Raw genomic sequence first — 230,686 nt, 5'->3', positions numbered from 1 at the left:
TTTATTTTCTTCAAAATTACATTTAATAACTTCTACTTCATTTGGATTGTTTCCTTGAATGAAAATGCCTCCACCACTATTATTAGACGCATTTTTCTCAAATTCTGCTTCTTCAATTTTAGCCTCAACACCTTTATTGATATAAACAGCGCCACCGTTTTTATTACATTCGTTTTCTAAAAAGTAAGTTTTTTCTATATCTAATTTTGAAGTTCCTGATTGATAGATAGCACCTCCATCAGTGTTTGCTTTGTTTTTACCAAAATTAGATCCTTTTATTTTGGTGTCCATAAAGTTCATAATTGCTCCACCATAATATGAAGTAGAGTTGTTTGTAAATTCAGTACCATCTATATTTAATCTTGAGTTTGCATAAATTGCTCCACCTTGATTGCTTGAGGCATTATCAGCAAGCTTAGCATTTTTTATATTTATTTCGCTAGTTTCCTTTGAAGAGTATATAGCTCCACCATATTCAGCTTGATTGTTTGATATATTTGAACCATTAATATTTACAGTAGCATTATTTGAGAGTTTAATAGCTCCACCAAATTTAGCTTTACATCCATTGATTGATGAATTAGCATCCATATTAAGAACAGTATCATCTAATAATGTTATTCCGCCGCCACAACTGCTTAAACTTGTATTACAATTAGATATATGAGTATTCTCTAAATTTAATGTCGTCGTATCGCGCAATAAAATACCGAAGTAATTATCATCTCCAACTATGTTAAGATTCTTTATAGTGACAGTTTTATTTGATCCTGGACCACCGCTATGGGCAGGTCCAATTTGAAAAATCCCTGGGTCATTTGTATCATTTCTTTTTAATGTAAATCCATTGCCCTCTAAGTCTAAATTAAAGTGAGTGTAGGCGTCATCTGGTGTATTATTATCACCAAATCCAGCATAAGGCTCTATAATCCAATCTTTCTTTAACTCCATATACCAATTCAAGTCTTTTTGACTATCTATTCTCGTTGGATCGTTACTGCTTATAAAACCTTCTCTATAAGCCATGTGATGTCTGAATTGTAATTCTGTAAAGATAGGTCCAGCCACTGTACCACTTGGTTGAGTATCGCTTATACTGTTCGTACCAATCTTTGCTCCTGGAATTTCAAAAGCTCCACCATCTTGCCTTTTAAAGACCATAAAGCAATCATCTGCTATTTGATTGTACTCTTCTTCTGTAAGATTGTAAAATGTTTTGCCAGATTTCGTATCAAGAGAATTACCATAAGTTCTTACACCGTAGAAGTTTCCATCTTTATCCTTGGCTATGGTATTGATTGTGCTTAAATCAAAACCTTCTGGAACACCTACAGCAACAGGTATTTCTTCATCACTTATTTCTATTTCATCAGAGTCTGATATTTGATCATCTTCTTCGATTGATTGTGCATGCTCATCAGCCTCTTCCGCCACTACTTCTTCCTCTTCAGGAACTTCTATTTGTGGCTCGTCATCTTCAATTGGTTCTTCTGGTTCTTCTGGCTTTTCTGGATCCAATACATCTGAATCTAATACTTCACTTGCATTTACATCTTCAATATTTTCTTCTAAGGCAAAAATATTTACTGCTGATGTAAGTATGAGTGCTAAAGCCAATAAAATACTTATAACTTTGTTTTTCATGTCCTCCTCCTTGTGTTTTAAATTTATATACGAAGATTAATCAACAAACTAATTCTTCTATATTGTAATTATATTATATATATATATATATATATATTGTCAACGCTTTTACTTATCTTTACAAAATATATATTTGCATTCGCATTATGTTTTTTATCTGCTATTTCTTTTAAATTTATCTTGATTTTATCCTGCAAATGCACTAAGATATATTTAGCGAGGTGAATTATGAAGAAAATTGTTGTTATTTTAACTGGCGGCACTATTGCTATGAGGATTGACCCCAAACTGGGGGCTGCAATTCCATCTCCAGTTGCCGATGAACTCATGAAAAATGTCAAGTCCCACATCCACGGTGTTTACATAGAGGAGAGGGAGATTTTTAATATTCCTAGTCCCCATGTCACTCCAGACCGCATGGTTGAGATTAGAAACGAAGTTTTAAAGGCCCTTGACGAGGAGGATGTAATTGGTATTATCGTTACTCACGGGACGGACACCTTGGAAGAGACGGCCTATTATTTGGATGTAACTATAGATAACAAAAAGCCGATTGTCGTTACCGGCGCTATGAGAAATGCATCTGAGCTTGGCTATGATGGGGCTTTAAATTTAACTGCTTCTATTGCAACGGTCTTGAACGAAGAATCTGTGGGCCTGGGCACGCTTGTGGTTATGAACAACGAAGTGCATTCAGCTGCTCAAGTTACCAAGACCAATACCCTATCGGTCAACACTTTTAAATCTCCTGAGCTTGGGCCTCTGGGGATTATAGATAATGACGAAGTGCTTTATTATAGGAGAGAAAAATCTGTCAACAAGTGCTGTGTAGATAAGCTCGAGCACAAGGTTGGTCTAATCAAGATGGCTGTTGGCATTGAATCAGATATTTTTGATTTTTATATAGACCACGGCTACAAGGGTTTGGTCATCGAGGCTTTGGGCAGGGGCAATGTCCCTCCAGCAACTATGGCCGGCATTAAAAAAGCCATTGCAAAAGACATTCCTGTCGTCTTGGTCTCCAGGTGTGCAACTGGTCGTGTCCTCGGCTCCTACGGCTACGAAGGCGGCGGCAAACAACTCTTTGAAGAGGGCGTTATAAACGGCGGCTATTTGCCTGGTCAAAAGGTAAGAGTTGCTCTAATGGCCCTGATTGCGGCTGGAAAAAGTAAAAAAGAAATCGAGGAATTCTTTAAAATATAATGAATTTAATTGAGTACACAGATGATTTTTCACCCAATGGCTACGCCCACTCAAAGGACTTGTACCTGGATATAGAGACGACTGGAGTTCGCAGGTACGCGGACTTTGCCTGGTGCATTGGCTACAGTTATATAAAAAATAATGAAATTCATTCCAAGCAATTGTTATTAAATAATTCTAGCGATGAGCTTGCGAGTTTGTCTCTTCTCCAACACGAAATGGACAGGTTTGATCGGATAGTTACCTTTAATGGGGACGTCTTTGACCTGCCCTTTCTTTATAAGCGGGCTCGGTCCTATGGGATGGAGCTGAATTTTCCCAAAGAGAGGGTCGACCTCTACAAGCTCCTACGTGCCAACAAAAAATTTATGATGCTGGATAAAATCAATTTAAAAACTGCAGAAATTTTATCGGGGATTGACCGGGACGACAATGTAACAGGATATGAGACCATCAAGCTCTACGAGGAAGTGGTGAGGATCGGGGACGAATCCAAAAGGGACATGCTTTTGAAGCACAATTACTACGATGTAAGAAATCTGCCAATCCTTATGAAGATCTTTTTGCCAATAAAAAACGCCCGCACAATTGACCTGGGAGACCAAAGTTTTTTTGTAAATGATTTTAATGTAGTCGGCGACAGTTTGGAAGTCAGGATTTCTTCTAAAAACGAGAGCCTGCAGATAAATTACTACGATGAATTTGTGGCCATAGATGGGGACAAGCATGAAATAATAATTCGCTTCAAGGTAAAAACCGCCCTAAAAGACGGCAAGGCCATTTCCTACTTCGCCCACAACAATCGGGTCTTTCAAATGGACAAGCTCTTTTATCCTATAATAAAAGAGGAAGTGACTGGTGCTTTGGAAAAAATTTGTAAATAAAAATCGCCCTTGATCTTGCAAGATCAAAGACGAAAGATGATAAGGACTCATTAGGAGTCCTTTTTTATTTTAAATTTTGACAAATAAAAAAGCCGTCAAAAACGGCAGGCAAAATCAGTATTTAAAATCCTTAAGTCTCATCGCTAAATAAAGTCGGGACCACGATTCCAAACACCATTAATAAGACTAAAATAATTACAATTAAAATTATCAAAGCCAAAGCATAAACCATACAATCACCTCATGAATATATTATAGACCATAAGTGAAAAAAGTTCAAGGCGAAAGGTACCCCCTTATTTCCGTGTCCGGATTTAAGGGGGCAATACACATTTCACAAAGCCATTTTTTTATTTAATTTATTTTAATTTTATTACCCAGTATCGAAGCTAGAATAAATAATATATCTACACTTACTATCTGTAATAAATAGATTTATCCTTAATCTCCATTATGCCATCAGCTAATTCATTATAATTTTCATCATGAGTGATTACTACAATCAATTTATTATTTTTTTCTTTTTCAATATATTTCTTCAATAAACTAATCGCTTTAGTTTCAAGATTAGTTGATGGCTCATCAATTAAAATAAGCTTTCTATCTAAATTTAAAACTCTATTTAGCGCTATTTTTTGTGCTTCTCCACTAGAAACATTTGGAGGATTTGAAGTAACTTTTTTATCAATCTGCATTTCATAAAGAGAATTTTCCTTTAAATTACCTAGTGAAATATTTTCACCAACTGTATCATCTATCAAAAATAAAGGATAATTTAAAATAGAAATGTTGTCTTTGAATTCATCGTTAATATATATTGATCCATCAAGCTGATTAATATCATATATCCCAGATATAATATTAAATATTGTAGACTTTCCGCTACCATTTGGTCCTTGCAATATATAGAAACCCGTTGATGGCAACTTAATATCAATATCATATAGATTATTTCCCAAATTATCTTTTACAATGCCTAATGCCTCGATTCCATAATCCATATCTTTAAATGATTTTTTATAATCATAAATGTTTTTTGAACTATGCGAAAGAATAATATTTACTCTATCAAAATTAGGTTTACCACTCTTTATAGTTTGCAAGATCTTGGAAATATTTGAAATAGGCTCAAAAAGGAATCCGCAAATACCAGAGTACATAATTAGGTCTCCTATCGTCATCAAACCCTCGGAAACGAAATTCGATCCTAAAAATAGTATAATAATCTGTGTGATTACTCCAAAAATTGAATATATGGAGCTAAATAAGTTTTCATAAAAAAACTTTTTCTTATCAGCTACATAAAATTCATTTACATGCAATTTATAACCTTCTTCAATATTTTCTTTTTTATCCAGCATTTTTATTATCGGAATATTTTCTGAGTAATTTTTTATAACACTAATCATAGAATCGTTTTTTTCTAACAATATCTTATTCTTTCTTTTTATCACCATAGAACTTACCACAGAAGTGATAAAATATATAGGTAGCATTATTAATGATACGATCAGTAATTCTCTGTTAATATTGTACAAAATATAAACAGCTAAGATCACAAATATAGTATTTCCACTAACCCCAGATATTGCCGCAAGTGTCATATTTGCGGTTGAAAATGTATCCGAAAAAATTATATTTAAAATACTAGACTTATCATATTTATCATAATCGGAAGGAGAGAGTTTTAATATTTTATTAAATATAGAATTAAATATCCTGCCACCAATATTTAAAGTGCTTTTTTGAAAATAATAATTCGCAAAATAGAATACTAGTCCCAATTGCAAAAAAATCAAAAAGACAACTATAAAATAAAACTGTATATTAGTAATCTCAGCAATTCCCTTTGCATAATCTGCAATTAATTTGTTAATATAAAAAACAGATAAGAAGGATAGCAGAGCTATTATATATCCAACTGTTGCAATTAAAATCTCCGTGAATTTTATTAGCTTGTGCTTAAACAATTTAAACATTTTGCCCCTCCATTTCTCCTTCTTTAATTGTAAAAATATTGTCCGCAATGTCATCAAAACTATCATCATGCATTATTGCAATAATTACTTTGTTATCTTTATTCGAATAAATATAATCTTTTAGTACAGCTATTGCATCGACTTCAAGATTAGATATAGGTTCGTCAAGTAAAATCATATCTCTATCTTCAGAAATAATTCTGGTTAAAGCAACTTTCTGTGCCTCACCACTGGATAGATTTAGGGGATTTAATTTTATTTCTTTCTCCATATTGATATGAAATATGTTTTTCACATTATCAGAAAACATATTTTCTTCAACACTACCTTCTATAAAAAAGAGCGGATATTTTAGGATAGACATATTGTCTAAATATTTTTTGTTTATAATACAATCGCCTTTAATTTGATCGGGAGAGTATATCCCAGCAATTATATTAAAAAGAGTAGATTTGCCAGATCCATTAGGACCCTTTATAATATAAAATCCAGACTCTTTAATTCTAAGATTTGCCTTATAGAGTAAATCTTCTTTTTCATTATAAATATTACAGTCATTAACATAAATTTCATCTTCAGCATCTGAATACAATCCTAAATATGCTTTATTATCAATTTTATTATATAAAAAATTTTCCATTTTCTCCACATTAACCCTATAACTTTTTATATCTGTTATATATAAAAATATATTAGACAACGGAGTATAAAATTGACCTGCAATACCTATATAAAAGAATAATGTACCTAATGTCATTTGACTTTCCTTTACATAAAAAGCTCCTAAGAAAAGAAGTATTACAGGCAATAATATGGTTATTAAAACAGGTATTCTCTTTAAAAATAGAGTTAAAAACTGAAAGCTTTTTTGACTATCTAAAAAATTTTGCAACTTTAGATTCAATTTGCTTTCAAAATATTCGTCTCTATCATATAAATACATATCCTTTTTATGCATAATAAAATTTTGTGTCTCGCCTATAAGCACATTTCTATTAGTAATCATTTTTTCTTGGATTGCATTTAGCTTCATATTATTAAGAGAAATCGCGATTAGCATAATAGGAACTGATACTAAAACATATATTGTCAAAATATAATTAATATATGCAAGTATTAACAAAGTTATAACTGACTGAAATATCAATGTCTTTATTGCAAATCTTCTTTTCACAATTGCATCCGATACATTTATACTATCAAACATATATAAACCAAGAACCGAATTGTTTCCATATGTATTATATACATAGCTAGGCATTTTTTGAGATTTTTCAAAAATTTTATACAAGAGATTTCTTCTTGTTTTTTTCGTATATTTGCCCATAATATAAAAGTTTGTCATATAATTAATCATTACAGACACGAATGTTAAAGCTAATAAGCCGCAAAAAACATTAAATCCGATATGGTTAGTTTCCATATTTTCAATCATCATCTTGTTAATATAGGGCGGAACAAAAGAAACTGCAAAACCAACCACGTATAATGAACACATTTTAAATAAGTCATTTTTGCTTAAAAGGTCATTATCTTTAAATATTTCTAGTCTCTTCTTCATAAATCATCCTCACATAATCATCAAAAAAATATTTTTCAGGAACACAGTTATTCATTACCTAAATTTACTCGAGTTTTCTTTACACTTTTATTATACCACAAATTAATCGTTTTGTTACAGACAGTTGTCAGGTTTTTTAACAAACAGTTGATTTATTTTTATTTAATTGATAAAATCATATTTGGTGATGTTATGAATGAGTTTTCTAAAAAAATTTATGATGATATAGTTAGTGATATCAAAAATAATAAGTACATGATTGGGGATAGACTTCCCTCTATTAGACATACAGCATTGTTTTATAATGTAAAAAAATATTATGTTGATGTTGCATATGATAAATTATCAATAGAAGGTTATATTATTTCACGAAAAGGCAAAGGTTTTTATGTAAATAGTAAAACTGGTAGATATGTTATTAATATTAACGACAATAGTCACATTAACAATAAAGCAAGCAATACAATCATACCTATGATAAGAAATTTTCATAAAAATACTTTTTTCAAGAAAAATATAGATGAATTAATTTATGCTGGATTCAAGGAATTAAATAATTCTAATGCAAATATTCTTTTTCATCAAAATTCTGGAATTGGTAATCCAAGATTGCGAGAGATCATTGCTGAGTATTTATTAAAATTGTATGGTTTGAAAATTCACCCCGATCAAGTACTTGTCTCTTCCTCAAAAAATCATATTATAGATTATTTAATGTCAGAATATAACTTAAAAAGCATCTTCTTAGAAGAGCCTAGGACAAACTTAAAATCCAGCATTTTTAATGCTAATAAATATAATATAAAATATCTGCCGCTAGATGATGAGGGCGTTATAGTAGATAAAATCCCACCAAAGTCCTCTATTTTATATATTGAAAGTTTCGACCAATTCCCTACTGGAACATCCTATTCAAAAAAACGTAAAGAAGAGCTTGGAAGCTTTTGTAATGAGAGCAATATTTTTATAGTTGAAAATTTATATAGAAAAGACTTTGTATTCGAAAAACAACAATTCATGTTTAACGATTATAGAACATTTTTGCTTGGGGATATGTCTGGAGTTTTCCCAATATCTATAAAATTTGCGTTTTTAATAATGCCCAAAGGTTTTATGGCAAAGAATTTTAAAACTGAAATTTCATCGCTAACAGAAAATTTTGTTATCAATTGTTTTAAAGACAGACTGTATTATAAAAAAACAGAAAAGCTGTGGAAATTTTTAATTAGTTTAAGGAATAAAATATTAATTGAGGCAAAAAAAAGACAACTAGATTTCCATTGTACCAGCTCAGGTTTCTACCTATCAATAAGGATTCATAACGACAAAATAAAATATATTAAGCAAAATTTATCTCTATTCCCATTCAACATATATCCACAATTCTTTCAAATTGATAAAGACGAAACTATTTTTTCATTCAACTACATGAATTTAAATAAGGATAAGATAGGAGAATTTCTAGATTTTATATTATACGGAAAAATCAATACAAGCGAAGAGCCTGAGAATTAGTCCTCAGGCTCTTCATTTTTTTCGTCTTCTTTGTTCTTATTATCTAGCATTAGTTCTTGATTCTTTATTATCTCTTTAAGAAGTTTATTCTGTTCATCTATATAATCACTAATCATTGATACTGAAAACCAAAATATTATAATGGTCCCTAATTGGAAATAATCATTTGCGAATACTATATTGATTGCTATTCCAAAGAATATAACAATCATTAAATATAATTTATTTTCCATTCGTTTTCACCTCAAAATACTGGCATCCACAACCATCTAGCATCTGTTGAGAACAAAAATTCGCGAGCCCTTATCTAATCTTATTTACATGAAGCTTGGTAGATGCTATCTACTGATTCTTCTAATAGTTTGTCGAATTCAAATTCGCCCATTTGTGCCTTGAGGCCTTCTGTGAGTGCGCGTGAGAAAGATGCGACTACGCCATGGTTTTCGGCAAGTCTCTTGTTGGATTCTTCACGTGAGTAGCCGCCACTTAGGGCAACAACTCTGATTACTGCAGGATTGTCATAGAGGCATTCATATAAGTTAGCCTTTTCTGGTAGGGTAAGCTTAAACATAAGTGGTTGGTCGCCCCAATTTTTTAATTCTTCGACTAAGGCTGCCTTTAAAAGATCTTCAGCTTCAGCTTTTTTATCCATGGAGATGGTAATTTCAGGTTCAACTATTGGAACTAATCCGCCATCTGCAATTCTTTTGGCGTATTCAAATTGTTGTCTAACAATTTCCTTGATGCCTTCTTCATTGAGCTCATTTATAACAGATCTCATCTTGGTACCAAAGATATTTCTTTCCTTGGCACGGGCAATCTTTTCATCCAAGTCTGTGATGTCCTTCATAAGTCTAACCCCGTCTTTTTCGTCAGCTAGACCGAGGTCAACTTTTAAAAATGGAACGATTTTCTTTTCTTCCCATAAAAAGTCTCCTGTATACTTGTCATCGATCTTGGAATCCATGGTTACTTCAAATAAAATAGCGCCGATAATCTTTTCACCTGTGAATGATGGTGATTTAATAATGCGTGTCCTCATTTGATGGACAATGCTAAACATTTCTTCATCATTACCATAGGCATCCTTGTCGATACCGTAGTTTAGTAGGGCCTTTGGTGTTGACCCACCACTTTGGTCTAAGGCTGCAATAAATCCCTTGTCTTCCTTCATTATTTTTAACATTTCTTTGTTCATAGATTACCTCCAATAATTTATGTATTAATTATACCATATATGTCTAATTTTATCCAATATAAGGAAAAGCTGGTCATCAATTGCAAATTGAGCCTGGATATAGTAAAATAAGCCTAGTATATAAAAGGAGTAGACTATGCGCTTAAGTAAAATTTTTAGTAGATTAAATATAGATGAGAATTATGATTTTGATATAAAAAAGATTGAGACCAACACAAAGAATTGCGACGACCACACTCTCTTTGTCGCCATCAAGGGAACTCGGGTGAACACCCACGAAGAAAAATATTTGATGGAAGCCTATAACAATGGAGCTCGTGCCTTTATAGTTGAGAGAGAAGTATCTTTGCCAAAGGACGCGGTCGTTTTTGTGGTGGAAAATTCCAGAAAAACCCTGGGCCTGGTCTCCTCGACTTTCTTTGGCCACCCATCCAAGACCCTTCGGGTAATTGGAGTTACAGGGACCAAGGGCAAGACCTCAGTGGCTTTTATTATCAAGGAAATTATAGAAAAATACGGTTTCAAATGCGGAGTCATCGGCACGAGCGGGATTTTTTACGGAGACAAACATATTAAAACCAATAATACCACTCCAGATCCCTTTACCCTGCAAAAGGCCATGCGCGAAGCCGTAGACGCTGGTGTTCACTACATGGTGATTGAAGTTTCCAGCCAGGCCATGAAGCAGTCACGGGTTTTTGGCACCAGATTTATGGCAAATATTTTTACCAACCTATCACCAGACCACATTGGGCCGCTGGAACACGAAAATTTTGAAGAGTACAGGAAGTGGAAGAAAAATATTTTATTATTAGCCAAAAAAACCATTTTAAATAAGGACGACGAAAATTATGAATTTATGATTGATGGCCTAAAAAATCCCCACGTGAGCGTAGGCAGGTCTGAGGCTGATTTCGTAATCACAAACGAAAGCGAAGACGGCTTTGACTTAAACGGCAAACATATTGCAACCAACCTCCACGGTTCTTACAACAGGATGAACCTTGCACTTGCCCTGGCAACCTTAAATGAAATTGGATTTTCTTTTGACAAGCTGGCGGGCCTGGCAGGAGATTTAAAAATTCCTGGCCGCATGGAAGTATTGGACTACGATGGTCGCAAGGTCGTAATAGACTACGCCCACAATAAATTATCCATCGAATCGCTTTTAGCCGAAATCAAATCATGGAATCCGAACAGGATTTTAATAGCAGTTGGATCAGTGGGAGGACGGACCTATGAACGCAGGCACGAAATTCCCGAAGCCGCCAACAAATACGCCGATGAAATTTATATAACATCGGACAATCCCGATTTTGAAGACCCAGAAAAAATCTTAAGTGAAATGGCCAAGCACTCAACCATCAAGACCCACACAATCGCCGACAGAAAAACAGCAGTCGAGACCATGCTAAAAGATTCCAAACCAGGCGATGTAATCGTCCTCGCCGGCAAAGGTGACGAAGATTTTCAGTTGATTGAGGGAGAGAAGGTTCCTTATTCGGATAGGAGGACCGTAGAGGATTATATACGAACACACAAATAGATATTTCTAAAGGAAAAATCCAGCGAAGCGTGTAGGGTCCACTTTATGTGGACCAAATTTTTCCTTTAGGTCTTTTGGGCGGGACTTTTCGGGCTACATAAAGTAGCCCCTACATTCGTTCTGAATATTTTTTATACCTGTATAAACATTGTGCCATTATAAATTCTTCGCATATAATCTTCGACCGCGGGGCATCGAACCCTCGCAGCCGAAATGGTCTGGGGTGTTCCCAAAAAGTTGGACAAATAATTTGTTCATCTAAAAGAATGCTTTCTACTTGCTAACTAAATTTTTGAATGCGATTGTCAAGGGTTGCGAAGCAACTTGCATAGCCCTTGACATAAAGCTTATTCAAAAATTTATCATATAGCAAGAAAGCTTCTTTATGCTCTTTCTTTTTCTTCGTAATACTTGGCCCTTTTTTCATTTGGANTGGGGTGTTCCCAAAAAGTTGGACAAATAATTTGTTCATCTAAAAGAATGCTTTCTACTTGCTAACTAAATTTTTGAATGCGATTGTCAAGGGTTGCGAAGCAACTTGCATAGCCCTTGACATAAAGCTTATTCAAAAATTTATCATATAGCAAGAAAGCTTCTTTATGCTCTTTCTTTTTCTTCGTAATACTTGGCCCTTTTTTCATTTGGACTTAGGTAGTTGTTCTTTTCTTTTATTCTTGTGTTGTTGTAGTAGTCTACAAACTCATCTACAACCTTTTGTAACTGGTTTAGGCTTTTGAATTTTGTTTTACTTAGTTTTTCTCTTTTAATTACTGACCAGAAGCTTTCTATGACTGAGTTGTCTAGGCAATTGCCTTTTCTTGACATGCTTTGGTAGATGTTGTTTTCTTTTAGTAGATCTTGGTATTCTTTGCTGAAGTATATGATGCCTTGGTCTGAATGAAATGTTCTTCTGTATTCTGCATTATTTGTTTTTTTTATGGTTTCTTTTGCTAGGTCTATGAAGGGTTCTTTTCTCATGTTATCTACTACGTTGTATGAAATTATTTTCCTGTCAAAGCCATCTATGAAGGCGTTTAGGTAGGCCCATGTGTAGTTTTCTTTGTCTTTATATATTTTTACATAGGTTGTGTCTGTAAAGAGTTTTAGATTTGGCATTGTGGAGTCAAATCTTCTTTTTATTCTGTTTGGTATGTCTTTTAGGCTGCCTAGGAATGTGTATGGTTTTCTGGTTTTCTTATTCTTTATTTGCATGCCTAGTTCTTTGTATAGTCTATGGACTTTTTTTATGTTTATTTCTTGATCCTTCTTTAATACTGCGTGTATTCTTCTTAGTCCATAGTTTGGATGAGCTTCTCTTATTTCTAGCATTTTAAGTTTTAGTTCTGAATCTTTGTCTGGCTCTCTCATTCTGTCTAGGTTGTGGTAGAAGGTGGATCTAGCCAGTCCTATTACTTCAAGAATTGTCTTTAGTGGGTATTGTCTTCGGAGGTCTTCGGCAATCCTTGTTTTTTCTTCATTTTTTCTTGAAGTCGAATCCTCCTCAACTCTTTTAAATATGCATTTTCTATTTCAAGTCTTAGTAGCTTCTCATCTTTTTCTTCTAGTTTTTTTATGAATTCATTTTTGTCATCTATGTTTGAATATTTGCTTTTCTTAAGGTTTTTATCTTTACTCAAGTCTTGGCCTTCCCTTCGTATATACTCAGGAAGGAGCCTTTGGTAGTATTTGTATATCCAGCTTGAAAATGTCATGGCTGGTATGCCATGGCTCTTTGCAAACTTTGTTAGGGCATCTCCCTTCCTTAGGTACAATTCTACTAGATTATGTCTTTCTTGTAAAGTTAAGGTGTTTCTTTTGTTTGAGTCCATAAAGGCATCTGGTCCGTATTCGTTGTATGTTTGGATCCAACCTTGAAGGGTTGTTTTGGGTATGTTGTTAATTTTTACAAATTTTCTAAGTGATAGTTTTGAGTTTAGATATTCTTCTACTTTTTTCTTTTTGTAGTCTTTGGTGTAGTCCATGTTCTCCTCCTTTTGTGTCCAATTTTCGGGGAACAGGACANTTTCTTTTGTTTGAGTCCATAAAGGCATCTGGTCCGTATTCGTTGTATGTTTGGATCCAACCTTGAAGGGTTGTTTTGGGTATGTTGTTAATTTTTACAAATTTTCTAAGTGATAGTTTTGAGTTTAGATATTCTTCTACTTTTTTCTTTTTGTAGTCTTTGGTGTAGTCCATGTTCTCCTCCTTTTGTGTCCAATTTTCGGGGAACAGGACAGCCGGGATAAACCACGGCCGCTACCTACGTTCTGACAAATAATCGTCATAAACTAAATTTTTCCACACAAAAACCCTGGACTTAATCCAGGGTTCTTTTTCTTAAAATTGATGGTTCATATATGGTTTTAATACGTCTGGGATTTCAATGGTTCCGTCTGCCTTTTGGAAATTTTCTAGGACTGCTGCGTAGCATCTGCCAACTGCCAGACCACTTCCGTTTAATGTGTGGACAAACTCTGGTTTGCCTCCGGCTTCACGGCGGAATTTAATATTGGACCTACGTGCTTGGTAGTCTTCGAAGTTGGAGCAGGATGAAATTTCTACATAGCGGCCGTAGGATGGCATCCAAACTTCTATATCAAAAGTTTTGGCTGCTGAGAATCCCAAATCCCCACTGCAAAGGGTGACAACCCTGTATGGAAGATTTAAGAGTTTCAAAACTTCCTCTGCATCATTTCTAAGTTTTTCTAATTCTTCATAAGAATCTTCTGGCTTGGTGAATTTTACCAGCTCAACCTTGTCGAATTGGTGGTTTCTGATAAGGCCTCTGGTGTCGCGACCAGCGCTGCCTGCTTCTCTTCTGAAGCAAGGTGTATAAGCTGTAATGGCAATTGTCAGGTCATCGCCGTCAAGTATTTCATCTCTAAAATAATTTGTCAGAGGGACTTCTGCAGTCGGAATTAAGAACAAGTCGTCCTTGTTGACATGGTACATATCTTCTTCAAACTTTGGCAGCTGGCCTGTCCCCGTCATGGATTCGCGGTTGACCACAACTGGCAAATGCATTTCGTGGTAGCCGTGCTTGTGGATGTGTAAATCCAGCATAAAGGAGGTGATGGCCCTTAGAAGTGTGGCGCCCTCTCCCCTAAAGATTGAAAATCTGGATCCAGAAATCTTGTTGGCCCTCTCAAAGTCCAAGTATTTTAAATCTGTGCCCAAATCCCAGTGGGCCTTTGGTTCGAAATCAAAGACGCGTGGGGTTCCTACCTTGTACTCTTCCCTGTTTTCGCTGTCATCAGTGCCAACTGGTACAGATTCGTGGGGTGTGTTTGGAATTTCCAAGAGGGTTTCCCTTAATTCTTTTTCAACTTGGCTTTGCCTATCGTCCAAAACTTTAATTTCGTCGGATAATTTTCTCATGTCAGCAAATATTGCTTCTGTGTCCTTGCCTTCTTTTTTGAGGCGGGGAATTTCCTTGGAAATTTTATTTTGTTCGCTCTTCATATCCTCAACTTTGGAGATGATGTCGCGTCTTTCTTCGTCAAGCTTCAAGGCCTGGTCAAGAGGAAAAGTTCCCTTGCGTTTTTCTATGGCCTTTTTAACTTGGTCATAATCCATTCTGATTCTTTTAATATCAAGCATATTTATGTCCTTTCTTATCTAAGTATTTATCTTTTCAGCCGCAAATTGCTGCCAGTAAATTCGATATTTTTTGAATTGCCAGTTATCCTGGAAAAAATCCGATCCGCATAGCGCTTGGACAAGTCCATAAGGCTGAGATTGGAATTTATAATAAACTTCTTGCCAACGCTGGTCCTATAATTAATGATGTCATATAGGTAGCCGGCGTTCATATTGTTGGCCTGCTCTGTGCCCAAGTCATCGATTATGAGCAGGTCACAGGTCTTTATCATCTGGTCTTTTTGGTCCATGTAGTCCTTGTTGTCAGCGGAATTAAATTGCCTATCCCTGCAAAAATTCATAAGCTCAATGGCAGTTAGATACAAAACCGTAAAGCCCCTGTCCCTAACTTCACTTGCAATGCAGCCTGTCAAATAGGTCTTGCCAGTCCCGCTTGGCCCGTAGAAAAATAGCGAGTCCTCTTCGTTTTCAAAATTGGCCGCGTACTTTTTAGAGAGCCCATAAATCTTTTCCATATTGGCCCTAGGCGAAGATCCGTCCTTGGCCTGGTCATCAAAGATATCTATATCAAAGTTGGCAAAGTTATTATCCTTTATTATACCACCATTTTCCCCCAAATTGAAGTAAGCGTTTATAAGTTCTTTTTTCAGGCACTGGCAGACTTTACCGTTCACATAGCCCCTGTCTTCACATATCTTGCAGTCAAACTGCGGCTTGTCTGCACCTTCGAGCCCTAGGTCTTTTAAGAGCTTGTTCTTTTTATCTGTAATGGCCTCCATCTTTTCTTCGTCGTATACGCCTGTCAAAATTACCTCTTGGCTGGCCTCTATCATTTCATCTTCAATGGCTTGGAGTTCTGGATGGGCTTGTAGTATTTTTCTGTAATTCTCGCTGGCCTGGTTTAATTTTTTTTGCCTTTTTACATTAAAGAGGGATTCAACTTTATTTCTAATATCCATTATAAATCACCCTTCCATCCCAAAAGCGCTTTGAGGTCGTCGTCATCGTAGTCATCAGTTTGCCTAGAGCTATCGTAGTCAAAGCTGCCTGGTTTTTTATTTTCATATGATTTTGTCGGCTTGTTTTCAATTGCCTTTAGGGCATCCTCAGGCGTCTTTACTCCCAGGTCGTGCCAGTTTTCTATAACCGCATTTACATAGGCCACATTTGGCTCACGGATATTTACTGTCTGTGCACAGGCCAGGGAAATTATGTCGTCGCCGTAGCCGTAATCGTATTTCCACTTATTGATAATATTTACAACCGCATCGGTCATGTCCCTATGCTTCATATTAAGAGACTTTCTCACGGTTTCAATGTGAGAATTTAAATTTGCGTCCATGTCGTCCATGTCGTCGATAACTTCGTCCAAAGTCATCTTGCCTTGGTCATGCCAGCGCCTCAAAATCCCCTTTACATAGTCCAGATTTTTTATATTTTTCATATCATAGGTTAAACTCATAGCATGAAGGACCATTTCAGTATCCATATTAAACTCTTCCATCCATCCAATCAAGCGTTTCTTTTCCTCTGGTGCTAGCTGCCTGCGGACAATATGGTCGCATGAGTTAAAAAATTCTCTGATGGCTGGATCTTGGTTGAGCTTGATCAGATTTTCCTCTGGGTTATGAGTTGATAATTTCACCTGGCTAGCGGATTCTGCTATGGCCAAATTCTTGAGCGTTAGTGAATCCACATCAAAGAAAATAATTTCCCCGTCACTGCCTTTTTTTACAATTCCTTCATCTACCCAATAGTTAAAGGCCTTGTCAATCTCGTCTTGGCTAAGGGCCAGAGTCTCTCTAAAGTCTTCATCAGTCACCATTATTTTATTTCTTAGCAAATAATAGGCGTAGAGATAGACCTTTACATAATTTCCAGGCGCCGCTGGTAAAAATGTAGAAAAAAATAAATTTGAAATCGACGTGCGTTCTGGTAGCACGTTGTCAGCTTCTATAAATCTCACACCCATCACCTCCTATTTCCATGATATAGTTTTTGCAAATCGTTATTCCAGGCAAAAATATAAAATGATTTTTCATATCAGATGTGATATCGGCCCTCTTCCCATCAAAAAATGAATAAGACCGTTTAATATATTTAAAGCCCAGTTTCTTATATAAATTTATGGCCCTTTGATTAAAGGCAGCCACAGTTAAATCCATTTTCTTAAAACCCCAGGAAAAATATTTTTCCAAAAAGTCTTTCATGATTTCAAAGCCATAGCCCTGGCCCTGAAAATTGGGATCCATAACCAGGCCAAGCCTCGCTGTACCCTCTTGCCTGTCTATATTTTTTATAGATAAATAACAAATGACTTGGTCGCCTAGACAATAGACATAATACTCATTGTAGTCGTGTTTGGTTTTTTCGTGATGCCAGTACAGGCACTCCTCTGGAGTCCGCGGCCAAAAATCATAGGATTTTAACAAGGGATTTTCATTTGCCCCCCAAGTCCTCATAGCCAAAACATGGTCCAAGGTCATTTGATCGAAGAAAAATTTATTCATAGTTAGATTATAAACCACAAGGGCAAAAACTTCAAGCAAAAACCCACGCTTGGGAGCATGGGTTAGTTTTGATAAATTTTATAATATTTTTTTGTAGAAAAAATCCTCCGCATGTGATGCAAAAATCTTTTTAAATTTTGATCTTTTTCATAATTGCAAGTGTAAGTGGCATTTTTGATATAGGGCTTTATGAGTTTTAAATCATCCTCGTCTGCATATTTTTTCAAGACGCTTTTTGCACAAAAGAGCCAGAGAGCTGGCTTGTCATTTCGCACTTGCGGAAGTGATTTGCCGTAAACCAAATCTTCTATGACATATTTGGACAAATTTTCTCCACTAGCTGTCACCACAAATGACGACCTGCCTTGGCGGAGGTTTATTTCAAAAACCTTGTACTCACCGTCACGGCAATCGTATTTGAAATCGAAATTTGCGAAGCCCCTATAATCTATATCTGTCAAAAATTTTTCAATTTCCTCGTAAAGCTTGTCATTGCCCATGGAGAAAAGTGCATTGTAATTGCCAATTTGACTTGGCAGGCACTCGTCAAGTACACATTTTGCGTAGGATAGCAGTGTAACCTTGCCCTTTGAATCCACATAGGCATTAAGGACGCCCATGTCCTTTGAATCACCTGGAATAAAGTCTTGGATAATTATCTCGCCCTCGTAACCGTGGTCGTAAATTGTGTCGATGATAGCCCTGGCTTCAGCAATTGTCTCTGCCCTATAAGCCTTCTTTTTGCCTGGAAAATCTATGTGGGCATAAGAAATTGAATCGTTGGTCTTAACTGCCAGTGGCGGAACCAAATCGCAAGCGCTAAAGTCCTCAGACTTTTCTATTACAAAGGTCTTGGGATAAGGAAGGCCATGTTCTTCCGCAAGCTTATAAAAGTCGACCTTGTTTTCAAGTTTCTCCTGCATGTCTTGGCTGACCAGATTAAACAAGAAATATTTTTCCAAAAATTCACGATTTTCAATTGCAAGTTTGACATAGCCGTCGCTGCATGGAAGCAAAACTAGCTTTACTCCTTGGTCAATTAGAGCCTGGCCTTGATCTTTTAAAAATTTTTCTATGCCAGCTTTAAAACCCTCGCCGTCGAAGTCCGGATAAGTATTTACCTGGACAATCTTGGAGGCGTCTGTGTATTTGAGTCTTGAAACGCCAAGGGCAATCGAAGTCTCATCGTATTCCATATGGACAGACCTAGCCATGGAATACGCATTTATATCTGTACCTAAAATAATCGCTTTAAAATCCATTATAAATTCTCTTTTAAAAACTCCATTATCTTGTCCAGGGCTTTTTCATTGCCATCTGCAACTTTGACCTTAACGGTGTCTCCCGCCTTGGCTGACAAACCCATAAGTCCAATTAGGCTGTTGGCCTTAGCTGTTTTGCCATTTTTTTCAATTTCTACATCCACTCCCAATTCTTTGACCAAATTTACCAAAAGTGCGGCCGGTCTGGCGTGAATACCTATTGGATCTGTGATTTTAAATTCTCTTTCAATCATAAACTACCTCATTTTATTGGCTTATAGCCTTTCTTTTCAGCTTCTTCCTTGGTGGTAATAGCATTTTCCTTGTCAACCTTGTAACCGTTGGTAATCATGTGGAGGGCCAAGGACTTTGGAATCGTAATTGACTTTTGACTGTCAATATTCATTACATAACTTTCCTTGAGCCTTTCATTTTCGCCGTCAATTCCTTTTAGGTAAAGGCGTTTGATCATATATTTGTCATTGGTCTTATCAATATAAAAACGTAGGTCCACATCCTCATTGGTCTTGAGGTCCTTGAAATATTCGTGCAGGTCTCTTAGGTCCTTGCCTTTGACATTTGTATTAAAGATAAGCTCGGTACTTGACTTTTTATCTGCCTTTAAAATGTCCTTACAGGCCAAAAAGGCTTCTTGGAGTTCCTGGTATCTGTTGGTTTTTTCGTCATCGGTTTCAGTCCAAGCCCAATTGGAATCTGGAGTTGTAAGGTTTACCATGCCATCAATAAAATAATAGCCATAGCGTTCGACAAACTCGTCGCTCTCACCTATAAAGGTCTTGGTGTCCCTATAAAATTCAGAAATCTTTCCCTTGTTTTCTTCATCAAAGAGAATTAGGTCTTGGTCAATTACCAGCAAGTCCCTGTCCTCTGGATTTTTAATTTGCGTTAATACCTCTACATAGGTCGGGGTATCCCAAGCTTTTGTGATGTCCTCAACCGACTCGCTCTTGCATCCAACAAAAGATAAGGCTGCTATAAATGCTAACAATATAATTATTGGTTTTTTCATCTTAATCTTACACCTTCTTAACTGCATAAATTACATTATCGCCAATCCTGTTTATATTGAGGTACAAGGCTTCCTTGTCCCCAGGATTTAAGTTAATATATCTGACGCCTTCGTCAAACCTGGTTGAGGTTGGCTCCTTGAGATTGGTTATTACAAACACCCTCTTGCCGGCGTCCACTAGACTTTCAAAAGTTTCCTTGAGGAGCTGTCTTTCAATTGGATTTATAATCCCCAGCTCATCCTTAGACCCACCTGCAATGGATATCAAAATATTGGATTCGGTCCCGTTTTTAACCCTGGTGAGGAGCTGGTTCCACTGATTAATATCACTGGCCCTGAGTCCTCCCTTGGTATTCTTAAAGTTTACAAATAAAGTGTTACCGTCTGCCACAATCATGTCTTTGGCAATGTTGTCTGACTTTAGATTTGCATTAATCAGAGCAACTTTTTTGTGATTTGCAGTTGCATTTTTTATTTTTTCTGCATCTGCACCCTTGCCAGCAACCACAACTGCTAAATCAGTCGATGCTAAGTCCGCTGATCTCAAGTGGTCGTTAAATAGAGTCCTTTGGTCAGTGAACATCGCAGACGTATCTGGATTTATAACCGCAGCTATGTCTTTGATGAAGAAATTTCCCTTAGCGGAGTTGATATCTCCAGGATTTGAAATGCTGATTGATTTTAACTTTATATCGGTTCCTCCTGGAAGTTTGGCCCTCCATTCGGTGTAGCCGCCAAGTTTTAAATTTTCTTCAAAGACTTGTTCAGATTCAACTCCATCCACCACAACCTTGGTTGAGAGGACTGCGTCCTCACCATGGTTTTTGGTGAAAATCGAAAGCTCTGTTGTGTCCTTTGGCATTGTTGGCGAATTAGCAAAAGCTAGAGTGGCAACCTTTGTGCCCTTAACCTTGGCAAAATTATAATCAAGCCTTACGACCTTTCTCTTGTCTTCCACAACTTTAATAGTAGATGTGGATCCATTTGGGCTGGCAAAACTTGTGAGCCCATCTGCAGATCCCAGAGGATTTACGCTTTCCTTGCGGGCTGATGAGGTCACGACAATTCTATTTTTCGCATTGCCAAAGGCTAAAACTATGGCCCCATTTGTTTTGGCATTATTTCTCTTAAAGACATTGTTGTTAATAGTACCAACGCCGCCAACTACAGAAGTCTTTAGCTCGTGAGCACGTATAAGAGCGCGGTTACCAACAGCATCAATCCCATAGACATTTGGAATCCTATAAGATCCACCAGCCGCTAAGCCCAAGGTATCTGTGTCTAAAAGTAAAACGCTTGGACTATCCAAAACTTCCATGGAAACTGTTTCGCTCAAATTTCCATAGGTTACAGTTAGGTCCATCATGCCGGATTCAGTTGGCATAAAGCTGTGTTTGTTGACCTTGATAGGCAGATTTGCACTTAGCTTAACCTGTGATAGATCAGCCTTTACAGGATTACCATTTATATCATAGGCTTCTATATTTATCCACTTGGTGGTGTTTTTAAATAACTTTTTACCTTCAGTTATAACTTTAATCTTCACTGGCTGACCCACAGTTGAAGTGGATTTAACCCCAACCCCATTTAAAACTGAGCGTTCAGATGAAATGTAGTTTACAACCTTGGCCTTGCCAGAGTTTACATCCTTGATAGCCATAGTTGTTGAGCCGCCACCGTCTAGGTTGACGGCGTCAGTCGCCCCAAATGAAAGCAAAAGTTCCGCAAGCTCGGACATTTCCATGCCGTGGTACTGGCTCCTGCCATCCACAGTTACCAGGAAGATATCCCCAGTCTGCTTGTTAAAACCAATGGCCGTACGCGGATGCCTGCCCGGAGCATCAATGCCTTCATTTACAATGGCCCCATCCCTTAAAATTACAGCACCAGCGCCAATGCCGAACTTAATATTATTAATATCGACTCCAGTGATATTAAAGGCAATGTCCTCGCCAACATTTGGCAAATATAAGCCATCTTTAATATTTAAAACATAACCGTTGTCAGGAATTTCCAAGGGAGCACCTTGGTCAGCCCTAGCGATTACCTTGCCATTAAGAACTGCAATTTCAGTTTGTGAATTGACTTTGCCGCCCCGGGATTTCTTCCCCCAAGCGCGGGTGTACATGCCAGTTGATCCGTAGTTGTTGGGCTTGTTAACAATACCAACAGGAATAGTCTTTCCACCAACGCTAACGCTCATAGCGATATTTAGCTTTTGAATGCTGGCTTGGTTATTGTTATCAATGGTTAAACTTGGTCCGTCCCCATTTGAATAAATGACTTGGCCGTTTTTAATAGCTGGCCCAAGTGGGAAGGCTGGATTATAGTTAAAAAAGTCACCATTGATACCAGCAGTTACTCCATGGCCATCAACCATCTTGGAAACCGCCATGCCTCTTGACGTGGTATCGTAATTGTAAATCGGCACCAGGCTAACAGTAGAATCATTTAAGTTAAATTTAATAAGATTAATACCCCTAACCCCATCGGATGTAAATTGCAAAATTTCTTCGTAATTTACCCCCTGGGCTATGGTCTTGGTCTCTTTCTTTTCTATATAATTGTATTGTGGCTTGGCGAAAGCAAATGATGTCGACATGAGCATCGATAGGCACAAGGCCACAAATCTTTTTTTGTTTTTCAAATTGAAAACCCCCATTTAAATTTTAAAAAGTATACAATAATTATATACTTTTGCCAGACCATAGTCAAATAAAATAGGCAAAAGACACCTAATTGTAAGCCATTTGTAACGATAAATCATGTGGCGAAAACAAATACGCATACAGATTTCCTGCCTTTAATGTGGGCAAAATTTTTTCTTCACATATGTAATTATGTCTTTGCAAATAAAAAAGAGCCATACTTTTTGTATGACTCTTTTAAAAATTTTTCAAAATTCTAGTGGGTTTTGCCACCTGTAACTTTGATGTCTGCATCGTTTTCAATAATGGCTTCAATTGCTAGCTCAAGAGCTTTTACAATTGTGTCTAAAGCCATGGATGGCATATTCTTTTTGTCTGTAACTTGTTCAGGCAAAAATGGAATGTGGATAAAACCAGTTCTCATCTTTGGATATTCAGTCGCAGCTATGTGGGCAACTCCGTATAAAACGTGGTTGCAGATAAAGGTACCTGCTGTATTTGAAATGCTTGCAGGAATTTTGCCTTCCTTGATGTGTTCAACCATAGCCTTGATTGGCAGAGTTGAAAAATAAGCGGCTGGGCCATCTTCGGCAACTTTTTCATCGATTGGTTGGTTGCCTTCGTTGTCTTTAATCCTGCAGTCATCGCAGTTAATGCCAACTCTTTCAACTGTAATGTCTGGTCTGCCACCAGCTTGGCCGATTGATAAAACTACGTCTGGTTTTACTTCTTCAATCTTTTGTCTGATCTTGTCTACAGATTTTCCAATTACTGTTGGAATTTCTAGCTTAATAATTTCTGCTCCCTTGATTTCATCTGGTAATTTTTTTACAGATTCAATGGCAGGGTTAATGGATTCGCCTCCAAATGGGTCAAATCCTGTTACTAAAATTTTCATTAAATCACTCCTTTTTCAGTCTAAAAACCAAATACTAACATCAATATAATATGAACAAGAATGAGGGACAAGGCAACTGGAGCTTGAGCCTTCATAATTGCATATTCACTCTTTGTTTCGAGAATAGCTGCAGGAACAATATTAAAGTTTGCAGCCATAGGTGTCATAAGGGTACCGCAGTAACCGCAAGTCATGCCTAAGGCACCAATAACAGCTGGGTCGGCGCCGTTTGCAATTACAAATGGAATACCAACGCCAAGTGTAATAACGGTAAAAGCCGCAAAGGCATTACCCATAATCATTGTAAAGATGACCATACCCAAGCAGTAGGCGATTACGCCAAGAACTTTTGCTTCAGGAGGCACAATTGCAGCAACACCAGAACCGATAACTTCTCCAACTCCGGCAGCAGCAAAAACTGTACCCAAAGCACCTAGAAGTTGTGGTAAAAGTGATGAAGAACCAATTGTCATAAGCATCTTTGCAGTGTCTTCCTTGGTTTCCTTGAACTTAGCCTTTGTAATAATTATAGCAATAATAATTGCAATTATTGATGAGAAGCCAAGTGTTTGAGCAGATGAGAATCCAAAGAAAACTGGACCAGCTTCAGTTTCACCTACAGGAACCTTAAAGCTCTTGAATTGAGCCATAATCATAGCGATAATACCAATAGAAAGTGCAGGAATAAAAATCTTGTTTCCTACTCTTTTGCCGTAATTTACTTTTTGTTCTTCGCTTTGGTCTTCAAATTCGCCAACTTGAACTTGCTTGGTCAAAGTTAAAGCACCAAGGACTAGTAAAAGTCCGCCAACAATTGCTCCGCCGTGTTCAAGATTGTTAATTAAAAGCTTGCCTGTGCAGAACAAAAGACCAAGTAGAGTCCAGAAAAGAAAAGTTCCAGTAGGAGCCTTTTTGTTCTTGAGACCTCTAATACCGGTCATAATACAAACCAATCCACATAATACGTAGATGATTTCATCGATAATAACAGAATTTTCAGATATAAATTTAAACATTACGCATCATGTCCTTTCTTAATTTTCTTTCATATAGATAGCATTGCAATAGAGCTAAAATTAGCATAGCAAGACCAGCTAAAATTGAAGACTTTGCGATGTCGCCATTTGTAACATCGTAACCAGCTTGGTTAAGAGTACCTTGAATCAAAAGTACACCAGAAGCTACAGGGAAAATATTTTGTCCAAAAAAGTTTCCGTAGTTTTCTGCAGCACCAGCTAGACCTTTAAGTTCATCTAACCTCTTTTCTGAAAGATCAACCTTCTTTGTAGCAGCACCTTCAGCCATAGGTAGGATAAGTGGTCTAACAAATTGAACGTGACCACCAAGTCTGAGTGACAAAGCAGCTGCAGCCCATCTAATTAAAATATAAAGGCCAACCACGCCACCAGCACTTGCTGATTTCATCTTTTGAATAGCCTCTGCCGCCCTATCCTTTAATCCATACCTTTCCATAATAGCAATCAAAGGTAGGGATAGGAAGAAAAGTGACATGTATCTGTTGTTTACAAAGCCCTTTCCAATTATATCCAGCACTTCTAAAAATGGCATACCAGCAATCAAGCCAGTAACCAAACCGGATATAAGAACAACTGCTACAACGTCAAGCTTAAGTACAAAACCTAAAACTATGAGCAGTACGCCAATTAATACCCAATAGTTCATACAAGAACCTCCTTAAATAAATTTGATTTTTTAGAATAATCATAAATTCAAGCGCCGCATAAATTATAATAATAGAATAAAAAATAACATACACTTCACTTGATTAAATTATACCCCTTGCTCCGAAGCATAAAACAATAAAAATAAAAAATTGTTAAAATAAAATAAAATTTACAAATGAATTCAAGGATAAATACGGCAAATAATATTCAACATTTAAAATTCATTTATTAATATGCGTGCATTCAGTTAAAAATCCCTCACATCCACAAGGGACGTTCGGTATTTTCCGGGCCACATAAAGTCGCCCCTACAGACGGCATAGCCATATATAAAATGAATGCCATTGATACCAATAAATATTAAATTCAAAATTTTTATCATTAAAAAAGCAACCACAATTATGTGATTGCTTTCTTATTTTGTGAGGAAAAACGGATGAGATTCGCGCTAGTCACAGAAATTTTGCGAAAATAATATCAAAAAAAGACCCACGTATGAACGTGAGTCTTATATTATCTTCTGTATACTTTTATACATACAATTTGTTAGATAAAATTGATGAATTTTTGTATCAAAAAGACCCACGTATAAACGTGAGCCTTATATTTATCTCTCTACCAAAATTTAGCTGGAAAATTTGATGAGATTTGAAGTGGACGAATTTTTTGCCGACGCAGGTGTGCTCAAGTGCACATTGAGGAGGCAAATAAATTCAAGCCGCTTCAAAGGTCGCAAATTTAACGCTAAATTTTATTATTCGATAATTTCTGTAACTACCCCCGCACCAACAGTTCTTCCACCTTCACGAATAGCGAACTTTAATCCTTTTTCTATAGCGATTGGTGTGATGAGTTCGATTGTGAATCTTGCGTTGTCTCCTGGCATTACCATTTCTACGCCTTCTTCTAGTTCGATGTTTCCTGTTACGTCTGTGGTTCTGAAGTAGAATTGTGGTCTGTAGCCGTTGAAGAATGGTGTGTGTCTTCCGCCTTCTTCTTTGGTTAGGACGTATACTTCACTCTTGAATTTGGTGTGGGCTTTGATTGTTTTTGGTGCTGCTAAGACTTGTCCTCTTTCGATTTCGTTTCTTTGTACACCTCTTAGTAGTACACCGATGTTGTCTCCTGCTTCTGCTTGGTCGAGGAGTTTTCTAAACATTTCTACGCCTGTTACTACTACGTCTCTTGGTTGGTCTGTTAGGCCTACTAGTTCTACTGTGTCGCCTACTTTGACTGTTCCTCTTTCTACTCTTCCTGTGGCTACTGTTCCACGGCCGGTGATTGTGAAGACGTCTTCTACTGGCATTAGGAATGGTTGGTCTGTTGCTCTTTCTGGGGTTGGAATCCATTCGTCTACTGCTTCCATGAGTTTTACGATTTTATCTCCCCATTCTCCGTCTGGATCTTCTAGTGCTTTTAGGGCTGATCCTACTACGATTGGTGTGTTGTCCCCATCGAAGTCGTATTCTGAGAGCATTTCTCTTACTTCCATTTCTACTAGTTCGATTAGTTCTGGGTCGTCTACTTGGTCTTCTTTGTTTAAGAATACTACCATTTTTGGTACGCCTACTTGTCTTGCTAGTAGGATGTGTTCTCTTGTTTGTGGCATTGGTCCGTCTGCTGCACTTACGATTAGGATTGCGCCGTCCATTTGGGCTGCACCTGTGATCATGTTCTTTACGTAGTCAGCGTGGCCTGGACAGTCTACGTGTGCGTAGTGTCTTTTTTCGGTTTCGTATTCTACGTGTGAGGTTGAGATTGTGATTCCTCTTTCTCTTTCTTCTGGTGCTTTGTCGATGTGTGCATAGTCGATGAATTCACCCGAGCCAAATCTCTTGTTTAATACAAGTGTGATTGCTGCTGTTGTTGTTGTTTTACCGTGGTCAACGTGTCCGATTGTACCGATGTTGACATGCGGTTTGGTTCTTTCAAATTTTTCTTTTGCCATTNTTTTCGGTTTCGTATTCTACGTGTGAGGTTGAGATTGTGATTCCTCTTTCTCTTTCTTCTGGTGCTTTGTCGATGTGTGCATAGTCGATGAATTCACCCGAGCCAAATCTCTTGTTTAATACAAGTGTGATTGCTGCTGTTGTTGTTGTTTTACCGTGGTCAACGTGTCCGATTGTACCGATGTTGACATGCGGTTTGGTTCTTTCAAATTTTTCTTTTGCCATTATAAATTACCTCCAAATATATATTAATCTTCTTTTTTACTTAATTCGTCTGCAATGCTCTTTGGAACTGGTTCATAGTGGTCAAATTCCATTGAGTAGTTTGCACGACCCTGTGTGTTTGAACGCAAGCTTGTTGCGTATCCGAACATTTCGCTTAGTGGAACGAAGCCGTGGATTGTTTGTAATCCATTTTCTAGTTCCATGCCGTCGATTCTACCACGTCTACTGTTTACGTCTCCCATTACATCTCCTAGGTATTCCTCTGGAGTTGTAATTTCAACCTTCATCATTGGTTCAAGTAGGGTTGGGCTGGCTTTTTGTAAAGCATCTTTTATTGCCATTGAACCAGCAATCTTAAAGGCCATTTCTGAGGAGTCAACATCGTGGTAGGATCCGTCAAATAGTGTTACCTTTACATCTAGCACTGGGTATCCTGCGATAATACCGCTTTCTAGAGCTTCTTGAACACCTTGGTCTACGCTGCCGATGAATTCCTTAGGAATAACACCACCGACGATTGCGTTAACAAATTCGTAGCCCTTTCCTGGTTCTTGTGGTTCAACTCTGAGTTTAACGTGTCCGTATTGACCGTGTCCACCAGTTTGACGAACGAATTTTGCTTCAGCTTCTGCTGAGGATGAGATTGATTCTTTGTAAGCAACTTGTGGGTTACCAACGTTAGCTTCAACCTTAAATTCTCTTAATAATCTGTCAACGATGATGTCAAGGTGAAGTTCACCCATACCTGCGATAATTGTATCACCTGTTTCGTGGTCTGTGTAGGTCTTAAATGTTGGGTCTTCTTCTGCAAGTTTAACGAGTGCAATACTCATCTTTTCTTGTGAAGCCTTGGTCTTTGGTTCGATAGCAACTGAGATAACTGGTTCTGGGAATTCCATGTTTTCTAGAATTACTGGTGCTTCTTCAGCACAGAGTGTATCCCCTGTTGTTGTGAATTTTAGACCTACAGCTGCACCGATTGCACCTGCGTGTAGTTCCTCAACTTCTTCACGTTTGTTTGCGTGCATGAGTAGAATTCTACCGATTCTTTCTCTCTTGCCCTTGGTTGAGTTGTAAACATATGATCCTGATTTTAAGGATCCTGAGTATATTCTAAAGTAAGCGAGCTTACCTACAAATGGGTCTGTAACAATCTTAAATGCAAGAGCACTTAGTGGATCGTCATCGCCTGCGTGTCTGGTAATTTCGTTTCCTTCACTATCAACACCTTCAATAGCTGGTACATCTAGTGGACTTGGCATATATGCAACGATTGCGTCAAGTAGAGGTTGAACTCCCTTGTTCTTATATGCTGATCCGCATAGTACTGGTGTCATTGAGTTAGCAATTGTTGCCTTTCTGAGGGCTGCTACGATTTTGTCTTCAGGAATTTCTTCTCCTTCTAGGAACATCATCATGATTTCATCATCGTAGTCTGAAATTGCTTCTAGTAATTTTTCTCTGTATTCATCAGCTAGATCTCTTAGATCTTCTGGAATTTCTTCTTCTCTTATATCGTTACCAAGGTCATCGTAGTAAACTTCAGCTTTCATTCTAACTAAGTCTACAATGCCCTTGAAGTAATCTTCTTTACCGATTGGTAATTGAATCGGAACTGGGTTTGCTCCAAGTCTTTCCTTCATCATTCTGATTGCACGGAAGAAGTCTGCACCCGTTCTGTCCATTTTGTTTACGAATGCAATTCTTGGAACTTTATATTTATCAGCTTGGCGCCATACAGTTTCACTTTGAGGTTCAACACCACCCTTTGCACAGAATAGTGCAACGGCACCGTCTAGGATACGAAGTGAACGTTCTACTTCAACTGTGAAGTCGACGTGGCCTGGGGTATCGATTATGTTTAATTGATAATCGTGCCAAAAAGCTGTTGTAGCAGCTGAGGTAATTGTGATACCTCTTTCTTGCTCTTGAGCCATCCAGTCCATTTGAGCTGCACCTTCGTGAGTTTCACCAATCTTGTGAATCTTACCAGTGTAGAACAAAATTCTTTCCGTAGTGGTTGTTTTACCTGCGTCGATGTGGGCCATAATTCCGATATTTCTAAGCTTTTCTAATGGTGTAACCGCCATCTTGCCTCCTTATTATAATTAGTATCTATAGCTTGCAAATGCCTTGTTAGCTTCTGCCATTTTGTGCATTTCGTCACGTTTTTTGACAGATCCACCTTGGTTATTTGTAGCATCTAGGATTTCTTTTGCTAGTCTTTCAACCATAGTTCTTTCGCTTCTCTTCCTTGAGAAAACTGTTAACCATCTTAATCCTAGTGTTTGTCTTCTTTCAGGTCTAACTTCCATCGGTACAAGGTAGTTTGCCCCACCGATTCTTCTTGCCTTAACCTCTAGAACTGGCATAATGTTGTTTAATGCCTTGTGAAATACTTCTAGAGGATCTTCACCTGTTTTTTCTCCAACATATTCAAATGCTCCGTAGACGATTTCTTGGGCAATACCCTTTTTACCGTCAAGCATGATGTTGTTAATTAATTTTGTTACCACCACATCATCATAAATTGGATCTGGTAGTACTTCTCTTTTAGGAATGTGACCTTTTCTTGACATTCTCTTCCCTCCTTAACATTAATTAATTCATTGGTACTCGCATTTTTTGCGTGTGTCCAAGCTCACATCCCACATGATAAAAGGATATGAGTTTTCGCTAAATTATCTTATATTATTTGCCTTTTTTTGCACCGTATTTTGAACGGCCTTGTTTTCTCTTGTCAACGCCAGATGCGTCTAGAGAACCACGTACAACGTGATAACGTACACCAGGTAAGTCCCTAACACGGCCTCCTCTTAATAGAACAACAGAGTGTTCTTGAAGGTTGTGTCCAATACCAGGAATGTATGCTAGAACTTCTGCACCGTTTGTCAAACGTACACGAGCAACTTTTCTCAAAGCTGAGTTAGGTTTTTTAGGTGTAACAGTTCTTACAGCAACACAAACTCCACGTTTTTGTGGTGAGTTTACTGGTGTGTTTCTCTTTTGAAGAGTGTTGAAGTTATATCCAAGAGCTGGTGTCTTAGATTTCTTAACAACTTTCTTTCTGCCTTGTTTAATTAATTGATTAATTGTTGGCATATTCATCCTCCTTTTCCTTTTATCTATAGTGCGCTCATCTTTACAAGCACACCCATAATAATAACACGACCAACAAAAAAAGTCAAGCTTTTTAACGCCCGACAAAGTTTAAAGTCCTGTTAAATTACAAATAAATTATAGCAGATAAATTTAAAATGTCAAATTTAAAAATAAAATAAATTTTGCTTTACTATAAAAAACAAATAAATAATTGCATTTTAAAATTAAACGTGGTATAATAACGTTGATAAGTAATGGCAGTTTAATATTAAAATCCTTTTAGTATTATCAAACATTCAAGGAGGCTCTATGGAGAAATTATTGTGGGCAAACTTACTTCAATTTGCACTTGCTCTTGCCAAGATTGGCCTTTTGTGGATGATCTTAAAAGAGCTCAAAGAGAAAAAGATGAGGAGGCTTTAATATGGACGGCTTAAGTCAAATGAGATTGTACAATTTCTTATCACTATTTGTATTTAGGATCCTACCGGATTTAATTCAAATTTTCCTCTTGTGGAAAATTTATAAATATGTAAAAGAGGACTAATCATTTTCTTTCTTTTTTTAGCAAAAGCTAGCTTACGATTTGTAAGCTAGCTTTTGTTTTCTTTAGATTAATTTTTTAAAAACTTATTTTACATCAAAGCCAATGGCTTCGATTGCTTTTTCTACCAAGTTCTTTGGGATAAGTCCTTCGTATTCTGCAAAACCTTCTTCTAGGTTTACGATTACGTTTTTGATGCCAGGAATTTTTTCCATAGCTTCCTTAACTGACTTTACACAATTTTCACATGTCATTCCCTTGATATTAATTCTTTCCATTATTTCCTCCTTAGTCTTAAACTGTTTGTTACTACACTTACCGATGAGAAGGCCATGGCGAGTGAACCCACCATTGGATTTAAAAATCCCAGTGCCGCTATCGGTATTCCTATTATATTATATATAAAGGCCCAAAACAGATTTTGTTTTATGGTCCTTATAGTCTTGTTTGAAATGTCAATGGCCCGGTGAACTTGTTTTAAGTCCCCACCGACCAAGGTTATATCTCCTGATTCAATGGCTATGTCCGTGCCCGTGCCCATGGCAAAGCCTATGTCCGCTGCTGCCAAAGCAGGCGCGTCGTTAATGCCATCACCAACCATGCCAACTTTCTTTATTTTCTTTAAGTCGTTTATGATATTTAATTTATCCTGAGGTAAAATCTCTGCCCGATAATCGTCAATACCCGTTTGGTCAGCAATTAATTTTGCTGATGACTGGCTGTCTCCAGTTAGCATCATAACCTCCAAGCCCAATTCGTGGAGGGCTTTGATGGATTCTATTGCATCAGCCTTTAATTTGTCTTCAAGTGAGATGGCCATGAGTAATTCATCTCCACTTACAAGTCCCACATAAGTTTTACCCATGTCCAGCAAATTTATAACAGAATCTAAATTAATTCCACTTTCCCTCAAGTGTTTAAAAGATCCAGCTATATATTCTTGGTCATGAGTTTCAAATTTAATGCCACGACCGCTTAGATTTGTAACTTTACCTTCAATTATTTTTCTGCCAGACAAATGGTCTACTATGGCCTTGGCAATTGGATGGTCACTTTGCTTTTCCATAGAGTAAATTATATCCAAATTATCCTCTTCATTGCCAGAAACATTTATAATTTCATTTACAATCGGCCGACCCTCGGTAATGGTCCCTGTCTTATCCAGAGCTACAACTTGAATTTTGTGGGCATTTTCCAAAGCCTCAGGATCTCGGATTAAAATTCCTTCACTAGCAGCCTTACCAGTCCCAACCATAATTGCAGTCGGTGTTGCAAGACCGAGTGCACATGGACAAGCTATAACTAAAACCGAAACCGCAGCGATTAAAGCCTGTCTAAAATCTCCTCCAAAAATCATATGACCTGCAAAAGTCACCAGGGCAATGATTAAAACCGCTGGAACGAAGATTGATGAAACCTTATCTACCACCCTTTGAACGGGTGCTTTTTTATTGTTGGCCTCCTCAACCATAGAAATAATTTTGGCCAGGCCCGTTTCACCAGGATTTTTTGTAACCTGAGCTACAATAGTGCCCGCCCCATTAATAGTCCCTGCATAAATCCTGTCGTCCGCCTCCTTGTCAACGGGGATAGGTTCACCAGTAAGCATGGATTCATCTATGGACGTCTCTCCGCTAATGATAATACCATCGCAAGAAACACTTTCCCCTGCCTTAATTAAAACTTGATCGCCGATTTTTAAATCGTCTGCAGGAATTTCTACATACTCTCCATCGATTATTAAAGTCGCCTTCTTTGGCGCCAAATCAATTAGCTTGTACAAGGCCTCGCTGGTCTTGCCCTTGGCCCGCGACTCCATAGTCTTGCCAAGCAGAACCAAAGTTATAATCATAGCTGAACTTTCAAAATAAAGATGGGGGTCGCCAACTATCCAATTGTAAATACTGTATAGATAAGCCGCACTCGTGCCCAAGGCAACCAGTACATCCATGTTCATGGCCCCGCCCTTGATGCTAAGATATGCGCCCCGGTAAAAAATCCATCCAATGTAAATTTGAACTACAGTCGCCAGAGCAAATTGCCAAATGGGTTCGCCAAAAAATACATGGACGTCCGCCATGTGAAAAAACATAACCAAAAATAAAGGCAAGGAAAAAATAGCAGAAATAATAAACCGCCTCTTGTAATCCCTGTACTCTTTTATTTTTCTCTCCTGGTCTCTGGCCGGATCTCTTGTCTCCTCAACAGTCGCCTTAAAGCCAATCCCATTTACGGCTTGGCAAATGGCCCTAGCCGAAGTCTTATTTTCATCATAGACCACCCGCATCTTGGCCAAGGACAAGTTGACATTAACCTCGTCAACTCCATCTATCCTCCCAACAACCTTCTCTATTCTGTTAACACAGGATGCACAATGCATTCCTTCAATTATAAAATATTTTTCCATTAAATCACCTAATTACTAGTTACCCAAGATTAACTATATTTAATAATACACACAATAAAAAAGCCGACGTAAATCAATACGTCGACTAAAATCTTTCTGTATTTTAATTCTTATAATTTATATCAATAAATTCAAAATCAAAATCTGAAATCTTTAGAAAGGAATCGTCAAAGACAATTCTAATATCATTAAGATTATCATCTGATGAAAAATCTATCCTATATACAACTGTATCACCTATAATATAATTAGATACTGTATAGGAGTTTTTTGTTTCAATTTTTATCATATCTTCAAAAACAAAGTTTGCTAGGCTTTCATTGAAAATGTTTTTATATTCTTCTTTTATTTCATCACTTAAGAGATTATATGATAAAAAAATTCTCTCTTCTCTTCTTTTATCAAATACATTGTTTTGCTTTAAAACCGCTTCTCCAACCGAGAAATTAAAATTATATATATTTTTTCTTACTTCTTCTTTGTATTCATCTATATCAACTACATTCAAAATGTTTTTGTATAATCCTAATACATTCCTACTTTTTTGTAATTCATCACTTGCTTCGATAAATAACTGCCTATATTCTTCTTTTTCAAAGGACAAATTGTCAATGTTCTCCTTATATACATCTTCACTTGTTACTAAGTCATCATCCACAGTCTTTATAGAAGTATCTTCAACCTTGCAAGCAAAAATAAATAAAAGCGCGCATAATATGGCCATAATTTTTATAAAATTTTTAGTCATATCACATACTCCTAATCTCAAAAATTGAATTTACAGGATTGAAAAAATATAAATAACCATTCTTTAAAATCTTCTTTTCGGTAAAATACTCTGTATCCAATACATCAAAACTTCTATTATTCAGGTTGTACAAATATATTTTATCCGAACGGACCAGCAGTTTGTCATCTTTAACAAACATTTCTTTTATTGAATATTTGTTAATCTGATTCTCAATCTTAAAATTTTTCTTTTTATTTCTATCAAATACATTTGAAGTAATCGCATAAGGATCTTCCTTATTGTACTCATTGACAATAAGATAATTATCATTGCCAGTGATGGATTGAAGCAAAAAATCATATTTTACTCCAGTTGTTTCTAACTTATTTTCATTAGTCAACTCATATAATGTACTAGTCACATTTAGTCCTTCAAAATTCCCATCATCTAAATTAATTATACAAGCAAAAAGACTCTCACCGCTCCCTCCAAGAACTGACATATAATCTCCTCTATACAATTGATTATACTCCGACATTTTACATTCCTTAATTAAATTTATGTGACCATTTGTATCAACTGATATAAGTTTTGTAACAATTTCTCGAGATTTATTAACTTCTTCATAAGCCAGATAAATTTGTTCATCCTTTGTAAAAGTATAAGGCCTGATCGATGATTTAAATAATTTTTTCATTTTTACAATTTTATTATTCTCTCTAATATAGATAGTAACTGTTTTTCCAGCATCATAAGTTAATATGACCTCTTTATCCTCACTTGAAATAAATTCTAAAACCCGCTCTCCATCTTTGAGTTTAAATATTTCACTATCGGTTTTATTTCTTAAATCATATTTAACTACCCTAGGCGCTAAATAAGAATCAGACTTATTACTACCTAATAGTAAATTATAATAAAATATTTCAAAATAAACAGAATCATCCGTACTAGCTATCGGCTGAGCATCATAGACTCTCGTCTTCAAAACTCCATTCATTGATTTTGCAAACGTTAAATTCATTAAGCCCAAAGCAAATAAAGAAACTAATACAAAACCCAAAAATCTTTTTCTCATCGTCCATCCCTTAATATTCGCAACAAAAATTAAAGTCCATATTAATCAATTACCATAAAGCGCTACTTAACATATGTTGCTTATTCTTTTCATATACCTCATGTGCATCATACCAAACATAACCACCATATCTTCTGTCGTAGTTAGGATCTACAACTCTAATATCATGCCTATTGTGTCTGATATCAATTATATCAATATTTATATAATGACCTGTTGAATCTGGTGCAAATCCATATACATCTAATACAGGTGGCTTGCGTTTTCTATCCAAACAATAATGTATACTCTCAACCCAATAAAGATAGCTACCTATTTCCTCGTATACATAATCAGGAAAAGAATTTCTTGCATTGTCTCTTAAGTACGAGGCTATGTCAGAAAAACTTGAACCATCCGTTGTTGTGCCTATCTTTCTAGCATAATAATCCTGACTTTCACTTCTTCCAACAACACTTTCCATAGTCTGCTTTACAACAGCTGGTCCACAATAATATGTTTCTATTTGAGTGAAACATGGCACATTAACGCGAGCATACATATCAATATCAGATCCATAAGGTTTAACTTCCTGCTCAATCTTCTGTAATTTGTAATTTCTTTCAACTTTAATTTGCTCTATCTCTATTTGAGAATATTTGTAGACATCAGTGTCGTATTTTTCAGCGTATGCAAATAGAGGTAGAACTAAAATAATAAGTAAACTAACTCCTATTGTCTTTGTAATTTTTGCTATTTTTTTCATAATTATCCTCCAATCTTTTATTTACTTTATTCCCATTGTGTTTATTATAATATAACATATAATTATAAATTTGTCAACTCAAATTATTTTTATATAATTATTTTAAAGTTTTATATATAATTTTTAAATTAAAATCTATATTAAATTTTTCTTATATCGTTAATTTTAAAAATTATTTTTTATAAGAATAATACAAGCTAAATTTATAAACATCTCAACATGCATGAATTTTGTGAGCGAGGTGAGCTCGGCGCACTCCGCAACAAAAAAGCCGATATGCATAAGCACATCGACTAAAAATTCTTGTGTTATAAAAAATGTCTCATTCCTATAAATAGCAATCAACATTTTCCGTGCCACATTCTCCTCAGATTGTTGTACCCAATCAAACAAAATTTTTTGTCCGAAATAAATCGGACGCTACCTAAAATTTTGTTTTATTGGGCAACAAGTTGCGTGAGTCGCTGCATACCAATCGAGCATCGTTGTCGCTCGCTCTCTTGGGCAGGGCTGCAAGTTGACCCTACAATCGTTCTAATGCATACCCGTTTGCTATATTTAATTTTGCGAATGAGATGGTCTCAGTGCAATAAAAAATCGACATGAATGTACATGTCGATCTTTATTTCCTCTATTCAAAAGAAGGCACTTAATTTGCGAGGAAATTTCGATGAGATTCGAAGCGAAATAAATTTTTTAGGACGCAGGTGTACTCAAGTGTACATCGAGGACTAAAAAATTTTTTCACGAAAATGTCGCGAAATTAACCGCAAATTAACGCTAAATTCCTACATCATGCCCATGGGCATGCCTCCCCCTGCTCCCCCCATTCCTGCCATTGGATCTTCCTTGCTTGGCAGGTCAGCAACTGTTGCTTCTGTGGTGAGGATCATGGATGCAACTGAGGCTGCGTTTTGTAGGGCTGAACGGGTGACCTTGGTTGGGTCTACGATGCCAGCTTCGATCATGTTTACGAATTCGTTGTTTAGAGCATCGTAACCTTCGCCGCGTTTTGAATGCATAACTTTTTCTACAATTACTGAGCCTTCTCTGCCTGCGTTTTCTGCAATTTGACGAAGTGGTTCTTCAAGGGCTCTTAGAACGATTGCAACACCTGTTTTTTCGTCGCCTTCAACTTCGTTTAGGAGTGGACGAACATCTTCGATTGTGTCAAGTAATGCAACACCGCCGCCTGATACGATGCCTTCTTCAACAGCTGCGCGTGTAGCTGCAAGTGCATCTTCGATTCTCAATTTCTTTTCTTTTAATTCAGTTTCTGTGGCTGCACCAACTTGGATAACGGCTACGCCTCCTGCAAGTTTGGCTAGTCTTTCTTGAAGTTTTTCCTTGTCGAAATCTGAATCTGATTCTTCGTATTGGGCGCGGAGTTGTTTGATTCTGTCGTTAACCTTTGATTCGTCTCCTGCACCTTTAACGATAATTGTATTTTCTTTTTCTACATTTACCTTTTGGCAAGTACCTAGCATATCGACTGTGGTATCTTTTAGTTCGTAACCTAAATCAGTTGAAACAACTGTTGCACCTGTTAAAACTGCAATGTCTTGGAGCATGTCTTTTCTTCTGTCGCCAAAGCCAGGAGCCTTAACTGCAACACAGTTGAATGTTCCTCTTAATTTGTTTACAACAAGAGTTGCCATTGCTTCGCCTTCGATGTCTTCAGCAATAATTAAGAGTGGTCTAGAGCTTTGAACGATTTGTTCTAGAAGTGGTAGGATATCTTGAATGCTGGTAATCTTTTTATCTGTAATTAAGATATATGGATTGTCGAGTTCAGCTATCATTTTTTCTGAATCTGTAACCATATAGCTTGATACATAGCCGCGATCAAATTGCATACCTTCAACAACATCTAAGGTTGTGCCCATGCTCTTTGATTCTTCAACTGTAATAACGCCGTCCTTGCCAACTTTTTCCATAGCGTCAGAAATTAGAGCGCCAATTTCCTTATCGCCTGCTGAAATGCTGGCAACGTTTGCAATTGAAGCCTTATCATCAATTTTAACTGAAGCGTTCTTTAAACTTTCAACTGTTTGATCAACTGCTCTTCTGATTCCCTTTTGTAGGATCATTGGATTGGATCCAGCAGCCAAGTTTTTTAAACCTTCTTTGACAATTGCTTGAGCCAAAATTGTAGCTGTTGTTGTACCGTCCCCTGCTACATCGTTGGTCTTGGTTGCAACTTCACGAAGAAGTTGAGCACCCATGTTTTCTGTCTTATCTTCGAGTTCGATTTCACGAGCGATTGAAACGCCGTCATTTGTGATTAGTGGTGACCCATAAGGTCTTTCTAGGACAACATTTCTGCCCTTAGGTCCAAGTGTTACCTTAACTGTATCTGCAAGTTTGTTTATGCCAGCTTCCATAGCCTTTCTGGCATCGCTACCATGTAAAATATCTTTTGCCATTAATAATTCCCCCTATCTTATTCTATAACGCCTAAAACGTCTATCCATTTAACTAATAAGTATTCTTTGTCTCCGTCCTTAATCTCTGTGCCCGAGTACTTAGAAAAAATAACTTTGTCTCCAACTTTTACAAGGTCTTTGCGTCTGTCGTCTTGTTGTAATTCACCGCTAATAGCTCTAACGACTGCAATGCTTGGTTGTTCTTGAGCACTTTGTGGCAGAACGATTCCTGATTTTGTAGTTTGTTCTGCTTCTACTTTTTCAATAAGGAGCCTATCTCCTAATGGTTTAATATTCATAAATACCTCCTAATATAAACAAATTTATTAGCAACCTAGTCTGGTGAGTGCTAACTCTATTTTTTATTATACCCTAAGTAATAGAAATTAATCAAGTTATTAGAAATATTTTTTAAATACTAATTTCCTTTGACTTTTATTTTCTTTAAAAGTTTCCATTGTCTGCTTTATTTAAAATTAAAATTCCACTTCAATTATGAAATTCAATTATAGGATAACAATGGATTTTCAAATCTATTATACTTTAAAATAAAAATTCCTTTTTAATTGTAAAAGTAAAATGAACTTACAAATCTATTCTCCTACAAAATAAAAACTCATTTAATTTATAAAATACAAATGTTTTTATAAATCTCTTTTATATATAAAATTAAATTCCAATTTAAGAGTAGGCTGCAAGTAAAATTGCAAAACAGTTTTTCTTAAATATATGAGTTCACTTTAATTGTAAAATGCCAACAAATTTGCAAAGCTGTTTTTCTACAAAATAAAAAACGGACCCACTTGGATCCATTTTTACTGGTTAGGCCAGCATGTATTATATTTATCTTTCGAATTATTTCATCCTTAATCTTTCAACTACTATTTCAACATAGTCTGTAAATTCTTCTGCAGCTTGATCTGCATCCAAGTCCTTGGTTTGGACACGTCTTAGCATGCCTTCAAATATATAGTAGAGCATCCAATTGGCCTTTTCAACTCCCTCTTCATTGAAGTAGCCAACATTTAAGCAGACTTCACTTAGGAGTCTGGTTCTCTCTATCAAATTTGGTGCCATAAGCACCTTGTCTAGATAAGCTGGATAGCCGTCATTTTCAATTGGGAAAGCCTTGTAGTATTGGTATAGATAATAATCTTTTTCTTGAGCTATATCTGAGAAAAAGATTTCTAAATACTCATAAGGCTTTTTGAAAGCATTCTTGGCAAAGCAAATCCATACTTGCTTATAAACAAAGAGCGGATCATCCCCTTCTTTGACATAATTAGACAGGTCTGCCAAATAATCATCCATTGCATCCATAACTGCAAAATACATGAGGTGGTCAATGTTTTCAAAATAATTGTAAATAGTTGCGGTGTTGAGTTCTGTTGTGTCGGAAATTTTCTTGATAGTAACTCCTCTTACACCATCTTCTTTAATTATATTTCTGGTGCAGTCCACAAAGGTCTTGATCATTTTCCTCCTATGAGGACTTAAATGCTTTTTGTTAAAATCGATATTTGCCATTTCATTCTCCTTTTGAATTATCACTAAGTAAATCGAATTAAAATAAATATATTTTCCAATTCCAAATAACTTTAAACATATTTTACATAAAAGGTAATATTTTGTCAAGTTTTTATAAAAAATATTGCTTTGACAATAATTATTCTATTTGCTAAAATAATTTTAGGAGGATATTATGAAAATTCTTGTAATTTATTCCAGCCAAACTGGCAATACAAAAGCTGTCGCCGAAGCAATATATGATGAATTCAAAGATTATGCGACCATAATCCCCATGGACCAGGTGAAAAACTACAAGTTAGAAAATTATGACTATGTATTTGCTGGCTTTTGGGTGGACAAGGGCTATCCAAACGAAGAAGCCATGGACTTTTTAAAATCAATTAGAAACTGCAATATAGGACTCTTTGCAACCCTGGGCGCCTATCCATATTCAATGCAGGCCTCCCGAGTTTTTTACCGTGCCGGAGAAGTCATTGATGAATCCAATCATGTAATTGGGACTTTTATTTGCCAGGGAGGAATCCCCAAGGAAAAGCTGGATGAAATTAATTCACGTCCACCCAGCCATCCCCGTTATCCAACTCCCATACAGACACTTGCCAGAAATATTGGCCAGCAACATCCAAACGAAGAGGACTTTACAGCCGCCCGCAAACTTTTTAGAAAGATTGTCAGCCGGACTTACAATATAAAATAAAAAATAAAACACAGCTTCTTGATTTGTCATGAGAAACTGTGTTTTTATTTTACTTGTTTTTAATCTTCTCAGTTTTTTTATAAATTACATAAGATCCAATAACCATTACAATAACCGATAAAATAATAAAGGCCAGATAATATATCAAGAGACTCTTAGTATTTGCAAGCATTGATACTAATATGGATATTAGACCGATTATTATAAAAACGACCCCTGCAAATTTCTGTGATTTTTTCCACACCAAATCATTTGCCATTGACCATTTGGTCCTAAGTCCCACCAAGGAATTTCTTTTTACCTTTGGCAGCTTGTTGCCCAGAACTATAAATAAGGCACCGCTCAAGGCAATGATAAGACGCAAGACACTAAAAGATTTGAGATTTAAACTTTCTAATTTTACCAATCCCCCATATATAATAAGAATATTTATTACATTAAAAATTATCAGGCAAGCAATAATGGTTAAGTCTATATATTTTTCGTTGTTGTCACCATAGTCCTCTTGCTTGGCGGCAAACTTTTGCATCCACAATAAAAATCCAGACATCAGAAAAGTTGCAAGTGGTAAAATAAATATTTCATAGCGACTCCCCCACCTATCCACACTGCCAGCAGTATCATAGTGGATGGGAATTTTTTTATCCATAAAGCCCACAGCTATGATTGCCAAAATAAGTGGCAAAAAGGTCAAAATTTTAATCCATTTTTTTCTCATTGTCGTCTCCTTTCAAATTTGAAATCCAAACTAATACTTCGTCCAAAATACTAAGGTCAAGTTCATAATAAATAAAATTTTTATACTTGGTCTCGTAAATTAAGTCTGCCCTTTTTAGTTTTGCCAGATGATAAGACAGGGCCTGGGGACTCATGCCAACTTCGTCCGCCAAGTCGCCTGAAGAAATTTTTCCGCGCTTTAAAGTCTCGATTATCTTTCTCCTATTGTCATCGGCCAAACATGCCAGTACATCTGAAATAATTTTCCCCACCCCTATCTATTTAAAATTTTCTTTAAATAGATTATAGCACTTACAAAAAATTTTCGCAATAAAAAACCCACAAAAAATGTGGGAAAAATAAAATATTTTATAAGAGTTTTTCTATCTCCTCTCCAATTTTCCTTGGAGTTTTTTGAGAGGCGTATCTCTTTACGACATTTCCTTCTCTGTCTACTAAAAATTTTGTGAAATTCCATTTGATATCATCGCCTAAGACTCCGCCAGCTTGGTCTTTCAAATACCTATATAAAGGCTCTTCATTTTCGCCATTTACATCGATCTTTGCAAAGCGATCAAAGGTCGTCCCATAATTCAGAGAACAAAAACCTTGGATGCCTGCGTCGTCTTCTGGAGCCTGGTGGCCAAATTGATTGCAAGGGAAGTCTAAAATTTCAAAACCTTGGTCCTTGTATTCTTCATAAAGTTTTTGCAAGCCCTCGTATTGGGGAGTAAAGCCACACTTGGTCGCGGTGTTTACAATTAATAAAACCTTTCCCTTGTACTTGTCTAGCTTAACATCATTTCCTTCATTATCTTTAACTACAAAATCATAAATCATTATATTCCTCCTTATTTATATTCAGCCCTTTGTCCGCCAATTAATTTTTGCCTTCTCCTAATCAAAGTCACATGGGCAGAGCCAATTTTATTTGCACTAACCCTGACCGGAACGCCAACAGACTTTATGTGCATGCCGATAAAGGTATCGCCAATATCAATGCCGCCGTGGGCCTGAATAGTCTCAACCATGACTGGGTCAGATATTTTTTCATAAGCTACAGTTGCCATGGACCCGCCAGCGTGAATTTTTGGTACAACGCTGACTTCTTCTAAGTTATATTTTTCCATGCAAGGCCTACTTACCACTAAGGACCTATTGATATGCTCGCAGCCTTGGAAGGCCAAAAACAAATTATATTGATGAGCAAAATCTAAAAACACATGAATAAAATCTTCAGCCACATCCATGGAAGAATTCTTGCCAATCTTGCCACCCACAACCTCGCTTGTTGAGCAACCGATAACAAAAATCTCCCCTGCCTTTAATTGAGCCTGGGCCTGATATTCTTCCAAAATATTTTTTAAAATATCCTTGTAATTCTCCATAAAATCACCTCTAATACCTACATACCCAAAAAAGACCCAAGACTTATTAAATAAATCTTGGGCACGCCTTTAATATTCTTTTTTATTTATAATTTTAATTGATATAAAGACAGTAAGACCTATTAACAAAACAGAAATACCAAGGACTATTAGTGTTAATTTTAATAAGGAGCCCCTACTTATTTCTGAAAAAAATCTTGAAATCCCAGGAATATATTCCTTCAATACAGAAGACCCCGCAAAAACTAAAGCATAAGTTATCACCATGATTATCCTACCTTTTTCTGCTCCAAATTTAATGAGAAAAGGCAGTTGAATTGATGGTATTAAGATTGCCATAGCTAACACGATTAAAGATATGATAATAATATTTGGAATAGTAAATTTATTTTGAATATAAAGGGTCACAAAAATAAATAAAGAACCAAATATTCCAAAAACAGCTGGGAAAAACAATTTACTAAACACATAATCTTTCCTAGCTATTGGCATTGAAAAAGCTAGGCTTTCAAACTTTGCGGCCGCATCATAAGCGAAGGAGCTGGAATTTAAAACCAAGGGCAGCATAACACATAGCATTGGTGTTATCAGAAAAGCATTTGAGTAAATTCCATAGCTAATAGCTACAAATGAAATTATAATACAAGGTATCAGTGTTTTCTTTAAGGTTGCCAAGTCTTTATAAATTAGAGCTTTCATTTTTATCACCCCTTACAAAATAAATCATTATGTCTTCAATGGATGGTTTTTGAAGATCAATTCCTTCTGGTGCCTTATCTCTTATGACCAGCAAATCTTGACCAAAAGTATGGACCCTCCTACCAACTACTATTGACTTATCAAGATTATTTGCCTCTTCATTAGAAAGTGAACATAGAGCATACTTGTCTTTTAATTCATCCTTACCCTCAAAAAAGAAGAGTTTTCCATTGTCTATAAAGGCAATGTAATCAGAAACCTTTTCTAAATCTGACAAAATATGAGAAGAGATTAAAATCGTATGCTTTTCATCTTGCATAAAGTCCAAGAGAATATCTAAAATCTCATCCCTAATAATTGGATCTAGTCCACTTGTAGCCTCATCTAAAATCAAGAGCTCAGCATGGTGAGATAGGGCCATGGCTACTCCAAGTTTCATTTTCATACCTCTAGAATAATTTTTTATAATTTTTTTGTCTGGTAAATTAAATTGATCTTTTAATTCAAAAAATCTTTGCCTGTCCCATTTTGAATAAGCCATGGAGCAAAACTTTTCAACCTGAATAGCGTTCATCTCTTGAGCTAGATATAGGTCATCAAAAACAACACCAATCCTATCTTTAACCGTAATATTTTGCGGATCTCTCTTGCCCAAAACATTTATTTCTCCCGAGTCAGCCCTTAACAGTCCCAAAAGCAATTTTAATGTCGTACTTTTTCCAGCACCATTTTGCCCTATATAGCCAACGATTGTTCCCCTTGGGATGCATAGGTTAATTGGACCCAAGATAAAATCATCAAATTTCTTTGTAAGTCCTTTGATTTCAATAGCGTAATCACTCATATTTACCCTCCAAGATAGATTTAAACATAAATAGAAGTTCTTCTCCTGATACATCTGCAATTTGAGATAAGTCAATAACTTCTTGGAGCTTAAGTTCAATTTTCCTTAGGTATTCTTCTCTAATAAGCTCTTTATTTTGCTGAGCCACAAAATTGCCCTTGCCTTGAACTGATTCTATAAAGCCATCAATTTCCAACTCATCAAAAGCTCTTTTAGCAGTTACCATACTTATCCTAAGCTCTTTTGCTAAAAATCTAATCGAAGGCAACTTATCGCCAACGTGCAAGTCGCCAGATAAAATCTGCGCCTTGATTTGATTTTTAATTTGCAAATAAATCGGATCATCACTTGAATTATTAATTTGAATATGCATATCCCACCGCCTAAATTATTTATCTGTTATAACTGTTATTATAATACCATAACAGTTATAACATGTCAATATGTTTTTGAAATATTTTTTACAATTAATAAAATTTATGCCAATAAAAAATGACCCGCGTTTAAACGCGAGCCATTTTGACATCTTTAAAACTTTTTATTTTATAACAACCCAAATTTCTTTTTCTTCTTCGCCGATTTTGACAGGGTTTTTCATGAGTTTAACCATGACGTCTTCCTTGCCTTCTACAGCTACTGTGAAAATAATGTGGTCGCCTTCTTCTTTTTGTTCTTTGATTTCGAATTTAGCTTCAGGATTTTCCTTGGCAACATATTCTTTTACCAAGTCTTCAGCTACGAATAGATAAGGTTTTTTACCTTCTTCTAATTCCTTCAACAATTCTTCGTTGATTTCTGGGAATAGGATTTCAACAGCTTCTGCTTCTTCAGCTTCTTCTGCTTCTTCTTTCTTTTCTTCAGTTTCAAGTGGTTCATTTACTTGGTCGATAAATGCATCAAAGATTGAATCATACATTTCAAAGAAAACTTCATCTTCCCATTCGTCTTCAACATTTAAGCCGTGTTCATCGGCATAAGCTTGTTCAACTACGTCCCAAGTTTCTCCAAAGGTTTTACCGACCATCTTGCCTTCCTTGTCAACAATAAAGATATTTGGGAAAAAGTTCATTTCACCATCTGTGACCTTTTCAAAGTATTCGTAGGCTTCTTTTGTGCCGCCAACTTCTGTCCAAGGAACATCTTTGCCTTCGTCCAAAGCTTTGATGTTTTCAACTGTGTAGTCTGTGTAATTGTTTACAAGTCCAAAGATTTGAACGTTTGGATATTCTTTTTCAATTTTTTCTTGTAACTTATACATTCTTGGTCTGGAAAGTTTTGACCAATAGCACCATGGACCCCAGCTATAAACTACAGTAAAGTCTTTTTGGGCAATGATTTCATTGTATTTTTCCATATCAAAATCTTCTATGTCTGACTTGTCAAATGAAATGTAGTTTTTGCTGTTGTCTTTAAAATCTGGGCGATATCTGAAGTTATTCATAGCTTTTGTGAAAGTAGTAATTCGAACATAGTTTTCCTTGTTGATAATCCAGCTATTGATTTTAACTTCTTCGCCATCAACAGTAAATTTGCATTCTGATTTTTCAATCTTAGCTGTAGCATAATCTACAGGAGCAAATTCTGTGCCAAGTTCAGCATATTCTTCGCCCTTTGTAATCTCTACAGTATTTGCTTTCTTGTTCCAAGCGATCGCAAATTTGCCATCTGTACCTTCAAAAGCCTTGGCGATGTCGCGAAGTTTGATGACATTCATCATCTTTTCGCTAGGACCATCTTCTCCTTCTTCGATCCATTTAAGTAAGTAGAATTTTAAATTATCTTCCTTACCATCAACATTGATCGACAGTGAACTGTCTGCCATCTTAAAGCCCTCATAAACTTCCATTTCTTCTCCTTCAGCGCGGACGCCAAAAGAAAATGCGCTTACAACTAATAAAGCTGCAAGAACTAGTGATAATACTCTTTTCATAAATACCTCCTTTTATTTTATAGCTTTATTATAACAAACGTGTAAATTAATTGCAATGGATTTATAAAAACTTTTTTACAAAAAGGCTAATGAAATAATTCTAATAATATAATCCTTAATCAATACAGGACTTTCTCAATATAAAATTCCTATTCCCTATTCGTAGAATATAGTATTAACCAAGAAAAAACCGGTCCACATTGATATGAGCCGGTAAATTTAGAAAATTAACAAGGCTTTAATCATTTTGTTTTAATAATAGCCCTAATTCTTCTTCGTTCATCTTTTTTATAGAGGCAAGAGAAGAAATTGGCCCCATCAGAGTTCCAATTGCAAGAACAGATGCAAATATTATTGCAAAGACTGCCGGACTTGGTGATAAAAATGGCATATTAAAACTTTGGCTAAACCATCTGCCAAATAAAATTGAAACTGCTAGGCCTAACACGGACCCAATCAAAGATCCTGATAGGTTAATTGTAATAATTTCCCAAAGTACAATATCCCTTAGGTGTTTCTTGGTCGCTCCAAGGATTCTCAGGGTTGCAAGTTCCCTCTTGCGTTCGCGAATGATCATCGAATAAACCAAGGCGAGAACTACAAAGACCAAAATCCACACAAGGGCGATTAAAATATAGACGTACTTGGTCATGTACTTGGCGGAATTTGAAACCTCGCTCAAAATCGATTGGGCCAAAAGCGGATAAACTTTTTCGCCCAAGAATTCCCTCCTGATTTCGTTTTGTACTTGCACAGGGTCAACCCCGTCTTCTACCTTAATCATAACGCAGGAAATCATATTGTCGGAATACTTGTCTTCAATTTCAAGAACCTTTTCGTATTCTTTGGCCAAACGCCTGGCTTCCTTGAAGCTCAAGAAAACAGAGTTGTCAAAACCCATGCCAGTTTTAGCTAGATTAGCTTCAACGGCAAAGTGTTGGTTGAAAAACTTTACATCCCCATTATCATCGCCAGTTACATTGTAACCGATTAGGGCGCTACCATCTGCTAGCGGAAGTTTTGCCTGAGTTTCTAGCCAAGGCTTTACCAAGAAATCACTTTCCTCGTCAATGCCTATTACCTGAATGGGAAATGAGCAGCAAGATGCGGATAAACTTGCAATAAATAATTGCGGAGTCGACATCTTTACGCCTTTTAATCCCTTGATTCTCTCTGCAACTTCTTGGTCAAAGAAAAAAGTATTTGGTTCGCCGCGAAGGATGGCTCCTTCGATTTTTGTATCATAGCCCTCTGGAACGACAATTAAGTCAGCCCCCATCCTATCGGATAGGGAATTCATTCCGTTTTTCAAAGAAAAAATTAAAAAGCTAGACAAAAATAAAATGAAGGTCAATATTGCCGTTAAAATAATTAAAGACGTACTCCTTGCGGCCTTGTTTTGTATATTTTTAAAAGCTATTTGCTTGGCATCTAGTATCATAGTACCACCTCTTTTAAAAAGCCATCGTTCATTTCCAAGAGCCTTGACCCATAGCGGAGCAGATCATTGTCGTGGGTTACGATAATAACCGTTGTCCCCTGGTCGTTAAAGGATTTGATCATATCCATAATTTCAACTGTGGTCTTGGAGTCCAAGTCGGATGTTGGTTCGTCTGCAATCAAAACTCTGGGTTCATTCATAAGTGCCCGAGCAAGTAAAACTCTCTTTAATTCGCCGCCAGATAAATTTTTGCAAAAATCATCTTTGAGGTCCAGGATTCCGCACTTATCTAAAAGCTCTTCTGCCCTTTTTATGCCGTCACCTGATCTCTTTGCAAGAAAATGTGGCAGGCGGACATTGTCTCTGACATTAAGTGTCGGTAAGGTCCCCAGAGATTGTGGCACGTAGCCAATAAATTCATTTCTATACTTACTCTTGGCTTGGTCATCGAGGTCAAAAATATTTTGCCCATCGACCATAAGCCTGCCACTAGTTGGGTCTATGATAGCTGATATAAGCGAAAGCAAAGTTGACTTACCGCTTCCACTCTTGCCAACAATATTTATAAAATCGCCTGGCCTTACTTCAAAATTTATATCCTGGGCAGCAAAAAAATCTCTACCACCTCTGGAGAAGGCCTTGGAGAGATTCTCACATTTGATTAAGCTCATGTTTTCGCCTATTTAAAATCAAAGTCACTATACTAAGGACAGTGTAAATTCCCGCAAGTATATAAATTACAGGCATGGTCTTTGCCCTGCAAGCCATTTCTGGATTCATGCATCCTCCAATTAATTTTGCTGGCAGTAAAATTGTGTAGATTCCTAGCAAGACATTTGCTATAGAAAGGGTAAAGAAAACTTGCTTTTTGCAGCAGGTAGCCGCATAAATAATTCCTAGTACTGTCATCACTCCGCTTGCACCCTTGACCGCTTGGCCCATCCAATGGCATTTCATAAATTTGCCATCAGCCATAGCTGGGCAGACTGGAGCTATGCTTCCTGGTGTTAACATTATTAACAAACCCAAGATAATAAATAAAATTCCGAATATTCTATCCCTATTCATTTCTTCCTCCTATGTTTTAGGCGGCCTAAGTAAATTGTCAGGCAGCCTTGATTAATAAACTTCCACAGCTAATTATATATCATAAATTTTGCCAATTCCAATAAAAATTATCTATAACAAAGCTTTTGCTATTAGTAAAATTAATAACCTAGGATCCGTTCTGTTTTTATTTTCAAAATAAATTTATTTTAAAAAGCATTTTTCAAATAAAAAAATCAGCCAGTTTAAAAACTAGCTGACTTAGATTTATATTTAAAAAATTATAAGCTTCTCTTTACAGGCATGCTCATACATCTTGGGCCCCCACGTCCACGACTTAGTTCACCTGAGACCATAACGTGGAGTTTGATGCCCTCGTTGTCGAGGACTTCGTTGGTAACGGTGTTTCTATCGTAAACGATTACTTCGCCTGGTTTAATGGCAAGGGTGTTTGAACCGTCTGACCATTGTTCGCGTGAAGCGTCAATTGGATTACCGCCTGCACATCTAATGACCTTGATGTGATCTTTGTGAAGGGCCTTGGATAAAATTGCTTCCAAGTTGCCTTCGATTCTATCCACGACAACATTTGACCCATCCAAAGTCATCCTGTAGACTTCAAGTGGCCCTTCGATTTCTGGGTGGACCGTAAATACATCTTCATCGATCATGGTGAAAACTGTATCCAAGTGCATAAAAGCCCTCTTCTTCGGAATTACAAAAGCGAGTACATTTTTAAATTCGCCTTTTTTCAAAATATTTTCGGCAATTATTTCAACGGCCTTGGCGTCTGTCCTTTGTGAAATGCCAATTGCAATTGTATCTTCATTTAGAATTAGTTCGTCTCCACCTTCGATAGAAAATTTTTCATCTCTATAATAAACAAATTCAGTGCCCAAAAAATCAGGATGGTGTTTAAATATATATTTGCCGTAAATAGTTTCACGATTTCTAATATCGCTCCACATTTTATTTAAGGAAACTGTTGTTCCCATCAATGAAAATGGGTCGCGTGTAAAGTATAGGTTTGGCATTGGCTTGGTCAAGAAGTAATCATCTCTAGCCACAAAATCTGTTAGCCTGCCGCCGTTTGCCTTTGGCATATCTTCGCGTCTAATCCCTTCCATAGTCTTTATGACCAATTCATTTTCATCTAATTCCTTTAAAAAGTCCTTTAGATATTTTACTTCGTCATCCCTAAAGACATGGGCTTCTTTTATAAATTCATCTATGAAGTCTTCCTTAACATCGCCAGCCTTGATAGCTTCGGCAGCTAAATCTTCAAGGTAAAGGACCTTTACCCCATTGTTCCTAAAAATTTCTGCAAAAGCATCATGCTCTTCGATGGCCTTATCCAAATAAGGAATTTCGTCAAACAAAAGTTCTTCTAGCATATCTGGCATCAAATTCAAAAGCTCTTTGCCAGGTCTGTGCAAAATTACCTCTTCCAGAGGCTTTGTTTCTGAAAAAACTCTAATCATTTCTTCCTCCTGTTTTAATTTATATTTTTATTATAGCATATGGATTTAATATGTCCAAATTATTCCCAGGACATATCCCAAACCGCCAGGTCAAACCAGTCTGTAAATTCTGTGTTCAAAAATCCTCTTAAAGCCTTTCTGGTGTAAGTCTTTGTGATTGGATTTCCAAAACCAATGGCAATATTATTATTTTTTATTTCCGTGCACAAGAGCTTGTAAGCATCTTTGAGATCAGATCTTTTATCCACCAATAACGCAAATATCTCCTCGTCAAAATCCAAATCGTGGAAGAGATATTTGCCATCGCCCGTACTTGAAAACTCGCGGGAAAAATCCGGCATATAACCGTGCTTAAAGGAATTTAAGACTAAAACACTCCTGCCTGAATTTATGAGCTTTCTAGATGTACTTATAAGGTCATATGGAGAAGTCCCATTTAAAGTTACGATGTAACCGTTATCTGACAATAAGTCTTTTAAGTCTTGGGCAATATTTCTGATATAAGGATTGTCCTCGTAAACCAGGTTTAGTGGAATGGATTTAGAATTTTTCTCCAATTCCTTGTCCTCATAATCCATGTCAAAAAAAGCCTTGTTGGTATGACTTATTAAAGAATTGGAAAACTTAATTCCCGTCCCCGGCCTATAATCTTTTAATATATCAATGATCTGTTCCCGCCTGGCTTCATCTTCCATGCCATTGTAATTGGAAATCCTAAGGAGGATAACCTCATTTTCTGTAGCGGAATTTTTTTCAAAATTCTTTTGAATTTGGCTTTGGTTCAGGGCCTCCAAATCATTGTAAATATTGGCCGCATCTATATGACCCCTAAGCATATTTAGAACTATATTTTCTTCTGAAAATTCTCTCAGGGAAACTTGTTTTATATTGGTTGGGTATTTGAAGTCATCATTTCGCTCAAGGTTTGCAAAATTGTTTTTCTCCCAGTCTGCGAGCTTATAGGGTCCATTGCCCAAGGGTTTCGAGTTGAGCCTTCTAACATCGTTCATCCTCGCCCCTTGATAGTAGTGGATGGGAATTGGTCTGAAGTCCAAGGCGTAATAAAAAGAATCTTGAAAATTATCAAAATTTATTTTTAAATGCTTTTCATCGATAACTTCTACGCCCTTTATACCGCTGACCAGACCACTATTGTAGTCCCTGGCCCCGTCAATATAAAGGAGCTCTCCCCTTCTTTTTTCTCCCGAGTATTCTGGGTGAAGGATGACCCTAAGCGAAAAATAAATATCATTTGCAGTTACAGGATTGCCGTCCCACCATCTTGCGTCATCGCTGATAGTAAAACTCAAACTGTAACCCTCTCTGGTCATTGAAGATACCAGGCCGTTTTGTGGATCTACTTCCATATTTGCCTTCATGCCGATAAAGGGCAAGAACATCAAATGACTTATGGTCTTGTCTCCTTCGGTCATTGCAAAAAGTGGATTAAAAACTCCATCTATGCCATTGGTCAAGACTTGCAAGAGGTCTTTGTCTATTGCTTCAGTCTCCATGACTTCAATATTTATTTCCCTGTCCTCTTGGTGTGGATTAGTAGCCACTGGTTCTGGCTTTGGCGAGCACGCAGTTGCCAACAAGCACAGGCTAAGGATTATAAGAAGTATTTTTTTACTTGCCAACAATTTTTAAAATCACCTCAACAGCCTTTGCCATTTCTTCTGCAACAGCGTATTCAAACCTACCGTGGTAGTTGTAGCCACCGGTGAAAATATTTGGGCAAGGCAGACCCATGTATGAAAGTCTGGCCCCGTCTGTGCCACCTCTGATAGGTTCGATCTTTGGTTCAACTCCAGCTTCTTCCATGGCCTTTATAGCCATGTCAACTGGGGTCATATCCTCTTCGATTTTTTCTCTCATATTGTAATAGCTATCTGTCATATCAAGGTCGATTTCAATTGCGTACTTGTCACAGATAAAATCGCAAACCTTTTGCATCATAGCTTTTTTTGCTTCAAATTTATCACGGTCGTGGTCGCGAATTATAAAGACCATTTGAGTCTCATCCACATTTCCGCTCAAATCGTTTAAGTGGATAAAACCTTCTCTGTTTTCAGTAAATTCTGGTCTATCAAAAGTAGGCAGCATGTTAAATAATTCCATGGCAATAATCAAGGAGTTTTTCATCTTACCCTTGGCAGAACCTGGGTGAACATTTCTACCTTGGATTTTTACAATGGCAGTAGCTGCGTTAAAGTTTTCGTATTCGAGCTCGCCAATAGCTCCGCCGTCAATTGTAAAGGCAAAATCTGCACCGAAGTTTTTAACATCAAAGCAGTCGGCTCCCCTGCCAATTTCCTCATCAGGAGTAAAGCCAATCAAAATATCCCCGTGCTTGATATCTGGATTTGCTATCAAGTATTCAATGGCGGTCATAATTTCCGCAATACCGCCCTTGTCATCGCAGCCAAGCAAGGTTGTCCCGTCGGTTACAATCAGAGTCTTGCCTTTTTTATCGGCGAGTTCTGGGAAATCCTTTGGAGACAAAATAAATTTGCCATCCTTGTCAAGCTTGATGTCCCCTCCATCATAATTTTCTATTATACGCGGATTAACATTTTCTCCAGTCATATCTGGAGCTGTGTCCATGTGTGAAATCAAACCAATAGCTGGCAGGCCATCAGTATTCTTTGGAAGTTTTGAATATACATAGCATTTATCATCAACCCTTCCCTCCAGGCCAAAAGCCTTCAGCTCTTCGACCAAAACATTGGCCAAATCAAATTGCCTCTTGGTACTTGGGACAGTTTCGCTAGCCTCGTCTGATGTTGTGTAAATCTTTGCATACTTGATTAAACGTTCAACAACTTGTTTTTGTAAATCCATTTTAAAATCCTCCTAATTTTTTTATAAAAACACTTGCAATTTAAAAATAATCGTGCTATAATATCACCTATGAGTTAAATAACGCGTGCCATTAGCTCAGCTGGTAGAGCAATTGACTCTTAATCAATGGGCCCAGGGTTCGAGTCCCTGATGGCGCACCACTCGAAACGCTATGAAGTATCATGGCGTTTTTTTATTTTTAACTTACAAGGCTTAGGTCATAAACTTACAAATTTATTTTACACCATTAAAAAAGAAAGTTCAAGCAAAGAAAATTCCCTTCTATTATATAAGACAGATGTAAAATTTTATTTAAAAGCCTCTTTAATCTATTGAAATAAAAGTGAGCTTTTGCTAAGATAAATACATAGAATATTATAAGACGGAGGAATTTATTATGAGGAAATTATTAATTTACTTAATTTGTGGGCTGATGACTTTAGGTATGTTTTTACCATCTATAGTAAAAGCGGCAGACCCCAGCGATGATATGGTGACCATTAGCTTTGAAGGTAAGTATGCAGATGGAAAAACTATGACTATCAAAAAAGGCAGTAAAATTACAAGTGCTGATACTGAAAAATTGTTATCTAAAAAAGGCTATTCATACTATGGTACGTTTACCGACGCAGCATTTAAAAATAGATTTGATTATAATACTGTTATAGAAAATAATATTACTTTGTACCCAGATATATCTTTAGTTAAATATAATATTTATTTCTACAAAAATGAAGATTCAAAAACTAAATACCTTGGTCGTCTTAACAATTATGTGAGTGTTGAAAACCCTCAAATGCCAACTCTTGAAAAAGATTTCTATAATTTGTTTGATAATAAGGTAAGTGATTATAAAAATCCTAGAACTGGAAAAGTTTATACATTTGCAGAAGTTTATGATATAAATGGATTTAGGGTAAGTGGCTATGATTACAAATCACTAAATGATGTTCCAGAATTACAAGAAAAACATCTTGAAAACGCTGATGTTAATTCTATTAGCGTAGAGTTTCTGGTAAAAAAGAAAAAGTTGACTGTAACATTCGTCCCAGGTAATGGTAAAGATAATTTTACTATAGAAGCGTCATTTGGTGAATGGGTTAAAAAATCACCAAAAGACCCAACAAGAGACGGATATAAATTCTTAGGTTGGTATGATGGAGATAAAGTCTTCACTCTACCCACTAGTAAAGTATACGAGGATACTACTTTAACTGCCAAGTGGGAAAAGGAAATTTTTGATAAGTATAAAGTATCTTTTGTGCTTGAAGGAGAGGATATAAAAGATCAAGAGGTTGAATTTGATACAAATGCGACCAAGCCTAAAGTAGATCCTAAAGAAGGTTATGAATTTGACGGTTGGTACACTGATTCTGGATTTACAAGTAAATTTGATTTTTCAAGTCCTATAAAATCCAATCTTACTTTATATGCAAGATGGAAAAAGAAAAAATATACTGTATCTTTCGTGCTTGAAGGAGAAGAAATTTCAAACCAAAATGTTGAATTCGATTCACAAGCGGCCGAGCCTAAAATAGAAACAAGAGAAGGCTTTGAATTTGACGGTTGGTATACTGATCCTAAATTTACAAATAAATTTAATTTTTCAAGTCCTATAAAGTCCAATCTTACTTTATATGCAAGATGGAAAAAGAAAAAATATACTGTATCATTTGTGCTTGAAGGAGAAGAAATTTCAAACCAAAATGTTGAATTCGATTCACAAGCGGCCGAGCCTAAAATAGAAACAAGAGAAGGCTTTGAATTTGACGGTTGGTACACTGATTCTGAATTTAAAAAAGAATTTGATTTTTCAAGTCCTATAAAATCCAATCTTACTTTATATGCAAGATGGAATAAAATAGAAACAGAAAATCCAAATCCTGACGAAACTGAAGAGCCTGGCGATGACAAAGACCCAGATGAAAATCCTGGCGAAACTGAAGAACCTGGCGAAGATGAAAAAGAAAATCCAGATGACGATAAAAAGCCAGAAGACAATAAAGATTCTGACGATCAAAAGAATCCTGATATAGACGATAATCCAAATAAAAATAACAGGCCTTCATACGATTACAATTATGACTACTACGATTACTACTGGCATCCAAATTACGATTATTTAAATTCAAATAGAAATAATTCTTCTGATATTGCAAAAAATAAAGATGACAAGGACGAAGAAAAAACAAAGGATGAAAATAAAGAAGAAACAATCGAAGAAAAAGTCACTATACCTGAAGCCATTTTAAATTCATATTTTTCTGACATAGGAGATCTGCCTGGCCACTACCAAGAGGCCATCATCGACCTGGCCAACAGGTCTGTGCTCATTGGAACTGGCAAAAATAATTTTGACCCACATACAATCATCTCCCGTGCTATGGTAGACCAAGTTCTATACAGACTTGCAAATGACAAGACTTATGTAAACCCATCCGACTTTACGGATGTTAGTCCGACAAATTGGTTTTACACTGCTGTTAATTGGGCCAACGAAAAAGGCCTAGTTAAAGGCTTCAAAGACAAGACCTTTAAGCCAAATAAATCTATTACAAATGAAGAACTAGCTGTAATCCTTGCAAGGGCAATTGAAAAATTAGAATTAAAAACCTCTAATATAAATTCAATCAACAAGGACGATTACAAGTTCCTCTCCGATTGGAATAGAGATGGTATTATAAAGATGCTTGAACTCGAACTTATGGATTTTTCTTTTGAAGGCAAGCAAGTAGTCGTAAAAGAAATCTCCAGGGCTGAGTTTGCAAATATAATTTATAAATTAATAAATTCCCTTAATTAATATTACAAGAGCTCCAAGAAAAATTGGAGCTTTTTTGTTTAAAAAATTTTCTAACTTGCATTTTAATTTCAAATATGCTAAGATAAATGCAGTTGGAGTTCGTTATTTCAATATTAATTATATATTAAGGAGGATAAAATGGGATTTGGAGTTAAAATTAGAAAATTAAGAGAAGCCAAGGGTTGGACCCAGCAAGAATTGGGCGATATGATCGGCATGAGCACGCGAACGATCTGCGCCTATGAAAACGAAAACATCAGACCCCGCAAACGCGAAACATACAATCAGCTAAGCGAGCTTTTTGATGTGAATGTAAACTACTTGCTCACAGACGAAGAGTCCTTTATTTTTCAAGCCCACAACGATTTTGGCAAGATTGGCATGCAAGAGGCAACCGAACTTATAAACGGAGTTATTGGACTCTTTGCAGGCGGAGACTTGACCTTAGAAGATAAAAAAGCCGTTCTTGACACCATTGAAGAAGCCTATTATGATGCCAAGCACAGGGAAACTGAACGCAAAAAGAAAGAAGGCAAGCTCTAATTGGCCAGGAAAATTTATGAGGATGTGAATAAGCTAATTGAATTTCACGGGACCCGTGATCCGCAGACCATTTTGCAAGAGCGCGGCGTTTATGTAAAGGCCTTTAGCGAGGACACCAAGCTTCTCGGCATGTTTAAAATTATCTTAGGGTATAAATATGTCTTTTACAATAAAAAGTTGGACGACAACCACCTCCGGATGATGTTTGCCCACGAGCTCGGCCACGAATACTATCACAGTGATGACGATTTAAATGCCGAGCAGATTTTTACTTTTAGAAACGCCCAAGAGGTGGAGGCCAATATTTTTGCTGCCCACCTTTTGCTTGCCGACCAAGATATTTTAGATTATCTAAAAGAAGGCAAAAGTATCAGCGAGATGGCAAGTTTGGAATGCGTGGACGAAAATCTTTTGATTATAAAATTAAAAGAGCTTATGAAGATGAAACTAATCCCTCAATTGGACTTGTCCAACAACAATGAGTTCTTTAGAAATATCGACGGCAAAAAAGCTGAAAATTGGGCCAGCGAATTCAGCGACGACTATTTTATTGACGATTGATTTTTTAAATTAAATCTGTTAAAATAATTTGGTAATCGAGCTGACGTGGCTCAGTTGGTAGAGCAGCTGATTCGTAACCAGCAGGCCGGAGGTTCAAGTCCTCTCGTCAGCACCAAATAATACCGCTTTGGATTAAATTCCAGGGCGGGTTTTTATTTGTTCTAATTTCGCAATAAGTGGACACAAAATTAACCAAAAATAACCTCTACTGTGAACGTAATGTGAACGTAATGTGAACAAAAAATAAAAGATGCAAGCTATTTGCCTGCATCTTTCTTAATACCTATTCTATTATATTAGTAAATGTCGGCAATCAACCATCTCGTCTCATCAGCATCAACTTGGAAAGTTACTGTTGCGATTGAGCTATCTCTAAATCCATCTTTGCCAATAAGGGTCAATGTAATCGGTACATCTATTTGAGTTGCATAGCGCATAATAGAATAGTCTCCTATTTCTACCTCTACTCCATCTATTTCACCGCTTTCTTCCATATCCTCTTTTATTTTAGCCGAGGACGGCATATAGCGTTGCACCTCACCAGTGAAATAATCAAAACCTGCTGGATCGTAATTTACATACAAGTCAGTAAAGGCTGTTTCAATGATATTTTTAAAATTTTTTGCGCTTGGAATCAAATTCAAAAAGTTTTTAAATTCAGGAGCCTCATGGAGTTTTACCCTGCCATCTTCAAGCTTTATAATAAAGGGCATGGCCCAGGAAAATGTCCCCCTGCGAGTATAAAAGTTCATGGGTTGAAAAACTTCAGCAGATCCGTCGTCATTATATTCTATACCAGGATTGGGAAAATCTACAGATAAAAAGTTTACTGTATCCTCTTTTTCCTCAAAATAACTTTCTACATCTTCAGATTCAAAAAAATCTCTTAAAGGACTATCCTTGGTTAGATATATATCATAATCCACTTGCTCGCCTGCAAAATAAGAGTTAGCAGCTTGGTGGAAAAAATCAAGTGCTTCACAGCTATTGACATTAACGAGCTTAGATCTGAGCCAGTTTTCATAACCTTTGATATCAGCGACCTTGTAATCGTCCCCTTCTTTTACAAAGACAAATGTCAGTTGGTCCTCATACTCTTTTTGACCAGCAAAAGATTTTACATCTACATCTAAATTTGTTTTGTCAGCGTCGACTTTTAAACCTGCAGGCTCAGCAATTAATTCTATATTAAGCTTGCCTTCAAAGCTTTCATCTGAATCAATTATATTTTGGATTTCATAGGTCTGAATCCCCTCAATAGCTCCACCGTCTGCTTTTTTGCTTTGAGCCATGCTTTGTATTTCATCTAGTTCCCAAGCGTTATTGCATTCATTTAAAAAATTCTCCGCAACTTCCAGAAGTTTTTCTACAGATGGTTTATTCTCTACCCAATCATCTAGGCCAGAGATCTTATCTATCTTCCATTTTCTGCCATCTTTTAGATATTCTACGTTAATATTATCTGAAAATTCGCTGGTTGATACGGATGTATTTAAATTAAAATCCATAGTCGCCCAGTCATCTTCTATTTCAAAGCTCTCGGCTACTTCTTCCAGGTCAAATTTAATTTTGCCATCTTCTTTGTCAAAAAGTTCTTCAGATTTTTTTAGATTATCTGCAGAGATAAAAGAATTTAAATCAGCAGTTGCTGACAAATAATCAAAAGCTTCCGACCTTGTTTCAGAATTAAAATATCTTTCAAAAAAATCCTCTGTCAAATCTTCAGCTCTATCAGCAGATAGCTTTGGATTTAAAAATTTAAAACCTACAAATCCAACAAGAGCCAAGATTAAAACTCCCGCTAGGACCCCAAAAATAACTTTTGAATTTTTAGATTTTTTCACCGGAGCCTGATCAACTGTAACCCGGCTTTCATTTATTGATCCTTGCGGATTATCATCCACCTTCATTCCGCAGTTGGTACAAAATTTTGCCCCTGGCTCAATTTCACTGCCGCAATTTTTACACCACATAAGTCCCTCCTGTAAATACTTATTAATATATGTATTATTATAGCCAAAGCAAATCTATATTGCAATATAAATTACAAAATATAAATCTATTAAATCTATATGATCAGAATTTGTTCCTCTATAGATTTTTTTTATAAGTATGATGTACTTTACAAATAATGTAAAAGGTGTATAATGTAAGTGAAGTTTTTTATAAAGGAGGAACTACTATGAAAAAACTTACAATTATCAGCCTATGCATTTTACTTGCATGCTCACTTTTTGTTGGATGCAAAAATGATGCAGGCAAGAAAGATGCATCAGCATTAAAGGGTGTGACAGAAGAAAGTCCACTAAAGGTAGACAAGGACGGCAAAACTGTTACAATTTACAGCACATTCAATGGCAAATTTGAATTTGAACCAACCAGACACTTGGCAATTTATAGCGGAGGAAAAATCGCTGACATGGCTCTATTCAAATCATTTGTTAGCCCTGAAGATTTCTCCAAGGCCCTAGAAGAAGTTGGCGGAGAAGCTGGCAACAATATGACTGCAGAAAACGCTGCCACAACTCTTTCAGAAGGTAGCTCATTTAAAGTTACTCTCTACTGGGAAGGCAACGAAGACGGAATCGATCTAAACGATTTCCTAAAAGATTCAAACGGAAAGGAACTCGACATCAAGTTCTCAGGCAATATGGATGCTTCAAAAGAATTTAACACAGGCTGCATTACCTGTCTTGATTCTTGCTTTGTAGGTATCACAAGTAACGCTACTTACCCACTAGGAGCAATTGAAGAAACAAAAGAAGTTTCATTCGAAGTAAACCACGACAAATGTCCTGATGACAAACAAGCTGTCGCTATAGTTTACACACTTAAGTAATGGAGAAAGTTAAAAATATCTTTGGATATTTGACTTACTCAATAATAATATACTCCCTGGCGTCGTGTCTGATTTCCCTTAGCCTTTGGATGGATATGAGGATTCATTCCAGATATGTATGCTATGGAGTGTTTATTATTGCCTTTCTCTTTTTAAAATTAAAAAACATTAGAAGCTTAAAATTTTTAATTTTAATGGACCTTGTGTTTTTAATTCCACTTATTATGGGGAAATTTAACAGGATTGCTTTCGAGCTCAGGGATGCATTTTATATCCCCCTATCCATTAAAATTTTTAAAATCCTACTTATAGTTATTTTGCTATTAGGAAACTTCTTAATGTTTTACAATTTTCAATCTAATCAAAAAACACCTGCAAATTAATTTTTGTAGGTGTTTGTTTTTTCTATTTCTTTTTAAAATCTACAATTGCCAGGGTATTTATTACAATCGATGCTATTACCAAAAACATAAGCGGATTTGCTATGGGCACTACAACATCTTCCAGGCCTGAAATATCTTTTTCAACTACTCTCCTGACCGCGTCCTTATAAAAAAACGCCATGGTAAGAGCTGTTAAGCACACGCTTGCATAGGAGTATTTCTTATTGTCTCCTCCACGAATCTTCAGAGCAATACTTACAATTGCAGCCATTATGGCAAAGATTCCAAATGCTAATTCCATAATATCTCCTCCTCTTTGAACTTATTAATATATTTATTGTATCATAAAATCTTTTTTTTGCAAAAGAAAGATTTTATCTTTAACAACATAATCTTCTTTACTAAAAACACCTGGACTTTTATCCAGGTGCTCATACTTCTATCGCTTTTTAAACTTCCATATACTTCCTGTCAATTTTATCCTTAAGGATCCACATAATCCGCCCGTAAAAAGCAAGCCCTCCATAATTAGCGGCTGCCTTTTTGTCCCCGCAATTTATAATTTGCAGGTACTTGGTCTGCGGAGTATAAGATTCAAAGCATCTTTTATTTTCTATGGCCTTGATCAGATTTGTATAAAGAATAGGCGCCTCACGAATGGCAAAGACTCCTGCCTTGTTTAAGTCTGGATAGGTCCTTAGAGTTGCCGTGTCACCCATTACAAGGGCATCATCGCCCGCTACAAGGGATTCTGAAACCCAGAGATAATTCTTATCTGTGGTCTGGAAGTTCTCAAACTTTACATCAGGTCCACGAAAGCCTGTGGTTATAAAGGCATGGGTAAAATCATAATTTCCCTTGTCTGTAAAGACCACTTGGTCCTTGATCTTTTCCACCCTTTCGTTTTTGCGAATAAAAATATTTTTTTCTTTCAATATTTTTTCTAGTTTTTTCTTGGCTCTGTCATTAAAATTCTCCAGTATATCATGGGCTGTTATTATTTCAATGTCGACATCCTTGTAGGCCGCCCTAAAGGCCAGAGCGAGTTCAACTCCCGATGCTCCCCCGCCAATAAATACGAGCCGTCCACCTTGTCCGTGAACTTTGAAGTACTGGTCCAGTTCTTCCTTGGCTTTGACCACTTCGCTAATTGGCTTTACCAGGCAAACATGGTCGCTCTCAATGGGAAAAATAATATTCGAAAGTGAGCCTAAGTTAATTGAAATTATATCGTAATCATAAATAGCATTTTTACTGTAAAGTTTTTTAGCTTCTTTATCAATGGATAAAATTTTATCTTCTACATATTTTACACCGGCTCTTTTGCAGAGGTCGGGCACGTTAAAGGAAATTTCATCCTCCGTGTAAATACCTTCTATAAAACCAGGCAGCATGCCTGAGTAATATTGGCGTTTAAAATCTGTAATCAAAGTAAAATCAGCGTCCACAGGATTTTTTATTAAGTTTTTTAAAACATTGATGTGACCGTGGCCACCACCTGCCAATAAAACTTTCATTAAATCATTTCAACAAAGGCTTCTAGCCTGGTATTTAGCTGACCAATGTCTGATTGTGAATAGTCTGTTTCAACTGCAATATATGGAATATTTTTTTCTTGGTTGCAGAAGTTTTTGATTTCCAAGCTTTCAACTTGGAAGGGTGTGCAGGTTTGCAAGTGCATGTCTACAACGCCATCTACCTTGTATTCATCGATCATCCTGCCCAATAGTTCGCGACGATTTGGGTTTGGACTCATGCAAGCACAGCCGATATTTAAATATTTTTCAGCAATTGCCATGTATGGGTCATCTGTGCCCTCTTCAACATTTCTGTCGATGGCCTTGGCGCCGCCGCAGTTTTCAAAAGCGACTACGATTCCGCCGTTGTCTTCAATAGCTGATATAACTTTTTCTGTTGCACCACCAATTGGGCATCCAGTTACCAAAATACGCTTCTTGCCCTTGATGTGCTTATGTTCGCTTAAAACTTTTTCCTTTAATGCAGCCAATTTTCCAGGTATGGCCCTCTTGTCAAATTTGAAGGTCGCTCCGTGGAGGACATGCCACATATCAAGGCCCATAATTGGGGGCTCGTCTTCTTTCATAATGCTATAAAAATCTTTGATAGCTGAGCGTTCAGCGTTTTTAACTCTGATGGCTTCGCGTATATCTTCATCACTGATTTCAACTTTCAAGAAATCTTCCAAATATTCTTTCATCTTGATAACTTCGTTGTACCAAAGTTCCAAACCCTTTTCGGATTGCTTGTTAGGCAGCTCCATTACGTGGGTTGGTTTGACCTTGGCCAAGTATTCGTACATTTTTTTCTTGCCATCGCAAGTGGTTTCGCCCACGATCAAATCTGAAAAATGGAAGAACGGGCACTTGTCTGTAATGGCAAAGCCGTATGAAGATTTAATTAGTGGGCAGAGGTTTTTTGGCAAATCTCTTTCTGCATCTGCAATTGTCTCATCACTGGTTGCGCAAAGGGAAACTGAAGTTGCCCCTGCTGCTAGAGCCAACTCTTGAGGGAAAAATGTGCAAAAAACTCCTACAACTGGAATATCTTGGTCCTTGATTTCCTTTACCTTTAAAAATGCTTCCCTCCTGGCATCTGCAAATTCTTCAAAAATTTCTGGTAAATCTTTTCTTAGTTCAATCATTTTCTCACTCCTTATATTTATTTAGCAATATTTTTTAAAATAAGTTATCCTAAGTAGTCTTATTAAATAATAAAATCTTATACAATAATATTATAACCAAAAACTGTGCGGATTACCATTAATAAATGTTTACAAGACTTGTTATAGATATTTTTAATAGCACCAGCCTTCCTATAAAGTTTTTTTATAATGCTTGATTTAATTAATTGACTTAAATACAATTAACATATAGACATATAAGGAGGAATCAAATTGGTACATGTTGGAATAGATATTGGTTCAACTGCTTCAAAAGTTGCAGTTATGGACCAAGACAAAAAAGAAATCTTACACACAAAACTTCTGCCAAGCGGATGGAACAGCCGTGAAACTGGCGAAGAAATTCTACGCTGGCTAAAGAGCCTGGACCTGGGCGATATGGATATAGTCGCAACTGGTTATGGACGTGTATCCGTTCCCTATGCGGACAAAACGATCACAGAGATCACCTGCCACGCCAAAGGAGCCATGTACCTTCACCCAGGCGATATGACTGTCATTGACATCGGCGGCCAAGATACAAAGGTCATTGTTGTTGAAAATGGAATGGTCTCTGACTTTTTGATGAACGATAAGTGCTCAGCAGGCACAGGAAAATTTTTGGAAGTTATGGCCAACAGACTTGGACTTACCCTTAGTGAAATGTACGAATACGCCGAAAGAGGCGAACCAGTTCCTATCTCAAGCTTGTGCACAGTTTTTGCTGAATCAGAAATCATCAGCCTTATGGGCAAGGGAACTCCACGCGAAGACATTTGCTCTGGCGTAGTTGCGTCAATTGTAACAAAAGTAGCTTCGCTTTCATCCAAGCGTTTAAAAGCTGGCGATGTATTTTTAACAGGCGGCTTTTGTGACAGCCCATACATGGTCGAAAAACTTTCTGAGGAACTTAAAACAGAAGTAAAGACAGACCCACGTGCAAGATTTGCTGGTGCAATCGGGGCGGCCCTCCTTGCATAAGATAGATTTTTTTAAAGATTTAAGGCGGGAGGCCTATGTCCACGCCATCAATAGAAAAATAGAGGGCAAGGCCATAGCTGGGACCTTTGGAAATGTGGATGAATCTCTGCTTCGAGCATGCGACATCATCCCCTATCCAATAGTGTCAGTAGAAGGATATATATTTAAGCACGGACAAGTAAAGGAGTCCTGCCATCCCATAAATGCAAGTCGAATTTATCTGGAAACTGGCAAATGCCCCCTGCTCTTTTCTGCAGGCTTTATTGTCCACGACAATATGTGCCCATATTTTGTAAAAGAAATATCGAATGTTACCGACAAGGACTTTGTGGCAGAAGAAAATTTAAAAAATTACTTAAAAGAAGGCTCTTACATTTTTAACCAAGAAAAATATACAGACATAAAATCAAAACTTAAAAAATTAGATGAAGGCTTTAATTTTCTTGCCACAAGTGATATCGATTCAAAGCTTCTTGCATACGCAAAATTTTATCTGCGATTTGAACCCGACCTTGATAGACGGATAGAAATCTTACAAGAATTAACAAGCGAATATAAAGAAATCAATAATATCAGAAAGACAATCAAAGTCCCCTGCCCCTACGGGATTATTGACGGGATTGATTGCGACAATTTTAGTATTATAGAAAGTACAAGCCAGGCGGACTTCGCTCCCTATGGCTGTGCTTTTTGTGATAAATATATTAAATACGAGGTGTAAAAATGGATAAGAATCATGAAATGTGGTCAAATATCGGCATGGATGTTGAAAAACACGACGTCCTATGCGAAGTTTTACCAGGAGCTTTTGGCGATGTTTTCCTAAGCCAAGAAAACAGACCAAAGGGCATGGATTATTTCAACATGGTCGTTGGAGACATCCACGGAATTAGACCATCAGAATTAATCGCAGAACAAGAAAAAGGCAGAAAAGTCGTTGGAACTTTTTGTATCCACGTACCAGACGAAGTGCCAATTGCTGCAAATGCAATCGTAACAGGCCTCTGCTCAGGCAGCCAATTCTGGGTTCCAGGCGGAGAAAAAGTTCTCCCAACAGCAACCTGCCCACTCATTAAGGCAAGTCTTGGCGCAAGATTTGATAGAACTTGCCCATTCTTTAGAATTGCAGACCTATTCGTAGGCGAAACAACTTGCGACGGCAAGAAAAAAGCTTGGGAAATCCTTGGCGAAGACGCACCAGTTTATGTAATGGACATTCCACAATTAAAAACTGAAGACGACTTCAAAAAATGGGAAAAAGAAATTAAAAAGTACATCACAAAAATGGAAGAATTAACCGGCAACAAGGTTACAGAAGAAAGCCTCCACGACGCAATCGTTCTTATCAACAAAAAGCGCAAGGCTATGCAAAGATTAAACAACTTTAGAAAACTCGACAAGGTACCTATTTCCGGTAAAGACGTCTTACTTACAACTCAAATTGCTTTCTTTGATGACCCAGCCAGATTTACAGAAATGATCAACAAACTCTGTGACGAACTAGACGAACGCGTAAAAGAAGGCGTTAGCGTTTACAAAGAAGGAGCCAAGAGAATTCTCTTAACAGGTACTCCACTTTCAATTCCAAACTGGAAGATCCACCACATCATCGAATCCATGGGAGCAGCTGTTGTTGGTGAAGAAATGTGCACAGGCCTCAGATACTGCGAAAACCTAGTTGACGAAACTCCGGGCACAATCGACGAACAAGTTGAACACCTAGCCAAGAGATACCTAGGCAGCATCAACTGCGCTTGCTTCACACCAAACGACGACAGAATTGACGACATCATCCGCTTGGCCAAAGAATACAAGGCAGACGGAGTTATCGACCTCAACTTAAAATTCTGCACCCTCTACGACCTAGAAGGCAGAAAAGTTGAACGCGCCCTCAAAGAAGAAGGCATCCCAGTACTTGGCGTTGAAACCGACTACACAGACGAAGACGCTGAACAACTCAAAACCAGAATCGGTGCATTCATTGAAATGCTAGGCTAAAAATTTATGAAGCAATACTTTGTGTTTTTTAAAAACTCAATAGACGCTTACAACCTGTCGCAAAAACTGACAGACATAGAAACCACTCTTGCCCCAACCCCTCGGGAGGCCGACTACTGCTGTGGAGTCTGCTTAATTTATAAAAACCCTGAGGACAAAGCCCATATAGAAAAAATCGCCCAAGAGGCGGGCATAGATTTGGGAGGCTTTTGGGAAAGAGAGGGTGGCATCGACCCAGACAGGATGAAATTTTGCTAAATTAAAAAACTGTATGTATTTGTTGAAGTGGAAGTTCCAGTAAATACATACAGCTTTTTTTATTTGGATTTTTCTTTGCGATCCAACTTTCATTTTAATTTGCAATTTAACTTTCATTCTTATCTGCGATCCAACTTTCATTTTAATTTGCAAGCTAATTTTCATTTTAATTTGCAAGCTAATTTTATTTTTTATTTACAATTTAGTTTTCATCCTTATTTGCAATTTGCTTTGAAAAGTAGATTAACTTTACTTTGATTTTTATTTGCTAGCAAAAATATGGAATTTTTCTCCAAGCTTTGTCACAGTTTCAATTATAAAAGCACTTAGACTTAAAAATCCAAGTGCTCTTTTTAATTTATTTTCTATAATACCCTGCCAAGTATTGCCAGGCCTATAAAATTTGCCAGATAAAAATATGACTTTCTGATTTTGTGCCTAAATAAAAACATAGCGGCAAAGCCTCCCAGGCCTCCCCCTGCTAGGCTGAAAAGAAGCAAAACCACTTCTGGCACACGCCAGCCATGAAAACTTGCTTTTAACTTGTCGTATCCATATAGGCAGAAGGCCGCGACATTTGTACACAGGAATATTAATTGAAAAACTGATTTAAATACACCTACTATTAAACCCATACTAAACTCCTATTGCCGCCAAGATATCTCTCCTGGTTATTTGCAGTATGTCATCTGCACCTTCATTTACTACCCTGCCAGCTTGGACTGTGGTAACTTTTTCGAAAAACCTCCGTGCTTCCCTACCGTTACCAAAGTTTCTATCCTTATTTTCCACTAAGTATGCAAAGTATTTTAAAACTTCTTCTAAAGCATCTTCATCTAAATTATAGTGTTGAGAAGTACAAATCCTCTTAAAAATTTCCACGAGTTCAAACTGATCGTAATCTGGAAATTCTATAATATTTCCAATCCTTGATCTAAGACCAGGATTTAGATCCAGGAGGTCATCCATTTCTTTAGTATAGCCAGCCATTACAACTACAATCTTGTCACGGTTGTTCTCCATTTCTTGTATTAGTGAAGCCATAGCCTCTTTACCAAAATCATTCTTGTATTCATTTGCAAGTGAATAGGCCTCATCTATGAAGAGAATTCCTCCATAGGCTGATTTACAAACATCAATTGTCTTTGGCCCTGTCTGTCCTACGTACTGACCAACCAGTTTAGTCCTGTCCGCCTCAACAAATTTCTCTGCGCTAAGAATTCCTAACTGATAAAAAATCTTGCCAATAATCCTTGCAACAGTTGTCTTACCAGTTCCTGGGTTGCCGGTAAAGACCATATGATAAGATCTGCTAGCTGTTTTTATTCCTCTTTCCTCCAGCATTTTATTGTAGATTACTTGATTTTTAATCTCTTCTACCCTTTTCTTAACTGAATCAAGACCTACTAATGCATTGAGTTCCTGCATGGCTGCTTCTATACCATCTCTGCCAACTTTTTCTAATTCCACTCCAAAGTCCAGAGCATTTAATGTTGTGAGTTCTTCCTTGGAAACATTTTTACCAGCAACCCTCAGAGCTTTTTCTTTTATAGCGTCTTCGACTATACTCCTTGCGCTCCTACCGTTACCAAAATGTTCCTGAGCCTTCTCTTCTTCAATTCTCTTTATAAAAGCTTTTTTGCCATCTTCGGTCAATTCAAATTGATTTTTCTTAGCATATAATTCAGCTATTTTTAGGAGGTCATCATTTTCGTAGTCTTCGAAATAGATTTCCATATTAATTCTCGACTTAAGGCCCGGATTGGTTTTCAAAAGCTCCCGCATTTCATCAGTATAACCAGCCAAGATAACGATCATCTTGTCCCTGTTGTCTTCCATAGCTTTTACAAGTGTATCTATGGCCTCTTTACCAAAATCGTTTTCATTGCCACGGGCTAATGAATAGGCCTCGTCAATAAAAAGCACACCTCCCATAGCCTCGTCGATTTTTTCTTGGGTTTGAATGGCCGTTGCTCCTATATATTGGCCAACCAAATCTCCCCGATCAACTTCAACTAATTGGCCAGTTTCTAAAAGGCCTACGCTTTTAAAAATATCTGCCAAGAGTCTGGCAACAGTTGTCTTACCGGTGCCTGGATTTCCATAAAAGGCAAAGTGATAGCTCATCTTGTTTTCATTTACTATGCCCTGCTTTTGCCTCATTTGCTCGAATTCAATTTGCTTTAAAATCTTTCTGACTTCTAATTTAACGCTATCCAGACCAGTCAGCTCGTCCAGTCTATTTAAATGTTCTTGGAGGTCCGACTGGTTCATTTCTTTTTTTATGGATTCATTTTTGCTCTTTTGCAAAAACATATTTGCCGCGTCAGACTCTTTGGAGTTTGGCCTAGTCAAAATAATCTTTCTCGCAAGCTTTCTAAGCTTGTCATATTCGCCGACTTTAAAATAAAATTCTAATTTTAAAGCCTCATAGCCCTTATCTGGGAATGAGTCGATAATTTGTGCAATTTTCCCATATTCATGGTCTACCAAGAGCTTCATAAAATTATATTTTTTTAACTCTTCATTGCCCGGATATAAGTTTTCAACTATGGTATAAATTCTGGAAAAATCTTCTCTATTTTCATTTTCAAAATAAATTTCCATCAAAAACTGATAGCATTTTAAATCCTTTTCAGCTTCTCCCTCTAAAATCCTAGCTGCTTCATCCTTTTGACCTTTCATATAGGAAACTTTTGCTAGATAATAGTTATAAGTCGCTGAGCTTATTTCAGATCTGTGCTTCTCCAAATATGGCAGGAAAGTATCTGTTCCCCCTGAATACAGTCTATCGTTTAACTTTTCTTCTATTGTCCTAGAATTCATTGACATATCCATGACACATTATCACCTATTTTTATTTTTATTTCTTTTCCTATTTTTCTTCCACTCTTGATAGCCCAAGCTAAATTTGGACTTGCCTGTTATCATAGAAGCATTGCCTATATAGCCCGGCACTCTCATATACTTGTTGACCAGGTAACCAGCGAGTATAATCCCAACTAAAGGTAAGAATGCAACAAGTGGTGATAAGACAGTTATAGCTACTAAAAAGCCTACAACCAGCCAAACCATCTCTACTAGCTCTGTCTTTTCAAATAATTTTTTTGCACTTTCTATGGAGTTTTTATAATAATCAATAGGATAATTAGAGTAAGCATTTTCCATGCATGAGATGTAGTTATATATATCGTTTTTATTGGTTAGATATTTTTCACCCTTGTATTCGACCTTGTACTCTTCGGCAATATATGAATAAACCCTAGCAAGCTCTTGTTTGAAATTTACATATGAAACATGAAATCCAAAAGGCTCTGTGTCTAAATCAGCATAGAATGTGCCTCCTTCTCCCGCAATTTCAGATGCTTTTTTAGCAGTAGCGAGTGCTTCTTGGTACATTTTCTTAGATAAATAATATCTGCCTTCCAAATTAAGCGCGTAAGGCGAGCTCTTATCTATGATTGGATCATAAATAATTTTATACATTCTTTCAAGGTCTGAATTATCTCCTGTCACAAAGCATAAATTAAACAGGTGAAAAGCTGAGTGATAATCGTTCGGAACTAAATCGAAAACTTTGTAGTATGCATTCCTTGATAAGTCAAACTTTTTCGTTTTTTTATAAAAGTCACCAAGTGCCCGCCATGTCTCAGGATTTTTAGGCTGTTCTTTGATTGAAGCATCTATTAGCCTAAAGGCCTCTTTATTATCATAGCCAATCAAGTCGCGCGCCTTGTCTAGAGCTTGGTCAATAGTCATATAACCATTATTTGCTTGTTGCTGTGACTGCTGATACTGCTGTTGTCTTTGTTGTTGCTGTGACTGCTGATACTGCTGTTGTCTTTGTTGTTGCTGTGACTGCTGGTACTGTTGTCTTTGCTGGTTAGCTTGTGAATTTCTATATTGTCTGAGTTTAGTAATGTAGTCATTATAAGCTCCTGGGTCGTTAAAAATATCCAAGGCCTCAGAAATTTCCTTTACCATCTTTTCTGCCTCATCCCTAACTTCTTTTTTAGGGTTGGAGGTCCTCATAGTCCAAGTCCTCAATTCTTGGTGGAGGGAGTCAGCTATCTCTGCTTGCTGTAAATTTTGATCAATATTTAATATTTTATAATAGTCTTTCATCTTTCACCTACTCAATATCAATGTTTGAAATTTTATTGGTCTTTTCCATGACCTCTTGCTTGGACAAGTTCGCTTTTCTTTCAAGCTCAACCGCCCTCATTGAAGTTTCTGTCGCAGTATCGAAAATATCTACACTTATTAGGCCATTAGCATCATAGTTATAAGTAATCTCTAGCTTTGATCCAATCGGTCTTTCAGCTTGAGGCAATTCGTGCACTGTATCACTAATAATCGTTACATATTCTAGGTCCATATCCTCTCCCTCACAAACTTGAACTTGAACAAGACTTTGATTTTCAGATCTAGTTGTGAAAGTTTTTGTAAATGAAGCTGGCAGAGGGCTGTTTTTTGGAATAATTATATCATTATAGTCTTTTTCACTATAGTCGTCATGAGCAACAAGGCCGAGCGAGTGGGAGTTGACGTCAATAATATTAACTCCTCTTATATTTTGATCAGATGTATCAGACCCTTTAAGTAAGTGGGCTTGAATTGCTGCACCCATAGCGACAACTTCATCTGGATTTAGCTCAAAGGATGGCTTTTTGCCCATAAATTCTTCAACCATTTCTCTTACGAGTTTCATCCTTGATGAGCCGCCCACAAAAATGGTCTTATCAATATCAGACTTATCCATATCTGCGTCTTCAAGCGTAAACATCATCATATTTAAGGTCGTTTTAATATCGTCCATTATGAAAGAATTAAAAAGATCCAATGTAATCTCAATCTTGTCCCTAATGCCATTATTATTAATAATTATATTGGTCTTGCTCTTAGATGATAGAGATTTTTTGGCCTCTTCTACTTTTTCACGCAGGTCTTCAATGGCATACATATCTTCTGACAAATCTACACCGTGCTTTTCTTCGATATAATTTAAAACGTATCCTAAGAGAGCATTGTCAAAGTCAAAACCACCCAGCTCACGATTGCCGTTGGTAGCAATTACTTTGAAATCACCATCTTTTAGCTCCATAATTACAACGTCGAAAGTTCCTCCGCCCAGGTCATAGATCATTATATTTTGATTTTGCGAATCCTGACTAATACCATAGGCAAGAGCTGCAGCTGTTGGTTCGTTAATTATTTTAAGTACTTTTAAGTCAGCTATATTTCCAGCGTCTTGGGTTGCCTTTCTCTGAGCATCATTAAAATAAGCTGGAACAGTAATTACAGCTTCGGTAACCTCTTCCCCTAAAAAATCTTCGGCACTTTTTTTCATCTTCTTTAAAATAATTGCCGAAAGCTCTTCAGGTGTAAAAAGTTCATTGTCTTTGTTGATAAATTTGAAGGATGGTTCGCCCATATGTCTTTTTATATAGCTCACTGTATCCAAAGGGTTTATCAGAGCCTCTTCCTTAGCGGCTTGCCCAACTATAACGCCCTCATCTTCAAAAAATATAACAGATGGAGTTGTGCGCCCGCCTTCGCTATTGGGAATTACCTCTGGCTTACCATCTGAATTTATAAAAGCCACACATGAGTTTGTCGTGCCTAAATCGATACCAATTTCCATTGAATAACCACCTTTCAAAAATAATTAAATCTACTTATTATTATAGGTCAAAAGTAAGAAATAAGCAACAAATTTAAATAATTATTGAATTGTTATTAGAGTAAAAATACAATTATTAAAAAATGCTTAACAAGCAAAATTAATTTATATTAAAATAAATTTTTATCAATCAAAAAGGAGACTCATTTTTAAATGACTCTCCTAAAATTTATATTTTTATTTTTTAAATATTCCAATAAGTTCTCCCACTATATCCACCCGACTAAAGGGGGTGATTATATCATAGCCATCTACATAGTCTTCGATTTGTCCGGATAATAGGTACCCATGGCCTCGTCAAAGACCAGGGGAAATTTTATATTTTTTATATTTGTCATTTTATTAACTAAAAATTTCTATTGCCACGCTTACATTTTTCTTAGCGTCCTTGAGATAATAATTTGCATGGATTTCATCTGCATAAGCTTCAGTAAGAACTGCCCCGCCGACCATAATCTTGGCCCAGCAGAATATCTTCTAAAGTCGAATCGTCTTTGTCAAAGACCCTGTAGACATATTTTGGCCAGGAAACCTTCTCTACAATAACCAAAGCCCGCCCAATTTCCTCCATAATTTCTCCAGGGACATCTCCGTATCTGTAGCCTAAATATTTTAATATTGCATTTTTATTTATATATCAAAAAAATTGTTCATAGCCTACATTATACCATAGATTCAGGCAAAATTCTAAAAAAATTTACAAAAAATTACATAACAAATAAGTTTCTATTCAAAATTCGAAATTTCTTAGCCTCTTAAAAGCAAAAGTTGACTTTTTCCAATAAAAAAGCACGCCTGAGCGTGCAAAGAATTCTTATCTTTTAAAATCTATTTAATATTCAACTCTTTTTTTAAACCCTCTTGTAAGACCTGGGAAAAATTGATATTGTGTTCCATTGCCATTTCATAAACACTAAAAATACATAATTACCAGTCGACATCTTTTTCCCTTACCGTATCTTCGAAATCAACATTGAGCCCGTCTTCAAATTTTTTCTTCATGCCAGGAATGGAATTCAAATACAATGTCTCCATTAAACCCCTATATTCCTCTTCGCTCATCACAATAGCGTTGCCAGACTTTGTGCTAATATTGATAACCTCATTATATTTTATAGTCCCATCCAAGAGTTCAAAAATATTTTTTCTAAAGTTAGTGACATTTATATTTTGCATACCACTCCTCCTTATATATGCATTATATAGTACGCAATTGCAGATATCAATATATAGATGATTCTATTGTATTTTTTATATTTAAAAAGAAGCTATCACGACCTGATATCCACAACCGCTTAATAAAACTTATTTATTTCACACGATTAACTCACAATTATAAGCAATAGAAAAGATGCTCTTTCGTGTCTTAGTTTAATATTTCAATTGTTTTTATTTCATTATCGCTGAAGAATATACAGTCTTTGCCATCAAAAATATTTAAAGAATCTCTTCCCGTATCTTCATTGTCTTCTTTTCCTCTAATATCCACAATAACTCCTTCAAATGAGTGCCCATCAATGTCAACAATCCTTACTCTTTTATTGAAAAAGCCTTCTGCAATCTTAATCATATTTACTCCTTAACTATATACGCTGGCATTCTACCGTTTCTATATCATCCTCATAAAATTCTATAAATTGTCTGCCGTTATTATTAGTTTTGTCTACAATGATACTATTTTTTTGAGGATTATTGTCTTCAGCAAAAATAAAGTCCGTCACTCTTCCTTCGTGTTTAGTGCCATCTTTTAATGTTATTTTTACAAATTTCCCCTCGAATTCTCTAAGTTTCATTTATACAATGCTTCTTCTACTGGTCTAACTTTTGAGTTTCTTTCAGGTTCAGGCAAACCTTTAGATTTTGCCATATCACAATATAAACTAAACTCCTCGTCTGTTTTCATTGCATTCGGTATATGCCTTAAATAATGAAAGATTTTGTTTTTGTCATAATCCGTAATATATTCTTTATTGATAGCTTTATTAATTAATTTTTTAATTTTCATCAATGACTACCTCCAAAATAATTCTATCTTACTCAATCGAGCCAGCCTTATATTTTTTAATGCCAATTTTTTGTAAAATATTCTGAGGATCATCTATATAATAAAACTTGCCCCCTGGTGAACTATTATCTATTGGTCTTGGATTTATTAAATCATATAAATAATCTTCCTCACTATCATCCACAACTTTTATATCTCCATTACCATCTTTGACAATATTATATTCATAACAATTAGTTAAGCTATCAACTCCAAATGACTCGCCAATATATTTAACAGACCCTATATATTCTAACGGAATCGTCTTATTAAGTTCACATTGAAATACATCTATTGTTTTCATTTTTATTTTCCTTATTTTTTAAAGTTATCGTGTACCAATTTTTCTATATAGGACCCTTAGTGCCTTTATGAACAATTATTGCTATCTTACTGATTTCCCCATTCTATAAGCCTTCTTGGCCTCTTCTAATGTCATTTCATTTGGTCCGCCATCTATATTTATTAAACCTGTATTTTCCCAGTTACAAACCTCACAGACATCGTACGTTTCAACTATATTTCCACATACAGGACATTTCATTTTGTCATCTTTATCAGTTGGCTTTCTTTTCATTAAATTCATAAATCACCAATATATGCTCGCAATCACTTATTGTGCTTCTTTTCTATGTAGTCTTTTCCGTACATCTTTCTTCCGTACTCTTCTATTTCTTTCCATCTTTCGTCCATAGCCTTTTCAGCAGTAATTCTTTCTTCTTCTGTGGCATACTTACGAGGCTCTTCAGCTCTATATCTTGCAAGTACTATTTCTTCAACTTTTTTAGCTGTTAATTTTTCTTTCATTAATATCACCTTGTAACTATATATACATCTAATCTGTTTTTAGCAATTTTCTTTAATTTAATATCCTTACCACCTTATTACCTTGCATCTAATAATAGCATAATAAGATTTTCTATGTTTCTTTTATCCTCTTTTATATCTTCAAAATCAAAAAGATTTTCAATAAATTTCTTAAAAGATTCTTCATTTACACTTTTATTCTTATTTAGATATTCTGCAATTTTTCTAATTTCACCGCTGTACTCATCGTCGGGTGCAAAATCTAACAAATCATACGGATCCCATTTATCGATTATCTCTTTAATTCTCTCTTGCATATATTTCACCAAATTTTACTAAAATCATAAACAAACTTTTAGTCTAGGATTTCAATTCTTTTTATTTCAGACTGATTGACAAGAATATTGCCAAACTCAAGCATGTTCTCTTCATCGTCGTCGTCTTTCACGTAGAAATTTGTACATTTTCTATTATTCCAAATTTCGCCATCAATAAATTCAATATATAGGCTTTTACCTTTGGAGTTTTCCATAATTGCAACTGTTATCATTGATTTAGCCATCCTTCACAAATTTAAAAATATACTATTTATTCAATAGAGCCCTATTTATCAAGTAAGTTGTTGTTTTATTTTTTTCTCCTAACCATTCTTTGCCAAATAATTTTCTGCCATATTCTTGAATTATTTTCTTCATTTACAGTCTCTTCAATAATTTAAACATTCCTCTTAGTCAATTTCTATTAATCTCTGTCTTTTAATTTCTCTTCTCTTTCTTTAATAAGCTCTTTTAGTTCTTCTAGATCTTCGTATGTTGCGTGATTTCTAATGAAGCCTCTGGCTGTAGTCCTATATCTCAGATATCTTGTTCTTTCTGGATTCTTTTGTTCCCATCTTCTTGAGGCATTTGCTTGTGCTTGGCTAGTTTTCTTTTCTTCCATAACTTCTCCTTTAAACTTTTCTTGATTTATGATATATTAAATTTGGGGAAGTGTTGTGACTTCCCTTCCCTTATTTTATCCTTGTTTTAAGGATTTTATTTTTTCTTTAACTTCTTCTAATGATTCTGACTCGTTTATTATAAGTTCTACTTGAGTCAAAACTCTTTTTTCTACTTCTTTTACCAAGATTTCTGTTTGGTTCAATTTTTTTACCTTTATTTCTTGCTTAACTGACCCCTTTCATTGATTTTATAGTAACACCTGTGTTGTAATTTGTCAAACATTTTCTACATATTAATTTGTTTTATATATAATCATCTGCTCACAAATCGACCGCATATTTCAATAGTATATATTTAATTTAAAGTAAAGCGGTTAGGTCCAAAAACCTAACCGCTTTTTAATGCTCATAAATGTAAATTGTCTGCTACCAGTCTGCTACCAGTATTACAAAATATGCTAAACTATACCCAATTATTACAAAATTGCAACAGCTTCAAAAATGCAAAACCGCTAAATTTCAACACTTTGATAAACTCTGCCAAACTGTGCCAAACTACAAAAATCAATGGTCGGGATGACAGGATTTGAACCTGCGGCCTCATCGTCCCGAACGACGCGCGCTACCGACCTGCGCTACATCCCGACAACTTTTTCATTATAGCACTGGCTTTTTTCCTTGTCAATTGTGGACGCTGCCGTCAAGTAAGTCACTGTTGACATTTGGCAGGCTCCACCTATATTTTATTGACATGAGTCTGATCAGGATAATTATTATTACGCTGATTAAAAAAGCCTTGGGCTCTCTGATAAGAGGTCTAAGGTACAAGAATGAAAGTCCGCCCACAAGGGATGCCATGGCATAAATGGTATTTCTGGTAAAGATAATTGGGATAAAGCCTGATGATATATCCCGAATGTATCCACCGCCGCATCCTGTGACTATGCCCACAAAGATCAATAAAAATTTATTTTGCCCGTGGCCCATTCTCATGGCCATGCTAATCCCATTTATTGTAAAGATGGCAAGTCCAATGGCGTCGAAGACCGATACTACTTTTACATACATAATCATAAACTGTTTGTTATTGAATTTATTGTTGTTCATAAAGAATAATATGAGCACAATGGCAGTTGCAATCGAAAGGCTGGTGTAGATTGTTTTTATAAAGGCGGTTGGCGGCGTTATTCCTAAGATTATATCTCTAAAGACGCCCCCACCTACTGCAGTCATAACTGCGATGACAATTATACCAAAGATATCCATGCCCTTTCTGATTGCGACCAGGGCCCCAGATGATGCAAATGCAATTGTACCTATTATTTCTAAAATGTAGTATAGCCTATCAAAATCCACTAAGAGCCTCCTCTTTCTTATAGTAATGGGCTTAACAATCTGGAGAAATTTTCCTTAAACCTAACTAATTTAGATCTCTTATCGTAGATTTCCTTGGTAATTTCGCTTGAGTTTTCTTCTATATCTGTCAAAAATTTATTTGAAAATTTAAGGGCGGTTTCCTTGTCATAGACAAAGGCATTGACTTCAAAATTCAAATGAAAACTGCGTTCGTCCATGTTGGAAGTCCCAACCGTTAAAATTTCATCGTCAATAATCATTACCTTGGAGTGTTGGAAGCCCTTTTCATAAAAATAAAATTTAACTCCCGCCTTCAATAAATCACCTACATAGCTCAAATTAGCCCAGTATATAAATGGATGGTCGCCCTTGTAAGGGAGCATGACTCTTATGTCAACTCCAGAGAGGCTGGCAACCCTAAGTCCTTCAAGGACTGAGTCGTCTGGGATAAAGTAAGGTGTTTCTATATAAATAGTTTTTTCTGCTAAGGAGATCATCTTTAGCATGCCGTCTTTGACGCTTGGCCAAATGGAGTCAGGCCCAGCACTTACGATTTGCATGGGGATTTTACCTGAGACTTCTGTATCTCTAATTGGCTTTTTGTATTCAACATCCTTGCCTGCTGCAAATGAAAAGTCCAGTTCAAAACGATATTGGAATTTTTGAACGGCGTCTCCCATGACGCGGATGGCCGAGTCTCTCCAGCCGTCAAATTTCCTGCCACCGGTAATGTATTCGTCTCCAATATTATATCCGCCAACGTAACCGATTTTGCCGTCAATTACATAATTTTTCCTATGGTTGCGGTAATTAATTCGCGGCGATATAAAAGAAATAAAGAAGGGGAAGAAAAATTCCACTTGAACTCCACCAGCCCTTGCCCTTTTGACATGTTTTTTCCAAAAAGTTCTGGCACCCATGCCATCTGCTAAGAGCTTGACATCCAAACCCTCCTGCGCTCTCTCGATAAGCAGGTCTATTAGCTCTTTGCCAATCTTGTCCACCCTCATAATATAAGTCTGAATGTAAATATATTCTTTGGCATTTCTGATGTCTTCAAAAAGTTGGTCAAAGAGCTCCTCACCTTCAAAAACAGTTTGAATTTCATTGTTAAAAGTGAGCTTGCTTTGAGAGTTTAAATAGAGCATTTGAAAGAGGCTTTCGTATCTCTCCATATAATTACGATTTGCCAGAGCCGCATTATAGGAAAGCAGAAAATCCTCACTTTCATCTAAGTGCCCCTTACTAGTGCCTAGGTCCTTGATACCCTTGGATTCAAACATCTTCCGCTTGTTAAAGTCGCGGCCCAACCACAAATACAAAAAGAAACCGGCGCCTGGCAGAAGGACCATAATCATGATCCACAGCCAGGTCGACCTGGTGTTTCGCCTTTCCATAACGATAATTACAATGGCTAAAACTGTATTAATCCACAATAAGTTAGAAAAAATTTTTGCAGCAGTCATCTTCTATCCCTTTAAATCCTTTTATTTTTTACTCTTGTATCTCTTTTGATTTGATAAAATTTTCTTTCTAAGTCTAATTGATTTTGGAGTTACCTCTATCAATTCGTCGTCTTCTATAAATTCCAGGGCTTCTTCCAAACTCATAACAATTGGAGGCACTAGCCTTAATGCGTCATCAGTGCCAGCAGCCCTCATATTGGTCTTTTGTTTTTCCTTGCCAACATTTACTTCAATATCCAGGCCCTTTGGGTTTTCGCCAACAATCATGCCCTCGTAAACTTCAACGCCTGGCCCGATAAATAAGTTGCCGCGCTCTTGGGCTTGGTAGAGGCCGTAAGAAGTTGAAGTTGTAGTTTCAAATGCAATTAGCGAACCCATTTGTCTTTTTGGAATGTCGCCCTTATAAGGTTCATAGGCCTTAAATTCTGTATTTAAAATTCCCTCACCCCTGGTGTCAGTCATAAATTCTTGCCTATAACCGATAAGACCACGAGCAGGAATATCAAATTCCAATCTAGAATAGCCTCCTCTTGATTCAGTCATATTGCGGAGCTCGCCGCGTCTTTGGCCAAGCTTATCCATAACAGGACCAATGTAAGCTTGGTCAACGTCGATGGTTACCCTTTCAATTGGCTCGCACTTTCTACCGTCGATTTCCCTGTAGATAACTTGAGGTTTTGAAACTTGGAATTCGTAGCCTTCCCTTCTCATAGTTTCAATTAAGACTGAGATGTGAAGTTCCCCACGGCCGTAAACGATAAAGCTATCAGTCGTGTCAGTTTCTTTAACCCTCATGGAAACATTGGTTTCAATTTCCTTCATCAAGCGTGCACGTACCTGCCTACTGGTTACAAAATCGCCCTCGCGACCTGCAAATGGTGAATCATTTACGCTAAAGGTCATGGAGATTGTTGGCTCTGAAATTTTTACAAATTCAAGAGCCTCTTCGCCTTCAACTGTGATGGTGTCGCCGATTTCTATATCTTCAATCCCACTTATGGCAACGATATTGCCAGCAGTTGAACTTTCAACTTCAACCCTGTTTAAACCGTCAAATTCAAAGAGTCCGCTAATCTTTGCCTTAGCGTGCCTATCTGGGTCAGCCTTGTTGATAACGACCATGTTTTGCTTTTGACTAATGGTACCGCTTTCAATTTTACCAATACCAATACGGCCAAGAAAATCGCTGTAGTCAATAGTAGAGATAAGGAGTTTTGGATTTGCATCCGCGTCTCCGTTTGGCCTTGGAATGTATTTTATAATGGCATCAAAGAGGTCCTTCATATCCTTGGCTGGCTCTAAAGCGCTATAGCCGCAGTAACCGTCCCTGGCTGATGCAAATAAAAATGGTGCGTCCAATTGTTCATCGCTGGCGCCCAGTTCTATAAATAAATCCAAAACCTCATCAATGACATCGTCAATGCGAGCGTCTTTCCTGTCAATCTTATTTATAACGACTATAACCTTGAGGCCCAGTTCAAGTGCCTTCTTCAAAACAAATTTTGTCTGTGGCATTGGCCCCTCGTAGGCATCTACCAACAAGAGAACCCCGCTTGCCATCTTTAAAACCCGCTCAACCTCGCCACCAAAATCAGCGTGGCCTGGTGTGTCAATAATATTAATCTTGGTATCATTGTAATAAATAGCTGTATTTTTACTTGTAATTGTAATTCCGCGTTCGCGTTCAATATCGCCCGAGTCCATAACCCTGTCCTTGACAACTTGGTTTTGTCTAAAAATCCCAGATTGTCTGAGCATGGAGTCGACCAAGGTCGTCTTGCCATGGTCAACGTGAGCGATAATTGCTATATTTCTAATATCTTCCATAAAAACTTCCTTTCACCCGTAATTATACAACAAAAAAGGCACTCTTTACAAGTGCCAAAGCGATTTAAATCGGTTTTACTTAATATATTTAATACAAGTGACAATATTTGCGCAAGCCTGGAGCTCATCAGTCAGCGCTCCCACAATGCCAAGTCCCCTGCCGCCCATTAGCGACGCGTCTGATCTTGGCCTTAGCGGCCTTGAAATTCCCTTGCCCTCATCCTTGACTGCAATGGTGATTTGCGAGTCCAAAATGTGGATGGCTAGCCAAATATTTTTTCTCTCATCCATCATATTCCCATGCATGGCTGAGTTAATCATGAGTTCGTTAAGTATGAGCCTAATATCAAAAAGCTCTTCATCATCATTTATGTAATTGCTAATCACGTCCATAACATTGCGGTTAAAATTTTTTATGTCATCAATGTTTGAACTAACTGACGCATAGTAATCAAAACTCATAGACTCACTCCTTTCCTAGAGTTTTTATACCCAGCTTTAAAATTTTATAAACAGAAAAAGCCTTTAAATTGCAATTTCCATTGATTTTTATTAATTTTATTTAACAAAAGTCTCTTTTGTTTTTTGCAAGAAAAATAATTTTTTTCTGATAAGTGTTTTTGATGAAGAAAATTTACCCACAAAAAAACTGCATTAACTTTTAAAAAGCCATGCAGTTTTAATTTTATTTTTTATAAATTGTCCAGGCGCCTTTTACAATTTGAGTCAGCTCTTCAAAGGGGAGTTCCCTTAGCGAATACTCAATTGAGTTAGAATCGTTTATTATAAAGCCCTTGTCATTGTAACCGACGATTAACATATAGTGGCCAATATTTGTAAACTTGGACTTGCCAATATTTATAAGGATTGGATTACCCGTATCCAAGTGCCTCTTGTACTTGGCTTCTACCGTTGGCAAATTGTCCGACCCTATACCACGGCTGGCTAGAAGATCTCGGATGCCTTCCCAGGAAGTTCCGATATTTTTTAAATAATAATTCTTCTCTCTCATCTCATCCATAATTGCGAGGGGATTTTCCGACCCGCCGTAACCATTTATGATCATAGTCGCAGTTGTAGGTCCGCAACCAATAATGGCATAGGGCTCTTCGTATTCCCTGTAGCCCCAACGCTCATCCCAGAGAATGTAGAGGGGAAATTGCCTCTTTAACTCGTAACTTTCCTCTGGCTTTGAGGTGATTTTATCAAAGGTATTTTTCTTATCAGCATAGGCCCGCACAAAGGCAAGGGCTCTTGGACGATTGGCCGCCAGCTTTAAAAAACTCTCTGGATAAAGGTCGGCGTGGTCGTAAATATATTTTGCATCCTCGGATTTTTCTCCGTAAGTCTTGAGCCTTTGAAGGGCAGCCTCCTTGTTATCGACCAGACTTTCCTCCAAGTCAATAAGCTCTATGTCTGCATCTTTCTTTTTTACGACCTCAATATCCTCATTTTTTTCTGTATTTTCTTTTGTATCTTCAATCACTTTTATGTTTTCCTTATCGTCTTCAATCCTTGCTATATACTTGTCCTCAAGGACAATGTAAATCATAACGACCGCAGCGATTAGGCCAAACATATAAAAAATTGTTCTTTTAATCTTTTGCATAAACTTCCTTTATTTTTTGAATTTAGATTTTACAGTTTCGATTAGCAAGTGGACTTCCCTTACCCTAAGCACCTTGCAGGCTAAAATATAAATAACAATTGACAAGGCAATGGTGATTAAGAGCATGAGGGCTTGCATGCCCTTGCCCACTGCAAAAACGATAATGGCATCATAAATCAGCCAAGTAAATACTCCCATAACTAGACTTGCCAGACCCATCTTGGCCATATTGATGAGGACATTCGCCTCATTAAATTTAACTTTTTTCCTTAAAAGCACATAGAGGGTTACCGCTGAAAACAGAGATGAAATTGCAGTTGCAAGCGCAAGACCCCTGTGGGCCAAAAATCCAATAAGCAAAAAGTTTAAGAGGATATTTATGCCAACAGAAATCATTCCAGTGATCATTGGCGTCCTGGTGTCCTTCATTGAGTAGTACATATTTTCCAGAGTCATCCTAAAGCTTTGCCCGATAAGTCCCGGTGCGTAAAACAAAAGTGCTCCCGATGTTAAAATCGTAGCGGTCTCATCAAAGCGGCCCCTTTCAAAGAGCATTTTGACTATTGGCGTGGATAAAATCATCATTCCCACAGTCGCAGGCAAAACTACTAGGGCTACCAGGCTCATGGAAGATTCAAAGAGTTCTCCAGTTTTATTGACATCTCTTTCTTCAACAGCCTTGGCCAGTTTTGGAAAAACGACAGAAGTTATGGCCACAACAAAAACAGAAATGACCATGGTGTTTACCTTTGACGCATAACCAAGCGATGAAACCGAACCTTCGACTAGCTTTGAAGCAAGCGACCGGTCGATCAGCATATTTAATTGGTAGACTGCGCTGGATAAAATTATTGGCATGACCAATTTAAAGGTTTCAGCTATGTGTTCGTCGTGAATTTGAGGTCTAAACTTGTATTTGAGTCCCCGCTCTCTGAGGGCTGGAATCTGTATAAAAAATTGGCTAGATGAAGCCACAAGTGTGCAGACCATGAGCCCAGTTACTGATGGATTTTTTTGGACCAACAAATAGATTATAAAAATAAAATTGTAGGGCATACCCATGAGTGCGTGAGGCCCGTAGACTTGGTCGGACTGCAGGTAAGCGTTCGACACATAAGTAAAGGACAAAAATACAATCATAGGCAGGCCCAGTCTTAGCAGGTAAACGACCGCATCAAAAACGTGGCCTTCAAAACCAACCGCCAATAATTTTACATAAGGCCTTGCAAGCACGAAAACAATAGCCACAAGCGCCAGCGTTATGACCAAGGTTATGCTCATTATATTGGAATAGAAATTATTTTTGCCCTCTCTGCCGTATTTTCTTTTGACCTCAGCAAAGATTGGGACCAGGGTCGTCTGTAAACCTCCGCCCAAAAGTCCCATTACAATAATTATACCATTGGTGGCTGTGTAATAGATGTCGGAGTCTTGGCTTGCACCAAAACCACGAGCAATCAAAACCTCGCGGACGAATCCAAGTATTTTTGAAAGCATCAAAAACAAGGATACAACGGCCGCCCACTTCCTGGTGTTGTCTTTTTTACTCATCTTTATAAGTTAGTTTTCCTCTTCTTTGTTTTTTAACTCTTCTTCTTGTTGTTGATGGCGCATGCGAAGTTCTTGCTTGCGATCCATGGCTGGTTCTTCGCTAACTGGCTCTGCCTCAACAGTCTTTAAAGTCCGAGTTTCTTTTACAACTGGTGTGTAAACTGTGTCTAATTTATGCATTAGTCCATCGATCTTTGCATTTAATTCTTCTTTAATTCTTTCAAATTTGTCTTCCATATTGATCCTCCTTTAATCGTCTATGGTTCTTTCATAGCCCGCTGTGAAAATTCCCATCATAGTTATGCATGAGATAATGCAAGCTAGGTTCAAGTATATAAAATAATCTTCAACTTCAAAAAAGTATGTTAACATTATTATAAGAGGCGTTGTGATAGCCTCAAGTGCCAAGGTATACAAATTTGTATAAACCATTATCATCTCTAAAAAACTCGGTGCCTTAGGATACATAAGAACTGCAATTAGCGATAGGACCGAGCCAATTATTAGAAGGCCGTGAATCCCATAAACTGCAGTCTTATAATCTATCTTTTGCCTGCCAATATACCTGCCAGCAAAATACCAAATGATTAAAAAAATCAGAGAAAGCCCAATGCCAACCCAGCTTTTGTAAGTCGTAATCCTCATCAAAAAATCATAGATCATTGAGTAAATAACTGGTATGGCAAAGATGATAAAGAGCTTCATAAAATTATCTTTGGTCAATTTTTTCATTTGTTAAAACTCCCTAGTATCGGCTTCAATTCTTCAGAACACGTGAAAGTCTGATCATCATAAACCGTGTAGTAATAATAATCTGGATAGGATTTTAAAATTTCATCTACCTCGTCTTCGGATTTTAAAAACAAAGACGTGGACAAAAAGTCGCACACATAAGCACTTGGGCCTACGATTGTAATAGACCTCTTGTGGTTGTGGGCTGGGTATCCAGTTTTTAAATCAATAATGTGATGGTAATATTCGCCGTCAATTACAGCGTATCTTTGATAGTCGCCGGATGTAACCAGGGACATATTGCTAGTTGTAATGGTATCCACATAGTCGTTGGTATCAAAGGGACTTTGGATGCCGATTGTAAACTTGTCGCGGTTAGCGGCAGGCTTTCCCATAACGGTAATATTTCCGCCGGAATTTAAAATATAATTATCGATTTTTAAATCCCGCATGAGCTTGACCAGCTCATCATTTAAATAGCCCTTGCAAAATGCCCCGTAATCAAGCTGGGCAGAATTTTTTAAAATTATTTCCTCATCCACAATTTCAATTGAATCTGGGCCACCAGTTTTATTAGCTGCTTCTATTCTCTCTTTGTCAGGAAGCTCTTCATTTAAAATCGCGTCCTTCCAAAGTCTAAATAATTTTCCCTTGGACAGGTCAACCACATAGTCCACATTTTTTTCGTCCTGTAGAACTTGCTTTGTCAGGGCGACCAGTTCCTTGTTGTCTCCCCTGCCTTCGCGGTTAATAGTTGCAACCACACCGTTGCCCTCGTAATCAGTAAGGAGATTGTGGTAATATTTTAATTTTTCTTCGACTGCCTCTTTGACCTCATCCTTGCGACGGGAATCTCCATAATAAGTAATATTAATAACCGTATCAAAATAATCGTAGTATTCCAAGTCGACTTTTTCAAAGCGGTCTTCGCTCTTGCAGCCTGTAAATAATAATAAAATTGCAATTAATAAATAAATAAGTTTTTTCATTACTTGTAATCTCCTAATAGAGCTATGGCAACAACCTCTGCATCGGTCGCAAGCTTAATACACTTGCCAGCCTCGCTAATGGTCCTGCCAGTCGTAATAATATCATCTATAATTATAACCCTTTTTGCCCCCTTAAGTCCAGACTCCTTGGCCTTGAACTTGTGATCTATGTTTTCTCTAATTTTTCCCGTGGCCTTGTGGCTCTCCTTTTGAATTTTTGCCCTTCTCATAGTTGCCCTACAATCCAGACCGGCACACTCTGCAAAAGATTTCGCCATAAGCTCTGCTTGGTTGAAGCCCCGCTTGGCCATGCGGATAAAATCACTGGGAATAAAAGTCACTAGATCATAAGATTTAAAATCAAAATCTTCTTCAGCCAAAGCCCTGTACAAAATTTGACCCAAAATTTTTCCCCAGGCGTAATTTTTTCCAAACTTAAAATCCAGCATGATATCTTTTAAAATTCCGTCATAGGTAAAAGGCGCAATCACTTGGTCCACATATTTTAATTTTACCTGGGCATCGTTTCTTTTAAATTCGCTGAAGCACTGGTCACAGACCATGCCCTTGCCCCTCTTACATATCGGACAATTCCCTTGCAAAGTCAAGTGCCTCCTCAATTTTTATATTTAAACTCGTGTTTCTCTTTTGTATATTTGTGTTTTTAATCATCTGCTTAAAGGTGTCCATGGACCCCATTACCAAGAGGAGTTCCTTGGCCCGTGTTAGTCCAGTATAGAGTAAGTTTCTATTGTTTAAAAGATAATTGGACTTCCATGCGATAAAAATTACGCAGGCAAATTCTGAACCCTGAGACTTGTGGACTGTAATTGCATAGGCCAGCCTGAGCTCGCCCAGGTCTTCCTCTTCGTACTCAGCATAGTAGTCGTCTGAGAATAAAACCGTAACAGTCCTTAGGGCCTTGTCGATGTTCGTGACGATTCCAATATCTCCATTGAAAACGCCCATTTCTTCGTCCTTGACCAGGCTCTTGTATCTGATCTTGCGTTCGTAATTATTTTTTATTTGCATGACCTTGTCGCCGACTTTAAAAATCCCGTGCTTAGTCTTTAATTTTGCTTGGCTCTCAGAATTTAAATGCTCTTGCAAAAATTCATTTAAATTATCTGTGCCCAGCTTACCTTTTTTGGTCGGAACCAAAATCTGTATGTCATTAATTGGATCAAAGCCATAATAAGACGGCAGCCTTTCGGCTAATAGGTCATAAATGGTCGACAAAAATTCGTCTTCATCAGTCTGGCCCATAAAAAATACGTCACCAGCCTCCTTGTTAAATTCAGGCATCCTGCCATTTTTTATATCAGACGATGCGATTGAAATCTCTGATGTATCAACTCGCCTGTAAATATTTGTAAGTCTGGTCTTTGGAATTGCGTCGACCGAAATCAAGTCCTTTAAAACATTGCCCGGCCCAACGCTTGGCAACTGGTCGCTGTCGCCAACAAGGACCAAAGACGTGTGGTCTTGCATGGCCGTCAAAAGCCCTGCAAATAATTCTGTATCCACCATACTCATCTCGTCGACCAAAATAATATCGGCTTCCAGTTCCTCGGTCGGCAAATCGTAATCGTCCTCAGACCTCGGCTTTAATCCAAGCATCCTGTGAATGGTCTTGGCCTGGCCACCTGTAGTTTCCTCAAGGCGCTTGGCCGCCCTGCCAGTTGGAGCCGAAAGTTTTATATCCAGCTTCAGCTTGTGGGCAATATCCATTATTGCGCGGACAATTGTGGTCTTACCAGTACCAGGCCCCCCAGTAATAATAGAAATATTATTTGTAAGGGCCATCTTTATGGCAGACTTTTGCGTCTCATCGTAGGGCTGACTCGTCTCGGCCAAATATTTATTTATAACCTGGTCTATGATTGGATTTTCTTCCCGGTCCCGCATAATTAAATCCGCCGTATACCTGGCGGCCGTATTTTCCAGATAGTTTAAATCAGATAGATAAACCCTGGTGTCATTTTCACTTGGCTCGCGGACTATGTCGCCGCCAATCACCAGCTCTGTAAAGATCCTATTTATATCGCCAAGGTCATCCACCAATCTGGTCGATGAATTTTTTATCTCCTCTTCATAAAGGAACATGTCCCCATTTAGCTGGGCCTCTTGCAGGATGTAAACAATGGCTGCCTTGACCCTGCGCGGATCATTTTTTTCTATGCCCATCTTGTTTGCCAGGGCGTCTGCCCTCACAAAACCAAAACCTGGCACAGTCCTTGAGACCCTATATGGATCTTCCTTTAAAATATCTACGGCGTCCCCGGAAAATTTATCATAGAGTTTTTTCGCCACGAAACCCGTGATCCCATATTCGGCCAACTCAACAAAAACCTTGCGACTTCCCTGGCTTTCTTCAAGTGAATCCAAGATTTTTTTCAAAGTCGCAGGGCCAATACCCCTGACTTCAATCAGCCTCTCAGGATTATTTTCAATTATATCGGCCGTCTCGTCGCCAAAATGGTCAATAATACTCTTCGCCGTAACTGGCCCAATGTTTTTCACATTGCCAGCCATCAAATAATTTCTCATGCCGGCTGAGCTGTATTCCTTGTCCCTCTCGGCGGATGTGAATTGGAATTGCTCGCCGTAGCGGTCGTGATAAGTAAAATCGCCCTCCAGTTCGAGTGCGTCGCCCGGATAAAGGTTAAATAAAATTCCGGTACATGTCAGAGAACCGTCCTCTGTATCCATTACAAAGACGGAGTATCCGTTTTCACTATTCGTAAAAATTACTCTCTCAACTATACCGGAAATTTGCATTTATTTACCAAAGCCTCCTTAGCTTTTTTATTTTTTCTTAAAAATTTTATTTAAGTTCGCTTATATCGCCAAAAGTGTAGCCCATCTCGCGCGCCTTATCGATTATTTGGCCCAAAACTTTTGTATTTGTATCTGAAACTGCGTGGAGTAGAATTACGCTGCCATCGTGAAAATTCGAAGTGATCTTTTCAATAGCCGCTTGCTCGCCTGGTTGATTTTTGGTCTCCCAATCCTTGTAGGCAAAGGACCAAAAAACTGTCCTGTAGCCCAGACTCTCTGCAGCTGATAATGTCGCCTCGCTGTATCCACCAGCCGGCGGACGATAGAAGGGACTCATATTGCCACCAATAATCTCTGCGTAAATTTGCTCTAGGCCTTGAATGTCGTCCACAAATTTATTTTCTGCCAAAGCTTGTGGCGGATTTAAATGGTCAACCGTGTGGTTACCCACATAGTGGCCCTCGTTAACCATGCGACTAACAAGTTCTGGCTGACTCTTTACATAGTGGCCAGTTACAAAGAACAATGCCTTAACGTTTTTCTCTGCCAATGTATCCAAAATCTTGGCTGTATTGTTGTTGTATTCATAGCCTTCATCAAAAGTTAAATATAATTTGTTGGCGCCAGTTGGCCTTTGCCAGATGGCCCCGTATTTTGCAATCATACTTGCTATGCCCTCATCAATTGTTGATTTGGGTTGACCCGGCCTATACCACCAAGACAGAGCCTTGTTTGAAAGTCCGCTTACATTTATATCGGATTTTTCAATGGCCTTTGGCGGTTCAGACTTTTGAGTGAGATCGATTGTTGTAGTTTCAGATTTTTTCTCTTCGGTCTTTGTCTGATCTTTTTTATCTTCCTTCTTGTCCTCTACCTTGTCTTTATTTTCTATTTTTTTCGAATCCTCGCTAGGCTTTTCTTCCTTGTCAGAATCTTTTTTATCCTCTACAAGTAAATCGATCGTCTCTGTTTTTTTCTCTTCTGTTTTTTCTTCTTGCTTTTCTTCGGCCTTTGGATTTTCCTTAGGATCTTCTTTTTTGTCAGTATTTTCTACTGACTGGTCTTTTTTATCGGCTAAGTCCTTTTTATTTTCAGAATCCTTTGGGCCTTCACTGGTGGACGTGCTCTCACTAGCAGACGTGCTTTCACTAGTAGACGCCTGATCACTAGTGGACGCGTCCTTACTAGGCTCAGCCTCTTGACCTTGAACCTGGTATTCGTTTTCGTAGGTCCCCTTTGAGTAGTCGTCAACAATTGAGCACCCGCTAAAAAGCAAGGCTAAAAATACAATAAAAATTCTAATTTTTCTTTTCATTATACATTAAATCTAAATAAAACTACGTCGCCTTCTTGCATGATATAATCCTTGCCTTCCAGGCGAATCTTGCCCTCTTCACGAGCCCTAGCCATGGACCCGTCAAGTTTAACCAGCTCATCATAAGAAATAACTTCAGCCTTGATAAAGCCGCGTGAAATATCAGTGTGGATTTTTCCTGCAGCGTCTTGGGCACGAGTGCCTTGCTTGATAGTCCAAGCCCTGGTTTCCATTTCCCCAGTTGTTATAAAGCTCATAAGTCCCAATGTCTTGTAAGAAGCCCTTACAAGTTTGTCCAGTCCTGATTCTTCCATGCCCATTTCTTGTAAAAATTCCTTCTTTTCATCGTCGTCAAGCTGAGAAATTTCTTCTTCAATCTTAACCGAAACCTCAATGACCTCTTCCTTGTGGTCGGCCGCGTATTTCTTGATATCATCAACATACTTGTTGCCGCCTGCAATCAGATCGTCGTAGGAAACATTGGCCACGTAAATTAAAGGCTTGGCAGTTAGGAATTGGTACTGGTTTAAAAGAGCCTTTTCATCTGCATCAAATTCCAATTCACGAATATTTCTTCCCTCGTCTAAGTGGTCCTTGACGCGTTTTAAAATCTCCAGATTTTTTTGCAATTTCTTGTCAGCCCGAGCTTGCTTTTCAAGTTTTGTATAAATATTATCCATCTGAGCCATGTCTGATAAAATCAGCTCAGTATCAATTGTTTCGATGTCGCGAATAGGGTCAACTTCCCCGTCAACGTGAACGATATTTGGATCATCAAAGGCCCTTAAGACATGGACAATTGCGTCTGTCTCCCTGATATTTGACAAAAATTTATTGCCCAGACCTTCGCCCTTGCTGGCGCCCTTGACGAGACCTGCTATATCGTAAAATTCTATAACAGCAGGCACAACCTTTTTTGTGTTGCCCAGCTTATGAAGAACTTCCAGCCTCTCATCAGGCACATTAACCAAACCCACGTTTGGATCTATAGTACAAAAAGGATAGTTTGCAGCCTCTGCACCCGCCTTTGTAATCGCATTAAAAAGAGTAGACTTGCCAACATTTGGCAAACCAACAATACCTAATTTCATTTATAAACACTCCTCCTCATTATTATCATAATTATACCATAAAGGCGGGATTTAAACAACAAAAGCCAGAGACTTAAAAGGCCTATTGATTTTTTAAGCAAAATAAAAAACTGGCCATGGCGGCCAGCAAAAAATGTTTTTTTAAAATTTTTATTCGATTGTTCTTTTTTTCTTTAAGACCATATTGCAGATTAAAAAGTAGACAAAACCCATGGCAAGCATGATAATTAAATTCATTATAAATCTCTTATCAAATTCTGCGACGCCGGCGTTTTGTCCGAAGTAGTAATATGGAAAGGCCTTGCCCATATTTATCATCCAGTCTGGTAAAAATTCCATTGGTATAAAGGCTCCGCCAGTTGTGGCCAGGAGCATTGAAAATACGTTTGCCACTCCAGCTAGGACAGATTTTTTGTCCGAAATCGCCGTGGCCAAGTTTACCATGCCCAAGATTGAAAGTGTAAAGACCAAGAAGTTTATAGCGGTTATTCCCATGTGGGCCCTGGTCTCTGGAATCATAATTCCAATTACCGTAAGCATTATAATATTTAAGACAAGGCCAATAGTCGCTTGGCCCAAAAACATTTGCCCATTGTAAGACCCACTCGTAATTGGAGAAGCAATGGACCGCTTGTAGAAATCAATTCTATTTAACTCAGCATTTACCATGCTTATATTAAACATGAGCATGCCAATCATAATAGAGCCAGCAAACTTGTACATATAATTAATGTCGACTTCACTTCCGCCCTTGGACTCGATTCTTACATTTGAAGATACATCCATCATTTCCTTGGCCTTGGCCACATCCAAGTCATAGTATCTGAGATAGCCCATGAACTGGGTCAAATCATAGGCCGCACTCTGGCCGGCTGACTCATTGTTGGTATAAGTGGAGATGGCTGGACCCGAATCGGACAAGAGCAAGTCCTTGGCATTTTCATTTATGGTCACAATGAGGGCCGTATCTTTTAAAGTGATCGCCTTTTCCTTTTCAACCTCAGTCAAATTTTTATAGCTTATATTGTTGTCTGCCAAAAAATCCTTAACAGCAGCGGAGACCTCATCACTTGCCCTATCATCGATTATTATATCGGTCTTGGCCTTCTTGAAAGCCGAGACGTCCAATTCATTTGCCATATTAAAAATAACTCCCGCAAAAATGCAAGCATATATTAAAATTGCAAAAATATTTTTCTTGACCGCTTTCATAAAATGTTTAAATACTATCATAGCGATTCTCCTTCATCTTAAGGGCGGCGAGTAATATAAAGGCCAGGCTGATCCCAAGGATAATAAAGACTTGTGATTTTATCCCTTCCACGCTTCCCAGGGTGTTGGCCTGATAAATTCCATCCCCAACCATCTTAACAGGATTGTAGTCTGCAAATCTGCCAAAAACTTTGTTTAAGACCTGCCTAAAATAAATTCCGTATAAGCCAGCTGCTCCAGATAAAATCATCATAGTTGTTTGGACTATGGCCCCACGAGCGTTGGAAGAAATATTTCCCAGATACACGGTCATTAGGCCCAAGGAATAAGAAAAAATTGATCCAACCATAAAAATCAAATAAGTCATCTTGTAATTGGAAATAAAATCCTCGCCGAGGACATACTTGGCGTAAAAAATTGATATAGTAAGAACCAAGGCCTGCATGACCATGGCGATAATAAATTCATTTACAATAGCCTTTAGCTTTGAAGACGGGCTTATCAAAAACCTCATAGCAGGCTTGGTGATGTTGGCCTGGTAAAGTTCAACTGCCGACACCCCGCTATAGGCGCACATATATGAAATCATAGCCATAAGTGCAAAGAAAAAGGATGCCTTGTAAGAAACATTTTTGCTCTTGTTTTCTATTGCTTTAGCTTGCACTGCAGCTTGAAGAGCCTGAGGATCTTTTTGGGCCCGCAAAATATTGTCTGCAAAGGACTTTAGTAGGCTAGCAGAAAATCCATTGCCAGCCAAGATTACATTGGAATCCTTGTCAATATAGCCAGCTATGTCGCCATTTTTGAGCGGGTCTTTGTAGTCATCAGACAGGGTGAATTTAAAAATTCCCGTGTCCTCCATATAATTTGCAGCCAAATTTTCAGGACTCATATAGGCCTTGACTTCAAATTTTGTATCCTCGTCTGGCATGGCCGAAATCAAAATGGTCATCAAAAACAAAGGAAAAATTATCATCCAAAAAACTGTTACCTTGTCCCTAATAAAATTTAAAAATGCATACTTCATTCTCTTAAGTCCCTACCCGTCAGCTCTAGGAAAACGTGTTCCAAACTCGGTCTTTCAGAGTAAATGGCATCGTATTTTAAGTCATTTCCTTCCATGAAGTCCATCAGGTGTTTTAAATTATCCTTGCCCTTGTTGAAGGCCAGCTTATAAAGGCCATTTTCCTTGGTCAATTCGCTTACATTGACAATGGACTTTAATTCTTCCGACAAATCTTGGTCAGTATTTAATTTTATACTGATGAGTTCCTTGGTGGAAATCATGTCTTTGAGTTCATCAGCTGTACCCGATGCTATTGACTTGCCTTTTTCCATAATGACGATTTTTCCCGCCACCTGTTCAACCTCGTCAAGGTAATGGGTGGTGTATAAAATAGTCATCCCCTTGTCGCAGAGAGTCTTGATTTCATTTAAAATAAAGCTCCTTGTTTGGGCGTCAACTGCAACCGTAGGTTCATCCAAAATTAAAAAGTCCGGATTGTGAGCAATGCCACAGGCAATATTTAACCTCCGCTTCAGACCTCCCGATAATTTCTTTGGAAAAAACTTTTGATAGTCCTTGAGCTGGGTGAAACGAATAGCCTCGTCCACCATCTCTTTTCTCTTGACAGAATTCTTTTCATAAAGGCCGCAAAAATAATCGATATTTTCACGGACATTTAAATTGTCGGACACCACAATATCCTGAGGAACCAAACCAATCCTCGCCTTTATGTCATTTTTATCCGGCCCCATGTCTTCACCAAAAACTTTGACCGAGCCCGAATTAAATTTAAGTAAACCCATAATGCAGTTGATGGCAGTAGTCTTGCCACAACCATTGGGCCCCAAAAGAGCCAGCCTGTCCCCCTCATTAATCGATAAATCAAAATGATCAAGGGCAGTCAGGTCCTTATATTTTTTAACTAAATCTCTAATCTCAACAACCATACAAGCCTCCTTAAGCCTATTATAAAACACATATGTAAATAAGTAAAGAAAAATGAGTAAAGAAAATTTAATATGATAGGATAAATATTGCATACGTGGGGGTTCACTCACAATCAGTCCCCGCACTAGAGAAATAAAAAACCGATATGCTTTGCATCTGTAATTTTTGTTTGGTGCAGGTGGCGAGGACTTGACCCTCGCCCTGCTAAAAACTCGCCTTTCACTCCTTTCGATTTCTTTTCTCCTTGCGGCGTATAGGCATACGCCTCAGTCGAAAAAAATCTGCAGTTCGCAAAATTCTTCGTTTTTTTCTAGGGCGATTAAGTTACGAGCAGAGTGCTTAAGGATGGCTGTCGTTATTTATAATTGCTAAAGTGCGAGGCGTGGGGATTTACACAACTTCAGTCCCCGTGCCAAACAAAAAGCAGGTCACATAGTGACCTGCTTCCTTGTTTGGTGCGGGAAAGAGGACTTGAACCCCCACGCCTCGCGGCACTGGAACCTAAATCCAGCGCGTCTGCCAATTTCGCCATTCCCGCATATTAAATTTTGTCAGTGCTTGCAACTTATATCATCGAAAATTTCTTTTAAAAAAATTGGTGACCAATTCGCTTGCTCGTTCGCGGCGACTACTTGATTAAAGGCAAGTGTTCTCAAACTGAGCTAGCTTATTGTCCCTTTACTTTTTACACCTTTTAAAATAAATTGGTGACCCATCCGCGACTCGAACGCGGGACTCCTTGATTAAAAGTCAAGTGCTCTGCCAACTGAGCTAATGGGTCATAAATGGGGTGGATGATGGGAGTCGAACCCACGATCTCCAGAACCACAATCTGGCGCCTTAACCAACTCGGCCACATCCACCATGCTTGGGTTGGAGCGGGTGAAGGGAATCGAACCCTCGTAATCAGCTTGGGAAGCTGACGCTCTGCCATTGAGCTACACCCGCAAATGGGGCTTGCTCTGGTGTCTCAACCACTGACAAAATATATTATACATTAATAAAAATACTTTGTCAAGCATTTTTTATATATTTATTAAAAATTTTTAAAAGAGTTTCTCTACTATTATTTTTATATTTAACCCTTGATTTTATGCCTTTTGTGTTGACTTAAAAGATATGAATGCCGCCACAAATACAAGGATCATTCCAATTCCTGTTGCGAAATCAATCTTATCTCCGAATAGGAAGTAACCAAAGATTGATGAGAAGACTACACTTGAGTAATTGTAAATGCTTACCTTCGAAGCAGGCGCCATCAGATAGCTCTTGGTCAAAAAGTATTGGCCGCAAGCTCCGCCGATGCCGACCATTAGCATACCCAGTGCTTCTTTGGCATTTGGCACTTTAAATCCCTTGATCATAAAAGGCGCTAAGATTACTACTGTTACCAAACCAAAGGCTAACATTACTGTCTCGCCTTCTTCCTTGCCCTTGAGCATGCCAATTATTACATAGGCCATGGCTGCAAAGAGGGCTGATAAAAATGCGACTATAGAATAGATATTAAAGTCCCCTGTTGGCTTGGTGATTATGGCCACGCCCACAAAGGCTAAAATTAAAGAGATTACATCGATTTTTGTAACTTTTTCCTTTAATAATATGGCTGCAAAGACCACTACAAAAAACGGACTCGACTTTTGTAGGATGGCCGCCTCTGCTGTTGGCAGGTATTTGGTGGCTATAAAATACAAAAGCACGCCAAGCATGCCAAAAAATCCTCTTAAAAATAATTTCGGTATATTCTTTTTATCCCTTACATATGGCTTGCCTTGTTTTTTTAATGAGATTATTGAGGTGAACACCAAAAATAAATTTCTCATTACAACCAGCTCCACGACTGGTACTGTCTGTGCAGAATATTTCACTGCCATCTGCATTACCGCAAAGGAAAATGCAGATAGCAGCATTAATATACTGGCTTTTTTAATATTTTCATCCATTAAAATTCAATTCCCTTTCTGGCAGGAATTCCTTCTTGGTAGTGGTGTTTGACCTCTTGAACATTGGAAACCATCTTTGCGATTTCTTGGAGTTCTTCTGGTGCATACCTGCCTGAGATTACTATATCTTTTTCTTCTGCTGCCTTTTCTAAGACGCCTTTGACTTCGTCCATTGGCAGGAGTTCATAAAACATTGCTACATTTAACTCATCTAGAATATAAAGGTCAAAGTCTTCGTCAAGCTTTTTAACAAAGAGATCCCAGCCTTCGCGGGCTGCCTTTTTGTCTTCTTCTTCAGCATTTCTTTTGATAAAGCCTTTTCTGCCTGCCAAATGTGTTTCAATATTTTCAAAGGTCTTTAGGGCTTTGATTTCGCTGTATTCGCTGCCCTTCATAAATTGCATAAAAAATACCTTGCCGCCATTGCCTAGCATCCTTAGGGCCATTCCTAAGCATGAGGTGGTCTTTCCTTTTCCGTTTCCTGTAATACAAAATAACATATAATCCTCCTATTTAAATGTCTTTTTATCAATTACTTTTAAGTCGTGATCGAGTTCATAAATAATTGGGCTGCCTGTTGGTATCTCAAGACCCATGATATCTTCATCTGAAATTCCTTCCAGGTGTTTGGTGAGGGCTCTTAGAGAATTGCCGTGGGCTGCTATAATTATATTTTTTCCATCTCTTAAGTCAGGTTCAATTTGGTCTTGCCAAATAGGCATTACCCTTTCCAGAGTGATTTTTAAATTTTCTGCCATAGGAACCACATCTTTGAGATAGCGTCTGTCATTTACTTGACTTAGTTCGTCATCTGCATTCATAAGTGGTGGAAGGGTGTCATAAGACCTCCTCCAAATGTGAACTTTTTCGTCCCCGTATTTTTCGGCTGTCTCCGCCTTATTTAAACCTTGGAGAGCACCGTAGTGTCTTTCGTTTAGCCTCCATGACTTAACAGTTGGTAACCAAAGTTGGTCGCTTTCTTCTAATATTATATTTAAAGTCTTTATAGCGCGTTTTAATACCGAGGTATAAGCCTTGTCGAATTCTAAACCATGATCTTTTAGGATTTGGCCAGCGTGTTTGGCTTCGGCGTATCCTTTTTCGCTTAAATCAACATCAACCCAGCCTGTGAATTTGTTTTCTAAATTCCATTCGCTTTGGCCATGTCTTACAAGTACAAGTTTCATAAGTCCTCCTTATTTTTTACTATACAAATATTTTATCATTTATAATATCAATATGCAAACTGTATTTCTAATATACCCCAATTTTGGCCAATAAAAAAGCTCCCTGGGGAGCAATTTTAATTTCTTATTTCTTTTTCTTTGATTTTTTCTTTGAGTTAACTGATTCTTTAAGAGCTTTACCTGCTTTGAAAGCTGGAGCTTTTGTTGCAGGAATCTTGATAACTTCTTCTGGGTTTCTTGGGTTTCTGCCTTCTCTAGCTTTTCTTTCTCTTACTTCGAATGTACCAAAGCCAATTAATTGTACTTTGTCACCACTTGATAGAGCTTCTGTGATTGATTCGATTGTAGCATTTAATGCTCTTTCTGAATCTTTTTTTGTCATTTCAGTTTTTTCAGCAATTGCTGCAACTAATTCGGATTTATTCATAAATTTACCTCCTATTATTGCTTTGCGAACAGTTTCCCTGTTCGTCTATTGATATTTTACCCCATATTGTTGGATATATCAAGCCTTTTAGCCAATTTTAATAATAATAAATTTAAATTTACAATAAATTTTGCGTTTTTACGCACTTAGTCTTCTGTAAATAGATCTTTAAAATCATACAAGCCTTCATTAATGTTTTCGCCAATTTCAAATAATACTTTATATAAATTTTCTTTATCTCGGTCGACCTCATCGAAGCCAGTCTTTTTGAAAGCCTTTCCTTCCATAGCTGCCTTAATTATATCCATGGGCCCGCTGATTTTTTCAGCTGGAACTATAATTGTAAGCCTGATATCTGCCTTGACTTTTCTATCCAGCTCATATAGAAAAATTTTATCGCAAGTCTCTTCGTTTTTTATGCCGGCGTTATTAATAGCGTAGACAATTTTTTCGTCGTCGTAAATTTCCATGAGTTTGAGTTTTACATCGCTTAGCAAAAATTCATTCCAGGCTTGGGTAATCATTATATTGAGCCTGGGGTTTATATTTGCAATGTCCACATCCATGGCGTCCAAAAATAGGGCCCCCTCAACTGGGTCAATCTTGGCCAAAGAAAAACACGGCTCTATAAAGCTAACTGCCTCTATATATTTGATGTCGTCTGTCATCTCCCTCAGCCTTTTTACTGTGCTCTCTGCAATGGATGGACTGCCTGGCACAACATAGCAGACGCTTTTGTCCTTGGCCTGGTCAAAGACGTATTCAGCTATGGACTGGTATAAGTTTTCAAAATCTTCTATTGTCTCGTACATATAATCCAGGGCTTCAAAGTCGATATTCTCTTCCATTAAGAGGTCTACGCTAGGGTGGTGGACAGTTCTTAATATGACCTTATCCGCCTCCTTCATAGCCTTTATTGCTTCAATTGTAACTGCGTTTTTTTCTCCAAAACCTATTCCTGCTATTGTAATCATTATTTTCTCCTCAACATTTCAAAGTCTTCTCTGGTGAAGGACTTGGTCGCAAATAAAATTCCAAAGTAGATGACAACTGCTATTATTATTGCAACAAGGGTCGCAAGCTTTGTTCCTATAAATCCGCTGGCAAGGGCTTGGCTGTAATAAGCGGCAAAGCCCATTATAATAGAAGCGACAAAATAAATTATAATATTTTTATCCAGGCTAAAGGCCATATACTTATTTACGGATGCAATATTTAATCCGGCTGTTATGGTATAGCCTACAACTGAGCCGATGGCTGCCCCGTAGACATTCACGCTGGGGATCCTTGTCAAATAAATTGTCAAAATAATTTTAACGACCGCTCCAATTAATAGATTTAAAACTGGTACCCTCTCCTTGCCAAAAGCCTGCATAATTGAGCTGGTAATTGTAATTAGCATAAGGGGAAGGGTAGACAGGGATAAGATTTTTAAAATCAAAGCCGTCCCTTCCTTGGCCATGGCGCTGGTGGTTGGGTAAATCAAAGAGATGATTGGATAAGATAGGGAAAATAATCCAACCATGCATGGGAAGGCCAGTAAAAATGTAAGTTTAAAAATCATTGACAGCTTTCCCTCTAGTTCCTTGTGGTTTTTCTTTTCAACCAAACTTGTAATAACTGGTATAATTGAAACGCCAAGTGCAACCGCAAAAACTTGTGGCATATTTATAAGAGTTTGAGCCATGCCCTTGAGCCAGGCAAAACGCAAGTTGGCTTCTTCTGGACTAAAACCAATTGCTTGAAGGCCGTCCATAACCAAATAAATATCAATTGAATCCATAATTGGGACAATGGCCGCCCCAATAGAAATTGGCAGGGCGATCATTATCATTTCCTTTAAAATTTCCTTGGACTCAGATGTCTCTTGGACGCCTATAGTAACTTCGCTGTTTAAGTCTGCCCTGTATCTAAAGTGAACGGCAAACATATATAAAAGCCCAATTATAGAGCCAATACCAGCAGCCAAAGTCGCGCCGCCAGCTGCAAATTCCAAACCCCTTGGCAAGAGCAACTTGGCAAGGACAAGGCCAGAAATTAATCTAAAGCCTTGGACCAAGACTTGACTGATGGCCGTTGGCCCCATAATTTGCCTGCCCTGGTAATAACCCCTAATGCCAGCGAGCATTGGCGAAACAACCATGGCTGGTACAAGGGCCACCATAGAATAATAAGCGCCAGGATTTTTATAAAAATTTGCCAATCTTTCAGCAAATATAAAAATCATCAGGCCAAAAAATATTCCTAAGGCTCCCATGAGATACATAGACAACCTCAATATTTTTTTGCTGTCCCTGTATTTTTCTTGGGCCACGCTTGCCGCCACCATTTTTGAAATGGCAACGGGGAGTCCTGCCGTTGAGATCGCCAGCATCATCTCGTAGATCGGATAAGCCGTTTGATAGTAGCCCAGGCCCTCATCGGTTATCATAGCGGTGATTGGGATCCTGTAAATGGCTCCGATAATCTTTACAATAATTCCCGCTATGCCAAGCATGGCTGCATTTTTGCCAATGGATTTTACTTTTTTCTCCATAACTTCCTCTTTCTAATAAAAAATATAAAAAAATAGAGACTGAAATCCTTCAGTCTCAAACATTCAAAAATTATTCTTCTTCAGCTTCAGAGTCTTCGCCGATTTCTGGTACTTCAGCTGCGCTTACTTCTTCAGTTTCTTCTTCAGCTTCTTCAGCTTCATGAGTTAGAAGACATACTGTTTCGTCAAGATCTGTAAGTACAGTAATTTTTTCATCTTTAACAATGTCCAAGTCAGCAACTGTAATTTGGTCGCCAATTTCCATGTCGATTACATCAATAGTAATAACATCTGGTAGGTCTCCAGGTAAACATTCGATGTGAAGAGTATTTAATGTTTGAATAAATACAGATGGTTGAACTTTGATATCGTCTCTGTTTAAACAGTCGATAGGAACTTCAACTCTAATTGCTTCGTCCATCTTAATACCTTGGAAGTTTACGTGTAAAACTTGGTTTTTGAATGGGTGTCTATCTATTTCTTTGATAATTGTTGGATATGCTTTTCCATCAATCATAACATCTACAATATTTGTAAAGCCGGCTTCGTTAAAGACAATGTCAAAATCTCTAGCTGAAACTGTGATTGGGTGAGTTTCTTCACCTTTTTCAAATATTGCAGCAGGGACATTCTTCTCGGCTCTGATCTTCTTAACTTTATTTTTGCCGAGGCCTTCCCTTTCTTGTGCATCTATTGTTATTTTTGCCATAATGTGCCTCCTTATTTAATCCTAGCGTTTATTATACCACAATTTTTTAAAGTATGCAAATTTTTAAATAAAAATATTTATTTTAGGTCCATGTACACTTTTACATGGTTGGAGTCCCTTATCTCTTCCAAGTGTTTTTTAAAATTTTCTTCAAAATACTTGTCTTTAACAACTTCAATCAAGCTGTCGTAGTCCTTGTAGACCTTGTCAACTCTTAGAACATAAAAGCCATCTGGACTTTCTATTGGGTCTGCGTATTCGCCCACAGGACCCTTCTTGACATAGTCCACCAATTCGTCAGGCAAATCCACGGGGTCAACAGCCTTGAGTTCCCCACCATTTACAGCTGAAAATGGGTCCTTGCTATTTAAAATCGCCAGATTTCTAAATGAATCGTGGGACCTCATAATCCTGTAAGCATTGTCGCTTGTGTCAGTCAGTATCATGGATATATCGTATCTGTAAAGCTCTTCTTTGTGGTCTTCATAATAGACCTTCAAGTCCTCATCAGTGGGACTAAATTCTTTCTTGTAATCGGCCTTAATTGCATCGACCATCAGATTTTCTATTATGCTGGCCTTAAAAAATTCTTCGTCAATTTTATTCATTTCCAAAAACTTATTGTAATTATCGTGGCCACCCAGGTCTTCTATCTTGGCTTCAAAAGCCTTTTCGAAAGTTTTTTCATCGATGTCTTCGTGGGATTTTAAATATTCCTTTTCAATGGTCGCCCTCATAATTAATTTTTCCAGGACACCTTTTTTTAAAATTAGGTCTTGGCTTTCAGCCTGGTCTGTAGTCAGCTTTGAAAATTCCTCATCGGCATTGGACTGGTAAATATTTTTGTAATTTTTAAATTCAAAATCATAGGCCTCTTGGCTTATCACCTTGCCATCTATTTCTGCCACCGCTCCCTCAGGCGGCTTTTTGCAGCCGACAAAGGCGAGGACAAGGGCAAGTATCAATAATATTTTCTTCTTCATTTTTCCTCCAATCCTTCAAAAGAAATTTTCATAAACTTTATCAAATCCCTCAAGGGGTTATCTACTCTTAATCTCAAAACCGGGACTACATTGTCAAATACAGCGTCGTCCTTGTAGTTTTCCATAAAAGATAGCATGTCAATCTTCTCAAGCATAGTCGGTTCATACTCTATTCTTACCCATTCGCCCTTTTGACTAATACTTTTTATGAAAACTTTGGACGCCCAATTTTTAATTATACCAATATACATCAAATTTTCAAGTGACTTCGGTACTTCGTTATATCTGTCGACCAATTCATCAATCCAATCGTCCATGTCCTTCAGGCTAGAAAGTACGGCTATGCGCTTGTAAATTTCCATTCTGATTAAGGCATCATCCAAATAATTTTCTGGCAGAGCGGATTCAACTTCCAAGTCGACCTTAGTGTTGATCTCTTCGACAATTTCTTCGCCCTTGATTTCCTTGACCGCCAAATTCAAATATTTCATATAGAGTTCGTAACCGATTTCCATCATGTGGCCACTTTGCTTGAGGCCCAAAACATTGCCGGCTCCCCTGAGTTCCAGGTCCCGCATGGCAATCTTGTAGCCACTACCGAAATCTGTAAATTCTTTCATGGCCATGAGCCTCTTGATGGCTTTTTCATTTAAAACCGATTCGTCCTTGTAAGTGAAATAAGCATAGGCAAGTTTTTCGCTTCTACCAACGCGTCCACGCAGCTGATAAAGTGTGGAGAGTCCCAGCCTGTCCGCCTCGTAAACTATAAGGGTGTTGGCATTTTGTATGTCCATGCCCGTCTCTATAATTGTCGACGTGATTAAAACATCGTATTCTTTTTCCTTAAATTTAATAAATATATCTTCCAGTTGACGCTCAGGCATTTGTCCGTTAGCAATTTGAATACTCGCTTCGGGCACCAGTTCTTGCAAATTTTCCAGCATACGAGATTGGGTCTTTACATCGTTATACAAAAAGTAGACTTGACCGCCCCGATTTAATTCGCGCAAGATGGCCGACCTAATTATGGAATCGTTGTACTGGGCCACATAAGTTTGAACGGGCAAACGATTTTGCGGTGGCTCTTCAATTACAGACAAGGACCTGATGCCCGACAAACTCATGGACAGAGTCCGCGGTATAGGCGTAGCCGATAAGGTCAAAACGTCAACCCCCTGGCTCATCTCCTTGATTTTTTCCTTGTGCTTGACACCGAACCTTTGCTCTTCGTCAATTACCAGAAGGCCCAGATCTTTAAAGTGAACGTCTTTAGACAACAATCTATGAGTTCCAATTACAAAATCAATATTGCCGGCCGCCAATTCTTCAAGAGTCAATTTAATTTGCTTGCTAGTCCTAAAGCGACTTAAATTTCCAATTCTAATTGGAAAAGATTTAAACCTTTCCATTGCCGTTTGCGTGTGCTGCTCGGCAAGCAAGGTTGTAGGCGCCAGCATGGCCACCTGTTTGCCATCCATAATCGCTTTAAAGACAGCCCTAAAGGCAACTTCGGTTTTGCCGTAGCCAACATCACCCAAAAGCAACCTGTCCATTGGATGAGGCGACTCCATATCCTCTTTTATTTGGCTGGCCGTTATCAGCTGGCCATCTGTCTCGTCGTATTTAAAGGCGTCTTCAAAGTCCCTTTGCCAAGGAGTGTCCTTGGAGAACTGGTAGCCGATTTCACTTGTACGTTTAGCATAAAGATCGATAAGCTCACGAGCCATTTCGTCAATGGCCTTCTTGCTCTTTAATTTTGTGTTTTTCCATTGGGCAGAATAGAGGCCGTAGATTTTTGGCTTGGCCCCTTCCTTGGACATGTATTTGTCGATTAAATTTATATTTTCAACTGGTACATATAATTTATCCGATCCCTTGTAGAGAATTTCCAGATAATCTTTTTTGACATCCTTGATTTCAAGAGTGGCTACTCCATTGTAAACGCCAATCCCATGTTCCTCGTGGATGACATAGTCGCCCTTGGAAATATCTTGGAGCCTGAGCTTGGACGATTTCTTTTTGGCTTTTTTTCGTCCTTTATTGGAAGCGCCAAAAATATTTAAATCGCCAAAGACAGCCAGCTTGATATCTTCATTTATAAAACCATTTTTTAAGGCAGCCAAATAAATTTTAATATTTTTCTCATCATCTTCCTGGCCGCTGTATCTTATCCCTAAGTCTTCAGCCGCTTCAATCAAGGCGTCGTACTTAGCCTTGTCAGACCCAACTAAGCTGACATCATAGCCGCTGTCTCTAAGGTCGGCAGCGTCTTTAAATAATTCCAGATAATCCCTGGAATATCTTTGCCCGTCTCGTAAATTTATTTCAACCGAATTTAATTCGACTGGCAACTCTTGGTTCATGTACTGAATATAAGTCGCATTTAGATTTAAACTATAAAAATCCTCCGGCCTATTTTCAATTGGGCCAGCATTTAAAACCTCGCCCGATTCAAAGAGATTTTTGTATTCAAAATCAAAGAATTCATTCTTGCTCTTGTATTCCTTGTGGGCGTAGACTGGGTCGTAAAAAATCACCGGTCTCTTGAAGTCTTCATATAAATAAGACCTCTTGTCCGCGTCCAAATAATCAAAAAATATTTCCCGCTCGCCTTGAAGACCTTCCTCAAGTCCTTCTATTAGGCCCTTAAACTTTACAATGTCCTCTGGATTTTTCCCAGAGATTTCATCTTCGATTTGTTTTTTTATTTTTATTTTGTCTTCATCGTCTAAAATTATTTCAATTGCAGGAAAGATTTCGCAGCCGTCTATAAAATCAGTTGATAATCTGGTCTCAGGATCAACCTTTCTGATGGTATCGACCTCATCATCAAAAAATTCCACCCGAAAAATTCCTTCGCTGCTCGGTGGGAAGACGTCAAGTATTCCTCCCCTAAAGGAAAATTCGCCCTTGGTTTCTATGGAGCTCACTCTTTTGTAGCCGCTCTCGGTCAAGGACTTAAACAATACTTCCAAATCAAAAACCTTGCCCGCCTGGAATTTTATTATATGTTTTTTGTAAGTATCCTCCCTTAGATTTTCATCCAAAAAGGTCGAGAGACTCATGACCACAAAGTCCACTTGGTCGTATATGAGTGACCTGATGACTCGGAGGCGGTCGTTCATGTTCTCGTCATTTATAATTTTTAAATTATAATAAACCTTGTCGCGTGGCGGTAGGTAATCGGCGTTAAGTTTGTACATGTCCAGAGTTTTTGCCAGGTCCATGGCCTTTTTTTCTGTGGGCATGATGACAAAATAAGATTTCTTGTCCAATATATATAAGAGGTTTGGAAAAACTTCTTCACTTACACCACAAAAGAGCCCATTTGAATTACTCCCAATGGACTCAATTAGATTTTTAATATTCTTATCGTGTAAAAGTTTTTCCAGTACCTTCATTTACTTTTCCAACACCGATCCGTTAAATTTATTCATAACTATGTCTATTGGACTGGCTGTAAATTCATCCAGGGCTTCAACTGCCCTGTCGATTAAATCATCTATAATCTCGTCGTCCTCTTTTGATGGGCGAGCCAAAACAAAATCAGCCAGGTCCATATCTCTTTTAAATTTGCCAACGCCCAATTTCATCTTGGCATAATCATCTGTCTTTAGATGGGCAAAGATGCTCTTAAGGCCATTGTGGGTTCCCTTGCCATTTTTTGCACGAATCCTAAGCATGCCAAGCTCAATTTCTATATCATCAACCACAACTATTATATCTTCCAAGTCGGGCTTGTAGAAATTTAAAACCTCTCCCACAGCCTGACCGCTGTTATTCATATAGGTCATGGGCTTTACCAAAACAACCTTCTCTCCATTTACAAAGGCCTCGCCCAAAAGAGCGTTAAACCTCGCCTTTGAAATGTCGACCCCGTGTTTGTCAGCAAACTTGTCCAAGACCATAAAGCCAGCGTTGTGTCTGGTATCCTCGTACTGCCTGCCGGGATTACCCAAGCCAATTATTATTTTCATTAGTCAAAAATTGTGGCTATGGAATCGTTGTCGTGAATAATCCTGATGGCCCTTGCAAAGAGTTCTGCAACAGAAACAACTTTGATTTTTTCTCTAACTTGTGGTAGGTCTGGTAGGGGAATTGAATCTGTAATTACAAACTCTTCCAGACATGAATCCATAATTCTTTCAATAGCTGGACCACTTAATACCCCGTGGCTGGCTGCCCCGTAAACTTTTGTGGCGCCTAGTTCTTCAAGTTTTTTAGCTGCCTGGCAAATGGTTCCTGCTGTGTCAATAATATCGTCAACCAAAATACAAGTCTTGCCTTCAATGTCACCGATAATATTCATAACTTCTGAGACGTTTGGTTTTGGTCTTCTCTTTTCTATAATAGCGATTGGGAGATTTAAGTAATTTGCAAACTCTCTTGCCCTAGTTACGCCGCCCAAATCAGGACTTACTACAACAGCATTTTCATCGACCTTGTCCTTAAAATATCTGGCCAAAATTCTAATAGCTGACAAGTGATCAACTGGTACGTCAAAGTAACCTTGAATTTGTCCAGCGTGCAAGTCCATAAGAACAACCCTGTCTGCTCCTGCTTTTTCAAGTAAATTTGCTACAAGCTTAGCTGTAATTGGTTCCCTAGGTCTGGTCTTGCGGTCTTGTCTAGCGTAGCCATAGTAAGGAATAACTGCATTTATCCTGCCAGCACTTGCCCTGTGGCAGGCGTCAATCATAATTAAAAGCTCCATCAAGTTGTCATTAACAGGTGCGTGAGTTGGCTGAATAATAAATACGTCAGCACCCCTTACTGTTTCGTTAATTTCAACATTGATTTCTCCGTCTGAAAATGTTGTTACATCGCAATTGGCAAGGTCTAAGCCAAGTCTTGATGCAATGTTTTTAACCAATTCTCTGTTGGAATTGCCAGTTAAAATTTTAATCCCCTTATAAATACTCATTTTTACCTCCACCTACTTTTTGAGTCCTCTTTTTATAACCCAATCTTTGATTTCTCTCTCTTCGCTTCTTTCAATTTTTAAAGCGAAGTCATCTGTATCCTTTGTCGCAACAGTTCCCGCTGCGATAAAAGCATTTTCACCCACCTTAACAGGTGCCACAAGAGTCGAATTAGAACCAATAAAAGCCTTGTCCTCAACTGTCGTCCTGTGTTTGTTTTTTCCGTCGTAGTTTGCAAAAACCACTCCGCAACCAATATTTACATCCGCGCCCACATCAGCGTCGCCAATATAAGCAAGATGGCCGGCCTTGGAACCTTGGCCAAAATTGGAATTTTTTATTTCAACAAAGTTGCCAACCTTGACATTGTCTTCGACCTTTGAACCCGGTCTAACCCTTGCAAAGGGTCCAAAGCTCACATTGTCTCCGATAACCGAGTCTTCCATGTCCACATTTTTTAAAGTGCAGTCGTGGCCAATTTTCATATCTTTTATCATGCTATTATAAATAACTGTGCCCGATTTGATCTCGCAAGGCCCGATTATTTTTACAAAACCCCAGAGCTCAACATCTTCTTCGATAATAGCCTGAGGGTCAATGTAAGTTGTCTCAGGATTGTGGATCATAACTCCAGCTTTTAAACGCTTTTTATTTTCCCTAGCCACCAGGACTCTTTCGCAAAGAAGCAAGTCTTCCCGGTCGTTAACTCCCAGCACTATGTCTGTGTTTTCGCTTATATATGAGTCCACCTTGTAGCCCCTGTCCTTGGCTATGTGAATGGTATCTGTTAACATGTATTCTTTCTTTTTATTGTTGTCGTCAATTTTGTCGATGGTATCCAAGAAAGCCTTGCCAGTGTAGAGGTAGATGCCTGAATTAATTTCATTGGTATATGAAAGTCCCTCTTCCATCTCCTTGTACTCGACAATGGCTTCGAAGTCTCCATCCTTACGAACAATTCGCCCGTATTCCTTGGGATCATCCAAAACCGCCGACAGAACTGTGATGTCGTTTTTATTTTCCTTGTGATAGGCAAAGTATTCTTTGATTGTATCGCTGTCAATAAGGGGCGTGTCTCCATAGATAACCAGGAGGTCGTCGTCCTCATTTACAAAATCCTTGCAAAGTTTAACTGCATAACCAGTCCCATAGGGTTTGCCTGGGCCCACTTCTTGGATGACGATTTCACTGGCAGCTGCCTCAACAATCTCCTTGGCCTGGTCATAGTTTTTTCCCAGAACCGTAATGGTCTTATCAAAACCAGCTTGGCTCACCGAATCAAGGACGTGCTTAATCAAAGGCCTGCCCGCAATTTCGTGGAGGACCTTAGATTTTTTTGACCGCATCCTGGTGCCTTCTCCTGCTGCTAAAATAATAGATTTAAACATATTCACCTACTGCTTCTTGATTGCAACTTGAATTGCAAAGTCGATTTGTTCTTTAAAGTTTTCAAAATCTGCTTGGCTATCAAAAATCCTCCTTGGAATGATAAAGTCAAAGCCGCCGCCTGTTAAGAGCAGGTGGTCATCGTCTGACTCATACATGTCCAAGCAGTCATAAAGGGCTATGAATTCCTCGCCATTCCTAGTGGCCTTGAGGCCGCCTTCAACCTTTTCAACCACATAAGGCATGAGGAAGCTCTCGTTATTAATGGCCCTTGACTTAAAGGCGTTTTCAATTCTCTTCCTAATCATTCTTTTGAATAATTTTGGATAGATGTAGATCCACAAGGCTGATAAAGCAGCCGCCACTCCTACATTTAACCAATTGATTGGATTTGCCAAAAGGGTTAGGAGCATAGCAATTATAGGTAGCATTGCGGTTTGCAACCACATGGACCTCTTGGTTTGTGGCTCTTTAAACATAGCCATGGTAGTAAATTTTACATAATCTTCTATTACAGGTTTAACTTCTAATCTCATATTATTTCACAACCAGGTTTACAATTTTATTTGGAACGTAAATTTCTTTTACGATTGTCTTGCCTTGAAGTTTTTCAGCTATAAAGGCATCTGTCTTTGCAATTTCTAGGGCCTCGTCCTTAGCGCAGTCGCGTTTAATCTTGACTGTGGCTTGGACCTTGCCATTAAATTGAACAGGTATTTCAATTACATTTTCAATTGTGTATTCTTCGACGTATTCTGGCCATTTTTCTTCCAAAATCATCTTGTCATTACCCATTCTTTGGTAGAGCTCTTCTGTTATATGAGGGATAACTGGATTTAATAATTGCAAGAGGACCTTGTATTCTCCTCTTGTAATGCTTTCCTTTAGATAAATCTCATTTACCAGAGTCATCAGCTGAGCAATAGCTGTATTGTATTTCATATTAAGGTAATCGTAGGTGACCTTCTTGATGGATTGGTGGAAAATTGTCCGCATGTATTCACGAATGTCTCCATCTATCATCATGTTTTCAAGTCTGATTACGCGTTCAATAAATTTTCTAAGATTTTTTGGGCCATCTTTTGACCAAGCGGCTACTTGTTCATAGTCGCCCATAAACATTTCGTAAAGTCTGAGGGCGTCAGCGCCAAATTTTTCTACATATTCATTTGGATTTTCAACATTGCCCCTGGACTTGCTCATCTTTTCGCCGTTGTCGCCAAGGATCATCCCGTGACTGGTCCTTCTTTGATAAGGTTCTTCAGTTGGCACAACGCCAATATCATAGAGGAACTTGTGCCAGAATCTGGAGTAGAGTAAGTGGAGGGTTGTGTGTTCCATACCTCCATTGTACCAGTCAACAGGCAACCAATATTTTAGCTTGTCCATATCGGCCAGTGCCTTGTCGTTGTGTGGGTCAATATATCTTAGATAATACCAAGATGAACCCGCCCAGTTTGGCATGGTATCTGTCTCGCGCTTAGCGGCTTTTCCGTGCCAAGTGGTGTTTACAAAGCTATCTATATCTGCAAGAGGGCTTTCGCCTTCATCGTTTGGCTCGTAGTTTTGAACTTCAGGAAGAGTAAGTGGTAGGTCACTATCATCGATTGCTTCCCACTTGCCGTCCACATTTACAACAGGGATTGGCTCGCCCCAATATCTTTGACGGCTAAAGACCCAGTCCCTTAATTTAAAGTTGGTCTTTCTTTCGCCAATGCCTTCGCCTTCAATCTTTTTAATAATGGCTTCTTTGGCTTCATCTGAAGTGAGGCCTGTAAATTCGCCTGAGTTAATGAGTTTTGAAACGCCAGACTCAATGTAAGGACCTTCTTCTATATCTCCGCCTTCGATAACTGGAATTATTTCCACGCCAAACTTTTTGGCGAAGTCGTAGTCCCTGGTATCGTGAGCAGGCACTGACATAATGGCACCTGTGCCGTAAGTCATAAGGACATAGTCGGCAACAAAAATTGAAATTTCCTTGCCAGTAAATGGATTAATGGCCTTGACCCCATCGATTAAAACGCCGGTCTTATCTTTGTTGAGCTCTGCCCTTTCAAAGTCTGACTTGCGTTTAGCATCAGCTTGGTAGGCTTTGATTTCATCCATGTTTTTGATATCTTTATTATCATTCAAGAAACCATGTTCAGGACTGATAACCATAAAGGTCGCCCCAAAAATAGTGTCCGGTCTGGTTGTATAAACTCTTAAAACTTCATTATTTGTAGTTTTAAAATCAATTTCAGCCCCGTAAGATCTGCCAATCCAATTTTTTTGTTGGGATTTTACCCGGTCAGGAAAATCTACTGTGTCCAAACCGTCGACAAGTCTGTCTGCGTATTTGGTAATAGCCAACATCCATTGGTTTTTGTCCCTGTGTTCAACTGGGTGGCCGCATCTTTCGCAGCAACCATCTACAACTTCTTCATTTGCAAGCCCTATTTTACAATCTGGGCACCAGTTAATGGTCATGCCTTTTTTGTAAGCCAAATCATTTTCAAACATGCGTTTAAAGATCCATTGGGTCCACTTGTAATAATCTGGCTCGCAGGTGGTTACTTGCCTGTCCCAGCAAAAACTAATGCCAAGACTCTTTAATTGCTTGGTAAAGTTTGCAATATTTTTCTTGGAAACTTCCTTTGGGTCCACGTGGTGCTTGATGGCGTAGCGTTCGGTCGGCAGACCAAAAGCGTCAAAGCCAATTGGGAAAAGCACATTGTAACCCTGCATACGCTTAACCCTTGCAACTATGTCAAGGGCTGTATATGACCTTGGATGGCCAACGTGGAGGCCTTCTCCTGATGGATAAGGAAATTCTATTAAAATATAATATTTTGGTTTTGAAAAATCATCTGAAGGTTCAAAAACTTTTTTCTCATCCCAAATATCTTGCCATTTCTTTTCTATCTCTAAATGATTGTATTCCATTTTTATCTCCTAAAATTCACAAACGCCAACTGTTCTTGGGAATGGTAGGACGTCTCTGATATTGTCAACGCCTGTCATATACATGACCATTCTCTCAAAGCCAAGTCCATATCCGCTGTGGACTGTTGTTCCGTATTTTCTAAGTTCCAAATACCAGTAGTAATCGTCTGGGCAGAGGTTAAAGTCTTTCATCTTTTGCTCTAGGACTTCAAAGTTTTCTTCCCTTTGGCTGCCGCCAATGATTTCTCCGATGCCTGGAACAAGCAAGTCACAAGCTGCAACAGTCTTTTTGTCTTCGTTTAACTTCATGTAGAAGGCCTTGATTTCCTTTGGATAGTCGGTTAAAAATACTGGGCCGTCAAATACATCTTCAGCCAAATATCTTTCGTGTTCACGGCCAAGATCGTCGCCCCATTCTGGATAGGCTTCGAATTCTACGCCGGATTTTTGCAGGATATCAATAGCTTCTGTATAGGTAACTCTTTTGAATTCTGAGTTTACAATCTTGTTTAGCTTGTCAAGTAAACCCTTTTCAACAAATTGGTCAAAAAAGGCCATTTCCTCTGGGCACTTGTCAAGTGTGTATTTAATAATGTACTTCATCATGGCTTCGGCCACATCCATGTTGCCCGAAAGGTCACAGAAGGCCATTTCAGGTTCAATCATCCAAAACTCTGCTGCGTGAGCTCTTGTGTTTGAATGGTCAGCCCTAAAGGTCGGTCCAAAAGTATAAATATTTCTAAAAGCATGGGCCATACATTCGCCTTCGAGTTGGCCAGTTACCGCCAAGTTTACTCCCTTGTTAAAGAAGTCTTTGGAAAAATCCACCTTGCCCTCGTCAGTCTTTGGTAAATTATTTAAATCCATGCTTGTTACGTGGAAGATTTCGCCTGCGCCCTCTCCATCAAATGATGAAATAATTGGTGTGTGTGCATAAACGAAGCCACGTTCTTGGAAGAATTGGTGGATGGCAAAAGATAATACGCTCCTAACCCTGAATACTGCCTTATATAGATTTGCCCTTGGTCTTAGGTGGGCAATGGTCCTCATGTATTCTTTGGAGTGGCGTTTCTTTTGCAGTGGATAGTCTGGGTCGCTTTCTCCAAGGACTGTAATTTCTTTAGCCGCAATTTCAAATGGCTGTTTCATCTCAGGAGTTAACTTCACTAAACCGCGTACGCTAATGCTGGCGCTTAAGGATTGCCTTTTGATTTCATCATAATTTGAAAGATCAGCATCCACAACTACTTGAACGTTTCTAAAATCCGTTCCATCACTGAGCTCAATAAACATAATATTTTTTGAATCGCGAAGGTTTCTAATCCAACCCTCCACAACTACTTCTTTGCCATCGTACTCTTTAAAATCATTTAACAATATTCTTAGTTCCATAAGTCCTCCTATTTTTTATCCTTATCCAAGTCGTAGACAATAATCTCCCTTGGCTTTATCATACCTTGCTTGCGAGCTGCCTTTTCTATAAACTCATAAGTATTTGAATTTTCCAAATCGTAATTAAGCGACTTGAGTTTGTCATTTAATTCCATAGACCTTTGATCCAACTCACGCTCTACCACTCTTAATTTATTGATTTCGCTGCGAACCTTAAAGTGATTTAGACCTGCAAAGAGCAGGACCAAAACCAAAATCCCTGTAAACACAGCGTTTGCCATTTTTTTAACCTTCATTTCGACCTCACATATCCAGATTCCTTGTCCAAGCCAACAACTTCAAATTCCATAAGCTGCCTTGGCGTCTGAAAACTTATAACGTCTCCAACCTTTACCTCTGTTCCTGGCTTTGGCTCCAGGCCATTTAACTTGATGGCCCCATTTAAGATAGCCTCCTTGGAAACAGTCCGTCTCTTTATAATTCTCGATTCTTTTAAAAATTTATCTAGTCTCATAATCAATCAGTAGGGCGCACATGTCGTCAAATTTGTCATCTCCGCTAAATTCATAAACCTCTTCTTCAAGGGCCTTTAGAATATTAGCTGGATTTTTTTGAAATAAGTCCCTAACTCTCTCCTCTCCGAATTCTTCTCCATTTATATCCCTGCACTCGGTGATTCCGTCCGTAATAAGTAGGATCTTGTCACCTGGCTTAAATTCTGCAATCTTTTCATCGTAGTTGACTTCGTCAAAATAATTTGTAACTGGCTTACCGGTGATAGAAATTATTTCCACACCCCCGTCCCTGTACAAAAACATAGGGCAATTGTGGCCAGCATTTGAATATGAAACCGTGTTTTCATCTGTGTCAATAAGTATGTGAAACATGGTCAAGTAGTGGTTTATATCCAGCCTGAGATTTAAAAACCTCCTGTGAAGTTCCTTAAGATCGTGGGCTGAGGAATAAAAGTTTTCCATATTCCGCATGGTCTCACGGACAAAAACCGTAATCATAGCTGCAGGAACCCCGTGACCGCTCACGTCGCAAATGTAAGCTGAGACCTTGTTCTTACCAGTAGCTATTACGTCAAAGATATCTCCGCTTAGCTGCTCACAAGGATTGTATAGATAATCCACCTTCAAATGTCCAAATTGACTTTGCTTAGGCAGGATCGACTCTTGAATGGTCTTGGTAAATTCCAGATCCCTCTTCATCATCTCGTTTGTCATAGACATCTTGCGTTCCATATGCTTGCGATCGGTTTCGTCCCTATAAATATCTACTATGGCATAAATCGTTCCCTCGTCATCTGTAATTGGCGATGACAATTTGTTGTAGTGCCTACCTTCAAAAAATACGTCTGACCTGGGCAGGTCTTCTCCCTTAAAATCCTCTTCGACCAGCTCTTCTCTAAAGAGTCCGGCTGCAGTTGAATTTAAAAGCGTGCCTATCCTCATGCCCTGAGGATTAAAACCCAATTTATTTCTAAGGGGCTTGTTGGCATACAAAACCACGCCCGATATGCTAGTGATTTTAATCCAGTCGGGGATAAGATCCAATATTTCTACATTGTTTTCCAAATTAATTAAGTTAAACATGGTCCTCCCTCGGCGGCCTTGGGCCTAGCATTGTATAAAAATAGGTCTTGATTTTGCCGTTGTATAATTTTCTATTCTTGTTTATCTCTCTATTTATAACATCTTTAATGTCGTAATCTGTAATCATATAAATCGACCAAGTAGGAATGCTCTCTATAAATGAATTAAAATTCTCATAAGTCCTATCCAAGGTCTCGTCTGAGAGTCTGATCCCGTAAGGCGGGTTGGTAATAATAACTCCGTATTCACCCAGGTCCTCGATCTTTCTAACTTCTTTTGTAAAGAAAAATATATCGTCCAGCTTGAGGCTTGCAGCGTTTTCGCGTGCGGTCATAATCATATTGCGGTCGTAATCGCTTCCCTTAATATTAATCTGGCGGTCCTGATTTATATTTGAAAAAGCCTGATCTCTGATAGCTTTAAAATCAACCTCATTCATAAAAGAAAAGTGCTCACAGTCAAATCTTCTTAAAATCCCTGATGGAATATTTTTTGCAATCATTGCCGCTTCAATTGGAATAGTCCCCGAACCCGTAAAGGGATCCAAAAGTTCCCTGTCGGGATTCCAAACAGATAATTGAATCATAGCAGAGGCCAGGGTTTCTTTGATAGGCGCTGCCCCTTGTTTTTTTCTGTAGCCACGCTTGTGGAGGCCAGGACCTGATGTGTTTAAGTACAAAGTCGCCTGGTCATTTAGCATGGAGATCTCAAAGGAATAAATCTTACCAGTTTTTTCATAGTAAGATTTATTGTAAGACAGATTTAGCTTGTCGATAATAGCCCGCTCTGTCACCCTTTGACAATCGGAGATAGAGAATAATTTTGACTTGTATGACCTGCCGTTTATTATAAAGTTGGCGTCCTCCTCCAAAAGATCGGCCCATGGAAACGCAAAAATCCCTTGATAGAGATCTTCAAAGGTCAGGGCTTCAAATTCAATTAGATTTACGAAAACTCTTTCGGCAGTCCTTAAAAAAAGATTGGCCCTAAAAATATCCTCAGCCTGGCCAAAAAACTCAACTCGGCCGTCTGTTGTAGATTTTATTTTTAAACCCAAATCTGTAATTTCTCTTTTTAAAACTGCCTCCACACCAAAGTGACAGGTAGCAGTAAGGGTATATTCCATATCTCCTCCTATATATATGAACATTATAACACGTTTTATAAATAAAAAAAAGGTCGCAAGCTCATTTGCGACCTTAAATAATTATTTAATTTATCTTAGAATCTTTCAGCAACCTTATCCCAGTTTACAATCTTCCAGAATTCGCTTAGGTAAGCTGCACGTTTGTTCTTATAGTCAAGATAGTATGCGTGTTCCCAAACGTCGTTTGCTAGAAGTGGTGTTAAGCCTTGAGAAATTGGTGAATCTTGGTTAGCAGTCTTTACGATTTTAACTGCATCGCCATCTTTTACCAGCCATGCCCAGCCACTACCAAATTGTGATTTGCCAGCGTTTTCAAATTCTTCTTTGAATTTTTCGAATGAACCGAATGCCTTGTCGATAGCTTCTTTTAGAGCTCCTGTTGGTTCATTTGCTCCGCCAGGAATTAATTGTTCCCAGTATAGGTTGTGGTTGTAAACGCCACCACCGTTGTTGATGATAGCTTGTTTTTTGTCTGCTGGAGCTTTGTCTAAATTCTTTAGAATTTCTTCAACACACATATCAGCAAGGTCTGTACCTTCGATAAGTTTGTTTAGCTTATCAACATATGATTGGTGGTGTTTGTCGTGGTGAGTTTCAACAGTTTCTCTTCCGATAACTGGTTCTAGTGCTTCGTATGAATATGGTAATTTGATTAATTCGATCATAATTTCCTCCTTGAGATCTTTATTATCTAATAATGTCTGTTTTCCTTACGCTTAATATCTACCCCTTTGGATAAAATTATAAACACCTTTTAAGAATAATTTACAAAACTACAAATAAAGCTCTCTTTCTTCCGAAAAAATATGATCGCCAGTATAGACAATGGCCTTGCCCTGGCTGTGGTCTTTGATAAAACGAATAGCCAAGTCCTTGGTCTTTGGGTCAAGGCCCAAAAGCGGCTCGTCCAAAAAAACTATGTCCGCATCCTTTAACATGGCGCGGATAATAGAAGCCCTGGACCTCATGCCCGTCGATAATTCGCTGGCTTTTTTGTCCTTGCCGTCAACCATATTTAAAAATTCCAAGGCACTTTTTATCTCTTCTTTAGTTTTTCCTGTGAAAATTTTAATTTCATTTAAAATCGAAATCCCACCCATAAAAACTCTCTCGGGATAAGTGGCCGCCATAGAGGAAAAATTATTTTGAGTTTCACCCTCAAAGTCCTGGTCAACCCCCATAAGGATCCTCATAATAGTGGTCTTGCCAATGCCCGACTCGCCTATTATATGAAAAATTTCACCATTTTTTATTTCGATTTGTAAGCCCTTTAATATTGACTTGCCATCAAAGGATTTTTCTTTTAAGTTTAATTTAAGCATATTTTTCACCGTAGATTTTGTATAAATATTTAGTCAGGCTTTCAAAAATAAAAGACAAGATAATTATAATAAAAGTTACAGCCAAGAGATCTGCCATCTCAAAAGAAAGCTTGGCCATATAAAGCAGGTCGCCCAAGCCCCCTGCCGCTCCAGCAATTACCTCTGCTGTCGCCCCAGCCTTAAAGGCCAGGCCAAAGGCAATTGTAAGGGCAAATAAAATCGAATTTATAATTGCGGGCAGCTCGATGTATTTAAAAATTTTTCCCGCTTTTAAATCAAAGATTTCCGCCAGCTCCAATTTTTCTTTTGGAATTGACTTTAGCCCATTTAAAACATTTTCATAGACTATCGGAAAGCTTACAAAAAATATTACCAGGACCGACAGGGTATTTTTATTTGTAAAAAATAGGGCGATCAAAATCATGCTGACAACCGGTATGGCCCGGACAAGGCTGATTAGCGGGGCAAAATAATCCTCCAAGTCAAATTTGTAGGCCAGATAGCCAATGACGCTTGCGAAAGCGACCGAAAGACCCATGGCTAATAGGACTCTGCCGCAAGTTATCCCTATGGCTAATAATATCCTCCCATCAGCAAAAAACTCAATCACTCTTTTGATTAGGCTAGCAAAAGACGGGAAAAAAACCTGATCGTCAATTATCGCTGCCAAAACAATCCAGAAAATTATTAAAAATCCACCGCCTATTAGTCTTTTTTTGTTCTTAGTCATAGGTCGGAATTTTTCCACCGATTAAATCTGGATTTTCTTCTAAGATCATTTGGAAAAAATTATCCAAAAGATCTTTTAATTCTTTGTCTCTATGAGAAGAAAATTTTATCCTGGTCAAGGCATCAGCGGCAATTTTTTCAGGAACTATATCCATCTTGCCAATAATTTCTGCGTAGAAATCTGGATCTGCCTTAATGTTTTCTATTGTATCTTGGTAGCTTTCAATAAATTTTTCTATTTTGTCAGTTTTTTCTGCATATTTATCCTCTGTGCAAACAATAACAGATGTTACAATTTCAGGCAAATTCTTTTCCGCCCAAAAACTTTCTATGTCTTTTGCTATCATTAGGCCTTGGACTTTTTGCATAAGAGCAGAGGCAAAGGGCTGGGGCAAGAGCAAGAATGCGTCCTTGTTTTGCTTGATAATAGGTCCAGCCTCGGTTGGACTGTCCAGATAAATTACATTTAAATCTTCAGGGCTTAGGCCGGAAGATTTTAAAAGCTGATTAAAAATAATTTCAGGCACTGCCCCCCTGCCACTAAGGGCAAGAGTTTTTCCCTTTAAATCTGCCAGGTCATCCAGCTTCGAAAAGCCAATTAGACTCAGGACATTTCCAGTATTAGAAGACAGGACTTTTAAATCCATGCCGGTATTTTTTAACTTGGCAAATAAATTTGAAGGGATTAAATAAATATCTCCCTCGCCTTTTTTGAGAGCTGCCAATTGGTCCTCAATAGAACTTGTGATATTTAACTGGTAGTCTGTGTTCTCATAAAAACCTGCCAAGCTCATGGCCGTTGGCCCCTTCATGGCAAAGAGCTTCAGAGGATCTGCATCCCTTTGCTCTTGGGCCTCTTGTTTTTCTTGGTTCTCAGTCTTTACACTTTCATCAGTATTGACATTATCGTCCACCTTAAGTCTACAGGCCAGGCAGGTAAATAAAGTTGCTATAACAAGCAAGCAAATAAAAAATCTTTTTCTCATTGTAAATCCTCCTAAAGAATTTATTTTATAGGATAATTATAGACCATGGCATGAAAAAAATCAAAATCAAATCTTTTCTTAATATATTTATATGAAGGTAAAAGTTTTTAATGATTGTGTGTTTTACCTTGACAAAGTGTGTGACTAATTATATAATGTGATTAGGATTACATTTTGAAAGGAGATTTAAATGAGTTTTTGTATGAAAAAAGATAAGGACAAGTTTGTTGAATTCGATAAGTTTGTCCAAGACCACAAGGATACTCCTGGTGCTATAATGCCAGTCCTCCAAGAGGCACAAAGAATTTTCGGCTACATACCAGAAGAAATCGTTGACTATATGGCCCTTGAACTTGAAAAACCTTCCAGCGAAATTTACGGGGTGGCAAGTTTTTACTCACAATTTACCTTTGAACCTAAGGGCAAACATGAAATTTGCGTTTGCATGGGCACAGCCTGTTATGTAAAGGGTGCTGACAAGCTCCTAGATGAATTTTGCAAGACCCTCAATGTAAAAGCTGGATCTACAACTGCTGATGGGCTTTTCTCGATTATAGAAACCAGATGTGTTGGCGAATGCGGTGACGCTCCTGTCGTTACAGTAGACGGCACAAACATTCCATTTGTAGACACCAACAAGGTTCACCAAATACTATTTGATGCGGAGGAAGGTGCAAATGAATAAGGAAAAATTATTAAATATTAAAAATGAAACTCTTCCAAAGCTAATCGATAGACTCGATCCAGAAAAGTACATCGTCGATGGAGAAGACATTAAACTTAAAGGCGACTTTTATGAAAACCAAAAAAGAATCGTACTTAGAAACTGTCAAGTAATCGACCCTAGATCAACTGAAGAGTACATAGCTCGCGATGGATATTTCGCCCTAGAAAAATGCCTAAACGAGTTAACTAAAGAAGAAATTATTGACGAAATAAAAAAATCCAACTTGCGCGGACGCGGTGGTGCAGGTTTCCCTACAGGAAGAAAATGGGAAGCTGCTTTTGTCCAACCGGAAGGACAAAAATATATAATCTGCAACGCTGACGAAGGCGACCCAGGTGCCTTTATGGACAGGTCTGTACTGGAATACGATCCGCACAGCGTCCTTGAAGGCATGGCCATAGCAGGGCTCGCCGTTGGGGCTGACCACGGATTTATTTATGTACGTGCCGAATATCCAAAGGCAGTTGAAGCTTTGAAGTACGCAATCAAAGAAGCCGAAGAGATGAATCTCCTTGGTAAAAATATTATGGGAAGCGATTTTTCATTTACTGTTGAATTAAGACTGGGTGCTGGAGCCTTTGTTTGTGGCGAAGGTACTGCTCTGATGGAATCCATCGAAGGCAAACGCGGCATGCCTAGGAACAAAGAATTCCGCACAACTGAACGCGGACTTTGGGGCAAGCCAACCGTTATAAATAACGTAGAAACCTTTGCCAATATTGCCCAAATTATTAACAAGGGTGCAGATTGGTTTACATCAATTGGTACCAAGGATTCTCCAGGCACAAAGGTCTTTGCCCTTGTAGGTAAGATCGCTCACTCAGGCTTGGTTGAAGTTCCTATGGGTACGACCATAAATGAAATTGTTTACGACATTGGCCAAGGCATTCAAAATGGCAAAAAGGCCAAGGCCGTTCAAACTGGTGGACCATCTGGCGGATGTATACCAACAGATTTATTTGATACCGGCTGCGATTTTGAATCGCTAAAGAAAATCGGATCTATCATGGGATCTGGCGGTATGGTTGTAATGGACGAAGACGATTGTATGGTCGACGTTGCCAGGTTCTTCTTGGAATTCTCCGTAGACGAATCATGCGGCAAGTGTACACCATGCAGGATTGGCAACAAGAGACTCTTTGAACTCCTCACAGATTTAACTGAAGGCAGGGGCGACGAAGAGACCATTAAAAAACTCGAAGAGCTTTCACATATAGTTGTCGACACAAGTCTATGCGGTCTGGGCCAATCGAGTCCAAACCCGATTCTATCCACCATTAAATACTTTAAAGACGAATACTATGCTCACATTGGCGAAGATAAAACTTGTCCAGCCCACAGATGTAAGGGCCTCATGCACTACATGATTACCGACAAGTGTATTGGATGCCGCAAGTGCGCTAGATCCTGCCCTGTTTCATGTATTGCAGGCGAAGCAAGGAAGAAGCACGTAATAGACCAAGAAAAGTGCATTAAATGTGGCGAATGTATGGCTTCTTGTCCAGTTGATGCAATTGTATTCGAATAGGAGGTCAGTTAATGATAAATTTTAAAATAAATGATATTGAGCTTTCCGTTCCAAAGGGAACGACAATCCTACAAGCTGCAAATCAAATAAATGTAAAAATTCCAACTCTCTGTCACTTGGACTTGCACGATATAAAGTTTTTAAATAAACTTGCATCCTGCAGGGTTTGTGTTGTCGAAGATTTAAAATCTGGCAAAATGTTTCCCGCTTGTGCAACTCCAGTAAAAGAAGGTATGGATATTAAAACCGATTCACCTCGTGCTGTTAAATCCAGGAGGGCCATTGTAGAATTACTACTATCCGACCATCCTAATTCATGTTTAACATGTGCAAAAAACTTGGATTGTCAATTGCAATCCCTTGCCCATGATCTTGGCGTCCGCGAAATCCCATACACTGGTGAAATGCGTCAGCTGCCAATTGATAAGGACTCTTACTCAATTGTCCGCGATCCAAACAAGTGCATACTTTGCAGGCGTTGTGAAACCATGTGTAATGAAGTGCAAACAGTCGGCGCCCTGGCAGAAGTCGGCCGCGGTTTTTACACCCACGTTGGCTCGACCTTTAACAGGTCTATGTTTGAAACCACTTGTACCTTCTGCGGTCAATGCGTAAGCGTTTGCCCCACAGGAGCTCTGACTGAAGTTTCAAATGTAACAAAGGTTTGGGACGAATTAAATTCCGACAAACTGGTTGTCGTACAAACCGCTCCTGCAACCCGTGTTGCCATTGGAGAAATGTTTGGTATGGAGCCGGGCACTGTCGTTACAGGAAAAATGGTTGCAGCCCTTAAAAAACTCGGCTTTGATATGGTCTTTGATACCAACTTTGCAGCCGACCTTACCATTGTCGAAGAGGCAAACGAATTTGTAAATAGAATGAAGGCTGACAAACTTCCAATCTTAACCTCCTGCTGCCCAGGCTGGGTTAATTTCATGGAACAACAATTCTCAGACATGATTGATATTCCAAGCTCATGCAAGAGCCCACACGAAATGTTCGGGGCCGTTGCCAAATCATATTTATGCGAGAAGCTTAATGTAAAACCAGAAAATATGTGCGTAGTTTCAGTTATGCCATGCGTGGCCAAAAAATTTGAATCAGCCCGTCCTGAATTAGAAAAAAATGGTCACTCAGATGTTGATATAGTAATTACAACTCGTGAACTTGCAGCCATGATCAAAGAAGCTGGCATAGACTTTGTTGGACTCGAAGACCAAGAGTTCGACAATCCGCTCGGCGAATCCACAGGTGCAGGTGCAATCTTTGGAGCCACAGGCGGAGTTATCGAAGCGACAGTTAGGACTGCCTATGAAACCATCACTGGCCAAGAACTACAGGCACTTGAGTTTACAGCCCTCAGAGGCTTTGACGGCATCAAGGAAACCACAGTTAAAATTGGCGACCGCGACGTGAGAATTGCAGTTGCAAACGGACTTGGCAATACCAGAAAACTTTTAAACAAAGTTAGAAGCGGCGAAGAAAAATTTGACGCCATCGAAGTCATGGCCTGCCCAGGCGGATGCATTGGCGGCGGCGGACAGCCTTACCACCACGGCGACATCTCAGTTCTAAAGAGAAGGGCTGAAGGCATCTACTCAATTGACGAGGGCAAGCACTTGAGAAAATCTCACGAAAATCCACAAGTTAAAAAACTTTACGAAGACTATCTTGGGGAAGTCGGCAGCCCACTAGCCCACGAACTCCTCCACACCAGCTACGAAGCCAAACCAAAATTATAAAAAATCCTATATCAAATAATAAGCAATAAAAAGCCCCTAGCGGAAAAATCATCCACTAGGGGCATTTCTTTTTAGCAAATGAATTTTTTATTTAAAACATTCGCACACTTTTTGTCTTAAACAAATCAAATTTTATTTGCTATATTTTTTTCTCTTCAATACTACCAAAGCCATTAGTAAAATTAAGCTCAAGTAGATTGACTTAGCGTCTGTCTTTACTCCAGTCTTTGGAATAATATTCTTTCCGCCACCCTCGTCTTCAGGTTCCTCTGGTTCCTCAGGTTCTTTTGGTTCTGGAGTTTCTGGTTCTTCTGGTTCTTCAGGTTCTTCTGGTGGGATTTCCTTGTTTGTAATTGTAAATCCCTTATCCATGTTACCTGCGTAGGAGACTTCAAATTCTCTGTCCCCTAGTTTGTAGATTCCATTTGCATCTCCAACTTCTCTTACAGTGTAAACATATCTGCTACCAAGGTGATCATATTCATCAAGGTCATAGAAGGTCGCAGTCCATCCATTTGCTTCACTTAATGTTAGATATTTGCCTGTGGCTTCTCCGTTTACATAGAGTTCGACGCGAATTGAAGTTGTTTCACCAAGAGCTTCCCATACTTTATTTACTCTGACGTTTGTAGTAAGTGGTCTTACAGGCTCTGGTGGAAGTTCTGTGTTTGTTGCTACAAATGTGTATTCGTAAATTGGTTTTATTTCTGCTAATGGTTTAGCGTCTGGATTTAAATCATAAATTGTCTCATATACATTATCTTTATTCTTTGTTGTTTCTTCCAAATAGAAGAGATCTACATATTTCCCATTTTCCAGAATATATGGGAGATATAGGGAGTAAACACCCTTTTCATCCTTCTTTAAATACATGTTTATTTCAGGATTTTTTATAGTGGATACATCACCTTTATAATTATAATGGACTACCTTAACTGGTTTCCACTTCCCATCAATTACGATTTTTTTATCCAAGTCTTGACCAAATACAATATTTTCATCATCCAGCCAAAATCCACTTCCGTTTGCTTTAGGCTGCCATGTTGCTGTCTTTGACTCTACCTTTTTACCATCAACATACAAATTATAAGTGACATCCCCATTTTCAGCTTTAAATGGGTTGTTTGAAATAGAGTTTTCTCGGTTAACATCATCTGCTGCATAATGTGTCCAATACCTTCTGAAGTAAAATTCAATGTTTATTGGATTACCTTCTTTAAGCTTTTCTTCATAAGCTTTAATTTCATCTTCGTTGACAAGAACTTTTTTGATTTCATAAGACATTTCAAAACCATCAAGGTCTTCTTCCTCAATGCCATAGGCACCCTTAGCTAGGTATTTTGGATCAAGTTTTGTAATAACACCCTTCCAGTCATTGTCCTTTGTAACTGTTACAGTCTTATAAATAGGATAAACTTTTCCTTCCTCATCCCTGTAATAATCCACGATAATCTTTTTACCATCTTTTAAGACATAGAAAGTAACTTGGTCTGGAATATCCCTATTTTTTATATTTTGATAGCGACCATACTCACCAAGAGCTTGTCTGATTTCTTCTTCAGTAAGCATCTTCCATTTCTTTTCAATCTTGGCTTCAGTGTATGGTCTGTTGCTAATAGTAAACTCGTAACTATTTGCTTCGCCTTTTACTTGCTCAACTTCTGAAACATAATCTCTTTCTCTTTCGATAACAAGATATTTAAGACCGCGTTTTGCAAGCTCTTCATTAGTAAATGGAAGTCCTTTATCCATAGTATAAGCTGGTAAATCCTTATACTTATCGTCTTTATATTTACCAAAAGTTGCTTCCCAACTGTTATCGTGGTTTAAAATTACTTCGCCGTATTTAAATAAGCGATTGTCATATCCATATTGGCTTCTTACATAAATTTCGTCTACATCTTTTGGAACTATATAGATGTCAGCGTGGATATCTTTCCACCGATAGTCGTCTTCATCGATATCTTCATCCCAATGTTTTTTGAATTTGAATTCAACGTCGCCAATGTCTTGTGAACTCTTCATTGCTGCATCTGAACCAAGACCAGCTCCGTAAGAAGCTTCATTGCCTAAAATAAATGTTCCTGCATTTGACCAAGCTTCTCTTTGTAAAGCTTCATCATAGATGGCTTTTAGGTAAACAAATTGATCCGTATAGGACATATTTTTTGGTAAAAGTGTTCCCTTACGGCTATCGTTCAAGAATTTAATAAGGTGTTTTTCTTTGGTAACAGGAGAAATAAAGGTATAGAATTGGTTATGAATATCTGTACCATTTAATTCGAAGCTATATGTTTTCTTGGCAAACACATAGTCTGCGCCTCCCATTGCGCCCTTGTTATTAAATACATAAACGCTGTGTCCATCGCCTAGGTGAATATAGCCGTCTGGGCAGTTCCAGATACCGCCGCCAACAAGTGGGCCTCCCCAAGCATCGTCATTCTCGTTAATGAGTCCGCTTCTAAACGTTTCATTTTCAGTAATTAAAATATTTTCTAATTCTTGAACTCTTGGTGGGAATCCAACATAAACGCCGCCGCCGAATTTTGCTGCCTTGTTGTCTAGAATCATGGTTTTGTTAAAATGAACAGCGTCGCTATCTACAAAGACAGCTCCTCCAGCGTAGCCAGTTTCATTTTTATAAAGAAGACCACCATTAAAGTTGGCTTCTGCCTTATTGTATTTTGTATATTCTTCATAAGGTTTATCCACTGTTTTTGAGTAACTGTTATTAATCGTATTACTAAAAATTCTAACATATTGGTCGGAAACCATAATGCCGCCAGCCTTATCACCAGTGTAGTTATTGGCAACAATACCGTCTGTAATATTTAATTTACCCGTTGGGAATATGGTAATACCACCGGCTAAATTATAACCTTTTGACTTGTTGCTTACGATGCTACCGCCCTTAAATTCAAAGAAAGCAAAATCTTTATCTTCAGTCAGAATCTTTGTATTATTTAAACCGTCGTTTCCCACAAATACAGCACCTGACGCACTGATGTTGTGGTCAATCATACCATTGTTCATGATAAAGTGACCGCCTCGGCTAACATCTACAGCACCGGCATTGTATGGAACAGTACCATTTGCTTTTGTTTTGTTGGCAGTTATACGGCCGCCATTCATTATGAATTTACCGTCTTCTTTAACCCTTATCGGGCTGTTGTAATCATCTCCACTGGTTTCCCCGTTGGCAATAACACCATTGTTGAGTACCAATGTTCCTCCATTTATATCAAAGAAGGAACCATTATTTCCCCCTTTCGCTTTGACTTTTTCCTTGTTGCCGTCAAAGTTAATGGAGTTTTCCTTATCGCCAAGGGTCAAAAATCCCTTTACTTCAAATAAGCTACCTGTAAATGATTCAGATCTCTTGAGGACAATTTCACCGTCTTCAAAGGCGTAATAATATTCACCTTGACTTAAAGTGATATTTTTATTGGCGTCATCTATAGCCTTGTCGCCACGACGTCTGCCTTCTTCGATGATTTCTCTTTGCCTTTCTTCACCTTTATCGGCAAAATCTCTTGCTTGCTTTATAGGATCCCATTTATCCATAGGCTTTTTATTATTAGATGTTAGGACAATGATTTTATTAGCTCCTATAGTTATTGTATGTTCTATTTCAAAACTTCCTCTAATAACTATAGTTGTTTCAGTATTTTCTTTTGCTTCTTTAATCGCATCTTCTAATCCTACAAATGAATCTACATACTTGTAGCCTGCATCTGGACTTGCACCTAATGGATTTAGGTTTTCAGGGTCAATAATTGTCCCTTCTTCTAATTCTTCGCCTTCAGCTTTTTCTTCTGATTTTTCTTCGCCTTCACTCTCGGTTTTTTCTTCAACTTCGGTTTCGGTTTGTTCTTCACTTTCAACTTCAGTTTCTTTTTCAGCTTCGGTTTCTTCGCCTGTTTGAACTTCTGTTTGAACTTCTGTTTCTTCTTCAGCTTTTTCGTCTTTTGTAATTTCTTCTTCTTTGCCTTCTTCTTGATCAACAGGTTCTTCTGCATCAGAAACTGTTTGTTGATCTTCTGGTTTTTCTTCTTCAGTTGTTTCTTCTGTAACTTCTTCTCCCTCAGATGTTTTTTCTTCAGTTTCTCCTGGATTTTCAGTTTCTTCTTTTGTTTCTACGTTTGTTGTTTCTTCTGTATTTTCATCTGCTGTTTCATTTTCTTCCTTTACATCTTGAGGTGCTTCCTCTGGTTCTTCCTTTGTATCTTCTTTTGTTTCTGATGCTGGTTCGCTTAGGGTTGTTTCCTCCAATTGTGTTCCTTCATCTGTTGTTTCTGCATATAGGTCTACTTTACCAAATGCTAGTATAGTAAAAAGCAAAGTTAAAAAAATTATAATAACTCTTTTTTTCACTATTTTCACCTCCTTTCATTCATATATTTATAATATAGATTTAATATATCTATATTGATTTAATTATACTTTTTTTATACGCTAAAATCAAGGCAAATCCACAATTTGTCTTATATGTGCTACATATAACTAACTATATATTGTGTTTTTTCTACCCCCCCCCCGAGATTTTTAGCATATATAGTATATAAAAATCTTTTGAATTATTTTAGCTTTTTATATAATTTTTGTAATTTATTTTATTAAATTGCTTGAACGTTATTTGTATTTTTAGTTACTAATAAAAAAATTGTGGCAATTAGAAAATTAGCCACAATTTCTTCAAAGATTAATATATAAAATTATTGTAATTATTTTACCAAGTCTTTTTTTACCATTATATATTCATCGGTCCTGTATTCTTCGACAAAGCCATTTTTTAAAAATAATTTTATGGATGGGTTGTCAATGGCAATATCATCATAAAGCTCTTTAACTCCCTTTGACTTGGCAGTCTCGCAAAGGCTTTTTAAAGCAAAGTCCCCATAGCCCTTACCCCGGTATTTGGCATGGATGAGTATGGAGACCTTATTAATTTTATCTTTCTCATCATAGCGGTAAGACATAGATCCAACAAAATTATTATCCTCATCCTTAATATAGGCATAAAATTTGCTATCGTCAAACATATAGCGCTTGTACCACTCTTCCCACTTGTCCTTGGGAAAGGGAATAGTTCCGCCGTAAGCGTGATTGTAGGCCATAGTCTCCTCGTCTTCCATCATCTCTTGCCTAAACCACATGTCTTCCAATTTTGGTCTGTATATTTTCATAATCCTCCCCAGATTATTTTACGAGTATCAATGCCATCTTAAATTTCGTCACCGCTGTTACATTGTGGCGGACGCCTTTTGGAAAGACGATTTGTTCGCCTGCCTTGATCCTGTGAGTCTCGTCGCCCACTTCCATGTCGGCTTCTCCTTCAAGGGCAAAGATCAGTGCATCGCCAGGAGCTGTGTGAGGGGTAAGTCCTTCGCCTGCGTCAAAGGCCATGAGCACAATCTTGAGATCATCGCGTGAGTATACATCGTAATTTGAAATGCCCCCGTCTAAATAAGTTATTACATCCTTGAGTGAAAAAACTTGTCCCATATTTTCTAATTTTAACATCTTGTCCTCCTTTTTATTATAAGAAATTTCTAGCAAATAAGAATCCTCATCTGCATAAATCGCATAGGAATTTAGGTCGCCAGAAAAAATCGCCTGATTGGTCGAAAGTTTGTGGTCTCCAATCCTAATAGACCCGTCTAAATTTATATAAAGGCTCTTGTTATCATAAAGCTCCTCACTAATATCAGTCCCCTTGGCCAGGCCAAAGAGATAAATATTTTTATCCCAGTCATTTGATAGGCTCAGAGATAAGGTGTGGCCAGCTTTTATGGGCAAGAGCTCTTTATAAGAAAAAATTCCATTTTTATATCTGTCTTTCATATTGCCTCCATTATTTTATTACCCACTATTGTCAAAAATTATATAATTCAAAATCTTCTTATTGTAAATAAAATCCTTTAAATGTGCTTATAAAAATAAAAAATAAGCCCTTTTGCAGCAACAAAAAACCAGCCAGTGTTTTACACTTGCTGGTCATAAATTTATTTTTATTCTGGATCTCTTTCCTTGCCCCAGAAGAAGAGGGCTGTTGTACCTGGGCCTGTATGAACACCGATATATCTAATCATATAGATGTCTAGGCTCTTGATTTTGGGGAATTTTTCTTCAACCATTTTCTTTACAAATTCTGCGTCTTCTGGGCAATTTGAATGGGCGATTACAACCGCATCATCATAATCCAATCCCTTGTCGGCTCTTTCTTCCATTACGTTAACCAAGGTCTTTAGGCCTTTTTTTCTGCCCATGACCTTCTTACGAGGAACGAGTTTTCCCTGGTCAGACACGTCCATAAATGGATAGATGTTTAAGGAGCTTCCAAGAACCATTTGAGCCTTGGTAATTCTGCCTCCACGATAATAGCTTGTCAAATCTCCTGATGTGAACAAATGATTTACCTTTAGAGCATTTTCGTTTAAATAATTGTAAACTTCTTCTGCTGACCAACCTTGGTTTTTTAATTCCACGGCCTTCATAACAAGCAGGGTTTGTCCGCCTGAAATCGAAGTTCCATCCACTGGGTAAACACGTCTTTCTCCGTATTCTTCATTTAAAATATCCGCAGCCCTTTGAACGCTGGTTTGAGTTTGAGAAAGTCCTGATGAAATATCGATATTGATAATATCATAGCCTTGGTCCAAATATGGTTTCCAAACTTCTAGGTATTGGTTTGTGTTGTTGGATGCTGTTGTCGGATAAGTCCCTTCCTCTATCCACTTGTAAATATTCATGGCGTCAAAATTTTTAAAGTCGTCCATATAGACATCTTCGCCGTGAATAATTGGATTGGCGACTACTATGCAATCGTTGCCATAAATGTAATCTGCCGAAACATCAGCTGTTGGTGTTGTGCAAATTTTAAATTCTCTCATTATAATTTTCTCCTAAATTATTGTTAGCAAGGCATTCCATCTTTACTTGCTTCATTATTTTTATAACTGCAAAAAATACTATAATCGAGCTCAAGACATCGCTAATTGTGTAAGCCCACCAAAATCCATCTATGCCATAAAATAGCGGCAGGATATAGATAAGTGGAAGCAAAATAATAAATTGCCTCAAGAGCGATGTGATCGATGCTGTCCTTGGCCTTTTTACCGCTTGGAAAAATGCCGTTCCTGCTATAGATATACCCAAAAATGGGGACGCATACATAGATTTTTTTAATCCGCTTGCTGCCAGCTCCAAGACTGGTCCAGTTTTTTCGTTAAAGAAAATCGAACACAGCTCATAAGGCCAGATCATTATTACCAGAAATGCCGTGATGCTTACGATTGAAGCGTAAATAGTCCCCTTTAAATAGGCTTCTTTTACTCTGTCAAAACTCTTGGCCCCGTAATTGTAGGCGATAATGGGGTGGATGCCCTGGTTGATTCCGTAAAGTGGCATAAATAAAACGCTCGAAATCCCCGTTACAATTGACATAGCCGAGAGCCCTGTGGCTCCAGCATATCTCTTTAAAAGTAGATTTATAAACATCATTAAAAATGAATTAGCCACATTTACTAAAAATAAAGGCAGGCCGTTTTCAAAAATATCACCGACCAATTTGCCTTCCAGCTTCATATAACGCTTGCTGAGTTTTAAAATGTGCTTGTCCTTTAAAAAATATCTGAGCACCCAAATCATGCTTACATATTGGCTGATAACCGTTGCAATGGCTGCACCCTTGACCCCCATATCAAAAACAAAAATAAATATAGGATCCAGTATAATATTTAAAAATACTCCGATTAAAATCGTATTCATGGCAGCCCTTGAATCGCCGGACGCCCTAATGAAGTTATTTAGACCAAAGCCGATTAAAATTGCCGGAATGCCTGGGATTGTGTAATCAAAATATATCGCTGCATATTTGTAGTTAGATTCGGTTGGTCCCAAGAGCGATACTATCTGTTCTCTAAATATAAATAATATTATAGGAATAAAGATTGAAAAGATTATTAAAAGATAAAGGGATATATTTAAATATTTCTCCGCCTTCTCTTTATTTTTTTCGCCCAAGGATATACTCATAAGTGTGCTGCCTCCGCTTGATGCAAGCATCTGCAAGCTCATGATTATCATTTGTATGGGCATGATCAAATAGACTCCGCCAATGGCAAGTTCGTTTACTCCCTGGCCAATAAATACCCTGTCGACCACGCTGTACAAAGCGTTGGCGAGCATGGCAATTATACTTGGTATGGAGAGCTTCCAGACCAAAGTGGATATTGGCTGGGTCCCTAGTCCATGTTCCTTGTCTTTCATATTTTCCTCTTTCTAATTAAATTAAATAAGCCTCCACAAAAGTAGTGGGACTTGTTTTTTAAATCAACATATATATAATTATAACAAATTATCCGCCCGTATGCAATTAAAAAAGAGGTCCAAGGGCCTCGTTTTAAACTTTATTATAAACCTAGATTAGCATCGGCTGTGAAAATCAAATCGCCATCGCCTTCTGACTTTCTACTGATAAAACCCTGCATGCCAATCATGGCAGCATTGTCTGAAGTGTACTTTGGCAAAGGATAGAGGACCTTTATACCGTGCTTGTCCCCTTCTTTTTGCAAGGCCTCGCGTATAGCCTTGTTATTTGAAACTCCGCCTGAAATTGCAATTATCTTTCTGTTTTTTTCCAGGCAAGCCCTAATTGTCTTCTCGACCAGAACATCTATAACCGCATCTTGAAAGCTCTTGGCCAAATCATTTACATTTAGCTCATGGCCCTTCATTTTTTCTGTATTTATGTGGTTGATAACGGCCGTCTTGAGGCCAGAGAAAGAAAAATCGTAGGAATCTTTTTCCAACCAAACGCGGGGAAAATCTATAGTCGCTTGACCATCCAAGGCTGCCTTTTCAAGCTGGGCTCCTCCCGGATAGCCAAAGCCAATTACACGAGCAACCTTGTCAAAGGCTTCGCCACAAGCGTCGTCTCTGGTCTCGCCCATCTTGTCGAAGTCGTCGTAATCCTTGACGTCGATAATATATGAGTGGCCACCTGAAATTACAAGTGCAATATAAGGTGGCTCCAAGTCCTTGTGTGTAATGTAGTTGCTGGCTATGTGTCCCTTCATGTGGTTGACCGGCACAATTGGAATATTATTTGCAAGGGCAAGAGCCTTTGCGTATGAAACTCCAACCAAAAGTGCGCCTATAAGTCCTGGTCCTTGGGTGACAGTAATAAAATCAATGTCATCCAAAGTGACATCAGCGTCTTTCAAGGCCTTATCGATCACAATAGAAATCGCCTCAATGTGCATACGGCTGGCAATCTCCGGGACCACTCCACCGTAGATGACATGGGTGTCAATCTGGCTTGCAATTACATTTGAAAGCACTTCTCTATTTTCTTTTACGACCGCAACGCTGGTTTCGTCGCAGCTAGTTTCTATGGCTAAAGTTAACATCTCTCTTCCCTCTTCATCAAAATTGCATCTCCGTCAGGATAATAATTTTTCCGCCTGGCATATTCTCTAAATCCGCAGGCCTTATAAAAGTTTATTGCTCCATCATTATTTTCATTCACGTCCAAAAATACTTGTCCTTCAAGTGAATTTACAAGCTTTGTGGCTAGGCCCTTTCTCTTATAATCCTTGTCGACTGCAATAAAAATAATCTCCGCCTCATTTAAAACTTCCGTATAAATCATATAGGCGAGATTTCTTATGCCGATAATATTATATGGAGCCTTAAAATCGTTTTCTGTCAATAACTTGCCAAAGGCCTCATGGTGAATTACATTTACCCAGGCAAAATCGTTTTCATTTAAAATTTCAATCATTTGCTGACAATTTCTTCCTTGGTCTTTAGGTAATTTAAAGTCGAGGACATATAGTCTTCGTAATCTTTTTCATCTACGTCAAGGCTGGCTCTGGCCAGTCCTTTGACAGACAAATAAATATCCTTATCGACTGCTAGCTTGTAACCCTTGGCCTCTAATTTTTCCTTGTATTTTAAAAGTCCTTCGCCAAAGACTAATCGGCCATCTCCATCTGGCAAGTCGGATATCTCATAAACTGCCGAATCGCTCTTCCCGTCAGAAAAATAGACCCTGTCCCTGCGTGCGTCAATCATGGCGCAGGCATTTTCTGTGTAAGATTCAGCGATAATTGCCTTTAAAGTATCCACTGGAATGATGGGTTTTTTTAACGAATAGCTGATGGCTTTTGCCGCAGCCATGCCCACGCGGAGGCCCGTAAAAGACCCCGGCCCATTTAAAATGCTGATGGCGTCTATATCTTTCATTTCCAAGTCAATATAGGTAAAGGCGTCGTCTATCATTTTAAAGATTGTTTCCGATTGCCTGATGCCGCCTTCGATTCCGATTGATATTAGGCTCTCACCATCCTTGGTTACACTAACGCCCGTGCCAGCTGTCCCCGTTAAAAGATTTAAAATAATCATAAGACCTCCTCAGCCATTGGGCCTTCGATTTCAACAGCCCGTCCATCTTCGCCGTCCCGGCTAAAGGTGATGGATAAATCGTAGGGCTCGTCACCTAAAATTTCTGGCCATTCGATTAGCTTAATGGAATCGTCGTCCAAAATTTCCTCTATGCCAATGCCCAGGGCTTCCTCGTAAGATTTCAGTCTATACAAATCCAAATGTGAAATCACTTGGTCGCCTTCATAAATATTTACCAGGCCAAAAGAAGGGCTCTTGGCATCAGTCCCCAGTGCCTTGGCAAAAGCCTTGGCAAAAGTGGTCTTACCCGTCCCCAGATCTCCCTTCAAAAATATAATTGCGCCTGGACTGACCAGGCTGACAATTTTTTCTGCAAATTTATTTGTGTCTTCAAGATTTTTTAATTTAATCATGGTCTTCTTTCTTCATGAGCAAGTAGCCCTTAATAAATTCGTCTATATCTCCGTCCATAACAGCCTTGGTGTCGCCAGTTTCTACATTTGTCCTGTGGTCCTTGACCATTTGGTAAGGGTGAAAAACATAGGACCTGATCTGGCTGCCCCATTCAATTTTAGAATAGTTGCCCGCCAGCTCGTCGATTTTTTCCTTGCGCTCCTCTTCCTTGAGGGCAATCAACTTACCGGTCAAAATCTTCATGGCAACTTCCTTGTTTTTAAGTTGGCTGCGCTCGTTTTGACAGCTGACTACAATGCCAGTCGGTATGTGCTTGATGCGGACTGCAGAGTCAGTTGTGTTAACCGATTGGCCGCCAGCACCACTTGACCTATAAGTGTTTATCTCCAAGTCATTTTCATTGATGTCCACCACAATATCGTCGTCCAAGTTTGGCATGACATCCACACTTGCAAAAGAGGTGTGGCGTTTGCGGGCCGTATCAAATGGCGATATGCGAACTAATCTGTGTACACCCTTCTCGCCCTTCAAATACCCGTAGGCATTGCGGCCTTCAAAAAGCATGGTGACGGATTTTATTCCGCCCTCGGTGTCGTTTAAGAGATCCAAGACCGTCACCTTATAATGATGGTCGTCGCCCCAGCGCTTGTACATCCGCATGAGCATCTCGGTCCAATCTTGGGCCTCCAAGCCGCCTGCACCAGAGTGAATTTGCATAACAGCGGACTGGGAATCGTAATCACCCGTTAAAAGTTGGGTCAGTGAATAGTCGTCGACTTCCTTGGCCAGGTCTTTAACTCTTTTTTGCCAAAGCTTGTACTCGTTTTCGTCGTCGCACTCTTGGCAGAGCTCCAAAAACACCCTGGAGTCTTCCAGGCCATTTAAGAGCTCGTGATATTCATTTATCTCCGACTCCAAATCATTTATTTTTTTCATCAAAGCTGAAGCTTTTTCCTGGTCATCCCAAAGGTTGGGCGCCAGGCTTTCTTTTTTTAATTCTTCAAGCTTTTCCTTCTTTTTTTCCGGGTCAAAGACTCTCTCCGATTCTCTTAACCCTCTCTATCATCTCATCTATCAAATTATAATCAGTCTGTAAAATCTCCATATTTTTTATCTCCCACAACAATTTTTGTATTTTTTACCCGATCCACATGGGCATGGGTCATTTCTGCCAACCTTAGGGGCACTCCTAACAACAGTGTCTTGCTTAGGTGCACCCGCTTGGATGTTTCTGTTTACACGTTTACGTTCAACCTTTTGCGGATCTTCAACATGGAAGAGATATTGCAAGAAAGTTTCTTGGATATCTTCATTCATGCCTTCAAACATTTGTGAACCCTCAATTTGGTAGGCGCGAACTGGGTCAACTTGCCCATAGGCCCTGAGGCCAATTCCGGTTTTTAATTGGTCCATGGCGTCTATGTGGTCCATCCACTTTTCGTCAACAACTCTAAGGAGCAAAATACGTTCAATGTTTCTCAAGTTTTCAGGGCCGAATTCCTCTTCCCTTCTGTTGTACTCAGCAAAAATTGCACCTTCCATCTTGGCCTTCATTTGCTCAGGGTTATCTCCCAGTGGCATTGGTATGCCAAAGATGCCTTCAGTTTCGGATTTAATTTTTTCTTTTTGCCATTCGCCAGTCTTTTCATATTCAAAGGAATAGAGTTTAATCATCCTGTCTAAGACTGCGTCGATCATAGTCTCGACTGTGTCTTTAAAGTCAGCCCCTTCCAGGATTTTCTTTCTTTCACCGTAAATAATGGTCCTTTGTTGGTTCATGACGTCGTCGTATTGGAGGACGTGTTTACGCGACCTAAAGTTATTGGCTTCAACATTTCTTTGAGCCGTTTCAATACGTTTGGTAATCATACTGTGCTTGAGAGGTTCTTCCTCTTCGCCAGAAAATCTTTGGATCAATTCCTTGAGCCTTTCTCCACCAAAGAGCCTCATGAGGTCGTCTTCGGTTGAAATAAAGAACTTGGATGAACCCGGGTCCCCTTGACGGCCTGAACGACCGCGGAGCTGGTTATCAATACGCCTTGACTCGTGGCGTTGGGTGCCAACTATGTGAAGGCCGCCAGCTGCGATAACCTTTTCTTTTTCTTCCTTGATTTCATCTCTAAATTTATCAATCAAGTCATGATATTTTTTCCTGTAAGCGATAAGAGCTGGATCTTGGGTTTCTTCGTAACCTTCGATGGCAATTATCATATTTTCATCGTCGACCTCTTTTTTAATTTCATTTATAGCCAAGTGCTCAGGATTACCGCCAAGCATAATGTCCGTACCACGGCCAGCCATGTTGGTGGCAATGGTAACAGCCCCATAGCGACCTGCTTGGGCAACGATTTCTGCTTCCTTCTCGTGGAATTTCGCATTCAAAACCCTGTGGTCAATTCTTTCTTTCTTCAAGAGCTTGGACAAGTGTTCTGAGTCTTCGATTGTAATTGTACCAACCAAAACCGGTTGACCCTTTTCGTGGGCTGCCTTGATGTCCTTAACAATAGCCCTGTCCTTGGCATCAATTGTTGCATAAATTTCGTCATCATAATCAATTCTTTTAACTGGCCTGTTGGTTGGAATTGCAATTACTTCCATGTCATAAATTTCTCTAAACTCTGCTTCTTCGGTCATGGCCGTACCGGTCATACCAGATAATTTGTCATACATTCTAAAATAATTTTGGAAGGTAATGGTAGCCAGAGTCATGGATTCGTTTTGCACATTTAAATTTTCCTTGGCTTCAATAGCTTGGTGGAGGCCGTCTGAATACCTGCGGCCGTACATAATACGCCCAGTAAATTCGTCAACGATTAAGACCTCGCCGTCCTTAACCACGTAATCGACATCGCGTTTCATCAGGCTCCTGGCCTTGAGGGCGATATTTATGTGGTGCATAATTTCTATATTGTCAATGTCGGCCAAGTTTTCAATTCCAAAATATGACTCAGCCTTTTTGGTTCCGCGTTCAGTAATGGAAACCGTATTATTTTTTTCGTCCACCAGATAATCCACAGTTTCTTCCTTGGGTTCTGTGTCAAAATCCAAGGGGCTGTATGGTTTTTCATCTGGATCAACTTCTCTGAATGATAGGGTGTTGGCAAAATTTCTAGCCCTGACATATAAGTCATTGGCCTTATCAGCTTGACCAGAAATAATGAGAGGTGTCCTGGCTTCGTCGATTAAAATCGAGTCGACTTCGTCAACGATGGCGTAATGCTGGCCGCGTTGAACCATGTTTTCCTTGTAGATAACCATGTTGTCGCGTAGATAGTCAAAACCAAATTCGTTGTTGGTCCCATAAGTTATGTCAGCCGCGTAAGCCTGCCGCCTTTCGCTCTTGTCCAAGCCATTTAAAATAACCCCAACAGATAGGCCCAAAAATTCAAAAGTCTTACCCATCCAGTTGCGGTCACGCTTGGCCAAGTAGTCATTAACTGTAACAATGTGCACGCCCTTGCCTTCAAGAGCATTCAAATAAGCAGGCATGGTTTCGACCAAGGTCTTACCTTCACCTGTTTTCATCTCTGCAATCATTCCCTTGTGGAGGACGATTCCGCCCAAGACTTGGACCCTGTAAGGACGCATATTTAAAACCCTGAATGAAGCCTCACGCATAGTCGCAAAAGCCTCTGGCAAAATATCGTCAAGGGTCTCGCCCTTAGCCAGTCTTTCTTTAAATTCACCTGTCTTTGCCTTTAGGGCATCGTCAGACAATTTTTTATATTCTTCTTCATAAGCCATAACCTGGTCGGCTATGGGTTCTATTTTTTTGAGTTCTTTAGTGGATAAATCACTAAATAAACCTCCAAACATTTTTTTAAACATTCCCATTAAAATCACCTTTCTATGGATACATTATAACAGTTGGCGGTCATTAATACAAGATATCAGCCAAATTTATCAATTAAAATACAGGAAGAGGAAAGTAAAAACAAATTTTATTTTTTCTATTTTTTTACTTCATATAATTTTTGAAGACAAAGCTCCAAATATTCCTATGATTTTTGCAGGGCAAAAAACAGCCAGGCATTTTTTGCCCAGCTGTATATATTAAATATCGTATTTGTTTTTTCTCTTTTCAATTGTCTTGCCAAAGTCTTTTGAAATTAAAAATTCAACTTCATCTCCTGTGCAGACTACGAATGGAAATTCTTCGCGGTTGGATGCGGCGCCATATTCTCCGTCCTTATTTACCGCGACAACGCTAAATTCACGTGGAATTTTGCCCTTGGCCCTCAACCTATCGTCAAGGCCTTTGACTGCAATGCCGCAAGCTTCCATGGGGCTCTTGCCTTCGCCCATTAGTCGAACGATTTCATAGGATAGAGTCCCTTTGATTATATCTTCGCCAACGCCAGTTGCGGTTGCCCCGCCAATGTCTGAGTCAGCATAAAGGCCTGGCCCAACGATTGGTGAATCGCCGACCCTCCCCTTCCACTTCATAAATAGTCCTGAGGTAGATGTGGCCGATACAACTCTTCCGCCGCTAGCAATTACAGCTCCAACTGTGTCGTGGCCTTCAATTTCATTCCTGCCTTCGGCTAATTTTTCTAGCCAGCGTTTCTTGGCAGGCTCTGTCAAAAGTTCTTCGTGCTTAAAGCCATTTTTCATGGCGAATTCATAGGCGCCTGGGCCCACTAAAAAATTATTATAAGGCTCATCCACCAAAAGTCTGGCAACGGACACCGGTGTTTTGACATTGCGGATTGATGCAATTGATCCGTAGGACAATGTATCCCCGTTCATAATGGCTGCGTCAAGCTCCACAATTCCGTCTTGATTTGGCCAACCCGAATAGCCCACATTATGAAAGTTGGGTTCCAGTTCAATTTGATTTATGAGGCCGCAAATGGCATCCTCCACACTCTTGCCTTCTCTAAGCAAATCTCTGGCAATCTTTACGCCCTGAAAGGCGATCTCCCAAGTAGCAATAACTGTCATAATATTCCTCCTTAATAAATCTAGTATATATCTTATGGGAAAAATAGTAAAGGCCAATTTTTGTTCACACACATGTGTGTATAATAAATACAAATTGGGTATATAAACATAAGAGAAAATAAAAACGGGGTGGATACTATGAGAAACGAAGAAATTTCTTACAATACAAAAAAAGCTTTGTCGCTCGCTTTAAAAGAGCTGATGGAGAAAAAAGATTTAAATAAAATTACCATATCTGAAATAACTAGGATTTCAAATTACAATCGCAAGACTTTTTACTATCACTTTGAAGATATAGACGACCTGCTCTTATGGACTCTGGAAGACGAGGCCATGTTAAAGCTGCGTAATCTTGATAGCAACAATGATTACAAGGAAGCGATAATCTTTGCCATGAATTATATCGAAAGCAATCAAACAGTTTTAAACTGCGCTTTTAATTCAGTAGGCAGGGAATCTTTAAGAAAATTATTTTTAAAAGACTTCTACCAAATCTCCGAAGGAATTGTAGATAAATTCTTGGCCGAATCCAATACAGAAGTAGACGACTACTTCAAAGACTTCTTGTGCAAGATGATCTCGGGTGCTACAGCCACCATGATTATAGATTATTTCAACAAAAAACAAGACTACTACCAAAGCATCGATAAGGACAAGGTGGCTGATTATATAATGCTGATTGCCTCATCATCGCTGAAGGCATCCATCGAAGAATATGCCAAGTCCAATTTAAAATAAAAATACAAATAATTTTAAAATCTTAGCCTTAAAAAATTTTGGCTCTTTGTCAATAGTTGTGGTATAAAAACTCATATAAATGAGTAAACACTAAACTCAACACGCATTTTAACTAATGCTTGTTTAAATTAAATAAAATTGCTTGTTTCACTTGATTTAAGGCATGGCAAACAAATCCTATCCTCTTAATGGGATCTTTTATCCCATTAAGAGGATTTTTCTTCTAAAGTTCTCAAAGTTTGGCATGGTACATGTGATTCTTTTTATTTGCTTTAGTTGTGTTTGTATGATGATTTTTTCATCATAGGTTTTTACTGTGGTTTTTCTGTTGTCTACTTTTAATTCTAAGAGTTTTGTGATAAAATTGTCTTGCACTAATCTCAGCTCCTTTCATGTTGTGCAATTTTATTTTAAAGGATTTCTGAGTTTAGTGCAATTTTTTTACATATTTTTCTCCAACTAAAAAAGCTGTGGTACTTTATTCCCACAACTTTTAGTATAGAGCCAAAATTTTTAAGGCTTTTTTTATTGGCCTTAAGCCCCTCTCATAAATATGACTAAAACTTAATTATTTTTATAAGCAAATTCCATTTACATTTTGTATATTTGGGGGTATAATGAAATAGGTGCACAAGATATTGTGCAATCTATTAGAATTATTATTGGAGGAAGACATGACAAGTGTAATAAAAAGAGATGGCCGCAACGTGCCATTTGATGAAGGCAAAATAGAAATAGCCGTTTCTAAAGCCATGGCTGAAACTCAAAAAGGAATTGAAGAGGACGTCGCAGCCCTGGTAGCAAAAGCTGCTAAAGACAATTTTACTGACAAGGAATCAGTTACCATAGAAGAGATTCAAGACTTTGTTGAATTGGAACTCATGAAACACAGCCCAGAGGCTGCCAAAAAATATATTCTCTACAGGGAAGAACGCACCAAGCTCCGTGAAGAGGGCTGGCAAATGTCCGACCTGCAAAAGGATATCTACAACAACAAATACCGTTACGACGGCGAAAGCTTTGAAGAATTTATCAGAAGAGTTTCCGGCGGCGACGATTTTATTGGCAAGGCCATCAAAGACAAAAAATTTATGCCAGCAGGCAGAATTCTTGCCGGCCGTGGCCTAGACAAGTTTGGCAAGAAAATCACCCTGTCCAACTGCTATGTAATGCCACAGGTCGAAGACAATATCGAATCCATCTTTGATACTGCAAAGTACTTGGCACGTACCTACAGCTACGGCGGCGGTTGCGGACTCACCATTTCCAAGCTCCGTCCAAAGGGAGCCCACGTTAGAAATGCTGCCAACACAACCACAGGTGCAGTTTCCTTTATGGACTTGTTTAGCCTTACCACATCACTTATCGGCATGCGTGGCCGCCGCGGCGCCCTCATGCTAAACATGGATGTATCCCACCCAGACATCGAGGACTTTATCGACGTTAAAAACAATCTGGAAAAAGTTACATCTGCAAATATTTCCGTAAATATAAATGACGAATTTATTAAGGCTGTCAAGGACGGCACAGATTACACCCTCCACTTCCAAGTGGAATCCACAGGCGAAGTGATCGAAAAGACCATTGACGCCCGTGCTCTATGGCACAAGCTAGCCAAAAACAACTGGAATATGGCTGAGCCTGGCGTTTTATTCTGGGACCGCATCAACTCCTGGCACATCATGAGCGAAGACAAAAACTTTGCCTACGCCGGGGTTAACCCATGCGCTGAAGAGCCGCTCCCAGCCTTTGGATCATGTAACCTATCCTCCATCAACCTAAGCGAATTTGTCAAAGACCCATTCACAGATTATGCCCGCTTTGACTTTGAAGCCTTTGAAAAAATGGCAGCAGCTGGAGTAATTTATCTAAACGGAATCCTGGACGAAAATACAAATCTCCACCCACTTCCTGAACAAAGGAAGATGAGTGATGACCTCAGACAAATCGGTCTCGGCATCATGGGCCTTGCTGATATGTTTATCAAACTCGGCATCACCTACGGTTCTGAGTCTTCGATCAAACTCATCCACCAAATCGGACGTTCCCTAATCAATTCTGCACTCAGACAATCGGCACTCCTTGCCAAAGAAGACGGCCCATTCCCAATGTACGACGCAGAAGCAGTTCTAGCCTCACCATTCATCCAAGCAAACGCAGATGAAGACGTCCTAGAACTCATCAAAGAACACGGACTCAGAAACTCACAACTCCTCACCATTGCACCAACAGGATCAATCTCAACCCTGCTCGGATGCTCCAACGGAGTTGAACCAATCTTCCAAATTTCCTACACCAGAAAAACTGAATCAATCCATTCAGAAGACAGATACTACAAAGTCTACACAGGCATTGTCAAAGAGCTCATGGACAAGATGGAAATCTATGAAGAAGAAGACCTACCAGATTATGTAATAACAACTTCAACCTTGAACTACAAGGACAGGATCGAAGTACAAGCAGCCTGGCAACAATATATAGACGCATCCATTTCATCAACCGTAAACGTACCAAACGAATTTACAATTGAAGATGTCGAAGGCCTCTATATGTATGCCCATGACATGGGCCTCAAGGGCGTCACAATCTATCGTGACGGCTGTGCACGCGGAGGAATTTTGATCACAGACAACAAAAAATCATCTGCTGACAAAATCCAAGAACTCCAAAAAGAAATCGACGAAATCGCCAGCACAGAACTCAAACAAAACCCAGACGTCTGCCCAATGTGCGGCGGCAAAATGATCCACTCAGGCGGCTGCGCAGAATGCACCTCCTGCGGCTACTCCCCATGCTCAGTGTAAAATAAAATAAAAAAAGTGTTTCTCATTTTTTCCCAATATAAAAGCCAGCGAAAATTTATTCGCTGGCTTTTATGTGTGATAAATGTTGATTTTTTGATAAATAATCTTAGCGGATAAATCGATGAAATTCGAGGGTAAAATTTTCGAGGGGACGCAGAAAAAATTTGCTATGGCCGTAAGATTCTCCAATCGAACGTCGTTTACACTCGTTCTCTTGGGAATCTCTGGCACAAGACCTGCTAGCCAATCGAGCATCGTTATCACTCGCTCTCTTGGGCTAGGGCTTCGTAAAATTGATGAATTTTTGTAGAAAAAATTCGGTCCACATAAAGTGGACCCTACACGCTTCGCTATATTTTTTCTTCGTGAACAACAGGTTGCGTGAGTCCTGCATACCAATCGATCTTCATTGTCGCTCGCTCTCTTGGGCTAGGGCTTCGAAGTGAAATAAATTTTTTAGGACGCTGAAAAAAATTTGCGAGGAAAAATTGATGAATTTTTGTAGCTTGAGACATTTTGTCGAATGAGGCGTACTAGAGGGTACGTCGGAATGAGCAAAATGTCGAACACTGCAAAAATTCGCAATTTTAACCGCAAATTTACAGTCCGGAGAAGTCGATATCCGGAAACCCCTCGACCCCATACCCCGGGTAATGTTTTTCTATATCCCTTACAATCTCATCAAAGACCTTGAAGCGTTCGTCTGCATCCAAACTGATAACCACGTCAAAGCGAATTGTCTTGGTCTCTTCATCCACATAGAAGCCGTGGATTTGCTTTGCGTATTTGTGGGTCAAGACGAGTTCGTTAATATTATCTCGCATTTCAATAATCTGAGGGTTTTGAGTATTTATAGAATAAATGCCAACAGCTGTTAAAATAATATTGTGCTTGAGGTAGACGGCCATTTGAATTTCCCTGGTCATCTTGTCCAAATCATCAGCGGTGAATGTGTCAGGCACCTCTATATGAATGGACCCGTTCCATGAATCTGGCCCGTAGTTGTTCAAAACCAAATCATAGGCACCCTTTACTCCTGGATAAGCGGCCACAGTCTTCTTAACTTCTCTGACCAATTCTGGATCGTTGCTTTCGCCCAAAAGTTGCGACAAGGTCTCCCTCAAAAGATCAAGGGCAGATTTTATAATTAAAAGAGAAATAATCGTACCCAAATATGCTTCCAAAGAAATTCCAAAGTTAATAAATATTCCTGCAGCTATCAGAGTTGATATGGATATAAAGCCATCTAGCATTGCCTCTTGGCCAGAGCCAATGAGGGAATTTGAATTGACTTCTCTGCCAACTTTTTTTACATAATGTGCCATAATAAATTTTATAACTACACCTATGGCCACAATTATTAAAGACTGGGATGCATAAGTCGGAGTAATTGGATTTATAATCATTTTAATGGCCTCTACTAACGAAGAAATGCCAGCATAAAAAATAATTACCGAAATTATGAGAGCGCCCAAATACTCGACCCGTCCGTAACCGAAGGGGTGTTTTTTATCGGGGCTCTTGGCCGCAAACTTGGTGCCCACTATTGTTATGACCGAGCTGGCAGCATCTGTAATATTGTTTACCGCATCCAAAATAATGGCAATGGAATTTGATGCCAGACCGATAATAATTTTGACACTGGCAAGAATTGCGTTTGCCAAAATACCAATGACACATGTCCTTACAATCTTCTTCACGCGATTATCAGCCTTGGTATCATCTTTATTTATAAACTGAATTTTATTCATAAACTCTCCTTATGTCTTGGTCCTGCCCTTTAAAATAAATATTTTACCAGGACCTAATTATATATAAATGTTAAAGTCCAAGGCAAGTTTAAAATTTATTTCTCGACTCTTGGATTTAAATTTTAAAATTTTCCTTGTGCTTTTCATCTTCTATCATAATTTATACCTGTTTATTGATAATTTTATTCATCTACCAATAATAAAAGGCCCAGCAGAAAAACTATCCGCCAAGAGGCCTTTAATCTTAGATTATTTTTAAAATTTTATTTTATCTCCCAGACCACGGTCACTGTGTCGGACAAGTCTATGTCGTCGGCTTCGATTTCTATGTCGTAGGCATTAGGCGCTGCCATCATCTTTGGCTCCATGACGAAATTGTCTATGGGGCTGGATGTAAAATGGAGTTCGCTCCAAGAATAACTGATGTCCTCTATTTGACCGAGTTCAACTTCTGCTGCCTCCGCCAAAATCTTGGCCTTGGCTTTGGCGTCTGCAATGGCGTTTTTTAGCATCTCATTTTTCGCGTCCTCAGGATTTGAGACTGTGTAGTCGATGTCAAAGCTTATATCTATCGGGCACTTGGAAATGGCATAGAGGACCCTGCCCAAGATCTTGTTGTCATTTTCAAATTTAATATAGGTCCTGTGGGAAAATTTGTAGCCAACAAATCTGGACTTATAATTTCCCTCCTTGTCCTTGTAGGATTCGTAGGCCGTGTTAATATCAAAGCTCGTGGTTTTTAAATCCGCTGGGTCAAGACCTGCGCCTGCCAGAGTTTCCTTCAGTATCCTAGTTTGGTCGGTGGAAATCCTAATTGTGTCTTCGTATTCGTAATAGGTCCCCTCAGTCGTAATCCTTAGCTTGATTGTATCTGGCTTGACGGAAACTTGTCCCTTGCCAGTAACTCTAATTGTCCTCATGGCTTCCTCCTTTTTATTCAGATAATTCTGTCCACTCGTCCATCTTTTTCTCTAATTTTTCTGCCAAGTCCTTGCGTCTCATATCCAAATCCAAAACTTTTTCGTGGTCCTCGTAAATCTCTGGCCTTGAAAGTTCTTGGTCTATCTGGTCGATTTCATTTTCAAATTTTTCTATGTCGGCCTCGACCTCTGCAATTTTTCTGCGGATGGCCTGGGACTTTCTAATCTCTTCGCGTTCGCGCTTGCGGTCTTTTTGAATTTGGGTCTTGTTGACCTCCTCGTATTCGTCCTGGTCCTTCTTGTATTTTCTAGACATATAATAATCGAAATCGCCCATGTAAATTTGCTGCTCATCAGGCGTCATGTCAAGAACTTTTGTCGCAAGTTTTTTTACAAAATACCTATCGTGGGAAATAAAAATAAGTGTCCCTTTGAATGCCAAGAGGGCTTCTTCCAAGACTTCTTTACTAGTTAAGTCCAAGTGGTTGGTCGGTTCGTCAAGCATCAAAACATTGGCTCCGCTCAAAATTAATTTGAGAAGGGATACCCTGGCCCGTTCGCCACCCGATAGGTCTTTCATTTCCTTAAAGACATCGTCGCCAGTAAATAGAAAACTGCCAAGTAATGTCCTGATTTCGTAGATATTCATCCGTGGGTATTCGTCTGAAATTTCATCGACGATTGTGTTTTCCTCGTCCAAAACCTTGAGCTCTTGGTTGAAGTAGCCGAGTTTTACCCCCGTTCCCCACAAAAATTCCCCATCATAAGTCGCCTTGTCATTTAAAATATTAAATAAAGTCGTCTTGCCCGATCCATTTGGCCCCAAAATTGCCAGCCGGTCTTGGGCTTTGACTTCAAAATTTATATCCTTAAAAAGATTTTTGTCAGGGAATGATTTGGATAAGCCGACAGCTGTCAAGACGTCGTTACCCGTCCGCTGTGGCTCTTTAAATCTAAAGCGGATGGCCTGGTCGACCTTGGGTGGTTCTTCGGCCTTCATGCGGGCCAGCATTTTCTCCCGGCTCTTGGCCTGCCTATAAAATCTGTCACGGGCGTAAGACCGATAGCGCCTAATTATTTCCAACTGGCGTTTCTCTTCTTCTTTGAAGCTTTCATAGTGCCTTTGCTGTTCTTCAATCCGTGCCCTCTTGACTTCACGGTACTTGTCATAGCCCATATCATAGACTTCGACGGCCCCGTTATTTACATCAAAAATTCTCTGGGCAACATTTTGTAAGAGCAAGCGGTCGTGGGAAATAAATAAAACCGCCCCTTTAAAATCAGTCAAGACCCTTTCCAGATAGGCAATCATTTCCACGTCCATGTGGTTGGTGGGCTCGTCAAGTATAAGTAAATCGGGTTTTTCCATGAAGATTAAAGCCAGCTCCAGCCTGGCCTTTTCTCCGCCCGACAAGGAGTGGACTGATCGGTCAAAAAAATCTTCACCCATTCCGACCATGGCCAGGTAGCCTTTGATTTCTGACATATAGGCGTAGCCGTTTAAGTGGTCGTAGGCGTCTCGTGCTGCCTGATAATCTTCCATGAGCTTTTCAAGTGCATCTGGGTCCTCGGCCAAGTCCGCCATCTGCCCTTCCATGTCCCTCATAGACTTTTCCAAATCCAAAACGTCTTGGTATTTTTCCAGGGCCAGTTCCATAACAGTCCGCTTTTCGTTTACGGAAATCTGTTGCTTCAAATAGGAAATTTTCATTTCAGGCTTGTAAAAAATTTTGCCCTTGGCTTCCAAAATTCCCGCCAAGCACTTGGCCAGGGTCGACTTGCCCGATCCGTTATCGCCGACCATGCCGATCTTGTCGCCCTCATTGATGACAAAATTTACATCCTTAAAAATTTCATTTATATTATAAGAAAATTCTAAATCTCTAACTTGTATTAACATTAAATCACCTGATCAGCCTTCCTATGTTTACAGCGCACATAAATCCCGATGCAAGGGCCAAGATAATATGACTTGGCAGAGGGCTTATTTTTTTCTGGTAGGCGTTTATAACTTCCAAAAAATATTTTACAAAGACTATGGCAAAAATCGTCGCCATCAGGCCTTCAAAGACAATAAATTTTAAAGTATAAAGGGCCAGGGCTAGGACCGCCATAATTCCCCCATAAATATTGTATTGTTTTAAAAATTTATCCATTAAAATCCTCCGATTACGTATATGTCTCCATCCAAGAGCTTGTCCTCGATTTTGCCGCGCAAAAACCTAGGGTCGATGGCGCGAACATGCTTATATTTTTTTGCAAAAAATCCCAAAGTCGGATTGGCAAAGGAGTCCTTGATAATTGTGACCGAACCTTGGCCAGTCCCCTCAATGTCGACGACCCCGTAGTTGCCAGATAAATAAAATAAATAGGGGTCAGCAGAATCCAGCTTGTCAAAATTATAGAGCTTAATCTCCTTGCCATCGGCCAGAATTTTTTTATCTACAAAGTCTTCTATATATAAGCCAACAAATTTATCTTTCTTAATAAAACCAGTCTTCCGACTGAGGCCGCCGCGAAAATCATGAGCCTCTGTAAGTCTATAATCAGCCTCAAGACCCAGCTTATCAAGGAGCTTCAAGACTCCATTTTCATTTAAGTGGTGGTCGCCCTTGTAATAATCTCCTGCGTCAAAATCTTTAAAGAGATTTTCTCCAAGCAGACTATAATATTTTTTGATCATCTGCCTTTGCAAGCTACTCATCTTGATGACTTTTGGTAAGTCCTCTGCGTAGACCATCTTGTAGGGAATGGCAAAAACCTTTGCCTGGTCATTGGCATTTATAAATTTTTCTGCCCGATCATTGGCCAGGGGCCTTTGGTACAGATTTGCACCGGCAATTATATTATCGTATTCGCGTACGCCAAAAAGATAATTGGTATAGGCGCGCACAGACAAAAACTCCGGCTTAAAGGCAAAACGGTCAGACAGATAATCCTCCAGGACCGACATATAGGTCCCAGTCGACAGGTTGTGAAAGTTAAGTTCCGCCTTGTCCTTGAGCGGCCGCTGCAAATAATCCGCGTAATCTCTTGGAAAAACCGCGGAGATTATGGGCAAGGCTGCCAGCAATATTAAAATAATTATAGCAATTTTCTTTTTCATTCTTCACCTAAAATCTAAAATACAAAAATGGATTAAAGCTGCCCGAAACTATAAAGGCGGCTGAAATTATAAAGAGAATTAAAAATAATATATGTCTGACCCAAGGTCTCATTTTGTCATAGAGCTTTTCAGGCCAGTCTGTGGCAAAAATAAAGCCTAAGACAAAGAGACTGCCGTATTGAAGGATGGTCATTGCCGCCTTGATATCGGTAAAGGGCAGATTAAATAGGCCATCAAAAAATGTCCCTAAAATCGAAAAGTCTTCTGCAATAAAGATTAGCCAGCCGACCAAAACTACGGCGAGCGTATAAATCCTCTTCAAAAATACTGGGGCTTTGGCAAAAATTTTGGACAAAACATATTTCTCAATAATTAAAACTAGGAAATAATAAATCCCCCACAAAATAAAATTGTAATTGGCACCGTGCCAAAGGCCAGTTAGGGCCCAGGTCACAAATAAGTTAAAGATGTGGCGGAGAGGCTTTACCCTGTTGCCGCCCAGGGGAATGTAGACGTATTCCTTAAACCAAGAGGACAGGGTCATGTGCCAGCGGGTCCAAAAATCCGTAACCGATTTTGCCATATAAGGATGGTTGAAGTTCCTTGGAAAGTGAAAGCCCAGAGCCCGGCCAAGGCCAATTGCCATAAGAGAATAGCCTTGAAAGTCAAAATAAATTTGAAAGGCGTAGGCAAAGATTTTGATGAGAATCATGGCCACAGAATTGGCCGCCTCAAATTCAACCAAATTAAAAACAATGCCAAAATTATTGGCCAAGAGGACCTTTAAAAAGAGCCCTTGGAAAAATATCATCATGCCGTCATAGACAGCGTCAAGCGAATCGTCCCGAGTCTTTAGCTCATTTTCAATGTCAGTATATTTGACAATCGGCCCAGCGATCAGCTGTGGAAAAGATACAATATAAAAACTAAAGTCAATTAGATTTTTTTGTGGGCCAACTTTTTTCCTGTAGACATCAATAGTGTAGGACATGGTCTGGAAGGTATAAAAGCTGATGCCAAGTGGCAGGGCCAGCTTGGGCAAGTCAATTGCAAAAGTCTTTGAAATGAGTCCTGCGTATTTAAAGGCAAATAAATTGCCCACAGAAAATAAAATTGAAATAATGAGCAAGGCCTTGCGAGTCTTTGGAGATTTTCCCTCCATCATAATGGCCAAAAAATAATTTAAAAGTATATTTACTATCATTATAATTAAGTATTTTGGCTCGCCCCAGGCGTAAAAAACCATGGACATCAAAAGCAGCCAAGCATTTCTATACCGCCTTGGCAAAAGCAAATTAACTATCAAGGTGATAGGCAAAAAATAAAATAAAAATATAATCGATGAGAAAACCATATTCACACTCCTATCCATTATTATAACATGTAAAATTCAAATGTGCTGTGTTTTAAAAATATCTTATAATATCTTTTAATACATTGATGTTACACCATTCTTGAATTTCTATATTTTATAAATTTTTCTTATTTTTCAATAAAAATGAGCTTATTTAGTTCTCATAACTACAAAATAACTACAAAAATTGTTAATTAGTTTCTATATTATATGATGTTGATTCTGCTTATTTGTCATTACTCATATAATCATTTTTATCAACTTCATTGTTACTAATTATATCATCAAAATTCAAGTCAATCAATTCAATATATTCTGATAAACTTATTTCTGTTTTTTCAAAAGTTTTATATAGCATATCTTTCATGTAGCTTTCTTTTTCATCTTGAACTTTTTTTAGATCTGTTTTTATTTTATCTAACTTTTTTATAAGATTAGCTTCCTTTTTTTCTAATTGCTCTAGCTTCCTATCTATTGCATTCATAATCTTCCTCCTTATTATTTAGTTTTAAACCAAAGCATTGGATCAAATCTTTGTTTTCCAATTCGAACTTCAAAGTGTAAATGATTGCCAGTAGAATCTCCTGTGCTTCCAACTAGTGATATAACATCACCAGCTTTAACTTCTTGCCCAACCCTAGCTATAAGTGATGAGCAGTGAGCATAAGCTGTTTGATATTTGCCATGATCTATAACTACTATATAGCCATAAGAGTTAATCCAGCCAGAATAAATTACTTTTCCATCTTTTGCAGCCTTAATTTCTGTTCCGTTTGGTGCGGGAATATCTGTGCCTAGATGTCCCTCCTGGTTACCATATATTGGATTTATTCTATATCCAAATTTAGATGATATTTTATAATGACCTGGCAAAGGCCACTCAAATTCGCCGTCTACAGGTTCAAGTTTTTCAACATTACTACCTTTATAAACGTAATTATTTAAATTCTTAGAACTAGCATTTTTAGAAAATGCAGAAATATTTTGGGAAGTTCTTGAATAGAGAAAATAAGGATTAAGTGTTACACTTCCGTTTTCATCCTTTTTCGTTATTCTCACATTTATATTGTTTGCTTGACCTACAACTTGTTTTTTTGTAACATGTTCTCCTGAATTTACGCTAACAGTACCTAACCCAGAGTATTCAATTTCATAAGTTGGTCCGTCATTTACAGTATGCTCAAACTTAATCTCTCCTCCACTAGCTTCTTTGACATAACAATCAAAGGGAGAGTATACATTCTTGCCTGTTGATATAGTTGCATAATCAGAAAAAGTAGGTGGTGGTCCATGCCATCCATATTCCCACACAATGCTATCTTCAAACTCTATATCCCCTGGTTGAGCTAACATAGCTAAAGAACCCAATCCAAATTTAATATTTTCATAAATGAATTTTTGGTCATCGTTTAATTTCGAAGTATAAAATTCTTCGCCTTGACTAAAATAGTTGTTATATAAATAAGCTTCTATAATTATATAATCATATGGTACTTGAACATAACTTGCACTGCCATCTGGATTAATTTTAATTTCTTGCTTATATCTTTTTTCAATAATTCTATTAGTTTTAATAACATATTGGCTAGCAAATAAATCAGCAGCTAATCTTTTACCTTCAGCGCTATCATAGTATTCTCCATTATTAATAGCAGAAAAATATGTTTGCATTTGCATAATATTGTGCCCAGCAGGATCTGCTTCAAATATAAATTCATCTGCATCTGGATTTTCTTTTACAACCCCACTGGCCCAATTTTCATACAAAATTATAGTAGATAAGCTGTATTCATCCTCTACTTCACTAACTGTTGAATCGTCAGTTTTATAAGCTGAAAATTCAGTTTGTCCAGATGATCCAAGGCAAGATAATGCACTTGATAATAAAAGTATTAAAATTAATATTAAGCCACAAATTAACAGAGTGGCATTTCTAATTTTTCTATAATATATTTTTCTAGCAAGAGTTTTCTTTTTCATGCTATTTTTCATTCTTTTAAAAAAATTATTTTTTGCTTTTTGATTAAACTCTTTTTTATATTTCTTTTTAAGTTTAGCTTTGCTGGCTTTATCCGCAACTGGATTTTCTGACATCATTTGATTGATGTATTTTTTCTCTTCAAAATGTTGCTTTTTAAATTCGAAATACTGTTTTTCTTGATTTTTATTTCTCTTTTTTATAGCATTTCTTTGTCTGAATTTATTTTCTCCATATTTTGCAACAGTTTCAGCTGTATTAACTACTTCTTGATAAACTTCATCTTTTTTTATTTCAGGTGCGGTTAATTCCTTGAATTTATCCTCTGTCTTATTAAGAGCATAGTTTGCAGCTAAAAATGGAGATGTTTTCAAAGCATATCCCAAATGGCTCCATCTCATAGATTCATTAAGTGCATAAATTTTTCCATCTTCTTTATTTCTAACAAATACTTCGATTGGTTCACTTAATATATTTAAATTATGAGGTATCATAATTGTAAATCTTCCAGTCTTTCCAGCGATTTGTTTTACTTTTGCATTAAACTCTTCGCTTACTTCGTCATTTGCATATTCTTCAGCGACTTTTCCTTCAATTGTTCTAGCAATTCTTTTGGATCTATTTAAATATCTTTCGCCAGCTATGCTACCTCTATTAAATTGTGGTCTTTTTAAATCGGCTTCATATTCTTCTCTTTCAGCCTTATCTTTTTTATTGGCATATTCAGCTCTTTTTTGTCCATATAATTTATTTTTCTCTATAAATTTTCTTTGCTCTTTTTCGTTCCAACTAGCTGATTGTTTATTTTTATAAGCTTCTGATGACTTTTCTCTAGAAAACTGATCTTCAGCTTTATCTTCATTTGATTCTTTAGTTTTAGATTCTGAGTTTTCTTTATTTTGTTCATCGTAAGATGGCTGGCTATTTTCTTCTTCGTCATAAAAAGACAGAGGGGTCATATTCTTAACACCCTCTGCTTTCGTTTTAGCTATCCATTGCTCTTGATATTTATCAAAAGAATAGTCGTTGTTTTGACTACTGTTGTTTTTTTGTTCTTCAGCACCTGATGATGAAACCCTTTGCTTCATTGAGTCAAGTTTTTTATCTTTGTTCTCGTTAAAGTTTTCAGCTTTCTTTTTTTGACTATCAAAAGATTTTTCTGTTTTACTTCGGTCATACTTAGAGCTATCTTCTATATCTCTTTTAAATTTTTCATCTGACATAGCAAACTCCTTTCAAACTTTATATTTCAGATTCTCCTGGTTTAGTTGTTATTAATTTATATAATTTTGTATCTCTAGGAACCTTGTTTCTAAATGGAACTATTTGAGATCCATACTTTATAAGTCCTTCTCCAACTGGAGAATCAATAACAAAGCTCAGTTGATCGTCTGATACCTGTAATTTCTTAGCTATAATATTTCTATCCCCAGCTGCTTGGTTCATCATAATCAAGAAGTCAGAGTTATCTAAAATATTCTCTGTTTCAAAATTTCTTAACAAGTCTTTTATATTCTGAGTAATACCCGTTGGTATTCCTCCCCACTTTCTAAAACGTTTCCAGAAATCTAGACTGTAAGCTGTTGATTGATCGTCCCTTAATTGTTTATGAAATTCGTCTTGGTAAAACCAAGTTGCACGACCTACATCTCTATTCTTAGATACCTGATTCCATACGTTATCTTGAATTATTAACATCCCAATTTTTTCTTGAGTTCTACCGATATTTTTAATGTCATAGCAAACGATTCTATTGTTTAGGTCAACATTCGTTTTGTTGTTAAAAACATTCAATGAACCTTTTACATAAATTTCCAATGCGTCAGCAATTATTTTTGCATCTAAAGCATTATCTTTTTGTTGTAAAAGCTCATTATATAAATCTTCAAGTATTGGCATATTTTCTTCTGTTGGGTTTGTAAAATATTCTGTATATATTTTTCTAACACATCTATCCAAAACAGACATTTGTACTGGATTCAATCCTCCAACATTGTTCCTTTTTAATATTAGCTCACAAAGACCCATAATAAAGTCTGATTTTACAGCTATTGGATCTTGATCCAATCCATAGTTTACATTAATATCCATAGGATTAATATAGTCTTTAGAACTCATCGAAACTTCAATTACTTGTCCCCCAAGAGCTTCTACAAGTGGTCTATATTCCGCTTCAGGATCTGAAATAATAATATCGTCATTAGTGCTTAAAAAGACGTCTGTTATTTCTAGTTTTGCTGTTACAGATTTACCGCTGCCTGGTATGCCAATTATTAGTCCATTTGGGTTAGTTAGTGATCGTCTATTTGCCAATATAATATTATTTGATTGTGCGTTTACTCCATAGCTAAGACCGCCATTTGTATCATATAGCTCCTGCACTGAAAATGGAATTAAAATTCCAAGAGCAGATGTAGACAATCTTCTGTCAATCCTTACCTCGTTGTAACACAGAGGTAAAGATGACATAAAAGCATTTTCTTGTTGATAATCTAATTTTCTCATGTTGCAATTATATTTTTGCATAACACCATTAATTGAGAATATAATATCATCTAATTCTTTTTTAGTATCAGCAGTAGCTGTAATAATAAAAGTAGTTAAAAAATGTCTTTCATTTCTTTGTTGCAAAGCGTCTAATTGATTTTCAGCTTCTTCAACATTCTTATTCAATGTTGGCGAAGAAATATCTGTAAATATGCCTTTTTGCATATTTTTCATTTGCAGGTCTGCTTTTGTTTGGTTTAGATCCATTATTTTCTTTTTTGCTTCTTTAATTGCCTTACTTTGTTCTATTGATTGAACGTGAATATTTACAACTAAATCATTTTTAATATTTAAAAAATCTAGTAAAACCTCGTCAGATAGTTCAGGTGCAGTTATATTAAAAGCAACTGTACAGCCAAAAGCATTTCCAGTTTCAAAATATCTTTTTTCAAAGTTAAACGAACCAGGAGCTATGAAATCTTTTGTATCTAACCCTCCACCTTTAATATTATTCCAATTAAAGGCAAATTGATTATATGGTTTATCTACATTCATTATTTTATACATTACCTCTAACCTTTCTTTGCCATTTAAAGGCTCGGCAATTGTGTTTAATTCTCTCTTGAATTTATTCATAACGTCTGTTTCAATCCTTTGTAAACGTTGTTTTACCTGCTTATAATTTTTACCTTTTACTCCAAAGGTTAAATATTTATACTTAATGATTCCAGAGTTTCCTTTGTTTAATTGATCGTCAATCATTTGCATTCTTTCTTTTCTTATATCATTAAAAGCGTCATCTTTTTCTTTATAATTGACACCCTGAAGTTTTTCCTGTCCCTTCCTATTTAAAAAAGTAAGTTGAAAAGGAACGGAATCATCAAAGTAATTTAAAAACTTTGAATAAGTATTAAATATCTTTAATTTTTCATCATCTTGAGCCAAGGAATAATTTGTGTCTTGAAATCTAAGAGTTTTAGAAAAAGTGCCATCGTATAACTCGCAAATACCATCAGGGTACATTCTTTTGTACGGAATTGTTTCCTGTACAGTTAATGGCAAATTTCCATTTAAAAACATTTTTTGAAAAAAATTAGGCTTATTGCTTCTATTTTGTATATCCCTATTTTTATTTGTAGATTTCTTAACGTTTTTGCCTTGTGCCTTTTTTGCGGTTTTTGATGTTTTTGTTGCCACTGTTTTCTCTCCCTTTCTTTATTTTATATTTATTATTTGTTTGATAAATTCTTTTTCTTGGTGTTAAATCGTCTTTTAGTATCATTTTTAAATATTGCATTAAAGTTTTTCCATCTTTACTGTAAAAACCTGATACAATTACAGGACCACTAACTATCATTAATAAAAGCGATGCCGCAGAATCTCCTAACTTGCTTCTAGCAATTAAATATGTTCCTATTCCTAAAAGTCCACCAGCTAACAAGTAAACAAGTTGTCTGCTTGTTAGTCCGAATATAATTTTTGTTTTTACTTCGCCTAAATCTTTAGGTACTTCTACATATGCCATTAAATCCCTCCTTTTTAGTTTGCACCAACTATTGAATTAGCTATGCTTCCTGTTTTACTTAGCATTATTATGGTTACTATTGAAAAGGCAAGTAGTTGTAGCATTGCACTTGAAATTCCAGCTTGTCCTAATCCTACACTATGGAGAATGCTTTGTTGTAGTCCTCCCATTATGCCAAATACCATTACTAGCAAAACTCCTTGCAGTCCCTTTGCTGATATCTTTTTAATATGATTATTTCCTATTTGGCTCCATTCTTTATTCATGTATGTGGAAATAGGTATAGCAGATGTAGATATCAACAGGTAAATTTCAATAATTCTTGAGTAAATTAGAATATACATAAACATGGTTCCAAGAGATAAGGTAAGATTTGCCACCATAGAAAGAACGAGAGGCCATATTAAATCGCCACCACTCATGCTGTCTATCATTGTTTCAAAAGCTTGAAAATCTGTTCCAGTCGATGAACTACCAGCAGATATTACACTTGCTACTTTTTCTATAATTTGTGCAGAAAAATCTAGTATAGCAACTGATATATTCCATGCATTGTTTATTACAAACAATCCTAATGTAGCCTTTAAAAAAAGCTTTATTAAGAATTCAACTGTAATGCTTTCTTGTATTTTATTTTTTTCTAATATTTCATCTATAAGAGTATAAAAAAGCAGTGACGATAATATTATTATCCCTATGGGTATTATTACTTCTTTATTAAGTCTGTTTAGTATGTCGTAAACTCCGCCATAATCAGTTGGAACAAACTTAACTTGATCGGATACGGAATTTATTGAAACCATTCCATCACCTGCCGTAATATTTGTTAAGTTGTTTTTTATAGCACCTCTGATTAAGTTGTCAAACCAAGTATCAATGCCAAGTATTCCAATAACTATATTATTAATAAACCAAGAGCTTAACATTGTAATTATATTCATAATCTAATCACCTCTTGAAAATGATTATCACCCCTAAAACAGAGGCGATAATACATTGGTCATTGCTTTTTGAACATTACTGTTGATAATTAAAGCACCTGTTGAGCTTCCTCCACCTAGTAACTCTAATACAAGATTTTTAAGTCCTGGAACAGCAGTAAAAGCTATTAGCAGTATACCCGCTCCAGCGCCTAGCATTTTCCAGCCTTGTGTTTTTGCAGCTGCATTTTCTTGTTGCGTTCCTTCAATCATTTGCATGGCACCTGACAACAAAAATCCAGCGCCAAATAGTGCTACGACATTTTTAATTACATCATCAAATAATATTTCGATGTATTTAAGTGCGGCTTCGCCAATGCCAGCTCCTTCTGCTAGTGTCGGTACTGCAAAAATTGTTAGCATTAACACTAGCGCTAGCGATATATATTTAAATGTTTTCATATTTTCCTCCTATTAAAACGGAATTTCTTCATTGTATGGAATAAAGTCTTCCACTACGTTTTCATTTCTATTTCTTTTATTGTCCAACTCTCTTGATGTGTATGGCTGAGGACTTATTAATTTATCCTCGTCTACCCAGTCAACAAATTCAAAAGTTTGTCCTAATATTTCAGTTGTGTATCGGGTTATTCCCTCGGCAGTTTCATACCTTCCAGTTCTTATTTCTCCTTTTATAGCAATTCTTCTGCTTTTATAAAAGTATTCTGCGATTGTTTCTCCAATTTTGCCCCAGAATGTTACTTTAATAAAATCAGCTGTAGGCCGACCCTCTGCTTCACACTCTAGTCTTTTTTCTTTCGAATATCCTCTATCAACAGCAAGGATAAAACTAGTGATGATTTGCCCATTGGAGGGAATACTTCTTATATCTGGATTGGTTGCAAGTCTGCCAATTAAGGTTACATTATTCATCATCTTCCTCCTCAAAATATTCATCATAGTCTATTTCATCTGAATCTGAGTAATAATCATCATCTTCTTCATTGCTTTCATCAGAAACATAATCTTCTGATTTTTTCTTCTTGTAGTATACAAATCCACCTGCAAATATTGCCATTAGAAGAAATGTTATCCAATTTGAACTGCCTGACTTAGTCTTTTCAGACTGTTTGTTTCTCTCTTGTTTTAATCTCTCTTCTTCAGCTTTTTTATTTTCTTCGAATTCTTTTCTTTCTTGCTCAAGTTGAAGTCTTGCAGCCTCTTGCTCAGCTTTCATTTTATCTTCAACGCTTTGACCTTCAATTAAATTCAATAAATCTTGTTCACTAACTTCTGTGAGCATTTGAACATTTTCTTTGTCTTTTCCGTGATCTACTACAATTAAAAACTCTTTTCCAGAAGCTGTTTTAATTCTCATGAATTGACGCATATCAATTTCATTGTCAGTTTTTTCCTCTGGTTGTTTTTGTTTTTCTTCAATTTTAGGCGTTATGTCCTTAGCATTTTGATCAACATTTTCTGTAACTGTCGCCCTTGCTTTGCTAGGCTTAGTTGCTAGAATATTTGTTGCTTTTATATTTCCACCTTCAACCCTTGGTATTTTTTTAATGACATTTTGAGTATCAAGATCTGTTAAAGGTATTGAGTTATTTGGATTTGGATCTACGATATTATCCTCATTTCTTGTCGGTCTAAAATCTTCTGGATCTACATTAAAATAATCACTTGCAGGTTGAGTATAAGTTTCAACAGAAATGACTTCTGATTCCTTATTTTCACTATAAATATCTGTTATTTCGCCTTCAGCTCTTATGCCAGAATTTATATTAAGTGTAATTGCTGCCAGGAGTATATACGCTAATAATTTATTTTTGCTTTTCATTAACTCTCTCCTTTAATTTAGTACTATAAGCAAAAAGCTATAACCACGAGGATTATAGCTTTTGCAATAGTTTATTATTTTATTATTTAGCAAATTTAAATAGGATTGCAGAATAGTTTGCTTGATCCCATTCAATTGTGTTTTTAACACCATCGTTAATGTTTCCGTGTGTTCCTCCAAAAGCTTTGGCTAAATTAGAGATAGAAACAAATGTTCTTTGATTGTTAATAACTGGTCTTTGATCCATTTGGTAAGTTGTGCCATTTGATCCATAAATGTATCCTGTAAATACATTCATTCTAAATGTTGCCTTAGCCAATACTGGATTTGAAGTATTAGTAAAGATAGCTTCTTTATTTAATTCATCATACTCTACATTGTATCCTAAAGCGTTAGCTGCAAATCTGATTGGAAGCATTGTTCTTCCATTTACTGCATATGAATTTACGTCCATATAGACAGTTGTTTTTTCGCCATTCTTAATAATGTTATAATAGCTCTTATTAATTGGGAATACTGCCATTTCGTTAGGATCGTGACCTTCAGCTTTTAGCATATCAGGAGTAATAACAGTTCCTTCTTGATTTGTGACAGAATTGCCTTCTCCACCAACTTCAACTTCAATTTCTTTATACTTGTTGTTATCCATAGGATCAGTTGCTACAACTTTTAGCTTATCTTTTGCCTTGAATTTATCCTTTTTAACTTCAATGGTAAAGTTGCCTTTGTAGTCTGCTTGTCCGCTTAAAATTCGTTTATTTCCATTGTAAATATCAATATACCACTTAGTTTCTGTTTTACCAGTAATTTCTTTATCTGTAGCATTGATATCTTCAACTTCTAGCTTATAACGATTTCTTCTATTATCTTTCATGTTTTGAAGAATTCTTTCAAGGTTTTCGATTGCCCATTTATAATCTTCAAGTTCTGAATATCTATTATATAAAACATCGTATGCTTGATCGATAGCTCTTTCAAGATCTTCAGATGGATATCTGATTCTCTTTGCTGATTCAACTAAATCTTGAAGTTTTTTCTTTTGATAAGCAGGATCATTTTCATTCTTTTTATCTTCTTTTTCTTTTTCTTCTTCATCAAATTTATTTTTCTTAAGATCAGCTAATTCTTTTTTGATTTTTTCAAGTTCTTCAACTTTTTCTTTTAGACTTCCTTCGAGTTTTTCTTTAGCTTCTTTAAGTTCTTTATTAGACTTTTCAAGAGCTGCTTCTTTTTCTTCAAGAGCTTTATCTTTTTCAGCTAATTTCTTTTCTAGATCAGCTAGTGCTAAATCGCCAACAATCTTGTTGACTTCTTCAACAGTTTGAGCATTGTCAACTTTTGTAGTTGCTTCAGCTTTTTGTGCTTCATCTAGATTTTCATCTTTTGAAATTTGATCTTTAGCATTTTCTTTTGCTTTTTCTAGTGATTCAGCGTCAGCTTTCTTTAGAGCTTCTAACTCAGCTTTTGCTTTTTCTAGGTCAGCAATTTTATTGTTAAGATCAGCAATTTCTTTTTCTTTTTCAGCAATTGTTTTTAGTTTTTCGTCATCGCTATCATTAATAGATTTTTCTAATTCAGCAATTCTGTCTTTTAAATCTTGATTTTCTTTTTTAAGATTTTCGATTTCTTCTTCATCTTTTGCAACTTTATCTTCAAGTTCTTTAATTTGCTTATTTTTTTCTTCAATAAGTTTTTGTGTTTCTTCGTTGTCTCCTGAAGCTGCTAACTTTTCTTTTAAAGCTTCAATTTCTGCTTTAAGATTTTCGATTTCTTCATTAGCTTTTGTAAGGTCGGCCTCTTTTTCTTCAAGAGCTTTATCTTTTTCAGCTAATTTCTTTTCTAGATCAGCTAGTGCTAAATCGCCAACGATCTTATTGACTTCTTCAACAGTTTGAGCGTTGTCAACTTTTTCAGTTGCTTCAGCTTTTTGTGTTTCATCTAGGTTGTCGTTATTAGAAATTTGATCTTTAGCATTTTCTTTTGCTTTTTCTAGTGATTCAGCTTCTGCGTTTTTTAGAGCTTCTAATTCAGCTTTTGCTTTTTCTAAGTCAGCTTCTGCTTCAGATAATTTATTCTTAGTATCTTCTAATTCTTTTTTAGTAGCTTCGTCAGCTGTTCCACCTGCTTCAAGTTGTTTTTTAAGATCATCTCTTTCTTTTTTAAGATTTTCGATTTCTTCTTTAATCTTATCAATTTCTGCTTTAAGGTTGTCATTTTCTGTTGTCTTATCTGAAATTGTTTTATCCTTTTCTTCAATTTCTTTTTCATATTTAACAATCTTTTCTTCAAGAATTGTTATTTTCTTTGTGATTTCTTCATCTTCAGATGGATTTGATGGCTCTGGTGATGAGTATCCAGTAATAACAATTTTTAATAGGTTTGCTTTATTCAAATAGCCACCATAAGAACCATCCGAATTTTTTATATCTTTTTTTGTATAACCAGGTTCTTCCCTATTATCATCGTGTCGATGTCTTAACCCAAAAATCTCTCCTGGGTTTATTCTACCACTGGCAATAGTATTCGTTCCTTTTTGTACTGAATAATTTAAACTTGTCATACTTTTAGATGTTGTAAAAATTAGTGGAGTAGCTGTAAAACTAGATGATAATGTTCCATTTTCTATATCTACAAAATAATTAGAAAGTAAATCATCTGATGTGAAATCATTTGTTTCATTCATTTGATTGTATCCGCCTGTAATTTCAAAAAAATAGTTATCATAAGAAATTGGTTTTGTATTTGAATTTTCCATCATCTCTTTTACATATTTGCCTGTGTTTGTATCAACTCTTAAAGTTCTGTGGTATCCTTGAACTCCATTAAAAGATAGTCTTACAGGTTTTAAATCCTTTATTCCATCTCCTTCAACTTCAACTGGTTGAGGATAATATGTTCTAGAAAAGTTATCCGAATAAATTGTTTCCACTGGCTTTCCTGGAGCGCTAGCTGACCCGTATCTAAGTGTTGAAGCTAGATTTTTATTTACTTTAATTTCATCTAAGGAGACATCAATCTTTATTTGATCTCCCTTAAAAAAAACTAGTTCAATCTCTGTATCTTTTTTGTTCAAGTATTCACCCATAGAGTTTAATATTAACGAAAAATAAACTTTTCTTTGAGGTTTAATTTTGTTAGTAATTGTCATAACACAATTTATACTTTGCGATTCTGTACCCTCAGTATATTTTGCTGTAATTGTTCTTTTTTCTAAATCACCATCTATAGGTTTTTCAAGTCCTTCAATTTTAAAATTGTCATCATTAATTTCTACTGGTACTACATATCCCTCATCAACTGCACTAATTTCTTTAATCATTCCCAAGTTTGGTACTACAAGCATTAATACTGCTAATGCTACTGATAAAATATTTTTTAAATTTTTCATGTTATTTATTTCCTCCTTATATTTTTAACATTACTTTTTTAATAAAATTTTTAAAATAATTTTTTAATTAAATCATTTTAACCACCTCTTTGCATAAAAAAAGCACCTTTCGGTGCTAAAGTTAATCATTATGTTTTATTAGTTGTCCTTACATTGGTATCCCTCCTGTTTTTTGCTAGCAAAAAAGCAGCCGCTGACGACTGCTTTATCCCATAACCTATTTCTACACTTATATAATACCACAGCTTGGGCGGACATTAAAGGACATCTTTTTATTTTTAAATTTCCTTCATTTCACTTCTTTTTATATCATGATTAACCTCTTTGCTGCCTTGGCTTTTGGCCTGCTTATCATAATCCTTCATTTCTTTGACAAAAGAGTTTTTTGTTTTTTCTTTTTCTTTCTTGATTAAATCAACTTTATTTACTGATAAAAACTTCTTGTTTTTTCCATCTTTATTTGTATACTCTTTTTCTTCTCCATACACTTTTATTTTTCCACCTTTCAAAAACTTACTTGCGGCTTTTGCAAGCTTGCCAGTGGCTCTGCAATCTGCATATATGGTTTGTCCATCTTCTCCAGTTCTTGCAACTGCAAAATATGCAACTGGAAACTCTTGCCCATCCGAAGATCTGACTTGAGTTTTAACAGTTGGAGCTGCAACTAATCTTCCTTCAAATTCTTTCATTTTTAATTCCTCCTATTTTTCTAATAAACCTTCTTTCTCAATGATTTGATCAATCAGGCTTTTACATTCTTCTCTGGTATAGTCTTGATTTTGAATAAAAGGACTATCATTATAATGAGTACAATCAAATCCAAGACAAAACTCATTCTCACCATTAAGTGTTGTTAAAACTCCAGAGAAAGTAATGCCTCCATGAACATCTAGGTTCATAAGCCTTTTATCATCAAATCTTTTTATTCCATAAAGAATATGATCTTTTGGAATTACTACATATCCACAATACCAAGCAGGATAAACTTCAATTTGATATAGTTTAGCCAATTCTTCTGGTAGGCTTTCAGTATAAATATATTTAATAATATATTTATATCCTTTGTAGTCTTTTTCTTCGACTATTTCGTGCTTCATAATTTCCCTCCTATCCTTTAATAAATTTTCTTTCACTGCTTAGTATTTTCTCTACATTAAAAGTATTCTTATCACTATAATCTGACATCAGCTTATAGTTTGGATGACTTTCTAAAGAATACTTTTTTGATTTGAATGGTCTTAGACCTCTAATTTCTACAATACACTCATCTCCTTCCATTGTTTTTAATTCATCTTGTGTCATTAATTCTCTGCCTAATCCTTGAGAATTTGTGCTTGATGAACGTGACTGTCCTCTGCTTTCTCCTTTTGTGTATGTTTTGATAGTTTGCTTTCCAAGGCCTTCTGACAAACTTTTTAAAGTGGTTTCTTCTTTACCACCTAAAAATATGCTTGTATCGCAGTTACCTATAATTGTGTCGCAACTATCTTTATATATAGCTTTAAGTTGTGATTTTGTTTGCAATATGATGTTTGCAGATATCTCTCTTGATCTTATTGTTGCAATTAATTTTTCAAATTGAGGTATTTGCCCTATATTTGCAAACTCATCAAGAATACATCGCACGTGATAAGGCAACCTGCCTCCGTAGACATCATCTGCCTTTGTGCATAGCAAATTAAACATTTGTGTATACATCATTGCTACTATAAAGTTAAATGTTGAATCAGTATCTGGAACTATTACAAAAAGGGCAGTTCTTCTATCTCCAATCTTGTCAAGCTCCAGCTCGTCATAGCTCATTAAATCTCTTAAATCTTTAATATCAAAAGGCGCTAACCTTGCACCACAAGATATTAAAATTGATTTTGCTGTTTTACCAGCTGCAAGCTTGTATTTTTTATATTGAAGCACTGCAAAATGATTTGGATCCTTTTTTTCAAGATCTTTAAATTTTAGATCAACTCCGTTTTCAAAATTTTCATCATCTTCACGAGTTTCACTCATATTTATTAGCATAATTAAAGTTTCAAAGTTTTGTTCTTCTTCTGGAGCTTCATAATATATTAAACCTATATAAGCCATATACAAAAGCCTTTCTGCCTTAACCCAGAAATCTTCCCCAGCTTTATCTCCTTCGCCTTTTGTATTAATAATAATCGTATTAACTAATTTCATAATGTCTTTTTCATCTCTGATATATGAAAATGGATTGTAGTGCATAGATTTTTTAAAATTAATTAAATTTAGCACTCTTATTTTGTATGGATCTCTCATATATTTTCCATCTGGTGTTTTTAAATATATAACTTCTCCTTTGCTATCTCTTTGAATGTTTCCATTTTTATCTCTTTTTTCTTTTCTGCCACCTTTTTCTAGCATATATCCAAGTTCGTTTAAAAGTGTTCCTTTTGGATCTGTAATAACATAGCTTGAGTGCATTTGAGCAATGTTAGGTTTGGCATAATATCTTGTTTTGCCAGAGCCAGATCCACCAACAATTAAAACATTTTTATTTCTTGCTGTTTTCCAATTTTTAGGTCTTGAATTCATCGTAAGACCCTCACTTTTTGATAAAAGAATATTTTGAAATTTATCTTTATCCATAAAGCCAGCTATCTCCTTGCTGGTTCCCCATCTAGCTGACCCATATTCCTCTCCCTCTCTGGTTTCTCTTTTATCTTTGCTTATTCTTGATCTTATTAGTAAGACAATTATTAAGGTACATCCAGAAGCAAATATTAAGTCTTTTATATTAAATGTAAGCAAAGGTTTTGAATAAATTTGATCTATTCCAGATAGAGTATATACAAATTTTTCAATTATATTTCCAAACAATTGTTGGCGAAATATATAGCTTATTTTACTGAAAAAATGAAATATTAATGATGTAAAAATAAATATTATTGCAGTTTTACTTGTTAGATATTTATCTAAAGTTTTTTTTATGTTATCCATTTTTCTTCTCCTTATAAATCTCGCCCTTGATCTAATTCTTTTTTGTTAGTATCAATTTCTATTTTGTTTAAATCATTAGCTTTTTCTTGCCAGCTAATCATTTCATTTCTAAAAGATGTTTTCTTATTAATAGTTTGATTATTTTCCAATTGATACTGTTTTTGTTTTTCCTTAGAAAATGAAAAAGGGACTTCCGTCCCATCGTCTAAAATTTCTGTAATTGATTTTACTGGTTCATTTATTGTTGTATTTTTAAAATAAGAATCACTGTTTTCTATAATAAATGTTTCAAAATAATCTTCGTAATCACTGCTTGCCAATCCCAGTAACAATAAGTCTTTATCTTTAGACTGCATAGCTAAATAATTACTTTTTAATTTTGTGTTATTCTTAGTCATCTCTACCAATCTTGCGTTTTCAAGATTTTCTAAAAATGGTTTTAAATTCTTTGTTCTTACCTTAAACGACCTAATCATATGGGGGTTATTTTTTGCAATTAAACCAATAATTTTTTTATCATCATACCCCTTGTTAATTACTTCTTTTATTAAATCGCTTCCACGAAGAAATTTTGGATTTTTAAATATATAGTGTACACCAATCAAGTGTAGCAATGACCGCTTGTTTAAATTAACTTCAAAACCCAAGCTATCACTTTTAATTTTAATAATTCTGTCATTAAACTGACTAAACCAATTGTATAAATCATTAACTTTGTGGCTCATATTTCTCCTCCTTTTTTGCAAATAAAAAAGAGCTATGAAAAATCATAACTCTTTTAAATAAGTTTTAGTTGCTTTTAAATAACAAAGATTACCCTAGCTCCTAAGTCCTCCGATTAACTTTAACGGATATGCTTTTTCCAGTGACGAATACTTCCGACGCCCTCGCTCGGCTAAAGGCAAGCATAGCCTTCAATCCTCATTGATTGGAAACAATCTTTTTAGATTGCAAGTATATTTTAGCACGTTATAAGCGTATTGTCAAATTTCGCATTGCATTAATTACAAATATGCACCCTTGCGTGTGCAGGAATTACGCAAGCTTTAACCCAAAAACCGACGTAAATTGAGGATCACCCCTGCGTATGCAGGAATTATTCAGTCCTTATTACACTCTCCGAGGGTAATATGGGAGCGCCCTGCCTGTCCATAGGAATATAAACTTTTGTGCGCATGAATATACGCATTGGAGTATTTGCATATTTAATATTATTATATTTTTCTTTTTTTAAGATATATTTTAATAGCAATTCATTTAATTTTGTTTCTGTTGTTGCTACAGCTGTATTAGGCACTTTTATTGTAATATTCTTTATATTGTAATCTTTTTTTATAATCTCCATATATTTATCTGTGCTAAGCCCAAGGCTATCTATATATTCTTGTGCTTCTTTCTCTGTTGTAAATTCATGTTCTTTAAATATATATACCTCTTTTAAATTTTTATGTTCTATATATTCACCGCCAGAGTTTTCAGCGTAGGCTTTAATATAGTTAAAGTATTCTTTTACTGGTATTTGGTTAGTTTTCCATGTTTTTATATAGCTTCCTGTAATATATTTATCTGTAGGCACTAGTGTTGCTGAAAATTCAATATTATTTTCTTTTTCAGAAATGGTCTTGGCAATTGAAATTTTAACCAAGTCTTGTGATTCTTCATAAGCTTTCTTGCTTTCTAATAATTCTGTGAATTCTTCCAAATCTTGTTCATCAATTAAAGAATATTCCATTGCAATATTTTTTAATGATGCGTCCTCTTTATTGGGGGTAAAATCTGCACAAAATCTTAGAACAAGCATTATACAAAGTGTAGCTTTAAATATTCTAACATCTTTTTTGTTATATACCGATTCAAAAAGAAAAAAGACAGGAATACCAAAGCCTATGCCAGCAAGTAATGGTAAGATTTTTAAAAAAACATTAGATTTGAAATCTTTTAGATTAATTTTATATGGCGGCATTTCTGATAAATATGGAGGCACCACTATAGTTGTATAATTTTCATTTGTTTTTATAATCATATCATTCGAACGCTTTTGTAGTATAGATTCTCCATAGTTGGAACTTGTCCCCATTATTTTACCAATTATTAAGACTCCGTAGATTAATAAGTTTAATGCTATAATAGCCTTCACAATTTTCTTTCTAGTCTTTTTTTCTTTTGTTTCAATGTTCATATTTACCTCCAACACTACCTTGAAATGTCTTGATTCTTTATCTTTGCCCTGTCCTCTTTTTCTGCTTGCTTCTCTTTAGCTTGTTTATCATATTCTTTCATTTCTCGTCTAAAGCTTTTACCTTGATTGCGTTCTCTAGACTTTTGAATTTCTTTAAGAATTTCATTGACTTTTTTTCTGTCTTTAGCCTTAAACAAGATTTTGTTAGATATATTCGTTTTTTGCTCTTTGTCTAAAATCTGGTATTCAACCCCATTTTTATTGGCAAGAATTTTAAAGTTTTCAACCAAATCATCAGGTAGTTGTATACAATCCAGCTTTCCATTGTATCGCTTGAATAGATCTTCAGCACTAGGTCTACCCTCTTTGTCTGAAAACATTTTATCCAGGTTGGATATCATTTCTGCAACTGTATATAAAAATCTTCCTGAATCTTGAGTCATATCTAGTGCCAGCTTTGCTATCTCAATCATAGCCTCTGGTAATTTACCTCCGTCTTTAGCGACTTGTTCTGTTAAGTCCATACTTTACACCTCCGTTTTGTATTTTTAAGTATATTTCACTAATTTAAGTTTATCACAGCTTGGGCGGACATTAAAGGACATCTTTTTTTATTTCCATTGCCTATTAAAAACTCTTTGAGTTTATAACAAGCAATGCTACCGCATAAGCCTCTGTTTTGTATTCTAAAAACTTCAGCTTATTTTGGTTTGAGTTTTAGTTCTAGATGAAATTACACAACTCTCAAACTTAAATGCACGCATAAATCATAGCTAATTGACCCAGAATAAAGAGAATTGAACCAAAGTCATATAGAATTTGCTCATTTATAACTCTGTGAATTGAGAGTGTAACTAAACCTGAGATTATAAGGCCAATACCCGTATAAATCCAATCAAGTTTAATATCTCTTACGAATAGCAACAAGGCAACAATCACAAGACTTGTGAATGTTATAACTATGTTTCGTTTTGAAAGTTTGTTTTTATCTGACACGCTTACTCCCCTTGTTAAAAAAATTAATAAATATTGCAAGAAAAACATTGATGTAGTAATCATTTTTACCTCCTAAATGCTTGCAGATAAGCCAAATGAAGTATTTGGATTATCAGTATCAATGGCTTGTTCATCGTTAAATTTATAAGTCAAAAGATCCTTTAGCTCTTGTTCTGTATAACTATCCGCTAGAACAGTATTGCCAAGATTGTATACTTCAAATTTTTTTGATTTGTTTGTTTTGTGATTGTTTATATCTTTGTAGTTTCCGTTGAGGACTTTAGCTAAATTATCTGGTTTAAAGAACCAATCAAATTTAACTCCTCCAGCATAGTTTTTTAAATAATTGCTCTCAGAAATCAAGCTTATAGCTTTTTGAATTTGGTCTTTGCTATAAACCTCCAAGGTGTTTGATATTGTGTTTTGTATATTCTTTGTTGCAACAATTATTTTTTGCCCACTTGTTTTGTCCATCTCTTGATTCCAAGAATTTATAATTTCTTTAATTTCGTTGGTGATTGTTTTTTTGTCTGTAGCTTTATTAATTATATTATTATTAATATTATAACTACTAAAACTATTATCTGTATGTGTAATATTTGTATGTGTATTCTCTGTATATGTCCTATCATTTTTGATAGGACCCCTCCTATCAAATTTGTTAGGACCCCTCCTATCATTTTTGATAGGAGGTCCTACCACACTTTCTTTAGGTAAAGTCGATTGCTTGTTGTCAATGCTTTCATCGATTTGTATTTTTTCTTGTTGAATATCTGATTCTTCAAAATTTAAATCATCACTATTTTTTTCATTTTCATTATTTGGAAAATCATCATCTTCTTCTGGAAAAGTTTTTTTCATTAACTCATCAAAATTTAATTTTATAAACATAGTATTATATAAAATTTGTCCACTTTCAGTTTCCACATCTCTAAAAACTCTTTCAATAACTTTATGTTCTTCAAGGTAAATTAAATTTCTTGTTGCAGTCATTCTTCCAATTGAAAACATATCACAAAATTCATTATATGATCTCTGTAATAAATCTGATTTAAATCTTTTCACAAAAACCTCACCATTTTCATCACGAATAATGGTTGGTCTATACCAGTAAACTATATTAGCTAACATCAAAAGAGCCATTGCATTTATCTTGCCCTTTTCATCTTTAAATGTACTATACCAAGTAGAAGGAACAACGTCACCTCTAAAAGATATATTAGCCATCTTATCAACAACTTTATTTCCAGTTCTTTTAATAATCATCAAACACCTCGTATATATTAAACCTTGTAAATTAAACCATTTACAGATTTAGTTTCAATTTTATTTCCATATTTTTCAGAGACCTCTTTTATACTTTCAGCTCTGACAAATCTTATATCATCACAACCCTTACACCTAAGAGCGTATAAAGATTCTCCTAATCTCAATGTGTAAAGCTCATCGTTACAATGTTTACATCTATAACCATAGAATGTAAACGGAGTGTTATATAGATCCGCAAAGATCCTTTGAACATCTGTTTTATTCAAACTCATATCTTCCCTCATAATAAATTCTTGCAAAAGAAGTTAAGGCTTCACTTAAAATTCTTCTTGTGTGCCTAACAGAATAGTTCATAAGCATAGCTATATCTTCTTGGTGCATAGTTTCTACATATGTGTAATACAGAATTCTAGATTGATTCAAATTATTTAGCTGAAATATTTCTTTTATAATTTTGTCTTTTAAAAATATCAGCTTGTTTAATAAAGCCTCTTTTTCATTCACTAATTCCTCAAGTCTAATAATTGCATTAGGGATTTCGTCATTTGAAATATAAATTGACTTAACGCTTACCTCTTTATAGTTTGTCAAAGATTTTAAGGATGTAAGTCTAGCCTCAGCTTCATCGATTTGGTTTTCCAAGACAGTTATTTTAAACTGCAAATCTTTTATTGATTCTAAGTAACTAACTACTTCACATACTACAGGATTATCTACATTCATTTGCATTTTCGCTCCTCTTCTATTCTCTTCAAAAAAACATATGCTAACATACAACATATTAAGAATATGATTTTATCCATTATCTTCCACGATTAACAAACAACATTTGCTGACCTCTAAATTCTTGCAAGAAGTCATTAATCATTGATTTAATAGCATATTTCCTATTGCCTTGTTTGATTACAGGAAAGTATGGATCTTCCATTAAAAGCCTTGCATTATATTCAGTAACTCCCAAATAATCTGATAAATTTGGAATATCTAAGAGTTCTGGATATTCCTTAACTTTGATTAATTCAGATAACAAGGTTAAAACTTCATTTCTTCCCAATTTGTAATTGATGTTTTCAGTATCAATTACATCGTCATAAATAATTTCACCTTCATAAACATCTTGATCTTCATAATTTAAATTTCTCATACTCAACCTCTGTTTTCTTTAGTCGATATAACACTAATAACTTCTACTCTCTCGTATTCATCTTTTTCTTTATTAAGTAGATCCTCAAATGCTTCAAAAACCATTTTTTTGTTTGCAAAGTTTGTATCTACTTCATAGCTGATTGTTACTAAAAACTTTTTCATAATTTTTACTCAACTGTGCTTAATTCTTGAATATATGATTCATATACTATTGAAGATATGAAATTCCAAAATTCCTTTGTACATCCAACGTCTGTGCCATTTATAACTAGCAATCCTCTAGATTTATATTCATCCAGAAGTTCTCTTTCTCCTGGTCTAACTTTTCCTCTTTCTAAGTATTGATCAGTCAAACTAAACATTAAAAATGGGAAAAGCCTAATCTCTAATACGCTTGTATCTCTACCAAACATTTTTTGGAATTTAGGATTTAAAATTTTTACATATTCTGCATTTCCCCTAGGTTTTTCAATTAACTTCTTATTCATTTCTTCTACCTCCAAATTATTCATCTTTTGTAAATTATCTGATTTTTATGAAAAATGCTGTTCTTTAACAAGCCAAGCTTTATTAAATTTCTTACGCTCTGCTTCAACAATCTCGTCTATATGTTTTTGTTTTTCATAGATTTTTAAATAAATTTCACCATTATCTATTTTTTTCTTACATTTAAAATTTTTACAATTCTTACAAGTCATTTTCTCCTCCTTGTACATTTTCGTTTATAAGTGTACTTTTTGTACTATTTTTGGGTAAAAAAATTTCTTCAACAGGGCAATTTAAAATTTTTGCAATTTTAATTGACAAATCGCTAGATGGATTTCTCTCCCCTTTTTCTAAGAAGAAAATATACCTTTCAGTCACACCAGCTTTATAAGCCAATTCTGTGGCTGATACTTTTTTCTTATCTCTAATTTTCCTTAAATTATTATTTGAACTTTGTTTCAAATTATCACCTACTTTCTATCTATATTGTACAGTACATTTTGTTATATGTCAATACCTTTTTGTACATTTTTTAAAAAAATATAGAAATAAATTCTACGCTGTGTTATAATAAGAGTACAGTCAGTTCAGAACAAGAAAGAACGAGGAGGAAATATATGAAAAATTCTATTGGTGACAGAATAAGAAGATTAAGAATAGAAAATAACTTAACTCAACTTGAGCTTGCAAATAAGATTGATATTACACCAAAATCTATTTCATTCTACGAATTAGACCAAAGAACACCTGGAAAAGATATTCTAGAAAAATTAGCAAACACTTTATCCACTACCCCAGAATACATAATGTACGGAGTAGCCTCAAGCGACCTACCAAATGACATTGGATCAGCTTTCGATGATATACTGGAACTTCTTGATGATGAAGATTCAATAGCTTTTTATGGAGATATAACAAAGCTAAATCAAGAACAAAGGGAAATACTTAAAAGTGCCATAAAACACGCAATAGATATGACAAATACAATGGTTAACAGAGAAAACAATGATTAGACCTAGAAAAATTTCTAGGTCTTTTTTGTTGACTTATATTTTATTTGTGATATAATTAATTTGTCGATACACGAAGTTTAAATTCATTGAGGTGAGATATGAACGAACTAGATATTTACAAGAAAACCAATCAAACCATCTTTAACAATAAAACATTAGACGAAGTAGCTGAAGATATGAACATTCAAATTGAAGAAATAAAACTATCTGGAACAGATGGATTTTATATAAAGAGGAATAAAAGAAAAATAATTTTTTTAAATTCTGATCTTTCATTTGAAAAACGAAACTTTATTCTTGCCCACGAACTGGGACATTCAATTTTACACGAGAGCCTGCATATGGCTTTTAGCAAGATTAACACATACCACAGACTAGATCGATATGAAACAGAAGCTGATTTTTTTGCAACTTGTTTAATAATAAATGATGAAGTCATAAAAGAATTATGTATTGAAAATGATTATACAAGTAAAATGTTAGCAGACAAATTTGGAATCCCATTTGATTTAATAGAAAAAAGAATAAATCTTTTTAAAGAGGTTAATTGTTAATAAATAGTAATATAATTATTTCGTATTGTAATATTAATATTAATTTTATATAATATTTAAAGTTTTTCATTATTTAGCTTGAATTATGAGTACACATCTTGTATAATTACATTAAAGTGATGACTCGTTTTATTACAAATCACTACTTATGAAAAAATATTAGGAGGAAAAAATGAAGAAAGCAACTTATTTATTAATCGCTCTTGCGTTAGTATTTTTACTATTTGGATGCAAGAAAACAACCACAGTAAGTATTAGTGACTGCATAGGAATTAAGACTTACGGAGAAAACGGATCAGGAACTGTAAACATTACACAGGATTATGACCTACTATCTTCAAAAATCTATAAGGCTATATATGGGAAAGAGCTAACTATGGAAGATATGAATAAAAAACCACTTGGCATAATCTCTGAAATAGAATCAGTTGTTAACAAATATGACGCTATAATCGTTGACAAAGATAAGATAAACGGAACGCTCAAGAATGGCGATAAAGTTAAAGTTGAAATTAAACTTGTAGATACAGAACCAAAGATTGATGTTAGAATCAAAGAAGAAACTGTTGAATACACAGTAGAGGGTTTAAAATAATTAACCCTCTACCCTTTTTAAGGGTTACATATTTTAAAGGAGAGTTATATTTTGGCGAGTCATTATGCAGGAGAAGGATCAGTATATAAAAGAATTGTAAATGGCAAAACTTATTGGACAGCACAAGTTTATTTATATAAAGATCCTATTACTGAAAAATGGAAGAAAAAGACCAAAACAAAAAAGAGAAAATCTGATTGCGTTGATTGGTTGATAAAGATTAGAGCGGACATTGCTAGTGGTAAATTTTCAGAATCTGGCGAAACAACTCTTAGAACTTTTATTGAATATTGGCTTGATTTATATGTTAAAAACAATAGAGCTTTTTCAACTTTCAATTTGTATAAATATTATTATTACAATAAAACTCTTCCAAGTTTTATAGCTAATAAAAAAATGAGCGAAATAATCTCAAGCGATATTTATATACACTTAAAAAGGCAAAGAGATAATGGGGAAACAATTACAAATTTAAATAGCCAATTGATGTTTTTAAATACAGTATTTAATCAAGCAGTAAAATTAGATGTTATTACTAAAAATCCAGCAAAAAGTATAGAAGAGTTTAAGCCTGATAAAAAAGAAATAAATCTAAAAAATGAATTTTATACATTCACTGTCGAAGAGCAGGAAACAATAATAAATAGCTTAGATTTAGATAACAACTACCACTTGGCTGTATACTTATTATTTTCCACAGGATTAAGAATTGGAGAATTATTAGCCTTGAGGTGGGAGGATATCGAAGGTAATCAAATCAACATAACAAGACAATGGACGACAGTAGCAGTTAGACAAGAAGATGGATCATATAAAATGGAAAGTTTTTTTTCGAGACCAAAAACAGAAAATTCAATTAGGAAAGTTCCCTTGCCAGAAAATGTTTACAAAACACTTAAACCATATATGACTAAAGGACTAATTTTCCCATCTCCAAGATATAAAACTATTCCTATGAGCAAGGATACAGTTTTAAAATATTTTAGAAAGCTTTTAGATGACATAGGAATTGAAAGTAAAGACAAAACTTTACACAAAATTAGGCACGCTTATGCAACAAGACTTTTTGAAGCAGGCGCTGATCTTAAAACAGTTGCAGATCTTATGGGTCATAGTAGTTTAAAAATGTTAAATGAGATATACTTACATGTAAGTAAAGATAAAAAAACGCAAACAGTGGATTTAATAAACAAATTTTTTTAAGGAGGATTTCAAAATGTCAATATTAACAATTTTTTTATTAATTATTTTATTCATAATATTCGCTGTATTTTTTCAATTTATTGCTATGCCAGTTTTTGGTTTGGCTATAATGTTTTTAAAAGACTTATTTGCCATACCTGTATTCTTATCAATCCAGATGGTCGAAAGTAAAATGATGAAAGAATCAACTACATTTTTTAAAATAGTGGTTTTTTTAGCAATAACTATAACTGGCTTCAGAATAATATATAAGGTCGTAAAAAAAATAGCTGATAAAAGTAAGTTGGCATTCTATATTATGACATTTATCTCATCAGCATGGATATCTTTAACATCAGTTAAAACATATTATGAATATATAATGCCATCTATTAGAGCCATTACTCAAAAAGGTTATCTCAATAAAAAAAATCCAATCCCAGAGGTCATAACTGAACACGGAGAAATAGCTAGTCAAAAATTTTTAAACTTTAAAATGGATCTATTTTCAGACAATGCCATTATCAACATTATCTATTTCATAGGCATCTTTGCCTTAGCGTATTTTATAAAATGCTTGATTTTCGATGTTGATATCCCTAAAATCAAAAAGAAAAATGAAGATGAAAACGAAGACGAATTTGAATTTAACTTTGAAGATGATAATTATAACTATAACTATTATGAAGAAGAAAATCATAAGCAAAATGAATCACACATAAAAGATTATTATTCAATTTTAGATGTATCAAAAAATGCAAGCATTGAAGAAATTAGACTTGCATATAGAAGACAAATTGCAAAATATCACCCTGATAAAAATTCAGGATCTACTAACTCAACAGAAATTACAAAGCTCATTAATGAAGCATATGATATTTTGTCTGATCCAGAAAAAAGAGATCAATATGATAGATTTGGAATTGTTTTATAAGCGAACATAGCTTTTCATATTAAGCCTCAAATAAAAAAGCAGGTGCCAATAGCTTTACAGCTTGACACCTGTTTTTTGTATAACCGATCTTAATTATTCAAAATTTTTTCTAATTTTTTGATGTAAGATTTTAAATCTAACGTATCTGAATTGAATAAAACCTCCCCATCATAATTTATATTATTTTTAATCTCGCTTCCCCTAACACGAGCAACTTTATCTTCAGAAAAATTTTCTTTATCTCCTGCCTCAACTTTATAAAAATTTTTGCATTCATAGATAGATAGAAGAAAAACTTAATTCAGATTTTAAAATTACAACATAGAGGAAAGTAAATTGCGTATAAGTAACATATATGATATAATTATAGTAGAGTATTAAAGCTTGTCACTTAACTTAACAAATAAATTGTTCATACTCTTTACATTTTATTTGTTCCAGTTAAGTTTTTCAGTGCAAGCCTGCACTGTCTAAAACACAAACACTCATACTCTTCGTGTTGTGGTTTTAGCTCGGGCGTGCAGGAGAGCTTTCAAACAATTTTTATAATTTATTATCATAATTAGAAAATTTTAAGTAAATTATAAAACTATGTTTTTGTCGCTCTCCTGATTAGCCAGCTTCGGGGATGAGTACTCACCCCCACCATTTTAAAGTTTTTTATGTAATTAATATTTTCGATTTTTACAGACTCGTCTATAAAAATTTACTCAATATTAAATACCAAAACTTTAAAATATGTGACAACTTTACCTCGGATTGCTTATAATCTCAAAACCATTTTCTTCAAAAAGATTTATCAAACAGGGCAATCAAGTTGTCATTTTTTAAAAATATATTTTTAAAAAACTGGTTGGTGGGATTCCCCCAAACCCCCTCWAAAATTTTTTCGTTTAAGAAAAACTTTTAGCTAACCGCCACAGCTGTTAGAATTATTTTATTTAAATTTTACAGAAAGGAGGAAATAAATTTATGGCTAATAGAATTAGAAATAAGCAAGTAAAATTTTATGTTACAGATGAAGAATATGATTTAATTATGAAAAATTATAATCAAAGCAAGGCAAGATCTCTTAGTGATTTTTTAAGAAAAATGTCTATTAATGGAAGAATATTTGAAGTAGATCTATCATCGGTTTTTAAGTTTAATAATGAAGTTAACGCAATAGGAAACAACTTAAATCAGATTGCTAGAAAAATAAATACCTATGATTATGCAGACGCAGATGATATTGACTTTATAAAAAATAGTATAAAAGAGATTAAGAAAACTCAAAAAGAAATTCTAAATGAAATAAATATTAAGAGATAAATTATTTTTAAATTTTACAGAAAGGAGGAAATAAATTTATGGCAGTAGCTTATGCAGGGACAATAAAATATAATTTGCAACACGCAATTGATTACATTTTAAATGAAGAAAAAACAAAAGGCTTAACATATTCTCACGCTTGCTCGGAAGAATTTGCTGCTTGGGAATTTATGGAAGTTCAAAAAGAATTCCCTAATCCACTTAGAAAAAATTTAGCAAGAAGTTGGATGATCTCTTTTCCAAATTGGGAAAAAGATGTAACCCCAGAACTAGTTATGCAATTCACAAAAGATTTTATGCAAGAAGTTTATGGAGAAAATTTTCAATATTTAATTGCTGTTCATCAAGATAAAGATCATTTGCACGCTCACGTTATTTATAATAATGTAAGTCATATAACAGGAAAATCCCCTGTGGTAGATAATGCTTTTATATTTGGCGCAAAAGAGAAATCTGATATATTATGTAAAAAATATGGTTTAAGTATAATAATAAATGATAAGAACAATCGTGATGAGAAAAACTTTTCTATTGAGAAAGATGGCAAGACTTTTACAAAAAGTTACAAGACTGAATACTCTAAAAAGAAAGGCGAAAAATATGCTGAAAGCAGAGGACAGTCTTATAAGAAAACCATTAAATCAACTATTGATTTAGCAATTAAAAATTCAAAATCATATGAAGATTTTAAAAATTTTCTTCTTGATAATAATATTGAAATTAAAGAAGGAAAACATTTAGCTTTTAGATTAAAAAACTCTGGACAAGAAAGATTTATTAGAGGATATACAATTGACAACTCAAGTAAGTATAAGGATAAAAGTAAATATACTCTTGAAGGCATACTAAATAGAATTGAATATAATAATAAAAAGAGAAAAGAAAAAAGTTATAATTACACCAAATCTAGAATTATTAATTTATCTAAAAATCAAAAAGCTATTGATAGCGAAGCTTATATGTCATGGGCAATAAAGCAAAATCTAGAAAACATATCTGATATTTTTATTAGAATGAGCGAACTTGACATTAGAAACATAAATGAAATCAATGTCAAATTACAAGAAATAGATGAAAATACAGATCCATTATATATAGAAAAGAATAAGCTAAAATCACAAGTTAGTGTTTTAAATACCTGGGCAAAGAATTTAAACACAATTAAGAAATATAGTAAAATTTATGATGAATACGAAAAATCAAATTCATCCAAATTTTATAATAAATACAGTGAAGAAATTGAACAATATATGCAAGCATATAAGGCACTTGACGATAAACAAAGAAATGCTAACTTAGAAAATTTAATAGGCGAATTGAACAAAAGAAAAAGCAAACTTAAATCGATAGAAGAAAAAATAGATAAACTAGATTCAGAAAAATATGAGCTTAATCAAATAAAGAAAAGCTTAGAGGATTTTATGGAAATTGATAAAGATTTAGATAAATCTAAACCATTAATTGAGCAATCTAGATAAAAAAATAAGAGGTGAGATTTTTTAAAACTCACCTCTTTATCTTTCTATATTTATTTTACGATCTTTAGTTCCGTATAATTTTTCAATCATCTCATTATAAACAACTTTATCTTGATCTCTTATATCACCGCCACTAATATAAAAATTATAAGACCTGGTTAGATCATCAATTAAAAAATCTTCTGTTAAATTAGATAAAAATAAATCATTCATTTCTTTTAATGATTGATATACATCTAATTTTACTATTAAATCATTAGCTTTTATGAAATATGCAGATTTTTCTATATTAACAATAGCGTTTAAAACGACATTATCAATTATGACCTTTAACAGGCTTATATTTGAACTTTGCTCGTAATCATATACAATTAGTCCTGATTCCAAAACAAATTGATCTATGAGCTTTTTAGAGCGTTGTTTTTCTTTATGAAATGCTATATTTTTATTTTTATTAATTATTTGCTCATTTTCCATTTAAAATTCTCTCCTTACATTTTAAAATTGAATTTTCTACATAATAATAGCCACTGATAAATTCAGCGGCTATTATTTATATTTCTCCAGCGTCTACTCTTCTTAATATTTCATTAAATAGGCTACTTGCCATACTGTAATTATACTCACTTCTTGATTCGACTTCTATCGTTCTTATATTTTGCTTATTAGCATTTTCAAGAATCTTCATCTTGTCAGAATCTTGAGTAACTGTTGCACCTTTATTAACCTCTATCAACAATTCTTTAATTTTATTTGGCAAATCTTCTCTTTGCAAATAAAGATCCATTGCTTCATTATCAGAAATATCTTCTCCCATTTTTATTTTTTCGTTTTGTACTTCTCTAAAACCATCTAATACAAAATTCAATCTTTGTTCAGCTTCCTCTGGATCCTTTTTTAGTAAGTCATAATATTTTTCTCTGCTTAATTGCTTCATTAATCACAACTCCTTTCATTGACTTTATTATATCATTACTTTAATATATTATCAAGCTTTTTTACAATAAATAACATTATAAATTAAATAGAAATGTCATCTCTTTCTTGAGTGCTTTTATAACTGCTATTTTCTTTTGCTTGCTTGTCGTAATCTCTCATCTCTGATACAAAGCTTACACTTTTGATCTTTGGAGTATCTTTAACATTATCGTCCAGATCATTTATATCATATCTGGCTATTATTCCATCATTATCAATGTCTTTTTCTAAAGGATCAAATGCAATTTTTGTATTATAATCTATATATTCTTTAGAGATGATTTTCTCTAAAGTGCCTTTGAAATCCTCAATAGAATTACAATTAATGCTACTTATTATTTGATTATTAACCTCTTTGTTTATTGACAGAGTATCTATATTGACATACAATGCAACATCGTTATCATCAATAGACTTTTCATCTAATACAACTCTTGCTGGATTATTAAAAGCTTCCGAAGAAGGAGTAATGCCAAGATTTTTTTCAAACAATCTATTAATAGAATCTTCTATATCTATTAACTCTTGTTCGTTATAGACCTTGCTATTATCACTTAACATTACCATTATTTGATTTAATCTTTGCTGCTTTTCTCTGTATTCATCCTCTCTTAAAAATGGTTGCCCTTGCTTTTCTTTTGCTAATTCTAATGTTTTTTCCATATCTTTTACCTCTTTATTTATTCTATCTAATCTTTCTTCAATTTTATTTATTAGATTGTCTATACGAGTTATATTACCTGCCCCATCAGTTCCTAGATCTACGCTATAATTATACTCACCCTTGACTGTTGCAATATTAGAAAATAGATTATTACCAGCTAAGCCATCTTTAGAAATTTTAATGTCAAAGCCTCTATACACTATTTTATTATCTTTTAAGCTATATAAACATTTTTGAAGTTGTTCTGCAGCTTCTTTTCTTTCTTTATAATATACTCCGTTTATACTCAATCCTGAAAAATCATTCGCAAGAGTATTGTTATTTCTTGTTTGTATATCCTTTTTGATTTTATTTATTTTGTTGGTAGCTTCATCAAAAAAACTAGGTGCTGTTATGTTTATTATTTTATTCAATTTAATTTGCTCTTGTTGATGGCTTCTTTTAAGCGTTCCAAGTTTTCTAACTTCCATATCAAGTTCAAATTTTTCTTTAATAATTGGATCTCCAGCACATTGAGCTATTGTTTCGCTAGCCTCCATAACTAGAGAATCATCAAACACATCTCTGCTTCCTATTTTGTTAGTCATTACCTGTGTAATAAATTTTTGTTTTCTTAATATCATTTGCCACAAATAAGAATCAAATGTTTTCTCTGTAACATATCTGTATATGTCCACCTCATCATTTTTGTTGCCTTGTCTTACAATTCTTCCCATTCGTTGCTCTAAATCTGATGGCCTCCAAGGGCAATCTAAATCGTGCATAGCAACTAAATGATCCTGAACATTGGTTCCAGTTCCCATTTTGCTTGTTGATCCCATAAGAACTCGCACTTTTCCACTTCTGACCTTTTCAAACAGTTTATCTTTTTGAGATTCTGTTGAAGCATCGTGGATAAAAGCGATTTCATCTTCTGGAACACCATAATCTATTAATTTATCTTTTATTACCTGATAAATATCAAAATTAGCTCCACCTGGAACTCCTATATCAGAAAACATTAATTGAGTGCCTTTTATATCTGTTGTATCTTTCCATATTTTATAAATATTTTCAGCACACTTACTTACCTTGCCATTTGGATCATCTTCTGCATTTGGATCGATCATCCTCATATCAAGTCCAGCCTTCCTAGATTCATTGGTTATCACAAGCATATTATCTTTTTTCCTATCAACAGTACCATTTCTTATTTGCTCTGCCCTTTTGCCTAAACTTTCTATAAAAGCTCTTTGTTCTAAGGAAGGTTGAGTAATTACAGTATGAATATTGTGATCTGGTATGTCCAGATCTAAATCGTCTTGCATTTTAATATCAGCAACTTCTCTAAAGATTGTTTGTAATTCAGGTAAATTTATATACTTAGATAACCTTGTATTCATTCTAAAACTTGTCCCCTCTGGAGTTAGTTCCATTTCTGAAACAGCCTCAGCAAAGTTACTTACCCAACCATCAAAACTATGAAAATCTTTTTCTATTAATTTATCGTTTTGAAGGTAGGTCTGCATAACATACATCTCAGATATATTATTGCTGATTGGTGTACCTGTCGCAAAAATAACACCTTTATTATTGGTTATCTTATCCATATACCTGCATTTCATTAACAAGTCGCTAGCTCTTTTTGAATTAGATTGTCCGATACCTTGAACATTGTTTAATTTTGTTGGAATGTATAGATTTTTATAATAATGCGCCTCATCAATATACAATCTATCTACTCCCAACTCTTCAAATGTTACCACATCGTCCTTATCTTTATCATCATTCAATTTTTCTAATGCTTCAATTTTATTCAATCTGGCCTTCTCTAAATTTTTAATAGTTATTCTGCTGGATTCAGACCTTCCATTTAAATCATTAAGAGCTTTTTCTATATTCTCTATTTCAGCAAGCATAAATTCCTGCTGAAATTCTTTACTCATAGGTATTTTTTGAAATTGAGTTTGTCCTATGATTATGGCATCAAAATTACCAGTAGCAATTTTCGCACAAAACTCTTTTCTGTTTGCTGGCGAAAAGTCTTTAGCTGTAGCAACTAATATATTTGCATTTGGATAAAGGTTTAAAAACTCATTTCCTGTTTGATCTGTCAAATGCTTTGGAACAACAATTAGGGACTTATTACAAAGACCCAATCTTTTTGATTCCATAGCACTAGCAATCATTTCAAATGTTTTTCCAGATCCAACTACATGAGCTAGCAATGAATTGCCACCTTGAATAATTCTGGCAACAGCATTTTTTTGATGCTTCATTAATTGAATATTACTATTCATTTCAGGAAATGTAAGCCAATCTCCATTGTACTCTCTATTGACTTCTGAGTTAAATTTTCTATTATAGATATCAATTAAGTGTTTAGAGCGATCTTCATCTTCCCATATCCAAGCGCTAAATTTATCTTTTAAATCCATTTGCTTGTCTTGTATTTCTATGGTTTTTTGATCGTCTATTACCCTCTTTTCTTTTCCTTCGTCATCTATAATAGTTTTGCGTACAACTGCAATTTTACCATTTAGAGTATCTTCAATTAAATTCATACCTTTATAAACATCTGTTATTCCAACAGGATCAATAGCATACCAATAATAAGATTTATTAGCTATATTCCATTCGGTCATTTCTTTGTTATATGAAATATCTGGCACAAAGTCACCGTCATATAGATAGCTAACAAACTCTTTTATATACTCAACTGGTATCCAGTTTGCTCCTAGTTTTACTGTGATGTTTTCAGGACTTAATAATGGTGGCAATGAAGCTTTTAAAGCTCTTTCATTTATATTTTTATATTTAAAATCAAAATGTTCTAATGCCTCCATTTTATTTAAAATATTTCCACTCAAATATTCATCTTCTGGAACATATTTATCTAGCTGAGGATCAAAATAGATCTTACCATAAAGATCATCTATTACCTCATCTTCTGATTTACTTACTAAGCTAGATATATAATCAAGATCTACTTCTGCTTTAGTGTTTAAAGATATTAATAAAGCTTCTTCCACACTTTCGGCTTTAGTTATTTCTGTTTTTCCTCTTATTGTTCTTTCAGAAAATATTTTAGCTTTCTCTTTAAATTCTCCCTTTTCATATACTTCTAGAGCTTTTAAGACAGGACTGGAAATATCATCTTCGAATAATTTAATATTTTTACTTTGATTAATTCTTCCATATTCTTTAACAAAATTATCATAATCTGCATTTAAATATAGCTGCAAAGACTTAATCTCCGATTCAGACTTATCATCTAATTGTGCGTTTAATAATTTTTGAACATCATCTCTAATTTTTATTAATTGAATAACCCTGTCCTTGTCTTTATCAGTTTTAAGATTAAGTTTTTCTATACCCTCTGATTTTTTAATATAGAATTCATCGTCATATAGAGTAATAGAATAAGCTTTTATATCAGCTAAATCAGCTATATTTTCTATGACCTTATTTAAATGACTTTGAGTAGATATAAAAGCTGGAGGAAATGTTGAAACTGCTTCACTTATTCTTGTTCTTATATCTGTATTTAATCCATCATCAACACAAGCTAAAGCTTTCCCAAATTGAGTGGAAATTAATTTTAAATCTCCCAATACATGAGATCTGTTGTTTTTAAAGTATTTATTAATTTCTTCGCCTTGTTCTTCATCAAGATCCAGCCAATCTGGTCTATTATCATCAGTAATTTCAATTTTATTTTCTCTCTTTTTTAAAAATATTATATCTGAAGTTACTGATGTTCCAGCATTCTTTGTGAAAGTATTATTTGGAAGTCTTAATGCACCAACCAATTCAGCTCTCTCTGCTAAATATTTACGAACATTATCATCTTTTTTATCCATTGTTCCGCTAGATGTTATAAGTGCAACTATTCCGCCTGGCTTTACCTTATCCAATGCTTTCGCAAAAAAATAATCGTGGATCAAAAAATTATTATTTTCATAATCACTATCATAAATTTTAAAATCGCCAAAAGGAACATTGCCTATGGCGACATCAAAACTATTGTTATTCAAATCTGTATCTTCAATTCCACTTATTATTACATTGCTTTCTGGATATAAAGCCTTGGCTATTCTTCCACTTAACCCATCTTTTTCAATAGCAGTATATTCTGCATTAATTAAATTTTTAGGCTTTTTACCTATAAAGCTACCTATACCAGCAGATGGTTCTAATATTTTAAAATCTCTAGTACCTCTAACATTCATTTTATCTAAAGCTCCATATATACCATCAATTACCTTTGATGGTGTATAAAAAGCTGTTAAAGATGATTCTCTTGCACTTTTATATTCTTCATCACTTAGCAAACTTCTAAGCTCATTGTTATATTTATTATCTTCTTTGAATACACTGGGCAGTCCTCCCCAGCCAACGTACTTAGATAATATTTCCTTTTCTTCTATTGTGGCATTTCTTTGTTCTTCTTCTATTATATTTAATATTTTTAGAGCATTAAGATTATTTTGTATTCTTTGAGATTCTGTTCCTTCTCCCAAATTATCATCATTAATTTCGTAATTTTTAGAAGATGTAACTTCTGTCTTTTTTTCATACAAGGACACAATTGGTCTTATGCTTTCTTTTATCGATTCAAAATCTCTAAAATTAATATCTTGTAAAGTCCCAATGAGATCCATATTTGAATTTAACAAATAATATTTGGCAATTCCATAGTTTCTTGCTATCAAATAATATTCATTGTTTTCTAATTTTATAGAATTCAATAGGTCTATATTAGGCAGACCTTCTTTATATAAAGAATAAGCTCCAGCACTGTATTGTTCATAACAACTTTCTATAGCTTGCTTATGCTTTGATTGTAAATTTTCAATCACTTTTTTAAAAGCATTAACTGAATAGTTATCCAGGTCTTGCCAATCGTTAAATTTTTTTATTTGATAATCAAAGTATTTTAAACCATCATATTTGATGCTTAAATATGCTATGTCTTCCTCTCCTTTAATTAATCTAATATCACTATTGTTGTTTTGATATTTGATTTTGAAATCATCACCATAGACTTTATTGTCATATCTTGTTGCAGCTTCGGATAAATTGTTTCCATATCTAGAATTTGTGCTTTCTTCATCAATTCTTTCTAGTTGTGAATTAACAATAATTCTATTATAAGAACCATCTAATAATAGATAATATTCACGAGTGCCTTTCTCATCTTCAATAGATATCCTATCTTCGATTCCGTATTTTACATCATCTATAAAAACATTCCTTGAATTAAATTCTATTCCGCCTGTTGAATGTATTATATTAAAAAGGTTTTCATCTTCTATAATTTCGTCTATATTTTCAACGATATAATTAATTATATCTGAATTTGAACTATTGATGTCTGCTTGATTCATTGCAATGGGTAAGCCTTTATTAACCAATCTACTTCTTAGTACATCATCTCTTTGAATAATCTGTTGTGTACTTAACCTTGTAGAATCAGAATTTTCTGTCTGATACTTATCAAGCTCCCAGGCTCTTCTAAATAATCTAACAATAAGATCTTCTCTTTTTACAATGCCAGAGCTTTCAATATTATGCTTATCAAATATATTTTCTAGACCCTTATAGAGTTCTGATTGCTCAAATTCCTGCTGTGGAGTTAAAACTTTGCTTACTTCTATATTTTCTTCAGCTGTTTTCTCTGCCTCTTCAACTTCTTTTTCTGTTTCTGTATCCTCAGGTTCATCTAAAGGCACATTGTTCAACTCTACATTTGTGTTTTCTTCAAGCTCCTCATCACCTTCAAGCTCTTTATCAACTTCTTCTAAATTTAAAGTTTCATCTAAATTATCTTTTGAGGATTCTTCTATAGACTTTAGTTTAATATTATCGTCTATAAAGCTTCTAAATTCTTTTTCAACTTCTTGTTTAAGCTTATTAACAGAATCAATAGATTTCATATCATCTGGGAGATTTTGATCTTTAGATATCTGCCTAATTGTATTTGCATATTCCATTTGAAAAACACCATTAAAGCTTGCCAAGGTATCATTTCCTAACACTTCTCTCGCCTTAATGATCTCATTTATTAAATCCTCATTATTTTTTAATTTTTCTAATATCTCTTCTTTTAATCTAGAATCATTTATTGATTCATATCTATTTTCTTCAGGAATATCAATAATATTGTTTTTTTGTATGGTGTTATTAAAATTCTTTAATTTTTCTAGTTGATTTTCATTAGCATGAATTTCTAAACCATCTATTGACAATATTTTTTCTTTAAATAAATATGCAACTGTATCTTCTATGCTTTCTTCCCTTCTGGAGTTTATATCTGCTATTAAATCTTCTAAAGAAACGTTCTTTCTTCTTTCTACTCCTAGATCTTTCAAATCTTCTATAACCTGAGTTAATATATTTGAAGAAGCTTTAAATACAAAAGACAATAGATTTATATCCATACTGGATATTTTCTCTAAATTAGCATTATTAGAAAAACCCATTCTTTTATTCAAAAGATACTCCGTAACATTTGTTATGGGTTCTCTTAAAGTGTCTGGTATAAAATCGATCCTGCTTAATAGTTTTACATATTCTGCTGCAAGATCTTTATTGTCTTTACAGCTTAGCAAATCGAGTAATTTATTATAATCATTTGTAGTATCATTATTTAAAGACCAAACCAAGTTTTGAATCTCTCCTTCATAAACTTCCTCAATTTGGTTAATATCATACAGTCTATTTATACTTCCGTCACTATTTGTTACTTCAATATAATTATTTACTTCATCGTCTTTAAGCTCTAAGCGCATATTATTTTTCCAAAAATCAGCACTAGCAAGTGCCATTATATCGCTCTCTATTTGATCATATATTTCCATTTGATTATATAAGCTATACTTTTGTGTATAAGCCATAATATCTAAAAACTTTTCAAGATTTGTTTTGTTTTTAAATATTTCTATTGCTTTTTGAACGTATTCAGATCTTTTCATTTTTACCTCCTAAAATTTATAAAATAAAAAAGGGTTATGTATAAAACACAACCCTTAATCTCTAGTCCTTACAATTCTATTCTATATGTTAAATTTCCTCTTTCTGATTGATTAAATTCTAAAACATATTTTCTTTGCTTAATCAATTCAGAATATTCCATTATTGTCCTGCCAAGCTCCTCATATGAATTGAAATATATGTCTAAATCAAATGGCTTAAGAAGCATTCTTATAATACTCATAGCTATTTTTCTTTGCTTGCCACCAATAATTACCTGGTTATAAAATATATTCTCGTTAATGTCATCATTTATTTGTGAAATACTATCATCTATCTTAAACCATATATAAATCATTGGTTCACCCTTTTTGCTTGATTTTAAGCATATATCCTTAACTTCTACTACATATTTTCCAAAGGGTGGCCTATCTGTAGAATTATCTACTTCATACATCTCATCAAATTTTTGCCATTGTCTAATTTGTTTTTCCATTAATTCCTCCCATTAATCAAATCTCATTTTAAAATTTATATACTGTCCAGTATCCTCAAGGCTTATATTTGCAGGATAATGGCTGCCTGTTTTTGCTGACTTGAAGCCTTCAATTCTTACTTCGCCCTTTTCAAGGATCTCTTTTAAAATTTCGTCTGTCAATTTTTTTCCTTTATTGTTCCACCATATATTGTCTTTGTAAATTTTCCAGCCACAATCATTATCGCACACATATGATTTGCCACGAAGAACAATATTTCCCTCTTTGCACCTTGTGCATTTTCCTATTACTTTTTCTTCCATTTTAAATTTCACCTCCTCTTGATTGCTTAATATTTTATTAATCAAATCTTCAATTTCTTCCATAAACTCTCTTTCACTTAACCTGCCATTAGCTATTAGGGTAAGCTTGTTTTCCCAATCTGCTGTTAGCTTTGGTGATTTAAGAAAATCTGGAAGCAATTTATCTATGTTTTCTCCAATTTCTGTTGATACTAAATTTTTCTTGTTTCTTTCTATATAGTTTAACTTAATAAGTTTCTCTATAATTGAAGCTCTTGTTGCTGGAGTTCCTATGCCTTCTTTTTCTGTATCAAGGCTTTCGTCTAGATCTTCATTTCCAGCTCGTTCCATAGCAGACAAGAGAGTATCTTCAGTATAATATTTTGGTGGAGATGTCATTCCTGTTTTAATCTCAGGCAAGAACTCAAATTCTTCACCTTCATTAATTAATATAAAGTTACTTGCCTCTATCTTTTTCTGGAAGAAGTTATTTTCGTATTCTCTAAAACCAAGCTCCTTAATTGAAGATTGATTTGCTTTTAAAATAAGGTCATCTACTTTAAATTCGTAAGATCCTTTTATATCAACACCATCTTTTAGCATAGATGATATAAACCTCATCTTTATTAAATTATATATTTTGTTTTCTTCTTCAGTTCTATTATTAGATGATAAAGAATTAAGCGTTGGTATGATTGCGTGGTGATCGTTAACTTTTGCATTATTAACTATTTTAGTAACATTATAGTCTTGTTTATCTATTTTATTAGCAAGCTCCAAAACACTATTGATCATATCTTCTGTTACATACCTGCTATCTGTTCTTGGATATGTTACTTGCTTATTTTCGTACAATTTTTGTGTAATATCTAATGTTTTTTTAGATGTTAATCCGTAATACCTATTAGCTTCTCTTTGAAGTGTGGTTAGATCATAAGGTAATGGTGATCTTGTCTTTTTTTCTATAACATTGCTTTTCACACACTTTATTTTATTTATTTTTAAATTATTTATTTCTTTTAAAGCTTCATCTTTGGTTTCATACCTATCACTTTCAACAATTAAATCTTGTATTTTAGAAAAAATTACATAAAATTCTTGAGGTTTAAAATTTTTGACATTATTTGTTCGCTCCACAATCATACTTAAGGTTGGGGTCATAACCCTACCAACAGAGATTAAGGAGTTCAAATAATCTCTATATTTTAATGAATAAAACCTTGTAGCATTAATTCCAATTAACCAATCAGCTTTCGCTCTTGCAAATGCTGATATATATAAATTATCATAATCTGCTCCAGGTTTTAAATTTTTAAAACCATTGCTGATTGATTCATCTTCCAGCGAGCTGATCCACAGCCTTTTTATTGGTTTTTTACAATTTACTTTATCATAAAGCAATCTAAATATTAGCTCTCCTTCACGTCCTGCGTCTGTTGCACAAATTACTTCATTAACCTTGCTATCATTAAGCAAAGACTTGACTATATTAAATTGCTTTTTAGTGCCACTAGAAGCAACAGTTTTAAATTGTTTAGGTATTATAGGTAGATCTAATAGATTCCATTTTTCATATTTTGGATCGTATGCATTTGCAAACGCTAATTCTACCAAGTGCCCAACACACCAGGATACAATATAATCGCCTCCTTCAAAATATCCATTACATTTTTTATCTGCACCAATTACCTTTGCAATAGAACTTGCAACACTAGGTTTTTCTGCAATTACTAATTTCATATTACCTCCTTATCTTTAATGTAAATTTCCATAAAAAAAGAGAGGTTAAAAACCTCTCAAATATTTTCATAACTACAAAATAGCTACAAACTCAATTTTTAATGTATTAAACACTCTATTTAATGCCATCTCAAGATATTATAGCTTTATATAACATATAAAGAGACATAGTCCACCAAAAATAGCAAGAAAAGATTAATTTCCCTAGCCATCTTTTAAAGGCAAATAAAAAAGGACCTTTTATGGTCCTTATAAATACTTAAATACTAATAGTTTTTAATTTTTAATTTTTTTATTTTTAAAATTTTTAAATAATATCCAAGAGCTCACTTATATTAGTCAAGCTTATACTTAGAAATAAGTTCTTTTAGAATTTGAATTTCATCTGGGCTGTATACTTGAAGCTCTTCTTCATACATTTCAAGTACCTTAGGATATGCTCTTTCGATTACATCCCTGCCAAAGTCTGTAAGTGATAATAAATTTTTTCTTCTGTCTTCGTCATCAAGTCTTCTTGAAATTAATTTATGTTTTTCAAGATTTTTTATAACCAATGATATTGCAGCATTGGAATCTAAGATTTCTTCTTGGAGTTCATTAACTGCAAGTTCTCCATTTATGTGTAAGGCTTCCAAGATAAAATATTGGCTGAGCGTAACACCGAAGCGTTTAGCAATGACTTCAATCTTAGAGTCAATGTGTGCAATCATATGGTGCATACTGACGACGGTTTTGGTAATTTCTTCGTTCATAAATAACCCCCCTCCGATGACTAACTAGATACCCCTTTTAAATATCATTAAAACAGAAAATTTGAAAATTTTATTTTTATTTTGTCTTTTTTTAAAAATTTTTATTTTTCAACAAAGTTTGCATAAAAAAATAACGGGCCTTAAGCCCGCTATTGATAGAAAATTATTTTATTTTCCTGCCTTTTCATCTTCACCTTGTTGCCAAACTTCTTGTAGTTTGTCTGGGTCTGGCATTGGGTTGCCAGCGTTTAATTCATCAGCAACAAAGTTTAGAACCTTGTCGTTCCATGCGCCGAATAATTGGCCTACGATCTTGCCGTCCTTGATGTAATAATTGCTTGGGAAAGATCCAATATTATAAGCCTTGTTAACATCTCCGCTTTCATCTGAAAATACTGGTAGGTCGATTTGTTGACCTTCAATCAAAGTTTTAACTACAGAAGTTTTTTCGCCTGAGTCAATCAAAACTACCTTGATGTCGTCGCGTTTGTTTAGTTCAACTAGGTCAGGCATTTCTTTGAGGCAGTATGAGCACCAAGTTTGGAAGAAGTTTAATTGAACTAGTTCTCCTGAAGCTAGGATTTGGTCAAGCTTAACTTCCTTGCCTTCATCGATTGTCTTAACTGTAAAGTCTACTGGAGCTCCACCCATTTCAGCTGTGTCAGCGTGTTCGAGTTCTGTGAATTCTTCGCTGTAAGCATTCTTGGTTGTTTCAATATACTTTGTGCGAGCTGCCATACGTTCTTCTTGTTCTTTTTTCTTTTGTTCTTCAGTTTTTTCTTCTTTTTTATCTTTCTTGTCTTCTTTAGCTTCTTGTTTCTTTTCTTCTTTCTTTTCTTCTTTTTGTTCTTCCTTAGTTTCTGTTTGTTCTACAGGTTTTTCTTCCTTAGGTGTGTCTTTAGAGCAAGCTGTAAAGACCATTGTTCCTGCTAGCATTAGTGCGATAATAATTGTCTTAATTCTTTTCATAATACATCTCCTTTTGTTTTTAAATTCCAAATAGTAAACCTAGTTTATCAAAGACCATAAAGCCGCCGAATATAATTAGTATTGCTCCTGCGATCTTTGGCATAACTTTGATAACTTTTTCATATTTTTTAAGTCCTCTCATTAGGGCTGGTGCGAAAAATCCCGCTAATATAAAGGGAACGCCCAAACCGATTGAGTAAGACAATAGCAAGGCTGCTGCCTTCCATACTGTGGCTTTTGTTGCGGCGAACATCATAATTGATCCCAGGATTGGTGCTGCGCATGGGCCCATGCCAAAGACAAAGACCATGCCCATCAAAAAGCTGGACCAAAATCCGCCTGCGTCTTTCATTCTTCTGTTGCCACCTATTTGTGGAAGTTTAAAAAGGCCAAACATTGCCAGTCCAAATAAAATAATAACAACTCCGCCAATTCTTTGTAAGAGCAATTTGTTGGACTGCATAAAGCTGCCAAGTGCGGTTGCTGTCATACCCAAGGCTACAAATACAACTGTAAAGCCAAGGACAAAGGCCACGCTCCTGACAAGGGTCTTCTTCCAATTGCTTCCAATTTCATCAACGTCCATAGCCCCCGTTAGATACATGAGATAAACCGGTATCATAGGTAGGACGCAGGGACTGATAAATGAAACAAAGCCTGCTGAAAAACCTCCAAATAAAGATAAATCCATTCAATACCTCCTTATAAGCAATAGGATTATTACTTACTTAACATATCTACCCAATTTTTATTTTTTTCTAAACATTTTTCTTAATTTGTTTTTTGTGGGCAACTTTTAATGGTCTAATTATTTCGTGCCTGATAAAATAAAGGGAAACAATTGCCGTCAAAGCTTCCGCACATGTGAGGACCGACCAAATAAAGGGCCCGCCTATAAAGTTGTCGTATATCAGCATTAAGATGGTAATTGAAATCGGCGTCCGCAAAAGCGACATCCAAATGGCGTACTTGGACCTGCCAAGACTGGCAAAAACAGTAATCATAATTACATTTAATCCGGTAAAAAAATACGAATAGGAATAGACCGACAAGGCTTCATATGTTTTTTGGGTAAGCTTGGTCCCCTCTTCCAAAAACAAATTTACCAGGGAGTCGCCAAAAAATATTATTATCAATTTAAAGGCCAGGGCGATAGCAAAAACAAAGGCAAAGCCTCCTGATAGGGACTTCAATATTTTTTTGTAGTCCTTGCGTCCGTAATCCACCGCAAAGAGCGGGGCCAAACCCTGGGCCACTCCCGTCATTGCCACCTGGGCAAAGATCGATACGTAGGAAATGGCCGCGTAGATAATGAGTCCTTCTGGGCCAACCCTCCTTAAGATTGCCCTGTTAAATAAAAATACCGTGTAGCCAATGGCCACTTCGCTAATGGCATCTCCTACACCCAAAGGGATAATCTTTTTTAATATTTTAAAATCATAAGATTTGACAAATTTGAGCCTGCCCTTGCGGTTGAAGAAATGTGAAAACATCATGGCAGAGGAAACCAATTGGGCAATACCCGTGGCAAGAGCTGCCCCGTAAACGCCCATATCAAATTTTACAATAAATAAATAATCCAAAATAATATTGGTAAGAGCCGATACAAAAACGGAAAAAGCCGTTATCATTGGAAAACCATCGAGCTTTACCATGACCTCGAACTGATAAGTGGTCATAAAAAACAAGGCAAAGGGCAAGACCGTCGATAAATAATCCTTGACGTAGATATAGGTCTCCTCGTTTGCCCCAATTGTATAAATGATTTTTTCCATAAAAATATAAATGATGGCCATATAGGAAAGGCCGATTATTATTAGGGATAAAAATGCCGTGGAAAAAATTTGATTGGCCCTCTTTAAATCTCCCGCCCCCAAACTGTGGCCAACCTTAGCCTGGGTGCCAATGCTAAGCAAGATGCCAATGGCAAAAAACGTCGTGACCACCGGCATGGAAATGTTTACAGCTGCAAATTCAGTCTCTCCAACATAATTGGCAACAAAAAATCCGTCCACCATGGTGTAGAGGGCGTAGACCCACATGGAGAAAACAGACGGCAGGGTAAACTTAAAAAATCTTTTCATAATAACCTCTTCTTTTCAGTAATAACTTTATATATTCTATCTTTATATTATAGCCTTGAAAATCCTTATTTGCAAATTTTATAATCTAGGCGGTCATTTTGAATTTACAAATGCTATTTTTATTTGCCTTTCTCTGGCACCTCATTTTGAATTTGAAATTATATTTTTATTTGATTTTCTCTGGGTCTTCATTTTGAATTTGTAAGCGCTATTTTCTTTTTCTTTTTAAAGTCTTCTTAAGATTGTTTAAAATAATCAGGAAAAATTTGTCCACATTTTCCTTGAGACTCTTGTCCTCACTCAGAAAAAAATTCGGTCCACATAAAGTGGACCCTACACGCTTCGCTAGATTTTTTTCTTCGTGAACAAGAGTTTTCGTGAGAAACTTTTGGGGCAAGACTTTTTCGGGCGACATAAAGTCGCCCCTACAACGTTCTGAACAATATCCATAAGATAAATGTATTCATCCATCCCATTGCTCTCTTGGGCAGCTTCGCTGGATTTTTCCTATATATAATTGTAAAAGATGTGTGAAAATGATATAATTATCGCGGAGGTTTTTATGCAATACTTTTTATTGTTAGCTTTTAAATTAATAGTTTTTATGATTTTAACTGAGGTCAGCTACGCTCCATGGCTTGCTTTTGCAATTGACATGGTCTTTGTCAGCCTGCTCTCATTTTTATTTTTTAGGGAAGAAAAATGGGCCAAGCGGACTTCCTCCGCCCTTTATTGGCTGATTACCGCCATACTTGTGGTGGACACGGCCTATTACTTTTACTTTGGCAGGCTGCCGGTGGCCAAAGAGCTTTCGCACGCAGGCAATGTGGGCGACGTTACAGATGCCCTGGGCCTCGTTCTAAAGCCAGCCCTTCTCTGGTATTTTATTGACTGGCCAATCAATCTTATCAAATGGATTTCTAGAAACAAGAGATATATCAAGAGATTTTTTGTAAATTTTGGAAAAGCCATCAAGAGAACTTATCTTGATTTTGTCGGCAACACCAAGAGGATTTTAAGATCCTTTAATATAAAAAATCCGGGCAGAGACTTGACCAGCGCCTACAGGTTTTTGACCATCTGCCTGGCAATCTTTATCACTTTAATTTTTGTGGGCGCTCCCTTTATGAACGGTGCCTCCCACCAATCGCTCTTTGCCTACCACACCATGGATTTGGCAGGGGCCATCGAAGAAAAGCCCATGGAGATTACTGAATCTGACATCACAGAGGTCATTGAAACAGAATCTCACGACAACGAATTCACAGGAGTTGGCGCTGGCAAAAACCTAATCATTATTCAAGTTGAATCCCTAAACAATTTCGTTATAAATAAAAAATACAATGACCAGGAAATTACTCCAAACTTAAATGCCCTCATTAATGGACCAGGCTCAATTTACGCCAGCGACTACTACGAAGTGCTAGGCGCAGGCAACACTTCTGATGCTGAGTTTGTAAGTCTTCACTCCATGTATCCATCCATGAAAAATCCTTCTTATGAAGTTTATCTGGATACTTATCTTTACGGTCTGCCAATGATTTTAAAAGACCAAGGTTACAATCCTCTGGCCCTCCACGGCTACAGGAGAGATTTCTGGATCAGAGACCAGGCCTACCCACACATTGGCTTTGACAAATTTTACGCAGAGGACAATTTCGAGATTGACGAAGTTATCGGCATGGGCCTAGGCGACAAGTCATTTTTGAAACAATCTGCTTCAAAGATTGAAAATGAAGAGAGCCCCTTCTTTGCATTCTTGGTAACGCTTACAAGCCACGTGCCTTATGATATGCCGGCAGAAGAACAGAAGCTCGCCATCGACGAAGAGGATTCAAAAAGCATTTTTGGCAAATATCTTCAAGCCGTCCACTATACAGACGCGGCCATAGGAGAATTTATCTCAGACCTCAAGGCCAAGGGCCTCTACGACAATTCTATTATTGCAATCTATGGTGACCACCACGGCTTTACAGGCATGGACAAGGCTGTTAATGACAGGATTGCAGAATTTACTGGCATAGATTTTGACTTTGACACCCTTTTAAATATTCCGCTGATAATTCACGTGGGCGGACAGGACTTCAACAAACAAATCGACGGTGTCCGCAGCCAAATCGACCTGGCACCTACACTTTTAAATATAATGGGCATTGACTATTCCAAATATGTTTTTATGGGCCAAGACATCATGGATGAAAACCACTACGCAACCCTTTACCCTCAAGCCTACATGCTCAAGGGATCTTTTATAAATGATGACTACATCTTTACCATGAAAAGAGACGGGATTTTTGAAAACGGCAGATTAAAAAACCGCCACAGCAGACAATTAGAAGATGTGTCCACGGTCAGATCCATCCACGAGGAAGGGATTAGGCGGATAAATATGTCCAAGACCATCCTAGAAAATGACCTGGTCAAGCAAATGATGAGTGGTGAAAACCTCGACCACTTAGAAGGCGACAAGCAAAAACTTAAAAACGCCGTTGAAGTCAAGGACTCATACCAACTTCTAAGGGCTTATGAGGCTGGCTTTGATACCTTCAAAATCAATCTTTACAAGACCACCGACGATTATTATGTAAGCCGCGAAGACGCAGGAAACTTTAAACTAAACGAAGTTGGCGGCAATGTCATAAGCTTGGGCGACATAGTAAGCAGGTACACCGACCTAAACTTTATAGTTAGCGTAGAAAACAGCGTTGAATTCGCAGAAAGGGTTAGACAAATCCCCGGCCTGCAAAAAAATATTATTATAGAAGTAAATAACTTGGAAGATTACGGCAAGGTTTCCAACAAGCAAAACGGATACAAGATTATGTTTACACAAGAAGGCATCGAGCCAAACAAGCTCATTAGCATGGGAGAGCTCAACTCAGATTTAATCTTCTACAACAACCCTTATCCAGAATTGGAGCAAAACACCTACTTCCCTTACAGCCCACAATTCTTCCATCAAAATGTAATTTACAAGTACGACCAAGCCGATATTAAAAAGGTCAGAGACTTTGATGTCGACTACGAAATCAATATTTTGGATATGATTAGGCGCAAGTCTCCATATAAATTGGAAGAACTTTTAAAACGCGAGGATCAGACTCCACTCCTCATCACTTTCGAATACGATATCTTTGATGGCAAGGCCTTTGTCTCCGGCATACTCAAGGAAGACGGAACCAAGTTCACCTTGGAAGACCTGGATCAACTCCTAAAGACCAACAAAAATCTCAATATAGCAATCGACTCATCCATAAATCTCTATGAAATCTACAGCTCAGTTGCCGCATCTCATACAGATTTAACCAGGATTATCCCTGCCACCGACCAAGGCTGGGCCCTCATGCATCCAGCCAAACTCGGCTACAAAGACTCAGCCTATATAGGCGACGGGTCCGTCGAATCCTTCGAGATTATCAAACTCTACAAGTCCTCAAAGGCAAATGTAATTGAGAAATAAAAATGAATTGAAGATGAAAATGTATTTTAAAAGGAACTCAGCAGATGAGTTCCTTTTTTGATATTTCTGGTCAAATTTGCAACATTCTTGGGAAATTAAATTTACATCAAACAAAAATTTTTGGCTACATTTATATCTGCAGAAGATTTTTTTATCTTTTGGGCGGGACTTTTCGGTTCACATAAAGTGAACCCTACAACCGCAAAGCGACATTTAATAGATGCCATTGATATAAAAATTATTACATAAAAATAAAGAGTGCGAACACTCTTTATTAAAAAATTCTCAAATTAAAATTATTTTATTTTCTCTCTACCTTTTTATGTCTCTAAATTTGCGAGAAAAAATCATTTTTATTTTCTCGATATCTATAACACTTCACTGAATTTAGGAGGATAAATCGATGAGATTCGAAGTGAAACAAAATTTTTAGGACGCAGGTGTACTCAAGTGTACTCCGAGGACTAAAAATTTTTTTTCACGAGAATATCGCGATTTAGACCCTAAATTCCAGACCGCTATATCGTATGGAGATCATCGTGAGCCCCTTGGCCGGCATCGTCACTCCCGCCTCCTGCCTATCCGGTTTTTGAAAAAGTTCCATCAAACCATCAAGGCTCAGTCCGCCTTCATTTATTTTTAAAATTGTTCCGACCATAATGCGGATCATATTTTTTAAAAAAGCCTCTCCGTAGATATCGAAGATTAAAAAATTCCCTTCCACATTTACGTCGACCTTGTTGACTCTACGGACTGAGGTTGGCATTTGCGCATAAGGTCCTTCAAAGGCCTTAAAATCGTGCTCGCCTTCCATGATTTCGCCTGCTGCCCTCATGAGTTCTAAATTGATTTTGCGGTCGTATAAGGCCGCGTTTCGTCCCTCAGTCGCTGGCAAAACTTGGCCCAGATAAATCCTGTACTGATAATGCTTCTCAAGGGCGTCAAAGCGGGCGGAAAAATCATCCGCAACTTGGGCGGAGGCCATTATCCTTATATCGTCTGGTAAAATATTATTGAGGGGATAAAGAAATTTGTCGCCAGGTATACTTGATGAGGTATCAAAATCTGCCACCTGGCCCTTGGCGTGGACGCCTGCATCAGTTCGCCCGGCCGCACGCAAATTAATTTCTTCGCCTGTAATTTCCTTTAGGGCATTTTCAATTATCTCTTGAATGCCTATGCCATTTTTTTGCCTTTGCCAGCCGTTGTAATTGGTCCCGTCGTAATCGATTAGGAGTGCAACTCTCATCAGTAGAGCCCCGTGTAATTTAGGGCGATCATGCCCGCAAAATATAAAATTACAATTGTGTAAGCCAGGTAATCTCTCTTTTGATATTTAAGAGGATTTAATTTTGTCCTGTTGTTGCCGCCCCTATAAAGCCTTGCTTCCATTGCATTGGCAAGCTCGTCTGCCCGCCTAAAGGAAGAAATAAAGAGCGGAATCAAAATTGGCACTAGGGCTTTGGCTCTTTTAACAATGGATCCCTCTTCGAAATTTGCCCCACGGGCCTTTTGGGCCTTTATAATTTTTTGAGTTTCTTCCATCAAGGTCGGAATAAATCTGAGAGCAATGGTCATCATCATGGAAATTTCATGGGCCGGGACCTTGATAACTTCAAGTGGCTTCATGATTTTTTCCAAGCCATCCGTCAAGCGGATTGGCGATGTGGTGAGAGTCATTACCCCTGATCCCATAACCATTAGTATAAGTCTAAGGGCCATAAAGATTGCGTATCTGAGACCCTCCTTGCTGGCGGTTAGGCCAAATATTGTAAAGAGGGTTTCCCCTTCTATCATAAATATATTTAAGGCCAGTGTCAAAACGATAATAAAGATTAAAGACTTGATCCCCTTAAATAACATTGAGAAAGGTATGTTTGCAATTTTCATTACCACATACAAATACACAAGAGCCATGGCGTAAGCCGAAAAGGTTTTTACAAAAAACAAAACCATAATATACATAAAGGAGAGGGTGATTTTGGTCCTGGGGTCCAACCTGTGAATTACGCTGTCGCCAGGAAAATATTGACCGATAGTTAAATCTTTCATTATAGTATCTCCTTCAAATATGCTGCGGCCTCTTCAGGCACAAGTACTTGTCCCATCCCGTAGCCTGCCCGGCAAAGAGCGTTTCTATAAGTCACAACGCTTGGTAGGTCCAGACCGATTTCAACCAGGTCTTCTTCATTTGCAAAGACTCGTTCAGGTATTGTGTAATATTTTAATTTTCCGTGGTCAAGAACCAGGATTTTATCTGCAATTTCAGCTATATCATCCATGGAGTGGGTTACATAAATTACAGTGAGGCCTTCCCTGTCTGCAATTTCTTTTATCTCGTCAATAATTTCATCCCTGCCCATTGGGTCCAGACCTGCTGTTGGCTCGTCTAGAATCAAATACGACGGCTTCATTGCAAGGACACCTGCAATTGCAACCCGGCGTTTTTGTCCACCCGATAAGTCAAATGGGCTCCTGTCCTTGACCCATTCATAGTCTAGGCCAACGGCTTCAAGGGATTCCTTGACACGTTTTTCAATTTCCGCCTCGTCTAGGCCCAAGTTCTTTGGACCAAAAGCTACATCTTTAAAACAAGTTTCTTCAAAGAGTTGGTGCTCAGGATATTGGAATACCATGCCCACCTTTTGGCGGAGCTTGATTAAATCCATTTCCTTGGAAATCTTTTCCCCTTCCACAAAAATCTCTCCCTCAGTTGGAAACATGAGGGCGTTTAAGTGTTGTATAAAAGTGGACTTGCCCGATCCCGTGTGGCCAATTACGCCCACGAAATCGCCTTTCTTTATAGACATGTTAATGCCATCCAAGGCCTTAAATTCAAATGGCGTACCTGGACTGTAAACATGGGATAAATTTTTTATTACAATTGCATCGTCATTATCAACAGGCTCAACTGGCTGAGTTCTTTCTTCTTCAGGCGCTTGGCTCTTTGGAATATTTAAGGCTTGTAATTTTGCAATGGTGCAATCTGTATAGTCGTGGAGCTCCAAACTGTCGCAGCCCAAGGCCTTGTCGGCCAATAGATATTCCATCTCTGGAGCAAAAGGCGCATCTAGTCCATAAGACCTGACTTTTTTGGGGTCTTTAAAAATTTCCTTTGGCGTGCCCACTTCTGCAATCTTGCCGTCTTCAAAAACAACAATCCTATCAGCATAAATTGCCTCTTCCATAAAGTGGGTGATTAAAAGAATCGTTTTATTTTCTTCCCTGTTGAGCTTTAAAATCGTATCCAAAACATCCTTGCGACCGCCCGGATCCAGCATGGCCGTTGGCTCGTCAAAGATAATTATATCTGGCATCAAAGCGAGGATCCCTGCTATGGCGACCCTTTGCTTTTGTCCGCCCGATAAAAGCGTTGGGCTGTGGTCTTTAAACTTGGTCATGCCAACTATATCAAGGGCCATGTCCACGCGTTTTCTGATTTCTTCTGATGGGAGGCCAAGGTTTTCTGGACCAAAGGCCACGTCTTCTTCTACAATTGTCGTTACAATTTGGTTGTCAGGATTTTGAAAGACCATGCCGCACTCTCTTCTGATTTCCCAAATCTTATCTTCATCAATCGTGGACATGCCTTCAACCCTAATCTCCCCTTCTTGGGGTGTGAGCTGGGCGTTAATAAGCTTTGCAAGGGTAGACTTGCCCGATCCATTTGCACCCAAGATGCAAACGAATTCGCCTTCTTTGACATCCAGGCTGACCCCGTCAATAGCTTTTACGTTTTCGCCAGAAATATTTGACTTGTAAGAAAAACTTACATCTTTAATTTCTATTACATTCTCCATTTTTCTTCTTCCTCCAAAAGGTCTACTAGGCGTAAGACTTGCTTGGCTTGGTATTTACCCGGATACAAGAGTTCCAAGTGGGGGTAAATATCCCTGATTATATAATCAATTAGCTCATAGTGGGTACACCCTAAGACCACGCGTTCGATGCCGCGCTTAACCATTGGTTGCAAGAGTCTTTTGACTTCATTTCTGATGGCGAGTTCGTTCTCACTAATGCCATCTTCAATAAGCTTGGCCAAGGTCTTTGAGCTGCGGCTCGGAATCTTAAGCGCACGCAAGTAAAGTTTGGACTTATGCGTGTACTCTGTTGAAATAATTGCTAAATTTCTTAAATTTTGCCTCTTCAGTTCGTGGATGGTGGGCGTAATAATATCCACCGTCCTCCGATTTAACCTGCCCCCTTCGATAAGAGCGGCAGACATGGTATTGCAGGCAGGCACGAGAATATCGTAGTCGCCCTCGTGCTTGTCTATTATATTTTTGGTTAGTCTCAAAATTTCTTCTCTGGACTTGGCGCCGTAGGGCATATTTTCTATGTCGCAATCGTAGATTATATCCAGGTCCTTGTTCCAAGACTTCAGATACCTCTCCACGACCTTGCCGCCGCTGCCAGAATCAATTATCAAAATCTTCATCGGAGTAAAAAATATACCCCCTTTCAAGTCTAAAGCTGGTCTCATCTGCTATTAAAACCAGCAAATCTGTATCGTAAAAACACTGTGGCCGCTTTTCATCCGCCGCTCGGAGGTCCGGCCTAAAGTCGTAGGACCTCATGCGTTTTAGACGCGGCCATATAAAGGCCTCCACAATATTTGTGTAGGAGTCGCCGTAAATAATTAGGTCGGCTCCGTCCTTTACGTCCGTTTCTATGCAGGTGTACTTGTTGTCCCCGTACATATAAGACGGATAGTCAATCTTTTCTTTAAAATTGTTTATATCCTCGTGGCCATCGCCTGATCTTTTATAATCTGTGAAATAAATTGGCTCAAAAATATCGTCTGTCCCCGTTAGATAAGCAGCCCGTTTGGACCTGGACCCCTTAAAGTCGTGAACATCCACATCAATTCGCGCATCATTTAAGGCCTTGCCGTTTTCTTTTAAATGCTCATCTATAATTTCAATCAGCTTGTCCGAGCCAGCCTTTGACATGTGGTGGTCGGTCTTGTAATAATCTTCATAGGCCAAAACTTTTCTTAAGTCCACATAGGACAGATCGTGCTTATCAAATTCCCTAAACATCAGCTCAGCTGCAGCCTTGTCAATAGGCTCTGGATCCAAAATATAAGACGGATACTGATAAAAGGCCGAAATTTTTGGCACGGGAATTATCAGTAGATCGCCGCCATTTGCTCTCACCTTATCTCTGATTTCCGCCAATTTTTCTGCAGAATTTATTATATTTTTTTCTGCATCGCCAGGGCTTATAGAATAAGCAGGTGCCCCTTCCACATCAAAAATATTAGGCGATTTTACCTGAACATTGTTTACAAAGGGCCGCCTATAAATATATTTGTCAAAAAAAGCTCCAGCAAAAACCATGTCATCGCGCAGGTAATAATCCTTGAGCATGGTTTCAAAATTATCTGCATTAAAAGTCTTAAAATAATCCAGATTATAGGCCTCTGGCTTTCTGATTCTCATTCTATTGTCAAAAGACAAGTATCCCCAATCTGTAAAGTGTATAATGATACTTGCAGAGAAAATTATAAGAATAAATATTAAAATATAAAATCTCTTAAATCGCTTCATAATCCCTCCCACAATTAATTTCCATTATACCACAAAGAGCCTTATAAAAACACCCCAAATCCACAAGTCCATGGAAGAATTTTAATTTTTAATTGCACAAGGCCGCCAGCTTTGATATAATTAAAGGAGTTAAGTTTTCACTTTTGATTTTAAAAAACAAGTGGACATAGATTTTTTAAGGAGCGACCAAGATGAAAGACTTAAAAACTTATAAATATAAATTGCCCGACCACTTTAATCTCTACGACATTATGGAAAGTGGCCAGGTCTTTATGTATTACCCCCACGAAAAGGGTTTTATAATTCAGACTTTAAACAAGCGGGCCTATCTGGAAGAGGACGGGGACAGGCTTATAATTAAAACCGACCACGATCCGGCCATTTTTTTGCATTACCTGGACTACGACTACGATTACGAAAGGGACTTTCAGCTCTTAGAAGACATGGGCTTTCCCAGTGATGTCTTGGAATACTCAGACGGCATTAGGCTTTTGAACCAAGACTTGGAAGAGATTGTTTTTTCTTTTATTATAAGTCAAAACAACAATATCAAGCGAATCAAAAAAATTATAAACGCCTTAAGAGAATCCGTTGGAGACAAAATGTCGGACAGCTTTGGCGAATATTATTCCTTCCCAAGGGCTGACCAAATTAATAAATTATCGGTCGAGGACCTGCGGGAAATGGGGGCCGGCTACAGGGACAAGTACATCAAAAACACGGCCGAGTTTTTGACCAATAACCCAGATTTTTTAGCCCAAACCATTAAGCTGGATACCAAGTCCGCTCACGCAGAACTCCTCACCCTATCTGGCGTTGGCCCAAAGGTTGCTGACTGCATCTTGCTCTTTGGCATGGGCAAGCGAGATGTCTTTCCACTCGATACCTGGATGGAAAAAGTTTTCCTTGAACGCTTTTACCAGGAAAAAAATCGGGTCAAGATGGCAAACGCAGGGACCAAGGCCTACGGCAATTTGGCAGGACTGGCCCAGCAGCTATATTTTTATCATATAAGGACGGCTGGCAAATGAAAATCGAAATAAATGATTTGATTTTACGGCCCATATCTTATTTTGATGCCAGAGATATGTTTGAATACGCATCTGATCCACGGCTTGCCCTCTATGGGTCCTGGACTCCACACACAAGGATTGAAGAGACCCTCCGCGTCATAGAAAATATGATAGAAAAATCCGAGGACATGCCCCTCTTTGCCATAGTCCACAAGGCTGACAAGAAGATGATTGGGACCATTCACGCCAATATTGATCGAACAGAGGACGGGGCTGGCAAACGCTGTGAGGTCGGCTATATAATTTCGCCCGCCTATCAAAATCGGGGCTACGCCAGCCAGAGCCTCACAGCCTTTATAAAATATCTCTTTGATGAATATGGCATTCACAGGATCGAAGGCAGGCATCTGGCGGAAAATATTGCCAGCGGCCGGGTCATGGACAAGGTCGGCATGGAAGTGGAAGGCGTCCTCAAAGACTTTTATTTTAAAGACGGTAGCTATCATGATGTCGTCATCCACGCTATTTTAAATGATATATAAAGGCTAAGAAGATTTTTTATTTCATTTTTTAAGGCCGATCAACTTTAATTAAAAATTGAATTTTCTTTTTCATTTCTCAAGCCCTCACGATTATAATTGTAAATTGCATTTTATTTTTCATATTAAAAGTCCGCAGGATTTTAATTTTAAAGAGCATTTTATTTTTCTTATTTAGAGGCCGCTTATTTTTAATTTTAAATTGCGTTTTACTTTTCATTTTTTACGGCCGCTTACTTATAATTTCAAAGAGCATTTTATTTTTCTTGTTTAAGGCATTTTAAAAATATATAAAGGAGCTTGCATGAAGGTACTTTTAGTAGGAGTCAATTCAAAATACATCCACACCGCCCTGGCTGTCGATTATATCTACGGCATGTGCGGAGATTTTGATGTGGAAAAACTGGAATTTAATATAAATCAAAATCTAAATTTCGTCTACGGGGAAATTTTAAAGAGAAAGGCCGACGTGATTTTGTTTTCCACCTACATATGGAATATCGACTACATCTCCAAGCTTACGTCTGATTTATCGCAAGTGACAGATGCCATCATAGGCTGGGGCGGGATCGAATCCAATTTTGAAATCGAGGATCATTTTAAAGAAAATCCCGGCCTGGATATAATAATCAGAGACGAGGGCGAGCTCACTGTGCCCGATTTACTAGGAGCTTTGGAAAATAAAAGAGATTTAAAAAATGTTTTAGGAATTTCCTATAGGGAAGATAATAAAATTATCCACAATCCGCCCAGACCTCTTATAAAAGATTTGGACATTATTCCAAGTCCCTTTGTAGATATCAAGTGCCCACCTGGCAAAATAATCTACTACGAAATGAGCCGGGGCTGTCCATTTAAGTGCACTTTTTGCATGTCATCGACCATCAAAGGGGTCAGATATTTTTCGACCGAGCGAATCAAGTCGGACCTTCTTTACATCATGGATTCGGGCGCCAAAATCGTCAAGTTGGTCGACAGGACCTTTAACGCCAACGAGCGCGAAAGCATTGAAATGATGACCTTTATCAAGGACAATGTCAAGACCGACATGGTCTTTCACATGGAACTTATGGCCCACCTGATCTCAGATAACTTTTTGGAATTTTTATCCACCCTGCCCAAGGGTCTCTTTCAATTTGAAGTCGGCGTTCAATCGTCCAATCCAAAAACCCTGGAGGCCATAGAAAGGTGGGCCGATTTAGACAGGTTAAAATACGTGGTCCAAAAAATTCGGTCTTTCAATAACATCCACCAGCACGTGGACCAAATCGCAGGCCTACCCTACGAGGACTACGAGTCCTTCAAAGAGTCTTTCAATTACATTTACTCACTGGGCGCTGAAAAATTTCAGCTGGGCTTTTTAAAAGTCCTCCGCGGTTCGAAAATAAAAGCCCAAGCGGCCGAGCATGGGATAAAATTTACAACCTATGCTCCCTATGAGGTCTTGGAGACCAAATATATTTCCGCCCTTGAGCTTAAGAGGATAAAGATAATCGAAGACCTTGTCGAAAAATTTTCAAATGAAGATTACTTCGCCCACACCCTTGAATATGTAATAAAGGACTACGAGCCCTTTGATTTCTTTGAGGCCATGAGCATCTTTTGGGAAGGCCACGGCTACACGGAGATCGGCCACTCCCGCGACTCTCTCTATGAATACTTTTATGAATTTTTGTCGGGCAGGCCGGACATAGAATATATCAAAGAGCTCTTGAGGCTAGATTTTATTTCCAACAACCGAAAAAATCCACCCATCTTTTTAAATCCCCAGCCACTTGCCTTGCCTCAATATCACGAGCTTTTGGATATGGCCGAGGTCCGTCAGATTTTTTGTCTTGACATGACCAGCCCAACCAAGTATCTGGTCAAGGACTTCCGCTTCGAATACTTTGATTTTAACAATAAAAAAATCTTGTACGGTGTCAAATACAAACCAGAAATTATGGTCAAGGAAATCCAAATTTAATTTTATGCAAGAAAAAAGCCCCCAGGGGCTTTTTTGTTTTCAATATTTAAAATTACAATGTTGTAGCCAATCAAACAAAATTTTTTGTCCGAAATAAATCGGACGCTACAGAAATTTTGTTTGATCAGGCAACAAGTTGCGTGAGTATACGCTAGCCAATCGGTCAATTTCTTGGCGAGCATTTCAGGATTGCCGCTACGGGAAATTGACCTCTTGGCAGGGCTGCAGGTCGCAAAAAGTCGAACACTGCAAAAATTCGCAATTTTAACCGCAAATTATCAAATTAAAATATTTCCTCCCCATACATAACATGACACTGAATTTAGACCCTAAATTTGAGGATCAAATCTTTCAGCTCATCTGACACCCTATAACTCTCCCTCGCCTTCTGTATGGCTTTGTTCTGTGTCCACTCATCTAAAACTTTATTTTCTAAAGCCTCATAGGCCGGGTCAAAATTTTTCACCAAAAGCTCTGCCATATACCAAGCCCGAGCCATATTTACATAATAAAAATCGGATTTTATCTGGACTATTTGATCCAAATCGGATGGCAAAAAATTTTCCCCTTGCAAATTCATAAGTAAAATTACGCCCATCCGCACTCGGTATTCGCCACCTCTACTAATAAGTTCTCTGGCAGTTTCTCTTGCTATAATTGGATTCTTCTTAAAAGCTTTGGGCTTAATGACATCTGTCTGGGCCCAATTTTCCAGATATGGACCAAAGGCCAAGAGTTTTTCCCTAGCCAAATCTCCATCCTTGATTTCATTTATAAGTAGGCCGTGGATCATATTTTCTTCATGATAAAAATGGGGCAGATTTTCTAAAAAACCTAGCCCCTCATTTTTATAAATTTCTTTTGCAAGCTTTCTTAAGGTCGGCATCCTAATTCCCAAAATCTTTTTCCGATCTATATTTGGAATTAATTTTGCCGTAAAGTCCCCGTAGTTTTGATCCTTGTAAAAATGTAAATCAACCATAATAAATTCTAAATTATTGATATAAGTCAGCCGGTGCTTCCACCTTTGACATTGGTAAAAATTTGGTGTTTTCGCCCTTGTAGACGAGTTTAACTGTACCCGTTGGTCCGTTTCTGTGCTTGGCAATTATGACTTCGCCAATGCCCCTGTCCTCTGAATCGGGATTGTAATATTCGTCGCGATACAAGAACAAAACGACGTCTGCGTCTTGTTCGATGGCCCCTGATTCACGAAGGTCAGACAAAATTGGCCTGTGGTTGGTCCTTTGCTCTGGAGCCCGTGATAATTGCGAAAGTGCAATAACTGGCACGTCGAGTTCTTTGGCCATGGCCTTGAGGCCACGAGAAATTTTTGAAATTTCCAAGGTCCTGTTTTCAGTTTGACCGCCTGCTTCCATAAGTTGCAAGTAGTCGATTACAACCAAATCAAGGCCTTGCTCTAGCTGGAGCCTCCTGAGTTTGGCCCGCATATCTTGAACGCTGGTCCCACTCATGTCATCAATGTATAAATTATTTTGAGAAAAATCGACCAGGGTCTTGGAAATTCGTTTCCAATCATCGGTCTTCAAATCCCCTTGGATAAGATTGGTAAGAGAAATATTGGTCAGCTGCGAATAAATTCTGAGGGCCAATTGGGTCTTGGACATTTCCAGAGAAAAAATGGCAACTGTCTTTTTATTTTGTGCAGCATTTACAGCAAAGTTCACGCCAAGTGCAGTCTTACCCATAGAAGGTCTAGCCGCAAGCAAAATGAGATCACTCTTTTGAAAGCCCGACAGCATATCGTCAATGTCTTTGAAGCCTGTGGAGAGTCCCGACAGGGCTCCCTTTAGCTTGGCCCTATCCATAAGGTCCTTGCTGGATTCCTGGAGGATTCCGCCGATGTGTTTGAGGTCGTCATCACCTGATTTTAAACCCAAATCTAAAATCATATCCTCGGCCGCACCAATGGTATCCACCGCTTGGCCCTTGGCTTCAATAGCTTGAACTTTTATTTCATCTGCAATGCCAGCCAGCCGCCTAAAGAGATATTTTTCGTGGACGATTTCCGCCAAGTCCTTTTGCCTGGCCCCAGTTACGTATGAAGAACCAACTTCTGCAATGTATTGGGGGCCACCAGACATATCCAAAGCGTCCATGGCCTTTAGCTCTTCGGCAATGCTAACCCTGTTTATGGACTTGCCCCGACTGGCCAAAGACATAATGGCCTTGTACATGAGCTTGTTGCGCTTGTGATAAAATTCTTCTTCGCTCTTGATAATTTCCAGGGCCACATCCACGGTCTCGGCGTCATTTATCATATTTGCAATTACATTAATCTCCGCATCCAAGGATTCTGGCAGAGTGAAATCTTGCATTAGATTACAACCTCCAATTTTACATTGGCATTTGTTGCCCCGTAGAGTTTAACTGTAACTTCGTAGTCGCCTGTTTCTTTGATTGGCGATTTTAAATCGATTTTCTTTCTATCTATGTCAAGGCCAAGCTCTTCCTTGATGGCGTCGGCAATTTCTGGACTGTTTACAGAACCAAATAATTTGCCAGAGCTGCCGCCCTTCCATTTTATAATTATTTTTTTCTTTTCCAAGGCCTTTTTCATTTCCTCAGCCTGAGCCTTATTTTCAGCGTCAAGCCTCTTTAATTCGGCTTGTTCAGCTTCCCATTCTTTCATATTTTCAGGAGTTGCCTCGATGGCTAAGTTTTTTGGGAAGAGGGCGTTTCTTGCATAACCTGGTTTAACTTCCTTGATATCACCCTTCTTGCCAATTTTTTTAACATCTTCAATTAGTATTACTTTCATCTTTTTCCTCCTTTATATAATCGTCAATTGCCTTTTTAATTTTTTCTTTAACTTCATCAATGGTCCCCTCAACCCTTGCGCCTGCTTGGGCAATGTGGCCACCGCCACCCAAGGCCTCCATGATGAGTTGGACAGAGACCTGTCCCATGGACCTGGCACTTATGTGAACCATGTCGTCAATCTTTGCCATTACAAAGCTGGCCTTGACTCCCTCGATCTTTAAGAGGTCGTCGCTGGCTTGGGCCGCAGTTAAAATTGCCTCGTTGCCTTCGTTTTTGGTCATGGAAATTGCAAAGTAATCCTTGTAAATTTCCGCAGATTCAACTGCCTTGGCCTTGTTGACGAAGGTTTCAAAGTCGTCTCTAAACAAGAGCTTGACTTCTTCTGGGTCTGCACCCATGCGAGTTAAGAGGCCTGCAGCTTCAAAAGTCCTAAGGCCTGTTTGAGTTGTAAAGTTTTTGGTATCCAGCATAATTCCCGCCAAAAGAGCCGAAGACTCAAAGTGGGATAGCTTCTTGTCATCTATCATGTATTGGAGAATTTCTGCAACCAATTCACTGGCAGATGAAGCGTGTGGCTCCAAGTAAACAAGGGCAGGATTATCTATAAATTCGTCCGACCTTCTGTGGTGGTCGATAATTACAATATTGTCAGCCTTTTCGCTCAGCTCCTTACTAGGCGATAGGGATGGCTTGTGGTGGTCAGTTAAGATTAAGAGATCGCCCTTTTTAAATGACCGCAGTGCCTCATCAGGCCTGATAATGGAATCGTACATGGCCTCTGATTCAGCCTTCATCAGATCCATTATAGAGGTGACGGCTTCTGTGTCATCATCCAAAATGAGTCTGGCATTTTTCCCTCTGAGTTGGACTATAGCCATGATGCCCACAGCTGATCCAATGGCATCCATGTCAGGGTTTTTGTGGCCAGATACATAAATGTTTTCCGCTTGGTCGATAAGTTCCTTGAGGGCGTAACCGATCACGCGGGCCTTGACTTTGGTGTGCTTTTGCACGGCCTTGGTCTTGCCGCCAAAGTATTCGTAGCCGTTTTCGCCCACGCATACAGCTTGGTCACCCCCACGGCCAAGGGCGATATCAATGGCAGATCTGGCCTTGACGAATTTTTCGTTTGGATTTTCGCCCAGGTCGCAAACGCCAATTGAAAGCGTAAGCGGAATTGTGTTTTCAAATTCCAACTCACGGATGGTATCTAAGATATTAAATTTCTTGGCCTTGATCTTGTTAAAGGAATCCCTATCAGCAATTACCAAGTACTTGTCGTTGTCATATTTTCTTACGATCGCATTGTGGGATGTAAAGTAGTCGACAATAGTCGTGTCCACAGTTGAAGAAATCTTTGTCCTCAGGGCCTCGTCTCCTCCAGTTTTAGCCTCGTCAAGATTGTCCACAAAGACAACCATAACTGCAAGGGCGTCTTGGTTGTAGGCTTTTTCAAGCTCACGGTTCTTGGTCACATCTAGCATGTAGACAATGTACCTGTCGACCTTGCCGTGGTCCAAAACCTTGTCGCTCCTCACCAAATAATACTTGTCCTTATAAGATATATTAAAAGATTTTTGTTCCTTTTCGAGTTCGCTAAGGTTGATAGCCGGAATTAGCTCGTTTAATTTTGCATTCCTGTCAATTTCCCCAACAATTTCACTAAAGGGCGAGTTTTGCCAGGTTATGACCCCAGACTTGTCGGTCATGACAAGTGGGTAAGGCATGCGAAATATAGCGTGCATGGTAACGGATTCAAACTCTTCAGACTCCTTGGACTTTTCAGATTCCAGGGCCTTTATTTTTGTATCGTGTTCTCTGATGTCATAAGTAATTAAAAATGCAAGCGTGACAATCAAAAGACCTGCGACTATTGGTTCCAAGAAAACCAATATTACAGTGACTACAATTGCCAGTAAAATATATTGATATGAAAAACGAAAATATTTGTTTACTCCAAATTTCGTTAACTCCCAAAAGTTCTTCATAATTCCTCCTATATATAGCTTTATTATACAATAGAGGCTCTTTTATTTCAAGCAAAAAGCCCGCCATAAATTAGCGGGCCCCTGTGAATTTATATTTCCATTATTTTATTTATTATATCCTGGTCAATGTATTTTCGGCCAGTCTTTCTTCGAGTAATCTCCATTAGTTCAAGCTTGGTTATATCGTGAAAATAATAGCCCTGAGTTTTTAAAATATTTTTTGTGATTTTTATAAAGTCCCCATAGTCCTTGAGCTTCAAGATGTCTATCAAAATCATGCCTTCGATATTTCTTAAGGTCAAAATCCTAATGGCCTCAATCAAAAGTTTTTCATTTAAATCCAAGTGGTTGAGGTCGCGATTGTAGGACTTGGAGTAGTCGTCTGTGTTAAAGTCCACAAAGGTAAAGTGGTCCTTACTGTCTATGATTAAGCTACCTTCTTCACACTCTATAATCCTTCCCGTAAGCTCAGGCGTATTAGCCATAGCCCTTAGCATGGCCGCGTGATCGCCCAAGTCCTCCTGGTACTTTTCAATATATTTTTCGCTCTCGCTTGCTTCCCTGTAGACGACTTTTGGTATGGGGAGTCGTGATTGTTCTTTTAAAATTCCCTCCCAGGTCGACTTGAGCTCTCTGGCCAAATCTGGGTCATCAGCTTTTGATTTTACAGGGAAGCCTGTGATTTTTTCCATGGGATTATTATAAAATTCTTTTCCAAGTGGAAAGCCGATTGCACCTTCGATTTTTATTTTAATATTCCTATCCAGCTTGTAGCCCTTTTCGCCCGATGGTTTTTTGCGGACATTGAAAAAATAATCCTCGCCCGCCTTTAGGTCGGCCGCATTGTAAAAACCGTCCTCGCCGTCTAATTGTACAAAAGAAAAATTGCGGTTGGCATCCACGCTTTTTACCTGGGCGTGGACTATGGATCCAACTTGAATTTCCTTATTATTCTCTACAAAAATACGACGAACTTTGTCGTCGTATATAATTGTGTAGATTATTTTTTCTTTGTCATCTTCGATTTTAAAATACATTATTCCACCAACCTGTTTTCAAATGGCATGGAGTCTTTGACTTCTTCCCTGTTCATGCCCAAGTACTCTGCCATTAGGTCTCTAGCCATGGGGCCTGCATTTGAACCAGTTCCCCCTTGAAATAATAAGGAGGCGACCACGACTTCTGGGTCATCAGCCGGAGCATAGGATACAAACCAAGCAAAGTCATCGTACTCGAGTCCTGTCGTCGGATTTGTCCCCTCGCGTTGGGCGGTCCCAGTTTTTGAGCCCGTGCTTACAGGAAAACTTTGGAAGACCCTTCTGGATGTACCAGACCTACTTACAAGTTCCATGCCGTGCATGAGTTCCTTGTAGCCGACAGGATTTTTTATATCAATTTTTTCGCCTTCCCTGGTCGGCCTGTAAACATCTTTGAGGCCATCATCAGTCTTGACCGAATTCAAAAGAGTGGCTTTGTTTTTGATGCCACCGTTTACCAAAGTCGAAACATACTTGGCCATCTGCATGGTCGTAAGCGAACTTGCCCCTTGACCAATGGTGACGTTGATGGTATCTGCCAGTGACCATTCGGCCTGGTTGATGTAATCGTACTTGATCCTATCAGCCAGAGGAATCTTTTGGCCAGGCACAGTTTTTTCTGATATATAGCCCATCCGATCAAGCCTGGTCACAATTTCACCCTTGGTTAAATTCCTGCCCTCTTCGGCCCAGTTGGCAATATTTTTGATATCTTCTTCTATTTCATCTGCGGTCTTTTCGTCTTCAAGGAAGTCTTCAATATTTTCCTCCAAGAATTTCCTCAGATAAAATTTAATTGTCCTAACTTTTTTCTCAGGTTCTATAACCTCACCCACAGCCTCGCGGGGAATATTTATTTCAATACCCGTCGGCTCGTTTAAACCGAAAGTCTTGCCAGCTTCTCTAATGTCGTCAATGTCAATCCTGGCTGACAAAGGCTTATTGTTTAACCTTTGGTTGACACCCAAGGCTAATGAATAAAAATAATAGTTGCAGGAGTGCTCGATGGCATGAGCCAAATCCACATCTCCGTGGCTAGCGTGCGACAAAGTCCAGGCCAAGCAGTTAAACTTGGTGTCACCAATTTCTACATAACAGCCATCGTAAATTCTTTCAAAAGGGTCTAGGCCATTTTGCAGGCCTGCAAAACCAGTTATCATTTTAAATACAGAACCCGGTTGAACAGCTGTCCCCGTTGCAATATTTAAAAGTGGACGAGCGGCCAGAGGATCGTTTTCATCCTTAGGGTGAAGAGCCTTCCAATCCGTTTCTGAAATTCCAGTTGAAAATAAATTTGGATCGTAAGCAGGATATGAGGCACTTGCCACCACCTCGCCGGTCTTTGCATTCATAACTACAACAGCACCTGCGTTGGCGTGGATAAAGGGCCTGGTCTTATCCAAGGTCCCGTCCATTTGATAGTCACCCCACTTGCTCTGCCAGACGCCTTGGGTACGCGTGAGCTCCAAGGTTCTCTTCAAATAATCCTCGGCCATTTTTTGCAACTTGCTATCAATGGTCAAGTAAAGGGTGTTGCCCGGCTTGGCCCCAGTCACATTTAAAACGTCAATGGTGTTTCCAATATAGTCGACCTCGACCATTTTTTCTCCATTGGTCCCGTGCAAATAATTTTCAAAATATTCTTCAACCCCAGTTTTTCCTATGAATTCATTCTTGTCGTAGCCGCCTTCGTTAACGTACTTTTCAATCTCGGCCTTGGAAGAAATCTTGCCCATGTAACCAAGTATATGGGCCAAGGTGGTCCCCTGCGGATAATACCTGATGGGCTCAACACTGATGAGAACGCCCACATCTTCGTCTATATTCTCTTCAATCTTGGCAACGGTCTGATCTTTTATACCGTAAGACAAATTGATGGGCTTATAAGCGCTTTCGCCTTGGAGATAAGTCAGCTCGTAAATATTTAAAATAGCCTTGGCCTCGTAATTGGAAATCTCCTCTGGAATCTTGTAGGAGTCCTTGGCCCTTTCAAACAAATCTTCCACTGATGGAAGACCGTCTTTCATTTCAGATTTTTTGAAAAATCTGCCGTATAAATTTTCGGTGTCAATCTCCGATGTAAATTTAATTTCATTGGCCACAGAAATCCTGGGGTTGATGCCTTGGCTCAAAAGCTCAGCCTGCACCACATTTCTAATATCCTCTTCAAGGAGAAAATCATCCAAATCAGCAGGAGTCAAAGACCCGATCAAAGTCTTCAAAGGATCGCCCTTAACGTCATTTATAAAGCGGAAAAAGACTGATTTTTTATCCTGGCTAATGTAAATATCTATATTTTCATTTTTCCCCTGGCTCCTAGACTTTTTCAAAAGCATTTCACCTGGAATTAGATCGCCGTCCTTGTAGGTTTTTTTGAGGATACCTTCCAGGGCAAAGTTCCTGGCCAAGTAGAGATAAACTTCCTCAGCACTTGAATTTATATCCAAACCATCGTAAGCGTTCACAAATTTTACCCGATTTTCGTAGCCTTCAATTTCGCTCTTTATGGCAATTGACAGCATGCGAATATCGCCCAGCTGTTTGTGGTCGCTTGCTATTTGAAATAAAATAGCCCTGGCAATCGGATGGTTCATAATTTTTCTCATAATATTTGTATCGGATTTAATAATATTAATCATCAAATCATCAGGGCTTAAATTTTCGTCAAAACCCTTTTCCATCAAAAAGTTTTTAAGCCTGAGCTCATTTGCGACAAAGTTTCCGTCTTCAATTGTAACTGGCAGGTCAACATACTTGGCCTTAACAGCATTTAGGGCCCTGTCTTTAACGGAAAATTTGTAGTGGCCTGGATATTTTTTCAGGTCCATCTTGCCGTTTATAAATTCCCTTAAGATATCTTCATCCTCAAAGAGGGAAATCATATATTCAGTCGGACTCTTGTCTGTTGTCAGATACTTGTCTGGATTCTTGTAGATGTAGACATTTAAATCCATAGGAAATTCGCCTTGGTAAAAGGCCCCGTCCTCTTCCAAATACCTGATCAGCTTCAAGAGGTTTTCGTTACGCTTTTCCTTGTCTCTTTCATTTAAGAGTCTGTCCTTTTGAATTTGAACAGTAAAGGCCGGGATATTGCCTGCCAAAAGTCGGCCGTGGACGTCTCTGATCTCCCCTCTGGGAGCAGTTGTGTAGACCTTCCTAATCCGCCTTTGGTCTGCGACTTCCCTCATCTCATCACCCTTAATTATAGTCAGATAAAACATCCTGGCAAGGAGCAGGGCAAATAAACCCAGGACTACAATAAGTACTAGGTCCAACCTATTTTTTACGTTTGCCTTGTTTTTAGACTTCAAAAAAATCACCTTCTGACAAGATATAGCTTGGTAAATCTACTTGCAAAAATAGAATATATCATCATGATTGGAATCTCCAAAGAGAAGATTGAGTTTAAGAGGACTTGGAATTCCAAACCCTCGCCAACAGCGTTTATAATTAAAAAATACAAAAATTGGTAAAGTGTCCCGGCAAGTAAAGTTAGTGTCAAAACTACAAAGACCGACCTGCTAGTAAAGCTCTCTGCAAATCCAGATAAAAAATACGCCAGGGCAAAGAAAATGAGAGTCCTTGCGCCAAAGCCCTTGATAAAATAAAAATCCAAGACCAGACCAGCCACCAGGGCAAATATACAGGCCTCTTTTCTGTCGCACATAATAGCAATGGCGATTATCAGGGGCAAAAATAATTCCGGAATTGCAATCGTCGGGAAAAGGCCCGGCAAAAATCCAATTTGCAGTATAAGTGTAAGGGCAAAAATTAATACAAAATACATTAGTTCACCACAAAAACCTTGGTAATATTGCGGGTGTCAACAGCTGGTTTGATGTAAATATTTTTCTTTAAATTGCTTTCGTCAGTTTCGACTCGGTCGACCACGCCAACCATAACGCCTTCCTTGTAGACCTCGCCCATGCCCGAAGTGAGTATGGTGTCGCCCACAATTATATCTGAGTTACGGTCGTACATATAGCCCTCAAGGAGGCCGTTTTTCATGCCCGTAATAATGCCACCATCGCCTGACCGCATATTCTTTATGGCAACCTTATTTTTTTCGCTATTAATAGTCGTAACATTTGCATAGTCGTAGCCGATTTCAGAAATTTTGCCAACCAAACCCTCGATTGCATCGCCCTCTTCACCAGCGGCAACTACAATCGTGTCGTTTAATTTCAAACCTTGATGAGACCCCTTGTTTATTTTAAAAAGGTCAAACCAATTGCCAGGTGCCCTTGCCACAATTTTTACGGGGACCAGGTCGCGATTTGTAGTCTCCAGGAGTTCGTATTCACGCTTGATGGCCTCGCTCTTTACAATAGTCGAGTAGAGCTTGCGGTTTTCCTCTTCCAAAACAGCAATCTTGATGCGGAGCTTGTCAACTTCTTCGGTATCTTGGGTCTTAAAAAGTTTTTTGGCACCGCCATTTATCTTTAGGCCAGCGTCCCTAAAAAAATTGCTGACAGGACTGATGGCCTTACCCATCAAATTTAAAACTTTGGAATTGGACTTGACCAGCTTGGGACCAGCAATAGTAATCCCAATAAGGGCCAAAAATATCAGCCAAATTATTAATTTTTTATAATTCCTATTTGAAAAATTCACTTACATATCACCATTTTCTTTAAAAGAATAATAAGAGTTGTGGCCCACCACAAAGTGGTCGAGCACATTAATGCCTAAGATCTTGCCGGCATCCGCCATCCGCCTGGTCAAATTGATGTCGTCCATTGACGGGCGGACATCGCCTGATGGGTGGTTGTGGGCCAGTATAATCGAGCTAGCCCCCAGGTCAATAGCCTTCCTAAAAACCTCGCGCGGCATAGCTATAGTCTGATTTACAGTTCCCTTTGAAATTTCATCTTCGCCAATATATTTGTAGACCTTTTCTTCCTTAAAAAATTCTCCAAAGGCCTCTTCAGATGAGAGTTTAAAAAGCTCTTGATCCTTCCTAATCAAAGAATCAATCTCTTCGTTCTTGTTATTTAAAAGCAAGACAAAAAAGTGCTCTTCATTGTAGTGGGAAAGCTTACTTACCAGATATGAACCGACTCTTTTGGTCGTGACAAAACGCTCAATGTCCACCTTGATTTCCTCTTGGTAAACGCGTTTGGATAATTCAAAGCTGGCCATTAGAGTCGCCAATTTTGCAGGACCAATCCCCCTGATCTTGGCCAGGTCCTTTTGACTCATGGAGACGACCTTTCTAAGAGACCGCCCATTCATTTCATAAAGCATATTGGCCAAATCAAAAACAGAGTGTTTTTGCGAGCCCGTGCCAATTAAAATCGCAAGAAGCTCTTCATCACGCAGGTCTTGGACCCCATTTTCCAAAAGCTTCTCCCTGGGCAGGAGTGAATCGTCCTTTGTAATTTCTATATCTAAATTTTCGGCATCCTCTTTTAATATATCAGAAAAATCAGTAAATTTCATTTTAAACCTCATACAAAAAACCTATCCAAAACATCTTTTCTCTCCAGCTCATTTATAATGAATCCAATCAAAGTCCCCATGAGAGTCCCCACCAAAGTTATATAAGGCAGGTAATAAAAATACACAAATGAAGAGAGGACCAGATAGCTGGTAAAGACCTGGACTAAATTATTTATAAAAGCCCCAATCACACTTACACCCACGTAAGAAATCTTTGGAAGCATTTTCATAGCAAGGCTCATAAGTAAAATTGCAGCCAGGCCCGATGGAAATGAATAAATAAATGAAGTCGGTGAACCCGAAAAAATTGCGACTAAAACCGATTTTAAAGCCGCCACCAGCATGGCCCGAGACACGGGCATGTGGATAATTGCGACCAGCAAGACCACGTTTGATAGGCCCAATCTCATACCTGGTATGGGCACGATGGGCGTTACAATAATTTCTACAAAGGAAACCATGGCAGCTAAAATCGCCAAAGTTCCAATCAAAGTAATATCTTTAACCCTCATTTTACAATCACATCCGGATAATTTTCATCGACCTCGCCCTCAATAGTCACCAGCAAGTGGTTGGGTAGGCAAATAATGCTCTCGCCAACCCTACTTATCTTACCCTGCTTAACGTCAAGCTTGTTTGGGCAAGAAGCGGAGAGGACTTGGACATAGTCGGGCCCAATCTCCAATAGATTGTAGCCATAAGCCGTCTCAATTTTTTTCTCAATTGTCTCATTTGAAAAAGACTTAGTATATAAAACCTGGCCATCCACCTTTACCACAACCTTGGAACCCTGTTTCTTTGGCATGAAAAAAATCCCAAGACCAGATAAAATTAAAAAACCAATAATAATAAATAAATCAAATCTTGTAAGCTTCATAATTCACCTAGTATAATTTTACCATATTTTGCCAAATAAATATAGACCAAGGCCGGTGAAATCTTAAAATCTATAAGGACAAAAAAATCAGTTTACTATTAATATTTATTGTGATAAGATATCCTAAAGGAAGTGATAAATATGGAAACATTAGAAACATTAGAAATATTAAAAAGACTCCTAATCGCCACATTTTTGGGTGCGTTAATAGGAGTTGAACGCGAACACAAACACAGGGCAGCAGGACTTAGGACCCACATCATAGTCTCCGTTGCAACCTGCCTTATCATGCTTATAGCTATAGATGGATTCAAGGCCCTTTATGGCGAAACATCATGGGACGCAAGCAAATTTGCAGGACAAGCTATCTCCGGCATCGGTTTTCTTGGCGCAGGTACAATTCTCCAAAAGAAAGATGTAATCAAGGGCCTCACAACAGCTGCCACCCTCTGGCTCTGCGCAGCCAACGGACTAGCTGTAGGCATAGGCTATTACATGGGTGCCATAATTGCAACCATCATCTGTCTAATAACACTAGTAAATCTAAAATCTTTCACAGACTTTGTCAACAAAAGAAAATCTGCCAGCTACTCCATGACCTTTAACACAGATAAATTTGAACGCAAAGAATTTAAAGCAATATGCGAACAAGAAGCCATTGAAATCCGCTCCCTAAATCTGGAAGAAGAATACAAGGATGATATGTCAACCATATCCTGCACCCTAGTCTATCCAAAAAATTATAATATAGATAGCTTAATAGAAATCCTAGAAGAAAAACTCAATCTCAAAAAAGCCATCAACGAAAACAATACGCAGTCCTAAGGCTGCGTATTTTTATGTAGAAAAAAATCAATGTTTTTTGATGCGACATTTTTTAAGCAACGAGTATTATAATTAAAAATATACGTAGATTAAATTTATTCACCTGTTTTATCGCTCTGCGGCTGTAGGGGCGACTTTATGTCGCCCAAAAGTCTCGCCACAAAAACAAAACATAAAATTTCTACAAAGTTGTATAATTATACAATATGTGAAAAAGTTTAACCGCAAATTCAGGATAAAAAAATAAAGAGCATTACGCCCTTTAAGAAATAATTTGCGAGGAAAAATTGATGAATTTTTGTAGCTTGAGACTTTTTGACGAGTGAGCTGTACTAGAGCGTACAGCGGAATGAGCAAAAAATCGAACACTGCAAAAATTCGCAATTTTAACCGCAAATTTTACTTGGTACGGGTGAAGAGACTCGAACTCCCAAAAACACGGACCTGAACCGTGCGCGTATGCCAATTCCACCACACCCGCTTATAAAATATTTAGTTATTTCTGATTGACCATATACTGGCCGTAAAATTCTACAATCGAGCATCGTTATCACTCGCTCTCTTGTGAATTTCTGACATGAGACCTGCTAGCCAATCGACCTTCGCTTTCGCTCGCTCTCTTGGGCTAGGGCTTCAAACCGTGCGCGTATGCCAATTCCGCCACACCCGCTTATAAAATATTTAGTTATTTCTGATAATCAAAAACATTTCACGCATTCAAGATGCGATCAATGTTTTTCGGGCCACATAAAGTCGCCCCTACAAATGTGCTGAACAATATCCGCAGGATAAATGTATTCATTCGGAACATCGCTCTGCGGTGTAGCGGTCGTGGTTAATCCCGAACATTTCGGGCCCGATACCGGGTCAACCCGGTTGAGGGTTCGAATAAATACCATCCTTTATTTAACATTCTTATTATATAAAACTCACCTGAAATTGTCAACACGCCCTTACATTTCATATCACAAAAAAATGCATGGATTTCTCCATGCACTCATCTTTATCCTAGATATGCAATTGCTTCGATTTCGATTCTGGCATCCTTTGGCAATCTGGCAACTTCTACGCATGATCTGGCTGGTTTGTGGTCGCCAAAGAATTCTGCGTATTCTTCGTTAACTGCTGCGAAGTCGTTCATATCTTTTACAAAGATATTTACTTTCATAATGTTTTTAATATCTCCGCCTGCTGTTTTAACGATTTCCAAAACGTTGTTTAGAGATGTGCGGGTTGCTTTTTTAATGCAATCTGAAACGAGTTCTCCACTTGCTGGGTCGATTGGGAGTTGTCCGCTGGTAAATACAAATTTTTCTGCGGCCATGCCTTGTACATATGGGCCAACTGCGCCCGGTGCCTTATCGGTGTTCAATACTTTCATAATGTCCTCCTTATTCTTCTGTTTCCTTCCACAAGCGTTCAAGATCATAGTACTTGCGTGCCGTAACCTCGAAGATGTGAACAATTATATCTCCAAAATCTAGCAAGAGCCACTCGCTGGATTTTTTGGACATAGGATTTTCTAAGCTGTAGCCAGCCTTTTCCATTTCATATAAAACATTGTCGGCAATGCTGTTTAGCTGGTTTACGTTGGCAGCCCCTGCAATTACAAAGTAATCAGCAAAGCTTGAACGCTCTTTGATGTCGATGATTTCAATATCATAACCCAGTTTGTTTTCAATTGCCTTCTCAATAATTTCTAATTTCTTTTCTATATCTTTCACTTTATCTCCCCTTGTTTTGTAATTTTTAAGTAATAGTTCCTTGCCTCAAGCGAGCTACCAGCAATATAGCGGTCGTTTCTAATCAGGTGGGCCAGATTCTCGTTTAGGATTTCATACATGGCCCGATCCAAATCAACCTTGGCCATGGCCCGAAAGTCATCAATGAATTCATAATTTCTGGCAGGTTCTATCATATCTGCAATGTAGACAATCTTTTCCAAATCAGACATGGCTGGTCGGCCAGTGATGTGGTTTTTGATTGCATTTAAAACATCTGCGTCCTCTATGCCGAAAATATTTTTTGCTATATAAGTGGACAGGGCTCCGTGGACAAGATTGTACTCTGCCCTCTCCTCTTCACTTAATATTATACCCCAGTCCTGGACCTTTTGCAATGTTTTTTCTCTTGACTTCCACTTGCCAGAGTCGTGGAGGATGCCTGCCATCTCAGCCTTTTTCTCGTCGACGCCGTGAATTTTTGCAAGTTCAACCGCCGTTTCCATAACGCGAATCGAATGGCCATAGCGAAAGTCGTCCAGATTTTCCCTTAAAAACTCTAAAACTTTTTCTAATTCGAACATCCGCACAGCTCCTTAAAGTCGATTCCTTTTAAAAACTCATAGGCCCTATCTGTCACATAAAATCTCACATCTTTCCCTGCCTTTAGTCTCTTTCGAACAAAAGACGAGGACATTTCAAATATAGGATTATCCACAAAATAAAAGCGGTCCTTGTACTTTTCGTAGAGGTCGTGAGCCGCAAATTTGTAGCCGCCCCTTTTCATAACTATAACCCTGGCCAGCTTTAAAATCTCCTCTGCATTTTTCCATCTTGGCAGTGACAAAAAGGAATCCATACCCACAACTATTGCCAAGTCCTCATGAGTCTTCTTAAAATGCTCCAAGGTTTTAAAGGTGTAGGACTCGCCTGCCTGCCTAAACTCGTAATCGCTGACCTCCACGCCGTCGATTTCACCAAAGACGATCTTTGCAAGCTCTAACCTAGTCTCATCATCCAAGCACTCCAGGTCCTTGTGGGGAGGATTGCCCGTTGGCATAACTAAAAAATCGTCAAATTCCAGGCTGTCGACCAGATATTTTACATTTAAAACATGGGCAATTGTTGGCGGATTAAAGGCTCCGCCAAAAATAATCGTGCCAAACTTTTTCATTATAAATAAATATTCTTGTCGGACTTCCTATAAATAGAAAGCACGCTTCCCATTTTTTGCACAAATTCTACGCCCAATTTTTCTTCCAACTCATCAAAAAGCTCGTAAGCGTCGACATCTGTGTTTTGCAATAATTGTATCTTCATAATTTCATTTTTATTTAAATATAAATCAATAGCCTCGATTAGCTCGTCGCTAATTCCACCCTTGCCAACGCGGATGGCTGGCTTTTGGGTGTTTAGCTTTGATTTTAAAAATGCTCTTTCCTTAGCTGTAATCATACTCGTCTACTCCATGTGTTCAAATTCATATCCAAAGACGTCGACAATGTCCCCGTCCTTGATGCCCAGCTCACGCAGCTGGTCCATAATTCCAATCCGGCTTAAGAAATCTTGGAAACGCCTTACACTGTCTGGCTCTGTAAAATCTGTCCCCATGAAATAATATTCAACATGGTCGCCAGTGATGTAATAGATGTCGCCTTCCTTCCAGACTTTTATTGGTCTTTCTTCGAATTCGGCCTCAGCAAATTCTTCCACCTCAGTCTCTGCAGGAAGTTCTTGGAGCTTGTTGTAGAGGGCGTACTTTAATTCCTTGACCCCCTGTAAGCTTGCAGCAGAAATTACAAAGACCTCTTCGCCGGTTTTTTCTTCAAATTTTTTCTTAACTTCAAGGATTTCTTCCTCAGTCATCAAATCAGTTTTATTTAAAGCAATGACTTCGACTTTTTGGCTGAGTTTTTCTGAATAATCCTTCATCTCCCGTCTCAAAATCTCATAGTCTTCGATTGGATCGCGGCCCTCTGAGCCCGATGCGTCAATCACATGGCAAAGGAGTCTGACTCTTTCAACGTGTCTCAAAAACTTTAAGCCGAGTCCTGCTCCGCCAGACGCCCCTTCAATGATGCCCGGTATATCACAGGCCACATAAGACCTGCCCTCTTCCACAAAAACTACGCCCAGATTTGGCTCAAGTGTTGTGAAATGATAATTTGCAATCTTTGGCTTGGCTGCAGAAATAATTGAGAGGAGACTAGATTTTCCCACATTTGGAAAACCCACAAAGCCCACGTCTGCAATTAATTTTAATTCCAAGTCGATTTCAATCTCTTGACCGCGTGCGCCCGGCTCCATAAAGGTCGGCGCCTGACGAGTAGCAGTTCTAAAATGCCAGTTGCCCCTGCCGCCTCTGCCGCCTTTTACAATTACAAACTCCTCTCCAACTTCCTTGAAGTCGTAGAGAATACCGTCCTTGCCAACTTGCTTGACCACAGTGCCCACGGGAACTTTGAGATAAAGATCTTGGCCGTCCTTGCCTTTTTTCAGATTATTCATCCCATTCTCGCCGTTTTCTGCCTTAAATTTTGTTTTAAATCTATAATCGATGAGCGAATTCAAATTGTCAGTTGCGACCAAAATAATATCGCCGCCCTTTCCACCATCGCCACCGTGCGGGCCGCCCTTAGGCTCATACTTTTCACGTCTCCAACCAATATGTCCGTCTCCGCCCTTGCCCGCTTTTAATTGTAGTCTAACCTTATCAAACATAATAATCACCTACTTACAAAAAAAGCTTGACCTAGGTCAAGCTGATTCTTAAGCGATTTCTCTTGGATAAACGCTTACTTGTGTTCTCTTCTTACTTTTCTTTTCAAATTTTACAACGCCATCAATCTTAGCAAATAGCGTGTCGTCGGATCCTCTACCAACATTGTTGCCAGCGTGAATCTTTGTTCCTCTTTGACGAACAAGGATGTTACCAGCTGTAACAATTTGGCCATCGCCGCGTTTTGTTCCCAAGCGCTTAGCAATAGAATCTCTACCGTTTTTAGAAGATGCAGCTCCCTTTTTAGAAGCAAATAATTGAAGATTTAATTTAAACATTCTATTCCTCCATTTCTAATCGGACAAATTGCCCATAGCTTTCCACCAGACTCTTAACCCCTTCTAATAGAGTTTTCATAATCAGATCTAAGTCGTCACTTTGGACCTTGGAAATAAATTCCATCAGACTCTCGTCATCGTCCTCGATCATTTTTTCAGTATAATCGCCTCTCTTAAGACGGCAATTAACTATGGCCGACTTGTAAACAGTGTGGGTGAGAATACTCACAGCCGCACATACAATGTCCTTGCCGTAGTCATCATATCCTGCATGACCCTGTGACCTAAATCCGTAAAAACCCTTTTCATTCTTAAAAAGAGTTACGACTATCATTAGATAGCCAAGCTTTCAATTTGTACTCTTGTGAAAGGTTGTCTGTGGCCTTTTTTCTTGCGATAGTTCTTTTTAGCTTTGTATTTGAAAACGATAACTTTTTTAGCCTTACCATTCTTAAGAACTTTCGCACTTACGCTTGCGCCCTCAACATATGGCTTACCAACTTTAATCGCCCCATCATCACCAGAAGCTAATAGAACCTTGTCGAAAACTACCATTTCGCCTTCGCCTGCGCCTAGTTTTTCAACGTGTAGCACATCGCCTTCTTTGACTTGGTATTGCTTTCCACCAGTTTCAATAATTGCGTACATAATCCACCTCCATTGTGATTTAGTCTCGCCGTCTAAGGTGGCCTAAAAATAAGCACTTAAAAACCTGTTCCGTGCGGAAGATTACCTGCTAATAATACCACATAAAAAGCCATCTGTCAAGGATTTGCGTGGAATTTTTATTGGTAAATTTTTTTCTTGTAAAATATTTTTAATTCAAAAAATTTTTTCAATAATCTCAGGCCTATAACTTTTAAAATAAAATGCAATTATTTTTACAAAACTCCCAGCCTTTAACTTCTTAAAATAAAATGCAATTATTTTTCTAAATCGCCCTGCCTTTAATTCCTTAAAATAAAATATAATTATTTTTTCAAAACTCCGCGCCCATAACTTTCAAGTTTAAAAATTATTTTAAAATCACATCAAAAGCCAATAAAAAAACTGGAGGAGTCCTCCAGTTTAAATCATAAATTTATTTTGCGTCTTCGATTGCGACGGTAATCTTCTTGCAAAGGTCTTCGATAAATCTAGTTGGTGATGCCAGGTTAATTCTTTCAAAACCGTGTCCACCCTTGCCAAAGATATAGCCTTCATCTAAAAATACATCGTGCTTTATCATGTGCTTTTCAAGAGCCTCATGGTCCATGCCAAGAGCATTGAAATCCAACCACAAGAGATAAGTTCCTTGGTGGTCAGCAATTTTAATTTCAGGATGGTTTTTAGCCATGTAGTCCCTGATATATTTGCTGTTTTCTTCAATCTTTTTCATCATTTCTTGGTACCAGTCTTCGCACTTGTCATAGCAAATTTCAACTGTCTTGTAACCCAGCGCTGTTGGACTCAGCCTAGAAGTGCAAGCAGCCCTGTTGACATACCTTTCCCTCATATCAGGATTCTTAACAAAAACTGTGCAAAGGTCCATACCTGCAACATTAAAAGTCTTGGATGCAGATGTAAAAGTAATGGCCCTATCTGCCAATTCATCAGAAAGAGTTTGGAAAACCGTGTGCTTGTGGCCAGGCATAATCAAATCATTGTGAATTTCATCGGCAAAGAGCAGCTTGTCATTTTTTATAATACCATCAGCCAATCTTTGGAGTTCTTCGCGCTTCCAAACCCTGCCAACAGGATTGTGGGGTGAACAGAAAAGAAGAGCCTTGTTTTCTGGCTTTGCAATGAGTTCTTCGAATAATTCAAAATCAATCTCATAAGTATTATCTTTTTTAATCAGTGGACATTCGACAATCTTCCTGCCCAAAGCTTCAATAACCATAAAGAATGGATAATAAACTGGGGGCATAACGATAATGCCATCTCCAGGCTCAGTAAATTCTTCAATAGCTGTATAGATTGCGCTAACAATCGCTTGGAAATTGACAATCCAATCGCTTTCAACTTCAAAGTCGTGGTGCCTCTTCATCCATGATTTAACGGCATTATAGTAAGCTTCATTGCCCACAGTATAGCCCAAAACCATTTCATCCAAATAAGCCTTCAAACCCTCCACAAGAGCCGGAGCAGTTTTAAATTCCATATCTGCAACTGAAAAAGGCATAACGTCATCAGAAACATCAGCCTTCAAATCCTTCATAATGAGCCACTTCTTAGAACCTTGGGCTCTTCTATCAACAACTGTCTCAAAATCGTACATGTGTTTCCTCCTATTCTTTACTCCATTATAACACTTTTTGAAACCCATGGCAAGAAAATAAGATTTATAAGCAATAAAAAACGGAGAAATATATCCCCCGTTTAAGAGCAGCTTAAATAAAAACTACATAGTAAGTGGCTTGATAACCAAACAATTCTTTAAACATGAGCATTTCAAGACCATCAAGATCTTTCTTTGAAATCGTTAGGCCCTCTGCTAAAGAGATATTGCTAACTTTTCCATTCACAACTTTGGAAGTATTGAGTGGAACAAAACCAAATACAGTCTTTTCAAAATCTTCCTCTGGATAATTTTTGTAAGAATTTTCATCTGCCGAAAGATCTACAACTTTTACAACTCCAAATGCATTATCACTATAGTCAGTATACGCTTTCTTTGTAGGATCATTGTACATAGTAAATTTAATTGCATCAAAAATGCTATTTAAATAAATCTTGTCATCCTTGATCCTGTCTTTTTTAATAAAATAAATCGGATATTCTGGGTAAGGATGTTCTTCGTTAAATTCAGGCACCCCTTCTAGAGCTTCAAATTCTTTAGTTTGCCTATAAGCATTTTTAAAAGCGTCTTTTGTAAATTCGTAATTTATATCACTTAAATAAAATAATCTGCTGTCATCTGCTCGATTAAATTTATAAAAAGTCTTTCCCTCTATTATATATATAATAAAGTCTTGAGTGTTTCTATCAGGATCGTTGATGTAAGCTTCAATTTCTTCTTCGCTTGCATTTATTTCCTTGATGCTTTGGCCGTATCTTTCATAGAAAGATTTACCTTGAGCATTTTCAATTTTTTTGTATTCAGTTTTCTTGTCTTCAGTTTTTTCCTCAGTTTTTTCTTTAGAATCTTCTGCGCTAATGCCAGTGTTTAGCAAAATATCTTTGGTTTCCTTGTTGTAACCTACAGAAAAACCAACAACATCAGCCAAATCACGGAGCTTAACATAGTTATTTTGGTCGATTAGGGCAGCCTTTAACATAACTTCCTCGCCGTCCACCAAAATATTATTTGTAAGCATCTTGGCCTCAGTCTTGTCGTGCTTCATCGCTTGCAAGTCTGTGTCCAGCTTTTCATAAGGCTTTCCAAGTTCAAGTTCAATTTGCTTCTTTTCCTTGTTAAAAGTAACATTGAACTGACTCTTTGTGCCCGATAAAATCGCAGCTAAATCTCTGAGCTTGTAGTAGTTGTTTTGATTGATCAAATAACCGCCAATTTCAACAGACTCCCCGTCCAATTTAAATGGCTGAAAACTCTTTACAGCCCCTGCCATATCTCCCTCTGCCCTTACACTTGGCACCATTGATACAAGTAGCAAAACGCAAAGAGCAATCGCTAGTAATCTTTTCATAATTACCTCCTTAATATATTATTATATATAATTATATTTGATATAGAAATATAAATCAAGCTATATTTATTTATTAATCAGACATAGCCAAAAGGTCAATTTCCCGTAGAGGCGATCCTTGAACTGCCCCTTGTCAAGTAGACACAACAATTAATTAAAAACACATATTTAAACTGCATACTCTCTGTACTCCAACGGAGCCATGCAGTTTAATCTTTTCTGGAACCTCTCGTTGTTGTAAAACTCAATGTAATTCATAATTCTTTCTTTTAATTCTTCTAAAGAATTAAACTCTTTACCATAAAACATCTCTGCCTTTAATGTACCAAAAAACCCTTCCATTGGTCCGTTATCTTCTCCTTTTTCCTTGTACTTTACATACCATGAGGCGACAGTTGTATCTCCTGCATTTATTTCCTTGGCTATTTCTATGAATGATTTGTTTCCTTTTTCGTATTCTTTACATGCTTGTATTTTTGTTTCTAAGTCAAATTTAATTTTCCCCATTTTTTCTCCTTTTATGGGTTTTTAATTAATTAGACTGTCTACTTTGCATGTATCATACCACCTGAAATGGTCGCCAAATTTTTTCCTGATTGGATACAATAATCCGAGAAGAATTTCGAACAAAAAATTTTGTTTTATTGGTCAACATTTGCGTGAGGATTTTTGGCTTTTAGGGCAAGACTTTTCGGGCGACATAAAGTCGCCCCTACAACGCAGAGCGCAACAAAAACCAAATATGTTTTCACTACGGATATCTTTGTAGCCATGTACCGTCCACTTTATTGTGGACATCTCGACCGATTCGATTCGATGTCGAGAGGTCGAGGCTTGCATATACAATTTCCCATTCCTCTCCCCAAACAAAAAGCTACAGCAAGACTCTCGTCCTGCTGTAGTTTAAAGGAATTTACAAAAAGAATAATTTATCTTCTTTTTTATTATTGATTTTCTTTTACTCTAATAATTACTCTGTAATTTTCTTGATCCCATTCGATGTCATTGTCTTCGCCATCTCTTAGGTCACCATTGGTCATGCCAAAGATTTGTGAGATGTTTGTGAGTGGGACAAAAATTCTTTGAGCTACAACTGTTGGTTCAGCATCCAATACGATTTGACGACCGTCTGAAACTTGGATGATATTTGAACCCAAAGTGATGGTTGCTGTGATGCCATCCTTGGTAAAGGTTGCAGATTGTGTGTCTTGGTGCCATTCAACTGTTGCTCCAATTGCTTCTGCTACAAATCTGATAGGTAGCATGGTTCTTTGGTTGATAGCTGTTGGTGCTACGTCCATTGGAATTTGTTGTATTTCGCCATTAACTTCCATTTCATAGAAACCCTTGTCGAGGTAGAAGTATAGAGTTCTTAGAACTTCTTCTCTTTCTTCTTCCTTAACTTCATCCTTATTTTCATCTTTTCTTTCTGCAGGTTTATAGTCGTCCTTTTTAGAATAATCTCTTAGATAATCTGGACTAGGTTCATCATAATAGTAACCTGGATAGTAAGGATATGAAGGTCCTGGTGTTGGTTCTTCTGGTTCATCTGTTCCTGGTTGATCTGTTCCTGGTTCTTCTTTTTCTGGTTTTTCTTTGTCTGGTTCTTCTTTTTCTGGTTTTTCTTTGTCTGGTTTGTCTTTTTCTGGTTCGTCACCTGACTTTTCGTCTTTGTCTAGATTTTCAAGATATTCATTTACAACTTTTTCTGCTTCTTCTTTTGTTAGAGTTTCATCTAGCTTTGCAGATAGTTCATACTTTTCTTCTTCTGTTAGTTCTTGTAGTCTCTTATCATCTGATCCTACTTTTATTTCTACTAGATAATCATAAAGATCTTGTGCTGCTTTTTTTACTTCTTCAATTTTTTCTTTTGTTTTAGCTTCATCAACTTGCTTATTGAAATTGTCTTTTTGAACTTGAGAAAGATCTAATTTGTTTATTGATTCTTTAGCTGCTTCTTTTGCCTTGGCTAATTCTTCTGCTGCAGCTTTTTCAGCGGCTTCTTTGTCTGCTTTATCTTTGTAGAGTTTTTCTATTGCTTCTTCTGCTTCAGCTTTTGTTAACGCTGTTGATAACGCTTCTTCTAGCTTTTCTGTTTCTTCTTCTGTTAAGCTATATGTCCTAGGATCCATTTTTGTATCTACAATATATTTTAATAGGTCCATAGCATCTTCAACAATTTTCTTCACTTCTTCAATTGTCTTAGCTTCTTCAACTTTATTTATGAAGTTTTCTTTTTGATTAGCATAAAGATCTAATTTGTTTATTTCTTCTTTAGCTGCTTCTTTTGCCTTGGCTAGTTCTTCTGCTTCAGCTTTTTCAGCGGCTTCTTTTGCTTTTTCTTCTGCTTCTTTGGCTTCTTTAGCCGCAAAGAATTCGTCTACAGCTTTTTCAGCTTCTTCTTTTGTCAGCGCTTCTGATAGAACATTATCAAGATTTTCCCACTGCTCATCGGTTAATTCTCTAGCTTCATCAGACATTTTTGCATCAACTATATAGTCTAATAATGCTTTTGCATCATTTTTGATTTTATCAATGTCTTCAAGTGTTTGGGCTTCTTCGACTAGTTTGTTGAAGTTTTCTTTTTGTTTTTCATATAAATCTAATTTATCTATTTCTTCTTTGGCTGCTTCTTTTGCCTTGGCTAGTTCTTCTGCTTCAGCTTTTTCAGCGGCTTCTTTGTCTGCTTTATCTTTGTAAAGTTCTTCTATTGCCTCTTCTGCTTCAGCTTTTGTTAACGCTGTTGATAACGCTTCTTCTAGCTTTTCTGTTTCTTCTTCTGTTAAGCTATATGTCCTAGGATCCATTTTTGTATCTACAATATATTTTAATAGGTCCTTAGCTTCTTCAACAATTTCCTTTACTTCTTCAATTGTCTCTGCTTCTTCAACTTGATTCTTGAAGTTTTCTTCTTGATTAGCAAAAAGGTCTAAGTCTTCTATTTCTTCTTTGGCAGCTTCTTGAAATTCGTATAGTTCATTGTTAGATGTTTTTAAAACTGCTCTTTGAGCATCATGTTTTGTCAAAGCAACACTTACATTTTTCAAAATTTCATCCATTTGCTCATAAGTTAAATCACTTAAGCTTTCATCTTCATAAAAAATTTCGAAAATATAATCAAATAATTCTTTAGCAGATGCTTTAATATTATCCAAATCTTTTTTAGTCTCTGCTTTATCAATTAATTCAGCAAATTTCTTTAATTGAATTTCAGAAAAGTAAACTTGTGGAACGCTTTCGAATCTCTCAATTTCGTTAAGTGTAGCATTTTTGTCTGCTTGTGTGACAGCTGTTTTTTCTTCTCCGTCAGCTGCGTACATTGGAGCTGCAAATGTTAATAGCATTGCTATTGCAACAAATAAGCTCAATAATTTTTTACAATTATTCAAAATTCTCCTCCTATTTTATTTATATTTATTTTAGTGTAATACTCATCTGCATCCACCTAAATCTATGTACTTCCATTATATATATATATATAATGTCAATGGTAAAAAAATGTATATTTAATTATATTTAAAGATGATTTAATATTTATTACACTTTAGCCTGTACTCATTAATGATTGAGTGCTATATATTGTGGATTAGATTTATGTTTTTCTTTTATATTTATTTTTTCCACTATATATATTGACGGGCAGTCTTTATATTTTATCCAGTAAGTGGCGGATAAAATGTATTTTTTCATTTTTGTATGTATTTCGGTTTGTGAAATTGTTTTATTTTGTTTTTGCAAAGAGAATTTTTGCAGGCAAAATATTTTCGTATTGTATTGGTTTATACGACGAATGTTCATATCCACAAGGGGCAATCACATTCGACTAATGTCTGGGATAAACCAGACGGTACCTGGCTACATGAATATCCGTAGGAGAATCCTCGACCGTGGGGCATCGAACCCCACGGCCGAGATGTCCGAAATTCTCCTCAGACTCTTGTCCTCAATCGTTTTTCCCTTCGGTCCAACGATTGAACAAGAGGTTGCGTGAGTCAACGCTAGCCAATCATCTTCACGCTTTCGCGTTCGATTCTTGGGCGTGGCTGCAATCGGACGCTACCACGCAGAGCGATATAAAAGATGAATGAATTTTTCCAACGTATAAGCATAAGAACGTTTGTAGGGGCGACTTTATGTGGCCCGAAAAACATTGATCGTCCCTAGTGGACGTGAAATGTTTTTAATACAAATCCGCAAATCATAATTTGGATGAATATCCGTAGGAAAAGTCTCGTCCGCATAGGCGAACGAGTGGCGACCATTTCAGGATCGCCGTTACGCCACATCCATTGCCTGGCGTGTGCATGTTCTTTTTCATTTTTTCACAAGAATATCTCGAAATTAACCGCAAATTCAGGATAAAAAAATAAAGAGCATTACGCCCTTTAAGAAATAATTTGCGAGGGAAAATTGATGAATTTTTGTAGCTTGAGACTTTTTGACGAATGAGGCGTACTCAAGTGTACGTCGTCTCCTCAGACTGTTGTACTCACTCAGAAAAAATTCGGTCCATATTCTCCTCAGATTGTTGTACCCAATCGTTTTCCCCTACGGTCGAACGATTGGACAACAAGTTGCGTGAGTCACTGCATACCAATCGAGCATCGTTTTCACTCGCTCTCTTGGGCAGGGCTTCAGTTCGCAAAAAGTCGAACACTGCAAAAATTCGCAATTTTAACCGCAAATTTTCCAACAAAAAAGACGATCTTTCGATCGTCTTAAGTCTTATACCATTTCGATGATACACATTTCCGCGCCATCTCCACGGCGGGCTGTTGTTTTTAATATTCTTGTGTAGCCACCATTTCTTTCTGCATACTTTTCGCTGTATTCTGTGAATACTTTTTTAGCAGCCTCTTTGTCGTATAGGTATGAGTTGACTTGTCTCATTGCATGTTGGTCGCCTCTTTTGCCGAGGGTTACCATTTTGTCAGCAAGTCTCCTTGTTTCCTTTGCTTTTTCTACTGTTGTAACGATTCTGCCGTTTAGTAGTAGCGAGGTTGTCATGTTTCTAAGCATTGCATTTCTGTGGTCGGACGTGCGTCCTAATTTTCTTTGCGCCATACAATCCTCCTTAATTATTCTTCTTTCAAACTAAGACCGATATCGTCCAGCTTGTTCTTTATTTCTTCTAAACTTTTTTTACCTAGGTTTCTTACTCCCAGCATATCTGCTTCTGATTTTTGGATCAGGTCTGAGACTGTGTCTATGCCGTCTCTTTTTAGGCAGTTGTAGCTTCTGACTGATAGTTCGAGTTGGTCGATATCCATGTCAAGTAGCATTGTTTTTTGTTTTTCGCCTTTATTTTTTAATATGCCTTTGGTATCCACGTCTTCTACCAGGTCTGCGAATAGGTTTAGGTGTTCAATCAAAATTTTTGCTCCAAATGATACTGCAGCGTCTGCTTCGATTGTGCCGTTTGTCCAGACTTCTAGCACTAGTCTTTCGTAGTCTGTTCTTTGTCCTACCCTGGTGTTTTCTATGTGGAAGTTTACTTTTTTAACCGGTGTAAATTCTGAGTCGATTGGAATGTCTTGGATGTTGGTTGTTTTTCCATCTTCTGCTACGGCTTTGTTTTTTTCTTGTAGTACGTAGCCTCTGCCATGTTTTAA

Annotated in this window: 218 protein-coding genes, 8 tRNA genes and 1 other annotated feature (2 of these 227 only partly in view); of the genes, 33 read left to right on the top strand and 193 right to left on the bottom strand. The window is 37.2% G+C overall.

The genetic code is table 11. The annotated features are described in order from the left end of the window. Positions 1–1,644 carry the beginning of an S-layer homology domain-containing protein gene (locus tag CUU59_RS01705; RefSeq protein WP_099950290.1) on the bottom strand. It extends 2,211 nt beyond the left edge of the window, so 1,644 of the gene's 3,855 nt are visible here — the first part of the coding sequence; it begins with the start codon at positions 1,642–1,644; the stop codon falls past the left edge of the window. A 228-nt stretch (positions 1,645–1,872) separates the two neighbouring features. On the opposite strand from CUU59_RS01705, the gene CUU59_RS01700 reads away from it, so the two are divergent. After that, entirely contained in the window at positions 1,873–2,847 is a 975-nt protein-coding gene (locus CUU59_RS01700) for an asparaginase (RefSeq protein ID WP_099950289.1), read from the top strand. Further along, complete coding sequence (locus CUU59_RS01695) at positions 2,847–3,731, top strand: ribonuclease H-like domain-containing protein (protein ID WP_099950288.1); 885 nt, start codon at positions 2,847–2,849, stop codon at positions 3,729–3,731. The genes CUU59_RS01700 and CUU59_RS01695 overlap by 1 nt, the downstream gene beginning before the upstream one ends. Before the next feature lie 416 nt (positions 3,732–4,147). On the opposite strand, the gene CUU59_RS01690 is transcribed toward CUU59_RS01695, so the two are convergent. Together CUU59_RS01690 and CUU59_RS01685 are read right to left on the bottom strand one after the other, a co-directional pair. Next, complete coding sequence (locus CUU59_RS01690; RefSeq protein WP_169922819.1) at positions 4,148–5,710, bottom strand: ABC transporter transmembrane domain-containing protein; 1,563 nt, start codon at positions 5,708–5,710, stop codon at positions 4,148–4,150. Then, entirely contained in the window at positions 5,703–7,271 is a 1,569-nt protein-coding gene (locus CUU59_RS01685; protein ID WP_099950286.1) for an ATP-binding cassette domain-containing protein, read from the bottom strand. The genes CUU59_RS01690 and CUU59_RS01685 overlap by 8 nt, the downstream gene beginning before the upstream one ends. Positions 7,272–7,463: 192 nt before the next feature. Between CUU59_RS01685 and CUU59_RS01680 the strand changes: the two genes are divergently transcribed. Beyond that, the gene (locus CUU59_RS01680) at positions 7,464–8,786 is read left to right on the top strand and encodes a GntR family transcriptional regulator (RefSeq protein ID WP_099950285.1); all 1,323 of its coding nucleotides are present in this window, start codon (positions 7,464–7,466) and stop codon (positions 8,784–8,786) included. Here the strand turns inward: CUU59_RS01680 and CUU59_RS01675 are convergent. Next, positions 8,783–9,019 carry a hypothetical protein gene (locus CUU59_RS01675; RefSeq protein WP_099950284.1) on the bottom strand — a complete coding sequence of 79 codons (237 nt, stop codon included), beginning with the start codon at positions 9,017–9,019 and terminating at the stop codon, positions 8,783–8,785. The genes CUU59_RS01680 and CUU59_RS01675 overlap by 4 nt on opposite strands. An 80-nt stretch (positions 9,020–9,099) precedes the next feature. Next, positions 9,100–9,984 (bottom strand): fructose bisphosphate aldolase, encoded by an 885-nt coding sequence (locus CUU59_RS01670; protein ID WP_099950283.1) that lies wholly within the window; start codon positions 9,982–9,984, stop codon positions 9,100–9,102. A gap of 136 nt (positions 9,985–10,120) precedes the next feature. On the opposite strand from CUU59_RS01670, the gene CUU59_RS01665 reads away from it, so the two are divergent. After that, positions 10,121–11,530 (top strand): UDP-N-acetylmuramoyl-L-alanyl-D-glutamate--2,6-diaminopimelate ligase, encoded by a 1,410-nt coding sequence (locus CUU59_RS01665; protein WP_099950282.1) that lies wholly within the window; start codon positions 10,121–10,123, stop codon positions 11,528–11,530. A gap of 597 nt (positions 11,531–12,127) precedes the next feature. On the opposite strand, the gene CUU59_RS01660 is transcribed toward CUU59_RS01665, so the two are convergent. From CUU59_RS01660 to rpsL, 18 genes are all read right to left on the bottom strand, one after another. Further along, positions 12,128–12,991, bottom strand: a complete 864-nt coding sequence (locus CUU59_RS01660) for an IS3 family transposase (RefSeq protein ID WP_245870555.1) — start codon at positions 12,989–12,991, stop codon at positions 12,128–12,130. After that, positions 12,958–13,512, bottom strand: a complete 555-nt coding sequence (locus tag CUU59_RS01655) for a hypothetical protein (RefSeq protein ID WP_099950280.1) — start codon at positions 13,510–13,512, stop codon at positions 12,958–12,960. The genes CUU59_RS01660 and CUU59_RS01655 overlap by 34 nt, the downstream gene beginning before the upstream one ends. Before the next feature lie 355 nt (positions 13,513–13,867). Beyond that, on the bottom strand, positions 13,868–15,130 hold the full coding sequence (gene serS / locus CUU59_RS01650; RefSeq protein WP_099950279.1) for a serine--tRNA ligase: 1,263 nt from the start codon (positions 15,128–15,130) through the stop codon (positions 13,868–13,870). Between the two features lie 26 nt (positions 15,131–15,156). Further along, positions 15,157–16,089 carry an ATP-binding protein gene (locus tag CUU59_RS01645; protein ID WP_099950278.1) on the bottom strand — a complete coding sequence of 311 codons (933 nt, stop codon included), beginning with the start codon at positions 16,087–16,089 and terminating at the stop codon, positions 15,157–15,159. Next, the gene (locus tag CUU59_RS01640; protein WP_169922818.1) at positions 16,089–17,096 is read right to left on the bottom strand and encodes a DnaD domain-containing protein; all 1,008 of its coding nucleotides are present in this window, start codon (positions 17,094–17,096) and stop codon (positions 16,089–16,091) included. The genes CUU59_RS01645 and CUU59_RS01640 overlap by 1 nt, the downstream gene beginning before the upstream one ends. Beyond that, positions 17,077–17,679, bottom strand: coding sequence for a GNAT family N-acetyltransferase (locus CUU59_RS01635; protein ID WP_099950276.1), 603 nt, complete (start codon positions 17,677–17,679; stop codon positions 17,077–17,079). The genes CUU59_RS01640 and CUU59_RS01635 overlap by 20 nt, the downstream gene beginning before the upstream one ends. Before the next feature lie 23 nt (positions 17,680–17,702). Further along, complete coding sequence (locus tag CUU59_RS01630; RefSeq protein ID WP_099950275.1) at positions 17,703–18,902, bottom strand: carboxylate--amine ligase; 1,200 nt, start codon at positions 18,900–18,902, stop codon at positions 17,703–17,705. Next, positions 18,902–19,156 carry an HPr family phosphocarrier protein gene (locus tag CUU59_RS01625; protein ID WP_099950274.1) on the bottom strand — a complete coding sequence of 85 codons (255 nt, stop codon included), beginning with the start codon at positions 19,154–19,156 and terminating at the stop codon, positions 18,902–18,904. Before CUU59_RS01625 ends, CUU59_RS01630 begins: the two co-directional genes overlap by 1 nt. 8 nt (positions 19,157–19,164) lie before the next feature. Beyond that, complete coding sequence (locus CUU59_RS01620; RefSeq protein WP_099950273.1) at positions 19,165–19,932, bottom strand: hypothetical protein; 768 nt, start codon at positions 19,930–19,932, stop codon at positions 19,165–19,167. A 7-nt stretch (positions 19,933–19,939) separates the two neighbouring features. Beyond that, on the bottom strand, positions 19,940–22,579 hold the full coding sequence (locus CUU59_RS01615; protein WP_169922817.1) for a phosphodiester glycosidase family protein: 2,640 nt from the start codon (positions 22,577–22,579) through the stop codon (positions 19,940–19,942). A 257-nt stretch (positions 22,580–22,836) separates the two neighbouring features. Continuing rightward, complete coding sequence (gene pcp / locus CUU59_RS01610; RefSeq protein ID WP_099950271.1) at positions 22,837–23,478, bottom strand: pyroglutamyl-peptidase I; 642 nt, start codon at positions 23,476–23,478, stop codon at positions 22,837–22,839. A 20-nt stretch (positions 23,479–23,498) separates the two neighbouring features. Further along, a complete protein-coding gene (locus tag CUU59_RS01605) occupies positions 23,499–24,494 on the bottom strand; it encodes a DUF979 domain-containing protein (RefSeq protein WP_099950270.1) in 996 nt (331 codons plus the stop codon). After that, entirely contained in the window at positions 24,487–25,161 is a 675-nt protein-coding gene (locus CUU59_RS01600; protein ID WP_099950269.1) for a DUF969 domain-containing protein, read from the bottom strand. The genes CUU59_RS01605 and CUU59_RS01600 overlap by 8 nt, the downstream gene beginning before the upstream one ends. A gap of 756 nt (positions 25,162–25,917) precedes the next feature. After that, complete coding sequence (tuf, locus tag CUU59_RS01595; protein WP_099950268.1) at positions 25,918–27,111, bottom strand: elongation factor Tu; 1,194 nt, start codon at positions 27,109–27,111, stop codon at positions 25,918–25,920. Continuing rightward, the gene (locus CUU59_RS01590; RefSeq protein WP_425432802.1) at positions 27,092–27,337 is read right to left on the bottom strand and encodes a GTP-binding protein; all 246 of its coding nucleotides are present in this window, start codon (positions 27,335–27,337) and stop codon (positions 27,092–27,094) included. Before CUU59_RS01590 ends, tuf begins: the two co-directional genes overlap by 20 nt. A 23-nt stretch (positions 27,338–27,360) precedes the next feature. Then, entirely contained in the window at positions 27,361–29,427 is a 2,067-nt protein-coding gene (gene fusA / locus CUU59_RS01585; protein WP_099950267.1) for an elongation factor G, read from the bottom strand. Positions 29,428–29,445: 18 nt separating this feature from the next. Continuing rightward, positions 29,446–29,916 carry a 30S ribosomal protein S7 gene (gene rpsG / locus CUU59_RS01580; protein ID WP_099950266.1) on the bottom strand — a complete coding sequence of 157 codons (471 nt, stop codon included), beginning with the start codon at positions 29,914–29,916 and terminating at the stop codon, positions 29,446–29,448. Between the two features lie 112 nt (positions 29,917–30,028). Continuing rightward, positions 30,029–30,439: a 30S ribosomal protein S12 gene (rpsL, locus tag CUU59_RS01575; RefSeq protein ID WP_099950265.1), complete on the bottom strand. Its 411-nt coding sequence runs from the start codon at positions 30,437–30,439 to the stop codon at positions 30,029–30,031. Between the two features lie 424 nt (positions 30,440–30,863). Between rpsL and CUU59_RS08295 the strand changes: the two genes are divergently transcribed. Next, entirely contained in the window at positions 30,864–30,986 is a 123-nt protein-coding gene (locus CUU59_RS08295; RefSeq protein WP_269457840.1) for a hypothetical protein, read from the top strand. Between the two features lie 83 nt (positions 30,987–31,069). Here CUU59_RS08295 and CUU59_RS01570 read toward each other — a convergent pair whose 3' ends face one another. The 8 genes from CUU59_RS01570 to CUU59_RS01530 form a co-directional block, all read right to left on the bottom strand. Beyond that, positions 31,070–31,261: a heavy-metal-associated domain-containing protein gene (locus CUU59_RS01570; RefSeq protein WP_075573972.1), complete on the bottom strand. Its 192-nt coding sequence runs from the start codon at positions 31,259–31,261 to the stop codon at positions 31,070–31,072. After that, on the bottom strand, positions 31,261–33,390 hold the full coding sequence (locus CUU59_RS01565) for a heavy metal translocating P-type ATPase (protein WP_099950264.1): 2,130 nt from the start codon (positions 33,388–33,390) through the stop codon (positions 31,261–31,263). Before CUU59_RS01565 ends, CUU59_RS01570 begins: the two co-directional genes overlap by 1 nt. A 103-nt stretch (positions 33,391–33,493) precedes the next feature. Continuing rightward, complete coding sequence (locus CUU59_RS01560; protein WP_099950263.1) at positions 33,494–34,138, bottom strand: hypothetical protein; 645 nt, start codon at positions 34,136–34,138, stop codon at positions 33,494–33,496. Between the two features lies 1 nt (position 34,139). After that, positions 34,140–35,198 (bottom strand): hypothetical protein, encoded by a 1,059-nt coding sequence (locus tag CUU59_RS01555; RefSeq protein ID WP_099950262.1) that lies wholly within the window; start codon positions 35,196–35,198, stop codon positions 34,140–34,142. 49 nt (positions 35,199–35,247) lie between these two features. Then, positions 35,248–35,943 carry a hypothetical protein gene (locus tag CUU59_RS01550; protein WP_099950261.1) on the bottom strand — a complete coding sequence of 232 codons (696 nt, stop codon included), beginning with the start codon at positions 35,941–35,943 and terminating at the stop codon, positions 35,248–35,250. 788 nt (positions 35,944–36,731) lie between these two features. Then, a complete protein-coding gene (gene groL / locus CUU59_RS01540; protein ID WP_099950259.1) occupies positions 36,732–38,369 on the bottom strand; it encodes a chaperonin GroEL in 1,638 nt (545 codons plus the stop codon). Positions 38,370–38,386: 17 nt separating this feature from the next. Next, positions 38,387–38,668: a co-chaperone GroES gene (locus tag CUU59_RS01535; RefSeq protein WP_099950258.1), complete on the bottom strand. Its 282-nt coding sequence runs from the start codon at positions 38,666–38,668 to the stop codon at positions 38,387–38,389. 556 nt (positions 38,669–39,224) lie between these two features. Further along, positions 39,225–39,896, bottom strand: a complete 672-nt coding sequence (locus CUU59_RS01530; RefSeq protein WP_099950257.1) for a TetR/AcrR family transcriptional regulator — start codon at positions 39,894–39,896, stop codon at positions 39,225–39,227. A gap of 175 nt (positions 39,897–40,071) precedes the next feature. Between CUU59_RS01530 and CUU59_RS01525 the strand changes: the two genes are divergently transcribed. Then, on the top strand, positions 40,072–40,596 hold the full coding sequence (locus CUU59_RS01525) for a flavodoxin family protein (protein ID WP_099950256.1): 525 nt from the start codon (positions 40,072–40,074) through the stop codon (positions 40,594–40,596). 49 nt (positions 40,597–40,645) lie between these two features. Here CUU59_RS01525 and CUU59_RS01520 read toward each other — a convergent pair whose 3' ends face one another. The 14 genes from CUU59_RS01520 to pepT form a co-directional block, all read right to left on the bottom strand. Continuing rightward, positions 40,646–41,314, bottom strand: coding sequence for an SdpI family protein (locus CUU59_RS01520; RefSeq protein WP_099950255.1), 669 nt, complete (start codon positions 41,312–41,314; stop codon positions 40,646–40,648). Continuing rightward, positions 41,295–41,585 (bottom strand): metalloregulator ArsR/SmtB family transcription factor, encoded by a 291-nt coding sequence (locus CUU59_RS01515; RefSeq protein WP_245870534.1) that lies wholly within the window; start codon positions 41,583–41,585, stop codon positions 41,295–41,297. The genes CUU59_RS01520 and CUU59_RS01515 overlap by 20 nt, the downstream gene beginning before the upstream one ends. Positions 41,586–41,682: 97 nt before the next feature. Next, positions 41,683–42,153: a glutathione peroxidase gene (locus CUU59_RS01510; RefSeq protein ID WP_099950254.1), complete on the bottom strand. Its 471-nt coding sequence runs from the start codon at positions 42,151–42,153 to the stop codon at positions 41,683–41,685. A gap of 11 nt (positions 42,154–42,164) precedes the next feature. Further along, a complete protein-coding gene (locus CUU59_RS01505; protein WP_099950253.1) occupies positions 42,165–42,701 on the bottom strand; it encodes a TIGR01440 family protein in 537 nt (178 codons plus the stop codon). Positions 42,702–42,770: 69 nt separating this feature from the next. After that, positions 42,771–43,400, bottom strand: a complete 630-nt coding sequence (locus tag CUU59_RS01500; protein ID WP_075573983.1) for an ABC-2 transporter permease — start codon at positions 43,398–43,400, stop codon at positions 42,771–42,773. Next, positions 43,381–44,244, bottom strand: coding sequence for an ABC transporter ATP-binding protein (locus CUU59_RS01495; RefSeq protein ID WP_099950252.1), 864 nt, complete (start codon positions 44,242–44,244; stop codon positions 43,381–43,383). Before CUU59_RS01495 ends, CUU59_RS01500 begins: the two co-directional genes overlap by 20 nt. Next, a complete protein-coding gene (locus tag CUU59_RS01490) occupies positions 44,237–44,617 on the bottom strand; it encodes a GntR family transcriptional regulator (RefSeq protein WP_099950251.1) in 381 nt (126 codons plus the stop codon). The genes CUU59_RS01495 and CUU59_RS01490 overlap by 8 nt, the downstream gene beginning before the upstream one ends. Positions 44,618–44,782: 165 nt before the next feature. Next, positions 44,783–46,174, bottom strand: a complete 1,392-nt coding sequence (locus CUU59_RS01485) for a TlpA family protein disulfide reductase (RefSeq protein ID WP_099950250.1) — start codon at positions 46,172–46,174, stop codon at positions 44,783–44,785. A 238-nt stretch (positions 46,175–46,412) separates the two neighbouring features. Next, entirely contained in the window at positions 46,413–47,615 is a 1,203-nt protein-coding gene (locus tag CUU59_RS01480; protein ID WP_099950249.1) for an ABC transporter permease, read from the bottom strand. Beyond that, complete coding sequence (locus CUU59_RS01475; protein ID WP_099950248.1) at positions 47,612–48,286, bottom strand: ABC transporter ATP-binding protein; 675 nt, start codon at positions 48,284–48,286, stop codon at positions 47,612–47,614. Before CUU59_RS01475 ends, CUU59_RS01480 begins: the two co-directional genes overlap by 4 nt. After that, a complete protein-coding gene (locus CUU59_RS01470) occupies positions 48,267–48,683 on the bottom strand; it encodes a DUF4418 family protein (protein ID WP_099950247.1) in 417 nt (138 codons plus the stop codon). The genes CUU59_RS01475 and CUU59_RS01470 overlap by 20 nt, the downstream gene beginning before the upstream one ends. Positions 48,684–48,943: 260 nt before the next feature. Then, positions 48,944–50,143: an arginine deiminase gene (gene arcA / locus CUU59_RS01465; RefSeq protein WP_099950246.1), complete on the bottom strand. Its 1,200-nt coding sequence runs from the start codon at positions 50,141–50,143 to the stop codon at positions 48,944–48,946. A gap of 59 nt (positions 50,144–50,202) precedes the next feature. Next, positions 50,203–51,783, bottom strand: coding sequence for an ABC transporter substrate-binding protein (locus CUU59_RS01460; RefSeq protein WP_146036055.1), 1,581 nt, complete (start codon positions 51,781–51,783; stop codon positions 50,203–50,205). Then, positions 51,773–52,987: a peptidase T gene (gene pepT, locus CUU59_RS01455; RefSeq protein ID WP_099950244.1), complete on the bottom strand. Its 1,215-nt coding sequence runs from the start codon at positions 52,985–52,987 to the stop codon at positions 51,773–51,775. Before pepT ends, CUU59_RS01460 begins: the two co-directional genes overlap by 11 nt. Positions 52,988–53,072: 85 nt before the next feature. Here pepT and CUU59_RS01450 point away from each other — a divergent pair. The 5 genes from CUU59_RS01450 (at position 53,073) to CUU59_RS01430 (ending at position 57,009) form a co-directional block, all read left to right on the top strand. Beyond that, positions 53,073–53,148, top strand: a tRNA-Lys gene (locus CUU59_RS01450). Positions 53,149–53,384: 236 nt separating this feature from the next. Then, a complete protein-coding gene (locus CUU59_RS01445; protein WP_099950243.1) occupies positions 53,385–55,790 on the top strand; it encodes an InlB B-repeat-containing protein in 2,406 nt (801 codons plus the stop codon). A gap of 138 nt (positions 55,791–55,928) precedes the next feature. Then, on the top strand, positions 55,929–56,333 hold the full coding sequence (locus CUU59_RS01440; protein ID WP_075573990.1) for a helix-turn-helix domain-containing protein: 405 nt from the start codon (positions 55,929–55,931) through the stop codon (positions 56,331–56,333). A 24-nt stretch (positions 56,334–56,357) separates the two neighbouring features. Beyond that, positions 56,358–56,894, top strand: a complete 537-nt coding sequence (locus tag CUU59_RS01435) for an ImmA/IrrE family metallo-endopeptidase (RefSeq protein ID WP_169922816.1) — start codon at positions 56,358–56,360, stop codon at positions 56,892–56,894. A gap of 39 nt (positions 56,895–56,933) precedes the next feature. After that, positions 56,934–57,009: transfer RNA gene (locus CUU59_RS01430), tRNA-Thr, on the top strand. A 181-nt stretch (positions 57,010–57,190) separates the two neighbouring features. Here the strand turns inward: CUU59_RS01430 and CUU59_RS01425 are convergent. Continuing rightward, positions 57,191–58,867 (bottom strand): zinc-ribbon domain-containing protein, encoded by a 1,677-nt coding sequence (locus CUU59_RS01425; protein WP_099950241.1) that lies wholly within the window; start codon positions 58,865–58,867, stop codon positions 57,191–57,193. Between the two features lie 209 nt (positions 58,868–59,076). On the opposite strand from CUU59_RS01425, the gene CUU59_RS01420 reads away from it, so the two are divergent. Continuing rightward, positions 59,077–59,733, top strand: coding sequence for a YdjY domain-containing protein (locus CUU59_RS01420; protein ID WP_099950240.1), 657 nt, complete (start codon positions 59,077–59,079; stop codon positions 59,731–59,733). Positions 59,734–60,138: 405 nt separating this feature from the next. Here CUU59_RS01420 and CUU59_RS01410 read toward each other — a convergent pair whose 3' ends face one another. From CUU59_RS01410 to CUU59_RS01400, 3 genes are all read right to left on the bottom strand, one after another. Then, positions 60,139–60,417 (bottom strand): hypothetical protein, encoded by a 279-nt coding sequence (locus CUU59_RS01410; RefSeq protein ID WP_099950238.1) that lies wholly within the window; start codon positions 60,415–60,417, stop codon positions 60,139–60,141. Between the two features lie 148 nt (positions 60,418–60,565). Continuing rightward, positions 60,566–61,633 carry an FAD-dependent oxidoreductase gene (locus CUU59_RS01405; protein ID WP_099950237.1) on the bottom strand — a complete coding sequence of 356 codons (1,068 nt, stop codon included), beginning with the start codon at positions 61,631–61,633 and terminating at the stop codon, positions 60,566–60,568. Next, a complete protein-coding gene (locus CUU59_RS01400) occupies positions 61,633–62,778 on the bottom strand; it encodes a double-cubane-cluster-containing anaerobic reductase (protein WP_099950236.1) in 1,146 nt (381 codons plus the stop codon). The genes CUU59_RS01405 and CUU59_RS01400 overlap by 1 nt, the downstream gene beginning before the upstream one ends. A 252-nt stretch (positions 62,779–63,030) precedes the next feature. Here CUU59_RS01400 and CUU59_RS01395 point away from each other — a divergent pair, with 252 nt between their 5' ends. Genes CUU59_RS01395 through CUU59_RS01380 form a run of 4 tightly spaced genes read left to right on the top strand, consistent with a single transcriptional unit; the run spans position 63,031 to position 66,033 of the window. Then, on the top strand, positions 63,031–63,777 hold the full coding sequence (locus tag CUU59_RS01395; RefSeq protein ID WP_099950235.1) for an acyl-CoA dehydratase activase: 747 nt from the start codon (positions 63,031–63,033) through the stop codon (positions 63,775–63,777). Further along, entirely contained in the window at positions 63,770–64,498 is a 729-nt protein-coding gene (locus tag CUU59_RS01390; protein ID WP_099950234.1) for a hypothetical protein, read from the top strand. Before CUU59_RS01395 ends, CUU59_RS01390 begins: the two co-directional genes overlap by 8 nt. Positions 64,499–64,500: 2 nt before the next feature. After that, the gene (locus CUU59_RS01385) at positions 64,501–65,775 is read left to right on the top strand and encodes a double-cubane-cluster-containing anaerobic reductase (protein WP_169922815.1); all 1,275 of its coding nucleotides are present in this window, start codon (positions 64,501–64,503) and stop codon (positions 65,773–65,775) included. A 6-nt stretch (positions 65,776–65,781) separates the two neighbouring features. After that, positions 65,782–66,033 carry a putative Se/S carrier-like protein gene (locus CUU59_RS01380; protein WP_099950233.1) on the top strand — a complete coding sequence of 84 codons (252 nt, stop codon included), beginning with the start codon at positions 65,782–65,784 and terminating at the stop codon, positions 66,031–66,033. Between the two features lie 365 nt (positions 66,034–66,398). Here the strand turns inward: CUU59_RS01380 and CUU59_RS01375 are convergent, their stop codons facing one another. The 60 genes from CUU59_RS01375 to CUU59_RS01090 all read right to left on the bottom strand — a co-directional run bounded on the left by CUU59_RS01375 (position 66,399) and on the right by CUU59_RS01090 (position 117,585). Beyond that, the gene (locus CUU59_RS01375; RefSeq protein WP_099950232.1) at positions 66,399–66,668 is read right to left on the bottom strand and encodes a DUF1294 domain-containing protein; all 270 of its coding nucleotides are present in this window, start codon (positions 66,666–66,668) and stop codon (positions 66,399–66,401) included. Between the two features lies 1 nt (position 66,669). After that, positions 66,670–68,859: an AAA family ATPase gene (locus CUU59_RS01370; RefSeq protein WP_169922814.1), complete on the bottom strand. Its 2,190-nt coding sequence runs from the start codon at positions 68,857–68,859 to the stop codon at positions 66,670–66,672. 21 nt (positions 68,860–68,880) lie between these two features. Beyond that, positions 68,881–70,158 carry a tetratricopeptide repeat protein gene (locus CUU59_RS08215; protein WP_211286977.1) on the bottom strand — a complete coding sequence of 426 codons (1,278 nt, stop codon included), beginning with the start codon at positions 70,156–70,158 and terminating at the stop codon, positions 68,881–68,883. Positions 70,159–70,165: 7 nt separating this feature from the next. Next, complete coding sequence (locus CUU59_RS01360) at positions 70,166–71,677, bottom strand: Hsp70 family protein (protein ID WP_099950230.1); 1,512 nt, start codon at positions 71,675–71,677, stop codon at positions 70,166–70,168. A 466-nt stretch (positions 71,678–72,143) separates the two neighbouring features. Further along, the gene (locus CUU59_RS08115) at positions 72,144–72,287 is read right to left on the bottom strand and encodes a hypothetical protein (RefSeq protein ID WP_169922813.1); all 144 of its coding nucleotides are present in this window, start codon (positions 72,285–72,287) and stop codon (positions 72,144–72,146) included. 356 nt (positions 72,288–72,643) lie between these two features. After that, a complete protein-coding gene (locus CUU59_RS01355) occupies positions 72,644–72,892 on the bottom strand; it encodes a type II toxin-antitoxin system Phd/YefM family antitoxin (protein ID WP_099950229.1) in 249 nt (82 codons plus the stop codon). Between the two features lie 190 nt (positions 72,893–73,082). Then, positions 73,083–73,286 carry an LSM domain protein gene (locus CUU59_RS01350; protein WP_099950228.1) on the bottom strand — a complete coding sequence of 68 codons (204 nt, stop codon included), beginning with the start codon at positions 73,284–73,286 and terminating at the stop codon, positions 73,083–73,085. A gap of 13 nt (positions 73,287–73,299) precedes the next feature. Next, the gene (locus CUU59_RS01345; protein ID WP_099950227.1) at positions 73,300–73,509 is read right to left on the bottom strand and encodes a hypothetical protein; all 210 of its coding nucleotides are present in this window, start codon (positions 73,507–73,509) and stop codon (positions 73,300–73,302) included. Beyond that, positions 73,506–73,721 carry a hypothetical protein gene (locus CUU59_RS01340; protein WP_099950226.1) on the bottom strand — a complete coding sequence of 72 codons (216 nt, stop codon included), beginning with the start codon at positions 73,719–73,721 and terminating at the stop codon, positions 73,506–73,508. Before CUU59_RS01340 ends, CUU59_RS01345 begins: the two co-directional genes overlap by 4 nt. A 28-nt stretch (positions 73,722–73,749) precedes the next feature. Then, positions 73,750–74,064 carry a hypothetical protein gene (locus tag CUU59_RS01335; RefSeq protein WP_099950225.1) on the bottom strand — a complete coding sequence of 105 codons (315 nt, stop codon included), beginning with the start codon at positions 74,062–74,064 and terminating at the stop codon, positions 73,750–73,752. A gap of 81 nt (positions 74,065–74,145) precedes the next feature. Then, entirely contained in the window at positions 74,146–74,346 is a 201-nt protein-coding gene (locus CUU59_RS01330; RefSeq protein ID WP_099950224.1) for a CPCC family cysteine-rich protein, read from the bottom strand. Positions 74,347–74,369: 23 nt separating this feature from the next. Continuing rightward, the gene (locus CUU59_RS01325; protein ID WP_099950223.1) at positions 74,370–74,567 is read right to left on the bottom strand and encodes a hypothetical protein; all 198 of its coding nucleotides are present in this window, start codon (positions 74,565–74,567) and stop codon (positions 74,370–74,372) included. Between the two features lie 77 nt (positions 74,568–74,644). After that, the gene (locus CUU59_RS08210) at positions 74,645–74,884 is read right to left on the bottom strand and encodes a hypothetical protein (RefSeq protein WP_211286976.1); all 240 of its coding nucleotides are present in this window, start codon (positions 74,882–74,884) and stop codon (positions 74,645–74,647) included. 38 nt (positions 74,885–74,922) lie between these two features. Next, positions 74,923–75,117, bottom strand: a complete 195-nt coding sequence (locus CUU59_RS01315) for a hypothetical protein (protein WP_099950222.1) — start codon at positions 75,115–75,117, stop codon at positions 74,923–74,925. Between the two features lie 191 nt (positions 75,118–75,308). Next, positions 75,309–75,506: a hypothetical protein gene (locus tag CUU59_RS01310; RefSeq protein WP_099950221.1), complete on the bottom strand. Its 198-nt coding sequence runs from the start codon at positions 75,504–75,506 to the stop codon at positions 75,309–75,311. 75 nt (positions 75,507–75,581) lie between these two features. Further along, positions 75,582–75,710 carry a hypothetical protein gene (locus CUU59_RS08290; RefSeq protein WP_281254420.1) on the bottom strand — a complete coding sequence of 43 codons (129 nt, stop codon included), beginning with the start codon at positions 75,708–75,710 and terminating at the stop codon, positions 75,582–75,584. A gap of 365 nt (positions 75,711–76,075) precedes the next feature. Then, positions 76,076–76,152: transfer RNA gene (locus CUU59_RS01305), tRNA-Pro, on the bottom strand. A gap of 36 nt (positions 76,153–76,188) precedes the next feature. Next, on the bottom strand, positions 76,189–76,863 hold the full coding sequence (locus CUU59_RS01300; protein WP_099950220.1) for a trimeric intracellular cation channel family protein: 675 nt from the start codon (positions 76,861–76,863) through the stop codon (positions 76,189–76,191). 17 nt (positions 76,864–76,880) lie between these two features. After that, a complete protein-coding gene (gene cls, locus CUU59_RS01295) occupies positions 76,881–78,329 on the bottom strand; it encodes a cardiolipin synthase (protein ID WP_099950219.1) in 1,449 nt (482 codons plus the stop codon). A 21-nt stretch (positions 78,330–78,350) separates the two neighbouring features. Continuing rightward, complete coding sequence (gene typA, locus CUU59_RS01290) at positions 78,351–80,156, bottom strand: translational GTPase TypA (RefSeq protein ID WP_099950218.1); 1,806 nt, start codon at positions 80,154–80,156, stop codon at positions 78,351–78,353. Positions 80,157–80,231: 75 nt separating this feature from the next. After that, positions 80,232–80,618, bottom strand: a complete 387-nt coding sequence (locus tag CUU59_RS01285; RefSeq protein ID WP_099950217.1) for an ATP-binding protein — start codon at positions 80,616–80,618, stop codon at positions 80,232–80,234. 223 nt (positions 80,619–80,841) lie between these two features. Then, the gene (locus CUU59_RS01280) at positions 80,842–81,765 is read right to left on the bottom strand and encodes a C39 family peptidase (protein WP_099950216.1); all 924 of its coding nucleotides are present in this window, start codon (positions 81,763–81,765) and stop codon (positions 80,842–80,844) included. 9 nt (positions 81,766–81,774) lie between these two features. After that, the gene (gene murJ, locus CUU59_RS01275; protein ID WP_099950215.1) at positions 81,775–83,316 is read right to left on the bottom strand and encodes a murein biosynthesis integral membrane protein MurJ; all 1,542 of its coding nucleotides are present in this window, start codon (positions 83,314–83,316) and stop codon (positions 81,775–81,777) included. Between the two features lie 9 nt (positions 83,317–83,325). Next, entirely contained in the window at positions 83,326–83,553 is a 228-nt protein-coding gene (locus CUU59_RS01270; RefSeq protein ID WP_099950214.1) for a hypothetical protein, read from the bottom strand. Between the two features lie 12 nt (positions 83,554–83,565). Then, positions 83,566–84,048, bottom strand: coding sequence for a hypothetical protein (locus tag CUU59_RS01265; protein WP_099950213.1), 483 nt, complete (start codon positions 84,046–84,048; stop codon positions 83,566–83,568). Continuing rightward, entirely contained in the window at positions 84,045–85,037 is a 993-nt protein-coding gene (locus CUU59_RS01260; protein ID WP_099950212.1) for an FAD:protein FMN transferase, read from the bottom strand. Before CUU59_RS01260 ends, CUU59_RS01265 begins: the two co-directional genes overlap by 4 nt. Then, a complete protein-coding gene (locus CUU59_RS01255) occupies positions 85,037–85,639 on the bottom strand; it encodes a ComF family protein (RefSeq protein WP_146036052.1) in 603 nt (200 codons plus the stop codon). The genes CUU59_RS01260 and CUU59_RS01255 overlap by 1 nt, the downstream gene beginning before the upstream one ends. Beyond that, on the bottom strand, positions 85,614–87,818 hold the full coding sequence (gene recD2 / locus CUU59_RS01250) for an SF1B family DNA helicase RecD2 (RefSeq protein WP_099950210.1): 2,205 nt from the start codon (positions 87,816–87,818) through the stop codon (positions 85,614–85,616). Before recD2 ends, CUU59_RS01255 begins: the two co-directional genes overlap by 26 nt. 46 nt (positions 87,819–87,864) lie before the next feature. Next, positions 87,865–89,133 carry a polysaccharide deacetylase family protein gene (locus CUU59_RS01245; protein ID WP_099950209.1) on the bottom strand — a complete coding sequence of 423 codons (1,269 nt, stop codon included), beginning with the start codon at positions 89,131–89,133 and terminating at the stop codon, positions 87,865–87,867. Continuing rightward, positions 89,133–90,224, bottom strand: a complete 1,092-nt coding sequence (gene ychF / locus CUU59_RS01240) for a redox-regulated ATPase YchF (RefSeq protein WP_099950208.1) — start codon at positions 90,222–90,224, stop codon at positions 89,133–89,135. Before ychF ends, CUU59_RS01245 begins: the two co-directional genes overlap by 1 nt. Positions 90,225–90,374: 150 nt before the next feature. Further along, positions 90,375–91,457, bottom strand: a complete 1,083-nt coding sequence (locus tag CUU59_RS01235) for an ABC transporter permease (RefSeq protein WP_099950207.1) — start codon at positions 91,455–91,457, stop codon at positions 90,375–90,377. Beyond that, complete coding sequence (locus CUU59_RS01230; protein WP_099950206.1) at positions 91,444–92,463, bottom strand: ABC transporter permease; 1,020 nt, start codon at positions 92,461–92,463, stop codon at positions 91,444–91,446. The genes CUU59_RS01235 and CUU59_RS01230 overlap by 14 nt, the downstream gene beginning before the upstream one ends. Further along, the gene (locus tag CUU59_RS01225; RefSeq protein WP_099950205.1) at positions 92,460–93,389 is read right to left on the bottom strand and encodes an ABC transporter ATP-binding protein; all 930 of its coding nucleotides are present in this window, start codon (positions 93,387–93,389) and stop codon (positions 92,460–92,462) included. The genes CUU59_RS01230 and CUU59_RS01225 overlap by 4 nt, the downstream gene beginning before the upstream one ends. A 454-nt stretch (positions 93,390–93,843) precedes the next feature. Continuing rightward, positions 93,844–93,928: transfer RNA gene (locus tag CUU59_RS01220), tRNA-Leu, on the bottom strand. A gap of 167 nt (positions 93,929–94,095) precedes the next feature. Beyond that, positions 94,096–94,171: transfer RNA gene (locus tag CUU59_RS01215), tRNA-Lys, on the bottom strand. Between the two features lie 5 nt (positions 94,172–94,176). After that, positions 94,177–94,253 (bottom strand) — tRNA-His (locus tag CUU59_RS01210). 11 nt (positions 94,254–94,264) lie between these two features. Next, a tRNA-Gly gene (locus tag CUU59_RS01205) sits at positions 94,265–94,338 on the bottom strand. Between the two features lie 143 nt (positions 94,339–94,481). Then, positions 94,482–95,333, bottom strand: coding sequence for a DMT family transporter (locus CUU59_RS01200; RefSeq protein WP_099950204.1), 852 nt, complete (start codon positions 95,331–95,333; stop codon positions 94,482–94,484). Next, positions 95,333–95,833 (bottom strand): cob(I)yrinic acid a,c-diamide adenosyltransferase, encoded by a 501-nt coding sequence (locus CUU59_RS01195; RefSeq protein WP_099950203.1) that lies wholly within the window; start codon positions 95,831–95,833, stop codon positions 95,333–95,335. The genes CUU59_RS01200 and CUU59_RS01195 overlap by 1 nt, the downstream gene beginning before the upstream one ends. Before the next feature lie 9 nt (positions 95,834–95,842). Further along, positions 95,843–96,520, bottom strand: coding sequence for a 2,3-diphosphoglycerate-dependent phosphoglycerate mutase (gpmA, locus tag CUU59_RS01190; RefSeq protein ID WP_099950202.1), 678 nt, complete (start codon positions 96,518–96,520; stop codon positions 95,843–95,845). Between the two features lie 124 nt (positions 96,521–96,644). Beyond that, on the bottom strand, positions 96,645–96,947 hold the full coding sequence (locus CUU59_RS01185; protein WP_099950201.1) for an HU family DNA-binding protein: 303 nt from the start codon (positions 96,945–96,947) through the stop codon (positions 96,645–96,647). A gap of 146 nt (positions 96,948–97,093) precedes the next feature. Then, positions 97,094–97,921, bottom strand: a complete 828-nt coding sequence (locus tag CUU59_RS01180; protein WP_099950200.1) for an SAM-dependent methyltransferase — start codon at positions 97,919–97,921, stop codon at positions 97,094–97,096. Continuing rightward, entirely contained in the window at positions 97,921–99,483 is a 1,563-nt protein-coding gene (locus tag CUU59_RS01175; protein WP_099950199.1) for a putative polysaccharide biosynthesis protein, read from the bottom strand. The genes CUU59_RS01180 and CUU59_RS01175 overlap by 1 nt, the downstream gene beginning before the upstream one ends. 70 nt (positions 99,484–99,553) lie before the next feature. Continuing rightward, a complete protein-coding gene (locus CUU59_RS01170; protein WP_099950198.1) occupies positions 99,554–100,192 on the bottom strand; it encodes a 50S ribosomal protein L25 in 639 nt (212 codons plus the stop codon). A 77-nt stretch (positions 100,193–100,269) separates the two neighbouring features. After that, on the bottom strand, positions 100,270–101,175 hold the full coding sequence (locus tag CUU59_RS01165) for a peptidylprolyl isomerase (protein ID WP_099950197.1): 906 nt from the start codon (positions 101,173–101,175) through the stop codon (positions 100,270–100,272). After that, a complete protein-coding gene (gene mfd / locus CUU59_RS01160; RefSeq protein WP_099950196.1) occupies positions 101,172–104,576 on the bottom strand; it encodes a transcription-repair coupling factor in 3,405 nt (1,134 codons plus the stop codon). The genes CUU59_RS01165 and mfd overlap by 4 nt, the downstream gene beginning before the upstream one ends. Then, positions 104,577–105,152, bottom strand: coding sequence for an aminoacyl-tRNA hydrolase (gene pth, locus CUU59_RS01155; protein WP_099950195.1), 576 nt, complete (start codon positions 105,150–105,152; stop codon positions 104,577–104,579). Then, positions 105,152–106,099 carry a ribose-phosphate diphosphokinase gene (locus CUU59_RS01150; protein WP_099950194.1) on the bottom strand — a complete coding sequence of 316 codons (948 nt, stop codon included), beginning with the start codon at positions 106,097–106,099 and terminating at the stop codon, positions 105,152–105,154. Before CUU59_RS01150 ends, pth begins: the two co-directional genes overlap by 1 nt. Before the next feature lie 12 nt (positions 106,100–106,111). Further along, positions 106,112–107,485: a bifunctional UDP-N-acetylglucosamine diphosphorylase/glucosamine-1-phosphate N-acetyltransferase GlmU gene (glmU, locus tag CUU59_RS01145; RefSeq protein ID WP_099950193.1), complete on the bottom strand. Its 1,374-nt coding sequence runs from the start codon at positions 107,483–107,485 to the stop codon at positions 106,112–106,114. 6 nt (positions 107,486–107,491) lie between these two features. After that, positions 107,492–108,019 carry a hypothetical protein gene (locus tag CUU59_RS01140; RefSeq protein WP_099950192.1) on the bottom strand — a complete coding sequence of 176 codons (528 nt, stop codon included), beginning with the start codon at positions 108,017–108,019 and terminating at the stop codon, positions 107,492–107,494. A gap of 1 nt (position 108,020) precedes the next feature. After that, positions 108,021–110,411 (bottom strand): leucine--tRNA ligase, encoded by a 2,391-nt coding sequence (gene leuS, locus CUU59_RS01135; protein WP_099950191.1) that lies wholly within the window; start codon positions 110,409–110,411, stop codon positions 108,021–108,023. 9 nt (positions 110,412–110,420) lie between these two features. Further along, a complete protein-coding gene (gene asnS, locus CUU59_RS01130; RefSeq protein WP_099950190.1) occupies positions 110,421–111,803 on the bottom strand; it encodes an asparagine--tRNA ligase in 1,383 nt (460 codons plus the stop codon). Between the two features lie 8 nt (positions 111,804–111,811). Next, positions 111,812–112,099 carry an FtsB family cell division protein gene (locus CUU59_RS01125; RefSeq protein WP_075574037.1) on the bottom strand — a complete coding sequence of 96 codons (288 nt, stop codon included), beginning with the start codon at positions 112,097–112,099 and terminating at the stop codon, positions 111,812–111,814. Next, positions 112,096–112,317: a S4 domain-containing protein gene (locus CUU59_RS01120; protein ID WP_075574850.1), complete on the bottom strand. Its 222-nt coding sequence runs from the start codon at positions 112,315–112,317 to the stop codon at positions 112,096–112,098. Before CUU59_RS01120 ends, CUU59_RS01125 begins: the two co-directional genes overlap by 4 nt. Next, entirely contained in the window at positions 112,304–113,401 is a 1,098-nt protein-coding gene (locus tag CUU59_RS01115) for a PP2C family protein-serine/threonine phosphatase (RefSeq protein ID WP_099950189.1), read from the bottom strand. The genes CUU59_RS01120 and CUU59_RS01115 overlap by 14 nt, the downstream gene beginning before the upstream one ends. Beyond that, positions 113,394–114,527, bottom strand: coding sequence for a THUMP domain-containing class I SAM-dependent RNA methyltransferase (locus tag CUU59_RS01110; protein WP_169922812.1), 1,134 nt, complete (start codon positions 114,525–114,527; stop codon positions 113,394–113,396). The genes CUU59_RS01115 and CUU59_RS01110 overlap by 8 nt, the downstream gene beginning before the upstream one ends. 95 nt (positions 114,528–114,622) lie before the next feature. Beyond that, complete coding sequence (locus CUU59_RS01105; protein WP_099950187.1) at positions 114,623–115,216, bottom strand: superoxide dismutase; 594 nt, start codon at positions 115,214–115,216, stop codon at positions 114,623–114,625. Positions 115,217–115,321: 105 nt separating this feature from the next. Then, positions 115,322–115,870: an ABC transporter ATP-binding protein gene (locus CUU59_RS01100; RefSeq protein ID WP_099950186.1), complete on the bottom strand. Its 549-nt coding sequence runs from the start codon at positions 115,868–115,870 to the stop codon at positions 115,322–115,324. Next, positions 115,863–116,600, bottom strand: a complete 738-nt coding sequence (locus CUU59_RS01095; protein WP_099950185.1) for an ABC transporter permease — start codon at positions 116,598–116,600, stop codon at positions 115,863–115,865. Before CUU59_RS01095 ends, CUU59_RS01100 begins: the two co-directional genes overlap by 8 nt. Beyond that, complete coding sequence (locus CUU59_RS01090) at positions 116,593–117,585, bottom strand: ABC transporter substrate-binding protein (RefSeq protein WP_099950184.1); 993 nt, start codon at positions 117,583–117,585, stop codon at positions 116,593–116,595. Before CUU59_RS01090 ends, CUU59_RS01095 begins: the two co-directional genes overlap by 8 nt. 190 nt (positions 117,586–117,775) lie before the next feature. On the opposite strand from CUU59_RS01090, the gene CUU59_RS01085 reads away from it, so the two are divergent. The 3 genes from CUU59_RS01085 to CUU59_RS01075 are packed head-to-tail and all read left to right on the top strand — an operon-like array spanning position 117,776 to position 121,582. Further along, positions 117,776–118,270, top strand: coding sequence for an NADH-quinone oxidoreductase subunit NuoE family protein (locus tag CUU59_RS01085; protein ID WP_099950183.1), 495 nt, complete (start codon positions 117,776–117,778; stop codon positions 118,268–118,270). Further along, positions 118,263–119,840 carry an NADH-ubiquinone oxidoreductase-F iron-sulfur binding region domain-containing protein gene (locus CUU59_RS01080; protein ID WP_099950182.1) on the top strand — a complete coding sequence of 526 codons (1,578 nt, stop codon included), beginning with the start codon at positions 118,263–118,265 and terminating at the stop codon, positions 119,838–119,840. Before CUU59_RS01085 ends, CUU59_RS01080 begins: the two co-directional genes overlap by 8 nt. An 11-nt stretch (positions 119,841–119,851) precedes the next feature. Then, entirely contained in the window at positions 119,852–121,582 is a 1,731-nt protein-coding gene (locus CUU59_RS01075) for an NADH-dependent [FeFe] hydrogenase, group A6 (protein WP_099950181.1), read from the top strand. A gap of 132 nt (positions 121,583–121,714) precedes the next feature. Here CUU59_RS01075 and CUU59_RS01070 read toward each other — a convergent pair whose 3' ends face one another. From CUU59_RS01070 to CUU59_RS01015, 12 genes are all read right to left on the bottom strand, one after another. Continuing rightward, complete coding sequence (locus CUU59_RS01070) at positions 121,715–125,956, bottom strand: Cna B-type domain-containing protein (protein ID WP_099950180.1); 4,242 nt, start codon at positions 125,954–125,956, stop codon at positions 121,715–121,717. Between the two features lie 350 nt (positions 125,957–126,306). Next, entirely contained in the window at positions 126,307–126,768 is a 462-nt protein-coding gene (locus CUU59_RS01065; protein ID WP_245870533.1) for a GNAT family N-acetyltransferase, read from the bottom strand. Between the two features lie 13 nt (positions 126,769–126,781). After that, a complete protein-coding gene (locus CUU59_RS01060; RefSeq protein WP_099950178.1) occupies positions 126,782–127,426 on the bottom strand; it encodes a cupin domain-containing protein in 645 nt (214 codons plus the stop codon). Between the two features lie 167 nt (positions 127,427–127,593). After that, positions 127,594–128,475: a DegV family protein gene (locus CUU59_RS01055; RefSeq protein WP_099950177.1), complete on the bottom strand. Its 882-nt coding sequence runs from the start codon at positions 128,473–128,475 to the stop codon at positions 127,594–127,596. Beyond that, positions 128,462–129,853: an MATE family efflux transporter gene (locus CUU59_RS01050; protein ID WP_099950176.1), complete on the bottom strand. Its 1,392-nt coding sequence runs from the start codon at positions 129,851–129,853 to the stop codon at positions 128,462–128,464. Before CUU59_RS01050 ends, CUU59_RS01055 begins: the two co-directional genes overlap by 14 nt. Positions 129,854–129,996: 143 nt before the next feature. Next, complete coding sequence (tsaD, locus tag CUU59_RS01045; protein WP_099950175.1) at positions 129,997–130,995, bottom strand: tRNA (adenosine(37)-N6)-threonylcarbamoyltransferase complex transferase subunit TsaD; 999 nt, start codon at positions 130,993–130,995, stop codon at positions 129,997–129,999. After that, positions 130,989–131,369 (bottom strand): GNAT family N-acetyltransferase, encoded by a 381-nt coding sequence (locus CUU59_RS01040; protein WP_099950174.1) that lies wholly within the window; start codon positions 131,367–131,369, stop codon positions 130,989–130,991. Before CUU59_RS01040 ends, tsaD begins: the two co-directional genes overlap by 7 nt. Next, positions 131,366–131,992, bottom strand: coding sequence for a tRNA (adenosine(37)-N6)-threonylcarbamoyltransferase complex dimerization subunit type 1 TsaB (gene tsaB / locus CUU59_RS01035; protein WP_099950173.1), 627 nt, complete (start codon positions 131,990–131,992; stop codon positions 131,366–131,368). Before tsaB ends, CUU59_RS01040 begins: the two co-directional genes overlap by 4 nt. Continuing rightward, positions 131,989–132,405, bottom strand: coding sequence for a tRNA (adenosine(37)-N6)-threonylcarbamoyltransferase complex ATPase subunit type 1 TsaE (gene tsaE, locus CUU59_RS01030; protein ID WP_099950172.1), 417 nt, complete (start codon positions 132,403–132,405; stop codon positions 131,989–131,991). Before tsaE ends, tsaB begins: the two co-directional genes overlap by 4 nt. Continuing rightward, a protein-coding gene (gene prfB / locus CUU59_RS01025) for a peptide chain release factor 2 (protein WP_211286975.1) occupies positions 132,398–133,511 on the bottom strand; the annotation gives its coding sequence in 2 pieces (ribosomal slippage) (positions 132,398–133,435 and positions 133,437–133,511; 1,113 coding nt in all). The genes tsaE and prfB overlap by 8 nt, the downstream gene beginning before the upstream one ends. A 5-nt stretch (positions 133,512–133,516) precedes the next feature. After that, entirely contained in the window at positions 133,517–136,240 is a 2,724-nt protein-coding gene (gene secA, locus CUU59_RS01020) for a preprotein translocase subunit SecA (protein ID WP_099950171.1), read from the bottom strand. Between the two features lie 219 nt (positions 136,241–136,459). Next, positions 136,460–137,350 (bottom strand): glycosylasparaginase, encoded by an 891-nt coding sequence (locus CUU59_RS01015; protein WP_099950170.1) that lies wholly within the window; start codon positions 137,348–137,350, stop codon positions 136,460–136,462. 138 nt (positions 137,351–137,488) lie between these two features. Here CUU59_RS01015 and CUU59_RS01010 point away from each other — a divergent pair, with 138 nt between their 5' ends. Next, complete coding sequence (locus CUU59_RS01010; RefSeq protein WP_099950169.1) at positions 137,489–138,088, top strand: TetR/AcrR family transcriptional regulator C-terminal domain-containing protein; 600 nt, start codon at positions 137,489–137,491, stop codon at positions 138,086–138,088. Between the two features lie 198 nt (positions 138,089–138,286). On the opposite strand, the gene CUU59_RS08110 is transcribed toward CUU59_RS01010, so the two are convergent. Continuing rightward, a complete protein-coding gene (locus CUU59_RS08110) occupies positions 138,287–138,463 on the bottom strand; it encodes a hypothetical protein (RefSeq protein ID WP_169922811.1) in 177 nt (58 codons plus the stop codon). 299 nt (positions 138,464–138,762) lie between these two features. On the opposite strand from CUU59_RS08110, the gene CUU59_RS01005 reads away from it, so the two are divergent. Next, positions 138,763–140,892, top strand: coding sequence for an adenosylcobalamin-dependent ribonucleoside-diphosphate reductase (locus CUU59_RS01005; RefSeq protein WP_099950168.1), 2,130 nt, complete (start codon positions 138,763–138,765; stop codon positions 140,890–140,892). A gap of 599 nt (positions 140,893–141,491) precedes the next feature. Here CUU59_RS01005 and CUU59_RS01000 read toward each other — a convergent pair. The 30 genes from CUU59_RS01000 to CUU59_RS00865 form a co-directional block, all read right to left on the bottom strand. After that, positions 141,492–142,643 carry a cation diffusion facilitator family transporter gene (locus CUU59_RS01000; RefSeq protein ID WP_099950167.1) on the bottom strand — a complete coding sequence of 384 codons (1,152 nt, stop codon included), beginning with the start codon at positions 142,641–142,643 and terminating at the stop codon, positions 141,492–141,494. A 263-nt stretch (positions 142,644–142,906) separates the two neighbouring features. After that, positions 142,907–143,563: an SIMPL domain-containing protein gene (locus CUU59_RS00995; protein ID WP_099950166.1), complete on the bottom strand. Its 657-nt coding sequence runs from the start codon at positions 143,561–143,563 to the stop codon at positions 142,907–142,909. A 13-nt stretch (positions 143,564–143,576) separates the two neighbouring features. Further along, complete coding sequence (locus tag CUU59_RS00990) at positions 143,577–145,463, bottom strand: ABC-F family ATP-binding cassette domain-containing protein (RefSeq protein WP_099950165.1); 1,887 nt, start codon at positions 145,461–145,463, stop codon at positions 143,577–143,579. A gap of 4 nt (positions 145,464–145,467) precedes the next feature. Continuing rightward, positions 145,468–145,719, bottom strand: coding sequence for a hypothetical protein (locus CUU59_RS00985; RefSeq protein ID WP_075574070.1), 252 nt, complete (start codon positions 145,717–145,719; stop codon positions 145,468–145,470). Beyond that, positions 145,719–146,669: a hypothetical protein gene (locus tag CUU59_RS00980; protein ID WP_099950164.1), complete on the bottom strand. Its 951-nt coding sequence runs from the start codon at positions 146,667–146,669 to the stop codon at positions 145,719–145,721. Before CUU59_RS00980 ends, CUU59_RS00985 begins: the two co-directional genes overlap by 1 nt. Before the next feature lie 7 nt (positions 146,670–146,676). Then, on the bottom strand, positions 146,677–148,023 hold the full coding sequence (locus CUU59_RS00975) for an MBOAT family O-acyltransferase (RefSeq protein WP_099950163.1): 1,347 nt from the start codon (positions 148,021–148,023) through the stop codon (positions 146,677–146,679). Positions 148,024–148,249: 226 nt separating this feature from the next. Continuing rightward, complete coding sequence (locus CUU59_RS00970) at positions 148,250–148,507, bottom strand: hypothetical protein (protein ID WP_099950162.1); 258 nt, start codon at positions 148,505–148,507, stop codon at positions 148,250–148,252. 14 nt (positions 148,508–148,521) lie between these two features. After that, the gene (locus CUU59_RS08235) at positions 148,522–151,224 is read right to left on the bottom strand and encodes a M23 family metallopeptidase (protein ID WP_245870532.1); all 2,703 of its coding nucleotides are present in this window, start codon (positions 151,222–151,224) and stop codon (positions 148,522–148,524) included. A 19-nt stretch (positions 151,225–151,243) separates the two neighbouring features. Beyond that, positions 151,244–153,685 carry a VirB4-like conjugal transfer ATPase, CD1110 family gene (locus CUU59_RS00960; protein WP_245870531.1) on the bottom strand — a complete coding sequence of 814 codons (2,442 nt, stop codon included), beginning with the start codon at positions 153,683–153,685 and terminating at the stop codon, positions 151,244–151,246. Further along, positions 153,633–154,013 carry a PrgI family protein gene (locus CUU59_RS00955; protein ID WP_099950161.1) on the bottom strand — a complete coding sequence of 127 codons (381 nt, stop codon included), beginning with the start codon at positions 154,011–154,013 and terminating at the stop codon, positions 153,633–153,635. The genes CUU59_RS00960 and CUU59_RS00955 overlap by 53 nt, the downstream gene beginning before the upstream one ends. Before the next feature lie 14 nt (positions 154,014–154,027). Next, a complete protein-coding gene (locus CUU59_RS00950; RefSeq protein ID WP_099950160.1) occupies positions 154,028–154,954 on the bottom strand; it encodes a VirB6/TrbL-like conjugal transfer protein, CD1112 family in 927 nt (308 codons plus the stop codon). Between the two features lie 33 nt (positions 154,955–154,987). Beyond that, positions 154,988–155,395, bottom strand: a complete 408-nt coding sequence (locus CUU59_RS00945; RefSeq protein ID WP_099950159.1) for a Maff2 family mobile element protein — start codon at positions 155,393–155,395, stop codon at positions 154,988–154,990. Positions 155,396–155,407: 12 nt separating this feature from the next. Continuing rightward, on the bottom strand, positions 155,408–155,866 hold the full coding sequence (locus CUU59_RS00940; RefSeq protein WP_169922810.1) for a single-stranded DNA-binding protein: 459 nt from the start codon (positions 155,864–155,866) through the stop codon (positions 155,408–155,410). Then, positions 155,859–156,776 carry a CD1107 family mobile element protein gene (locus CUU59_RS00935; protein ID WP_099950157.1) on the bottom strand — a complete coding sequence of 306 codons (918 nt, stop codon included), beginning with the start codon at positions 156,774–156,776 and terminating at the stop codon, positions 155,859–155,861. The genes CUU59_RS00940 and CUU59_RS00935 overlap by 8 nt, the downstream gene beginning before the upstream one ends. Positions 156,777–156,858: 82 nt before the next feature. After that, a complete protein-coding gene (locus CUU59_RS00930) occupies positions 156,859–160,164 on the bottom strand; it encodes a stalk domain-containing protein (protein ID WP_099950156.1) in 3,306 nt (1,101 codons plus the stop codon). Positions 160,165–160,442: 278 nt separating this feature from the next. Continuing rightward, positions 160,443–160,853, bottom strand: coding sequence for a single-stranded DNA-binding protein (locus tag CUU59_RS00925; RefSeq protein WP_099950155.1), 411 nt, complete (start codon positions 160,851–160,853; stop codon positions 160,443–160,445). 12 nt (positions 160,854–160,865) lie between these two features. Next, complete coding sequence (locus tag CUU59_RS00920; RefSeq protein WP_099950154.1) at positions 160,866–161,261, bottom strand: hypothetical protein; 396 nt, start codon at positions 161,259–161,261, stop codon at positions 160,866–160,868. Between the two features lie 10 nt (positions 161,262–161,271). After that, on the bottom strand, positions 161,272–163,113 hold the full coding sequence (locus CUU59_RS00915; RefSeq protein WP_425432814.1) for a VirD4-like conjugal transfer protein, CD1115 family: 1,842 nt from the start codon (positions 163,111–163,113) through the stop codon (positions 161,272–161,274). Between the two features lie 20 nt (positions 163,114–163,133). Beyond that, positions 163,134–163,847 (bottom strand): PBECR4 domain-containing protein, encoded by a 714-nt coding sequence (locus CUU59_RS00910; protein ID WP_099950152.1) that lies wholly within the window; start codon positions 163,845–163,847, stop codon positions 163,134–163,136. A 371-nt stretch (positions 163,848–164,218) separates the two neighbouring features. Further along, on the bottom strand, positions 164,219–165,301 hold the full coding sequence (locus CUU59_RS00905) for a hypothetical protein (RefSeq protein WP_099950151.1): 1,083 nt from the start codon (positions 165,299–165,301) through the stop codon (positions 164,219–164,221). Positions 165,302–165,315: 14 nt separating this feature from the next. Next, on the bottom strand, positions 165,316–165,825 hold the full coding sequence (locus CUU59_RS00900) for a DUF3801 domain-containing protein (RefSeq protein WP_099950150.1): 510 nt from the start codon (positions 165,823–165,825) through the stop codon (positions 165,316–165,318). Positions 165,826–166,051: 226 nt separating this feature from the next. Continuing rightward, positions 166,052–166,360, bottom strand: coding sequence for a hypothetical protein (locus tag CUU59_RS00895; RefSeq protein WP_099950149.1), 309 nt, complete (start codon positions 166,358–166,360; stop codon positions 166,052–166,054). A 9-nt stretch (positions 166,361–166,369) separates the two neighbouring features. Next, entirely contained in the window at positions 166,370–167,563 is a 1,194-nt protein-coding gene (locus tag CUU59_RS00890) for a hypothetical protein (RefSeq protein WP_099950148.1), read from the bottom strand. Between the two features lie 17 nt (positions 167,564–167,580). Continuing rightward, a complete protein-coding gene (locus CUU59_RS00885) occupies positions 167,581–167,838 on the bottom strand; it encodes a hypothetical protein (RefSeq protein WP_099950147.1) in 258 nt (85 codons plus the stop codon). Further along, on the bottom strand, positions 167,825–168,295 hold the full coding sequence (locus CUU59_RS00880) for a hypothetical protein (protein WP_099950146.1): 471 nt from the start codon (positions 168,293–168,295) through the stop codon (positions 167,825–167,827). The genes CUU59_RS00885 and CUU59_RS00880 overlap by 14 nt, the downstream gene beginning before the upstream one ends. Positions 168,296–168,368: 73 nt before the next feature. Continuing rightward, positions 168,369–168,710 (bottom strand): hypothetical protein, encoded by a 342-nt coding sequence (locus CUU59_RS00875; RefSeq protein WP_099950145.1) that lies wholly within the window; start codon positions 168,708–168,710, stop codon positions 168,369–168,371. 2 nt (positions 168,711–168,712) lie between these two features. Next, complete coding sequence (locus tag CUU59_RS08105; RefSeq protein WP_169922809.1) at positions 168,713–168,874, bottom strand: hypothetical protein; 162 nt, start codon at positions 168,872–168,874, stop codon at positions 168,713–168,715. Between the two features lie 5 nt (positions 168,875–168,879). Continuing rightward, positions 168,880–169,200, bottom strand: a complete 321-nt coding sequence (locus CUU59_RS00870) for a hypothetical protein (protein WP_099950144.1) — start codon at positions 169,198–169,200, stop codon at positions 168,880–168,882. 45 nt (positions 169,201–169,245) lie between these two features. Continuing rightward, a complete protein-coding gene (locus CUU59_RS08100) occupies positions 169,246–169,410 on the bottom strand; it encodes a hypothetical protein (protein WP_169922808.1) in 165 nt (54 codons plus the stop codon). Then, complete coding sequence (locus CUU59_RS00865) at positions 169,400–169,660, bottom strand: helix-turn-helix transcriptional regulator (protein ID WP_099950143.1); 261 nt, start codon at positions 169,658–169,660, stop codon at positions 169,400–169,402. The genes CUU59_RS08100 and CUU59_RS00865 overlap by 11 nt, the downstream gene beginning before the upstream one ends. Before the next feature lie 155 nt (positions 169,661–169,815). On the opposite strand from CUU59_RS00865, the gene CUU59_RS00860 reads away from it, so the two are divergent. The 7 genes from CUU59_RS00860 (at position 169,816) to CUU59_RS00830 (ending at position 176,265) form a co-directional block, all read left to right on the top strand. Further along, the gene (locus CUU59_RS00860; protein WP_099950142.1) at positions 169,816–170,211 is read left to right on the top strand and encodes a helix-turn-helix domain-containing protein; all 396 of its coding nucleotides are present in this window, start codon (positions 169,816–169,818) and stop codon (positions 170,209–170,211) included. 98 nt (positions 170,212–170,309) lie between these two features. Continuing rightward, on the top strand, positions 170,310–170,765 hold the full coding sequence (locus CUU59_RS00855; protein WP_099950141.1) for an ImmA/IrrE family metallo-endopeptidase: 456 nt from the start codon (positions 170,310–170,312) through the stop codon (positions 170,763–170,765). Between the two features lie 172 nt (positions 170,766–170,937). Beyond that, positions 170,938–171,360: a hypothetical protein gene (locus CUU59_RS00850; RefSeq protein WP_099950140.1), complete on the top strand. Its 423-nt coding sequence runs from the start codon at positions 170,938–170,940 to the stop codon at positions 171,358–171,360. Between the two features lie 51 nt (positions 171,361–171,411). Then, positions 171,412–172,563, top strand: a complete 1,152-nt coding sequence (locus CUU59_RS00845; RefSeq protein ID WP_099950139.1) for a tyrosine-type recombinase/integrase — start codon at positions 171,412–171,414, stop codon at positions 172,561–172,563. A gap of 13 nt (positions 172,564–172,576) precedes the next feature. After that, entirely contained in the window at positions 172,577–173,476 is a 900-nt protein-coding gene (locus CUU59_RS08230; RefSeq protein WP_245870530.1) for a J domain-containing protein, read from the top strand. 972 nt (positions 173,477–174,448) lie between these two features. Continuing rightward, entirely contained in the window at positions 174,449–174,787 is a 339-nt protein-coding gene (locus CUU59_RS00835; RefSeq protein ID WP_099950138.1) for a plasmid mobilization protein, read from the top strand. 38 nt (positions 174,788–174,825) lie between these two features. After that, on the top strand, positions 174,826–176,265 hold the full coding sequence (locus CUU59_RS00830; RefSeq protein WP_099950137.1) for a relaxase/mobilization nuclease domain-containing protein: 1,440 nt from the start codon (positions 174,826–174,828) through the stop codon (positions 176,263–176,265). Positions 176,266–176,301: 36 nt separating this feature from the next. Here CUU59_RS00830 and CUU59_RS00825 read toward each other — a convergent pair whose 3' ends face one another. The 9 genes from CUU59_RS00825 to CUU59_RS00785 form a co-directional block, all read right to left on the bottom strand. Continuing rightward, a complete protein-coding gene (locus tag CUU59_RS00825) occupies positions 176,302–176,742 on the bottom strand; it encodes a hypothetical protein (RefSeq protein WP_099950136.1) in 441 nt (146 codons plus the stop codon). A 76-nt stretch (positions 176,743–176,818) separates the two neighbouring features. Further along, positions 176,819–177,202 carry a hypothetical protein gene (locus CUU59_RS00820; protein ID WP_099950135.1) on the bottom strand — a complete coding sequence of 128 codons (384 nt, stop codon included), beginning with the start codon at positions 177,200–177,202 and terminating at the stop codon, positions 176,819–176,821. An 83-nt stretch (positions 177,203–177,285) separates the two neighbouring features. Further along, positions 177,286–184,863: a helicase-related protein gene (locus tag CUU59_RS00815; protein WP_099950134.1), complete on the bottom strand. Its 7,578-nt coding sequence runs from the start codon at positions 184,861–184,863 to the stop codon at positions 177,286–177,288. A gap of 68 nt (positions 184,864–184,931) precedes the next feature. Next, positions 184,932–185,357 (bottom strand): hypothetical protein, encoded by a 426-nt coding sequence (locus CUU59_RS00810; RefSeq protein ID WP_099950133.1) that lies wholly within the window; start codon positions 185,355–185,357, stop codon positions 184,932–184,934. A 12-nt stretch (positions 185,358–185,369) separates the two neighbouring features. Then, the gene (locus CUU59_RS00805) at positions 185,370–187,379 is read right to left on the bottom strand and encodes a DNA topoisomerase 3 (protein ID WP_099950132.1); all 2,010 of its coding nucleotides are present in this window, start codon (positions 187,377–187,379) and stop codon (positions 185,370–185,372) included. A gap of 335 nt (positions 187,380–187,714) precedes the next feature. Further along, positions 187,715–188,131: a MarR family winged helix-turn-helix transcriptional regulator gene (locus CUU59_RS00800; protein ID WP_099950131.1), complete on the bottom strand. Its 417-nt coding sequence runs from the start codon at positions 188,129–188,131 to the stop codon at positions 187,715–187,717. A 168-nt stretch (positions 188,132–188,299) separates the two neighbouring features. Beyond that, the gene (locus CUU59_RS00795; RefSeq protein WP_099950130.1) at positions 188,300–189,100 is read right to left on the bottom strand and encodes a TlpA family protein disulfide reductase; all 801 of its coding nucleotides are present in this window, start codon (positions 189,098–189,100) and stop codon (positions 188,300–188,302) included. Between the two features lie 19 nt (positions 189,101–189,119). After that, positions 189,120–189,791: a cytochrome c biogenesis CcdA family protein gene (locus tag CUU59_RS00790; RefSeq protein ID WP_099950129.1), complete on the bottom strand. Its 672-nt coding sequence runs from the start codon at positions 189,789–189,791 to the stop codon at positions 189,120–189,122. Between the two features lie 67 nt (positions 189,792–189,858). Continuing rightward, entirely contained in the window at positions 189,859–191,184 is a 1,326-nt protein-coding gene (locus CUU59_RS00785) for an MATE family efflux transporter (RefSeq protein WP_099950128.1), read from the bottom strand. 562 nt (positions 191,185–191,746) lie between these two features. On the opposite strand from CUU59_RS00785, the gene CUU59_RS00775 reads away from it, so the two are divergent. Next, positions 191,747–194,644, top strand: coding sequence for an LTA synthase family protein (locus CUU59_RS00775; protein WP_169922807.1), 2,898 nt, complete (start codon positions 191,747–191,749; stop codon positions 194,642–194,644). Positions 194,645–195,140: 496 nt separating this feature from the next. On the opposite strand, the gene truA is transcribed toward CUU59_RS00775, so the two are convergent. The 5 genes from truA to CUU59_RS00750 are packed head-to-tail and all read right to left on the bottom strand — an operon-like array spanning position 195,141 to position 200,196. After that, the gene (truA, locus tag CUU59_RS00770; protein ID WP_099950125.1) at positions 195,141–195,893 is read right to left on the bottom strand and encodes a tRNA pseudouridine(38-40) synthase TruA; all 753 of its coding nucleotides are present in this window, start codon (positions 195,891–195,893) and stop codon (positions 195,141–195,143) included. Beyond that, positions 195,893–196,699: an energy-coupling factor transporter transmembrane component T family protein gene (locus tag CUU59_RS00765; RefSeq protein ID WP_099950124.1), complete on the bottom strand. Its 807-nt coding sequence runs from the start codon at positions 196,697–196,699 to the stop codon at positions 195,893–195,895. Before CUU59_RS00765 ends, truA begins: the two co-directional genes overlap by 1 nt. Continuing rightward, positions 196,696–198,444: an energy-coupling factor transporter ATPase gene (locus tag CUU59_RS00760; RefSeq protein WP_099950123.1), complete on the bottom strand. Its 1,749-nt coding sequence runs from the start codon at positions 198,442–198,444 to the stop codon at positions 196,696–196,698. Before CUU59_RS00760 ends, CUU59_RS00765 begins: the two co-directional genes overlap by 4 nt. Next, complete coding sequence (locus tag CUU59_RS00755; RefSeq protein ID WP_169922806.1) at positions 198,432–199,082, bottom strand: glutamate racemase; 651 nt, start codon at positions 199,080–199,082, stop codon at positions 198,432–198,434. The genes CUU59_RS00760 and CUU59_RS00755 overlap by 13 nt, the downstream gene beginning before the upstream one ends. Further along, entirely contained in the window at positions 199,063–200,196 is a 1,134-nt protein-coding gene (locus tag CUU59_RS00750; RefSeq protein ID WP_099950121.1) for an alginate O-acetyltransferase AlgX-related protein, read from the bottom strand. The genes CUU59_RS00755 and CUU59_RS00750 overlap by 20 nt, the downstream gene beginning before the upstream one ends. Positions 200,197–200,387: 191 nt before the next feature. On the opposite strand from CUU59_RS00750, the gene CUU59_RS00745 reads away from it, so the two are divergent. The 3 genes from CUU59_RS00745 (at position 200,388) to CUU59_RS00735 (ending at position 203,714) form a co-directional block, all read left to right on the top strand. After that, a complete protein-coding gene (locus tag CUU59_RS00745) occupies positions 200,388–201,227 on the top strand; it encodes a DNA-3-methyladenine glycosylase family protein (RefSeq protein WP_099950120.1) in 840 nt (279 codons plus the stop codon). Beyond that, positions 201,224–201,751 carry a GNAT family N-acetyltransferase gene (locus CUU59_RS00740; protein WP_099950119.1) on the top strand — a complete coding sequence of 176 codons (528 nt, stop codon included), beginning with the start codon at positions 201,224–201,226 and terminating at the stop codon, positions 201,749–201,751. Before CUU59_RS00745 ends, CUU59_RS00740 begins: the two co-directional genes overlap by 4 nt. 301 nt (positions 201,752–202,052) lie before the next feature. Beyond that, positions 202,053–203,714 (top strand): B12-binding domain-containing radical SAM protein, encoded by a 1,662-nt coding sequence (locus CUU59_RS00735; RefSeq protein WP_099950118.1) that lies wholly within the window; start codon positions 202,053–202,055, stop codon positions 203,712–203,714. Between the two features lie 322 nt (positions 203,715–204,036). Here the strand turns inward: CUU59_RS00735 and CUU59_RS00730 are convergent, their stop codons facing one another. From CUU59_RS00730 to CUU59_RS00680, 11 genes are all read right to left on the bottom strand, one after another. After that, positions 204,037–204,696 carry a DNA alkylation repair protein gene (locus CUU59_RS00730; protein ID WP_099950117.1) on the bottom strand — a complete coding sequence of 220 codons (660 nt, stop codon included), beginning with the start codon at positions 204,694–204,696 and terminating at the stop codon, positions 204,037–204,039. A 13-nt stretch (positions 204,697–204,709) separates the two neighbouring features. Further along, positions 204,710–206,053 (bottom strand): replicative DNA helicase, encoded by a 1,344-nt coding sequence (gene dnaB, locus CUU59_RS00725; protein WP_099950116.1) that lies wholly within the window; start codon positions 206,051–206,053, stop codon positions 204,710–204,712. Further along, positions 206,053–206,496 carry a 50S ribosomal protein L9 gene (gene rplI, locus CUU59_RS00720; RefSeq protein WP_099950115.1) on the bottom strand — a complete coding sequence of 148 codons (444 nt, stop codon included), beginning with the start codon at positions 206,494–206,496 and terminating at the stop codon, positions 206,053–206,055. The genes dnaB and rplI overlap by 1 nt, the downstream gene beginning before the upstream one ends. Next, positions 206,477–208,486 (bottom strand): DHH family phosphoesterase, encoded by a 2,010-nt coding sequence (locus CUU59_RS00715; RefSeq protein ID WP_099950114.1) that lies wholly within the window; start codon positions 208,484–208,486, stop codon positions 206,477–206,479. Before CUU59_RS00715 ends, rplI begins: the two co-directional genes overlap by 20 nt. An 89-nt stretch (positions 208,487–208,575) precedes the next feature. Next, positions 208,576–209,523 (bottom strand): ribonuclease E/G, encoded by a 948-nt coding sequence (locus CUU59_RS00710; protein WP_099950113.1) that lies wholly within the window; start codon positions 209,521–209,523, stop codon positions 208,576–208,578. Then, entirely contained in the window at positions 209,523–212,834 is a 3,312-nt protein-coding gene (locus CUU59_RS00705) for a penicillin-binding transpeptidase domain-containing protein (RefSeq protein ID WP_099950112.1), read from the bottom strand. The genes CUU59_RS00710 and CUU59_RS00705 overlap by 1 nt, the downstream gene beginning before the upstream one ends. A 5-nt stretch (positions 212,835–212,839) precedes the next feature. Then, complete coding sequence (gene mreD / locus CUU59_RS00700) at positions 212,840–213,310, bottom strand: rod shape-determining protein MreD (RefSeq protein ID WP_099950111.1); 471 nt, start codon at positions 213,308–213,310, stop codon at positions 212,840–212,842. Continuing rightward, positions 213,310–214,137: a rod shape-determining protein MreC gene (gene mreC / locus CUU59_RS00695; protein ID WP_075574094.1), complete on the bottom strand. Its 828-nt coding sequence runs from the start codon at positions 214,135–214,137 to the stop codon at positions 213,310–213,312. The genes mreD and mreC overlap by 1 nt, the downstream gene beginning before the upstream one ends. Further along, positions 214,138–214,965: a JAB domain-containing protein gene (locus tag CUU59_RS00690; protein ID WP_169922805.1), complete on the bottom strand. Its 828-nt coding sequence runs from the start codon at positions 214,963–214,965 to the stop codon at positions 214,138–214,140. It abuts the gene before it with no gap. 8 nt (positions 214,966–214,973) lie between these two features. Continuing rightward, positions 214,974–215,477, bottom strand: coding sequence for a Gx transporter family protein (locus CUU59_RS00685; protein WP_099950109.1), 504 nt, complete (start codon positions 215,475–215,477; stop codon positions 214,974–214,976). Further along, a complete protein-coding gene (locus CUU59_RS00680; RefSeq protein ID WP_099950108.1) occupies positions 215,474–215,842 on the bottom strand; it encodes a NusG domain II-containing protein in 369 nt (122 codons plus the stop codon). Before CUU59_RS00680 ends, CUU59_RS00685 begins: the two co-directional genes overlap by 4 nt. A 141-nt stretch (positions 215,843–215,983) precedes the next feature. On the opposite strand from CUU59_RS00680, the gene CUU59_RS00675 reads away from it, so the two are divergent. Beyond that, positions 215,984–216,667: an MgtC/SapB family protein gene (locus CUU59_RS00675; RefSeq protein ID WP_099950107.1), complete on the top strand. Its 684-nt coding sequence runs from the start codon at positions 215,984–215,986 to the stop codon at positions 216,665–216,667. 404 nt (positions 216,668–217,071) lie between these two features. On the opposite strand, the gene CUU59_RS00670 is transcribed toward CUU59_RS00675, so the two are convergent. The 16 genes from CUU59_RS00670 to CUU59_RS00595 form a co-directional block, all read right to left on the bottom strand. Then, positions 217,072–217,148, bottom strand: a tRNA-Leu gene (locus CUU59_RS00670). Positions 217,149–217,670: 522 nt separating this feature from the next. Then, positions 217,671–218,048 (bottom strand): RidA family protein, encoded by a 378-nt coding sequence (locus tag CUU59_RS00665; protein WP_099950106.1) that lies wholly within the window; start codon positions 218,046–218,048, stop codon positions 217,671–217,673. A 10-nt stretch (positions 218,049–218,058) separates the two neighbouring features. Further along, on the bottom strand, positions 218,059–218,391 hold the full coding sequence (gene rsfS, locus CUU59_RS00660) for a ribosome silencing factor (protein ID WP_245870529.1): 333 nt from the start codon (positions 218,389–218,391) through the stop codon (positions 218,059–218,061). Further along, on the bottom strand, positions 218,388–218,972 hold the full coding sequence (gene yqeK / locus CUU59_RS00655; protein WP_099950105.1) for a bis(5'-nucleosyl)-tetraphosphatase (symmetrical) YqeK: 585 nt from the start codon (positions 218,970–218,972) through the stop codon (positions 218,388–218,390). Before yqeK ends, rsfS begins: the two co-directional genes overlap by 4 nt. Further along, entirely contained in the window at positions 218,960–219,562 is a 603-nt protein-coding gene (gene nadD, locus CUU59_RS00650; protein WP_099950104.1) for a nicotinate (nicotinamide) nucleotide adenylyltransferase, read from the bottom strand. Before nadD ends, yqeK begins: the two co-directional genes overlap by 13 nt. Further along, positions 219,562–219,843, bottom strand: a complete 282-nt coding sequence (locus tag CUU59_RS00645) for a YhbY family RNA-binding protein (RefSeq protein WP_099950103.1) — start codon at positions 219,841–219,843, stop codon at positions 219,562–219,564. Before CUU59_RS00645 ends, nadD begins: the two co-directional genes overlap by 1 nt. A 6-nt stretch (positions 219,844–219,849) precedes the next feature. Then, on the bottom strand, positions 219,850–221,112 hold the full coding sequence (gene obgE / locus CUU59_RS00640) for a GTPase ObgE (protein ID WP_425432813.1): 1,263 nt from the start codon (positions 221,110–221,112) through the stop codon (positions 219,850–219,852). A gap of 45 nt (positions 221,113–221,157) precedes the next feature. Beyond that, entirely contained in the window at positions 221,158–221,445 is a 288-nt protein-coding gene (rpmA, locus tag CUU59_RS00635; RefSeq protein ID WP_075574103.1) for a 50S ribosomal protein L27, read from the bottom strand. A 1-nt stretch (position 221,446) separates the two neighbouring features. Then, complete coding sequence (locus CUU59_RS00630) at positions 221,447–221,779, bottom strand: ribosomal-processing cysteine protease Prp (protein ID WP_099950101.1); 333 nt, start codon at positions 221,777–221,779, stop codon at positions 221,447–221,449. Next, positions 221,779–222,093, bottom strand: coding sequence for a 50S ribosomal protein L21 (rplU, locus tag CUU59_RS00625; protein ID WP_075574105.1), 315 nt, complete (start codon positions 222,091–222,093; stop codon positions 221,779–221,781). Before rplU ends, CUU59_RS00630 begins: the two co-directional genes overlap by 1 nt. Positions 222,094–222,104: 11 nt before the next feature. Beyond that, positions 222,105–222,179 (bottom strand) — a sequence feature (ribosomal protein L21 leader region). 347 nt (positions 222,180–222,526) lie between these two features. Beyond that, positions 222,527–223,705, bottom strand: a complete 1,179-nt coding sequence (locus CUU59_RS00620) for a MalY/PatB family protein (RefSeq protein WP_099950100.1) — start codon at positions 223,703–223,705, stop codon at positions 222,527–222,529. 112 nt (positions 223,706–223,817) lie between these two features. Continuing rightward, a complete protein-coding gene (locus CUU59_RS00615; protein WP_099950099.1) occupies positions 223,818–225,074 on the bottom strand; it encodes a hypothetical protein in 1,257 nt (418 codons plus the stop codon). A 168-nt stretch (positions 225,075–225,242) separates the two neighbouring features. Next, a complete protein-coding gene (locus CUU59_RS00610; RefSeq protein ID WP_099950098.1) occupies positions 225,243–225,581 on the bottom strand; it encodes an IS3 family transposase in 339 nt (112 codons plus the stop codon). A 437-nt stretch (positions 225,582–226,018) separates the two neighbouring features. Next, complete coding sequence (locus CUU59_RS00605; protein ID WP_099950097.1) at positions 226,019–228,463, bottom strand: stalk domain-containing protein; 2,445 nt, start codon at positions 228,461–228,463, stop codon at positions 226,019–226,021. A 1,336-nt stretch (positions 228,464–229,799) separates the two neighbouring features. Beyond that, complete coding sequence (rplQ, locus tag CUU59_RS00600; RefSeq protein WP_075574109.1) at positions 229,800–230,138, bottom strand: 50S ribosomal protein L17; 339 nt, start codon at positions 230,136–230,138, stop codon at positions 229,800–229,802. A 14-nt stretch (positions 230,139–230,152) separates the two neighbouring features. Beyond that, positions 230,153–230,686, bottom strand: partial view of a DNA-directed RNA polymerase subunit alpha gene (locus tag CUU59_RS00595; protein ID WP_099950096.1) — the 3' portion only. It continues 420 nt past the right edge of the window; the window shows 534 of its 954 coding nt (coding positions 421–954); its start codon lies off the right edge, out of view; the stop codon is at positions 230,153–230,155.

It is taken from the genome of Ezakiella peruensis (assembly GCF_900215725.1).
Classification (GTDB): domain Bacteria; phylum Bacillota; class Clostridia; order Tissierellales; family Peptoniphilaceae; genus Ezakiella; species Ezakiella peruensis.
Note: the sequence above shows the minus strand (reverse complement) of the source record. Positions and strands in the feature narration are given on the sequence as shown.

Bases quoted from the DNA above. Each gene is read 5' to 3' on its own strand.
- CUU59_RS01700 (WP_099950289.1), top strand. From the start codon at position 1,873: ATGAAGAAAATTGTTGTTATTTTAACTGGCGGCACTATTGCTATGAGG.
- CUU59_RS01695 (WP_099950288.1), top strand. From the start codon at position 2,847: ATGAATTTAATTGAGTACACAGATGATTTTTCACCCAATGGCTACGCC.
- CUU59_RS01690 (WP_169922819.1), bottom strand. From the start codon at position 5,710: ATGTTTAAATTGTTTAAGCACAAGCTAATAAAATTCACGGAGATTTTA.
- CUU59_RS01685 (WP_099950286.1), bottom strand. From the start codon at position 7,271: ATGAAGAAGAGACTAGAAATATTTAAAGATAATGACCTTTTAAGCAAA.
- CUU59_RS01680 (WP_099950285.1), top strand. From the start codon at position 7,464: ATGAATGAGTTTTCTAAAAAAATTTATGATGATATAGTTAGTGATATC.
- CUU59_RS01675 (WP_099950284.1), bottom strand. From the start codon at position 9,019: ATGGAAAATAAATTATATTTAATGATTGTTATATTCTTTGGAATAGCA.
- CUU59_RS01670 (WP_099950283.1), bottom strand. From the start codon at position 9,984: ATGAACAAAGAAATGTTAAAAATAATGAAGGAAGACAAGGGATTTATT.
- CUU59_RS01665 (WP_099950282.1), top strand. From the start codon at position 10,121: ATGCGCTTAAGTAAAATTTTTAGTAGATTAAATATAGATGAGAATTAT.
- CUU59_RS01655 (WP_099950280.1), bottom strand. From the start codon at position 13,512: ATGGACTACACCAAAGACTACAAAAAGAAAAAAGTAGAAGAATATCTA.
- serS (WP_099950279.1), bottom strand. From the start codon at position 15,130: ATGCTTGATATTAAAAGAATCAGAATGGATTATGACCAAGTTAAAAAG.
- CUU59_RS01645 (WP_099950278.1), bottom strand. From the start codon at position 16,089: ATGGATATTAGAAATAAAGTTGAATCCCTCTTTAATGTAAAAAGGCAA.
- CUU59_RS01630 (WP_099950275.1), bottom strand. From the start codon at position 18,902: ATGGATTTTAAAGCGATTATTTTAGGTACAGATATAAATGCGTATTCC.
- CUU59_RS01625 (WP_099950274.1), bottom strand. From the start codon at position 19,156: ATGATTGAAAGAGAATTTAAAATCACAGATCCAATAGGTATTCACGCC.
- CUU59_RS01620 (WP_099950273.1), bottom strand. From the start codon at position 19,932: ATGAAAAAACCAATAATTATATTGTTAGCATTTATAGCAGCCTTATCT.
- pcp (WP_099950271.1), bottom strand. From the start codon at position 23,478: ATGAAAATTTTAGTAACAGGATTTGACCCATTTGGAGGCGAATCCATT.
- CUU59_RS01605 (WP_099950270.1), bottom strand. From the start codon at position 24,494: ATGTTTAAATTTATATCTGAAAATTCTGTTATTATCGATGAAATCATC.
- CUU59_RS01600 (WP_099950269.1), bottom strand. From the start codon at position 25,161: ATGAACTATTGGGTATTAATTGGCGTACTGCTCATAGTTTTAGGTTTT.
- tuf (WP_099950268.1), bottom strand. From the start codon at position 27,111: ATGGCAAAAGAAAAATTTGAAAGAACCAAACCGCATGTCAACATCGGT.
- fusA (WP_099950267.1), bottom strand. From the start codon at position 29,427: ATGGCGGTTACACCATTAGAAAAGCTTAGAAATATCGGAATTATGGCC.
- rpsG (WP_099950266.1), bottom strand. From the start codon at position 29,916: ATGTCAAGAAAAGGTCACATTCCTAAAAGAGAAGTACTACCAGATCCA.
- rpsL (WP_099950265.1), bottom strand. From the start codon at position 30,439: ATGCCAACAATTAATCAATTAATTAAACAAGGCAGAAAGAAAGTTGTT.
- CUU59_RS08295 (WP_269457840.1), top strand. From the start codon at position 30,864: ATGGACGGCTTAAGTCAAATGAGATTGTACAATTTCTTATCACTATTT.
- CUU59_RS01570 (WP_075573972.1), bottom strand. From the start codon at position 31,261: ATGGAAAGAATTAATATCAAGGGAATGACATGTGAAAATTGTGTAAAG.
- CUU59_RS01565 (WP_099950264.1), bottom strand. From the start codon at position 33,390: ATGGAAAAATATTTTATAATTGAAGGAATGCATTGTGCATCCTGTGTT.
- CUU59_RS01560 (WP_099950263.1), bottom strand. From the start codon at position 34,138: ATGACTAAAAATTTTATAAAAATTATGGCCATATTATGCGCGCTTTTA.
- CUU59_RS01555 (WP_099950262.1), bottom strand. From the start codon at position 35,198: ATGAGAAAAAGATTTTTGGGTTTTGTATTAGTTTCTTTATTTGCTTTG.
- CUU59_RS01550 (WP_099950261.1), bottom strand. From the start codon at position 35,943: ATGAAAAAAATAGCAAAAATTACAAAGACAATAGGAGTTAGTTTACTT.
- groL (WP_099950259.1), bottom strand. From the start codon at position 38,369: ATGGCAAAAGATATTTTACATGGTAGCGATGCCAGAAAGGCTATGGAA.
- CUU59_RS01535 (WP_099950258.1), bottom strand. From the start codon at position 38,668: ATGAATATTAAACCATTAGGAGATAGGCTCCTTATTGAAAAAGTAGAA.
- CUU59_RS01530 (WP_099950257.1), bottom strand. From the start codon at position 39,896: ATGGCAAATATCGATTTTAACAAAAAGCATTTAAGTCCTCATAGGAGG.
- CUU59_RS01525 (WP_099950256.1), top strand. From the start codon at position 40,072: ATGAAAATTCTTGTAATTTATTCCAGCCAAACTGGCAATACAAAAGCT.
- CUU59_RS01520 (WP_099950255.1), bottom strand. From the start codon at position 41,314: ATGAGAAAAAAATGGATTAAAATTTTGACCTTTTTGCCACTTATTTTG.
- CUU59_RS01510 (WP_099950254.1), bottom strand. From the start codon at position 42,153: ATGATTTATGATTTTGTAGTTAAAGATAATGAAGGAAATGATGTTAAG.
- CUU59_RS01505 (WP_099950253.1), bottom strand. From the start codon at position 42,701: ATGGAGAATTACAAGGATATTTTAAAAAATATTTTGGAAGAATATCAG.
- CUU59_RS01500 (WP_075573983.1), bottom strand. From the start codon at position 43,400: ATGAAAGCTCTAATTTATAAAGACTTGGCAACCTTAAAGAAAACACTG.
- CUU59_RS01495 (WP_099950252.1), bottom strand. From the start codon at position 44,244: ATGAGTGATTACGCTATTGAAATCAAAGGACTTACAAAGAAATTTGAT.
- CUU59_RS01490 (WP_099950251.1), bottom strand. From the start codon at position 44,617: ATGCATATTCAAATTAATAATTCAAGTGATGATCCGATTTATTTGCAA.
- CUU59_RS01485 (WP_099950250.1), bottom strand. From the start codon at position 46,174: ATGAAAAGAGTATTATCACTAGTTCTTGCAGCTTTATTAGTTGTAAGC.
- CUU59_RS01480 (WP_099950249.1), bottom strand. From the start codon at position 47,615: ATGATACTAGATGCCAAGCAAATAGCTTTTAAAAATATACAAAACAAG.
- CUU59_RS01475 (WP_099950248.1), bottom strand. From the start codon at position 48,286: ATGAGCTTAATCAAATGTGAGAATCTCTCCAAGGCCTTCTCCAGAGGT.
- CUU59_RS01470 (WP_099950247.1), bottom strand. From the start codon at position 48,683: ATGAATAGGGATAGAATATTCGGAATTTTATTTATTATCTTGGGTTTG.
- arcA (WP_099950246.1), bottom strand. From the start codon at position 50,143: ATGATTAGAGTTTTTTCAGAAACAAAGCCTCTGGAAGAGGTAATTTTG.
- pepT (WP_099950244.1), bottom strand. From the start codon at position 52,987: ATGGATTTACAAAAACAAGTTGTTGAACGTTTAATCAAGTATGCAAAG.
- CUU59_RS01445 (WP_099950243.1), top strand. From the start codon at position 53,385: ATGAGGAAATTATTAATTTACTTAATTTGTGGGCTGATGACTTTAGGT.
- CUU59_RS01440 (WP_075573990.1), top strand. From the start codon at position 55,929: ATGGGATTTGGAGTTAAAATTAGAAAATTAAGAGAAGCCAAGGGTTGG.
- CUU59_RS01425 (WP_099950241.1), bottom strand. From the start codon at position 58,867: ATGTGGTGTAAAAATTGCGGCAGTGAAATTGAGCCAGGGGCAAAATTT.
- CUU59_RS01420 (WP_099950240.1), top strand. From the start codon at position 59,077: ATGAAAAAACTTACAATTATCAGCCTATGCATTTTACTTGCATGCTCA.
- CUU59_RS01410 (WP_099950238.1), bottom strand. From the start codon at position 60,417: ATGGAATTAGCATTTGGAATCTTTGCCATAATGGCTGCAATTGTAAGT.
- CUU59_RS01405 (WP_099950237.1), bottom strand. From the start codon at position 61,633: ATGAAAGTTTTATTGGCAGGTGGTGGCCACGGTCACATCAATGTTTTA.
- CUU59_RS01400 (WP_099950236.1), bottom strand. From the start codon at position 62,778: ATGATTGAACTAAGAAAAGATTTACCAGAAATTTTTGAAGAATTTGCA.
- CUU59_RS01385 (WP_169922815.1), top strand. From the start codon at position 64,501: ATGGATAAGAATCATGAAATGTGGTCAAATATCGGCATGGATGTTGAA.
- CUU59_RS01380 (WP_099950233.1), top strand. From the start codon at position 65,782: ATGAAGCAATACTTTGTGTTTTTTAAAAACTCAATAGACGCTTACAAC.
- CUU59_RS01375 (WP_099950232.1), bottom strand. From the start codon at position 66,668: ATGGGTTTAATAGTAGGTGTATTTAAATCAGTTTTTCAATTAATATTC.
- CUU59_RS01370 (WP_169922814.1), bottom strand. From the start codon at position 68,859: ATGAATTCTAGGACAATAGAAGAAAAGTTAAACGATAGACTGTATTCA.
- CUU59_RS08215 (WP_211286977.1), bottom strand. From the start codon at position 70,158: ATGAAAGACTATTATAAAATATTAAATATTGATCAAAATTTACAGCAA.
- CUU59_RS01360 (WP_099950230.1), bottom strand. From the start codon at position 71,677: ATGGAAATTGGTATCGATTTAGGCACGACAAACTCATGTGTGGCTTTT.
- CUU59_RS08115 (WP_169922813.1), bottom strand. From the start codon at position 72,287: ATGGAGGAAATTGGGCGGGCTTTGGTTATTGTAGAGAAGGTTTCCTGG.
- CUU59_RS01355 (WP_099950229.1), bottom strand. From the start codon at position 72,892: ATGCAAAATATAAATGTCACTAACTTTAGAAAAAATATTTTTGAACTC.
- CUU59_RS01350 (WP_099950228.1), bottom strand. From the start codon at position 73,286: ATGATTAAGATTGCAGAAGGCTTTTTCAATAAAAGAGTAAGGATTGTT.
- CUU59_RS01345 (WP_099950227.1), bottom strand. From the start codon at position 73,509: ATGAAACTTAGAGAATTCGAGGGGAAATTTGTAAAAATAACATTAAAA.
- CUU59_RS01340 (WP_099950226.1), bottom strand. From the start codon at position 73,721: ATGAAAATTAAAAAATTAATTAATAAAGCTATCAATAAAGAATATATT.
- CUU59_RS01335 (WP_099950225.1), bottom strand. From the start codon at position 74,064: ATGAAAACAATAGATGTATTTCAATGTGAACTTAATAAGACGATTCCG.
- CUU59_RS01330 (WP_099950224.1), bottom strand. From the start codon at position 74,346: ATGAATTTAATGAAAAGAAAGCCAACTGATAAAGATGACAAAATGAAA.
- CUU59_RS01325 (WP_099950223.1), bottom strand. From the start codon at position 74,567: ATGAAAGAAAAATTAACAGCTAAAAAAGTTGAAGAAATAGTACTTGCA.
- CUU59_RS08210 (WP_211286976.1), bottom strand. From the start codon at position 74,884: ATGCAAGAGAGAATTAAAGAGATAATCGATAAATGGGATCCGTATGAT.
- CUU59_RS01315 (WP_099950222.1), bottom strand. From the start codon at position 75,117: ATGATAACAGTTGCAATTATGGAAAACTCCAAAGGTAAAAGCCTATAT.
- CUU59_RS01310 (WP_099950221.1), bottom strand. From the start codon at position 75,506: ATGGAAGAAAAGAAAACTAGCCAAGCACAAGCAAATGCCTCAAGAAGA.
- cls (WP_099950219.1), bottom strand. From the start codon at position 78,329: ATGACTGCTGCAAAAATTTTTTCTAACTTATTGTGGATTAATACAGTT.
- typA (WP_099950218.1), bottom strand. From the start codon at position 80,156: ATGGAAGATATTAGAAATATAGCAATTATCGCTCACGTTGACCATGGC.
- CUU59_RS01285 (WP_099950217.1), bottom strand. From the start codon at position 80,618: ATGAGTTTTGATTACTATGCGTCAGTTAGTTCAAACATTGATGACATA.
- CUU59_RS01280 (WP_099950216.1), bottom strand. From the start codon at position 81,765: ATGCAAAAGATTAAAAGAACAATTTTTTATATGTTTGGCCTAATCGCT.
- murJ (WP_099950215.1), bottom strand. From the start codon at position 83,316: ATGAGTAAAAAAGACAACACCAGGAAGTGGGCGGCCGTTGTATCCTTG.
- CUU59_RS01270 (WP_099950214.1), bottom strand. From the start codon at position 83,553: ATGGAAGACAAATTTGAAAGAATTAAAGAAGAATTAAATGCAAAGATC.
- CUU59_RS01265 (WP_099950213.1), bottom strand. From the start codon at position 84,048: ATGAAAAAATTGACCAAAGATAATTTTATGAAGCTCTTTATCATCTTT.
- CUU59_RS01260 (WP_099950212.1), bottom strand. From the start codon at position 85,037: ATGAAAAAACTTATTTATTTATTAATTGCAATTTTATTATTATTTACA.
- recD2 (WP_099950210.1), bottom strand. From the start codon at position 87,818: ATGCAAATTTCCGGTATAGTTGAGAGAGTAATTTTTACGAATAGTGAA.
- CUU59_RS01245 (WP_099950209.1), bottom strand. From the start codon at position 89,133: ATGAAAAGAAAAATTAGAATTTTTATTGTATTTTTAGCCTTGCTTTTT.
- ychF (WP_099950208.1), bottom strand. From the start codon at position 90,224: ATGAAATTAGGTATTGTTGGTTTGCCAAATGTTGGCAAGTCTACTCTT.
- CUU59_RS01235 (WP_099950207.1), bottom strand. From the start codon at position 91,457: ATGATAGTATTTAAACATTTTATGAAAGCGGTCAAGAAAAATATTTTT.
- CUU59_RS01230 (WP_099950206.1), bottom strand. From the start codon at position 92,463: ATGAAGTATGCATTTTTAAATTTTATTAGGGACAAGGTAACAGTTTTT.
- CUU59_RS01225 (WP_099950205.1), bottom strand. From the start codon at position 93,389: ATGGTTGTTGAGATTAGAGATTTAGTTAAAAAATATAAGGACCTGACT.
- CUU59_RS01200 (WP_099950204.1), bottom strand. From the start codon at position 95,333: ATGGATGAAAATATTAAAAAAGCCAGTATATTAATGCTGCTATCTGCA.
- CUU59_RS01195 (WP_099950203.1), bottom strand. From the start codon at position 95,833: ATGTTATTTTGTATTACAGGAAACGGAAAAGGAAAGACCACCTCATGC.
- gpmA (WP_099950202.1), bottom strand. From the start codon at position 96,520: ATGAAACTTGTACTTGTAAGACATGGCCAAAGCGAATGGAATTTAGAA.
- CUU59_RS01185 (WP_099950201.1), bottom strand. From the start codon at position 96,947: ATGAATAAATCCGAATTAGTTGCAGCAATTGCTGAAAAAACTGAAATG.
- CUU59_RS01180 (WP_099950200.1), bottom strand. From the start codon at position 97,921: ATGATTACAATAGCAGGAATAGGTTTTGGAGAAAAAAACGCAGTTACA.
- CUU59_RS01175 (WP_099950199.1), bottom strand. From the start codon at position 99,483: ATGGAGAAAAAAGTAAAATCCATTGGCAAAAATGCAGCCATGCTTGGC.
- CUU59_RS01170 (WP_099950198.1), bottom strand. From the start codon at position 100,192: ATGGCAAAAATAACAATAGATGCACAAGAAAGGGAAGGCCTCGGCAAA.
- CUU59_RS01165 (WP_099950197.1), bottom strand. From the start codon at position 101,175: ATGAAGAAGAAAATATTATTGATACTTGCCCTTGTCCTCGCCTTTGTC.
- mfd (WP_099950196.1), bottom strand. From the start codon at position 104,576: ATGAAGGTACTGGAAAAACTTTTACACGATAAGAATATTAAAAATCTA.
- pth (WP_099950195.1), bottom strand. From the start codon at position 105,152: ATGAAAATAATAATTGGCTTGGGTAATCCCGGCAGGCAGTACGAGGAT.
- CUU59_RS01150 (WP_099950194.1), bottom strand. From the start codon at position 106,099: ATGAGTATTTATAAGGGGATTAAAATTTTAACTGGCAATTCCAACAGA.
- glmU (WP_099950193.1), bottom strand. From the start codon at position 107,485: ATGTTTAAATCTATTATTTTAGCAGCAGGAGAAGGCACCAGGATGCGG.
- CUU59_RS01140 (WP_099950192.1), bottom strand. From the start codon at position 108,019: ATGAGATTAGAAGTTAAACCTGTAATAGAAGATTATGTAAAATTTACT.
- leuS (WP_099950191.1), bottom strand. From the start codon at position 110,411: ATGGAATACAATCATTTAGAGATAGAAAAGAAATGGCAAGATATTTGG.
- asnS (WP_099950190.1), bottom strand. From the start codon at position 111,803: ATGGAACTAAGAATATTGTTAAATGATTTTAAAGAGTACGATGGCAAA.
- CUU59_RS01125 (WP_075574037.1), bottom strand. From the start codon at position 112,099: ATGAAGGTTAAAAAAATGGCAAACGCTGTGTTTACAGGGATTTTGGTT.
- CUU59_RS01120 (WP_075574850.1), bottom strand. From the start codon at position 112,317: ATGAGACTAGATAAATTTTTAAAAGAATCGAGAATTATAAAGAGACGG.
- CUU59_RS01115 (WP_099950189.1), bottom strand. From the start codon at position 113,401: ATGTTTAACTTAATTAATTTGGAAAACAATGTAGAAATATTGGATCTT.
- CUU59_RS01110 (WP_169922812.1), bottom strand. From the start codon at position 114,527: ATGGAATATACCCTTACTGCTACCTGTCACTTTGGTGTGGAGGCAGTT.
- CUU59_RS01100 (WP_099950186.1), bottom strand. From the start codon at position 115,870: ATGCTTAAATTAAACTTAAAAGAAAAATCCTTTGATGGCAAGTCAATA.
- CUU59_RS01095 (WP_099950185.1), bottom strand. From the start codon at position 116,600: ATGACTAAGAACAAAAAAAGACTAATAGGCGGTGGATTTTTAATAATT.
- CUU59_RS01090 (WP_099950184.1), bottom strand. From the start codon at position 117,585: ATGAGAAAAAGATTTTTTATTTGCTTGCTTGTTATAGCAACTTTATTT.
- CUU59_RS01085 (WP_099950183.1), top strand. From the start codon at position 117,776: ATGAGTTTTTGTATGAAAAAAGATAAGGACAAGTTTGTTGAATTCGAT.
- CUU59_RS01080 (WP_099950182.1), top strand. From the start codon at position 118,263: ATGAATAAGGAAAAATTATTAAATATTAAAAATGAAACTCTTCCAAAG.
- CUU59_RS01075 (WP_099950181.1), top strand. From the start codon at position 119,852: ATGATAAATTTTAAAATAAATGATATTGAGCTTTCCGTTCCAAAGGGA.
- CUU59_RS01065 (WP_245870533.1), bottom strand. From the start codon at position 126,768: ATGAAAATATACAGACCAAAATTGGAAGACATGTGGTTTAGGCAAGAG.
- CUU59_RS01060 (WP_099950178.1), bottom strand. From the start codon at position 127,426: ATGAAAGACAGATATAAAAATGGAATTTTTTCTTATAAAGAGCTCTTG.
- CUU59_RS01055 (WP_099950177.1), bottom strand. From the start codon at position 128,475: ATGAGAGAATTTAAAATTTGCACAACACCAACAGCTGATGTTTCGGCA.
- CUU59_RS01050 (WP_099950176.1), bottom strand. From the start codon at position 129,853: ATGAAAGACAAGGAACATGGACTAGGGACCCAGCCAATATCCACTTTG.
- tsaD (WP_099950175.1), bottom strand. From the start codon at position 130,995: ATGTTAACTTTAGCCATAGAAACTAGCTGCGACGAAACCAGCGTTGCG.
- CUU59_RS01040 (WP_099950174.1), bottom strand. From the start codon at position 131,369: ATGATTGAAATTTTAAATGAAAACGATTTTGCCTGGGTAAATGTAATT.
- tsaB (WP_099950173.1), bottom strand. From the start codon at position 131,992: ATGATTATTTTAAATCTTTTAACGGGGACAGCTGGCACGGGCGTTAGT.
- tsaE (WP_099950172.1), bottom strand. From the start codon at position 132,405: ATGATTAAATTAAAAAATCTTGAAGACACAAATAAATTTGCAGAAAAA.
- secA (WP_099950171.1), bottom strand. From the start codon at position 136,240: ATGGGAATGTTTAAAAAAATGTTTGGAGGTTTATTTAGTGATTTATCC.
- CUU59_RS01015 (WP_099950170.1), bottom strand. From the start codon at position 137,350: ATGACAGTTATTGCTACTTGGGAGATCGCCTTTCAGGGCGTAAAGATT.
- CUU59_RS01010 (WP_099950169.1), top strand. From the start codon at position 137,489: ATGAGAAACGAAGAAATTTCTTACAATACAAAAAAAGCTTTGTCGCTC.
- CUU59_RS01005 (WP_099950168.1), top strand. From the start codon at position 138,763: ATGACAAGTGTAATAAAAAGAGATGGCCGCAACGTGCCATTTGATGAA.
- CUU59_RS01000 (WP_099950167.1), bottom strand. From the start codon at position 142,643: ATGAATAAAATTCAGTTTATAAATAAAGATGATACCAAGGCTGATAAT.
- CUU59_RS00995 (WP_099950166.1), bottom strand. From the start codon at position 143,563: ATGAGGACAATTAGAGTTACTGGCAAGGGACAAGTTTCCGTCAAGCCA.
- CUU59_RS00990 (WP_099950165.1), bottom strand. From the start codon at position 145,463: ATGTTAATACAAGTTAGAGATTTAGAATTTTCTTATAATATAAATGAA.
- CUU59_RS00985 (WP_075574070.1), bottom strand. From the start codon at position 145,719: ATGGATAAATTTTTAAAACAATACAATATTTATGGGGGAATTATGGCG.
- CUU59_RS00980 (WP_099950164.1), bottom strand. From the start codon at position 146,669: ATGAAAAAGAAAATTGCTATAATTATTTTAATATTGCTGGCAGCCTTG.
- CUU59_RS00975 (WP_099950163.1), bottom strand. From the start codon at position 148,023: ATGGTTTTCTCATCGATTATATTTTTATTTTATTTTTTGCCTATCACC.
- CUU59_RS00970 (WP_099950162.1), bottom strand. From the start codon at position 148,507: ATGAATGCAATAGATAGGAAGCTAGAGCAATTAGAAAAAAAGGAAGCT.
- CUU59_RS08235 (WP_245870532.1), bottom strand. From the start codon at position 151,224: ATGTCAGATGAAAAATTTAAAAGAGATATAGAAGATAGCTCTAAGTAT.
- CUU59_RS00955 (WP_099950161.1), bottom strand. From the start codon at position 154,013: ATGGCATATGTAGAAGTACCTAAAGATTTAGGCGAAGTAAAAACAAAA.
- CUU59_RS00950 (WP_099950160.1), bottom strand. From the start codon at position 154,954: ATGAATATAATTACAATGTTAAGCTCTTGGTTTATTAATAATATAGTT.
- CUU59_RS00945 (WP_099950159.1), bottom strand. From the start codon at position 155,395: ATGAAAACATTTAAATATATATCGCTAGCGCTAGTGTTAATGCTAACA.
- CUU59_RS00940 (WP_169922810.1), bottom strand. From the start codon at position 155,866: ATGAATAATGTAACCTTAATTGGCAGACTTGCAACCAATCCAGATATA.
- CUU59_RS00935 (WP_099950157.1), bottom strand. From the start codon at position 156,776: ATGAAAAGCAAAAATAAATTATTAGCGTATATACTCCTGGCAGCAATT.
- CUU59_RS00930 (WP_099950156.1), bottom strand. From the start codon at position 160,164: ATGAAAAATTTAAAAAATATTTTATCAGTAGCATTAGCAGTATTAATG.
- CUU59_RS00925 (WP_099950155.1), bottom strand. From the start codon at position 160,853: ATGAAAGAATTTGAAGGAAGATTAGTTGCAGCTCCAACTGTTAAAACT.
- CUU59_RS00920 (WP_099950154.1), bottom strand. From the start codon at position 161,261: ATGAAGCACGAAATAGTCGAAGAAAAAGACTACAAAGGATATAAATAT.
- CUU59_RS00910 (WP_099950152.1), bottom strand. From the start codon at position 163,847: ATGAGCCACAAAGTTAATGATTTATACAATTGGTTTAGTCAGTTTAAT.
- CUU59_RS00905 (WP_099950151.1), bottom strand. From the start codon at position 165,301: ATGAACATTGAAACAAAAGAAAAAAAGACTAGAAAGAAAATTGTGAAG.
- CUU59_RS00900 (WP_099950150.1), bottom strand. From the start codon at position 165,825: ATGGACTTAACAGAACAAGTCGCTAAAGACGGAGGTAAATTACCAGAG.
- CUU59_RS00895 (WP_099950149.1), bottom strand. From the start codon at position 166,360: ATGATTACTACATCAATGTTTTTCTTGCAATATTTATTAATTTTTTTA.
- CUU59_RS00890 (WP_099950148.1), bottom strand. From the start codon at position 167,563: ATGATTATTAAAAGAACTGGAAATAAAGTTGTTGATAAGATGGCTAAT.
- CUU59_RS00885 (WP_099950147.1), bottom strand. From the start codon at position 167,838: ATGAGTTTGAATAAAACAGATGTTCAAAGGATCTTTGCGGATCTATAT.
- CUU59_RS00880 (WP_099950146.1), bottom strand. From the start codon at position 168,295: ATGCAAATGAATGTAGATAATCCTGTAGTATGTGAAGTAGTTAGTTAC.
- CUU59_RS00875 (WP_099950145.1), bottom strand. From the start codon at position 168,710: ATGAGAAATTTAAATTATGAAGATCAAGATGTTTATGAAGGTGAAATT.
- CUU59_RS08105 (WP_169922809.1), bottom strand. From the start codon at position 168,874: ATGAAAAAGTTTTTAGTAACAATCAGCTATGAAGTAGATACAAACTTT.
- CUU59_RS00870 (WP_099950144.1), bottom strand. From the start codon at position 169,200: ATGAATAAGAAGTTAATTGAAAAACCTAGGGGAAATGCAGAATATGTA.
- CUU59_RS08100 (WP_169922808.1), bottom strand. From the start codon at position 169,410: ATGACTTGTAAGAATTGTAAAAATTTTAAATGTAAGAAAAAAATAGAT.
- CUU59_RS00860 (WP_099950142.1), top strand. From the start codon at position 169,816: ATGAAAAATTCTATTGGTGACAGAATAAGAAGATTAAGAATAGAAAAT.
- CUU59_RS00855 (WP_099950141.1), top strand. From the start codon at position 170,310: ATGAACGAACTAGATATTTACAAGAAAACCAATCAAACCATCTTTAAC.
- CUU59_RS00850 (WP_099950140.1), top strand. From the start codon at position 170,938: ATGAAGAAAGCAACTTATTTATTAATCGCTCTTGCGTTAGTATTTTTA.
- CUU59_RS08230 (WP_245870530.1), top strand. From the start codon at position 172,577: ATGTCAATATTAACAATTTTTTTATTAATTATTTTATTCATAATATTC.
- CUU59_RS00835 (WP_099950138.1), top strand. From the start codon at position 174,449: ATGGCTAATAGAATTAGAAATAAGCAAGTAAAATTTTATGTTACAGAT.
- CUU59_RS00830 (WP_099950137.1), top strand. From the start codon at position 174,826: ATGGCAGTAGCTTATGCAGGGACAATAAAATATAATTTGCAACACGCA.
- CUU59_RS00825 (WP_099950136.1), bottom strand. From the start codon at position 176,742: ATGGAAAATGAGCAAATAATTAATAAAAATAAAAATATAGCATTTCAT.
- CUU59_RS00820 (WP_099950135.1), bottom strand. From the start codon at position 177,202: ATGAAGCAATTAAGCAGAGAAAAATATTATGACTTACTAAAAAAGGAT.
- CUU59_RS00815 (WP_099950134.1), bottom strand. From the start codon at position 184,863: ATGAAAAGATCTGAATACGTTCAAAAAGCAATAGAAATATTTAAAAAC.
- CUU59_RS00810 (WP_099950133.1), bottom strand. From the start codon at position 185,357: ATGGAAAAACAAATTAGACAATGGCAAAAATTTGATGAGATGTATGAA.
- CUU59_RS00805 (WP_099950132.1), bottom strand. From the start codon at position 187,379: ATGAAATTAGTAATTGCAGAAAAACCTAGTGTTGCAAGTTCTATTGCA.
- CUU59_RS00800 (WP_099950131.1), bottom strand. From the start codon at position 188,131: ATGAACGAAGAAATTACCAAAACCGTCGTCAGTATGCACCATATGATT.
- CUU59_RS00795 (WP_099950130.1), bottom strand. From the start codon at position 189,100: ATGAAAAGAATTAAGACAATTATTATCGCACTAATGCTAGCAGGAACA.
- CUU59_RS00790 (WP_099950129.1), bottom strand. From the start codon at position 189,791: ATGGATTTATCTTTATTTGGAGGTTTTTCAGCAGGCTTTGTTTCATTT.
- CUU59_RS00785 (WP_099950128.1), bottom strand. From the start codon at position 191,184: ATGAAAAGATTTTTTAAGTTTACCCTGCCGTCTGTTTTCTCCATGTGG.
- CUU59_RS00775 (WP_169922807.1), top strand. From the start codon at position 191,747: ATGCAATACTTTTTATTGTTAGCTTTTAAATTAATAGTTTTTATGATT.
- truA (WP_099950125.1), bottom strand. From the start codon at position 195,893: ATGAGAGTTGCACTCCTAATCGATTACGACGGGACCAATTACAACGGC.
- CUU59_RS00760 (WP_099950123.1), bottom strand. From the start codon at position 198,444: ATGGAGAATGTAATAGAAATTAAAGATGTAAGTTTTTCTTACAAGTCA.
- CUU59_RS00755 (WP_169922806.1), bottom strand. From the start codon at position 199,082: ATGAAGATTTTGATAATTGATTCTGGCAGCGGCGGCAAGGTCGTGGAG.
- CUU59_RS00750 (WP_099950121.1), bottom strand. From the start codon at position 200,196: ATGAAGCGATTTAAGAGATTTTATATTTTAATATTTATTCTTATAATT.
- CUU59_RS00745 (WP_099950120.1), top strand. From the start codon at position 200,388: ATGAAAGACTTAAAAACTTATAAATATAAATTGCCCGACCACTTTAAT.
- CUU59_RS00740 (WP_099950119.1), top strand. From the start codon at position 201,224: ATGAAAATCGAAATAAATGATTTGATTTTACGGCCCATATCTTATTTT.
- CUU59_RS00735 (WP_099950118.1), top strand. From the start codon at position 202,053: ATGAAGGTACTTTTAGTAGGAGTCAATTCAAAATACATCCACACCGCC.
- CUU59_RS00730 (WP_099950117.1), bottom strand. From the start codon at position 204,696: ATGGTTGATTTACATTTTTACAAGGATCAAAACTACGGGGACTTTACG.
- dnaB (WP_099950116.1), bottom strand. From the start codon at position 206,053: ATGCAAGATTTCACTCTGCCAGAATCCTTGGATGCGGAGATTAATGTA.
- rplI (WP_099950115.1), bottom strand. From the start codon at position 206,496: ATGAAAGTAATACTAATTGAAGATGTTAAAAAAATTGGCAAGAAGGGT.
- CUU59_RS00715 (WP_099950114.1), bottom strand. From the start codon at position 208,486: ATGAAGAACTTTTGGGAGTTAACGAAATTTGGAGTAAACAAATATTTT.
- CUU59_RS00710 (WP_099950113.1), bottom strand. From the start codon at position 209,523: ATGTATTTTAAAATCGAAGATGACAAAGAAAAAATAATCTACACAATT.
- mreD (WP_099950111.1), bottom strand. From the start codon at position 213,310: ATGTATTTTGTATTAATTTTTGCCCTTACACTTATACTGCAAATTGGA.
- CUU59_RS00690 (WP_169922805.1), bottom strand. From the start codon at position 214,965: ATGAAATTTACTGATTTTTCTGATATATTAAAAGAGGATGCCGAAAAT.
- CUU59_RS00685 (WP_099950109.1), bottom strand. From the start codon at position 215,477: ATGAGGGTTAAAGATATTACTTTGATTGGAACTTTGGCGATTTTAGCT.
- CUU59_RS00680 (WP_099950108.1), bottom strand. From the start codon at position 215,842: ATGAAGCTTACAAGATTTGATTTATTTATTATTATTGGTTTTTTAATT.
- CUU59_RS00675 (WP_099950107.1), top strand. From the start codon at position 215,984: ATGGAAACATTAGAAACATTAGAAATATTAAAAAGACTCCTAATCGCC.
- CUU59_RS00665 (WP_099950106.1), bottom strand. From the start codon at position 218,048: ATGAAAGTATTGAACACCGATAAGGCACCGGGCGCAGTTGGCCCATAT.
- yqeK (WP_099950105.1), bottom strand. From the start codon at position 218,972: ATGTTCGAATTAGAAAAAGTTTTAGAGTTTTTAAGGGAAAATCTGGAC.
- nadD (WP_099950104.1), bottom strand. From the start codon at position 219,562: ATGAAAAAGTTTGGCACGATTATTTTTGGCGGAGCCTTTAATCCGCCA.
- CUU59_RS00645 (WP_099950103.1), bottom strand. From the start codon at position 219,843: ATGATTACAGCTAAGGAAAGAGCATTTTTAAAATCAAAGCTAAACACC.
- rpmA (WP_075574103.1), bottom strand. From the start codon at position 221,445: ATGTTTAAATTAAATCTTCAATTATTTGCTTCTAAAAAGGGAGCTGCA.
- CUU59_RS00630 (WP_099950101.1), bottom strand. From the start codon at position 221,779: ATGATAGTCGTAACTCTTTTTAAGAATGAAAAGGGTTTTTACGGATTT.
- rplU (WP_075574105.1), bottom strand. From the start codon at position 222,093: ATGTACGCAATTATTGAAACTGGTGGAAAGCAATACCAAGTCAAAGAA.
- CUU59_RS00620 (WP_099950100.1), bottom strand. From the start codon at position 223,705: ATGTACGATTTTGAGACAGTTGTTGATAGAAGAGCCCAAGGTTCTAAG.
- CUU59_RS00615 (WP_099950099.1), bottom strand. From the start codon at position 225,074: ATGAAAAGATTACTAGCGATTGCTCTTTGCGTTTTGCTACTTGTATCA.
- CUU59_RS00610 (WP_099950098.1), bottom strand. From the start codon at position 225,581: ATGGGGAAAATTAAATTTGACTTAGAAACAAAAATACAAGCATGTAAA.
- rplQ (WP_075574109.1), bottom strand. From the start codon at position 230,138: ATGGCGCAAAGAAAATTAGGACGCACGTCCGACCACAGAAATGCAATG.